Annotated in this window: 225 protein-coding genes, 1 tRNA gene and 1 riboswitch (2 of these 227 cut by a window edge); of the genes, 114 read left to right on the top strand and 112 right to left on the bottom strand. The window is 70.6% G+C overall.

Annotated features, from left to right (window positions below):
* Together KFLA_RS35430 and KFLA_RS36550 are read right to left on the bottom strand one after the other, a co-directional pair.
* A protein-coding gene (locus KFLA_RS35430; RefSeq protein ID WP_012919685.1) for an inositol monophosphatase family protein crosses the window boundary here: on the bottom strand, positions 1–479 show its 5' portion. 373 nt of this gene lie to the left of the window's left edge; the window shows 479 of its 852 coding nt (coding positions 1–479); the start codon lies at positions 477–479; the stop codon falls past the left edge of the window.
* The gene (locus KFLA_RS36550) at positions 476–1693 is read right to left on the bottom strand and encodes an ROK family protein (RefSeq protein ID WP_237706849.1); all 1218 of its coding nucleotides are present in this window, start codon (positions 1691–1693) and stop codon (positions 476–478) included. The genes KFLA_RS35430 and KFLA_RS36550 overlap by 4 nt, the downstream gene beginning before the upstream one ends.
* A gap of 53 nt (positions 1694–1746) precedes the next feature.
* Between KFLA_RS36550 and glgA the strand changes: the two genes are divergently transcribed.
* The 4 genes from glgA (at position 1747) to KFLA_RS10060 (ending at position 4359) form a co-directional block, all read left to right on the top strand.
* On the top strand, positions 1747–2910 hold the full coding sequence (gene glgA / locus KFLA_RS10065; protein ID WP_012919683.1) for a glycogen synthase: 1164 nt from the start codon (positions 1747–1749) through the stop codon (positions 2908–2910).
* The gene (locus tag KFLA_RS38245) at positions 2907–3119 is read left to right on the top strand and encodes an epoxide hydrolase N-terminal domain-containing protein (protein WP_202797105.1); all 213 of its coding nucleotides are present in this window, start codon (positions 2907–2909) and stop codon (positions 3117–3119) included. Before glgA ends, KFLA_RS38245 begins: the two co-directional genes overlap by 4 nt.
* Positions 3120–3194: 75 nt before the next feature.
* The gene (locus KFLA_RS38240) at positions 3195–3350 is read left to right on the top strand and encodes a hypothetical protein (RefSeq protein ID WP_202797104.1); all 156 of its coding nucleotides are present in this window, start codon (positions 3195–3197) and stop codon (positions 3348–3350) included.
* A gap of 30 nt (positions 3351–3380) precedes the next feature.
* A riboswitch (ZMP/ZTP riboswitch) is annotated at positions 3381–3456 on the top strand.
* A gap of 21 nt (positions 3457–3477) precedes the next feature.
* Entirely contained in the window at positions 3478–4359 is an 882-nt protein-coding gene (locus KFLA_RS10060) for a metallophosphoesterase family protein (protein WP_012919682.1), read from the top strand.
* Between the two features lie 36 nt (positions 4360–4395).
* Here the strand turns inward: KFLA_RS10060 and KFLA_RS10055 are convergent, their stop codons facing one another.
* Together KFLA_RS10055 and KFLA_RS10050 are read right to left on the bottom strand one after the other, a co-directional pair.
* On the bottom strand, positions 4396–4854 hold the full coding sequence (locus KFLA_RS10055; protein ID WP_012919681.1) for an ester cyclase: 459 nt from the start codon (positions 4852–4854) through the stop codon (positions 4396–4398).
* Between the two features lie 22 nt (positions 4855–4876).
* A complete protein-coding gene (locus KFLA_RS10050) occupies positions 4877–5803 on the bottom strand; it encodes a quinone oxidoreductase family protein (protein ID WP_202797103.1) in 927 nt (308 codons plus the stop codon).
* 167 nt (positions 5804–5970) lie between these two features.
* On the opposite strand from KFLA_RS10050, the gene KFLA_RS10045 reads away from it, so the two are divergent.
* Positions 5971–6393, top strand: coding sequence for a MarR family winged helix-turn-helix transcriptional regulator (locus KFLA_RS10045; RefSeq protein ID WP_012919679.1), 423 nt, complete (start codon positions 5971–5973; stop codon positions 6391–6393).
* A 109-nt stretch (positions 6394–6502) separates the two neighbouring features.
* Here KFLA_RS10045 and KFLA_RS10040 read toward each other — a convergent pair whose 3' ends face one another.
* The 5 genes from KFLA_RS10040 to KFLA_RS10020 form a co-directional block, all read right to left on the bottom strand.
* Positions 6503–6793 carry a hypothetical protein gene (locus KFLA_RS10040; RefSeq protein ID WP_012919678.1) on the bottom strand — a complete coding sequence of 97 codons (291 nt, stop codon included), beginning with the start codon at positions 6791–6793 and terminating at the stop codon, positions 6503–6505.
* 48 nt (positions 6794–6841) lie between these two features.
* Positions 6842–9607 carry an ATP-binding protein gene (locus tag KFLA_RS10035; protein ID WP_202797102.1) on the bottom strand — a complete coding sequence of 922 codons (2766 nt, stop codon included), beginning with the start codon at positions 9605–9607 and terminating at the stop codon, positions 6842–6844.
* 162 nt (positions 9608–9769) lie between these two features.
* Positions 9770–11701, bottom strand: a complete 1932-nt coding sequence (locus KFLA_RS10030) for a multicopper oxidase family protein (RefSeq protein ID WP_012919676.1) — start codon at positions 11699–11701, stop codon at positions 9770–9772.
* Positions 11698–12162, bottom strand: a complete 465-nt coding sequence (locus KFLA_RS10025) for a DUF6220 domain-containing protein (protein ID WP_012919675.1) — start codon at positions 12160–12162, stop codon at positions 11698–11700. The genes KFLA_RS10030 and KFLA_RS10025 overlap by 4 nt, the downstream gene beginning before the upstream one ends.
* Positions 12163–12212: 50 nt before the next feature.
* On the bottom strand, positions 12213–13562 hold the full coding sequence (locus KFLA_RS10020) for an FAD-binding oxidoreductase (protein WP_012919674.1): 1350 nt from the start codon (positions 13560–13562) through the stop codon (positions 12213–12215).
* Positions 13563–13757: 195 nt separating this feature from the next.
* On the opposite strand from KFLA_RS10020, the gene KFLA_RS10015 reads away from it, so the two are divergent.
* The 4 genes from KFLA_RS10015 to KFLA_RS10000 all read left to right on the top strand — a co-directional run bounded on the left by KFLA_RS10015 (position 13758) and on the right by KFLA_RS10000 (position 16913).
* Positions 13758–14522 (top strand): sensor histidine kinase, encoded by a 765-nt coding sequence (locus KFLA_RS10015; RefSeq protein WP_083792822.1) that lies wholly within the window; start codon positions 13758–13760, stop codon positions 14520–14522.
* Positions 14519–15181, top strand: coding sequence for a response regulator (locus KFLA_RS10010; RefSeq protein ID WP_012919673.1), 663 nt, complete (start codon positions 14519–14521; stop codon positions 15179–15181). Before KFLA_RS10015 ends, KFLA_RS10010 begins: the two co-directional genes overlap by 4 nt.
* A gap of 120 nt (positions 15182–15301) precedes the next feature.
* A complete protein-coding gene (locus tag KFLA_RS10005; RefSeq protein ID WP_012919672.1) occupies positions 15302–15937 on the top strand; it encodes a DJ-1/PfpI family protein in 636 nt (211 codons plus the stop codon).
* A gap of 43 nt (positions 15938–15980) precedes the next feature.
* A complete protein-coding gene (locus KFLA_RS10000; protein ID WP_012919671.1) occupies positions 15981–16913 on the top strand; it encodes an NADP-dependent oxidoreductase in 933 nt (310 codons plus the stop codon).
* A gap of 154 nt (positions 16914–17067) precedes the next feature.
* On the opposite strand, the gene KFLA_RS09995 is transcribed toward KFLA_RS10000, so the two are convergent.
* Positions 17068–17661, bottom strand: a complete 594-nt coding sequence (locus KFLA_RS09995) for a TetR/AcrR family transcriptional regulator (protein WP_012919670.1) — start codon at positions 17659–17661, stop codon at positions 17068–17070.
* Between the two features lie 54 nt (positions 17662–17715).
* On the opposite strand from KFLA_RS09995, the gene KFLA_RS09990 reads away from it, so the two are divergent.
* Together KFLA_RS09990 and KFLA_RS09985 are read left to right on the top strand one after the other, a co-directional pair.
* Entirely contained in the window at positions 17716–18693 is a 978-nt protein-coding gene (locus KFLA_RS09990) for an alpha/beta fold hydrolase (RefSeq protein ID WP_012919669.1), read from the top strand.
* A gap of 153 nt (positions 18694–18846) precedes the next feature.
* Positions 18847–21261: a polysaccharide lyase 8 family protein gene (locus KFLA_RS09985; protein ID WP_012919668.1), complete on the top strand. Its 2415-nt coding sequence runs from the start codon at positions 18847–18849 to the stop codon at positions 21259–21261.
* Positions 21262–21365: 104 nt separating this feature from the next.
* On the opposite strand, the gene KFLA_RS09980 is transcribed toward KFLA_RS09985, so the two are convergent.
* Positions 21366–21800, bottom strand: a complete 435-nt coding sequence (locus tag KFLA_RS09980) for a MarR family winged helix-turn-helix transcriptional regulator (protein WP_012919667.1) — start codon at positions 21798–21800, stop codon at positions 21366–21368.
* A gap of 85 nt (positions 21801–21885) precedes the next feature.
* On the opposite strand from KFLA_RS09980, the gene KFLA_RS09975 reads away from it, so the two are divergent.
* On the top strand, positions 21886–22302 hold the full coding sequence (locus KFLA_RS09975; protein ID WP_202797101.1) for an ester cyclase: 417 nt from the start codon (positions 21886–21888) through the stop codon (positions 22300–22302).
* 183 nt (positions 22303–22485) lie between these two features.
* Here KFLA_RS09975 and KFLA_RS09970 read toward each other — a convergent pair whose 3' ends face one another.
* Together KFLA_RS09970 and KFLA_RS09965 are read right to left on the bottom strand one after the other, a co-directional pair.
* A complete protein-coding gene (locus tag KFLA_RS09970; RefSeq protein WP_012919665.1) occupies positions 22486–23040 on the bottom strand; it encodes a hypothetical protein in 555 nt (184 codons plus the stop codon).
* Positions 23041–23170: 130 nt separating this feature from the next.
* The gene (locus KFLA_RS09965; protein WP_237706766.1) at positions 23171–24061 is read right to left on the bottom strand and encodes a LysR family transcriptional regulator; all 891 of its coding nucleotides are present in this window, start codon (positions 24059–24061) and stop codon (positions 23171–23173) included.
* Between the two features lie 95 nt (positions 24062–24156).
* Between KFLA_RS09965 and KFLA_RS09960 the strand changes: the two genes are divergently transcribed.
* Complete coding sequence (locus KFLA_RS09960; protein WP_012919663.1) at positions 24157–25092, top strand: DMT family transporter; 936 nt, start codon at positions 24157–24159, stop codon at positions 25090–25092.
* Complete coding sequence (locus KFLA_RS09955) at positions 25062–25583, top strand: YbaK/EbsC family protein (protein ID WP_012919662.1); 522 nt, start codon at positions 25062–25064, stop codon at positions 25581–25583. The genes KFLA_RS09960 and KFLA_RS09955 overlap by 31 nt, the downstream gene beginning before the upstream one ends.
* 20 nt (positions 25584–25603) lie before the next feature.
* Here KFLA_RS09955 and KFLA_RS09950 read toward each other — a convergent pair whose 3' ends face one another.
* On the bottom strand, positions 25604–26254 hold the full coding sequence (locus KFLA_RS09950; protein ID WP_012919661.1) for a class E sortase: 651 nt from the start codon (positions 26252–26254) through the stop codon (positions 25604–25606).
* 190 nt (positions 26255–26444) lie between these two features.
* On the opposite strand from KFLA_RS09950, the gene KFLA_RS09945 reads away from it, so the two are divergent.
* From KFLA_RS09945 to KFLA_RS09915, 7 genes are all read left to right on the top strand, one after another.
* Positions 26445–28922 (top strand): TIGR03773 family transporter-associated surface protein, encoded by a 2478-nt coding sequence (locus KFLA_RS09945; protein WP_012919660.1) that lies wholly within the window; start codon positions 26445–26447, stop codon positions 28920–28922.
* A 95-nt stretch (positions 28923–29017) separates the two neighbouring features.
* Positions 29018–30478 carry an anchored repeat ABC transporter, substrate-binding protein gene (locus tag KFLA_RS09940; protein ID WP_420167159.1) on the top strand — a complete coding sequence of 487 codons (1461 nt, stop codon included), beginning with the start codon at positions 29018–29020 and terminating at the stop codon, positions 30476–30478.
* On the top strand, positions 30475–31299 hold the full coding sequence (locus tag KFLA_RS09935) for a TIGR03773 family transporter-associated surface protein (RefSeq protein ID WP_012919658.1): 825 nt from the start codon (positions 30475–30477) through the stop codon (positions 31297–31299). Before KFLA_RS09940 ends, KFLA_RS09935 begins: the two co-directional genes overlap by 4 nt.
* Positions 31296–32042 (top strand): anchored repeat-type ABC transporter ATP-binding subunit, encoded by a 747-nt coding sequence (locus KFLA_RS09930; protein WP_012919657.1) that lies wholly within the window; start codon positions 31296–31298, stop codon positions 32040–32042. The genes KFLA_RS09935 and KFLA_RS09930 overlap by 4 nt, the downstream gene beginning before the upstream one ends.
* Complete coding sequence (locus tag KFLA_RS09925; RefSeq protein WP_012919656.1) at positions 32039–32905, top strand: anchored repeat-type ABC transporter permease subunit; 867 nt, start codon at positions 32039–32041, stop codon at positions 32903–32905. The genes KFLA_RS09930 and KFLA_RS09925 overlap by 4 nt, the downstream gene beginning before the upstream one ends.
* Positions 32906–32916: 11 nt before the next feature.
* On the top strand, positions 32917–33561 hold the full coding sequence (locus KFLA_RS09920; RefSeq protein ID WP_012919655.1) for a choice-of-anchor M domain-containing protein: 645 nt from the start codon (positions 32917–32919) through the stop codon (positions 33559–33561).
* Positions 33558–34196 (top strand): choice-of-anchor M domain-containing protein, encoded by a 639-nt coding sequence (locus KFLA_RS09915; protein ID WP_012919654.1) that lies wholly within the window; start codon positions 33558–33560, stop codon positions 34194–34196. The genes KFLA_RS09920 and KFLA_RS09915 overlap by 4 nt, the downstream gene beginning before the upstream one ends.
* 57 nt (positions 34197–34253) lie before the next feature.
* Here the strand turns inward: KFLA_RS09915 and KFLA_RS09910 are convergent, their stop codons facing one another.
* On the bottom strand, positions 34254–35579 hold the full coding sequence (locus KFLA_RS09910; RefSeq protein ID WP_012919653.1) for a carboxylesterase/lipase family protein: 1326 nt from the start codon (positions 35577–35579) through the stop codon (positions 34254–34256).
* Positions 35580–35600: 21 nt separating this feature from the next.
* On the bottom strand, positions 35601–36506 hold the full coding sequence (locus KFLA_RS09905; protein WP_012919652.1) for an MBL fold metallo-hydrolase: 906 nt from the start codon (positions 36504–36506) through the stop codon (positions 35601–35603).
* A 158-nt stretch (positions 36507–36664) separates the two neighbouring features.
* Here KFLA_RS09905 and KFLA_RS09900 point away from each other — a divergent pair, with 158 nt between their 5' ends.
* Positions 36665–37570, top strand: coding sequence for a helix-turn-helix domain-containing protein (locus KFLA_RS09900; RefSeq protein ID WP_012919651.1), 906 nt, complete (start codon positions 36665–36667; stop codon positions 37568–37570).
* A gap of 8 nt (positions 37571–37578) precedes the next feature.
* Here the strand turns inward: KFLA_RS09900 and KFLA_RS09895 are convergent, their stop codons facing one another.
* Complete coding sequence (locus KFLA_RS09895) at positions 37579–38469, bottom strand: hypothetical protein (protein WP_012919650.1); 891 nt, start codon at positions 38467–38469, stop codon at positions 37579–37581.
* Between the two features lie 176 nt (positions 38470–38645).
* Here KFLA_RS09895 and KFLA_RS09890 point away from each other — a divergent pair, with 176 nt between their 5' ends.
* Positions 38646–41891, top strand: a complete 3246-nt coding sequence (locus tag KFLA_RS09890; protein ID WP_012919649.1) for a BTAD domain-containing putative transcriptional regulator — start codon at positions 38646–38648, stop codon at positions 41889–41891.
* Between the two features lie 3 nt (positions 41892–41894).
* On the opposite strand, the gene KFLA_RS09885 is transcribed toward KFLA_RS09890, so the two are convergent.
* Positions 41895–42659, bottom strand: a complete 765-nt coding sequence (locus KFLA_RS09885; RefSeq protein ID WP_012919648.1) for a GbsR/MarR family transcriptional regulator — start codon at positions 42657–42659, stop codon at positions 41895–41897.
* 227 nt (positions 42660–42886) lie between these two features.
* Here KFLA_RS09885 and KFLA_RS09880 point away from each other — a divergent pair, with 227 nt between their 5' ends.
* Both KFLA_RS09880 and KFLA_RS09875 read left to right on the top strand, forming a co-directional pair.
* Complete coding sequence (locus KFLA_RS09880) at positions 42887–43558, top strand: DUF4097 family beta strand repeat-containing protein (RefSeq protein ID WP_012919647.1); 672 nt, start codon at positions 42887–42889, stop codon at positions 43556–43558.
* Positions 43559–43617: 59 nt separating this feature from the next.
* Positions 43618–44859, top strand: coding sequence for a serine hydrolase domain-containing protein (locus tag KFLA_RS09875; RefSeq protein WP_012919646.1), 1242 nt, complete (start codon positions 43618–43620; stop codon positions 44857–44859).
* Between the two features lie 96 nt (positions 44860–44955).
* On the opposite strand, the gene KFLA_RS09870 is transcribed toward KFLA_RS09875, so the two are convergent.
* From KFLA_RS09870 to KFLA_RS09860, 3 genes are read right to left on the bottom strand one after another with little or no spacing between them, the layout of a single operon-like run.
* Complete coding sequence (locus tag KFLA_RS09870) at positions 44956–45972, bottom strand: Gfo/Idh/MocA family protein (protein ID WP_237706765.1); 1017 nt, start codon at positions 45970–45972, stop codon at positions 44956–44958.
* Positions 45969–47015 carry a zinc-binding dehydrogenase gene (locus tag KFLA_RS09865; RefSeq protein ID WP_012919644.1) on the bottom strand — a complete coding sequence of 349 codons (1047 nt, stop codon included), beginning with the start codon at positions 47013–47015 and terminating at the stop codon, positions 45969–45971. Before KFLA_RS09865 ends, KFLA_RS09870 begins: the two co-directional genes overlap by 4 nt.
* A 3-nt stretch (positions 47016–47018) precedes the next feature.
* Complete coding sequence (locus tag KFLA_RS09860; protein WP_012919643.1) at positions 47019–49208, bottom strand: alpha-galactosidase; 2190 nt, start codon at positions 49206–49208, stop codon at positions 47019–47021.
* A 124-nt stretch (positions 49209–49332) separates the two neighbouring features.
* Between KFLA_RS09860 and KFLA_RS09855 the strand changes: the two genes are divergently transcribed.
* The 7 genes from KFLA_RS09855 (at position 49333) to KFLA_RS09825 (ending at position 56877) form a co-directional block, all read left to right on the top strand.
* Positions 49333–50508: an ROK family transcriptional regulator gene (locus KFLA_RS09855; RefSeq protein WP_012919642.1), complete on the top strand. Its 1176-nt coding sequence runs from the start codon at positions 49333–49335 to the stop codon at positions 50506–50508.
* Between the two features lie 121 nt (positions 50509–50629).
* Positions 50630–51910: an ABC transporter substrate-binding protein gene (locus tag KFLA_RS09850; protein ID WP_012919641.1), complete on the top strand. Its 1281-nt coding sequence runs from the start codon at positions 50630–50632 to the stop codon at positions 51908–51910.
* A 13-nt stretch (positions 51911–51923) separates the two neighbouring features.
* Positions 51924–52928 carry a carbohydrate ABC transporter permease gene (locus KFLA_RS09845; RefSeq protein ID WP_012919640.1) on the top strand — a complete coding sequence of 335 codons (1005 nt, stop codon included), beginning with the start codon at positions 51924–51926 and terminating at the stop codon, positions 52926–52928.
* Positions 52925–53776, top strand: a complete 852-nt coding sequence (locus tag KFLA_RS09840) for a carbohydrate ABC transporter permease (protein ID WP_012919639.1) — start codon at positions 52925–52927, stop codon at positions 53774–53776. The genes KFLA_RS09845 and KFLA_RS09840 overlap by 4 nt, the downstream gene beginning before the upstream one ends.
* 43 nt (positions 53777–53819) lie before the next feature.
* Entirely contained in the window at positions 53820–55130 is a 1311-nt protein-coding gene (locus KFLA_RS09835; RefSeq protein ID WP_012919638.1) for an ADP-ribosylglycohydrolase family protein, read from the top strand.
* A complete protein-coding gene (locus KFLA_RS09830) occupies positions 55127–55900 on the top strand; it encodes a glycerophosphodiester phosphodiesterase (protein WP_012919637.1) in 774 nt (257 codons plus the stop codon). Before KFLA_RS09835 ends, KFLA_RS09830 begins: the two co-directional genes overlap by 4 nt.
* Positions 55897–56877: a PfkB family carbohydrate kinase gene (locus KFLA_RS09825; protein WP_012919636.1), complete on the top strand. Its 981-nt coding sequence runs from the start codon at positions 55897–55899 to the stop codon at positions 56875–56877. The genes KFLA_RS09830 and KFLA_RS09825 overlap by 4 nt, the downstream gene beginning before the upstream one ends.
* Positions 56878–56952: 75 nt before the next feature.
* Here the strand turns inward: KFLA_RS09825 and KFLA_RS09820 are convergent, their stop codons facing one another.
* Entirely contained in the window at positions 56953–57687 is a 735-nt protein-coding gene (locus tag KFLA_RS09820) for an SDR family NAD(P)-dependent oxidoreductase (protein WP_012919635.1), read from the bottom strand.
* A gap of 154 nt (positions 57688–57841) precedes the next feature.
* Positions 57842–58624 carry an SDR family NAD(P)-dependent oxidoreductase gene (locus KFLA_RS09815; RefSeq protein ID WP_012919634.1) on the bottom strand — a complete coding sequence of 261 codons (783 nt, stop codon included), beginning with the start codon at positions 58622–58624 and terminating at the stop codon, positions 57842–57844.
* Between the two features lie 108 nt (positions 58625–58732).
* Here KFLA_RS09815 and KFLA_RS09810 point away from each other — a divergent pair, with 108 nt between their 5' ends.
* The gene (locus KFLA_RS09810; RefSeq protein ID WP_012919633.1) at positions 58733–59326 is read left to right on the top strand and encodes a TetR/AcrR family transcriptional regulator; all 594 of its coding nucleotides are present in this window, start codon (positions 58733–58735) and stop codon (positions 59324–59326) included.
* Positions 59327–59359: 33 nt separating this feature from the next.
* Here KFLA_RS09810 and soxR read toward each other — a convergent pair whose 3' ends face one another.
* Positions 59360–59815, bottom strand: coding sequence for a redox-sensitive transcriptional activator SoxR (soxR, locus tag KFLA_RS09805; protein ID WP_012919632.1), 456 nt, complete (start codon positions 59813–59815; stop codon positions 59360–59362).
* A 51-nt stretch (positions 59816–59866) separates the two neighbouring features.
* Between soxR and KFLA_RS09800 the strand changes: the two genes are divergently transcribed.
* From KFLA_RS09800 to KFLA_RS09785, 4 genes are all read left to right on the top strand, one after another.
* Positions 59867–61375 carry an MFS transporter gene (locus KFLA_RS09800; RefSeq protein ID WP_012919631.1) on the top strand — a complete coding sequence of 503 codons (1509 nt, stop codon included), beginning with the start codon at positions 59867–59869 and terminating at the stop codon, positions 61373–61375.
* 56 nt (positions 61376–61431) lie between these two features.
* A complete protein-coding gene (locus KFLA_RS09795) occupies positions 61432–62295 on the top strand; it encodes a haloalkane dehalogenase (RefSeq protein ID WP_012919630.1) in 864 nt (287 codons plus the stop codon).
* Positions 62296–62353: 58 nt separating this feature from the next.
* Positions 62354–62707 carry an ACT domain-containing protein gene (locus tag KFLA_RS09790; protein WP_041289235.1) on the top strand — a complete coding sequence of 118 codons (354 nt, stop codon included), beginning with the start codon at positions 62354–62356 and terminating at the stop codon, positions 62705–62707.
* 102 nt (positions 62708–62809) lie between these two features.
* Positions 62810–63631, top strand: a complete 822-nt coding sequence (locus KFLA_RS09785; protein ID WP_012919629.1) for an SCO6745 family protein — start codon at positions 62810–62812, stop codon at positions 63629–63631.
* 45 nt (positions 63632–63676) lie between these two features.
* Here KFLA_RS09785 and KFLA_RS09780 read toward each other — a convergent pair whose 3' ends face one another.
* Positions 63677–64705, bottom strand: a complete 1029-nt coding sequence (locus tag KFLA_RS09780) for a hypothetical protein (RefSeq protein WP_012919628.1) — start codon at positions 64703–64705, stop codon at positions 63677–63679.
* Positions 64702–65127, bottom strand: a complete 426-nt coding sequence (locus KFLA_RS09775) for a hypothetical protein (protein ID WP_012919627.1) — start codon at positions 65125–65127, stop codon at positions 64702–64704. The genes KFLA_RS09780 and KFLA_RS09775 overlap by 4 nt, the downstream gene beginning before the upstream one ends.
* Before the next feature lie 162 nt (positions 65128–65289).
* On the opposite strand from KFLA_RS09775, the gene KFLA_RS09770 reads away from it, so the two are divergent.
* Together KFLA_RS09770 and KFLA_RS09765 are read left to right on the top strand one after the other, a co-directional pair.
* Positions 65290–66474 (top strand): sensor histidine kinase, encoded by a 1185-nt coding sequence (locus KFLA_RS09770; protein ID WP_012919626.1) that lies wholly within the window; start codon positions 65290–65292, stop codon positions 66472–66474.
* Complete coding sequence (locus tag KFLA_RS09765; protein ID WP_012919625.1) at positions 66467–67126, top strand: response regulator; 660 nt, start codon at positions 66467–66469, stop codon at positions 67124–67126. The genes KFLA_RS09770 and KFLA_RS09765 overlap by 8 nt, the downstream gene beginning before the upstream one ends.
* A gap of 168 nt (positions 67127–67294) precedes the next feature.
* On the opposite strand, the gene KFLA_RS09760 is transcribed toward KFLA_RS09765, so the two are convergent.
* Positions 67295–67921 carry a TetR/AcrR family transcriptional regulator gene (locus KFLA_RS09760; protein WP_237706764.1) on the bottom strand — a complete coding sequence of 209 codons (627 nt, stop codon included), beginning with the start codon at positions 67919–67921 and terminating at the stop codon, positions 67295–67297.
* A gap of 74 nt (positions 67922–67995) precedes the next feature.
* Here KFLA_RS09760 and KFLA_RS09755 point away from each other — a divergent pair, with 74 nt between their 5' ends.
* From KFLA_RS09755 to KFLA_RS09745, 3 genes are all read left to right on the top strand, one after another.
* Positions 67996–69438 (top strand): MFS transporter, encoded by a 1443-nt coding sequence (locus tag KFLA_RS09755; protein WP_012919623.1) that lies wholly within the window; start codon positions 67996–67998, stop codon positions 69436–69438.
* A gap of 89 nt (positions 69439–69527) precedes the next feature.
* The gene (locus KFLA_RS38235) at positions 69528–70877 is read left to right on the top strand and encodes an MFS transporter (RefSeq protein WP_202797100.1); all 1350 of its coding nucleotides are present in this window, start codon (positions 69528–69530) and stop codon (positions 70875–70877) included.
* Positions 70878–70983: 106 nt separating this feature from the next.
* Positions 70984–72222 (top strand): MFS transporter, encoded by a 1239-nt coding sequence (locus KFLA_RS09745; protein ID WP_012919621.1) that lies wholly within the window; start codon positions 70984–70986, stop codon positions 72220–72222.
* A 42-nt stretch (positions 72223–72264) separates the two neighbouring features.
* Here KFLA_RS09745 and KFLA_RS09740 read toward each other — a convergent pair whose 3' ends face one another.
* Positions 72265–73422: a hypothetical protein gene (locus tag KFLA_RS09740; protein WP_012919620.1), complete on the bottom strand. Its 1158-nt coding sequence runs from the start codon at positions 73420–73422 to the stop codon at positions 72265–72267.
* Positions 73423–73483: 61 nt separating this feature from the next.
* Between KFLA_RS09740 and KFLA_RS09735 the strand changes: the two genes are divergently transcribed.
* Positions 73484–74281: a CPBP family intramembrane glutamic endopeptidase gene (locus KFLA_RS09735; RefSeq protein WP_012919619.1), complete on the top strand. Its 798-nt coding sequence runs from the start codon at positions 73484–73486 to the stop codon at positions 74279–74281.
* Between the two features lie 56 nt (positions 74282–74337).
* Here the strand turns inward: KFLA_RS09735 and KFLA_RS09730 are convergent, their stop codons facing one another.
* Together KFLA_RS09730 and KFLA_RS09725 are read right to left on the bottom strand one after the other, a co-directional pair.
* The gene (locus KFLA_RS09730) at positions 74338–77691 is read right to left on the bottom strand and encodes a S8 family serine peptidase (RefSeq protein ID WP_012919618.1); all 3354 of its coding nucleotides are present in this window, start codon (positions 77689–77691) and stop codon (positions 74338–74340) included.
* 149 nt (positions 77692–77840) lie between these two features.
* Positions 77841–77987, bottom strand: coding sequence for a carboxymuconolactone decarboxylase family protein (locus KFLA_RS09725; protein ID WP_202797099.1), 147 nt, complete (start codon positions 77985–77987; stop codon positions 77841–77843).
* Here KFLA_RS09725 and KFLA_RS09720 point away from each other — a divergent pair.
* The 3 genes from KFLA_RS09720 to KFLA_RS09710 all read left to right on the top strand — a co-directional run bounded on the left by KFLA_RS09720 (position 77973) and on the right by KFLA_RS09710 (position 80260).
* Positions 77973–78575, top strand: coding sequence for a MarR family winged helix-turn-helix transcriptional regulator (locus KFLA_RS09720; protein WP_202797098.1), 603 nt, complete (start codon positions 77973–77975; stop codon positions 78573–78575). The two genes, KFLA_RS09725 and KFLA_RS09720, sit on opposite strands and share 15 nt — an antisense overlap.
* A gap of 93 nt (positions 78576–78668) precedes the next feature.
* Positions 78669–79280, top strand: coding sequence for a bifunctional 4-hydroxy-2-oxoglutarate aldolase/2-dehydro-3-deoxy-phosphogluconate aldolase (locus tag KFLA_RS09715; protein WP_237706763.1), 612 nt, complete (start codon positions 78669–78671; stop codon positions 79278–79280).
* A complete protein-coding gene (locus KFLA_RS09710; RefSeq protein WP_012919616.1) occupies positions 79277–80260 on the top strand; it encodes a sugar kinase in 984 nt (327 codons plus the stop codon). Before KFLA_RS09715 ends, KFLA_RS09710 begins: the two co-directional genes overlap by 4 nt.
* Positions 80261–80285: 25 nt before the next feature.
* Here the strand turns inward: KFLA_RS09710 and KFLA_RS09705 are convergent, their stop codons facing one another.
* Positions 80286–81086 (bottom strand): IclR family transcriptional regulator, encoded by an 801-nt coding sequence (locus tag KFLA_RS09705; protein WP_012919615.1) that lies wholly within the window; start codon positions 81084–81086, stop codon positions 80286–80288.
* 454 nt (positions 81087–81540) lie between these two features.
* Here KFLA_RS09705 and KFLA_RS09700 point away from each other — a divergent pair, with 454 nt between their 5' ends.
* Positions 81541–81939, top strand: coding sequence for a DUF6401 family natural product biosynthesis protein (locus KFLA_RS09700; protein WP_063822815.1), 399 nt, complete (start codon positions 81541–81543; stop codon positions 81937–81939).
* A 121-nt stretch (positions 81940–82060) separates the two neighbouring features.
* Here the strand turns inward: KFLA_RS09700 and KFLA_RS09695 are convergent, their stop codons facing one another.
* Both KFLA_RS09695 and KFLA_RS09690 read right to left on the bottom strand, forming a co-directional pair.
* The gene (locus KFLA_RS09695) at positions 82061–82861 is read right to left on the bottom strand and encodes a mechanosensitive ion channel family protein (RefSeq protein ID WP_041289231.1); all 801 of its coding nucleotides are present in this window, start codon (positions 82859–82861) and stop codon (positions 82061–82063) included.
* 93 nt (positions 82862–82954) lie between these two features.
* Complete coding sequence (locus tag KFLA_RS09690; RefSeq protein ID WP_012919612.1) at positions 82955–83854, bottom strand: SDR family NAD(P)-dependent oxidoreductase; 900 nt, start codon at positions 83852–83854, stop codon at positions 82955–82957.
* Between the two features lie 180 nt (positions 83855–84034).
* On the opposite strand from KFLA_RS09690, the gene KFLA_RS09685 reads away from it, so the two are divergent.
* From KFLA_RS09685 to KFLA_RS09655, 7 genes are all read left to right on the top strand, one after another.
* Positions 84035–84922 carry a helix-turn-helix domain-containing protein gene (locus KFLA_RS09685; protein ID WP_012919611.1) on the top strand — a complete coding sequence of 296 codons (888 nt, stop codon included), beginning with the start codon at positions 84035–84037 and terminating at the stop codon, positions 84920–84922.
* Between the two features lie 117 nt (positions 84923–85039).
* The gene (locus KFLA_RS09680) at positions 85040–85954 is read left to right on the top strand and encodes an ABC transporter ATP-binding protein (protein WP_012919610.1); all 915 of its coding nucleotides are present in this window, start codon (positions 85040–85042) and stop codon (positions 85952–85954) included.
* Positions 85951–86745 carry an ABC transporter permease gene (locus tag KFLA_RS09675; RefSeq protein ID WP_012919609.1) on the top strand — a complete coding sequence of 265 codons (795 nt, stop codon included), beginning with the start codon at positions 85951–85953 and terminating at the stop codon, positions 86743–86745. The genes KFLA_RS09680 and KFLA_RS09675 overlap by 4 nt, the downstream gene beginning before the upstream one ends.
* Before the next feature lie 20 nt (positions 86746–86765).
* Positions 86766–87500 (top strand): response regulator transcription factor, encoded by a 735-nt coding sequence (locus KFLA_RS09670; protein WP_012919608.1) that lies wholly within the window; start codon positions 86766–86768, stop codon positions 87498–87500.
* On the top strand, positions 87497–88948 hold the full coding sequence (locus KFLA_RS09665; protein ID WP_012919607.1) for a sensor histidine kinase: 1452 nt from the start codon (positions 87497–87499) through the stop codon (positions 88946–88948). Before KFLA_RS09670 ends, KFLA_RS09665 begins: the two co-directional genes overlap by 4 nt.
* A gap of 160 nt (positions 88949–89108) precedes the next feature.
* Positions 89109–89903, top strand: coding sequence for a hypothetical protein (locus tag KFLA_RS09660; RefSeq protein WP_012919606.1), 795 nt, complete (start codon positions 89109–89111; stop codon positions 89901–89903).
* 82 nt (positions 89904–89985) lie between these two features.
* Complete coding sequence (locus KFLA_RS09655; protein WP_202797096.1) at positions 89986–91233, top strand: heavy-metal-associated domain-containing protein; 1248 nt, start codon at positions 89986–89988, stop codon at positions 91231–91233.
* A gap of 4 nt (positions 91234–91237) precedes the next feature.
* Here the strand turns inward: KFLA_RS09655 and KFLA_RS09650 are convergent, their stop codons facing one another.
* Positions 91238–91594: an ester cyclase gene (locus KFLA_RS09650; protein ID WP_012919604.1), complete on the bottom strand. Its 357-nt coding sequence runs from the start codon at positions 91592–91594 to the stop codon at positions 91238–91240.
* A gap of 138 nt (positions 91595–91732) precedes the next feature.
* Between KFLA_RS09650 and KFLA_RS35425 the strand changes: the two genes are divergently transcribed.
* Positions 91733–92473, top strand: a complete 741-nt coding sequence (locus KFLA_RS35425) for an endonuclease/exonuclease/phosphatase family protein (protein ID WP_148256591.1) — start codon at positions 91733–91735, stop codon at positions 92471–92473.
* 13 nt (positions 92474–92486) lie between these two features.
* Here the strand turns inward: KFLA_RS35425 and KFLA_RS37860 are convergent, their stop codons facing one another.
* The 4 genes from KFLA_RS37860 to KFLA_RS09625 all read right to left on the bottom strand — a co-directional run bounded on the left by KFLA_RS37860 (position 92487) and on the right by KFLA_RS09625 (position 95431).
* A complete protein-coding gene (locus KFLA_RS37860; protein WP_012919602.1) occupies positions 92487–92978 on the bottom strand; it encodes a hypothetical protein in 492 nt (163 codons plus the stop codon).
* A 77-nt stretch (positions 92979–93055) separates the two neighbouring features.
* A complete protein-coding gene (locus KFLA_RS09635) occupies positions 93056–94231 on the bottom strand; it encodes a zinc-dependent alcohol dehydrogenase (protein WP_012919601.1) in 1176 nt (391 codons plus the stop codon).
* On the bottom strand, positions 94228–94680 hold the full coding sequence (locus KFLA_RS09630) for a hypothetical protein (RefSeq protein ID WP_012919600.1): 453 nt from the start codon (positions 94678–94680) through the stop codon (positions 94228–94230). The genes KFLA_RS09635 and KFLA_RS09630 overlap by 4 nt, the downstream gene beginning before the upstream one ends.
* Positions 94681–94798: 118 nt before the next feature.
* Complete coding sequence (locus tag KFLA_RS09625) at positions 94799–95431, bottom strand: MerR family transcriptional regulator (protein WP_012919599.1); 633 nt, start codon at positions 95429–95431, stop codon at positions 94799–94801.
* Between the two features lie 72 nt (positions 95432–95503).
* On the opposite strand from KFLA_RS09625, the gene KFLA_RS09620 reads away from it, so the two are divergent.
* The 6 genes from KFLA_RS09620 (at position 95504) to KFLA_RS09595 (ending at position 100480) form a co-directional block, all read left to right on the top strand.
* A complete protein-coding gene (locus KFLA_RS09620) occupies positions 95504–95920 on the top strand; it encodes a hypothetical protein (RefSeq protein WP_012919598.1) in 417 nt (138 codons plus the stop codon).
* Positions 95921–95948: 28 nt separating this feature from the next.
* Positions 95949–96752, top strand: coding sequence for a GAF and ANTAR domain-containing protein (locus tag KFLA_RS09615; RefSeq protein WP_012919597.1), 804 nt, complete (start codon positions 95949–95951; stop codon positions 96750–96752).
* A 96-nt stretch (positions 96753–96848) separates the two neighbouring features.
* Positions 96849–97139 carry a hypothetical protein gene (locus KFLA_RS09610; protein ID WP_012919596.1) on the top strand — a complete coding sequence of 97 codons (291 nt, stop codon included), beginning with the start codon at positions 96849–96851 and terminating at the stop codon, positions 97137–97139.
* A gap of 16 nt (positions 97140–97155) precedes the next feature.
* On the top strand, positions 97156–97968 hold the full coding sequence (locus tag KFLA_RS09605; protein WP_012919595.1) for an alpha/beta fold hydrolase: 813 nt from the start codon (positions 97156–97158) through the stop codon (positions 97966–97968).
* The gene (locus KFLA_RS09600; protein ID WP_012919594.1) at positions 97965–99209 is read left to right on the top strand and encodes a PP2C family protein-serine/threonine phosphatase; all 1245 of its coding nucleotides are present in this window, start codon (positions 97965–97967) and stop codon (positions 99207–99209) included. The genes KFLA_RS09605 and KFLA_RS09600 overlap by 4 nt, the downstream gene beginning before the upstream one ends.
* Positions 99210–99238: 29 nt before the next feature.
* On the top strand, positions 99239–100480 hold the full coding sequence (locus KFLA_RS09595; RefSeq protein ID WP_012919593.1) for a cytochrome P450: 1242 nt from the start codon (positions 99239–99241) through the stop codon (positions 100478–100480).
* Here KFLA_RS09595 and KFLA_RS09590 read toward each other — a convergent pair.
* On the bottom strand, positions 100460–100888 hold the full coding sequence (locus KFLA_RS09590) for an SRPBCC family protein (RefSeq protein ID WP_012919592.1): 429 nt from the start codon (positions 100886–100888) through the stop codon (positions 100460–100462). The genes KFLA_RS09595 and KFLA_RS09590 overlap by 21 nt on opposite strands.
* A gap of 51 nt (positions 100889–100939) precedes the next feature.
* Here KFLA_RS09590 and KFLA_RS09585 point away from each other — a divergent pair, with 51 nt between their 5' ends.
* A complete protein-coding gene (locus KFLA_RS09585) occupies positions 100940–101353 on the top strand; it encodes a MarR family winged helix-turn-helix transcriptional regulator (protein ID WP_012919591.1) in 414 nt (137 codons plus the stop codon).
* Positions 101354–101357: 4 nt separating this feature from the next.
* Here the strand turns inward: KFLA_RS09585 and KFLA_RS09580 are convergent, their stop codons facing one another.
* Complete coding sequence (locus KFLA_RS09580) at positions 101358–101939, bottom strand: dienelactone hydrolase family protein (RefSeq protein WP_012919590.1); 582 nt, start codon at positions 101937–101939, stop codon at positions 101358–101360.
* A 69-nt stretch (positions 101940–102008) separates the two neighbouring features.
* On the opposite strand from KFLA_RS09580, the gene KFLA_RS09575 reads away from it, so the two are divergent.
* The 3 genes from KFLA_RS09575 (at position 102009) to KFLA_RS09570 (ending at position 103585) form a co-directional block, all read left to right on the top strand.
* On the top strand, positions 102009–102590 hold the full coding sequence (locus KFLA_RS09575) for an ArsR/SmtB family transcription factor (RefSeq protein WP_012919589.1): 582 nt from the start codon (positions 102009–102011) through the stop codon (positions 102588–102590).
* 51 nt (positions 102591–102641) lie between these two features.
* Positions 102642–102779 carry a hypothetical protein gene (locus KFLA_RS37855; RefSeq protein ID WP_012919588.1) on the top strand — a complete coding sequence of 46 codons (138 nt, stop codon included), beginning with the start codon at positions 102642–102644 and terminating at the stop codon, positions 102777–102779.
* A 194-nt stretch (positions 102780–102973) separates the two neighbouring features.
* Positions 102974–103585, top strand: a complete 612-nt coding sequence (locus KFLA_RS09570; RefSeq protein ID WP_012919587.1) for a class I SAM-dependent methyltransferase — start codon at positions 102974–102976, stop codon at positions 103583–103585.
* Between the two features lie 211 nt (positions 103586–103796).
* Here the strand turns inward: KFLA_RS09570 and KFLA_RS09565 are convergent, their stop codons facing one another.
* The gene (locus tag KFLA_RS09565; RefSeq protein ID WP_237706762.1) at positions 103797–104330 is read right to left on the bottom strand and encodes a GNAT family N-acetyltransferase; all 534 of its coding nucleotides are present in this window, start codon (positions 104328–104330) and stop codon (positions 103797–103799) included.
* 54 nt (positions 104331–104384) lie between these two features.
* On the opposite strand from KFLA_RS09565, the gene KFLA_RS09560 reads away from it, so the two are divergent.
* On the top strand, positions 104385–104888 hold the full coding sequence (locus tag KFLA_RS09560) for a winged helix-turn-helix transcriptional regulator (protein WP_012919585.1): 504 nt from the start codon (positions 104385–104387) through the stop codon (positions 104886–104888).
* A gap of 6 nt (positions 104889–104894) precedes the next feature.
* On the opposite strand, the gene KFLA_RS09555 is transcribed toward KFLA_RS09560, so the two are convergent.
* Together KFLA_RS09555 and KFLA_RS09550 are read right to left on the bottom strand one after the other, a co-directional pair.
* A complete protein-coding gene (locus KFLA_RS09555) occupies positions 104895–105728 on the bottom strand; it encodes an ABC transporter permease (protein ID WP_012919584.1) in 834 nt (277 codons plus the stop codon).
* Positions 105725–106636 carry an ABC transporter ATP-binding protein gene (locus tag KFLA_RS09550; protein ID WP_012919583.1) on the bottom strand — a complete coding sequence of 304 codons (912 nt, stop codon included), beginning with the start codon at positions 106634–106636 and terminating at the stop codon, positions 105725–105727. Before KFLA_RS09550 ends, KFLA_RS09555 begins: the two co-directional genes overlap by 4 nt.
* A 122-nt stretch (positions 106637–106758) precedes the next feature.
* Here KFLA_RS09550 and KFLA_RS09545 point away from each other — a divergent pair, with 122 nt between their 5' ends.
* Positions 106759–107688 carry a GbsR/MarR family transcriptional regulator gene (locus KFLA_RS09545; RefSeq protein ID WP_012919582.1) on the top strand — a complete coding sequence of 310 codons (930 nt, stop codon included), beginning with the start codon at positions 106759–106761 and terminating at the stop codon, positions 107686–107688.
* Between the two features lie 24 nt (positions 107689–107712).
* Here the strand turns inward: KFLA_RS09545 and KFLA_RS39285 are convergent, their stop codons facing one another.
* From KFLA_RS39285 to KFLA_RS09535, 3 genes are all read right to left on the bottom strand, one after another.
* Complete coding sequence (locus tag KFLA_RS39285) at positions 107713–107838, bottom strand: hypothetical protein (protein WP_012919581.1); 126 nt, start codon at positions 107836–107838, stop codon at positions 107713–107715.
* Between the two features lie 136 nt (positions 107839–107974).
* Complete coding sequence (locus KFLA_RS09540; RefSeq protein ID WP_012919580.1) at positions 107975–108304, bottom strand: DUF3140 domain-containing protein; 330 nt, start codon at positions 108302–108304, stop codon at positions 107975–107977.
* Positions 108305–108474: 170 nt separating this feature from the next.
* The gene (locus KFLA_RS09535) at positions 108475–109602 is read right to left on the bottom strand and encodes an NAD(P)/FAD-dependent oxidoreductase (RefSeq protein ID WP_012919579.1); all 1128 of its coding nucleotides are present in this window, start codon (positions 109600–109602) and stop codon (positions 108475–108477) included.
* Positions 109603–109758: 156 nt separating this feature from the next.
* On the opposite strand from KFLA_RS09535, the gene KFLA_RS09530 reads away from it, so the two are divergent.
* Positions 109759–110634 (top strand): SDR family oxidoreductase, encoded by an 876-nt coding sequence (locus KFLA_RS09530; protein ID WP_012919578.1) that lies wholly within the window; start codon positions 109759–109761, stop codon positions 110632–110634.
* Positions 110635–110700: 66 nt separating this feature from the next.
* On the opposite strand, the gene KFLA_RS09525 is transcribed toward KFLA_RS09530, so the two are convergent.
* The 6 genes from KFLA_RS09525 to KFLA_RS09505 form a co-directional block, all read right to left on the bottom strand.
* On the bottom strand, positions 110701–111741 hold the full coding sequence (locus KFLA_RS09525) for a YihY/virulence factor BrkB family protein (RefSeq protein ID WP_012919577.1): 1041 nt from the start codon (positions 111739–111741) through the stop codon (positions 110701–110703).
* 106 nt (positions 111742–111847) lie between these two features.
* The gene (locus tag KFLA_RS09520; RefSeq protein ID WP_012919576.1) at positions 111848–112516 is read right to left on the bottom strand and encodes a DUF3618 domain-containing protein; all 669 of its coding nucleotides are present in this window, start codon (positions 112514–112516) and stop codon (positions 111848–111850) included.
* Complete coding sequence (locus KFLA_RS09515) at positions 112492–112953, bottom strand: phage holin family protein (RefSeq protein WP_012919575.1); 462 nt, start codon at positions 112951–112953, stop codon at positions 112492–112494. The genes KFLA_RS09520 and KFLA_RS09515 overlap by 25 nt, the downstream gene beginning before the upstream one ends.
* Position 112954: 1 nt before the next feature.
* Positions 112955–113605, bottom strand: coding sequence for a hypothetical protein (locus KFLA_RS37850; protein ID WP_049797294.1), 651 nt, complete (start codon positions 113603–113605; stop codon positions 112955–112957).
* Positions 113606–113718: 113 nt separating this feature from the next.
* On the bottom strand, positions 113719–113889 hold the full coding sequence (locus KFLA_RS37845; protein ID WP_012919573.1) for a hypothetical protein: 171 nt from the start codon (positions 113887–113889) through the stop codon (positions 113719–113721).
* Positions 113890–113992: 103 nt separating this feature from the next.
* On the bottom strand, positions 113993–114775 hold the full coding sequence (locus tag KFLA_RS09505) for a hypothetical protein (RefSeq protein WP_012919572.1): 783 nt from the start codon (positions 114773–114775) through the stop codon (positions 113993–113995).
* A 102-nt stretch (positions 114776–114877) separates the two neighbouring features.
* On the opposite strand from KFLA_RS09505, the gene KFLA_RS09500 reads away from it, so the two are divergent.
* Positions 114878–116407 (top strand): FAD-dependent oxidoreductase, encoded by a 1530-nt coding sequence (locus tag KFLA_RS09500; protein ID WP_012919571.1) that lies wholly within the window; start codon positions 114878–114880, stop codon positions 116405–116407.
* A 9-nt stretch (positions 116408–116416) separates the two neighbouring features.
* Here the strand turns inward: KFLA_RS09500 and KFLA_RS09495 are convergent, their stop codons facing one another.
* Positions 116417–117235: a SigB/SigF/SigG family RNA polymerase sigma factor gene (locus tag KFLA_RS09495; protein WP_012919570.1), complete on the bottom strand. Its 819-nt coding sequence runs from the start codon at positions 117233–117235 to the stop codon at positions 116417–116419.
* A gap of 189 nt (positions 117236–117424) precedes the next feature.
* Here KFLA_RS09495 and KFLA_RS09490 point away from each other — a divergent pair, with 189 nt between their 5' ends.
* From KFLA_RS09490 to KFLA_RS09475, 4 genes are read left to right on the top strand one after another with little or no spacing between them, the layout of a single operon-like run.
* Positions 117425–118114: a DUF4142 domain-containing protein gene (locus KFLA_RS09490; RefSeq protein ID WP_012919569.1), complete on the top strand. Its 690-nt coding sequence runs from the start codon at positions 117425–117427 to the stop codon at positions 118112–118114.
* Positions 118111–118740: a class F sortase gene (locus KFLA_RS09485; RefSeq protein WP_012919568.1), complete on the top strand. Its 630-nt coding sequence runs from the start codon at positions 118111–118113 to the stop codon at positions 118738–118740. The genes KFLA_RS09490 and KFLA_RS09485 overlap by 4 nt, the downstream gene beginning before the upstream one ends.
* Positions 118741–118791: 51 nt before the next feature.
* Positions 118792–120111, top strand: coding sequence for an APC family permease (locus KFLA_RS09480; protein WP_049797293.1), 1320 nt, complete (start codon positions 118792–118794; stop codon positions 120109–120111).
* Entirely contained in the window at positions 120111–120587 is a 477-nt protein-coding gene (locus KFLA_RS09475; protein ID WP_012919566.1) for an MSMEG_6728 family protein, read from the top strand. The genes KFLA_RS09480 and KFLA_RS09475 overlap by 1 nt, the downstream gene beginning before the upstream one ends.
* Before the next feature lie 25 nt (positions 120588–120612).
* Here the strand turns inward: KFLA_RS09475 and KFLA_RS09470 are convergent, their stop codons facing one another.
* From KFLA_RS09470 to KFLA_RS09450, 5 genes are all read right to left on the bottom strand, one after another.
* Positions 120613–121842, bottom strand: a complete 1230-nt coding sequence (locus KFLA_RS09470) for an APC family permease (protein WP_012919565.1) — start codon at positions 121840–121842, stop codon at positions 120613–120615.
* 67 nt (positions 121843–121909) lie between these two features.
* Positions 121910–122662: a hypothetical protein gene (locus KFLA_RS09465; protein WP_012919564.1), complete on the bottom strand. Its 753-nt coding sequence runs from the start codon at positions 122660–122662 to the stop codon at positions 121910–121912.
* 171 nt (positions 122663–122833) lie between these two features.
* On the bottom strand, positions 122834–123223 hold the full coding sequence (locus tag KFLA_RS09460; RefSeq protein ID WP_012919563.1) for a VOC family protein: 390 nt from the start codon (positions 123221–123223) through the stop codon (positions 122834–122836).
* Between the two features lie 34 nt (positions 123224–123257).
* Positions 123258–123977, bottom strand: coding sequence for a hypothetical protein (locus tag KFLA_RS09455; RefSeq protein WP_012919562.1), 720 nt, complete (start codon positions 123975–123977; stop codon positions 123258–123260).
* Positions 123978–124029: 52 nt separating this feature from the next.
* Complete coding sequence (locus KFLA_RS09450) at positions 124030–124464, bottom strand: Hsp20/alpha crystallin family protein (RefSeq protein ID WP_012919561.1); 435 nt, start codon at positions 124462–124464, stop codon at positions 124030–124032.
* A gap of 135 nt (positions 124465–124599) precedes the next feature.
* On the opposite strand from KFLA_RS09450, the gene KFLA_RS09445 reads away from it, so the two are divergent.
* A complete protein-coding gene (locus tag KFLA_RS09445) occupies positions 124600–125034 on the top strand; it encodes an SRPBCC family protein (RefSeq protein WP_012919560.1) in 435 nt (144 codons plus the stop codon).
* Positions 125035–125306: 272 nt separating this feature from the next.
* Here KFLA_RS09445 and KFLA_RS09440 read toward each other — a convergent pair whose 3' ends face one another.
* Positions 125307–126134, bottom strand: a complete 828-nt coding sequence (locus KFLA_RS09440; RefSeq protein ID WP_012919559.1) for an SAM-dependent methyltransferase — start codon at positions 126132–126134, stop codon at positions 125307–125309.
* Between the two features lie 386 nt (positions 126135–126520).
* Between KFLA_RS09440 and KFLA_RS09435 the strand changes: the two genes are divergently transcribed.
* On the top strand, positions 126521–126754 hold the full coding sequence (locus tag KFLA_RS09435; protein ID WP_012919558.1) for a DUF397 domain-containing protein: 234 nt from the start codon (positions 126521–126523) through the stop codon (positions 126752–126754).
* A gap of 263 nt (positions 126755–127017) precedes the next feature.
* On the opposite strand, the gene KFLA_RS09430 is transcribed toward KFLA_RS09435, so the two are convergent.
* Positions 127018–127209 (bottom strand): hypothetical protein, encoded by a 192-nt coding sequence (locus tag KFLA_RS09430; protein ID WP_012919557.1) that lies wholly within the window; start codon positions 127207–127209, stop codon positions 127018–127020.
* A 26-nt stretch (positions 127210–127235) separates the two neighbouring features.
* Entirely contained in the window at positions 127236–127427 is a 192-nt protein-coding gene (locus KFLA_RS09425; protein WP_012919556.1) for a hypothetical protein, read from the bottom strand.
* Positions 127428–127873: 446 nt separating this feature from the next.
* Here KFLA_RS09425 and KFLA_RS09420 point away from each other — a divergent pair, with 446 nt between their 5' ends.
* The gene (locus KFLA_RS09420; protein WP_012919555.1) at positions 127874–128740 is read left to right on the top strand and encodes a helix-turn-helix domain-containing protein; all 867 of its coding nucleotides are present in this window, start codon (positions 127874–127876) and stop codon (positions 128738–128740) included.
* Between the two features lie 13 nt (positions 128741–128753).
* Here KFLA_RS09420 and KFLA_RS09415 read toward each other — a convergent pair whose 3' ends face one another.
* Positions 128754–129380: a DUF2461 domain-containing protein gene (locus KFLA_RS09415; RefSeq protein WP_012919554.1), complete on the bottom strand. Its 627-nt coding sequence runs from the start codon at positions 129378–129380 to the stop codon at positions 128754–128756.
* Positions 129381–129434: 54 nt separating this feature from the next.
* Positions 129435–130124 (bottom strand): GAF and ANTAR domain-containing protein, encoded by a 690-nt coding sequence (locus KFLA_RS09410; RefSeq protein ID WP_012919553.1) that lies wholly within the window; start codon positions 130122–130124, stop codon positions 129435–129437.
* A gap of 160 nt (positions 130125–130284) precedes the next feature.
* Here KFLA_RS09410 and KFLA_RS09405 point away from each other — a divergent pair, with 160 nt between their 5' ends.
* A complete protein-coding gene (locus tag KFLA_RS09405) occupies positions 130285–131415 on the top strand; it encodes a MalY/PatB family protein (RefSeq protein WP_012919552.1) in 1131 nt (376 codons plus the stop codon).
* A gap of 18 nt (positions 131416–131433) precedes the next feature.
* On the opposite strand, the gene KFLA_RS09400 is transcribed toward KFLA_RS09405, so the two are convergent.
* Positions 131434–131727 carry a hypothetical protein gene (locus KFLA_RS09400; RefSeq protein ID WP_012919551.1) on the bottom strand — a complete coding sequence of 98 codons (294 nt, stop codon included), beginning with the start codon at positions 131725–131727 and terminating at the stop codon, positions 131434–131436.
* A 334-nt stretch (positions 131728–132061) separates the two neighbouring features.
* On the opposite strand from KFLA_RS09400, the gene KFLA_RS09395 reads away from it, so the two are divergent.
* The 8 genes from KFLA_RS09395 to KFLA_RS09360 all read left to right on the top strand — a co-directional run bounded on the left by KFLA_RS09395 (position 132062) and on the right by KFLA_RS09360 (position 141130).
* Complete coding sequence (locus tag KFLA_RS09395; protein WP_012919550.1) at positions 132062–133270, top strand: ROK family transcriptional regulator; 1209 nt, start codon at positions 132062–132064, stop codon at positions 133268–133270.
* On the top strand, positions 133267–134190 hold the full coding sequence (locus KFLA_RS09390) for a carbohydrate ABC transporter permease (protein ID WP_012919549.1): 924 nt from the start codon (positions 133267–133269) through the stop codon (positions 134188–134190). Before KFLA_RS09395 ends, KFLA_RS09390 begins: the two co-directional genes overlap by 4 nt.
* Positions 134183–135007 (top strand): carbohydrate ABC transporter permease, encoded by an 825-nt coding sequence (locus tag KFLA_RS09385; RefSeq protein ID WP_012919548.1) that lies wholly within the window; start codon positions 134183–134185, stop codon positions 135005–135007. The genes KFLA_RS09390 and KFLA_RS09385 overlap by 8 nt, the downstream gene beginning before the upstream one ends.
* Before the next feature lie 23 nt (positions 135008–135030).
* The gene (locus KFLA_RS09380; RefSeq protein WP_012919547.1) at positions 135031–136281 is read left to right on the top strand and encodes an ABC transporter substrate-binding protein; all 1251 of its coding nucleotides are present in this window, start codon (positions 135031–135033) and stop codon (positions 136279–136281) included.
* Between the two features lie 8 nt (positions 136282–136289).
* Entirely contained in the window at positions 136290–137447 is a 1158-nt protein-coding gene (locus tag KFLA_RS09375; protein ID WP_012919546.1) for a glycoside hydrolase family 15 protein, read from the top strand.
* Entirely contained in the window at positions 137447–139618 is a 2172-nt protein-coding gene (locus tag KFLA_RS09370) for a glycoside hydrolase family 31 protein (RefSeq protein ID WP_012919545.1), read from the top strand. Before KFLA_RS09375 ends, KFLA_RS09370 begins: the two co-directional genes overlap by 1 nt.
* Before the next feature lie 79 nt (positions 139619–139697).
* Entirely contained in the window at positions 139698–140108 is a 411-nt protein-coding gene (locus tag KFLA_RS09365; protein WP_012919544.1) for an ArsR/SmtB family transcription factor, read from the top strand.
* Entirely contained in the window at positions 140105–141130 is a 1026-nt protein-coding gene (locus tag KFLA_RS09360) for a cation diffusion facilitator family transporter (RefSeq protein ID WP_012919543.1), read from the top strand. Before KFLA_RS09365 ends, KFLA_RS09360 begins: the two co-directional genes overlap by 4 nt.
* Here KFLA_RS09360 and KFLA_RS09355 read toward each other — a convergent pair.
* Positions 141106–141615: a GNAT family N-acetyltransferase gene (locus KFLA_RS09355; RefSeq protein WP_012919542.1), complete on the bottom strand. Its 510-nt coding sequence runs from the start codon at positions 141613–141615 to the stop codon at positions 141106–141108. The two genes, KFLA_RS09360 and KFLA_RS09355, sit on opposite strands and share 25 nt — an antisense overlap.
* 114 nt (positions 141616–141729) lie before the next feature.
* On the opposite strand from KFLA_RS09355, the gene KFLA_RS09350 reads away from it, so the two are divergent.
* Positions 141730–142014 carry a DUF1905 domain-containing protein gene (locus KFLA_RS09350; RefSeq protein WP_012919541.1) on the top strand — a complete coding sequence of 95 codons (285 nt, stop codon included), beginning with the start codon at positions 141730–141732 and terminating at the stop codon, positions 142012–142014.
* Positions 142015–142018: 4 nt separating this feature from the next.
* Here the strand turns inward: KFLA_RS09350 and KFLA_RS09345 are convergent, their stop codons facing one another.
* On the bottom strand, positions 142019–143617 hold the full coding sequence (locus KFLA_RS09345; protein WP_012919540.1) for an ABC-F family ATP-binding cassette domain-containing protein: 1599 nt from the start codon (positions 143615–143617) through the stop codon (positions 142019–142021).
* A gap of 197 nt (positions 143618–143814) precedes the next feature.
* On the opposite strand from KFLA_RS09345, the gene KFLA_RS09340 reads away from it, so the two are divergent.
* Positions 143815–144072, top strand: a complete 258-nt coding sequence (locus KFLA_RS09340; protein ID WP_012919539.1) for an amphi-Trp domain-containing protein — start codon at positions 143815–143817, stop codon at positions 144070–144072.
* Between the two features lie 108 nt (positions 144073–144180).
* Positions 144181–145176 carry a 2-dehydropantoate 2-reductase gene (locus KFLA_RS09335; RefSeq protein WP_012919538.1) on the top strand — a complete coding sequence of 332 codons (996 nt, stop codon included), beginning with the start codon at positions 144181–144183 and terminating at the stop codon, positions 145174–145176.
* Here the strand turns inward: KFLA_RS09335 and idi are convergent.
* A complete protein-coding gene (gene idi / locus KFLA_RS09330; protein WP_012919537.1) occupies positions 145166–145732 on the bottom strand; it encodes an isopentenyl-diphosphate Delta-isomerase in 567 nt (188 codons plus the stop codon). The two genes, KFLA_RS09335 and idi, sit on opposite strands and share 11 nt — an antisense overlap.
* A 217-nt stretch (positions 145733–145949) precedes the next feature.
* Here idi and tyrS point away from each other — a divergent pair, with 217 nt between their 5' ends.
* The 3 genes from tyrS to KFLA_RS09315 all read left to right on the top strand — a co-directional run bounded on the left by tyrS (position 145950) and on the right by KFLA_RS09315 (position 149312).
* The gene (gene tyrS / locus KFLA_RS09325) at positions 145950–147152 is read left to right on the top strand and encodes a tyrosine--tRNA ligase (RefSeq protein ID WP_012919536.1); all 1203 of its coding nucleotides are present in this window, start codon (positions 145950–145952) and stop codon (positions 147150–147152) included.
* Between the two features lie 72 nt (positions 147153–147224).
* Complete coding sequence (locus KFLA_RS09320; protein ID WP_012919535.1) at positions 147225–148448, top strand: aminoglycoside phosphotransferase family protein; 1224 nt, start codon at positions 147225–147227, stop codon at positions 148446–148448.
* A gap of 30 nt (positions 148449–148478) precedes the next feature.
* Positions 148479–149312, top strand: a complete 834-nt coding sequence (locus tag KFLA_RS09315) for an NAD(P)H-binding protein (protein WP_012919534.1) — start codon at positions 148479–148481, stop codon at positions 149310–149312.
* Positions 149313–149563: 251 nt separating this feature from the next.
* Here KFLA_RS09315 and KFLA_RS09310 read toward each other — a convergent pair whose 3' ends face one another.
* The 4 genes from KFLA_RS09310 to KFLA_RS09295 form a co-directional block, all read right to left on the bottom strand.
* Positions 149564–149752 carry a hypothetical protein gene (locus KFLA_RS09310; protein WP_148256588.1) on the bottom strand — a complete coding sequence of 63 codons (189 nt, stop codon included), beginning with the start codon at positions 149750–149752 and terminating at the stop codon, positions 149564–149566.
* A 60-nt stretch (positions 149753–149812) separates the two neighbouring features.
* Positions 149813–150352, bottom strand: coding sequence for an isochorismatase family protein (locus KFLA_RS09305; protein WP_420167158.1), 540 nt, complete (start codon positions 150350–150352; stop codon positions 149813–149815).
* Positions 150353–150496: 144 nt separating this feature from the next.
* Positions 150497–152146, bottom strand: coding sequence for a family 43 glycosylhydrolase (locus KFLA_RS36200; protein ID WP_012919531.1), 1650 nt, complete (start codon positions 152144–152146; stop codon positions 150497–150499).
* Complete coding sequence (locus tag KFLA_RS09295) at positions 152146–155418, bottom strand: DUF2961 domain-containing protein (protein ID WP_012919530.1); 3273 nt, start codon at positions 155416–155418, stop codon at positions 152146–152148. Before KFLA_RS09295 ends, KFLA_RS36200 begins: the two co-directional genes overlap by 1 nt.
* 251 nt (positions 155419–155669) lie before the next feature.
* Here KFLA_RS09295 and gndA point away from each other — a divergent pair, with 251 nt between their 5' ends.
* The 3 genes from gndA to KFLA_RS09280 all read left to right on the top strand — a co-directional run bounded on the left by gndA (position 155670) and on the right by KFLA_RS09280 (position 159742).
* Positions 155670–157109 (top strand): NADP-dependent phosphogluconate dehydrogenase, encoded by a 1440-nt coding sequence (gene gndA / locus KFLA_RS09290; RefSeq protein ID WP_012919529.1) that lies wholly within the window; start codon positions 155670–155672, stop codon positions 157107–157109.
* Between the two features lie 137 nt (positions 157110–157246).
* Positions 157247–157768, top strand: coding sequence for a DUF6319 family protein (locus KFLA_RS09285; RefSeq protein WP_041289223.1), 522 nt, complete (start codon positions 157247–157249; stop codon positions 157766–157768).
* A 1437-nt stretch (positions 157769–159205) separates the two neighbouring features.
* Complete coding sequence (locus KFLA_RS09280; RefSeq protein WP_012919527.1) at positions 159206–159742, top strand: DUF6817 domain-containing protein; 537 nt, start codon at positions 159206–159208, stop codon at positions 159740–159742.
* A 219-nt stretch (positions 159743–159961) separates the two neighbouring features.
* Here the strand turns inward: KFLA_RS09280 and KFLA_RS09275 are convergent, their stop codons facing one another.
* A complete protein-coding gene (locus tag KFLA_RS09275) occupies positions 159962–161056 on the bottom strand; it encodes a LysR family transcriptional regulator (protein WP_012919526.1) in 1095 nt (364 codons plus the stop codon).
* Between the two features lie 61 nt (positions 161057–161117).
* Between KFLA_RS09275 and KFLA_RS09270 the strand changes: the two genes are divergently transcribed.
* Positions 161118–162122, top strand: a complete 1005-nt coding sequence (locus tag KFLA_RS09270) for an aldo/keto reductase (RefSeq protein WP_012919525.1) — start codon at positions 161118–161120, stop codon at positions 162120–162122.
* Positions 162119–162598, top strand: a complete 480-nt coding sequence (locus tag KFLA_RS09265; protein WP_012919524.1) for a nuclear transport factor 2 family protein — start codon at positions 162119–162121, stop codon at positions 162596–162598. The genes KFLA_RS09270 and KFLA_RS09265 overlap by 4 nt, the downstream gene beginning before the upstream one ends.
* A gap of 10 nt (positions 162599–162608) precedes the next feature.
* On the opposite strand, the gene KFLA_RS09260 is transcribed toward KFLA_RS09265, so the two are convergent.
* Complete coding sequence (locus KFLA_RS09260) at positions 162609–162971, bottom strand: hypothetical protein (RefSeq protein ID WP_012919523.1); 363 nt, start codon at positions 162969–162971, stop codon at positions 162609–162611.
* A 100-nt stretch (positions 162972–163071) separates the two neighbouring features.
* On the opposite strand from KFLA_RS09260, the gene KFLA_RS09255 reads away from it, so the two are divergent.
* On the top strand, positions 163072–163482 hold the full coding sequence (locus KFLA_RS09255) for a hypothetical protein (protein ID WP_012919522.1): 411 nt from the start codon (positions 163072–163074) through the stop codon (positions 163480–163482).
* Positions 163483–163485: 3 nt separating this feature from the next.
* Here KFLA_RS09255 and KFLA_RS09250 read toward each other — a convergent pair whose 3' ends face one another.
* On the bottom strand, positions 163486–164775 hold the full coding sequence (locus KFLA_RS09250; protein ID WP_148256587.1) for a DNA-3-methyladenine glycosylase 2 family protein: 1290 nt from the start codon (positions 164773–164775) through the stop codon (positions 163486–163488).
* Positions 164776–164826: 51 nt separating this feature from the next.
* Here KFLA_RS09250 and KFLA_RS09245 point away from each other — a divergent pair, with 51 nt between their 5' ends.
* The 3 genes from KFLA_RS09245 (at position 164827) to KFLA_RS37050 (ending at position 166809) form a co-directional block, all read left to right on the top strand.
* Positions 164827–165012, top strand: coding sequence for a hypothetical protein (locus tag KFLA_RS09245; protein WP_041289222.1), 186 nt, complete (start codon positions 164827–164829; stop codon positions 165010–165012).
* Between the two features lie 74 nt (positions 165013–165086).
* Complete coding sequence (locus KFLA_RS09240; protein ID WP_012919519.1) at positions 165087–165902, top strand: isocitrate lyase/PEP mutase family protein; 816 nt, start codon at positions 165087–165089, stop codon at positions 165900–165902.
* A gap of 88 nt (positions 165903–165990) precedes the next feature.
* A complete protein-coding gene (locus KFLA_RS37050) occupies positions 165991–166809 on the top strand; it encodes a VOC family protein (protein WP_012919518.1) in 819 nt (272 codons plus the stop codon).
* Positions 166810–166823: 14 nt separating this feature from the next.
* Here the strand turns inward: KFLA_RS37050 and KFLA_RS09225 are convergent, their stop codons facing one another.
* The 11 genes from KFLA_RS09225 to KFLA_RS09175 form a co-directional block, all read right to left on the bottom strand.
* Complete coding sequence (locus KFLA_RS09225; RefSeq protein WP_012919517.1) at positions 166824–167537, bottom strand: PIG-L deacetylase family protein; 714 nt, start codon at positions 167535–167537, stop codon at positions 166824–166826.
* A 28-nt stretch (positions 167538–167565) separates the two neighbouring features.
* The gene (locus tag KFLA_RS09220) at positions 167566–168867 is read right to left on the bottom strand and encodes a D-arabinono-1,4-lactone oxidase (RefSeq protein WP_012919516.1); all 1302 of its coding nucleotides are present in this window, start codon (positions 168865–168867) and stop codon (positions 167566–167568) included.
* Positions 168868–168900: 33 nt separating this feature from the next.
* Positions 168901–170055 (bottom strand): amino acid deaminase/aldolase, encoded by a 1155-nt coding sequence (locus KFLA_RS09215; protein WP_012919515.1) that lies wholly within the window; start codon positions 170053–170055, stop codon positions 168901–168903.
* A 44-nt stretch (positions 170056–170099) separates the two neighbouring features.
* Positions 170100–170885: a hypothetical protein gene (locus tag KFLA_RS09210; protein ID WP_012919514.1), complete on the bottom strand. Its 786-nt coding sequence runs from the start codon at positions 170883–170885 to the stop codon at positions 170100–170102.
* Positions 170882–172294 (bottom strand): M15 family metallopeptidase, encoded by a 1413-nt coding sequence (locus tag KFLA_RS09205; RefSeq protein ID WP_148256586.1) that lies wholly within the window; start codon positions 172292–172294, stop codon positions 170882–170884. Before KFLA_RS09205 ends, KFLA_RS09210 begins: the two co-directional genes overlap by 4 nt.
* 97 nt (positions 172295–172391) lie before the next feature.
* Positions 172392–173507 carry a succinyldiaminopimelate transaminase gene (gene dapC / locus KFLA_RS09200; protein WP_012919512.1) on the bottom strand — a complete coding sequence of 372 codons (1116 nt, stop codon included), beginning with the start codon at positions 173505–173507 and terminating at the stop codon, positions 172392–172394.
* 118 nt (positions 173508–173625) lie between these two features.
* Positions 173626–174504: an alpha/beta fold hydrolase gene (locus KFLA_RS09195; RefSeq protein ID WP_012919511.1), complete on the bottom strand. Its 879-nt coding sequence runs from the start codon at positions 174502–174504 to the stop codon at positions 173626–173628.
* Positions 174505–174532: 28 nt separating this feature from the next.
* Positions 174533–175129: a TetR/AcrR family transcriptional regulator gene (locus KFLA_RS09190; RefSeq protein ID WP_012919510.1), complete on the bottom strand. Its 597-nt coding sequence runs from the start codon at positions 175127–175129 to the stop codon at positions 174533–174535.
* Between the two features lie 108 nt (positions 175130–175237).
* Positions 175238–175576, bottom strand: a complete 339-nt coding sequence (locus KFLA_RS09185) for a GroES family chaperonin (protein WP_012919509.1) — start codon at positions 175574–175576, stop codon at positions 175238–175240.
* Positions 175573–175836, bottom strand: coding sequence for a DUF3618 domain-containing protein (locus KFLA_RS09180; protein WP_012919508.1), 264 nt, complete (start codon positions 175834–175836; stop codon positions 175573–175575). The genes KFLA_RS09185 and KFLA_RS09180 overlap by 4 nt, the downstream gene beginning before the upstream one ends.
* 103 nt (positions 175837–175939) lie before the next feature.
* On the bottom strand, positions 175940–176983 hold the full coding sequence (locus tag KFLA_RS09175; RefSeq protein ID WP_012919507.1) for a glucose 1-dehydrogenase: 1044 nt from the start codon (positions 176981–176983) through the stop codon (positions 175940–175942).
* A gap of 142 nt (positions 176984–177125) precedes the next feature.
* Here KFLA_RS09175 and bcp point away from each other — a divergent pair, with 142 nt between their 5' ends.
* The 5 genes from bcp (at position 177126) to KFLA_RS09150 (ending at position 183157) form a co-directional block, all read left to right on the top strand.
* Positions 177126–177593: a thioredoxin-dependent thiol peroxidase gene (gene bcp / locus KFLA_RS09170; protein WP_012919506.1), complete on the top strand. Its 468-nt coding sequence runs from the start codon at positions 177126–177128 to the stop codon at positions 177591–177593.
* Positions 177594–177922: 329 nt separating this feature from the next.
* Positions 177923–179554 (top strand): substrate-binding domain-containing protein, encoded by a 1632-nt coding sequence (locus KFLA_RS09165; protein ID WP_237706761.1) that lies wholly within the window; start codon positions 177923–177925, stop codon positions 179552–179554.
* 43 nt (positions 179555–179597) lie between these two features.
* Positions 179598–179678, top strand: a tRNA-Leu gene (locus KFLA_RS09160).
* 320 nt (positions 179679–179998) lie between these two features.
* Positions 179999–180817: a hypothetical protein gene (locus KFLA_RS09155; RefSeq protein ID WP_012919504.1), complete on the top strand. Its 819-nt coding sequence runs from the start codon at positions 179999–180001 to the stop codon at positions 180815–180817.
* A gap of 129 nt (positions 180818–180946) precedes the next feature.
* A complete protein-coding gene (locus KFLA_RS09150) occupies positions 180947–183157 on the top strand; it encodes an AAA family ATPase (RefSeq protein ID WP_237706760.1) in 2211 nt (736 codons plus the stop codon).
* 19 nt (positions 183158–183176) lie between these two features.
* Here KFLA_RS09150 and KFLA_RS09145 read toward each other — a convergent pair whose 3' ends face one another.
* Positions 183177–184055: a LysR family transcriptional regulator gene (locus KFLA_RS09145; RefSeq protein ID WP_041289220.1), complete on the bottom strand. Its 879-nt coding sequence runs from the start codon at positions 184053–184055 to the stop codon at positions 183177–183179.
* Between the two features lie 107 nt (positions 184056–184162).
* Between KFLA_RS09145 and KFLA_RS09140 the strand changes: the two genes are divergently transcribed.
* Both KFLA_RS09140 and KFLA_RS09135 read left to right on the top strand, forming a co-directional pair.
* Positions 184163–185371: an MFS transporter gene (locus tag KFLA_RS09140; RefSeq protein ID WP_012919501.1), complete on the top strand. Its 1209-nt coding sequence runs from the start codon at positions 184163–184165 to the stop codon at positions 185369–185371.
* A gap of 29 nt (positions 185372–185400) precedes the next feature.
* Entirely contained in the window at positions 185401–185898 is a 498-nt protein-coding gene (locus KFLA_RS09135) for a GNAT family N-acetyltransferase (RefSeq protein WP_012919500.1), read from the top strand.
* Positions 185899–185949: 51 nt separating this feature from the next.
* On the opposite strand, the gene KFLA_RS09130 is transcribed toward KFLA_RS09135, so the two are convergent.
* The 4 genes from KFLA_RS09130 to KFLA_RS09115 are packed head-to-tail and all read right to left on the bottom strand — an operon-like array spanning position 185950 to position 188687.
* The gene (locus KFLA_RS09130; protein ID WP_012919499.1) at positions 185950–186534 is read right to left on the bottom strand and encodes a hypothetical protein; all 585 of its coding nucleotides are present in this window, start codon (positions 186532–186534) and stop codon (positions 185950–185952) included.
* Positions 186534–187139, bottom strand: a complete 606-nt coding sequence (gene rdgB, locus KFLA_RS09125) for an RdgB/HAM1 family non-canonical purine NTP pyrophosphatase (protein WP_012919498.1) — start codon at positions 187137–187139, stop codon at positions 186534–186536. The genes KFLA_RS09130 and rdgB overlap by 1 nt, the downstream gene beginning before the upstream one ends.
* A complete protein-coding gene (rph, locus tag KFLA_RS09120; RefSeq protein WP_012919497.1) occupies positions 187136–187852 on the bottom strand; it encodes a ribonuclease PH in 717 nt (238 codons plus the stop codon). Before rph ends, rdgB begins: the two co-directional genes overlap by 4 nt.
* Positions 187853–187862: 10 nt before the next feature.
* Positions 187863–188687, bottom strand: coding sequence for an SGNH/GDSL hydrolase family protein (locus KFLA_RS09115; protein ID WP_148256585.1), 825 nt, complete (start codon positions 188685–188687; stop codon positions 187863–187865).
* 143 nt (positions 188688–188830) lie between these two features.
* Here KFLA_RS09115 and KFLA_RS09110 point away from each other — a divergent pair, with 143 nt between their 5' ends.
* On the top strand, positions 188831–190003 hold the full coding sequence (locus KFLA_RS09110) for a Gfo/Idh/MocA family protein (protein WP_012919495.1): 1173 nt from the start codon (positions 188831–188833) through the stop codon (positions 190001–190003).
* Positions 190004–190042: 39 nt separating this feature from the next.
* Here KFLA_RS09110 and KFLA_RS09105 read toward each other — a convergent pair whose 3' ends face one another.
* Together KFLA_RS09105 and murI are read right to left on the bottom strand one after the other, a co-directional pair.
* Positions 190043–190789 (bottom strand): MBL fold metallo-hydrolase, encoded by a 747-nt coding sequence (locus tag KFLA_RS09105; RefSeq protein ID WP_012919494.1) that lies wholly within the window; start codon positions 190787–190789, stop codon positions 190043–190045.
* A gap of 172 nt (positions 190790–190961) precedes the next feature.
* The gene (gene murI, locus KFLA_RS09100) at positions 190962–191765 is read right to left on the bottom strand and encodes a glutamate racemase (RefSeq protein WP_041289219.1); all 804 of its coding nucleotides are present in this window, start codon (positions 191763–191765) and stop codon (positions 190962–190964) included.
* Between the two features lie 180 nt (positions 191766–191945).
* Between murI and KFLA_RS09095 the strand changes: the two genes are divergently transcribed.
* Positions 191946–192305 carry a hypothetical protein gene (locus tag KFLA_RS09095; RefSeq protein ID WP_012919492.1) on the top strand — a complete coding sequence of 120 codons (360 nt, stop codon included), beginning with the start codon at positions 191946–191948 and terminating at the stop codon, positions 192303–192305.
* Positions 192306–192339: 34 nt separating this feature from the next.
* Here the strand turns inward: KFLA_RS09095 and KFLA_RS09090 are convergent, their stop codons facing one another.
* The 6 genes from KFLA_RS09090 to clpS all read right to left on the bottom strand — a co-directional run bounded on the left by KFLA_RS09090 (position 192340) and on the right by clpS (position 195972).
* Positions 192340–193287, bottom strand: coding sequence for a PLP-dependent cysteine synthase family protein (locus KFLA_RS09090; RefSeq protein WP_012919491.1), 948 nt, complete (start codon positions 193285–193287; stop codon positions 192340–192342).
* 38 nt (positions 193288–193325) lie between these two features.
* Positions 193326–193604: a MoaD/ThiS family protein gene (locus tag KFLA_RS09085; RefSeq protein ID WP_012919490.1), complete on the bottom strand. Its 279-nt coding sequence runs from the start codon at positions 193602–193604 to the stop codon at positions 193326–193328.
* Between the two features lies 1 nt (position 193605).
* Positions 193606–194058: a M67 family metallopeptidase gene (locus KFLA_RS09080; protein WP_041289218.1), complete on the bottom strand. Its 453-nt coding sequence runs from the start codon at positions 194056–194058 to the stop codon at positions 193606–193608.
* 65 nt (positions 194059–194123) lie between these two features.
* Positions 194124–195101: an aldo/keto reductase gene (locus tag KFLA_RS09075; protein ID WP_012919488.1), complete on the bottom strand. Its 978-nt coding sequence runs from the start codon at positions 195099–195101 to the stop codon at positions 194124–194126.
* A 35-nt stretch (positions 195102–195136) separates the two neighbouring features.
* The gene (locus KFLA_RS09070) at positions 195137–195688 is read right to left on the bottom strand and encodes a DUF2017 domain-containing protein (protein ID WP_012919487.1); all 552 of its coding nucleotides are present in this window, start codon (positions 195686–195688) and stop codon (positions 195137–195139) included.
* Positions 195685–195972: an ATP-dependent Clp protease adapter ClpS gene (gene clpS, locus KFLA_RS09065; RefSeq protein ID WP_012919486.1), complete on the bottom strand. Its 288-nt coding sequence runs from the start codon at positions 195970–195972 to the stop codon at positions 195685–195687. The genes KFLA_RS09070 and clpS overlap by 4 nt, the downstream gene beginning before the upstream one ends.
* Before the next feature lie 49 nt (positions 195973–196021).
* On the opposite strand from clpS, the gene KFLA_RS09060 reads away from it, so the two are divergent.
* Entirely contained in the window at positions 196022–197380 is a 1359-nt protein-coding gene (locus KFLA_RS09060; RefSeq protein WP_012919485.1) for a nicotinate phosphoribosyltransferase, read from the top strand.
* A complete protein-coding gene (locus tag KFLA_RS09055) occupies positions 197377–197937 on the top strand; it encodes a MarR family winged helix-turn-helix transcriptional regulator (protein WP_012919484.1) in 561 nt (186 codons plus the stop codon). The genes KFLA_RS09060 and KFLA_RS09055 overlap by 4 nt, the downstream gene beginning before the upstream one ends.
* Here KFLA_RS09055 and KFLA_RS09050 read toward each other — a convergent pair.
* Positions 197916–198611, bottom strand: a complete 696-nt coding sequence (locus KFLA_RS09050) for a glycoside hydrolase family 12 protein (RefSeq protein WP_012919483.1) — start codon at positions 198609–198611, stop codon at positions 197916–197918. The genes KFLA_RS09055 and KFLA_RS09050 overlap by 22 nt on opposite strands.
* Before the next feature lie 286 nt (positions 198612–198897).
* On the opposite strand from KFLA_RS09050, the gene KFLA_RS09045 reads away from it, so the two are divergent.
* Positions 198898–199944 carry a LacI family DNA-binding transcriptional regulator gene (locus KFLA_RS09045; RefSeq protein WP_337466622.1) on the top strand — a complete coding sequence of 349 codons (1047 nt, stop codon included), beginning with the start codon at positions 198898–198900 and terminating at the stop codon, positions 199942–199944.
* Positions 199945–199947: 3 nt separating this feature from the next.
* Here KFLA_RS09045 and KFLA_RS09040 read toward each other — a convergent pair whose 3' ends face one another.
* Genes KFLA_RS09040 through KFLA_RS09020 form a run of 5 tightly spaced genes read right to left on the bottom strand, consistent with a single transcriptional unit; the run spans position 199948 to position 207735 of the window.
* Positions 199948–201897, bottom strand: a complete 1950-nt coding sequence (locus tag KFLA_RS09040; protein ID WP_012919481.1) for a beta-galactosidase — start codon at positions 201895–201897, stop codon at positions 199948–199950.
* Entirely contained in the window at positions 201894–204122 is a 2229-nt protein-coding gene (locus KFLA_RS37840) for a beta propeller repeat protein (RefSeq protein WP_012919480.1), read from the bottom strand. Before KFLA_RS37840 ends, KFLA_RS09040 begins: the two co-directional genes overlap by 4 nt.
* A gap of 22 nt (positions 204123–204144) precedes the next feature.
* The gene (locus KFLA_RS09030) at positions 204145–205101 is read right to left on the bottom strand and encodes a carbohydrate ABC transporter permease (RefSeq protein WP_012919479.1); all 957 of its coding nucleotides are present in this window, start codon (positions 205099–205101) and stop codon (positions 204145–204147) included.
* Positions 205098–206084, bottom strand: coding sequence for an ABC transporter permease (locus KFLA_RS09025; RefSeq protein WP_012919478.1), 987 nt, complete (start codon positions 206082–206084; stop codon positions 205098–205100). The genes KFLA_RS09030 and KFLA_RS09025 overlap by 4 nt, the downstream gene beginning before the upstream one ends.
* Positions 206068–207735, bottom strand: a complete 1668-nt coding sequence (locus tag KFLA_RS09020) for an extracellular solute-binding protein (RefSeq protein ID WP_012919477.1) — start codon at positions 207733–207735, stop codon at positions 206068–206070. Before KFLA_RS09020 ends, KFLA_RS09025 begins: the two co-directional genes overlap by 17 nt.
* 154 nt (positions 207736–207889) lie before the next feature.
* Here KFLA_RS09020 and KFLA_RS09015 point away from each other — a divergent pair, with 154 nt between their 5' ends.
* Together KFLA_RS09015 and KFLA_RS09010 are read left to right on the top strand one after the other, a co-directional pair.
* Positions 207890–209092 carry an ROK family protein gene (locus tag KFLA_RS09015; RefSeq protein ID WP_041289911.1) on the top strand — a complete coding sequence of 401 codons (1203 nt, stop codon included), beginning with the start codon at positions 207890–207892 and terminating at the stop codon, positions 209090–209092.
* 227 nt (positions 209093–209319) lie between these two features.
* Positions 209320–212199: a glycoside hydrolase family 3 C-terminal domain-containing protein gene (locus tag KFLA_RS09010; protein WP_012919475.1), complete on the top strand. Its 2880-nt coding sequence runs from the start codon at positions 209320–209322 to the stop codon at positions 212197–212199.
* A 47-nt stretch (positions 212200–212246) separates the two neighbouring features.
* Here KFLA_RS09010 and yicI read toward each other — a convergent pair whose 3' ends face one another.
* From yicI to KFLA_RS08970, 8 genes are all read right to left on the bottom strand, one after another.
* Positions 212247–214469, bottom strand: coding sequence for an alpha-xylosidase (gene yicI / locus KFLA_RS09005; RefSeq protein WP_012919474.1), 2223 nt, complete (start codon positions 214467–214469; stop codon positions 212247–212249).
* A gap of 11 nt (positions 214470–214480) precedes the next feature.
* Positions 214481–215359, bottom strand: coding sequence for a carbohydrate ABC transporter permease (locus tag KFLA_RS09000; protein ID WP_012919473.1), 879 nt, complete (start codon positions 215357–215359; stop codon positions 214481–214483).
* A complete protein-coding gene (locus tag KFLA_RS08995) occupies positions 215356–216264 on the bottom strand; it encodes a carbohydrate ABC transporter permease (protein WP_012919472.1) in 909 nt (302 codons plus the stop codon). Before KFLA_RS08995 ends, KFLA_RS09000 begins: the two co-directional genes overlap by 4 nt.
* A 3-nt stretch (positions 216265–216267) precedes the next feature.
* Positions 216268–217578 (bottom strand): ABC transporter substrate-binding protein, encoded by a 1311-nt coding sequence (locus KFLA_RS08990; protein ID WP_012919471.1) that lies wholly within the window; start codon positions 217576–217578, stop codon positions 216268–216270.
* Positions 217579–217654: 76 nt separating this feature from the next.
* Positions 217655–218701 carry a LacI family DNA-binding transcriptional regulator gene (locus KFLA_RS08985; protein ID WP_049797546.1) on the bottom strand — a complete coding sequence of 349 codons (1047 nt, stop codon included), beginning with the start codon at positions 218699–218701 and terminating at the stop codon, positions 217655–217657.
* Between the two features lie 99 nt (positions 218702–218800).
* The gene (locus KFLA_RS08980; RefSeq protein ID WP_012919469.1) at positions 218801–220033 is read right to left on the bottom strand and encodes an FAD-binding protein; all 1233 of its coding nucleotides are present in this window, start codon (positions 220031–220033) and stop codon (positions 218801–218803) included.
* Positions 220034–220150: 117 nt separating this feature from the next.
* Positions 220151–221719 (bottom strand): glycoside hydrolase family 53 protein, encoded by a 1569-nt coding sequence (locus tag KFLA_RS08975; RefSeq protein ID WP_012919468.1) that lies wholly within the window; start codon positions 221717–221719, stop codon positions 220151–220153.
* On the bottom strand, positions 221719–222671 hold the end of the coding sequence (locus KFLA_RS08970) for a beta-galactosidase (RefSeq protein ID WP_012919467.1). It continues 1078 nt past the right edge of the window; only the last 953 of its 2031 coding nucleotides appear in the window; its start codon lies beyond the right edge, outside the window — the gene reads right to left on this strand; the stop codon is at positions 221719–221721. The genes KFLA_RS08975 and KFLA_RS08970 overlap by 1 nt, the downstream gene beginning before the upstream one ends.

Raw genomic sequence — 222671 nt, 5'->3', positions numbered from 1 at the left:
GCGCCGACCAGAGTGAGCGGTTCGGTACGGCCGTCGCGGGTCGAGACGTGAATCGCGGTTCCGTTCCGGAAAGCGCCACCGCCGGTCGTTGCCCAGTACAGGTCGCGGGTCGACGGGTTCGAGAGCACACCGAGAACCGGTCGGCCGGCGACGACGAGCGCGATCGAGGTCATGAAGACCGGGACTCCGAGGATGAACTGCTGAGTGCCGTCGATCGGATCGATCACCCAGGTGCGACCGTTGCCGCCCGCGGCGGAGTGACTGGCTTCTTCGCCGAGCACGCTGTCCCCGGGAAAGCGATCGACGACGTGTTCGATGAACGATCGGTTGATCTCCAGGTCCGCCGACGTGACGACCGTGCCATCGCGCTTGGTGTCGATTCGGTACGCCTGCTCCGCGGTGCGCAGAATCTCCCGGACGGAGCGGCTGACGAAATCGAACGCGAACTGCAGCTCCGCTGCGTAGCTCACTGCGGTCATGAGGGCAGCCGATCGAGAGGGGCGGCCGAGGCCGCCGTACGGCCTGTCAGCGCGGTGGGCGATTCCACGAGGAAGTCGAAGAGCGAGTCCGCCGCGCCGACCAGCGCACCGTCGGCATCCAGAGCAGCCGGCTCGATCGGCGGCAGCGCGGGTCGGTGTGCGCTCATCGAACCACGCCGAGCCTGCTCGACAACGATCTGCGGAGAACTGGCCAGCAGGTCGGCGGCATGGCAGGCGAGCACGACCAGATCGGGATCGTGAACGTTGATCAAGGCCCCGATCCCCCGCCCGAGCAGTGCCGACACCTGGTCGACGGCCGACCTTGCCTCTTGGTCGCCACGGGTCGAGTCGGCCAGGACTTTGCGGGCGACCGTCGCGACCGTACGAGCGGTGTACGGCCGTCCCGCCGCGCGGGCCAGCGCCGGCTGATCCACGTCGAGTTCCCAGCATCCCCAGCCGCCGCACCGGCACGGTTGCTCGCTCCGGCCCAAGGGCAGGTGACCGAATTCACCCGCGAAGCCCCGCCGTCCGCGGACCGGATGGCCGTCCAGGACCAGGGCCCCGCCCAGCCCGACAGCGGCATGCAGGTAGAGAACCGTGGCGAAGCCGCGTCCGCGCCCGCGGCTGGACTCGGCCAGCGCTGACAAGTGGGCGACGTTGTCCATCCGCACCGGCAGGCCGGGCGGTAGATCGAGCTGTGCGACAACGTCGGTGTCGTCCCAGCCGAGATTCGGCGCAGAGACCAAGGTCATGGAGAGCTGGTCGACGAGTCCGTGGACAGCGATTCCCACGCCGACGCATGGTTGTGGGGTCGACCGCAGTCGCTCGCGAAGCATGTCTCTCGCCAGGCCGAGCACATGGTCGACATCGTGATTCTGCAGTGCAGTGCTTTCGACAGCGCTCAGGCGCCCACCCAGACCGACGGTGGCCAGCCGCACGCACGTCACCCCGATTTCCACCGCGATCACTGCCGGTCCGGTGGCAGCCGGCGTCAGCCGGGTGCTGGGGCGACCCCTTCGTCGCGTCAGTTCGGTCTCCGACACCGTGATCAGGCCGAGGTCCTGCAGATCCGCTGCCAACGCCGCAGCTGTCGCCCTGGTACAGGTGAGCTCACGAGCAAGCTGTGCGCGGGTCAGGTCAGCTTCTGCTGTGTGGATGGCGCGGAGGGCTCGGGTCAGATTGGCCTGGCGAAGGTCCGTGGCAGTTGACGGCATCACCGAACCCATTATGCTCACGGCATGAACAAATTGCTAGTGGGAGCAGCGCAGTGACCATCGCCGTGCTGACCAGGGAGTACCCGCCGCACATCTATGGGGGCGGTGGGGTGCACGTGGACTTCCTGGTCCGTGAGCTGCGTCGCCTGCTCGACGTGGACGTGCACTGCATGGGCGAGCCCCGGGCGGGTGCGACCGCGCATTCCGAGGACGACCCGCGGCTACTCGGCGCGAACGCCGCCTTGCGGGTGCTGTCCACCGACCTGACCATGACCGCAGGAGTCGGCAACAGCGACCTGGTCCACTCCCACACCTGGTACGCGAACATGGCCGGCCACTGGGCCAAACTCCTCCACGACATCCCCCACGTGGTGACAGCACACTCGCTGGAACCCCGCCGACCGTGGAAAGCCGAGCAGCTCGGCGGCGGCTACCGCCTGTCCAGCTGGGCCGAAAGCACGGCATACGAAGCCGCCGACGCGGTGATCGCGGTCAGCAACGGGATGCGCGACGACGTGCTCGACTGCTACCCCACCGTCGACCCCGCCAAGGTCCACGTCATCTCCAACGGCATCGACGCCGACTTCTACCACCCCGACCCCGCCACCCACGTCCTGGACCGGCTCGGCGTCGACCTCAACCGCCCCTACGTCACCTTCGTCGGCCGCATCACCCGGCAAAAAGGCGTACCACACCTACTCCGCGCCGGCCTCCAACTAGACCCCTCGGTCCAACTGGTACTCCTGGCCGGCGCCGCCGACACACCCGAACTGAAAACCGAAACCGACGCCCTGATCGACGAGCTGAAGGCCGCCCGCGACGGCGTCTTCGTGGTCTCCGACATGCTGCCCCGCGAAGACGTCCGCCAAGTCCTCACCCACGCACTGGCCTTCTGCTGCCCCTCGATCTACGAACCACTCGGCATCGTCAACCTCGAAGCAATGGCCTGCCAAACCGCCGTCGTCGCCTCCGCGGTCGGCGGCATCCCCGAAGTCGTCCACGACGGCCTCACCGGCACCCTGGTCCGCTACGACCAAAACGACCCCGCCACCTTCGAAACCCAACTCGCCAACGGCATCAACGACCTCGTCGCCAACCCCGCCAAAGCCGCAGCGATGGGCAAGGCCGGCCGCGAACGCGCGGTCACGCAGTTCGGCTGGAAGGACGTAGCCGGACGCACGGTCGCCCTCTACAGGCAGCTCCTCACCAGCCGGTGAACCCTTCTAGGTGCCCGGGGGTCGGCTGGACCTACGGCATGCCGACGGGGTACCTCCGAGGACTCGCCGAGTACTGGCGAACCGGCTACGACTGGCGCAAGCACGAGGCAGCACTGAACCGCTGTCCCCAGTTCCTCGCCGGGATCCAGGGGCAGCGGGTGCACTTCCTGCACGTCCGGCCTCCCCCGAGCCCGAGGCCGCGCTGCTGATCCCTGGCTGGCAAAGCTCGTTCGTGGAATTCCGGCAGCTGATCGCGCCGCTGACCGGCGGACGCCTTTCAGCTGGTGATCATCACCACCGAGCACGTCGCGGGCGTCCACCTGATCGACCCGATCACGACTCCCGGCCGGGACGACGATCCGGACGTTCTTCCGGCTCGTGCGCTGATCGGCGACGAGCGGCCGGGCGTCGTACGCCGGGGAAGGTGGGCGCCCCGGTGAGATCGAGCAGTGGCACCGCGGATTCGTAGGCTGGTCGGACACGACTGGCGAGGGTGGGTCACCACCGGGGAGTGAAGCCGGGACATCGACCGCCTGGGTGGCCTCATCGCGATGATGAGGAGCCCCCATGTCCGTACGCCACCGCATTCTGCACCTGTCCGACACCCAGGTCGGCCGCGACGGTCGCGACGAGGACGGCGTCGATGCGGTCGCTGCCCTGGAGCGCATGCTGCACGATGCGCGGCACCTGCCCGACCTCGACCTGGTGGTGGTCAGCGGAGACATCGCCGACGACGGCTCCGTCGAGGGTTGCGTGGCGGTGCGGGACCGGGTCGCAGCTTTCGCGGCAGCGCGCGGCATTCCGCACGTCTACTGCACCGGCAACCACGACGACCGGTCCACGTTCGCTACGGCCTTGGGATCCGGCCACCTCGGCCCGGACGGGACCGACCTGGGCCGACTGATGGAATCCGGCGGTCCGGAACGGGTCGCAGTCAGCGAGGTGAACGGAGTCCGGATCGTCACCCTCGACAGTCTGGTCCCCGGTGCTGCGCACGGCGCTCTCAGCGACCGCCAGCTTCAATGGCTGGCAAACCTTCTCGAGACACCGGCATCATCCGGCACGGTCATCGTGGTCCACCACCCACCGGTCTACCTCGAGTCGTCCGTACTGATGGGGACCGTGGGCCTCCGCGACTCCGACCGGCTGGCCTCGGTCCTGGCCGGTCGTGACGTTCGCGCCGTCCTGTGCGGGCACTTCCACCTCCAGCTCGCGGCGACGTTGGCCGGCGTACCGGTCTGGGTCACGCCGGGCGTGGTGACGCGGATCGACCTGACCACCCCTCCGCAGCTCGAACGGGCGGTCAAGGGAGCAAGCGCGACGGTGGTCGACCTCGGCGGGCCGTTCTCCCCCACCTTCCACGTCCTGCACGCCCGGGATCGAGCGGTCGGCGAGCAGGTCTACCTGATGGACGCGCTGTCAGGACGCGACGTCGACCACGAGGACTGACCGCGGTGCCGGCGGCGGTGGATACGCTCCCGCCGGTCAGAGCGGCGGCATCGGAGACGACCACGGCTGGTCGTCCGGAAGGATGCCCAGTTGTTGCAGGAGTCCGAGGTCGTCGGTTGCCGTCCAGTGCTCGACGAGGCGATGTTCGGAGTCGAAGCGCATCAGGTCCATGCCGGGGTAGACGACGCGTCGGCCGGTCGCGGGAACGTCCAGGAAGGTGTTGACATGCCTGCCGGTCATCGTGACGTGCACGGCGACCAGATCTCCTTCGGCCACCAGGGCATGGATTTCGTGGTGCAGCTCGGCGAAGGCGTGGCGGAACATCTCGACGGTGTGCTTGTAGGGCGCCGGCCCGCGATCCGGCAGGCCGGGAGGCAACGACCCCTGCGCCCTGAGCTCGGGGGACGCGATCTCGTCCATGACGTCGAGCCGCCCCGCAGTGAAGACCTCTTCGAAGAACCGGCGGGCCGTCGCCTTGTTGCGTTCGATGTCCATGGCCTCCATCCTCCACCAGAGCTCAGCTGTCGCTGAAGGCGATTCTCAGTGCGAGCTTTCCGACGTAGTGATCGCGGAGGGTGTGGTGGGCGTCCCTGATCCGGTCCAACGTGAAGGTGCGGGCGATGTGGGGTTCGAAGGTGCTCGTTGCGATGATTTCGTTCAGTCGCTCCAGGCCGGACCGCGTACGATCGCCGTCGAACGAGGAGGTCGCCGCAGCGGGTGATGTTCTGGGCGTAGGCGTCACGCCGTTCGGCCAGGCGATGCGCCCGGAGCGTTTGACGGCGTTCAGAGAGCGCTCGGCCGTCTCGCCGCCTGCTGTGACCAGGGCGCCGTCGAGTCCGTCCGGGGCGAACCCGGACGCCGCCGCCAGGACGTCGTCCTTGCGACCGTCGATGACCGCGTCCGCGCCCAGACGCTTGGCCAGCTCGACGCCGTCATCACCGGACGCCACGGCGAGCACCCGCAGTCTGCGGTGACGCGCCAACTGCACCGCCATGTGGCCGACGCCCCCGCTGGCGCCGAAGACCATCAGCGTCTCGTGCGCCTTCAGGCCGAGCACATCGAGCCCGCTCAGGGCGGTCGACGCATCCCAGGCCATGACGCCGGCTTGTTCCGTCGACAAGCGATCGGGAACGTGCGCCACGTACTCCGCCTCGACGACGCCGTACTCCGCGTACAAACCACCCCGCGTCGCAGGCATCGTCGCCGCGTAGACGCGGTCGCCGAGCTCGAACCGGGTGACGTTACGGCCCACAGCGGCCACCGTGCCGGCGCCGTCCCAACCGAGCACGTACGGGAAGGTCGTCGGAACCCCGAACACCCCGTCATAGCGTCCCTCGCGCTCGACCGCGTCCCAGGAGGCCACGCCCGCGACCTCGACCCGGATCAGGACGTCGTTTTCGCCGACGGCAGGAACCCGCACCGATCGCAGCGCCAGCTCCTCCACCCCGCCGAACCGATCGAGGGCCGCCGCCTTCATCACCGACGGCGTCCCGGCGGCTGGGCTGTTTGCTGCTGACGTCCGCATGCGTTCTCCTCGATTGCTTGATTGGATCAAGCATCACTGTAGACGACAGTACTTGAGTGAATCAAGCACCTTGCTATGCTGGCGCCATGGCACTCCCGAGCGGGCCGACAACGGCCTCGTCCGAGGCCGAAGCCGCTTTGTTCGAGCTGGTCGACGTGTACGACCGCGCCTATGAGTCGGCCGCGGCCCAGCTCTCGTTGAGCGCGGCGCAGGCTTGTGTCCTCGGGCGCCTCGGCGAGAGCCGCGGCATGGGCGCACTGGCCGAGGAGCTCGGTTGCGATGCCTCCAACATCACCCAGATCGTCACCCGTCTCGAAGCACTCGGCCTCGTCACCCGTGCACCGAACCCCGCCGATCGCCGCGCCCGGCTGGTCGCGCGGACCCCGCACGGGGACGAGGTCAACCGGCGGTTCGAGAAGGCCTTCACCTTCGCCCGGGCAGCGGTGGGACGCCTCTCCGGTGAAGAACAGGACCAGCTGGCCGCTCTGCTACGCAAAGCCCTCGGATGATCGAACCGGCCGCGACTGCACCTGCGAAACCCAGGACAGCACGACAGGTTGACGACGATCCGGCCTAGGCGGATGTAACGGCCGGACCGAACGCCTGGTGCCGCCTTCGTCAGCCCACCGGCTGGCGTTGGTAGCTGCGCTCCACCTCGATGCCGACGACCTGGGGCGCACCGGCCGGCTCGGGGCCGAGGACCTTCGCCAGGGCCGGGCCGAGCTGCTCGGCGAAGAACTTGTCGGCGTGGGCCTTCGACTCCCACAGGGTGATCACCCGGAGCCCGTCGTTCGACGTACCCACGTAACGGGCTTCCAGGCCCTCGGGTTCCGTGCCCATCCGGGCCAGTACCTGGTCGAACTTCTCGATCGATGCGAACGGCGGGGTGGCTACTGCGATCCACTGCATGACTGCCTCCTTGGACTGGTGCGACCGGATCCGGCCGCACAACCCACGCTAGGAAGGCGCGCTGGTCGCGGAATCCGCCGGACTACTCATCTCCGTACTCAAGGAGCGCGCGCTCCAGGCCGCGATCTGGCTGCGGGTGGTGAAACCGAGCTTGGTCAGGATGTGCTGGACATGGTTCTGAGCGGTCCGCTCGGACAGCACCAGCCGCTCGGCGATCTGCCGGTTGGTGAGCCCTTCGGCCACCAGAGCGGCCACCTCTGCCTCGCGGGGACTGAGGCCTCCGGGCGCGTCCCCCACGGGCAGGCGACCGGCGTACGCGGTCATGCCGAGCGACCTCGCGAGTCGATCGGCGTCCCGCGCCACCGTCGCCGCGCGCTCGCGATCACCCGGACCACTCCGCGTGCGCAAGGCGACCGCCAGGTGGTACTCCGCTTCGGCGACGAATCCCGGAGCGCCGGCGCTCTCGGCCTGCCGGACCGCCGTGCTCAGGTCCTCGATCGCCGCGTCGAGGCGTCCGAGCACGGCCGCGGCCCGGCCGAGGGCGAGCTCGACCGGTCCCAGGTAGGCGACACCGCCTCCGACCACGTGCTCGCCGCGGAACGGTTCGAGCCGATCGACGAGTACGGCAAGGTCGTCATGCCGCCCGAGCCCGGCGCACGCCAGCGCGGCGTACACGTGACCGGGCAGGACGAAGAACGCCGGCAGCGACCAGGTCTCGATCGGCCCGGCCCGGCGGTACGACACCGCCGCCTCGTCCGGCAGGCCGGCACACAGTTGCAGGTAGGCCCGGGACAGATGCGCGATCATGGCGAACCGCGGCGGCGGTTCGAAAGTCTGCCGGGCGAATCTCGCCGCGTCGGCGGACACCCCGACGTGACCCGCCAACGCGGTCAGCAGGGCGAAGTAGGCCCCCGATGCCGGTGCGGGCTCGACCGTCCGCATCCGCTCGAACCCTCGGCGCGCGAACGCGGCCGCATCGGCGTAGCGGCCGCGGGCCTGCGCCAGGCACGCCGCGACGCGATCGTGGTGCCAGGCGCTGACCGGTCCGCCGAGCCGCCCGACCGCGGCCGCCAAGGCCGGCAGTTCCTCGGCCGCCGCCGCCAGCCGGCCGCTCTCGATCAGCGCGTCGAGTCGCCAGAGCCGGCCCCACATCTCCGACCGGGCGCTGTTCGTCCGGCGCGCAAGCGCCAGCATCTCGGCCGCCAGCTCCAGCCGTTCGGCGCGACCCGCCGGACCTGGACACGCTTCCTGCCGGGCCCGCAGCGCATCGGTGAGGGCGAGATCGTCGTGCGCGGCACGGGCCAGGTCGAGCGCCTCGGCGCTGAGCGCGTCGAGCCGCTCCTGCTCACCGTCGTAGAAGGCGAGATGACTGCGTTGGGACAGCAACCGGGCTCGGAGCGCCTCGGACTGCGTGGTCGCCAGCGCTTCCTCGCACAGTCGCTTGGCCGTCTCGTTGATCGCAGGGTCGGGTACGGCTTCCACCACCAGCGCGGCCTCGGCCTGCTGCTCCGGGGTCCGCGCCGCTTCGGCCGCCGCGGCCGCTGCGGTGACGCAGGCCGGCAGATCACCGGCCAGGTACGCCGCCCGCCCGAGCGCGGCGTGGATCTTGGACCGTTCCGCCACCGGCAACGGCGTCGTCGCCAACGCTGCCCGGTAGAGCCGAACGCCTTCCTCGTACGCGAGCCGCCGTACCGCGTCGTCCGCGGCACGGACCAACCACCGCCGCGCCGTCGCGCCTTCGCCGTACGCCACCAGCTCGGCGCGGTGCCGAGCGATGTCGGCGAGATGCTCGGACAGGTCCGCCGCGAACTCCGCCTCCAGCACCTCGGCCACCCGCCGGTGCAAGGCGGACCGGTCAACGGTCCCGAGTGACGCCTCGACCGCGTCCCGGGTGAGCGCGTGGACGAAACGGTGGTCCCCGCCGGCGCGTTGCACGAGTCCGAAGGCCACGGCCTCGTCGATCAGCGGCATGCACTGCTCGACCGATCGGTCCAGCACGGTCGCGAGCACGCCGGCGCGGAAGTCGCGACCGATGATCGCCGCAGCCTGCACGAGCCGGCGGCAGTCCGCGCTGATCCGGTCCAGCCGGGCGTCGACGATGTCGAGCACGGTCTGCGGCGGCCGGTCCGGACGCCACGAACCGTCGGTCATCGCCCGGGCCACCTCACGGACGAACAGCGGGTTCCCGCCGGTGATCTCGTGCACCCGCAGCCCCTGGTCCGCCGTTGCTGCTGGCAACTGGTCGCTGACCTCCGCCGGATCGAAGCCCCGCAGTGCAAGGCATTCCACCGACGGCGCGCGCAGCAGTTCGGGCGTCAGCCGCGCACTGGCCGGTTCGAAGTCGCGGAGGGTCGCGAGCACGAGCACGCGCAGCGAGGTCACCTGGTCGGCGAGATGCCGCAGGAGCAGCAGAGATGCCTCGTCAGCCCGGTGCACGTCGTCCAGCACGACGACCAGACCGTTTGCCTCGGCGGCGCCCGCCACGGCCTGGACGACGTCCTCGAACAGCCGGAACCGGTCCTCGGTCTCCGCCGCTGTCAGCGTCGCGGCACCCACCGAACGGAGCACCTGCCGCCACGGCCAGTACGCCGGCGCGCCCTCCGTCTCGGCGCACCGGCCCCAGGCCACCGTGGTTCCCGCCGCCAGTGCCATCCCCGCCAGTTCCTGCGCCAGCCGGGTCTTCCCGATCCCGGCCTCGCCACTGCACAGCACCAGCCGCCCGGCGCCGTCGCGAGCCTGGTCCAACCAGCCGCGCAACAACCCCAGCTCCCGTCGCCGCCCGACGATTCCTTCGTCCCGAACCGGCGTTCTCACCCGACCAGCATCACCCACCACGCCCGCGACGGGAACTGTTCGCGCTGCCGTGGGCCGTCGAGGCGGCGATCCTTCGCCGAGGAGCGGATGCAGCAGGTTCGCGCTCCCCCGCATGTGGACCGCCCATGTCTCACGTACTGCGGCCCAGCCGCTCGCCAGTGCCTAGCCGTGGCCGGCGTGGGCATCGCCGTACGGCGTCGTGACGCCGGTGTATGCGAGCCGCAGCATCATGCCTTCGTGGGCGTGTGGGAGGTTGTGGCAGTGGTTCATCCAGATCCCCGGATTGGTCGCCCGAAACGCCACTGTCCACACTTGCCCGGGACGCACGTCGAACGTGTCCACCCACAGCGGGCTTCCCGCTGCGGGCACTCCATCGCGGGACAGGACCAGCACGGGGTGGCCGTGCAGGTGCCAGGGATGGGTGTCCAGACTCCGGTTGACCACGGTGAACGTGACGAGGTCGCCCTCGGCAACCAGCTGATCCGGGATCGAGGGGTGCGCGCGCCCGTTCACCGTGTGCGCGTATGCCGGTCGCCCGTCAACCACGGCCACGCCACGGTCCAGGACGAGGGTGAAGTGCCGGTCGGCCTTCCGCGCGTCGAACGCCGCCGGAGCGGGTTCTCCGTAGTGGAGGAGGTCGAGCTCCGGCCAGCCGGCGGTGTCGGGCGCCGCTTCGGGCCTGGCCGCGGCACGATCGGGCGCGATCCGCAGTACGACGTCGTCGGCCACCAGCACCACCGGTGAGTGCGGCATCGTGAACTCCACGTCGTACCGTCCACCGGCTGGAAGGCGCAGACCGACTTCGCTGATCTCGCCCGGGTGGTTGAGATCTCGCCCGTCGACAGCGGTGACCCGGAACGGCGTACCTGAGAGAGTCAGCCGGTGCGGATCGGGATCGGTGTTGATCAGACGGAGCCGCACCGGCGTACCGGCCTCGGCTGTGTGGTCGGTGTGTCCGTCTTGGTCCGCGACGACGAGAGTGTCGCCGAAGGTGTGGAGAGGCAGCGTCAGGTCCAGCTGCCGCTCCTGCCGAACCCGGGGGTGGACGACAAGGGTTCCGTACAGGCCCTTGCGTACGCCGATGTGTGACGCCTGGTGGGTGTGGTACCAGTACGTGCCGAGCTGGTCGGCGCGGAAGCGGTACCTGAACTCCTCGCCCGGTGTCACGACTGGTTGGGTGAGGCCCGGTACGCCGTCCTCACCGCACGCGACGTCGTAACCGTGCCAGTGCAGGGTCACGCCGTCCTCGATGTCCTTGTTGCGCAGCGTGACTTCGATCAGGTCGCCCTGGGTGGCGACGATCGCCGGTCCGGGTGCTTGTCCGTTGTACGTCCACGCGTCGACGGCCTGCCCTGACGACAGCCGTACGGTCGCCGACTGGGCAGTGAGCACACGTCTGACCGTGGTGCCACCCGGGCCTGGTGCGCGCGCCCCGCGCAGGTCTGCCACCGACAGGGTCGACGGGGAGTGTCCCGTGTGCCCGACGTCGGGCCGGAGCGACACCGCGGTACCGGCGCCACCGAGACCTCCTGCGACCACCCCGCCGGCTATCCGCAGCACGCTGCGCCGAGAAACTTCTGCGCCTCCGACGGCCGGCCTGTCGCCGTCACTTGAAGGGTGTCCTGACCGCGTGACCACGCGAGCGGTGAGCACGGCAGCCAGGCACACGAGCGCGATGCTGATCATCGCGCTGCCCCACGTGAGCGGATACCCGACGAGCAAGGTCGTCGCCAGCCCGGCCAGTGCGGCGTAGGCCGCGGTCAGCAGGGTCACTACTCCGCCGGCCGGCACCACCGTGCTCGGGTCTCGTCGCGCCGTGACGAGCGGACGGCCGGCTACCACGACAGCCGCCAGGCCGCTCGCCGCGAGGATCGGCAGGCTCAAGAGGACCTTCTCCTGCACGTACCACCAGCCGGCGCCGGCCAGCATGGCCACGGTGAAGATCCTCAACGGGATCAGCACGATCGCCACCACCAGAGCGATGCAAGCCAACCGGGCCTGACGCAGGGCGGCGGCAACACCGGCTGCGAACCACGCGGCCACGCTGAGCAGGGCGACACCGTGGTCCAGCAGGATCCATCCCAGCGTCGTCACCGGGCCGGTCCGCCGGCCGGCGTGATCGAATCGGAGGCGGTCGCGGTCGAAGCGGCCGCCGGACGACGCGTCAACTCACGCGCTCGGCGCAGTACGTCCTCAACCACTCCGAAGATGATCAGCGCGTTGAGGGCGTGAAGCCCGAACACCACCTTCCCCGCTGTGCTGCCGGCGGCTCCGGCATCGCCGAACGCGTTGGCCACCGCCGCGATCACCGCCTGCAACAGGACCAGACCGCCGGCCAAGCCGGTCATCCCGATCAGGCGGCCTGGCAGGCGGGTGACTGCGGCAAGCACTGTCAGTACGACAGCGAACAAGAGGATCACGTACCCCAGGACGCGGTGCGGCCCGAACGACTCTTCCTTGGGCGCCGTGTCGAACGCGCCCATCGCGGCGAGGAAGAACTGTGCGAAGACAGCAAGCATCAGCACCGCGGCCAGGACGACGAAGAACCTGCGCATGATGTTCCCTTCAAGACGTTGGATTCAGCGGGCCGGAGGACACGCTGCGCTCAGGCCGCTCCGCCGGCGGCTGCCGTGTCCGGCGCGATGTTGTGATTCAGCCGGAAGAGGTTCGCCGGGTCGTAGCGACGCTTGACCGCGACCAACCGGGCGTACGTCGCCGGCGGGTAGGCCGCAGCGAGGTCGGCCGCCGTGGCGGAGCCCTGGAAGTTGAGGTACACGCCGCTGCCCCGGCTCGCGATCGCTGTCCACGGGCGCAGGACCTGCTCGACGTCGGCCTCGGTCGCCTCCTTCTCGACGAAGGCGAGGCAGACCGCCATCGCCTCGGCATCGCGGTGCGCGAATGCTGTCGCCGCGGCCGGCACCCGGGAGAACGCGCCGCCCAGGCTGCGGAGGCTGACGATGCCCGGCATCCCCTGGGCGTGCGCGGCCACGAAGGCCGCCACGGCACTGTCGTCCAGCAGCGGCAGCAACACGTTGCGTCCGGCAACCCGGAGGCCCGGGGGCTCGTGCACCTCCTCCAGGATCCCGGCATAGGGCCGCTCGCGCACCTGCCAGTCGGTCACGGTCCCGAGGGCGACGAGCGGTTCGATGGCCGCCGCGGCGGCATCCGCGTCCTCACCGGCGAAGCACACGGTGACCGTCACCGCGGGCGGCATCCCGAACAGCGGCGGTACCAGCGACAGCGTGCTGCTCAGTTCTTCGGGCGCCTGGCGCAGATGATCGCGCCACCGGCTGACCTGCCGGGCCGGCTGCTCTACCGCGTAGGTGATCGTCCCGAAGTGCACGGTGCCGACCGGCTGGGCGATGAAGTCGAAGTCGACCACGACGCCGAAGTTGCCCCCGCCACCCCTCAAGGCCCAGAACAGCTCGGGATGCTCGTGCTCGTCGACCACCAGCACCCGGCCGTCGGCGGTGACCACCCGGGCCGCGACCAGGTTGTCGATCGCCAAGCCGTGCTTGCGAACCATCCAGCCGATCCCGCCACCGAGGGTCAGACCACCGACGCCGACGCCGGCGGTGTCGCCGGCGGTCAGGCCCCATCCGTACGGCGTCAGCGCGGCGGCGACCTGTCCCCAGGTCGCCCCGCCTCCCACCCGGACGCGCCGGGTGTCGGGATCGACGACCTCGACCCGGTCGAGGCGGCTCAGGTCGAGGACCATGCCGCCGGTGTTCGTGCCGTGAGCGAGCAGGCTGTGCCCGCCCGAGCGCACGGACAGCGTGAGTCCATGGGCAGCGGCACGCCGGACAGCTCTCACGACCTGGTCGACGTCGGCCGGCCGCACGACGAGGGCGGGGGCGCCCCGCCCGAAGAACGTGGTGCTTGCCTCGGTGTACCCGACGTCTCCGGGCATCAGCACTTCTCCGGGCAGGTCTACGGTGGACACTCGGTGCTTCACGGGCGCTCCTTGCTCGGTGATCTCGTGGGCCTCGATCCTTCGCGACGTGATGGCCGAAGTCGTCGTCCGCGCAGAGACACCTCGCACTACCCGGCAAGGAGGGCCGGCGGTCGCCACCCTCGCCGGCGGGAGTAGCCGGGACGTACACCGTGGAGAGGATGCGAGCCCGGCGTGGCCGGATCTACAGTTCCCGGTATGCGAACTGAGCGAGGACGGAAGCGGTTGTACGCCACCGGCTGGCTGGTTTCGTGCGTCATCACTGTGGTTGCCTTCGTCCAGTGGCGCGCCTACATCCGCGAGGTGGAGCACCGGGCGGCGGAGGCCGAGCGCAACCATGAGGAAGTGGCCCGGCGCCGCGCGGTCGAGGAACGGCTGCGCATCGCCCGCGAACTGCACGACTCGCTCACCCACAGCATCTCCGTGATCAAGGTCCAGGCCGGCGTGGCCGCCCACCTCGCCCGCAAGCACGGCGAGCAGCCGCCGGACGCTCTGCTGGCGATCCAGGAGGCCAGCAACGACGCGATCCGCGAGCTGCGGTCGACCCTCGAAGTACTGCGGCGCGACGACGACCCCAACGGCAGTGGGCTCGATCGCCTGTCGGCGCTCGTCGAACGTGCTCGGGCCTCAGGTCTGCCGACGACCGTCACGATCGAGGGTGGAAGCCGTGAGCTGCCGACCGAGGTCGACCAGGCGGCGTACCGCGTCGTCCAGGAGGCGCTCACCAACGTGAGCCGGCATGCCGGCCCGGCCACCGCGTCCGTCCTGATCAGCTACGGAGACGCGATCCTGACCGTGCGCGTGGACGACGACGGCAGCTGCGCGCACCAACCACCGGTCCCCGGCTACGGGTTGGTCGGCATGCGCGAGCGGGTGACCGCGCTCGGCGGCACGCTGCGGGCCGGGCCGCGAGAGACCCGCGGATTCTCGGTCGTCGCCGAGCTGCCCACGGACAAGCTGTGATTCGCGTGGTGCTGGTCGACGACCAGCCGCTCATCCGGACCGGCATCCGGGCCCTGCTCGACGCCGAGGACGACATCGACGTCGTTGCCGAGGGCAGCAATGGCGTGGAAGGTGTCGACCTGGCCGTCGAGCACCGGCCGGACGTGGTCCTGATGGACGTGCAGATGCCGCTGATGGACGGCATCGAGGCCACTCGTCGCATCGCGGGCGACGCCCGGTTGGCCGACGTGCACGTGGTCATCCTCACCAACTACGGTCTCGACGAGTACGTCTTCAACGCGCTGCGCGCCGGCGCGTCCGGCTTCCTGGTCAAGGACACTGAGCCCGTCGACCTGCTGCAGGCATTGCGGGTGGTGATCCGCGGCGACGCCCTGTTGTCGCCGACGGTCACCCGCCGGCTGATCAGCGAGTTCGTCGCGCGACCACCCGACGTCGTGTCCACTGCCGGGTTGGAGTTGTTGACGCCGCGGGAGCGTGAGGTGCTGGCTCTGGTCGCGCACGGCCTGAGCAACGACCAGATCGCCGAACGGATGGTGCTGAGCCCGACGACGGCCAAGACCCACGTGAGCCGCGCGATGTCGAAGCTCCAGGCCCGCGACCGCGCCCAGCTCGTCGTGATCGCCTACCAGTCAGGCCTGGTCTCGCCCCGCGTCGGTTGATCCTGCTCACCTCGGGACGGCAGCTGGAGGGATGACCGCGCACCTCGAGTGGCCGGTTCCTGGCGAACTTCGGCCATCGGCGTACTGGTTCGGTCCCGCGCCGGACGCGAGGGTGGACGCATGCGAATCGAGATCGTGGTTTTCGACGGTGTGGACGAGATGGATGTGATGGGCCCGTTCGAGGTCTGGGGCAACGCGGCCCGGATGGGACGGCTGGAGCTGACCTTGGTCGGGCTCGACGGTCCGGTCGAAGTGACGGGCATGAACGGGCTGCAGTTCCGGGCGACGGACGGCTTGGGAAAGACGCACCCGGACGCGGTGTGCGTGCCGGGCGGAGGTTGGGGCAGCCGCGCCGAGAAGGGCGCCTGGGCCGAGGTCCAGCGCGGGGTACTGCCGGCGCGGCTGGCAGAGCTGGCGCCGGACCTGAGCTGGATCGGCTCGGTCTGCACCGGGTCGATGCTGCTCGCCGCCGCCGGCTTGACCAAGGACCGCGCGGCGACGACCCATCACACCGCTTGGGCAGACCTGCAGGAGACGGGCGCGAACCTCAAGGCTCACCGCGTGGTCGACGACGGCGACCTGATCACGGCCGGCGGAATCACCTCCGGTATCGACCTGGCCTTCTGGATCATCGAGCGCGAGCTCGGCGCCGATCTCTCCACCGAGATCGCCGAGTTCATGGAGTACCACCCCGACCGCGACATCTGGCGCCGCGAAACCGCTGAACAACCTGCCCGCGATCAGCGGGTGAACTGACGGAACGGGAGAATCAAGGCTTCCAGGTGAAGGTGGGGCTGTGATGCGGGCTGTTGTGCAGGATCGGTTCGGCGGTCCGGAGGTACTCATCCTGGGTGAGTTGCCCGACCCCGAGCCGGGACCGACCGAGATCCTTGTCCGGGTGCGTGCCGCCGGGGTGAACCCGGTCGACTGGGCCACGCGGGCCGGCGAGGGCATGTTCGAGGAACCGCCCTTCGTTCTCGGCTGGGACGTCGCCGGGGTGGTCGAACAGGTCGGGGTCGGCGTGACCCGGTTCCGGCCCGGGGACGACGTGTTCGGCATGCCGCGTTTTCCGCTGCAAGCCGGTGCGTACGCCGAGTTGGTCACCGGCCCCTCCCGCCAGTTCGCCCGGCAACCGACGGCTCTGGATCACGTCGAGGCCGCGGCGTTGCCGCTGGCCGGTCTCACGGCCTGGCAGATCCTGGTGGACCTGGCCGACGTCCAGCCGGGTCAGCGGGTTCTCGTCACCGCGGCCGCCGGCGGCGTCGGGCACCTGGCCGTCCAGATCGCCAAGGCGCGCGGGGCGTTCGTGATCGGGACCGCGCGCGCCGGCAAGCACGACTTCCTGCGCCGCATCGGCCTGGACGAACCGATCGACTACACCCGGACGACCGTGGCGGACGTCGTCCGGGACGTCGACGTCGTCGTCGACTGTCTCGGCGGTGCGTCCAGCGTCGACCTCATGCCGGTACTCCGCCGCGGCGGCCTGCTGGTCCCCGTCCTCGGTGGCGTCACCCCGGACATCGCCGCGGCCGCCGAACGGTACGGCGTCAACGCCTGCACGCTGCTGGTGGAGCCCGACGGGCACGCGCTCGGCGAGTTGGCCGCACTCGCCGAGCGCGGGCTGCTGCGTCCGGAGATCCAGGCGACCTACGATCTCGCCGACGCCGCCACGGCCCACGAGGTCGGCGAGCAGGGGCGGACGCGCGGCAAACTCGTGCTGACGGTCGACTGACGTCCCGCGCACCCCGCGAGGTACGCGTTCACGGTGCCGGCCGCGGCCTTGAACACCTGGGTCAGGTTCTCGTACTCCGCCTTGTCGTCAGCCATCGCGTTCACCGCCTCCGGGCCGCCCCTTCCGCAGGCGGACGGGCAGCGGCTGGCCCGGCTCAGCTGCGGGACAGGACCGTCCGCTCGATCATGGTGAGGACGAGGTCTGTGGCTGCGGTGGTGTCGTAGGACGGGTCGTGCATGTGTTCGGAGACGATCGCGTCGATGGCGCCGCCGATGACGATCGCGGCTGAGCGCAGGTCCGGGTCGTCGGTGAGGTCTCGGGCCCGGCGGGCCGCGGCCAGGATGTCGGCCAGCGGTCCCCAGCGGGCGGCGGGATCGGCCGGCGCGCCGGTGTGGATCGCGGCTTCGACGATCATCCGGGTGTGCCGCGGATTGTCGCGCAGGTGCTCGATCATCGTGCGCACGTACGCCGCCGGCCAGTCCTCGGGGCCGACCGCGTCCACGGCGTCACCGACCGCCGTGACCAGAGCCGTCAGCACTTCGTCCCGCGCGGTCTCCACCAGCGCGTTCTTCGACGGGTAGTAGTACAGCACCGCGGCCTTGGTGACGCCCGCCCGCTCGGCGATCTTGGCCAAGGAGGTGCTCGCGTAGCCCACCTCCGCGACCAGGTCCACGGTGACCGCGATCAGTTGAGCGCGACGGGCCTGCTCGGTCAGCGTCAGCTTCCGGTCAGGTGCAGATTGCGGCATGCCCACAATTCTACCGTATGGTTAGATTACTTACCGCATGGTTAGGAGCTGGACATGACCTCCGATCGCAAGAAGCGCCGCTGGCCCCGCATCGCGCTGGGGGTGGTCGTAGTCGCCGGCGTCGCCGTGGCGCTGGTCGTGCGCTCCCCCTCCCCCGTCGGCCACTGGAACAGCGCCGACGGCTACGCCGACTACGCGGAGAAGTACGACCGGGCGATGAAGGACCTGCCCACGCCGACGCTGACGCGCGACCTCCGGACGGAGTACGGGGTGGTCCGGGTCTACCGGTTCACCGGGACCGGCGCGCGGACGACCGCCCCGCTCGTGCTGCTGCCCGGCACGTCGTCCGGCACCCCGGTGTGGGCCGACAACCTTCCCTCTCTGCTGCGGATCGGCGACGTCTACACGTTCGACCTGCTCGGCGAGCCCGGGATGAGCGTCCAGAGCCGGCCGATCGACACCTCCGAGGACAAAGCCGCCTGGCTGGACCAGACCCTGGCCGCGCTGCCGGAGCAGAAGTTCAACGTGGTCGGCTTGTCGATCGGTGGCTGGACCGCGGTGAACCTCGCGCTACGGCACCCGGACCGGGTCGCGACGCTCACCACGCTGGACGCGGTCAACGTCTTCGGATCCATGCCGGTGGAGACCATCGTCCGTTCCCTCCCGGCGGCGGTGAAGTGGCTGCCGCGCTCCTGGCGGGACAGCTTCAACTCCTACACCGCGGGCGGCGCGCCGGTGGAGCAGGTTCCGGTCGCGGACATGATCGAGTCCGGCATGAAGAACTACACGATCCGCCAGTCCCAGCCGGAGCGGATCAGCGAGCAGCAACTCGCCGGCCTGCCGATGCCGGTGCTCGCGATCATCGCCGGGAAGTCGGTGATGCACGATCCGCCCAAGGCACGGAGTACGGCGGAGAGCGCGTTGCGGACCAAGACCGTGAAGTTCTACCCCGACGCCTCCCACGCGCTCAACGGCGAGTTCCCCGACCGGATCGCCGCCGACCTCCAGGCATTTCTCACCGCCCAGCGCTGACGCGGATTGGGGCGATCCCCCGCTCGCCCCCTCTGCGCACCACTGGGGAGGAACCGGCCTCGAATGATCAAAACTGATCGAAGGCCAGAGGTTGACGACAGCCAAGCGCATCACTGATTCTTCTCGGTAAACGCTTACTGCCGAGGAGCCCTGATGCCGCCCTTCATCAGCCGACGCCTGGTCCTGCAAGCCGGCCTGGCTACCTGCGCCGTCTCCGCAACCGAGGTGCGGACCACCCGGCCGGCCGCTGCGGCGGACGAGTTCGACGCCCTGCGAGACCGTTGGCTGGCGATGAGCACCGGCGGCGCGATCGACCCGAGCGACAGCGGGTACGCCGGGGCGCTCGCCCAGCTGATGAGTGAGGCGCAAAGCCAGCTGGACAGCTTGATCACGACTCCAGGCCGTACTGCACTCTGGCCCGATCTGCCGCTCAGCCCGGCGTCGGGGAACTTCTCGATCAGCTACACGAGACTGCGCACCATCGCGCTGGCCCGTGCGACCCACGGCGCCGGCCTGGCCGGCGACCCGGCCGATCGTCTGATCGGCGCGCTCGACTTCCTGTACGAACGGGCCTACAACGAGCGGCTGCCGGAGACGGGCAACTGGTGGTTCTGGGAGATCGGTGCGCCGAAGGCACTGCTGGACACCTGCGTCTTCGCCCACGATCTGCTGACCCCGGATCGGCTCACCACTTATCTGAGGGCCGTCGACCGCTTCGTACCGGACCCGAACCGGCGGACCAGCTCCTCGACGCTGCGCGAGACCGGAGCCAACCGGGTCGACAAAAGTCTGATCGTCGCGTTGCGCGGCATCGTCGGGAAGTCGGCCGGCAAGGTCGCCGCCGCCCGGGACGCGCTGAGCGACGTCGCGGAGGCCGGCCGGAACAGTGTCTTCAAGTACGTCACCAGCGGCGACGGCTTCTACCGCGACGGCTCGTTCGTGCAGCACGGCAACCTCGCGTACGTCGGGACGTACGGCAACGTGGCGCTCGGCGGGGTGGCCAACCTGTTCGCGCTGCTCGGCGGGTCCACCTGGGATATCACCGACCCGAATCGCACGGTGATCCTCGACGCGGTCGAGGCCAGTTTCGCCCCGTTCATGATCGACGGCCTGATGATGGACTGCGTCTCCGGCCGCGCGATCTCCCGCGAGCGCGCCGGCGACCACCGGCACGGACACAGCACGACCTCCAGCGTGCTGCTGCTGGCCGGCGGAGTCGCCGAGCCGTACGCCACGCGGTACAGGGCGTTGGCGAAGCGGTGGATCACGCACGACCGGCTCGAGGACTACCTGACCGGCGCATCGATCCCGGAGATCTCGCGAGTCAAGGCCGTGCTCGCCGACCGGGCGGTCGTGGCGGCGGCTGAGGCCCCGGCGCACTTCCAGTTCCACAACCAGGACCGGGTCGTGCACCGGCGCGACGGCTGGGCGTTCGCGATCGCCATGTCGTCACGGCGGATGGCCCGCTACGAATGGGGCAATGGGGAGAATCTGCGCGGCTGGTACGTCGGTGACGGGATGACCTACCTCTACAACGACGACCACGCGCAGTACTACGACGCCTTCTGGCCAACGGTGGACGCGCAGCGCATGCCCGGCACCACGGTGAGCAGCAAGCCGCGCCTGCCGCATGGCTTCGGCGGCGGCACCGGCACCATCGCCGCGTACGCCGACTGGGTCGGTGGTGCCTCGTACTTCGGGACGGCTGGTGCCGCCGGCATGCATCTGATCAACCACGACCGGACCGTCCAGGCGCGCAAGTCGTGGTTCTGCCTGTCCGACGCGGTGGTCGCGCTGGGCGCCGGGATCAGCGGAACCGATGGGCACACGGTCGAAACCGTGGTCGAGAACCGCAACCTGCACGCGGACGGTTCAGCGGCCCTGCTGGTCAACGGATCCCGGCAACCGTCCGACCTCGGCTGGTCCGCCACCTTCGAGGAACCGCGCTGGGCGTACGTCGAGGGCGTGGGCGGCTACTTGTTCCCCGCCGGTGGACGGCTGCTGGCCGACCGGGCCGAGCGCACCGGCTCTTGGCGGGACATCAACACCGGCAACGACACCGCCGGCTCGACGACGCCGCACACCAGGCGCTACCTCACGCTGGTGTTCGACCACGGCACGAACCCCGCCGACGCCGGCTACGCCTACATCCTGCTGCCCGGTGCAAGCCTCCGCCGGACCGCGGAACTGGCAGTGGACTCCGGGATCAGGCTGCTGGCGAACACGTCCATCGTCCAGGCGGTGCGCTCGGCCCGCGACCACTTGGTGCTGGCGAACTTCTGGGCGGCCGGACAGGTCCACGGCATCGCGGGTGACGCCGACACGATCACCGCCTCCGGTCCCGCGTCCGTAGTGGTCGGCCGACACGGCTCCGCCCTCCGGATCGCAGTGTCGGAGCCCAGCCGGAGCCAGCAGACCGTACGGATCACCGTCGACGTCCGCGTGGGGCAGTTGCTGAGTGCGGACGACACCGTGACGGTCGTTGCTACAGGCAATCAGCTCGTTCTGGACGTCACTGTCGGCGCCAGCCGCGGAGCAACCCACAGCGCCACGTTCAGCCGCGGCTGAGCACTCAGCGATCTGTTCCAGAAGGCGCGGCGGGTGGTTCAGTGCTGGGTCCGCAGGTCGACTCAGCCGTAGGTGAGCAGGGCGAACGTGACGTACGACGCCGCTTAGCCGGAGACGCCGGTGTCGCTGAAGCGTGCTGTGATGTGGTCGAGGACGCCGGTGAAGGTCGCCAGGTCGGGCGCTGACAGTTCGCCGAACAGTTTCCTGGCCAGGTGAGTGGCTCCTCTCTCCATCCGCGCGGCCGCGAGCTCACCTTGCTCGGTCAGGCGGACCAGCACGGCACGACGGTCGCTGAGGTGGTCGGTGCGCGTGACGAACCCGGTGCCTTCCAGTGCGTCGATCAGCGTCGTCACGTTGCGAGGAGTGACCCCCAGAAGGTCGGCGATCTGCCGCTGAGTCAGCGGTCCGTGCCGGGCCACCTCCCACAGGACCGTGGCGCGAGCTCGGGTGAGGCCACGTGCCTGCAGGGCTGTGGCCATGTCGTCAGCAAGGAGGGTGGACACCAGGAGCAGCCGGTCCAGCGCCGCGCCCTCATCCATCGCGACAGAAGGTGCATCTCCTTCATCATGTACCATGTTCACTATGTTACCAGCGCCGACATCATCCGAGGATGGCGAGACCACAGTGACGACTGAGAAGAACATGGAACTGATCCGCCGGGCGTACACCACGCTGGAGGGCGGCGGCGATCTGGAGGCGAGCGTCGAACTGCTGACCGAGAACTTCATCGTCAACCTCCCCGGCCTGCCTGAGCCGGTCTACGGCCGGGAGGTGTGGAAGCTGGGAGCGCAGGCGATGCTGGATGGATTTCCCGACCTGCAGATCGACATCGAGGACATGTTCGCAGCCGGTGACAAAGTCGCGGTGCGGGTCGGTTTCCGTGGCACGCACCGAGGCCAGTTCCAGGGAGTGCCGGCCACTCAGCGAGCGGTCAGCTTCCGGAGCATCGAGCTCTACCGGATGGAGGGCGACAAGATCGCCGAGGAATGGGTTTCGCCCGACATGTTCGGCCTGATGCAGCAGATCTCAGAGCCCGCCTGACCGCCGCTGTCCAAGGCCCACAGCCCTGCCGAAGCCTCGCGCTGTCCGGGTGCGTTCGACGGTGGCTCGGCTGAACACCCCTGACCAGCGGAACGCAGGCCAGGGGTGTTCTCGACAGGTCAGGTAGTGCCGAAGGGCGCGTCGATCACGTAGCTGTGCCGTAGGTCGGACTGCGGCCGCAAGTCACCGGGGCCACCGTTGAATTCGTCCCGGAATGCCGCGGGCAGTCGCGTGTCGCTCCGCGAGCAGGACGTCGAGGGCAGCCTTCAGCTTGGCTGCGTCGGGGGTGAGCAGGAGCGGCAGGTTCACCGGGGAGGTCGGGTGGCCGTCGTGGCCGGTGCGCTCGGCGATCACAAAGGTGTACGTCGCCCGGCTGCTCACGACGCCGACGCGGAACTCCGAGATCTCGGACCACACCACTCGCTTGCCTCGGACAACCAATCCGTCGCTGTCCACGACAACCCGCACCCGTGGCAGCAGCAGCCACGTGATCCAGATCGCGACCCCGAGCAGTGGACCCGCGAAGACCGCACCGATCGCGATCGGCATCGTCGGATTCGGACTGGTGAAGGAGTAGCCGAACATCGCGAGGAACGGCATGGTGCAGGCGATGATCCCGGCGATCGCCTTGCGGGACGTCTCCAGCTCGACCGACCCGGTACGACGGAACGTGTCGACCAGGCGCTCCGCCGCCGGAGGGAGCTGCCAGGGGAGCGAGGGATGCGCCGACGGTGCCACGACCGCGAGAGTACGACATCACCTCACAGCAGCTGGTACCGCGTCCTGCACCCAACCGTCAGGCAGCACCGAACCAGTGCCGTACCTACTGCTTCTCTGCAGGTGCACACCGAGATCGGCAGCGAGTGGCTCAGCGGTCTCGGCCCTGGATCTCTGCGGCAGCGCGGCGCAACTCGCCGAGCACCGTTCGGACGGCCTTTCGGGCGGTGCGCTCGGGCCGGTGCAGGACGTCGATGTGGCGGAGGGCATGGAGCCCGCTCAGCGGCCTGAGCACGACGTCAGGGTGCGGCCGGGCCGTCCACCGGGGCATCAGCGCGAGCCCGCCGCCGGCCGCCACGGCCTCGGCGACCACCGAGAATTCGTTGATGCGGTGGACGATGTCGAGCCGGCGGTTGGCGGCGCCGGCGATGGCCTCGATGGTCGACATCAGCGGAAAGCCGTCATGGACGGTGATCCACGGCTGGTCCGCTACCTCCCGAGGTGAGAGCAGCACTTTGGACGCCAGCGGGTGGCCGACGGGCAGAGCGACGTCGAGTGGTTCACGCAGCAGCATCGTGGAGGTCACACCGCGCGGCCAGGGCGGGCCGTGGTCGAGGCGGTGGGCGAGCACGAGGTCGTACTGACGGGTGAGGGCGGAGAAGCGGTCCTGGGCGACGTCCTCGTCGGCGAGCGCCAGGCGAGGGCCACCGGAGCCGGCCATGCTGCGCAGCAGGAGCGGGAAGAACGCGGACGCTGCGCTGTGGAACGCGGCCACCGAGACATCGCCGTCGGGCTGCTCGGCGAAGTCGGTGATCGTGGTCCGGGCCCGGGCGAGCGCGGTCTCGACCTCGACGGCCGCCGCGGCCAGCGCCTGCCCGGCATCGGTCAGCACCACCCGGCGCCCGGCGCGTTCCGTCAGCGGGATGGGGATCGCGCGCTGCAACAGTCGCAATTGCTGCGAAATGGCGGATGGCGTCACGTGCAGCGCCTCTGCGACCGCGCTGACGCTGCCCAGATCTCCCAGTTCGCGCAGGATCCGCAACTGCCGTTCATCCACTCCAAGAGTGTAGTTCTACTACATCATTGGTGTAGAAGCTGGTGCTGGTCTTCAACGTCCCAGTCAGGCAGCGTGAGCGCATGCGTATCGCCCGCCGCACGGATGCGGTACTCCTCGTCGTCGCGCTGGTGTGGGGTTCGAGCTACCTGGTGGCCAAGACGGCGACCACCGTGCTCCCGGTCTTGGCCGTCCTGTTCGCCCGGTACGCGATCTCCGCGCTCGCCTGCGGCACCCTGGTCGCCTTCCGCCACCGGCGCCGTCGCTGGACCCGCGCGGAGGTCCGCATCGGCTCGCTGCTGGGAGTCACCCAGGCAGCCGTGCTCGTGCTGGAGACCTACGGGGTGGCGCACACCAGCGCCGCGAACGCCGGGCTGATCATCAGTCTGACCATCGTGCTGACGCCGCTGCTGGACCGCACCGGCAGCCGCTCGCTGCCATGGACGTTCTTCCTCGCTGCCGGACTGTGCGTCGTGGCCGTCGGGCTGCTCACCTCAAGCACCGGGCTGCACGCACCACGGCTCGGCGACGTACTGATGCTCGCCGCCGCCGTCGTCCGGGCCGGGCACGTCGCTCTCGTCGGACGGCTCACCGCGGGCCGTTCCATGGACCCGCTGCACCTGACGAGCGTGCAGACCATTGTGGGCTCGGCACTGTTCTTTCCGCTCGCCATCCCCCACTTGCCCGACCTGGTCCACAGCAGTGCCACCACCTGGGCCCAGCTGATCTATCTCGCCTTGTTCTGCAGTGTGTTCGCCTTCCTCGCCCAGACCTGGGCCGTGCAGAACACCTCCGCCAGCCGGGCGTGCCTGCTGCTGGGCACCGAGCCGATCTGGGCCGTTGCCATCGGCATCAGTCTCGGCGGCGAACACCTCACCCTCTGGGCCACTCTCGGTGCCGTGCTCATGATCGCCGGAACCTACTGGGGCCAAGCCATCGAACGCATCCACCGCACCGCCACACCAAGCCCCCCGAGAGAGGACGAACCGTGCCCGGCGATGACACCTACCAGCGCCTGATCGCCCTGTTCGACACCACCCAGACGCCCTACCGGCTCATCGATCACGCACCGGACGGCACCACGGAGTCGGTCAGCGCTCTGCGCGGGCACCCCGCGTCGCACGCGGCGAAGTGCATCATCCTCCGGATCAAGACCGACCGGCGGACCACCCGCCACGTGCTCGCGGTCATCCCAGGAGACCGACGTGTCGACCTGGACGCCGTCCGCACGTTGTTCAAGGCCCGGTACGTCGGGTTCAGCGACGCCGCCACCGCCGAACGACTGGCCCGCTCCGTCCCCGGCACCGTGCTTCCCTTCACCTTCGATTCCGACCTCGAGCTCGTTGCCGACCCCGAGGTCGTCGAGCGACCACAGCTCTACTTCAACGCCGCCCGCCTCAACCGGTCAGTGGCCATCTCAGGCGCCGACTACGCCCGGCTCGCCCAACCACGCATCGAGCCGATCGCCGGCCCAGCACCCGGCGAGCCCCACCGAACCACATCGCCATGACCGCAACGTCAACCTGGACCTCAACCCGAGGTTTTCGGCTGCTGGCTGACCAGGTGGGCGAAGGCGACGGAGCGGTCCGGGGAGTGGAACAGGTCCTGGCAGGTGGTGAGGGTGAGGATCGGCTTGGTGGGGGTCTGGCCCGGCTTGCCGGGGACGGGGTCGAGGACCCAGGTGTCGGCTGGTTTCACCGTCAGGTCGCGGGGTGCGCCGTTGAGCTCGTAGGTGTAGACGGCGTCGGCGGTCTCGACGATGACCTGGTCGCCTTTGCGCAGTTCCAGCAGCTTGCGGAACGGCGACCCGTGGGTGACCCGGTGACCGGCGATCGCGAAGTTGCCCGGTTCTCCGGGGAGTTGGGTCTGGGGGTAGTGGCCGAGGCCCCGGGCCAGCTCGTCCTCGCCGACGCCTTCGACGACCGGCTTCTCCCAGTCGGCGCCGAAGCGCGGGATGCGCAGCAGCGTGATCGGCGTACCCGGGGAGGCCCCGCTTCGCCTCGGTCCGGATGCCCACTCGGCGCGCAGGTCGTGCTCCAGGCGGTCCATCGTGCGGTTCGCGGTGATGCCGGTGCCGAAGTACTGCCAGCCGACCCACCCGAGCACGCTCAGCCCAGCGACCAAGAAGAGCACGCCGAGGACCCGCCATGGTTGGGAGATCCAGCGGTTCAGCAGCGCCACGGCCGCCTCGTACGGCGAACGCCGCGCGCGTCATGAGCGGCCGACATGCGGGCGAGTCTACCTGATAATGATTTCCAACAACGGCTGGTCGACAGCGGCCATCGTCGCCTGACGACTTTTCCGCGGGAGCGCTTCGAGTTCTCCACCACCTTACTGAAAATGGTTGTCAATTCAGATACAGTGCCGGTTCGTGACCGCCACTCACTTTCCGCTTCGCCTCCTGCTGCCCCTGAGCTTCGTGCTGCTGCTGGTGCCCTGGCGGGCCGACGCCTCACCGGCCGCCGCTGCACCAGAGGTCTTGCAGGCTGTGCACACAGACATGCTGCACACCACGTTCGACGGCTCCGCGCTGCGGCTCAACACCCGAATCGGCCATGGCCACTACCGCGAGGCGGATCCGGCCGGACTGATCTTCAACCTCGAGGACAAGGGCACCGCCAGGGTCGAGGTGCCGGACCTTCCGGCCTTCGCCTTCCTCGGCACGCCCGGTGATCCCGCCTGGCTGGCGCCCGAGACCCAGGACCCGGAACTGATCTGGCCCGGTTGGGACACCGAGACGATCCCGGCCGGGGTGCTGCAGGACGACACGGTCGACCTGACGATGCTCGACAGTCGAGGACCGGGCGCCGTGGAGGTGTTCTTCAACTACGACCCGGTGGCCGACCGCGTTCAGCGTCTCTTCAGTTCCACCGACACCTCGCTTCGTACCGTGCACCAACCGATCGGTCGCCATGTGCATGCCAACTGGGCCTTCACGCAACTGGGCACCTACACGCTCACCTTCGAGGCGACCGCCACCAGGCTCGACGGCGTGCGGGTGTCCTCCGGCCCGATCGTCTACACGTTCGTCGTCGGTCCGTACGAACCGCCGACGCCGACCCCGACTCCGACGCCGACTCCCACGCCGACGCCAACTCCCACGCCGACACTAACCCCGACTCCTACGCCCACCCCGACGCCAACTCCCACCCCGACGCCGACCTCCACGCCCACCCCGCCGGCCTGCGTGACGGCCGTCCTGGGCGCCGGTCACGTGGACGTCGCCGCGCGAACAGTGGGCGACCGCCTGCGCTTCCAGGTGAAGGACGGAACGCAGGGCGCCGACCGGGTGGTGTGGCGCGACCCGGGCACCGTCGCATTCCAGGTCCGCCCGGCCGGACGGGTGACCGTGCCGTCCTCGCCCGCGTTCGGCTTCCTCGGTACGCCGGGCGCCCCGGTCTGGCGCATCCCGCAGACCCAGGACGCCGAGTTGCTGTGGGCCGGCTGGAACACCGAGTCCGTCGACTACGGCGCCCTGTCGGGTCCGGTCTCCTGGTCACTCGACCGTGTGCAGGGCCCGGGCAAACTGGCGCTCTACCAGGTCGACGGCAGCGGTCAGCCGCGCGTTTCGTTCGACAGCTCCAGGTCGCTGCCGCAGGTGATCTCCCTGGCCGCGCCGACCCACGCCCACGGCAACTGGGCGTTCACGAAGGAAGGCGTCTATCGACTCACGTTCAGCTACTCGGCCACGACCAAGGCAGGCCGAGCGATGCGCGACACAGCAACGCTTGCGGTTGTCGTGGGCAACAGCGACGTCTCCGCGCTGTGTCCTGGCGGCCCGCCGCCGACCACTCCTCCGGCGACCAACTCACCCACGCCTCACCCCACGTCGACTCCGGAGCCCTCGCAGAGTGCCCAGCCGACCGTGCAACCGACAGCGACAACGACAACAACACCGCCGACAACGCTGCCAGGCAACGGTCCCCAGCAGCGCCCGGTGCCGCCCCAGCCGTCGTCGACGACCACTCAGCTCCGACCCTGCGTCGTCACCACCCCAGCGTCGCCCTCCACCAGTTCGCCGGCGACCACGCAACAGAGCCCGTCAGCCTCCCTTGGCAACGGCAGCACCGGAGTGACACTGACCAACGGGCACGCCGACTACGCAGTACGGCTCGAGGCAGGTACGCCGGCCTCGCGGATCAAGGACGGCACGAAGGGTGCGGTCGTGTGGCGTGATCCCTCACAGGTCACCGTACGGCTGACGTCGGCCGCCGCAACCACAATCCCTGGCGGCGCCTTCGGCTTTCTCGGCACCGCCGGGTCGCCGATCTGGCAGATCCCGCAGACCCAGAAGCACGGTGTGGTCTGGCTCGGCTGGAACACCGAAGAACTCTCCCCCGCCCAGGTCACCGGCAGCGTCGACTGGCGACTGGACAGCGTGGCCGGGCCGGGCAAGCTGGCCGTCTTCGAGTTCGACTCGTTCGGGCAGCCGAAGGTGATCTTCGACAGCGGCGACGGCCTGCCCGACACGCACCGGATCGCGCTCGGAACGCATGCTCACGGCAACTGGGTCTTCACCGAGCCCGGCACGTACAAGGTGAGGTTCACCCACAGCACCACCCTGGCGACCGGCACCAAGGGCAGCGACTCGGCCACCGTCACCTTCGTCGTCGGCGATCCGGCGCCGGGCGGCGGCGCACCAGCAGCAGCCCCGCCACCGCAGTCCGTCGTCACGCCCGCGGCAGACGCTCAGCCGCAGTCCGCGACCTCGCCGGTGACGGCCGCGGGCAATTGCCGGCTCGCCTCGGCCGGCGGGTCGATCGGCACCGGCTGGATCGCCGGTGGCGTCGTGCTGGTGCTGCTCGGCGTGGTGGCTCTGGTCGCCGCTCGCCGCCGGAGCGAGTCGTGAGGCGGGCGACGAAGGCAGCCGCCGCCGTGCTGGCCTTCGCGGTACCGGTGGCGCTGACCGGATGCTCGGCCGGGCCCAGGTCCGGCCGAGACGGTATGGAGGTGGTCGCCACCACCGAAATCCTGGCCGACCTGGCCCAGCGGGTCGGCGGCGACCGGATCTCGGCGTCCTCGCTGGTGCCGCCCGGTGGCGATCCGCATTCGTACGAACCGACGGCAGCCGATGCCAAGCGAGTGGCCAAGGCCGACATCACCTTCACCAACCACCTGCTGCTGGAACCCCAGGCGCTGATCAAGACGATCGACGCCAATGCGCCCGAGGGCTCGCCCAACGTGTCCCTCGCCGAGGCCGCCGAGTCGTACGGCGCGCGGGTCATCCCACTCGTCGAGAACATCGGCCTCGACGTGCTGTGGCTCGGCCTGCGAGTGCGTGGCACCGGCAAGAGCCGCGGAGCGACCCGGACGTCCGCGGTCCAGCTCACTGCCACCGGCCTGACCGGGCCAGGACAACTCGTTGCCTACCTGACCGAATCGCTCGGCCACCCCGACCGCTACTTCGACTCCACCGACGGCCTCGGCGCCTCCGACACCACGACCCTTCCACCGGCCGCGCACACCCACCTGAACTGGGCCTTCACCAAGCCGGGCGTCTACCGGCTGACCCTCGAGGGCAAGCTCGACGTGGCCGCCGGCCAACCGGTCCGGCCCCTGGGCAAAGGCACGTTCACCTTCGCCGTCGGGGTCGACCCGAGCACCGTGAAGCCGGCCGGCGGTGGTCCGGCGACTGTCCTGGCCGACGGGCACACCGATCTCACCGTCGATCTGGACAGCGGCCAGGTCCACGCGTACTCCGACGCCGAGTCGGTCGGTGCGGCCCAGTCCGTCGTGGCGGCCGAGCAGGTTGTGATCGACGTGCCGAACCGGGCGCTCGCGACCGTGCCGGACGACAACCGGTTCGAGTTCCTGGGCAAGCCGGGCACGCAGGTCCACCAACTGCCGCAGGCGGTGCTCGGAAAGCACGTGCACGGCGAGATCGACCCGCACCTGTGGGAGGACGTCGCCAACGCGAAGGCGTACGCGCAACTGATGCGGGACACCCTCATCAGCGCCGATCCCGACGGCAAGCAGCAGTACCAGGACAACACCGCCGCCTATCTGCGGGAACTCGATCAGCTCGACGAGTACGTGCGTACCAAGCTGGCCAGCATCCCGCAGCAGCGTCGTCAACTGATCACCACGCACGACGCCTTCGGCTATCTGGCGAGGGCCTACGGGATGACCGTCGCCGGCTTCGTCGTGCCCAACCCCGCCCAGGAGCCGAGTGTGGACCAGGTCCGCAAGCTGTCCGAGACGATCCGCAACCTCAAGGTGCCGGCCGTGTTCATCGAGCCCAACCTGGCCCAGCGCGCCTCCGTGCTGACCCAGGTCGCGCGTGACCAGGGCGTCCAGGTGTGCACGATCTACGGCGACTCGTTCGACCAGCACGCGCGCAACTACGTCGCCATGATGCGGCACAACGCGGACGAGCTCCAGCGCTGTCTCGGGGAGGCGAAGTGAGGACCTTCGCCGCGGCAGTCCTGCTGCTGAGCGCCGTTGCTTTTCCGGCCGCGGCCGAGCCGGCACCGGTGACTCAGCAGGTCGTGGTCGCCGACGGCCACGTCGATCTCGGGCCGCGCTTCGTGGACGGCCGCTGGACAGTGCAGCTGCGCGACGACACTGCCGACCCCGCGGTCTGGCGACCGCTGGAGAACGTCGTACTGCAGGTGTCCGGCAAGGCGCAGGTCGCGGTCCCCGCCGACCCCGCCTTCGCCTTCCTCGGCAAACCGGGTCAGAGGATCTGGGTGATCCCGCAGGTTCAGCGGGACGGGGTGCTCTGGCCCGGCTGGAACACCCAGGAGACCGAGGTGGCCAAGCAGGTCGACCGGGAGGTCACCTGGTCCCTGGAAGGCGTCGAGGGACCGGGCGCGTTCACCCTCTTCCTCAACAGCGACTTCGGCAAGCCTGAGACGGTCTTCGACAGTCGCACGCCCTTGCCCCAGCAGACCGGGATCGACGTCAACACCCACGTGCACGGCAACTGGACTTTCGAGGCTCCAGGCACCTATCTCCTGCGGATCGCGATGACCGCGAAGCTCACCGACGGCAGCACGGTCACCGACCGCCGCACGCTGCGGCTGTACGCCGGTGACGGCGACGCCCGGGCGGCGTTCTCCGTCCAGCCGAAGTCCGCGGTGTCGCCCGCATCGCCGGCTGCCGCCGAGCAGCCCGCCGGTGAGGACAGCGGCTCCACCCGGTGGATCGTCGGCGGCGGCGTGCTCGTCCTGATCGGAATCGGCCTGGGCGTGGCGTACCGGCGTACACGGAAGGTTTCGGCATGAGCGTCCTGTCGGTACAAGGCGTGGCCGTCGAGCTCGGCGGCCGGCAGGTCCTGCACGACGTGGACCTGCGGGTGACGGAATCCGAGCACGTCGGCCTGATCGGGCCGAACGGAGCCGGCAAGACCACCTTGCTGCGCGCGCTGCTCGGGCTGCTGCCGATCCGCAGCGGCTCGATCACCATCGACGGACGGACGCCGGCCCAGGTCCGCGGCACGATCGGGTACGTCCCGCAGCGGCACGAGTTCGTCTGGGACTACCCCGTGGATGTCGGTACGGCGGTGATGACCGGCCGCACGCATCACATCGGCTGGCTGCGCCGCCCTGGCCGAGCCGATCGGAGCGCCGTCGCCGAGGCACTCGAGCGCGTTGACCTGACTGATCTCGTACGCCGTCCGATCGGCGAACTGTCCGGCGGCCAGCGGCAGCGCGTGCTGGTCGCCCGCGCACTGGCCCTGCGGCCCCGACTGCTGCTGCTGGACGAACCGTTCACCGGCCTCGACGTCCCCACCCAGGAGATCCTCACCCAGTTGTTCCGGAGCCTCACCGCCGAGGGCACCGCGATCTTGATGACCACGCACGACCTTCCGGCCGCCGCGGAGACGTGCAGCCGGCTGTGTCTGCTGAACGAAACCGTCGTCGCCGACGGTCCTCCGGACGAGTTGCGCGACCCGGCCGTCTGGCTGCGCGCGTTCGGCGTCGCCAGGTCCGAGCAGTTGCTGCACAGCCTGGGAGTGGCCCGATGATCGAGTTCTTCACCGAGCCCTGGCAGCACGTGTTCATGCAGCGCGCGTTCCTGGTCGTGCTGATGTCCGGCGTCGTCTGCGGGGTCATCGGCAGCCACGTCGCCCTGCGGGGCATGGCGTTCATCGGTGACGCGGTCGCGCACGCGGTCTTCCCCGGCATCGCCATCGCCTTCGTGCTGCAGACCAGCCTGGTGGTCGGCGGCGTCGTGGCCGGGCTGATCACGGCGCTGGCCATCGCCGTCGTCTCGCAGAACCGGCGACTCAAGGAGGACACCGTCATCGGGGTCTTCTTCGCCGCCGCCTTCGGACTCGGCATCGTCGTGATGAGCACGGCACCGGGCTACGGCGGCTCGCTGGAGTCGTTCCTGTTCGGCTCGGTTCTCGGCATCAGCGACCGCGACGTGGTCACCGTCGCCGTCGCGGGCGCCGCCCTGCTGCTGATCAGTGGCGCGCTGCACAAGGAGTTCGTCACCGTCGGGCTGGACCGGGAGACCGCCCGCTCGGTCGGGCTGCCGATCTTCTGGCTCGACATGGCGCTCTACGCGATGGTCACGATCGCGATCGTCATCTCGATCCAAGCCGTCGGCAACATTCTCGTGCTCGCCCTGCTGATCACGCCGGCCGCCTGCGCCCGCCTGCTCACCGACCGGATCGGCGTGATGATGCTGATCGCCCCGGCGATCGGCGCCGTTTCCGGCCTGACCGGCCTCTATCTGTCCTACGCGTTCAACCTCGCCGCCGGCGGGTTGATCGTGCTCACCGCCACCGCGGTGTTCGTGACCTGCTGGGTGTTCGCGCCCCGGCACGGTCTGCTCAGCCACCGTCGCGTCACCGCGACGGAAGCAGTTCCCGTCCGCCCGTGAAAGGAAAGTCAATGCGCAAGCCCTACCGCTTGGCACTGCCCGCCGTGGCAGTCCTCGCGCTCACCAGTGTCGGCCTGCCGGCCGATGCCGCCTCCCGGGTCGTGCTCGACCAGGGCCACGTCGACGTCGTCGGCGTCGCCTACGAGAACGGTGGCCTCGACGTCCACGTCCATGACGACCAGACCGGCACCGAGTACTCCCCCGCCGAGGTCCAGCTCGTCGCCAAGCCCGGATCGGAGATCGCGGTGCCCGCCGACCCGGCGTACCGGTTCCTGGGGGCCGCAGGCGCCCGTGCCTGGGTGCTGCCGCAGGCGCAGGACCCGGAGCTGCTCTGGCCCGGGATCGGCGCCGAGGAGGTCGCGTCCGGCGTCTTCACCAACGACGCGCTGAAGGTCGACGTCGTCGGCGTCAGCGGTCCCGGCGACGTCAGCATCTTCACCACCGACGCCTTCGGTACGCCGACGGTGCTGGTTGACAGCGGCAACGGTCTGCCGGACCGGATCACCACCACCGCCGGTGACCACCTGCACGCCAACTGGGCGTTCGAGGCGCCCGGCACCTACCAGCTCAAGGTGCGGGTGACCGGCACGCTGGCGGCGACCGGCAAGCGGGTCACCTCCGCGATCGCCACCTACTGCTTCAAGGTCGCCCAGTGAAGGGCCGGGTGCTCGCCGGCGCTGCTGCCGCCGCGCTGCTGACGCTGCTGCCGGTCGCTCAGGCCCACGCCGCCACGACGATCTCGCAGGGCCACGTGGACGCCATCGACGTGGACTGGACCGGCTCCGCGCTCACGCTCGACCTCCGCGACCAGACGGTCACCCCGGCGGTCGACCGCAACCCGGCCGACGTCGTCCTGAACGCGGTGTCCGCCAGCAAGAAGACCGTGCCGTCCGGTGCGGCGTACGCGTTCCTCGGTACGCCGGGCGCGCCGGTGTGGATCCTTCCGCAGACGCAGGCCGGCGGGATCGTCTGGCCGGGCATCAGCACCGAAGGCGTTCCCAGCGGCGCGCTGCAAGGCAACTCGGTGAACGTCCGGCTCGTCTCGGTCAGTGGCCCCGCCCACGTGAGCCTCTACACCACCAGCGCGCTGGGTACGCCGACGGTCTGGTACGACAGCGGCAACGGGCTGCCGGACAACCGTGCCTTCGGCATCAACGCGCACGCGCACGCCAACTGGGCCTTCGAGGCCGCCGGCACCTACACCGTCGTCTTCGAGGCCACGGCCACCACGGCCGCGGGCGCCGCCGTCAGCAGCGGCCACAAGACCTACACCTTCACCGTGCAGCCGTGAGCCTGGCCCTCGGGTGGACTTCGGTCCGCCCGAGGGTCCGCTCCGCGGCGGCCTCCTTCAGTCGAACATTTCCACGGTGTCGCCGTCGGAGGCGGGCCAGCCGGGATCTCCGGTGCTCGCGAACTGAATCCACGCGCCGTGCATCCGGGTGGCGAGGCCGGCCGGTGCTGCGTCGGGGCCGAGCAGCCCGGTGGGTCCGTGCAGCCAGGGCTCGTCGGCGAGGTCGAACACGAACGGAAGTTCGACGGTGTGGGCGGCTCCGAGCTGTCCGTTCACCGCGGTCGAACGGTAGCCGAACCGATAGACGTGAGTGCGGCCGCCGGAGACCCGGCGGTGGGCCTCGATCATCCGGTCGGTGCCGGCGCCGAACAGCGTCTGGCCCAGTTCGGCCGCGGCCGTGGAGTTGTCGAAGTTGCCCTGGGGAACGAGATAGAGGTTGCCCTCCTCGGTGTTCGTGCCGATCAGCAGATCGACCTCGGCGGCGGGGCCGTTCGCCAGCGAGTCCGCTGGCTGCTCGGGCAGCACCAGGCTGAACGGGCTGAGCCCGGCCAGTGGATCGTTCGCGGCCTGGGTCCGCAGGTCCAGCCCGGCGAGCCGCGGCAGGATCCCGAGGAAGCGCTCGTCGGCGAGGTCGGCGAACGCCTCCGCGGTCGGTGCCACGCCCAGCGCCTCCGCAGCTGCTCGGGTGACCCGCTGTGCCTGCTCCGGCGTGAAGGCGCCGGTGCCGCTGCCGCTCTGCACGATCGCCCGGCGGAACAGGCCCTTGGCCGCCGGCGTCGCGAGCAGAGCCCCGACCAGAGTTGCTCCGGCGGACTGACCGAACACCGTGACGTCGGCCGGATCGCCACCGAACGCCGCGATGGTGTCGCGAACCCAGCCGAGGGCCGCGAGCACGTCGAGCAGACCGCGGTTGGCCGGTGCCCCGTCGAGATCCAGAAATCCGGGGATGCCGAGGCGGTAGTTCACCGTCACCAGAACGACGCCGTCGCGGGCGAACGCCCGACCGTCGTAGAGGGCTGCGCGGGACGAGCCGGTGACGAAACCGCCGCCGTGCACGAAGACCATCACCGGCGCGGCACCGGTCGACGACGGAGTACGGACGTCGACGGTCAGGTACTCCTTCCCCGGCACCCAGCCGGGGCCGAAGTACGGCGTCAGGTCGAGGCGGCCGAAGTCCCGGCGCGGTTGCGGCGCCGTGGCGGAGGGGCTACTGGCGTCGCGTACGCCGTGCCAGCCGGCATGCGGGGTCGGAGGCGCGAAGCGAGCGGCGCCGACGGGCGCGGCGGCGTACGGGATGGCGCGATACAGCTCGCCGTACTCGTCGCGGACGCCACGGACCGCGCCCGCGGGGGTGTCGATAGGGGTGGTGACCTGGTGGGGCACGAGGCCTGTCCTTTCCGGAGTTCAGGAGATGCGGGCGAAACCGGCCCAGTTCTTGATGGCGAACTTCGAGCCGTCGCGAACGACTTCGGCCGCACCCCGGCCACCGAGGTGGGCTGGGAAGACCAGGGCGTTGTCGTCCGCGGCGCGACCGAGCAGACGGTGCCGGGTGGCGCGGGACTCGGCCGGGTTCTCGCAGAAGCAGCTGTTCGTGTCGGGCTCGACGAGTTGCAGCGGGGTGTGGACGAGGTCGCCGACGAACAGAGCGCGATCGGTCCCCGACTCCAGGGTCAGCACGGACGAGCCGGGGGTGTGCCCGGGCGCGAGGTCGAGCCGCAGGTTGGCGTCGATCCGGCAGGTGCCGTCCCACAGCTGCGCCAGCCCTGCCTCGTGGATCGGGGCGACACTGTCCTCGAACACGTTCTGGTTGCCGCGGCCGAGAACCGGCCGGTGCTCGTTGGCCGGGTTCCAGAAGTCGAAGTCACGCCGGGGCATCAGGTAGGCGGCGTTCGGGAAGGTCGGCACCCAGGTACGGCCGTCGAGGCGGGTGTTCCAGCCGACGTGGTCGACGTGCAGATGGGTGTTGATCACCAGGTCGACGTCGTCGGGCTGTACGCCGGCGGCCGCGAGGTTGTCCAGGAACTCGGTGTCGAGACGGCTCCAGACCGGGGCGTACGGCCGGTCCTTGTGGTTGCCGACACCGGTGTCGACCAGGATCGTGCGGCCCTCGCTGCGGAGCAGCCAGGTCTGGATGGCCGACACGCACTCCTGCGTCTGCGGGTCCCAGAAGTCCGGGGCGAGCCAGCCACGGTGTTCGGCCCAGGCACCGGCGGGGCTCTCGGGGAAGAACTCGGCAGGGCTCAGCTCGACCGAGCCGTAGTACTCCTTGATGCGGGTGACGGTGACGTCGCCCAAGGTGATCTGGTCCATCGTCCGTCCTCGGTGTTGCCGGAACACGGTTGTCGACCGCGCTGCCGGGGTGGTCTGCCACCGAGTCTGCGGACGGGACGATCGGGCAACCACTCCTCCTGCTGCGTACCCCTGGCAGGGTGTGGTTGCGGGTTGACCGAGGGACGAATACTGGCTCTATGGACTCAGCTGGCCCGCTCGGTGACTTCCTGCGCGCACGGCGGGCACAACTGCGCCCCGAGGACGTCGGGCTCCGTGATTTCGGCCCGCGCCGGCGAGTGCCGGGCCTGCGGCGCGAGGAGCTGGCCCAGCTGGCGGGTGTCAGCGTGTCGTACTACGCGCGGCTCGAGCAAGGCCAGTCCCGCGGCGCGTCCCCGGAGGTGCTCGAGGCGATCGCCCGCGCGCTCAGGCTCGACGCCGCCGAACGCGAACACCTGGACCGGCTGGCGAACGCGTCCCGCCGTACGCCGAAAGCACGCCGCCGGCGGCCCGAGCGGGTGACGGCCGAGACGCTCGACCTGCTCCGGGCCCTGCAAGGCATTCCCGCCCTGGTCCTCGGCCGGCGTACGGACGTGCTGGCCTGGAACGACCTCGGGCACGCGTTGCTTGCCGGACACATCGATCCTGCCGCACCCGGCGATCCCGCCCGCCGGCCGAACATGAGCCGGCTGGTCTTTCTCGACGAGCACTGCCGCGAGCTCTACGCCGACTGGAAACGCAAGGCGCGCGCCGTGGTGGGAAATCTGCGGATCGCCGTCGGTCTCCACCCCGACGATCCGGAACTGGCCGCCCTGATCGGGGAGCTGTCCATGAAGAGCCCCGAGTTCGTCGCGCTGTGGGCCGACCACAAGGTCGCCCCGTGCGAGGCCGCCTCCTACGACCTGCGGCATCCGCTGGTCGGAACGGTCATCGTCACCCAGCAGACCCTCACGATCGCCCGTTCGCCCGAGCAGAGCCTCGTCGCGGTGACGACGACCGCCGGCTCGCCCTCGGAGGCGGCACTCGCCATTCTCCGGCAAGCCACCACCCGGACGGCCCGGCCGGCTGGTGTCGTCGGCGTCTCACGACACCAGCTCGGCGGCTGACGGGCTGACTACTGGCCGTAGGCCTTGGCGGTCCAGCCGAGGGGGCCCAGGGAGCCGCCCTTGATGTCGGTGCCGACGCCATCGGTCTGCTTGGCGTCGAAGTGTGCCGAGGCAGTGCCGGTGGCGGTGATGCCGAGCAGGACGCGGCCGTTGGGATGCGCGGAGCAGGGGCCCGTGCTGAGGCTGTTGAAGGACGCCCAGCCGCTCGACTTCAAAATCTTCGAACTGATCTGCGTCGGGGTGGCTCGGTTGATCCGCCACTCCTTGAGCTCCCCGTTCGTCTTCGTGCCGATCAGCACGTCCACCGCGGCACTGCCCGTTCCACCGCTGCGCTCGTAAACGAGGGTCTTGACCGCGTTCCAGCCGGCACCGGACAGCTGCACCTTCCCGGTGAGGGCTCCGGTGGTCGCCGACACCGTGTAGCGGTAGAGCGACGAGCCCGTCACCCGGTAGAGGTACGGGTACCCGTACGCCAGAATCCGCGTTGCGGGGAACCCACTCGCGTGCTGGTTGGCGGTCAACGAGGTGATCCGCCAGGTGCCGTCGACCAGCTTGCCGTGGCGGATCATCTTGTAGAGCCACCCGTTGGTCGGATGGACCACGTACTCCGTACTGCGGAACTCGGTGTCGCTGCCGCCTCCCCCCAACTGCTGCTGCGCCGACGGGACCCAACCGAGCTTGTCGTTGACGTAGGCCTCGGTGCTGGTTTTGCGACCGGAGTACCCGTAGCTGAGCCGCTGCCCGTCGGTGCGGTACGCCGCGGTGAAGACGGTGCAGTCGGCGGGCACGTCGCTGAGCGCGGCAGTCGCCGGCCGGGCGGTCAGGTTGACTCCGGCCACGGCGACACCGGTGGCGACCACGGCCAGCGCCGTCGCGGTGGCCATGATGGACTTACGCATAGGGATATTTCCTCCAGAACAGCTCGAGCAAGATCGGCAACGGCCGATTCTGGTGGCCGGCGCTGACGTTCCACTGCCCGTACTCCGCCCGTACCTCGGGGTGCCGCACCGGCGACAGGTAGCCCTCGGCAACTGTTGGTTTCCGGTGACTCCCCGCAGCACGTAGGATGCTGCCCGTGCCCGGCAGGTCGCAGGAGGCCCCATCCGGCGCTGGTCATGTCCGGACCGGCCGCTTCGGTGAGTTGCTGCGAGCTTTTCGCCGGCAGGCGGGCATCACTCAGCGCGCGCTTGCCGACCGGGCCGGCCTCAGCGCCGGCGCGATCCGCGACCTCGAACAAGGCAGAACCCGAAGCCCGAAGGCGGACTCGGTCCAGGCGCTCGCCACGGCCCTCGGCCTGGGTCGCGGCGATGCCAAGCTGCTCCGGGCCGCTGCGGGTGCGTCACGGTCCTCCCCCACACTGATCGGCGCCGACGGCCGGCTGCACATCGGCATCCTGGGCCCGCTCGAGGTCCGGCACGGAACCGTACCGGTGCTGGTCAGCTCGGACCTGCAGCGCACCTTGCTGGCCCGGCTCGCCCTGGGCGCCGGTACGACGGTCAGCCTGGACGAGCTCATCGATCTCCTGTGGCCCCGCACCGCCCCGTCGAACGCGGTGAGCCTGTTGCAGACCCGGGTCGCCAGGCTGCGGCGGTTGCTGGAGCCGCGACACCCGGCGTACCCGGTGATCGTCAGCAGCGGCAACGGCTACCGGCTGGAAGCGAGCTCGGACACCCTTGATCTGCTGGCCTTTCGCGACCTGACCGCGAAGGCGGCCGTCGACGAACCGGAGGCTGCGGTGACGAAGCTCGCCGACGCCGTCGGGCTGTGGCGTGGCGACACGGACGTCGAGGCGGTGGCGACCAATCCGCTGTACGTCGCGCTCTCCAACGAGTACGCCGCCGCCGTCCGAGCCTTGGCCGCCCTGGCCCGCGAGATCGGCGAGCCCGAACTGGCGCTGAATCCCCTGCTGGGCTTGGCCGCGCGGCACGAGCTCGACGAGCCGCTGCACGTCGAGCTGATCCGGACGCTGGCAGCGTGCGACCGGCAGGCCGAAGCCCTCGCGGCGTACGAGCGGATCCGATCCGCGCTGGCCGAGCAGCTCGGTGTGCAGCCGAGCAAACGTCTCCGCGCGGTGCAACAGCAGGTGCTCCGCCAGCACAGCGAGCCGTCCTGGGAGCCGGTGGTCGTCCAGCAAACCCCTTCCGCGCCACCGGACTTCGTCGGCCGGGAGGACGAACTGACGACAATCTGCACTGCGCTCGCCCGGCCGGACGCGGTTTCTTCCCGTGTCGTCCTGATCAACGGGATCGCCGGGGTCGGCAAGACCGCCTTGGCCCTGGTCGCCGCGCACCGCCTGCGCGCGCAGTACCCGGACGGCCAGCTCTATGCGGACCTGCGCGGCAACGCCACGTTGCTGCCGGAGCCGATCCAGGTGCTCGGCCGCTTCCTGAGGGCACTCGGCGTGCCGGGCCGGCGGATCGGCACCGACGAGACCGAAGCCGCCGCCCTGCTCCGCAGCGAACTGGCCGACCGGCGCGTCCTCGTCCTGCTCGACAACGCCCAGGATGCGGCGCAGATCCAGGCCCTGCTGCCAGGGGCGGGACGCAGCGACGCGATCGTGACCAGCCGACGCCGACTGCCCGGTCTGGACACCGCCGGCGTCGTGGATCTCGAGCCCCTCACCCGGCCGGAGGCGATCCAGCTGATCGCCGCCACCGCGAGAACCCATCGGCTCGACGCCGACACCGAGGGTGCGACGGCGCTCGCCGAGGCCTGCGCCCGGCTTCCGCTCGCGCTGCGCATCGCCGGCGCACGGCTCGCCACGCGGCCGGAGTGGACAGTCTCCGACCTCGCCCGCCGCCTGGACGACGGCAACCGCCGCCTCACCGAGCTCAGCATCGGCGAGTCCAGTGTGCTGAACAGCTTCCAGCTCAGTTACGCGGACCTGAGCCTCGAAGCCCAACGCGCCTTCAGACTCTGTGGTCTGCATCCGGGCGACGACTTCAGCGCCGACAGCACCGGCATCCTGCTCGGGATCTCCGCGGCCGACGCCGACCGGGTCCTGGAGGACCTGCTCGAGGCGAACATGCTGATGCAGTACGCGAACAACCGCTACCGCTTCCACGATCTGCTCGGCCTCTACTCCCACCGGCTGCTCGCCGAGGACGCGGAGGCCGAGGCTGCGCGGGCACGGCTGCTCGCCTGGTACACCGAGGCGGTGACGGCCGCGATGGACCGGGTGTACCCGCAGCTCGTGCGGCTCGCCACGCATCCCGAACCTGCCAGGTTCTTCCGCACCGACGCCGACGCGGTCGACTGGCTCGACGACGAACTGCCCGCGTTGCTCGCGGTCGTGCGGGAGTCGGCGTCGTCCGGCGACCACACGGTGGCCTGGCAGATCGTCGACCAGCTCCGGGGGTACTTCTTGGTCCGGCGCGACCTGGACGGCTGGGTGCCGGCGGCACAGGCCGGGTTCGCCGCCGCCGCCGCGACCGGTGACGACGTGGCACGCACTGCGATGCTGATCAGCCGCGGGCAGGCGCTGTGGTCGGTGGGCGAGGACGAAGCTGCGCTGGCCGACTGCCTGGCCGGCGAGGCGCTCGCGACCTCGATCGGCTGGACCACAGCCGCGGCGTACCTGGCTCACCACGTGGGCTGGCACCACCTGGAAGGCGGAAGGCTCGCCGACGCCGTCGCGTACATGAAGCGGGCGCTGGCGCTGACGGAGGAGGATCCGCGGGGCCACGTGCGCGCCGTCGCGTTCAACGGCCTCGGTATGACGCGGCTCTACCAGGGCGAGCTCCAGGAGTCCGCCGAGCTGTTCGGTTCCGCCCTGCAGATCAACGAGGCGGCCGGCAGAGAGGCGTCCGTGCTCGTCAACCGTGGCAACCTGGCCAGCGCCTGGCGCCAACTGGGCCAGGTGGAGCGTGCGGCCGAACTGCTCGGCGAAGTACTCGAGGCCTACCAGCAGCGATCGCACCCGCGAGGCGAACTGTCCACCCTGGACGAGCTGGCTCGCCTGTACAGCCAAGAGGGCAACGGAGTCGCCGCCTTGCAGACGGCGTTGCGCGCCTACGACCTGGCCACCCACATTCGCGACCGGAAAGCCCAGGCCCAGACCGCGGCGACCGTCGCCGAGGCTCAGCTGAGAGTGGGCGACCCCCACGCCGCGATCGAGTGGAGCGAGACCTGCTTGAGCATCGCCCGCGGCGCCTACCCGTACTTCGAAACCCAGGCCCTGCTCGCCTTGGCTTCGGCACGACGCAGTACGGGTGCCGCGGCCTCGGCAGCCGACGCGACCGAGCAGGCCGCGTCGATCGCCCGTGCGTGCGGCTTCGCCTTGCTCGAGAGGGAGGCAACCGGCCACCGACCGCCTCAGTAGGCCCTAGCCTCCTCGGCTCCCCTGTCCCGAGGTCGGCTCAGGTTCGTCCGGGCTTGCCGGGGGTTGGGTGTGCAGGACTTCGCGGACCTGTTCCGCGGCCCGCAGGATGGCCTCGCTCATGAAGTCGCTGAAGCGGGCGATGTTCTCGAGCCGGATGGCGGCCGGGCTGCCGCGGCCGAGCACGACGACGCCCTGGCGTGCGGTTTCGGCGAGCTGGGCGGTGCCGCGGGCGCTGGCCACCGACGAGTGGTACCAGACCTCGTCGTCGACGAAGTAGCGCTCGCGCCGGCGGTCGTCCCGGGTACGGCGGATCAGGCCCTGCTGCTCGAGAAACGCTATCGCCTTGGACACCGACGCCGGGCTGATCTGCAGGTGCTGAACGATCTCGGACGCGGTGAGGCTGCCCGCGTCGGCGACGAACAGGCAGGTGAGCACGCGGGCCATCATCTTCGGCAGGCCCTGCTGCATCATCAGCGTCGTGAAGGCCTCCTCGTACTCCCGGACGGCGTCCTCGTCGCGGCCGGGAGCCGGAGCCAGCGCTCTGCGCTCGCGGGGCAGCGCCTGCTTGCGCCGGTGAGCGCGCCGTTCGGTGGCACGGTGCGCCAGGTCCGCGCGGTAGCCGGTGGGACCGCCGTTGCGCATCACCTCGCGAGTGATCGTCGAGGTGGGGCGGTCGAGCCGCCGCGCGATCTCCGCGTAGGCGAGACCGTCGGCCAGTCCCAGCGCGATCTGCTGACGGTCCTGCTGGGTGAGCCTGCCACCGGACACCGTGATCTCCTTCGTTCTTCTCCGCGTGCCGTCAGCGTAGCGTTCACCGCTGCCCGATGCAACGCGGGCGCCTTGCGGTGTTGCATTCGCTTCTCGCTCTTCGCAACACTTTCTGCACTCTGACCTGCGAATATGTTCGTCAAACGCAACATCGTAGTTGCCGATTCTACAAATGCAACGTAGCGTTTCCGGTGTTGGAAAACTCGACCGCACCCCAGGAGCGCATGATGCAGAAGTTCGACACCGCCACCGCGATCACCGCCGCCATCGACATCACCGCCGGCCGCATCCAGGTCATCGCCGCCGACCGCACCGACACCACTGTCGAGATCCGGCCCGCGGGCGCCACCAAGAGCCGCGACATCAAGGCCGCCGAGCAGACCACCGTCGAGTTCACCGACGGCATCCTGCGCATCACCGGCCCGGCGCAGAACAACCAGCTCTTCGGCCAGACCGGCTCCGTCGAGGTCACCGTGCAACTGCCGACCGGCTCCCACGTGCAGGCCACCGCAGCCGCCGCCCAGTTCCGCGGCGTCGGCCGCCTCGGCAACATCACCGTCAACGGCGCCCACGACGAGACCAAGATCGACGAAGCCGCCACCGTGAACCTGACCGCCCACGCCGGCGACATCACCGTGGGCCGCCTCACCGGCCCTGCTCACATCACCACCCAGCAAGGCGACATCACCATCGCCGAGGCCACCACCGGCACCGTCGAACTCACCACCCAGCAAGGCAACCTCACCATCACCACCGCCCCCGGAGCCTCCGCCACCCTCGACGCCGGCACGACCTACGGCCGCGTCACCAACACCCTCACCAACACCGAAGGCCCCGCCGCCGCCCTCACCATCAAGGCCACCACCCAGCACGGCGACATCACCGCCCGCAGCCTCTGAACCGCCGCGGCACCGCCCGGATCGCCTCCCCGCCTGTTCGATCGAAGGAGCGCACGACCATGTCCAGCACCCGCACCGACCAGCACAGCGGCATCTCCGCCGCAGGCCAGCGCAGAATCAGCGACCTGCTGGCCCGGCACGTCGAGTCCGGCAAGATCCCCGGACTGGTCGCTCTGGTCAGCCGGGGCGGTGAGACGTACGTCGAGGCGGTCGGCACCCTGCGCCACGACGGCGGCGCCCCGATGAGCCGGGACACGATCTTCCGGATGGCCTCGACCTCGAAGCCGGTCAGCATGGCCGCGGCGATGGTGCTGCTGGACGAGTGCCGGCTGCGGCTCGACGACCTGGTCGAGCAGTGGTTGCCCGAGCTCGCCGACCGGCAGGTCCTGCAACGGATCGACGGCCCGCTGGACGACACCGTCCCGGCGCGCCGGCCGATCACCGTCCGGGACGTGCTGACCTCGACCTTCGGGCTCGGCATGGACCTGACTGCCCTCGGTACGCCGATCATGGGCGCGATCTTCGAGCAGGGACTCACGCCCAACCTGCCGGAGCCGATGCCCGAGCCGGACGAGTGGATGCGCCGCCTCGGCGCGCTGCCGCTGATGAACCAGCCCGGCGAGCGCTGGCAGTACCACATCAGCAACGACCTGCTCGGCGTGCTCGTCGCCAGGGTGACGGGTCAGTCGTTCGAGAGCTTCCTGCGGGAACGCATCTTCGACCCACTGGGGATGAAGGACACCGGCTTCCACGTGCCCGCCGACCGGATGCACCGGTTGCCGCCCCTGTACGCACCCGACCCGCAGACCGGCGAGTTCCACGTCTGGGACGAGGCCGAAGGCGGTCGGCACAGCGCGCCGCCGGCGTTCCAGGGTGGCGGCGGGGGCCTGGTCTCCACCGTCGACGACTACCACGCCTACTTCCGGATGCTGCTGAACAACGGGATGCACGGGAACCAGCGGATCCTGTCCCGGGCAGCTGTCGAACTGATGACCACCAACCGCCTCACCCCCGAGCAGAACGCCGCCCGCAACGCCACCGCCACCAACAACGTGCACGTGTCCTTCGGCCAGGGCCAGCACGGCGGCTGGGGCCTGGGCATGGCCGTCCGCACCTACCGCGGCGACTACGCGCCGATCGGCCAGTTCGGCTGGGACGGCGGCAGCGGCACCACGACGTACGGCGACCCGGACAACCAGCTGACCGGCATCCTGCTCGCCCAGGTCGGCATGTCGGTCCCGGACCCGGCCAGGCTCGTGCACGACTTCTGGACCACGGTCTACCAGGCGATCGACGACTGACGCCACGCTGCCGGGGATCGGTTCGACGACGGCTCGAGACCCCTGCCGGACACGGCCCGGCGCCACGTCGAGACCACGACGTAGCGCCGGGTCCTGTCACTCGTCGGGGTAACGAAGGCCGATCTGGCTGCGGATCTCGTCCATGGTCCGCATGATTCCCACCGACTCCTCAGGACGCAGCAACGGGCTCCCGGCGGTGTCGCCGGCGGTGACGAGGCGCTCCAGCTCGGCAGCCTGGAACTGCATGCCGCGACCGCTCACCGGCTCGTCGTACCGGTCGAGCACCTTGCCGTCGTTGTCCAGCAGGGTGACCGGCGCCGGGGCGTACCAGGTGTCCGCGATCTCGATCCGCCCCTCGGTCCCGAGAATGGTCGCGGTGTTCCGCCCGCGGGTCTCGCTGGAGCAGTACGTGGTGGAAAGGGCGCCGCCGTCGTGCTCGAAGACGGTTGCCACCGAGGCGTCCACGCCGGAGCTCCGGAACGCGGCGCGAGCCCGGACATCGACCGGCCGGCCCAGGATGTCCCAGGCGAACGAGACCGGATAGATGCCGAGGTCGAGCAGAGCCCCGCCGCCGAGCCGCAGGTTGTTGATCCGGTGCTCGTCCTCCTGCGGGAGGCGCTGGGTGTGGTCGGCGTGCACCGAGCGCACCTGTCCCAGCCGGCCGGAGTCGATCAGGCGGTGGACGTGGGCCATGTGCGGGAGGAAGCGGGTCCACATCGCCTCCAGGACGACAAGTCCCCGCGCGCGGCCGAGCTCGGTGACGCGCTGCGCCTGCTCACCGGTGAGCGTGAACGCCTTCTCCACCAGGACGTGCTTGCCGTGCTCGAGGGCGAGCTCGGCGTTCGCGGCGTGGAAGTTGTGCGGCGTGGCGATGTAGACGACGTCGACCTCCGGATCCGCGACCAGGTCCTCGTAGCTGCCGTGCGCGCGCGGGATCCCGAACTCGGCCGCGAACGACTCGGCCGACGCGAGCGACCGTGAGCCCACGGCCGTGACCCGGTGGTCGTGGGCCAGCAGGTCGCGGGTGAAGGCTCGGGCGATCCCGCCGGTGGCCAGAACGCCCCAGCGCACGCTGCCGTCCGACCGTGGCGACGGCTCCACCGCGACGCTCACCGGTCGAGCCCGTAGTCGAGCACGACCTGCAGCGCCTTCTCCGGCGCGCTGTCCAGCATCTCGAAGGCCGCCGGGGCGTCTTCGGCGGCGACGATGTCGGTGATCAGGTCCCGCAGCGGCAGCCGGCCGTCGCGTTCCAGCGTGAGCACGGTTCTCGACATCCGCAGTTCGTCCCAGCGGTGCTGCAGCACGGGAGCGACGCCGGAGATCTGCGAGCAGATGATCGCGACCCGGTTGTGGTGGTACTCCTCCCCCAACCGGACCGCGGTGGCACCGCCCTGGAAGAAGCCGCCGGCCACGACCCGCGAGCTGTAGGCGACCGTCCGGACCGCCTCCTGCAGCGCCTGGTAACTGCCACTCATCTCGATCACGACGTCGGCGCCACGGTTGCCGGTCAGCGCGCGGACCCGCTCCGCCACCTCGTCGGTCGTCGGGTCGAGCGTCAGCGAGGCGCCGAGCCGTTCGGCGAGTTCACGGCGCGCCGCCACCGGGTCCACCACGATCACCTCGGCACCGTTCAGCCGGGCCAGTTGCGCGACGATTTGCCCCGGCACGCCGGCACCGAACACCGCGACCGTCTCGCCGACGTGGATGTCGGCGTCCAGGATCGCATTCAGCGCGATGGCGCCGATCTTGGCGAAGATGCCGGCGATCGGCGTGGAGCCCTCCGGCAGCAGACGCTCCTGGACCCAGCCCACGGGCCGTACGACGGACGAGCGGTGTCCCCAGGTGCCCCAGACCAGGCGGCCGACCAGGTCAGGGTCCACGTCGTCTCCGACGGACTCGACCCGGCCGACCTCCTCGTACCCCCAGCCGTCCAGGGGGTAGGAGTGAGTGGAGTCGCCGGGGACGAACAACCGGCGTTCGGCGTCCCACTCGCTGTTGAGGTACGGGTTGCTGCCCCGGTACGCCGTGAGCTCGGTGCCGGCCGAGATCCCGGAGTACAGGGTCTGCAGGCGCACTTCCCCGGCGCCGGCCGGCTGGTCGGGGAAGTCGACGACTTCGGCCGTGCGGGGTGAGGTGAAGCGAACGAGACGTCCCACGGTCTAGATCCTGTTCTCGGTGGTCGGGTTGTTGTCAACGGCAACGAGCCGGAAGAGCAGCGCCTGCTCGGGGTACAGCATGGGTGCCTGCAGACCGATCTCGGCCAGCAGGTGCCCGGTCACCGTGACCGGCTCGGTCCACCAGGACGGCGCGCCGGCGGCGGTCGGGACCAGCGCGGCAGCCGACAGCTCGATCGGCTCGACGCGGTACGACGTCTCGGGCTTCAGCCCGGGAATCCGGATCCGGCCGGGGCGAACCTGGTTGGTGGTCGACAGGGCGACGAACGCGAAAAGCGCGCGGTCCTGGGCCTGGCTGACGTAGCCGTGCGCCCAGTAGGCGTCGTCGGGATAGTCGCTGTGCACCGCGGTGCCGGAGTGGATCAGGCCACGCTCGGACTTGTAGAGGTTCACCCAGGCGGCCAGCTCGTCCAGCTCCGCCGCGGTCGCGGTCCGGAGGTCCCACTCGATGCCGAAGTGGCCGAACAGGGCGGTCGCCGCGCGGAAGGCCAGCGAGTGGGTGCGGTGCGTGGTGTGTGCGGTCGGGGCGCCGACATGGGCCCCGACCAGCTCCGGCGGCAGCACCAGGCCGGTCCACCGCTGGATCTGCTGACGCTCCAGCGCGTCGATGCAGTCGCTGGCCCAGACGCGGTCCGTGTGCTGCAGGATCCCGAGGTCGACCCGGCCGCCGCCCGACGAGCACGACTCGATCTCCAGCCAGGGATGCCGTCGGCGCAGCTCGTCCAGCATCCGGTAGACCGCCGCCGTCTGCGCGTGCACCCGCGGTGCTCCGGTGGCGCGGTCGCCGGCTTCGGCCAGATCGCGGTTGTGGTCCCACTTCAGGTAGTCGATGTGGTGCTCGGACACCAGCGAGCTGATCGACTCGAGGATGTACTCGTACGCCGCCGGCACGGTGAGGTTCAGCACTTGCTGGTACCGGCCGCGCAGCGGGAGCCGGTCACCGGGCGCCAGGATCCAGTCGGGGTGGGACCGGGCCAGGTCGGAGTCCTCGTTCACCATCTCCGGTTCGAACCAGAGCCCGAAGTCCATCCCGAGCCCGCGGACCGCGTCGATCAGCGGGGCGAGGCCGTCGGGCCAGACCTCGGGGTCCACCTGCCAGTCGCCCAGGCCCGCGCGGTCGTGACGGCGGTGGCGGAACCATCCGTCGTCGAGGACGAACCGCTCGGCGCCCACCTTCGCGCCGTACTGCGCCAAGTCGACCAGGGACTCGAGGTCGTGGTCGAAGTACACGGCCTCCCAGGTGTTCAGCACCACCGGCCGCGGCGACGAGGGATGGGTGCGGCGGCTGCGCAGCGTCTGGTGGAAGGCGGCCGCGACCTCGTCCAGCCCGGCTCCGTACGCCCCGTACACCCAGGGCGTCGTGTACTTCTCACCAGGCGCGAGCACGATCTCGCCCGGGAGCAGGAGTTCCCCGCCACCGAGCGTGCGAACGCCGGCCAGCCCCAGCTCCGCGAAGGTGGTGTGGTTGCCGCTCCACGCGGTGTGCACCGCCCAGACCTCGCCGCGGTTGAAGCCGAACGAGGCGGTGCCGGCGGCAACGACCAGGCTCGAGTCCGAACCGGTCCGCCCGCGACGTCCTTCGCGAACATGGGTGCCGGCGGTGAACGGGTGGCGCTGGGGAACGCGCTCACGGAGGTGGCGCCCGGTGAAGTCGAGCAATTCCTCGGCCTCCGCCGGCACCGGAAGGGCCAGCCGGACGGCATCCACGGTGTACGGGCGGTCCTCGTCGGCGTTCGCGAGCTCGGCGCGCAGGCGGACGAGACCCGACGGCAGCAGCTCGATCGTCGTGGTCAGAGTCAACCGCGCGTCGTGGTCGACCGCGTGCGCGACGAGCGTCTGCTGCTCGCCGGGCGCGCCGGTCAGCTCCCAACCGGCCGGACCGAACCGGCTCGAGAAGGTCGTTCCGTTGCGGTGGCCTTCGAGACCCGGCAGTCCCATCCAGCCGCCGGACTGCTCCGGCAGGATCGACGGCGCGCCGGCACCGTGCAAACCGTCGGCACCCGATTGCAGCTCCGCGAGCGTCCCCAGGAACGCTTCGTCAGCCGGTGCGGTGGTCACTCGACGCCCCCAGTGCAGGACGCGGGGAACGGCGGCGGAAACGTCGACCACCACCGAGACCCGCCCGGCCGCGAGCACCACCGGGCGCACGGGCGCGGCGCCGGTCGAATCAGTCATCCGTTGCCATCCTGTCATTAATAATTTCATCATGAAACGTGTAGGGTTCAGCATGCCACAGGATTCGGAGGTCGGGTGAGTGGCGTCCGCTGCGGCGGCCGGCCGTGCAGACGTGAGGCGGGACATGGAAGACGTCGAACTGTCCGGCGCCGCGCCGCTGTCGGAGCTGTCCAGGGCGGTTGCGGTCGACATCCTGGTTCACGGCCCGCGCTCACGCCTGCAGCTCGCCAAGAGCATGGGGCTGTCGGCGGCCACCCTGACCCGCCTGGTGAAGCCGCTGCTCGAGGCGGGCGTGCTGGCCGAGACCGAGCCGATCCGCACGCCGGGCCGGGGCCGCGCCTCGATGCCGCTCGACGTGGTGGCCCAGCAGCACCGGTTCATCGGGGTCAAGCTCACGACCGAGTCGATCTACGCGGTTGTCACCGACCTGCGCGCGCGCATCCTGGACACCTTCGTGCAGCCGATCCGGTCCCTGGAGGTGCCGGACGTGGTCGAGGCGGTAGGCGAGATCGTGGCCGGGTTCCAGTCCCGCGGCGGACGCCCGATCGACGCGGTCGGGGTCACCGTCGGCGGTCTGGTCGACGCCGGCGAGATCGTGGCCGACTCGCCGTTCATGCACTGGCGCGAAGTACCGCTGCGTGCCCTGCTGGCCGAACGCCTCGGACTGCCGGTCCACCTGGACAACGACGTCGTGGGCCTCACCCAGGCGCAGCACTGGTTCGGGGTGGGCCGGGGGCACGCCGATTTCGCCCTGCTGACGGTAGGGGCGGGTATCGGCTACGGACTGGTGCTCAACAACGCGATGATCCGGACCGAGGTGACACCGGTCAGCCACTTCCCGATCGACCCCTACGGACCGCTGTGCCCGCTCGGCCATCGCGGCTGCATGACCGGTTACCTGACCTCCGGGGCGATCACCTCGGCCGTCTCGGCCGGGCTCGGCCGACAGGTCGGGTACGACGAGGCCCTCGACCTGGCCGTGGCCGGGGACCCGGTCGCCGGCCGGGTCGTCGACGAGGCCGCTCGCGCCCTCGGCCAGGCCGCCGCCGCTGTCAGCGCGCTGACCGGCGTCCAGCGGATCATCCTGTCGGGCGAAGGCGTGCATCTCGCCGAGGTCGCCCGGACGGCACTGGACGAGGGCCTGCACCGGTACGCCGGGGTACGCGGCCCCAGCACGGAGGTGGTGATCCGCTCGATGGGGTTCCTGGAGTGGGCCCGCGGTGCCGCCACGATCGCGATCCAGCGCGACTTCGCCGGCGGCGTGCAGACCAGCGGGGCCGAACTGCTCGACCCCTCTTGACACGTTTTCTTTTCATCGCGAAACTAGATCAGCATTCTGATCGGCCTTTCGGGCCCCGTGGTGGCAGGGCAGCACCGGCTTGCGGTCCGGGCGCGGACGCACATCGAGACGAGGAACCGCCATGAAACTCCGTTCAGCACTGCAGGCCGCGCTGGCTGTCGCCACGTCGGCGCTTGTGGTGGCCGGCTGCACCGGCACCGGCGGAACCACCGCCTCCGATTCCGGTCCGCAGAACAAGCCGTTGCGGTTCCTGGTCGAGCAGCCCGAGGACGCCGACGCGCTGAAGAAGCTCGAGACACGGCTCGCCGACTTCGAGAAGTCCTCGGGTGTCGACGTGAAGCTCGAGGCGATGCCCTACGACAACATGCGGACCGTTCTGCAGACCCAGCTGCGCTCCGGCGACGCGCCGGACGTCTTCAACTGGGGCTCGGGACCGGGCTTCGGTGGGGCGCTGGCCAAGGCGGGTCTGCTGTCCGACCTGACCAGCGCCTACCAGGAGCGCGGCTGGAAGGTCTACCCGTTCGCCAAGGACCGCGTCACCGTCGACGGCAAGACGTACGGCATCCCCGGTGAGATGGAGACCATCGGCCTGTTCTACAACAAGGACCTGTTCGCCAAGAACGGGATCCAGCCGCCCCGCACCCTGGCCGAGCTCACCGCGGCAGCCGAGGCCCTGAAGGCCAAGAAGATCGTCCCGATCGCGGCCAGCGACAAGGAGGGCTGGCAGGGCGGCCACCTGCTCAGCATGGCGCTGTCCAGCGCGATCGGTTCCGACGGTATGGACGCGCTGCTCAAGGGCGAGAAGTCCTGGAACTCGCCGGAGGTGGTGTCGGCCCTCAAGTTGTGGGAGAACTACAGCAAGTCGGGCTACCTGCCGGAGTTCCCCACCTCGGTCAGCTACGACAACGCCACCGCCCTGTTCTACTCCGGCAAGGCCGCGATGCTGCCCAACGGCAGCTGGCTGATCCGGGAGATGGACGCCAACGCGAAGTTCGCGGTGGGCTACATCCCGTTCCCGGCGCAGTCCGGACCGGGCATCTTCACCGCCGGCCTGGGGTCCGGGCCCTACATCTCGGTCGGCACCCAGAACAAGGACGCCGCGCTGAAACTCGTGGACTTCCTCGCGTCGCCGGAGCACGCGCGCTGGCTGGTGCAGAACCTCGGTGTCATCCCGCCGCAGCCGGTGGACGTCAACGGGCTGAAGCTCTCCCCGCTGCTGACCCAGACCCTGCAGGACACCGCGAAGCTCGCGACCGGCCAGGGCGACCTCGGCTACAACATCGACGTCCTGACGACCGACGTGTTCAACAAGGCGATGTGGGACGGCGTCCAGGGCCTGCTGTCCGGCCAGCAGAGCGCGGAGCAGGTTGCCAAGAACCTCGACGCCGCGTTCACGAAGTGACGGTGTGGGCCCGATGAATCGGACCGTCGTCGACACGTCGCCGGCCGCCACGCCGGCGGCTCCGTCGCCGAGCACCACCCCGAAGCCGCCGCGGCGGTCCCGGCAGATCCGGTCGACCACCCCGAGTGTCACCCGGAAGGCGCAGACCCGGCTGGGCCTGGTCCTGGTCGCGCCACTGATGGCGATGGTCGTGGTGTTCCTGATCTTCCCGCTGGGCAACGCGCTCTACTACGCGTTCGTCGACTTCAACGGGATCAACCCCCAGCCGCCCTTCGTCGGCCTGGACAACTTCGTCGAGCTGTTCAAGGACCCCAGCGTCTGGGCGGCCCTGAAGAACAACGTGATCTGGATCGTGCTCGGCACGATCGCGCCGCTGGTGATCGGCCTCGGACTGGCGCTGCTGGTCTGGGGGGTCCCGCGCGGCAGCCTCTTCTACCGGATCGCGTTCTTCTTCCCCTACATCCTTCCGCAGGTGGCGGTCGGCGTGGTCTGGGGCTGGATCTACGACCCGACCCGCGGCTGGCTGAACCGCGGCCTCGAGCTGGTCGGCCTGGGCTCACTCGGCACCGGCTGGCTGGGCAACCCCGACACCGCCCTGTACGCCGTCCTGGGCACGGCCGTGTGGGCCACCGCGGGCTTCGTGTTCGTGATCCTGCTGTCGGCACTGCGCAACGTCGACACCGAACTGGTGGACGCGTCGCTGCTGGACGGAGCCGGGCCGATGAGCCGGCTCCGGTACGTGATCCTGCCCCAGATCATGCCGGTGTTCCTGATGGTCACCACCATCACTCTGGTCGGCGGTTTCAGCGTCTTCGACATCGTCTTCATCATGACCGGCGGCGGACCGGCGGGCGCCACCGAGGTGCTCGGCACGTACGCCTACGGCAACGCCTTCCAGCTCAACCGGATCAGCTACGGCACGGCGCTGGCCCTGGTGCTGACGCTGCTGGCCGTTCCGTTCGCCGTCTGGCTCAACCGGCTGCAGCGCCGGCTCTCACTGCAAGGAATGGGCGCATGAGTACGAGCGGTACCACCCTGAGACCGTCACGACAGGCACTGCTCGGCGGCAGGCACTTCGTCCTGGTGCTGCTGTCGCTGCTGATGCTCTTTCCGCTCGTCCTGGTCGTCTCGACAGCGCTGAAGACCGGCGACGACGTCCGGTCGAACCCGTTCGGCCTGTTCTCCTCGATCTCGGCGGACAACCTGGTGACGGCCTGGACGGTGGGTTCGTTCGGCGACTACGTGCTGAACAGTTTCCTGTTGTCCGTGCCCAGCACGGTCCTGGTCGTCGTCCTGTCCACGCTCGGCGGGTACGCGTTCGCCCGGCTGCCCTTCCCCGGCCGGTCGATCGCGTTCTACCTGGTCGTCCTGGGTCTGCTGGTGCCGTTCTTCACCTACATGATCCCGCTGTACTTCCAGCTGCGCGGCATGGGGCTGCTGAACACGCTGGTCGGGGCGAACCTGGTGCTCGCCAGTACCGGCCTGTCGTTCGGCACGTTCTTCATCCGGGCGTTTTTCACCGACCTGCCCACCGAGATCGAGGAGGCGGCCCGGATCGACGGGGCCTCGGAGTGGCAGATCTTCCGCAGCGTGATGCTGCCGCTGGTGAGTTCGGGCGCTGGAGCGCTCGCGGTGTTCACGTTCCTGCAGAACTGGAACAACTTCCTGGTGCCGTTGCTGTACCTGCCGGGTGGCCAGTACCGGCCGCTGACGACGGGCCTCTACCTGTTCCTCGGCGGGCGCTCGGTCGACATCGGTCCGCTCGCAGCCGGCACCCTGATCACGATCCTGCCGGTGATGGTGCTGTTCATCGCGCTGCAGCGACAGGTCACCCAGGGCTTCCTCTCCGGAGCCGTCAAGGGCTGACCCCGGCTCTGTCCCCTTCCGACTCCTGACCCGAGGAATCCCCGTGCACGACGTACTGGACCCCCGCGACCTCATCCCCGACGAAGCCGAACAGCTGGCGCACAGCGGATATCCGGCCGACTCCTTGGCAGCGCAGGCTCGGCAGGCAGCCCAGGAGGGCGACCTCGCCCGACTCGATCGAATCGAGGGCGAGCTCGGTCGCCTCGACCGTTCGGCGGGCTGGAACTTCGACGAGCCCGACGACGACGAGACCCTGCTGGCGCTGGCGGCGACGACGCCACGCGTCGACGTCGACGACGCGACACTGCCGGACCGCATCCGGGGTGCTTGGCTGGGCCGCACTGTCGGCAACACGCTGGGCAAACCGGTCGAAGGGCTGAGCCGGACCGAGCTGGAGCGCTACCTGCGCGCCGCGGAGCACTGGCCCCAGACCGGTTACCTGCCGCTGCTCGATCCGCTGCCCGCGGGGGTCTCCCAGCTGCACCCGTCCGCCGAGACCGCGTCGGCGGGGCGGTTCGTCGACGTACCGCGCGACGACGACATCGACTGGACGATCCTCGGGCTGTACGTCCTCGAGCGGTACGGCCGCGCGGTCACCACCGAGCAGATCGCGGCCGAGTGGCTCGACCGGGTGCCCTTCACCCAGACGTACACCGCGGAGCGGGCGGCCTACCGCAACCTGATCCACGGCCTGACCGCGCCGCGGACGGCGACCCACCGCAATCCCTACCGGGAATGGATCGGCGCCCTGATCCGCGGCGACGCGTTCGGCTACGTGAGCCCCGGTGATCCCGGGGAGGCGGCGCGGCTGGCGCTGACCGATGCGCGCCTGACCCACACCGCGAACGGCATCTACGGAGAGCTGTGGGCGGCCGGTCTGGTCGCTGCCGCACTCGGGGCGCGCTCCGCGGCCGACGCCTTGGCCCAGGCGGCGGCTCTGGTGCCGAAGTCGTCCCGACTCGCCGCCGCGCTGCGGGGAGTCCGGGAACTGCACGGCCGCGGCGCCTCGCACACCGACGCCCTCGACTGGGTGGACGCCGAGTGGGGACACCTGCCGTGGGTGCACACCGTCAACAACGCCGCCCTCATCGCTGTCGGTCTCACCTGGGGCGACACCTTCATGGACGCCGTCGGCATCACCATCTCCGGGGGCCGCGACACCGACTCCAACGGGGCCACCGTCGGCAGCGTCTACGGCGCGCTGCACGGAGCGGCCGGCGTACCGGCCGAGCTCGTCGGCACCACCCACGACAAGGTGAGAAGTGCGGTGCGGGACTTCGACCGGATCACGATCGGCGAGCTCGCGGACCGTACCGTGCGGCTGGCACGGGACTTCCTCGCCACCGGCTCATGAGCCCGCGGGTCTTCAGCCGGCCGGCCACATTGGTCGGGCACCGGGGGTTGGGCAAGGGCGTGGTCCAAGGGCACCGCGAAAACACTGCCGGCTCGTTCCTGGGGGCCGTCGACGCCGGCCTCCGCTGGGTCGAGGTCGACGTACGCCGGACGCTGGACGACGAGCTCTTCGTGGTCCACGACGCGGCCTTGTCCGACGGCAGGTTCCTGGCCGAGCTGACCGGAGCGCAGGCCGAACGGTACGGCGCGCTGCCGGTCCACCGGCTGCTGGACGTGCTGCCGCCGGAAGTCGGTGTGGTGTTCGACGTGAAGTCGTCGCTGGAGGACGCCGGGAGGCCGGCCGACTCCACCACCGCGGCGCTGCTGGGCACTGTCGCGACGGAGTCCACGCGACGGCGTCCGACCTTGGCACAGTCCTTCGACCCGGCGGCACTGCGTCAGCTGCGGCAGGCCGCACCGCGGGTGCCGCTCGGCCTGCTGACGTGGCTGCACTTCCCGATCGGCCAGGCCGTTGCCGCGGCAGCACATCTCGACATCCAGGTACTGGCGGTCCATGCCGGGTCGCTGTGGCCCACGACCGCAGCGGAGCCGCGGGACGTCCCGTCGCTGGATCGCATCGTCGCGCTGGTGCACGGCGCGGACCGCGAACTTCTCGTCTGGTGCCCGACCGCCGAGCAGGCTCGGCACCTGGTCACCGCCGAGGTCGACGCCATCGTCATCGACGACGTCCCGGCGCAGGTCCACCAGCTGTCCGCAGGATGTCCGGCATGACCGGCCAGGCCGTGACCTCGGCCCAGGTGAGCGATGCCGCGCCCGTCGCGCCGGCCGTGGTGGTGGTCGGCAGCGCCAACCTCGACCTGCGCCTGTCGGTCGAGGCGATGCCGCGCCCCGGTGAGACGGTCCTTGCCTCCGGCATCGACCGCGGTCCTGGCGGAAAGGGCGCCAATCAGGCCGCGGCGGCGGCGCGTGCCGGAGTCGCGACCGCCCTGGTGGGCGTCGTCGGCGACGACGACGGTGGAAGGCTGGTCCGGTCCGCACTGGTCGACGCCGGGGTGGACCTCGGACTGCTGCGCACGTCGTCCACCCCGACCGGGACCGCGATCATCACCGTCGATCGCACCGGGGAGAACGCGATCACGGTCGCCCCGTCCGCCAACGACGAGCTGACGATGGACTCGGCTGCCGTGCGCGCGGCGAGTTCGGCGGCAGTCCTGCTGGTCCAGCTGGAGATCCCTCTCGAGACGGTCCGCGCGGCCGCGGCGGTGGGCCGGTACGTGATGCTGAACGCGGCACCGGCGGCAGAGCTGGACGCCGATCTGCTGGCGGACGTGGATCTGCTGGTGGTCAACGAGCACGAGGCCGCTGTGGTGGCCGCGGCAGAGGCCGGTGTGGTGGCCGCGGCAGAGGCCGGTGGCAGCGCGTCCGGCGCGCCATTTGGCACCGCTTTGCTCGAGAAGGTTCCTGCGGTGGTGGTCACCCTCGGTCCAGCTGGTGCCCTGCTGCTGCGCCGCGGCGCGGACCCGGTGCGAGTCAGCGGGGTGGAGGCGAATGCCATCGACACCACCGCGGCAGGTGACACCTTCTGTGGCGTCCTTGCCGCCGGCCTGGCCACCGGCACACCGTTGCCGGAGGCCGTACTTCGAGCCAACGCGGCGGCGTCGCTGGCGGTGGAGGCGCGGGGCGCGATGCCGTCCATTCCGGACGCGGCCTCGATCACGGCCCGGCTCGACCGGCTCGCCACTGGCTGAACCGCAACCTCCCCGGTCCGGCCGCGCCCGGGAGCCGAGCACCGGTACTCGGCTCCCTGAGGCGGGTGCCGGGCGTCACTGCACCGGGATGCCCGCCGACTCGCCGCCGTCGGCGATGAACTCGGCCCCGGTGGCGAAGGCGGAGTCGTCGCTGGCGAGGAAGATCACCAACGGGGTGAGCTCGGTGTCGGCGGCGGTGCGGTGCAGCGCCACGTTGGCGGTGTTGTCGCCGAGCTCCTCGGTCATCGGCGTCCGGACGAAGCCGGGATGCACCGAGTTCGCCCGGATACCGAAGGTGCCGAGGTCCAGGGCGGTGGTCTTGGTCAGGCCGCGGATCGCCCACTTGGAGGCCGAGTACGCCGGCAGGTAGGCGTAGCCGGTGATGCCCGCGGTGGAGGACACGTTGATGATCGAGCCGGTCCCGGCGGCCTTCATGCCCGGGATGACGGCCTTGGTGCCGTTCCAGATGCCGGTGAGGTTGACGCCGATCACCTCGTCCCACATCTCGTGCGAGTGCGTCTCGATCGACTCCCGCCGGAAGATGCCGGCGTTGTTCACCAGCACCGTGACCGGTCCGTAGGTGCCGGTCGCCTGCTGCACCACCCGGTCCCAGCCGTCCCGGTCACGGACGTCGAGAGGTGCGAAGATCGCGTTCTCACCCAGCTCCTCGACCAGCTGCTTGCCCTCGGCCTCGAGCACGTCGGCGATGACCACTTTGGCGCCCTCGGCAACGAATCCCCGGGCGTGCGCGGCGCCCATCCCGCGGGCACCCCCGGTGATGATGGCAACCTTTCCTTCGAGCTTCGGCATCGTCAGGTCCTTTCCTGGTCTGTGGTCCGGCGCCTCGGTCCGGGCGCCTGACCAGAACGCTAGAAAGTCCGCGTCGCGCCGAACAGGCCACGCCTTGACCAGGAAAACCACACCCACCCAACGCCCCGCCGCAGAGCTCGGCGGCGCCCGGCGATCAGGCGGTCTTGACGATGCCGCCGTCGATCAGCACGTCGGTACCGACCAGGCTCGCCGTCAGCGGGGAGCACAGCTGCGTGACCAATGCGGCAACCTCGGCCGGCTCGATCAGGCGTCCGGTCAACATCCCCGCCTGCTGCGGCAGTCCGGCCAGCAGGTCGTCCTGCGACACACCCAGCCGGCGTGCGAGCTGACCGCCGTACATGTCCGGGTCGGTCCACAACGCCGTCCGGACCGGGCCGGGCGACACCGTGTTGACCCGCACGCCCTGCGGACCGAACTCCTCGGCCAACGCCTTGCCGAGCGCGGTCAGCGCCGCCTTCGCCGTCGTGTACGGAGCCGGGCCGCCGGCCGGCGTCCGGGCCCCGTTCGACGAGATGTTGACGATCGCGCCGGACCGCCGGAGCAGGCTCGGCAGCGCGGCCCGCGTCGTCCGCACGGTCGCGAAGTAGTTCAGCTCGAACATCCGCTGCCACACGGCGTCGTCGTAGTCGAGGAATCCACTCCCCACTTGCTCGTCACCGCCGCCGACGTTGTTCACCAGCAGGTCCAGCTCGCCGACCTCCGCGAGGGCCGCCGCGACGGCCTGCTCCGGGCCGTCCGGCACAGCCAGATCAGCCTGTACGACCGACGCCCCGGTGGCGCGCAGTTCCGGCGTACTGGACCGGGCCACCGCGACGACGCGGACCCCTTCCGCGGCCAGCTGCTCGACGACGGCCAGGCCGATCCCGCGGCTGGCTCCGGTGACGAGTGCGGACTTGTCCTTCAACTGGAGATCCATGAAGCCCTCTTCCCTCAACGCATCGCTCCTGACACGCTCAACGTACAAGTTGCGACATCTTTGTTGCAAGTAGTGGGAACAACGCGACCGCCGGGTAGTCTTTGCGGCATGAGTGACGTCACCGCCCGCCCACTGCGTGCCGACACCGAGCGGACCGTGCGGCGGATCCTGGAGGCGGCGGAGCGCACCCTGAACCGGAACCCGTCCGCCTCGATGGAGGAGATCGCGGCCGCGGCCGGCGTGGCGCGGACCACGGTGCACCGGCGGTTCGCCACCCGGGAGGCGCTGGTCACCGCGATGGCGACCTGGGCCGCCCAGCAGCTGGTGGCGGCGATCGAAGAGGCCCGCCCGGACACTACGCCGCCGCTCGTCGCCCTTTACCAGGCGACCGCGAACGCACTGCGGGTCAAGCTCTCCTGGGGTTTCTCGATGAACTCGGGCCTTGCCACCGGCAACGAGGCGGGCCAGATCCAGGCCGGCGTGCTGGCGACCTGCGACCGCCTCTTCGACCGGCTGCACCAGGCCGGCATCCTGCGCCCCGAGGTCGACCCGATCTGGGCCCGCCGGGTGTACTACGCCCTGTTCCACGAGGTCTGCCAGGAACTCAGCAGCGACCCCGACGACGTCGACACGGACGCGCTGGCCACTCAGATCGTCGAGACCCTGCTCAACGGCGTCGGCACGCCGAACGTCCAGCTCTGAACGCACCGGCCCCCGAAGGCGGGCGCGGACAGGTCAGCTTCGCGGCGAGTCGACCCAGAGGCGGCGCGGGCCGGTGCCGGTAGCACCGAGCTTGTCGTCGCGGTTGCGGAGCAGGCAGCGTTCCAGCGAGAGGCAGCCGCAGCCGATGCAGTCGGTGAGTTTGTCACGCAGCCGGACGAGCTGGGTGATCCGCAGGTCGAGGTCGGCCTTCCAGCCGGCCGAGAGCTGCTCCCAGTCCTCCTGGGTCGGCGCCTGGTCGACCGGCAGCGCGGCCAGTGCCTCGCCGATCTCGCGCAGCGGGATGCCCACCCGCTGGGCGACCCGGATGAAGGCGATCCGGCGCAGCGCGTGCCGCGGGAAGCGGCGCTGGTTGCCGGCCGTCCGCCGGCTCCAGATCAGGCCGCGCTCCTCGTAGAAGTGCAGCGTCGTCACCGTCACGCCCGCGCGCCTGGCCAGCTGACCGATCGTGAGTTCGGCGTTCGCGTCCATCTCCGAAGGCTAACTTGACCTCGGGTTAACCCGAGGTTCGAGGATGCCGGTATGACCACTGACACCACCGGATCCCAGCTGGCCGGCCGACGGGAGTGGCTCGGCCTCGCCGTGCTCGTCCTGCCCGCCCTGCTGGCCTCACTCGAACTGACTGTCACCCATCTCGCCCTGCCCGCGATCGGGCGCGACCTCGGCGCCTCCAGCACCCAGTTGCTGTGGATCGTCGACGGGTACGCGTTCCTGCTCGCCGGCACGCTGGTCGTGATGGGCACGCTGGGCGACCGGATCGGGCGGCGCCGGCTGCTGCTCGGCGGCGCGATCGCGTTCAGCCTGCTGTCGGTGATCGCGGCGTACGCACCGAACCCGGAGGTCCTGGTCGCGGTCCGGGCCCTGCTGGGCGTGGCCGGGGCGACCCTCATGCCCTCGGTGCTCGCGCTGACCGTCGCGCTGTTCACCGAGCCGCGCCAGCGGACCCAGGCGGTCGGCATCGTGATCGCCGCCGTCTCCGCCGGTACGGCGATCGGCCCGCTCGTCGGCGGCTGGCTGCTCGACCACTTCTGGTGGGGCTCGGCCTTCCTGCTGCCGATCCCGCTCATGCTGGTTCTCGTCGTGGTCGGGCCGGCGACCCTGCCCGAGCACAAGGCGCCCGGCCGGCGCGGGCTCGACGTGCCGAGCGCGGTCCTGTCGATCGCCACGGTGCTCGCGATCGTGTACGGGCTCAAGCAGGTCGCCGCGGCCGGCCCCGCGGTTCCGGCGTACGGCGCGATCGTGGTGGGGCTTGTCTGCGCGACGGGGTTCGTCCGCCGCCAGCGCCGGCTGGCCGACCCGATGATCGATCTGCGGCTCTTCGCGGGCCCGGCGTTCACCACGGCCACGCTCACGCTCGTCCTCGGGATCTTCGTGCTCTGGGGCACGAACTACGCCGTCGCCCAGTACCTGCAACTGGTCGCCGGGCTGGACCCACTGACCGCCGGCCTGTGGACCGCACCGCCCGCGCTCGGCGTGATCGTCGGCTCGCTCGGCGCGACCCGGCTGGCGCGACGGATACCGGCCGGGCGCATCATCGGCGGCGGGATGCTGCTGTCCACCCTGGGATTCCTGATCCTCTCCCGGATCGACGCAGACACCTCGCTGGGCGTTCTCGTCACCGCGACGATCGTCGTCTCGGCCGGCCTGGGCCCGATGATGGCCCTCGCCACCGACATCGTGGTCGCCAGCGCCCCGGCCGACCGGACCGGTGCGGCCTCGTCGATCGCCTCCACCGCACCCCAACTGGGCGGCGGACTGGGCATCGCGATCCTGGGCAGCATCATCACCGCCGGCTACCGCGCTGACATGCAAGGCACTCCTCACCCCGCCGGCGAGAACCTCACCGCGGCCGTCGCCGTCGCCGCACACCTCCCACCCCACGAGGCCACAACACTCCTGACCGCCGCCCGAGCCGCCTTCACCAACGGCTTCAGCATCAGCGCCTTGGCGGCAGCCGCCCTCACCGCCTTGACCGCCACCGCGGTGCTGGCCGTCTTGGGCGGACGACGTGCAGGTGTCGAGGGTCGTTAACGTGGAGTTGTCCCAGTCCGCTGCTCGGTGGCCGGTTCGCGTGGAGACAATGCCGCATGACTGCTGAGACGCCTCAGTTGATGCCGGTGCTGGATCTCAGACTCGGTTGCCGGACGGTGGGTGAAGGCCGTCCGGTGGTGTTCGTCCATGGCAATCCGACCTCGTCGTACCTGTGGCGCAACGTGATGAGCTCACGCCTCGGGCGTTGTCTTGCGGTCGACCTGCCCGGCATGGGCGCCTCCGACCCGGTGTCCGGCACCGATCCGCGGCGGTACCGGTTCACCACGCATCAGCGGTACTTCGACGCGTTCCTGCACAGCTTGCGGCTGGACCAGCCGGTCGTGCTGGTCGGGCACGACTGGGGCGGCGTGCTCGCCACCGACTGGGCCCGTCGTCATCCGGACGAAGTCGCGGGCGTCGCCTATCTCGAGACGCTCGTCGCGCCGGTCGCCTGGGACAGCCCCAACGCGCCCAGCCCGGACGTCTTCAGGCCCTTGCGAAGCGAGGCCGGCGAGCGGCTGGTTCTGGTGGAGAACATCTTCATCGAGCAGATCCTGCAGGCCGGCACGTTGCGGCCCCTGGACGACGAGGATCTGGCCGCGTACCGGCGTCCGTACCTCGAGGCCGGCGAGTCACGCCGGCCGATGCTCACCTGGGCCCGCGAGATCCCGATCGACGGTGAACCCGCCGACGTGCACGAGCTCGTCGGCGCCAACGCGCGCTGGATGGCGACCAGCGCCGTGCCGAAGTTGTTCGTCAACGGTTCGCCGGGCGCGCTGCTCACCGGCCCGCTCCGCGACCTGTGCCGCGGCTGGCCGGGTCAGCAGGAGGTGACGGTCGCCGGCTCCCACTTCCTGCCGGAGGATTCACCGGCAGAGATCCAGGAGGCGCTGGCGGAGTGGATCCCCACCCTGAACTGACCACCTCGCAGTACGAGGTCGGGGACCGCAACGGTCCCGGTCTCACTAGGCTCTTGGTGTGACTGATGCACAGCAACGCCTGCGGATACTGCCGGAGCCTTATCAGATCGAGCACCACCCCGCAGGCGACGAAGTACCCGCTGGTGTCGACTGGTTGGCGTTGGTCCGGAGCCCTGACGGATTGACCGTGGTCAGGCCCGGCTCCGGGTGGATCGCCTTCTACAGTGGCGACACCGCGCACGAGCTCGACGTACCGGGGATGCTGAGCGCACTCCTGGTTCCGCTGAAGGAGGCGGGCATCTCGGTGTTCGTGGCTTCCACGTACGCGGCGGACCTCGTCCTGGTGCCGGCGGACCGGCGGGATGAGGCGGTCGCCGCGCTGCGGAAGGCCGGGCATCACGTCGCAGACTGATCGGCGTTCGGGGACCTGTCGAAAGAGGTCGGGCCCGTTCGTAGTCGGAGTGAGGGGCCGAGCACCGGGCCGGGCCCCACCGACCTTTCGGAGGACGTTCGGATGGGATCTGTCGCGCGCCGCCTGTGTCAGCAGTTGCTGGAACCGATCCACTTGGTGACCTACTTCTCCGACGAGCCGACCGAGGCGCTCCAGGCGCTCGGGTACGAGGACTACTGGCCCGGGTACTTCGCCGGTCGGTCGGCGCCGCTGGGGCGGGTGCCGGCCGAGGTGGTCGATGCGCTCTTCTACAACTTCGCGCCCGGCGAGGTCGCCCGGTGCATTCCGGGCGTCTGGGAGGTCGCCACCCCCGAGGCCGCACTCGCCGCCCGCCGAGACGGCAGCGCCGCCGCGTTGCGGCGCATCCTCGGCGACCTGGCCGACGGCCCAGGACTCGCCCGCGCCGCCGACCTGGCCACCCGAGCGGCGGTCACCGCACCGATGCAGGGGCGGATCCTGTACGCCGCCCTGCGGTCGCTCCCCGTCCCCGACGAACCGGTCGCCCGGCTCTGGCACGCAGCGACCTTGCTGCGCGAGCACCGCGGCGACGGCCATCTCACCGCTCTGGTTGCCGCCGGCATCGACGGCCAGGAAGCTCACGTGCTGCACGCGATCTCCCAAGGCATGACGCCCGAGGAGTACGGCAGGCTGAACCCCCTCACGCCGGACGAGCTGGCCAAGGTGGTCAACGGTCTGCGCGCTCGCGGACTCGTCGACTCCTCCGCTGCCTTCACCGCCGCCGGCCGGCAGACCAAGGACCGTATCGAGTCGCTCACCGACGCCCTCGCCGCCCCCGCGTACGACAGCCTCCAGCCGCGGGAGCTCGACCAGCTGATCGCGGACCTCGAGCCACTCGTGGCAAGAATCGACGCGGTCGGCTACTAGGGCGCCTTCGACTCAGCTATCCGGCACCGTACGGATCGCAGCGATTCAGGGCGAGCCCCGGAAGTCTCGTCCTGCAGCGGGGGTTCGAGAAGCTGGATCTCGCTTCGTGCCGATCCTTCGTCGCCTGTAGTCCGCTGTGGCCAAGCCCAAGGTGATGCCCCACGGAAGCCAGCAGAGCGTCGGCAGCCAAACGGCCCAGTTCTCCATGGCGGCACTGGGCTCGACCGGAGTGAGCCCAAGAGCCATCGCGAGAAGTCCGCGGTAGATCGACAACCCTGCGGCCGAAAGGATCACCGCGATCACCATCCCGGGGATCACCGCAAGCAGCACCGGTATTTCCCGGCCCCCTACCAGTGGAATCCACCGGGGCGCCTGACTGCCCCAGCGTCGACCGAGGCCGGTCGTGAGGACGGCACCAAGAATCGTCGCCGCCGCCAACACCAGTTCTGTCAGCCGGGCGCCGGGCGCGGTGTATGGCTCGATGAACTCGTCCGTCACGCCGACGTACACCCCAGCGGCCCAAGCCAGCTGCCGAGCGGCGTAGACCAGGGGGAGCACCACGGCAGCGATCCAGATTCGCCGCTGCCATCCCATTGGCCGCCAGTTGCTGTCAGCGGCAGGCAGCGAGCGTGGCGACCTTCTAGGTGCTGCCGCTCTCCACAAGAGAAGGGCTCCGAGCAGAACCCAGACCTGGTGCAGCACCGCATCCGACACCCGGCTGGTGTTGCCGATCGGAAGGTTGATCAAGGCGACGAGGAGGCGTGCGTCCGGAACGGTCAGCACCAGCAGGACCGCCACCACCAGACCGAACCGCGGCTGCCATCGGCTTCGAGCGGACGGCACCGCGGTGAGAGCAGCCGCCAAGACGGCACCAGCCAAGCAGGCGATCACGACACCCATCGCTTCGCTGGGCGGGCCCACGAGCACTGCGCCGGACGTGCGTGCCGCGTACGCGTCCTCCAGCGGGTAGCCCGGACCACCTAGTGCCCAGTTGACACCCAGAACGAGGTAGCAGAAGCTCCAGCCAGCGACCGCCCACCACCAGGAGGTGGTCAGATTGCTCCACTGCGTCACGCTGTCGCCCGCGTCCGTGCACGCCAGGCGAAGATCGCGAAGGCGGGCCCGCCGACGAGCGACCATGGGCCCGGTCCAGCGGGCTCGATCAGCAAGCTGGGTTCCCCGACGGCGATCGCGACCGCCTGCAGGCTGAGCACCACGGCAGCGATCCAGCACATCACCCGGAGGGTGCGACGCATCCGGCGCACCTCGCGGGCCGAAAGCGCCGCGGCGGCGGCGAACAACAGCGCCACAGCAGTCACGGCGACACCGCTGAACAGATAGGTGCTGAAGGCCACATCATCGGCGGAGAGGTAGCCGACCGTATAGATCGTGAGATGAGTGAGACCTAGCCCTGCCGCCATCGTGGCGGCGACGTAGCCGGTCAGCTTGGATGGAGCCACAGCAGCTCTTGAACTGCGCGAATCGGTAGTGGTCATGGCGAACTCCGGTCTTCCATGGTGTCGAGGTACGCCGTACAGCCTGGTCTCGCAGGGCCACCACCACATCCACCGATGGACAGAGATCGCGCGCGGATTTCTGTTCCACAGCTCAGTCTTTGGAGGGATCCGGTGCCGACTCGGCCTGCCTAGACTGAGGCCATGCAGGATCGTCGACCGGCACTCACGGGCATCGTTCTCGCTCCGAGTGTGGTCGGGGCGGCCATCGCCAGCTGGGTGGATCCGCTCAGCGCTCTAGGTGCCGCCATCACGCTCACCGCGGCGCTCGTCGTGGCGACGTTCCGGTCCCGCGCGACCGCCGGCGGGCTGGTCGTCGTCCTGGCCGCTTCAAGTTCCATCCTGATCACGATCTTCTATCCGCGCCCGGCCGATTCGTCAGCCGGTGCGGTCGCAGTCGCCGAAGCGATCGGTCTGCTGGCGCTCATCGTGGCGGCCGCCCGATTGCCAACAGCTTGGCACGCAGTGGGGTGTGGCGTCGCCGCGGCCGTGGCCACCTCAGTACTGATCCTCCGGCTCGCGGAGGTGTCGTCCTTCGCGCAGGCCGTCGGCACAGCCCTGTTCGGCCTGGTTGTTGCCGGTGTCGTCGGCGGCGCCGCGGCGGTCGTCAGGCACCAGGGCCAGGTCCGACGGAAGCAGCATGAGGAACTTCGCCGCACGCAACGGGAGGAAATCGCCAAGGACCTGCATGACTACCTTGGTCACGATCTGACCGGCATCCTCGTCCAGGCGCAGGCGGCGTTGACCATCGACAACGAGTCCGCGAGCGATCACCGGGAAACGTTGACGAACATCGCGGCCGATGCCACGCACGCCTTGGCGACGCTGGACCGGGTGATCGCGACCCTGTTCGGACCCTCGGCTCCCGTCGGCGCCGCGCCAGTGGAGTCGGCGGCCCGTCCGGTCCCCGGTCTGCACGACGTGCCCGCACTGGTGCAGCGCTTCAACGAGACCGGTACGACGCCGACACAGCTGGAAGGTGGCACCGTCCTGCACCGCAGTGTCGAACCGGAGATCGGAACGACGATCTTCCGCCTGGTCGCCGAGGCGCTGACCAACATCCGCCGCCACGCCCCTGCTGCGAGCCGCGCCCTGGTGACGCTGCGCGAAGTGCGCTGCGACCCGGGCGGCTCGGCCATTCTCGTCGAGGTGACCAATGAATCAGTTCCGGCTCCGGAGCAGCGCCTGACTCGTGCTCGGGGAGGCGCCGGCCTCGCCGGACTCAGCCAGCGGGCCGAATTGCTGGGCGGAGTCGTCGAAGCCGGTTTCGTGAGTCCTACCAGCTGGCGGGTCCTGGCTCGCTTTCCCCTGGACGGTCGCCGTGGCTGAGGGCAGGACGAGAATTCTCATCGCCGACGATCAGGAACGGGTCCGCATCGGGTTCAGGCTGATCCTGGACTCGCAACCAGACATGCAGGTGGTGGCCGAAGCCGCCGACGGCGCGGAGGCTTTGCGAGCGATCCGGACCCACCGTCCCGATATCGTCCTGACAGACATCAGGATGCCTCACGTCGATGGCCTGGAACTGACCCGGCAGGTCACCGCCGCGACCTTCGGCGTGCCGGTCAAAGTCATTGTGATCACGACGTTCGAGGTGGACGAGTACGTCCATACTGCGCTGCAGCACGGAGCCAGCGGCTTCCTACTGAAGCGATCAGGGCCGAACCTGCTGGTCGAAGCGGTACGCGCGGCCGTCAGCGGCGACACCCTGATCAGCCCACAGGTCACCGTGCGCCTCCTCGAGCAACTGCGGCACCGGCGCAGTGGCCCGTTACCGGACAAGGCGGCCCTGACTGACCGCGAACGGGAGATCACGATGCTGGTCGGCCGCGGCCTCAGCAACGCCGAGATCGCCACCGAACTGTTCATCTCGGTCGGCACGGTGAAAACCCACGTGGCCAACATCCAGCGAAAACTGTCCGCTCGCAGCCGGGTCGGCATCGCCGCTTGGGCGTGGCAAACGGGCCAACTGCCGTTGTGACCGTGTCCGACGTCGCCGCTGTTGCTCGCCAGTCCGCCTTGTCGGCAGAGTCGCCCAATCCGGAACGCCATCGACGGTCTGGGCGCGGAACGCACTCTTCGGCCTACTGCCGTCCGCCGTCTTGCTGCGCTCACCGAGACCGATGCTGAGCTGGCCCACCAGGTGAGGTCAAACCTCTGACACCGGGGTCACTATCGCCTGCAGGGCGGGGCCGAGGACACGGTGGAGGTCATCGCGACCGGCATCGGCCAGAGCCGGGACCTCCAACAGGTAGCGGGCCAGGGTGATCCCGAGCGTGCAGGCGTTCAGGACGGCTGCACGTAGCTCGGCGTCGTCGCCACCGATCGTGGCGGCGACCGCCGCCTGGGTCTGGCCCATCACGTCATCGCGCAACAACGCCATCGCCTCCGGATGCGTCAGGCAGTTCCTCAGCAACGCCTCCGCACTGGACCGGCTCTCCACATCCTCGAACCCCTCGAAAACGTGTCGCAACGCCACCGCGGGCAACTCCTGCGTCGTCGCGTGAACGAGACTCGAAACATCCACGGTCGACTCCACCGCGGCCGCGAAAAGCCTCTCCTTTGCGCCGAAATGCTGCATCACCAGCGCCGGATCCACCCCCACTTCGGCGGCGACCGTCCGGATCGTCGTCCGGTCGTAGCCATGCTCGGCGAACAGCCGCCGCGCGGCGGCCAGAATCGCCACGGCAGTCCGCTCGCGTCGCTGATCCCGGGACAGCCGCTTCTCCGATTTCTCGCCAGTGCCATCGGCGGCCACGGTCATGCCGTTCTCCATGCGCTCACTCTACACATGTTGACTGAAAATCGTTTTCACTCTACGGTCGTTGAGTCACGAGCAACGGAGGCCAGATGAGCGTGGAACGCCAGGTTTCAGGAGGGCAAGGTGGACCGGCAGTGCGCCGGCGTTCCCGCTGGCTTGCGCTGATGGTGCTGGCCGGCAGTCAGCTCCTGATCGTGCTCGACGCCACGATCGTCAACGTGGCACTGGCCGATATCAGCGCGGATCTGCGCTTCACCCCGGCGAGCCTGCAGTGGGTGATCACGGCGTACACACTGGCCTTCGGCGGCTTCTTGCTGCTGGGTGGGCGGTTGGCCGACCGCCTGGGCCGGCGCCGCGTGTTCGTTGCCGGGGTCGGCGTGTTCACCGCCGCGTCACTCCTCGGCGGTTTCGCGGCCTCGCAGGGGCTGCTGATCGCCGCCCGCGCCGCCCAGGGATTCGGCGCGGCGGTGATGGCTCCAGCCGCACTGTCCTTGCTGCTGGTGGTCTTCCCGGCGGGCCGAGACCGCACGATCGCCTTGGGCGTTTGGGCAGGTGTCACCGCGGGCGGTACGGCCATCGGTCTCATCCTCGGCGGTCTACTGACGCAGGGGTTGTCCTGGCCGTGGGTGTTCTGGATCAACGTGCCGATCGGACTCGCCGCCACGGTGCCGGCCCGGCGACTGCTACCGGCGGCACCCGGCCGGGCCACCGCGCGGCTCGACATCGCCGGCCTCGTGACCGGAACCGGCGGGCTGGTGGCGTTGGTGCTCGGCCTCGTCCGTACGGTCGATTTCGGCTGGGACTCAGGCCATACCCTCGTCCCGCTGGCACTGGCCGCCGTTCTCCTCACAGCGTTCGGAGTGTTGCAGAAGACGCGGCCCGCTCCCCTGATTCCGCTGCGGGTGCTGCGGAACCGCACCGTCCTGGGCGCGGACTTGGTCGGCCTGATCTTCGGTACGTCGATCTATGCCCTGTTCTACTTCCTGAGCCTGTTCATGGCCGGCACGCTCGGCTATGGACCGATCCGCATCGGGCTCGCGTTCCTGCCTCTGACGATCGCGATCGCGATCGCCGCCAGGTTCGCCGGCGTCCTGATCGCCCGTACGGGCCCACGCCCGATGCCGATCGCGGGTTCCTTGCTGATCGCCATCGGCCTGGCACTGCTCATCCGTATAGCGCCTGGATCGAGCTACCTCGGCACCGTGTTTCCGCCCCTCGTTCTGGCCGGTGTCGGGATGGGCCTGGCCTTCGTGGCGTTGACCTCCGCCTCCGTCGCGGGTGTAGCTCCTTCAGACAGCGGGATAGCTGCCGCGCTGTTCAATGCTGGTCAGCAGATCGGGGGCACACTCGGTCTGGCCGTACTGACGGCCGCGAGTACTGCACGAGCCAAGGCCATCACCGGAGACGAGGCCAGCTCGGCCGGCTGGGCCTTCGGCTTCGGTGTCGCCGCCGCGATCATGCTCGTTGGCGCGTACCTGTCGATCACCATGGTCAAGCCCGAGCACGTTGTGGCCGGAGACGAGAACAAATGACCGTTATGGCCAACTACCGTGCGGCGCTAGGCGCTCCCGGGATGACCCGGGTGATGGCGGCCTTACTCACCTGCTACTTGCTAGCCGGAATGATCAACCTCGGCCTCATGCTCACTGCTTACACCGCCACCGGCGGCTACGCCGTGGCGGGCGCGGTCACCGGCGCCTACTCCGCCACCGTGGCCTTCGCCGCACCGGTCTGGGGCCGCATGGTCGACCGCCGCGGACCGCGCTGGACTCTGGCGTTCACCGTGTCGCTACAGACAGCAGCGTTCGCGGCCTTCGCGGGCATCGCGAAGAAGGTCTTCGCCCAGGTGGACGACCCCCAGAGCAAGAGAGCCACCTTCGCCATGTCCGGCCTCTTTGCGGAGATCGTCTTCGTCCTCGGCCCCTTGGCGATCGGCGGCATCGTCATCCTGGTCGAACCGATGTACGCCGTCATCGTCACGGCGGTCATCTCCCTGGGGGGGGTCCTGCGGTTGCGCGGCGCATCCGCCGTACGTGCCATCGAGGCCGTGACCGACCCTGTCCACATCGGCGCGGCCTGGAACCGGCGCCAGTTCCACGTCCTCGCGGTAGTCACGGCCGGGGCGGTCGCGATCGGCGCGTTGCAGGTGTCAGTCGTAGCCCACGCCGGCGCGATCGACACCAACGCAGGATTGCTGTCGCCGCAATGGCCTGCGGAGGCGTCGCCGCCAGTTCCTGTACGGCGGGCTGACGCTGCCTGGCTCGATGCCTACCCAATTGGGCATCGGGCTTGGCCTCTACGGACTGCTCATCCTCACCTAGGTCCGGCGCCGGGCACGGCCCTCAGCCTGGCGTTGCTCTTCCTCATCGGAGCCGCCACTGGCCCAGCGGACGCTGTCGAAGCGCTGCTCATAGCCGCTCACACACCGCCCCGGCACTCCCAGGCGTTCGCCGCCCTGACCACCGCCAACTGGAGCGGTTTCGCCGCTGGCAGCGCCTTCGCCGGACTCCTGATCGACCGGGTCGCCACCACTGCCGGCTTCATCGCCGCCGCCACCGCGACGCTTCTCGCAGCAGCGTCACTCCTGCTTGTTCCTTCCTGGCGTCGCCGCACGCGCACGATCCGGCTTTTCCGGGCCGCCCGGATCACCCCGGCGGAATCGGCGTGGCGCCGATCTCACAGAGGTTCCATCCGGAACTCACTCTGCCAAGCTACGGCGGATGCGGCTACGGCTGGATCGAAGGACAGGCGGGCATGGCGGCGGTGGTGGGTGAAGGGCCGTTGCCAGACCAGCTCGAGCAACTACTCGGCGCCCGTGAGGTCGACGCGGCCGTCGACGCCGTCGGATTCGAGGCCCGCAGTGAGGACCACGGGCCGGGCGCTGTCTCTCGGCACTGGTGGGGCGAAGTCGTTGTCCTTGACAACGGGCCGATGCCCGGTCATAGATACAACCGTCAGCGAGCCGTGCTAGGGCCGGCAGCACTCCCCGATAACTGTTTGACGGTCAGGGCGACGACCGGCATCGTGCGCGTCAGCGCGACGTCCTGGATGTTCGAGATGACCCGGAAGGCAGTGCGATGAGCTCGCCCACCCTCGCCCCGCTCCGGGAGCCGAACTTCCGGTACTACTGGCTGGCCCGGCTCATCGACCGGGCCGGCACCACGATGGCCGGTGTCGCGCTCGCGTTCGCGGTGCTGGAGGTCAGCGACTCGCCGTCCGCACTGGGCACGGTGCTGGCCGCCCACAGCATCCCGCTGGTCGTGTTCCTGCTGGCGGGCGGCGTGCTGGCTGACCGGTTCGGCCGGACTTTGGTGATTCAGGCAACGAACGTCGCGTCCGGCCTCAGCCAGCTCGCGATCGCGGGGCTGGTGATCAGCGGCAGCGCCGAGATCTGGCAGCTCGCGGCGCTGGCGGCGGTCAACGGCACGGCCACGGCGGCGCGGATGCCGGCGCTGGCCGGCGTGCTCCCCCAGCTGGTTCCCCGCGACCAGCTCAAGGCGGCGAACCTGGTGATCGCCGTACCGGAGAACGCGCTGATGGTGCTCGGGCCGGCGCTGAGCGGCGTACTGGTGGTTGTAGTCGGACCGGGGTGGGCGCTGGCCGTGGACGGCGCGACGTACCTGGTGGCGACGCTGATCCTGACCCGGGTGCGGATCCCACGCCCGGTGGAGGGCCATCGGAGCCGAGGCGTGGTGGCCGATCTGCGCGAAGGATGGACCTACTTGCGCAGTACCACGTGGCTTTGGGTGGTCGTTGCCTCGTTCTTTCTGCTCAACGCCATCAACAGCGGGGCGTTCAACACGCTCGGTCCGGTGCTCGCGACGCGGACCGACCTTGGCGAGGCCGGTTGGGGACTGATCCGCTCCGCCCAGGCCGTCGGCTTCCTGGTGTGCTCGCTGATCCTGATCCGCGTCTCGTTCCACCGGCCGCTGCGCTGGGGCATGCTCGCGATCGCGCTCCAGGGTCTTCCGATGCTCGTCCTCGGCGTCGAACCCTTGCTCGTCGCCGCGATGGTGGCGTCGTTCCTGGCCGGCGTCGGCAGCCAGATCTTCAACCTGGGCTGGGATCTCGCCATGCAGGAGCACGTGCCGGACGAGATGCTGTCGCGCGCCTACTCGTACGACATGCTCGGCTCGTTCGCCGCCATGCCCCTCGGCCAGCTGCTCTTCGGCCCGCTCGGACTGGCCTTCGGGATCCAGCCGGTGATGATCGTCGCCGGCATCGCCTACGTCGTCGCCGCCCTGATTCCCCTGGCGTCGCGCTCGGTCCGCAACCTCCCACGCGCCACCGCCGTCACCGCACCTCCAGCTCCCTGACCGCCGCGCTAGCGGCCAGGTTCGCGTGATCAGAGTCGGGTGTCAGGGGTTGGTCGTGAGATCGGTGATGCGGATCTGCTCGGTCAGGAGCCGGCGGAACTTGGCGGGGTTGTGGTTGACGTAGTCGCCGACCAGCTTGAGCCCGGCGGGGTAGTTGATGACGTACGTGCGGGAGGACGGGTCGTCGACGTACTGCGCGACGGTGGTGGCCAGGTCCGGGGAGAGGGCCGCCCAGCGTTCGATGTAGGAGCGGGTGTCGGCCAGGGTGGCGCCGTGCTGGTGCAGCATGAGTGCGGCGTTCACCTCGACCCATCGCAGGGGCTCCCGAGCCTTGACGATCGCGAGTTCGCGGGTCAGATCGATCGGGATACCGGCGTCGTGCAGGGTCGCGGCGAAGCGTTCTCCGCCGTCGCCGGCCAGCAGCACGTGCGGAGCCAGCTGACCGATGCCCTCGGAGACGACTGCCTGTGGCGCCGGCCCGAGCACCAGCGTCTCCTCGAGCAGGCCCCGGCCACGGACGAGATGGTGTTCGTGGCAGGACCGTTCGGCCTGGTGGCCCGGATACGTCTCGTGCAGAGCGGTCAGGAGCAGATCCATCGCGGGAAGGGGCTGTCCGACATTGATGGAGATCTGACCGCGCAGCCCTCCGAGGTAGGTGTTGTAGCCGCTCCAGGAGACGCCGCTGACGAAGTCCAGCTCCAAGCTCTCCCCTTCGGGCAGGTCGACCAGTTCGCGGGTCTGCGTCCGCGCCTCATCGATGACCGCCCTCGTCAGGCGCTCGATCTGCTCCGGCGGCACGACCGTCGCTGCCCGCCACCGCTCGAACCGATCCGCCAGTGAGCCGCTGCCCGGCAGCAGCTCGTCGAGGCACTCGTGCGCCTGGGCGAACACCGACTCGTCGGTGTGCTCAGGTCGTACGCCGTAACAGCCGTCGACCTCGTCGGCGTACGACCGCCGCTCCCCCGCAAGCCCTCCCGCGGAGACCCGCAACGCGACGACCTGGTCGCGCAGCCAACCGTCGGGCAGCTCGCTCATCAGCGCATCCGCCTCGTCAACCAGTGCGGCGGGCTCGGTGAGCTCCTCGGCGTCGACCTCGGCAGCCAGCCCGGCCGGACCGAAGTACGCGTCAACGATGCCCTCGTCGTGCCGCCCGAGCCGCAGCCCCAGCTTCAGGTAACGCCCCACCACCGGATCGATCATCCGGCCAAACTACCGCCGCAGCAGACCGCACCTGGCCCGTTGCGCTGTCAGAATCCTCCGGATGAAGCGATGGGTGCTGGCGGCCGGAATCGCCGTTCTGGTCGGGGCAGCGGTGGCGCTGGTGGTCACGGGCAACACGGAGATCCGGTACTCCGCCGATCACGACCGCACCGAGCCGATGTGGTGGCGGTGGCTGCCCGCGGCGGTTGGCATCCTGCTGATTCGTCTCGTGCCGGTGCGGCTCGATCGTGGGCCGGAGGGCAGGCCGGACGTACGGCAGGCGGGGATCTTGGCCGGCCTCGCCGTCGCGTTCGCCGTCCTGCTGAAGCTCACCGGGCAGTTCGAGATCCTCAAGGGCGTGCTGCTGCTCGCGGTGCCGATCTGCATGTTCCGGTGGCTGGGAGAGCGGCCGACGGCGGGCAGGCCGGCTCCCCCCGTGCGGTGGGAGCCGGCCGTGCCGGTGGTGGCGTGGTTGCTGCTGACGTACGTCGGTCCGCTGCAGCCGCAGCCTTCGTTGTCCTACCTGACGGGCGTGCAACTCGCCCTGGTGGTCGTGAGCGTCTTCCTGGTGAACAGTGTGCTGGAGGAGTTCTTCTACCGCCGGTGGCTCCAGACGCGCTGGGAGCAGTTGCTCGGGCCGTGGCTGGCGATCGTGCTGGCGTCGATCCTGTGGGCGGTGTGGCACGTCGGCATTCAAGGCAGCGGGCCGCTCGGCCTCGATCTCGCCGGGGCGCTGGTGAACCAGGGCGTGCTCGGGCTGTTCCTCGGCTACCTGTGGAGCCGGTACCGGCTGATGTGGCCGTTGATCGTCGTGCACGGCGCGACCAACTCGATGGGAATCCTGCTCGCGCTGGTCTGAGTGTTCCAGCACCGGCCCCTGCGGTGGGGCGAGCCACCGCAGGGGCCGGGCCGCTGTCAGTTCCGCACCCGGTAGCCGCGCAGAACGGTCTGCTCCACCTTGTTGCCGTCAGCATCCGTCGCGGAGGCACGCAGCGAGACGGCGGCACCGGGCTCGTTCGTCACCTTCGTCCGCCACCCGGCACCGGCCCGTTCCACCTTCACGGGGCGCCAGGTCGTGCCGTCGTCGGTCGAGGCCTCGACGGTCAGGGCCTTGACCGGTACGGCCGGTGCACCCGGCTGACGCTGGACCGAGATCGGAATGGTGAACCCCGATCCCGCCCGGGCGCGGTTGAAGTTGTCCAGCTGCGGCCTGAAGTGCACCGCCATGAACGGCAGCGCCGCAACGCCCTCGACGTGCCCGGAGCGGAACGTCCACGCGGTGTCGATGGTCGGCGACACCTCCGTGCCTTCCACCGCGACCCGCGTTTCCAGCCGGTACGACGCCTCGCCGGGCGGCACGTCCGCCGCGACGAAGGCGGCGTACGGCCAGTCCTGCACCAGTTCCCCGTCGCGGTAGAGCTTCGCCGAACCGGCTGGGAGCTTCGGGTGGTTCATGTGCAGCGGATTGCTGTCCGACCGCAGGCTGAGGCCGAACAGCAGCCGGTCCCCCGTTCGCTGTGCGCCCCGGGCGGAACCGTTCACCTCGATCGGCCCCGTGGTCAGTCGCGGCCCGAACACGCCCTTGTTCCACTGCTGCCGGTAAGTGCGGCCGGGCTGGTAGACGGACCGCTGGGACGAGAACAGCCACGTGGGCTCGATGAGACCGGACTCGCCCTGGCTCACCATGCTCGAGGACCACCGCAGCCCCCGAGCCAGGAAGTACTCGGTCCGTTCGAACGGCAGCCGGCTTCTCAGCTCCTGTCCGTCGGACGGCGGCGCCGCGTACTCGAGCGTCGCCGCCACCGGACGGGCGACGTGACCGGTGCGCGCTGTCCGCGGCTCGTCGGTGTCCGCCGCGTACGCCGCCTTCACCGCGGCGAACTCCTCCTGCCGCGGTCTGAGCCGCACACCGTTCAGCGCCCGGCCCAGCGCGTAGTCGGCCAGGTTGTACTCGTACGGGCTGTTCGCGAAGTCCCCGGCGGGACCGGGTTCGGCGAACCGGCCGTAGGCGACGCTGACCACCTCGGCCGCGGGCGCCGGCGTACCGCGCTCGGCGATGAACAGCGGTCTGTCCCCGTCACCCGACAGGGCGTAGGTGACGATGCCGGCCGGCCCGACCTGCAGGTCCCGGGCCAGCGTGACCTGCAGGTCCATCAACCGGGCGGTGGCGCGTGGCGCTGACATCTCCACCGGCTTGGCGGTGCGCGCGTCGAGAACGACCGAGCCGTCCTGCTCGATGTCCATCACCGAGTGCATCAGCAGCGTCCAGTCGTGGCCGGTCACCGTGCTGAAGTGGCCCATCGTGTACCGCCCCGGCGCCAGCCGAACCTTGCTTCTGCTCGTGCCGGCTCCGTAGAGGTAGTCGCCGCAGGACACGTCGCCACCGCACGGCCCGAGCCGGTCGAAGAAGGTGACGTGCTCGAGCGGAGCCTTGCCGTCGCGCCCGATGGTGGTCAGGTCGACGTCGTACCGCTCGGGTTCCTTCTCGACCCCGATCGGCGTGCTCACCGTCGTACCGTGGCCACTGGCGACGAGCTGACCGCTGAACCGGCCGATCGGCACGCCGGCGGATCGGGTGTCCGTGGCAACGGTCGCCGTAGCCGTTCCTCCTGCCGGTACGACGATCCTGCTCGGGGAGACCGTGAACAGTCCGGCGGGCTGGTTCTCGACCCGAATGACCAGGTCGAGCGTGACGGCGGTGTCGGCACTGTTGCGATACGTGATCGCCTTCTCCTGCACGGGGTCGTCCTCGTGCGGCCAGCTCGCCAGACCGAAGCTGAGGCTGGGCGGCGAAGCGACCACCTGCTGCGTGATCCCTTGCGCGACGTCGACCCGTCCGGCTCCCTGGTCGAAGCCGGCGCTTCCCGGCGCGGGCCTGGCGGACGCCATCAGGGCCGCCTTGACCTGCGCGCCGGTCCACTCCGGGTGTTGCTGGAGCAGGATCGCCGCGGCGCCGGCGACATGCGGCGCGGCCATCGAGGTGCCCGACAGCGAGACGTACTGCTCGCCGACCGGCGTACCGGCTTCGGTTCCTGCTGCCTTCGCCGCGACGACGTCGACGCCGGGAGCGGTCACGTCCGGCTTCACCAACGCGTTGCCGACCGTCGGTCCGCGGCTGCTGAACGGGGCCAGGGCATTGCGCTTGTCCACGGCACCGACGGTGAGCGCGGCGGCCGCACTGCCCGGTGATCCCACCGTGCCGGCGCCTGCCACACCGCTGTTGCCCGCGGAGATGACGAACAGCGTGCCGTGCTGAGCCGACAGGGTGTTGACCGCCTGCTCGATCGGATCGTCGCCTGGGGCGTCCGCGCCGCCGAGGCTCAGGTTCACCACGGCGGCGTCCTGCTCCACCGCGGCCCACTCCATCCCGGCGAGAATGGCGTCCTCGGGACAGCCTTGCTCGCCGCAGACCTTGGCGTCGATCAACCGGACGTCGGGTGCGACGCCGCGGTAAGAACCGCCGGACGCGGCACCGGAGCCGGTCACCGTCGAGGCGACATGGGTTCCGTGCCCGATCTGGTCACCGGTCGCGCCGTCGACGAAGGTCTTCGCCGCCGCCACCTTGCCGGCCAGGTCCGGGTGCTGCGCGTCGATCCCGGTGTCCACCACGGCCACCGTCACCCCACGCCCGGTCAACCCTGCCGACCAAGCAGCCGGTACGCCGATCTGCGGCACGGTGTGGTCCAGCGTCGTCCGGCGCAACCCGTTCAGCCAGACCTTGGTGACTCCCGGCGCCAGCGCCCGGGTGCCGGCGACCAACGAGGTCCAGAACGCCACCGAGTCTTTCTTCGACTCCAGGACCGAGTAGCCCCCGATGCTGCGAAGCTCCCGGCGCGCGCTCGCACCGCGCAGGGCCGGCCCCGCCGACCGGCCGGACGCCGCCCGCTGCACGATCAACGGCAGCTGCGAGCGCCGGGCGTCGTCGTACCCGAACTCCAGCAGGGTGGTCACGTCGAACAGCCGCGGGTCGAGCTTGCCGGCCGCCACCAGCCCGACGGCGTCCAGCGGCAGCACCTGGATCCGGCCGCCGCCGGTCGAGACCCGGAACCGGATCGAGGTCCGGCCCTCGGCGGGAATCACCCGCGGCGGCGCTCCGGGGACGACCTCGACGCGATCGCCGGTGATCAGGGTGACTGTTCGCGGCGGGCCGCTGCCGACAGGCGGCTGCGCGGCTGGACGGGCGGTCGCAGCGGGGGCGGAGACGGTCAGCAGACTGCCGAGCAGTGCTGCGAGGCCGAGCGTGGCCAGCGTCCTCACGGGTTGTCGCATCAGGGCGAACTCCTTCGTCATCGGCAACCGGGCGGTTCTCGATGACTACTGGGTGGCCGGCCTGTTCGGTTGCTCGACGACGGACGACCGCCCAGGTGGGAGCCGAGCGGTGGGTGGGTCAGTGCTCTCGCGACCCACCCGCCGACGGGTCAGGAGTTCAGCAGGCGGACCTTCGGGAAGTCGACCGGGACGGCCAGCGCGACGTTGATGTAGTTGGTGAACAGGTTGAGCGCGACGTGCGCCACCAGCTCCACCACCTCTTCGTCGTCGAACCCTGCGGTGTGCAGCTTCTGCACGTCAACGTCGGTGACCTGGGCGCGGTCCTCGACCAGCTTGGCCACGAACTCCTGCTGCGCGACGACCCGAACGGGATGCGCCTCGGCGCGCTCGCCGGCCTCCTGGGCGTCTCGACCCCGACCGCCAGCAACACGGTCGGCTCGCTGGTGGCGAAGGACCTGGTCGCGAAGGAACCAGGGCCGGACAAGCGGTCCGTGGCCTTGAAACTCACCCCGCGCGGAGAGGCGGTGGCCGACCAGACCGCCGAGTGGCCCAGCTTCCTGGCCCGCGCGGTCGATGGCCTGGAGCCGGCCGAGCAGGCGGTCTTTCTGCGCTGCCTGGTCAAACTCATCCGCACCCTGCAGGAGAACGGCGACATCCCGCTGCAGCGGATGTGCGTCACCTGCCGCTACTTCCAGCCCTACGCGCACCCCGATCCGGTGAACCCCCACCACTGCGGGTACGTCGACGCGGCCTTCGGCGACCGCCACCTCCGCCTGAACTGCGCCGAGCAGGAAACAGCTCCGCTCCAGGAACGGGCCGCCACCTGGGAGCGCTTCACTGCTCACGGTGAGACAGGTGAGTCAGCGTGCCGGGCCGAATCCTGAACGCTGGCTGCACCAGGTCCACACCGTGGCAATCTTGTGCACATGATGGATGACGGGATCCAGTCCGGTGCCGGGCGTGGGCAGCTTGAGCTGGTGGGCGAGCTTTCGCAGCGCAGGTTGTTGGCCATCGTGCGGGCGGACGGGGCGGAGACGGCGATCGCCTGTGCTCGAGTGCTGGTGGAGGCTGGAGTGACGGCGCTGGAGGTTTCGCTCACCACACCGGGTGGCGTCGACGCGATCGGCCGGCTGCGGGGTGAGTTCGGCGACGACGTGTTGCTCGGCGCGGGGACTGTGATGACCGCTTCGCAGGCCGACGCGGTGCTGGAAGCGGGTGCGGCCTTCGCCGTGACTCCCGCGATCACGCGAGGCGCCTTGCGGAGCGTGGAGATCGGGCTTCCGCTGGCCTGCGGGGCGCTGACCCCGAGTGAGATCGTCGCGGCCGTCGACCTCGGTGCCGCGGCGGTGAAGATCTTCCCGGCGGGCGTGCACGGGCCGTCGTACTTCAAGGAGCTTCGCGGACCTTTGCCCGACGTCCGTCTGGTGGCCGTTGGGGGCGTCACTGCGGACAGCGCTCCGGAGTACCTGCGGGCGGGCGCGGTCGCCGTCGGCGTCGGCTCGCCCTTGCTCGGCGATGCGGCGAAGGGTGGAGACCTGCTGCAGCTGAAGAGCCGGGCGCAGCAGTTCCTCGAGGCGGTCGCCGGATGACCGACGTCCTGACGATCGGTGAGGCGATGGCGTCGCTCCGGTCCCACTCCGCGCTGCGGCTCGGCGGCGCGGTGCGGCTGTCGATCGCCGGTTCGGAGAGCAATGTGGCGATCGGACTGTCCCGCCTGGGGCATCGGGCCGCCTGGATCGGGGCTGTCGGCGATGACGAGCCTGGGCAGTTGGTTCTGCGCACGCTCCGCGCCGAGGGGGTTGACGTGAGCGGCGCCAGGGTGAGCGACACGTCGTTCACCGGCTTCATCGCCTTCGACCAGCCGGCGCACGACGTCACCCGGGTGAGCTACCACCGGCGCGGGTCGGCCGGGGCGATGGTGAGCAGGGAGGACGCCGAGGTCGGTCTGGAGCGTCTGCGGCCGCGCGTCGTGCACGTCACCGGGATCACGCCGGCGCTCTCGCCCGAGGCTCGCGCCGCCACCGAGTACGTCGTGCAGGCGGCTGCTGCGCAGGGGTCGATCGTGTCGCTGGACGTGAACTTCCGGCGGCGGCTGTGGTCGGAGAAGGAAGCAGCTGCTTGCCTGCGGCCACTGATTCCGTCGGCGAGCATCGTGTTCGCGTCCGCGGATGAGCTCGGCATCCTCACGGACGCCGGAGCCGACGCGAGTGGCGGTGCCGGGGTCGACGGTGATGGCGGTGCCGGTGCTGCTGTCGCCGCAGTGTTGGAGGCTGGGCCGCGGGAGGTGGTCGTGACGGCCGGCGGGGAGGGTGCTTGGACGCACTCGCCGGCGGGGGTGGTGCATCGAGCTGCGCGGAAGACAGTTGTCGTGGACAGCATCGGTGCGGGTGACGCCTTCGTCGCGGGCTATCTCAGTGGGGTGCTCGACGAACTGCCGGTCGAAGGGCGACTGGAGCGGGCTGTTGCCTGCGGCGCCTTCTGCGTCGGCGTGCGCGGGGACTGGGAAGGCCTGCCGACCCGGGACGAGTTGGCTCTGCTCGGGCACGATCCCGGGTCCGCACTGCGATGACCATGAAAGGTGGTGCGGCGACTGCTCAGCTCACGGCAGCAGCCGCGTGATACCCCAGACCGGACGAAATCTGGTCCGCCTGCTCGATGACCTTCGTCGCCAGCAGCTGCTCGCGCTCGGCAAGGTTCATCGCCGACAGCGGGCCGGACACCGACAGCGCCGCCACGATCGCGCCGGTCCGGTCGCGGACCGGCGCGGCCAGGCACGCCCGCCCGAAGGCCAGCTCCTCGACCTCGGTGGCGTAACCACGCTCCCGCACCTGCCGCAGCGTCTTGTCCAGGTCGATCGGCTGGGTGATGGTGTGCGGCGTGTACCGCGCCAGCTCGCCGCCGAGAATCTCCGTCCGTTCCGGCACCGGCAGCTCGGAGATCAGCGCCTTGCCCATGGCGGTGGCGTGCAGCGGACCGCCCCGGCCGATCAGCGTGGACGACCGCCCGGCGGACCGTCCTTCGAAGTGGCACAGGTAGAACGGCTCGGCTCCGTGGCGCTCGGCGACGTTGGCGCCCAGGTCGAGCTCGGTCGCCAGGTTCTGGGCGACCTGGCGGGCCTGCTGGTGGACCGGCATCTCGTTCAGCGCGATGCCGGCCAGCGTGACGACCCGCGGGCCGATCACGTACATCCCGCTGCGCTTGTCGTACGCCAGGAATCCCAGCGCCACCAGCGCGCCGACCAGCCGGGAGACGGTGGACTGCCCGAGGCCGGTCGCCTCGACCAGCTCGGAGACGCGGCGCTGCGGATGCGCCTCGGTGAACTCCGACAACAGCACCAGCGCCCGCTCGACACTCTGCGTGCCGGACCCCGCTTCCCGCCCGATCGTTCGCGCCACGGAGTCACCCCTCGATAGAACGTGGTTCTTCCATCCGCATCGTAGATGCAGCCAGTCCACCTTCCAACGCGTGGGCACCGCGGCCCGCAGCGGAGAGTGACCGCCACGCCCGGCGTGACGCCTCGCGTGTGCCAGTCCGCCCAAGGGGAACTGGCCGCGTACGGCTCCAGGCTGCATTTCGAGTGCCTGGCGCCCAGGCCCCGGCGTTCGGAAAGCAGCGCCGGGGCCGCCCTCAACCAGCTCGGCGTGCACCGCTGCTTCGTAGAGTGGAGGCGTGCATCCCCGATGACGGTTTCCGCCCGGACGGCCGCGCGAAGCCCGGCGGAGTCCGACGCGACGGAGCCGTCTTCCGGCCCGCAGCGGCGCACCAGACCGCGCTCGCCCTGCATCACCCTCGGTGAGAACTGAGATGGTGCGTTGTCGGCGATCGAGCTGGGGATTTACCGTGGTCGCCATGTTCGAGGCATGGGTGGGCCGGGGACGCCGGCGGGTGGAGTCGAGTCTGGAGTGGCTGCGGGACGCGCTCGGCCGCGCGGAGCTGGCCGCGGCACTGCGCATTCCGGGGGTCGTCGCCCAGCTGGATCAGCATGCGGCGGCGGTCCGCGACATCCTGGCGCTCGGGGTGCCGTCGGGCCGCGGAGTCGACCCGCGGGTGCTGCTCGCCGGGTACGGGCGCGGTCTGGTGGACCAGGCCGCCGAGCTCGGCCGCCCGGTACGCCGAATCGGCCGGGGCGGGTGGGCCGGCGCGGAGTGGCTGGACCTTCGGCTCGCCGCGGTGTGCCTGCTCGCTGACGAGTGGCGCGGCACGAGCCCCAGGATCGGCTGGGACGACGGAGTGGTTCCGCAATCCTGACCGCCGAGCCCTGGCCGCCTAATTGCCGGCGGCTCCTCTGCGGTCGCGGCGCCGACGGCAACGGCGACCGGTCGAGAGCCGACCGGCCGCCGTTCTGCTACTGCTACTGCTGCCGTGACGGTCAGTAGCGGTTCGGGTTGCTGTACCCCGGCGCGCTGGAGCCGGCCGACGGGGTCCCCGCGGTCGACGGCATCGCCGTGGTCGCGGGCTGCCCGCTGACGTCTTCACGGCCCCGCTGGTACGCCTCGGCGTGGGCCTTGGCCGCCGGCAGCTCGGTGTCGGCGCGGTCCAGCCACCGCTCCCAGCGCTGCTGCATCGGTTTGATCAGACCGCCACCGGCGCCCACGACGAGGATGCCGCCGACAGTGGCCAGCACGGTGATCAGCACCGGCGTGGTGACCGTGGTGGCGACACCGATCTGGTTCAGCGCGGCGATGATGCCCAGCGCCCAGATGAACACCGAGGCGATCGTGGCCAGGGTGCTCCCGTAGGACAGGCCGCCCAGCGCGTTGCTGATCAGATCCTTCACGCCCCGGGCGATGGCACCGGCGACCACGACGATGATGATCGCGACGGCCGCCCGCGGCAGCCACGCCACGATGTCGGTGAGCAGCGCGCTGACCGGGTTCGGGCCCCAGACCCCGAAGCCGACCTGCAGCGTAATCAGCAGCACCGCGTAGTACACCAGTTTGGCGATGATGTCCGAGGCGTCGTACTCCGACTTGGCCATCATCTTCTTCACGCCGCCGCGCTCCACCACCCGGTCGAAGCCGACCCGGGTGAGGACCTTGTCGACGAGCTTTGACACCACCTTCGCGATGATCCAGCCGATCAGCAGGATCAGCAGGAACATCACGAGTTTGGGAACGAAAGTCGCTACCGCGCTCCACGCGTTGTTGAGACCTTGCTCGATATCCACCATGGGCTCCTTCAGGTCCGGGGTACCGGCGGGGTACCCCGGCGGTCGCGCTGATCACGCGTTGCATAAGTTCGGGTGGCAACTTCCCTGCTCGAATCACGATGCGTGGCGCTGCGCCTCCGGCCGGTGGCCGCCGGGCCGGGGCTGGGAGAAGTCGGTGCTGTGGGCAAGCTCGCGGCCGGCCTCGAGGTCGGCCACGAGCGCCTCGACCTTGGCGTTGGCGTACGCGTAGGCGTCCGACCCCAGCAGCTGGTGCAGCGGGCCCTGGCCGGACACGGCGAGGGAGATGATCGCGGCGGCCCCCTTCACCGGGTCGCCGAGCTGGCTGCCCTGCAGCTGCAGGTGGTTCTCGGTCATCTCGCGGATCGCGGCGTAGCCGTCGGTCGTCGCCGCCGGCAGCGCCAGCGATTCGGTGGTCAGGAAGTCGGTCCGGAAGTACCCGGGCTCCACCACGGACACCTTCACGCCGTACTGCGCGACCTCGCCGGCGAGCGCCTCGCTCAGCCCCTCGACCGCGAACTTGCCGGCGCAGTACAGACCCCAGCCGGGAACGGCGGTCAGGCCGAGCACGGACGAGACGTTGACGACGTGCCCGCCGCGCTGCGCCCGGAACCCCGGCAGCACTGCGCGCAGCACGTTCCACAGCCCGAACAGCTGGACGTCGAACATCTCCCGCGCCTCGGCGTCGGTGGTCTCCTCGACCGCGGCGAGAAAGCCGTAGCCGGCGTTGTTCACCACGACGTCGAGGCCACCGAACCGTTCGGTGGCCTGCCGGACGGCGTCGGTGATGGCGGCCTGGTCCCGAAGGTCGATGCTGACGGCAAGCAGTCGGGAGGTGTCGGTGCCGTCGAGGCCCGCGATCAGGCGCTCGGTGGAGCGGGTGGTCGCGGTGACGTTGTCGCCGCGCTCGAGCAGCTGCCGCACGAGCTCGAGGCCGAGGCCGCGCGACGTTCCGGTGACGAGCCAGGTGGCCGGTCGAGTGGTCGGATAGGTCATGGGAAAACAGTCCTTCTCCGCTGTGGGTGCCGGCCGCTCGGGTGCCGCCGGCTGCAGTTCCACTGTGGCGCTGCGGAGACCGCCGGAACGGGCCACAACCGGCCCTTCGCGGCCTGGGTCACGGCTGACCAGGACGCGGAGGGCCAGGCAGGACGAGCCCGCTGCTGCGACGATGGAGCGGTGCCAGCCACCAATCGGGAACTCGCCGACTTCCTGCGGCGCGCCCGGAGCAGGGTCGATCCGGCCCGCGCCGGGCTGCCCGCCGACGGGCGGATCCGTCGCGTCCCCGGCTTGCGCCGCGAAGAGGTTGCCCTGCTCGCCGGGGTTTCGACCGACTACTACACCCGGCTGGAGCAGGGCCGGCGGATCACGCCGACCGCAGGAGTGGTCGACGCGATCGCCCGCGCGCTCGACCTGGACGCCGCCGGCCGGACCCACCTCGGCGACCTGATCGGGACCAGCGCACCCCGGAAGCGGCGGTCCGCGCCGGTGGTCCAGCGGGTCCGCCCGGGGTTGCACCAGTTCCTGGATTCCCTGGTCGGGCAGCCGGCGTTCATCCTGGGACGGCGGACCGACGTCCTGGCCAGCAACCGTCTGGCGCGAGCCCTGCTGACGGACTTCGACCAACTGCCGGTGAAGCAGCGGAACTACGCGCGCTGGATCCTGCTCAGCGACGAGGCCCGGGCGTTGTGCCGCGACTGGGAGGTGCAAGCGCGGGCGGTCGTCGAAAACCTCCGGCTGGACATCGGCACCGACCCCGACGACCCGCTCGCCCGGGAACTGGTCGCGGACCTTGCGGCGCACAGCTGCGAGTTCCGCGCCTGGTGGGACGCGCACAGCGTGTACCAGCGGACCTTCGGGTCCAAGCAGTTCCGGCACCCGGTCGCCGGCGACCTGACCGTGAACTACGAAACCCTCACCCTGCCGGGTGATCCGGACCAGACTCTCTTCGTCTACACCACCGAAGCCGGCACCACCTCACGCGAAGCCATGGACCTGCTGGCCAGCTGGGTCTGGTCTTCGCCATCGGCTCACGACCACCGCAGCGGGAGGCCTGGAACCCTCTGACGGAGCTGCAGGTTTGCTGTGAGTCCGGGACCGGTCCGGGCGAGCGGCGCGGAAGACTCCCAGGGTTCTCCCAGAACTTCACCGGAAGCGGTCAGCGCGGGTGGTCAGCATCGGGCCATGACAGAAATCGACGTACGAGGGCTGACCAAGCGGTACGGGCCGGACACCGTGGTGGACGACTTGTCGTTCCGGGTCGAGGCCGGGCAGGTGACGGGCTTCCTGGGGCCGAACGGAGCAGGCAAGTCCACCACCCTGAAGATGATCCTGGGACTGGCGAACCCGACCCGGGGATCGGTGGGCATCGGCGGCCGCCGGTACCGCGAACTGCCGCGGCCGTTGACCGAGGTGGGTGCGCTGCTCGACGCGGGCGCCGTGCACGGGAGCCGCACCACCCACGACCACCTGCTGGCCCTTGCCGTCAGCAACGGTCTGCCGCGGAAGCGGGTCGGCGAGGTGCTCGCGCAGACCGGGCTGGAGGGCGTGGCGGGCAAGCGGGCGGGCGGTTTCTCGCTCGGGATGCGGCAGCGGCTCGGAATCGCTGCGGCGTTGCTCGGTGACCCCCGGGTGCTGATCTTCGACGAGCCGGTGAACGGGCTCGACCCCGAGGGCATCCGGTGGATCCGGGACTTCATGCGCTCGCTCGCCCGGGAGGGACGGGCGGTGCTGGTCTCCAGCCACCTGATGAGCGAGATGGCACAGACCGCCGACCACCTGGTGGTCATCGGCCGGGGACGGCTCATCGCCGACACCGGGATGAGCGAGTTCCTGCGCGCCAACGGCGAGGGCACCGTTCTGGTGCGCACGCCCGAGGCAAGTTCCTTCGCGCTGCGGCTGACCGCCGCCGGCGGCGTCGTCCGCGACGGCGTCGAGAACTCGCTCGTCGTCGCCGGCCTGACCGGCGAGGCGATCGGCAAGCTCGCCGCCTACCACGGGGTCGCGCTGACCGAACTCACACCGCAGCGCCCGTCGCTGGAGGACGCCTTCATGGAACTGACCAAGGACAGCATCGAGTACCAGGGAGCGACCCGATGAGCGCACCCACGCCCACCGTCCCGTTCGCCGCGACCGTGCGGGCCGAGTGGATCAAGTTCCGCAGTCTGCGCTCCACCTGGTACACGCTGGCCGGCCTGGTCGTCGTCGGGCTCGGCATCACGGTTCTGTCGATGAGCGCGGTCGGCGGCGAGTACGCGAGCTCGACGGCCGAGGAGAAGGCCGACTGGGACCCGACCAACCTCAGCCTGACGTCGTACATCGTCGCTCAGCTGATCATCGGGGTGCTCGGCATCCTGGTGGTCACCTCCGAGTACGCGACCGGCCTGATGCAGACGTCGCTGACGGCCACGCCCCGCAGGCACCGGCTGCTGGCCGCCAAGGTGCTGGTGGCAACGGCCGTCGCGGTGCTGGCCGGTCAGGCCCTGATGTTCGCCTCCTTCGGGATCGGACAGGCCTTGCTCGCGGGGCAGGACGTGCCGAGTGCCGCGCTCAGCGACCCCGGGGTGCTCGCCGCGGTGGCGGGCGGCGGGCTCTACCTCGCGGCCATCGCCCTGCTGGCCGTCGGCCTGGGCACCATCCTGCGGGCCACCGCCGGAGCCCTCGCCACCCTGGTCGGCATCGTGTTCCTGGTACCGGCCCTGTCCGGAGTCTTCCCGTCGTGGATGGAAGGCCTCTTCGACTTCTGGCCGACCCAGGGCGGGGCCGCGATCATGACGACACTGCCGGACCCGGCGTACCCGCACCCCTGGCTGAACCTGGCCGGCATGTGCCTCGGGGTGGCCGCCGTGCTCGTCGCCGCGTTCGCCGTCTTCCGGCGGCGCGACGTCTGAGGTGGGAAGGCGTCCGTAGGGTGGCCGACGTGGAACGAACAGGTCCGGCGCCGGGGTTGCGCGCCGAGCGGCTGCTGGTGGTGGACGACGAGGCGACCGTCCGGGAGCTGCTCGCCGCGACGCTGCGCTTCGCCGGGTTCCAGGTGACGTCCGCGGCCACCGCCACCGAGGCGGTCGCCGCGGCCACCGCGGAACCACCCGATCTGGTCCTGCTGGACGTGATGCTGCCGGATCTGGACGGGTTCGAGGTGGTCCGCCGGCTGCGGGAACGGCGGGTGGGCAACAACAGCGGGCCGGTGCCCGTCCTGTTCCTCACCGCCCGTGACGGCCAGGCCGACAAGGTCACCGGGCTGTCGCTGGGCGCCGACGACTACGTGACCAAGCCCTTCGACCTGGAGGAGCTGATCGCCCGGATCCGCGCGATCCTGCGGCGTACCGCGGGCCACCACACCGACGTCCTGACCGTGGGTCCGCTGACGCTCGACGCGCAGGGGCACCAGGTGACGCGGGAAGGACAACCCGTCAAGGTCTCCCCCACCGAGTTCCGGCTGCTGCGCTACCTGATGGAGAACGCCGGGCGGGTGGTGAGCAAGGCGCAGATCCTGGACCGGGTGTGGCAGTACGACTTCGGCGGTGACATGAGCATCGTCGACACCTACATCTCCTACCTGCGGCGCAAGGTCGACGCCGGCGAGCCGAAGCTCATCCACACCGTGCACGGGGTCGGCTACGTGATCCGGGAGCCGCGCCAGTGAGGCGGCTCTCGTTGCGGACGCGGCTGCTGCTGCTCACCTCGGGCCTGCTTCTCGCCGGGCTGACGCTGGTCAGCGCGGTCGTGGCGGAGAATCTGCAGCGTTACCAGCTCGACCGGATCGACCGCCAGTTGCGCTCGTTCACGGACCTCGTGTCCCGCGTGCCGACCACCGGACCGCCCACGACCGCTGACCCCCGCGCCCGTCCGGAGTTGCTCGACCCGGCGCTCGATCTCGTCGGCAGCCCCTCCCTGGTCTACCTGGACTCGGCAGGCACGGTCGTCGGGGGGCTGCACTCCACACAGCTGAACGATGCGACCCTGCCGTCGCGGGACAACCTGCGCACGATGCGCGCCGACGGGACAGCCGTCGAGTTGCCCGCCGCGGACGGCTCCGGACGCTGGCGGGCAGTTGCCCGGCCGACCGTCGGCTGGGACGGCCGGGTGGTCGCGGCCGCGCCACTCACCGAAGCCGACGCCACCATCGCCCGCCTGCGGACCAGCAGCCTCGTCAGCGGCGCCCTCCTGCTCGTCCTGCTGACAGCCGCCGGCTGGTTCGCCCTGGGCCGCGGACTCCGGCCGTTGCGGCGGATCGAGCAGACGGCCGCCGCGATCGCCGACGGCGACCTCACCCAGCGGGTGCCGGCGCTGGCCTCGCCCCGGACGGAGATCGGGCACCTGGCGTCGTCGCTCAACACCATGCTCGGCCAGCTGGAACAGGCCTTCGCCGACCGGGCCGCATCCGAGGCCCGGATGCGCACGTTCCTCTCCGACGTCAGCCACGAACTGCGGACGCCGCTGTTCGGCATCAAGGGCTCGACCGAGCTGTACCGGATGGGCGGGCTGCCCGAGCGGACCGACGTCGACGAGACGATGCGCCGGATCGACCTGGAGGCCACCCGGCTCACCGGTCTCACCGAAGACCTGCTGCTGCTCGCCCGGCTCGACGAAGCCCCGGACGGATCGCTCGACCCGACCCCGATGGACCTGCGCACGCTCGCCACCGACGCGCGGCACGACCTGCGGGCGCTCGACCCGTCCCGCCCGGTCGAGCTCACCGGTCCGGGCGGCGCCGGTTCGCCGGGTCCGGCACCGGTGCACGCCGACGAGGCCCGGTTGCGGCAGGTGGTCACCAACCTCGTCGGCAACGCCGCGGCCCACACCCCGCCGGGAACACCCGTTCGCATCGGCGTCGGTACGGCGTACGGGCGGGCGGTGCTGGAGGTGGCGGACGACGGTCCGGGGCTGACGGCCGAGCAGGCGGGCCGGGTGTTCGACCGCTTCTACCGGGCCGACCGCTCCCGGAACCACGCGGGCGGGGCGAGCACCGGCCTCGGGCTCGCCATCGCGCGGTCGCTCGCCCGTGCCCACGGTGGCGACGTCGAACTGGAGACCGCGGTCGGCGAAGGCGCCTGCTTCCGGCTGAGCCTGCCACTGCTCGCGGACGACTGACCTCGCCGTACGGCGTTGAGCCGGTCGCGTAGCTCCGGGGCGGGTCGAACTGTTACGTGCAGTGATAGCGCCTGAGGTGACCGACCGGCTAGCATCACCCTCGGTGTGCCGGGAAGTCTGGTCGGCGACGTCCCAACGATGCCCACGAACTGGAGCTCCCGTGCTGAAGAACACCCCGCTGCGTCTCGCCCTTCCGGCTGTTCTGGCGATCTGTTTGGTTGCCTGCTCCAACGAGTCGGGCGGCGGCGATTCGGCGCCGGCAGCAAGCGTTTCGCCGTCGCAGGCGTCGGCCGCGCCGTCGGCCACGCCGACGCAGACGCCGACAACGACGCCGACGGCCTCGCCGACGCCCGCGCCGCCGGTGACCAAGGTGCCGACCACCGCCGAGCTCACCAAGGCCCTGCTGGCGTTGTCCGACCTGCCGTCGGGCTTCTCCATCGAGCCCGACGAGGGTGGCGGCGAGGACACCGGTCAGCTGAGCTCGAAGGACGCCCGGTGCGCGCGGTTCGTGGCGCTCGCGAACGCGGAGAAGCCGCCGGGCTCGAAGGCGTCGGCGTACCGGTCGTTCTCCGGCGGTCAGGACGGGCCGTTCATCGACGAGGGGCTGGACGCGATGGGCTCGGCCGCGGCCGTCCAGGCGCTGCAGAAGTCCTTCCGGTCGGCCATCACCTCCTGCCGCGGCGTGACGCTCAGCATTCCCGGCCAAGGCCGGTCGACGATGATGGTCCGTGAGGTCTCCGCTCCCCCGGTCGGCACCACCCCGGTCGCCGTCCGGATGACCGCGACCTCCGGCGCGCTCGAAGGCCTCGAGGTCGTGCTGTTCTCCACCGGCCTGGACGGCGTCGTGCTGTCCCTGTCGGTGCTCGCCGGCGCCCCCGACGACCTCGACGGAGCCGCTGACGCGGGCGTCACCAAGGCCAGGAAGATCCTCGGCGGCACCAAGACCGGCACCTGAGCCGCTGACTGGCGCGGGTTCCGAACACGCCGAGTGACAGAGCTGGGCGGGGCGTTCGTTCCTAAACTCGAGGTGACTCGTCGTGACGGAACGAGCCGCCGGGAGGGTGTCGATGGTCGGTGATGCCGTTCCCGCGCGCGTTCCGTACGACCGGGGTGCCGCGGCGCGCATCCTGTTCGGTCTGGCCGGTGGCGAGGACTTCTGGCCGCAGATGCCCGAGCAGCCGGCGCGGCGCACGATCGAGTACCGGGAGGAGATCCTCCGGCCCGCGCGGGGCAGTCATCTGACCGCGCGACAGCTCACCTACGTACTCCGCTCCCTGCAACCGTGCCCGCCGTACCTGGTCACGTCGGCGAGGGCGCGGATCACCTGGCGGGACAGCGAGGGCATCGTCAACGTCGCGCACACCGGTCCTCTCGGCGCGGTGGTCCCGATCGTCGCGCGCGAGGCGACGCTGACGCTGTGGAAGCTGCTCGCCGCCAGTACGACGCTCGCCGAGCGGACCGCGCGACTCGACCGCCAGGAAGCGCAGATCCTGGCCGCGACGACCACCGACAAGACTCCGCTCGACATCTTCCGGACCGGCGTGGACGCCGCTGCCCGGACGCTCGTCCAGCACGCCTACCTGGCGGCGCAGACGCCGTACGCGACGCCCGCCGCGTTCGCCCGCGCACTGCACGCCGGGCGGATCTTCCACGCGGTGGCGACCACCTGGCACTGGGGGCTGCAGGCAACGACCTACCGGCGCGGCATCGTCCCGGCATCGTTCGTCACCTTCGCCGACGGCCTGCGCTACTCCGTCGACACCACCATCGCCCTGCGCGCGCTCAAGGATGCTCAGCTGGCTCATGCGCGCGAGCTCGCCCAGCGGGCCCAGCTGGCCAACGTCGAGCTGGAGACCCTGCTCGACTCACACGGAACCACGCCGTCGAGCGCCGCGCAGTACGCGCATCTGCGCGAAGGCGAACGTCCACGCTGCCTCGGCCAGGTCACCCACCAGGCCGACGGGCACCGGGCGAGCGTGCTGTCCGGGCTGTCACAGGCCTTCGTGGAGACGTTCGTCCGGCTGCTCGACACCGTCCAGGTCGAGCACACCGCGCCGGCCGGTGCCGGGACGAGCTCGGGCGGTCAGGTCTTCGAGGTCCCGGACATGACCTGCAGCCACTGCACGCAGACGATCACCCGGCTCCTGGCTGAGCTCGGGGTCGATCCGCCCGAGTTCGACCTGGTCACCAAGAAGGTGGTGGCCGTCTTCGGGTCCGACGAGGTCCGTGACCGCGCCTTCGACGCCATCCGCCGCCGGGGCTACACCGTCATCCCGGTGAGCTGACGGCTCAGGTCGTCCACTGCTCGCGGTCCAGATCGCCCCAGCACTGCACGATCCGGCCGCCGTCCAGCCGGTACATCGCAAGCTCCTGCTTGGTCGCGGACCGTCCGGTCGGCGTCGTCCCGGTGTCGATCAGACGCGCGCTCAGCCAACTGCCGTCGATCAGCAAATGCTCCAACTCCCACTGGAAGTCCGGGACCAGCTCGATCACCGCGGCCAGCCCACCGGCGTACTCCGCCAGGCCTGCCGGCGACCCGTTCACCTCGACGTCCTCGGCGACGAACTCCCCCAGCTCAGCGAACCGGCGTTCGTTGCAGCGCTGCAGGTAGCGCCGGTAGAACGCCTCCATCTCCTGTCGCTCCATGGCCACCATCCTGCCGTTGGCACGGTCCACCGTGTGCGTCAGTCAGCAAGAGACCGAAGCGAGTTGACGTGACCGGACCATCGGGTACCGGGGCACGACCTGGTGCCTGCGAATTTCGGAGGGTTTGCTGTGCGGCTGATGACCTGGAACGTCTGGGGGCGGTTCGGAGACCGGTGGAGGGAGCGGGAGGACGCGATCGTGGCGGTTGTCCGGTCGCTGCAGCCCGACCTGGTCGCGGTGCAGGAAGCCTGGTCGACCCCCGAGACCACGCAGGCCGACGTACTCGGTGCCCGGCTCGGCCTGCACGCGGCGTTCGCGAAGTCCAGGATGCCCACAGACGCTGACCCGGAGGTCGAGCTGGGGCTGGCGGTGCTGAGCCGGTGGCCCTTGGCGGCGGTTCAGCGGCACCACGTACGGGGCGAGACGGTCGCGCTGCACATCGAGCCGGCGGCGCCGGGGCCGCGGGTCGACTTCGTGACCACTTGCCTGGACTGGGAAGAAGACCACGCCGAGCAACGGATGGCACAGGCCAAGGTGCTGGACGAGCTGGTGCGGGACCTGACGACGCGGGACGGCCTGGTCGTGCTGGCCGGCGACCTGAATGCTCCGCCGGACCACCCCGAGATCAGCCTGCTGACCGAGCGGATGACCGACTGCTGGTCCGGCCGGGCGGATGCCGGTCACACCTACAGCTCGGGCAACCCGTATCTCGGGCACGGTGAGTGGATCGAGGACCATCGGATCGACTACATCCTCGCCACGCACCGCGATCCGCACCGGTTGCAGGTACTCGACGCCGGGATCCGCGGCCTGACCGAGGACAACGGGCTGCCGCCGTCCGACCACTACGCGGTGTTCGCCGACGTGGCCCTCGGATAACGCTGGCGTGGGGCTAGCGGGAGGTCTGCTGCTGCGCGAGGGCTTGCTCCAGCCAGTGGGCGAGCGCGGAGACGTCCTCGACCGCGAGCTTGCCGACCATGACGTGGCGGCCCCAGCGGTCCTTCGGGAGGATCGGGAAGACGCGGGAGAACGAGGGTCCGTACACGGCGCCGACCGCGCCGATCTCGGTCCACGGCAGGAAGTGCTTCCCGCTGCGGATGCCGTCCCGGTCGACGGTCAAGGCGGGGCGACGGGCCAGCACCAGCGAGCAGGCCCAGCCGGTGGCGGCGACGGCGACGGCGAGGGCCAGGAAGAACATGACCAGCCGTACGCCGCCCCGGTCCAGCGCGTCCACGAGCGAGGACAGCTGGGTCAGCCCGAAGAACAACCAGACGAAGCCGACGCAGCGCCAGACGAAACGCGGGCGCGCGGGAAAGACCACCCGACCGGTCCGGTGCAGTTCGTCCGACCAGGTCGCCGGAGGCTCTTCCCCCATCACCGTCATGCCAATCCCCTGCCGCTCGACTCCCCCCGGCGCAGCACCACTCTAGAGCGTCCGGGGGGGCGGTCGTGGATGAGCGGTCAGCCGGTGGGAAGGAAGACCGAGCGGAGGTTTCCGTCGGTCTTGTCCTTGAACATCTGGTAGCCGGCGGGGGCCTCGGACAGCGGCATGGTGTGGGTCGCGAGGTGCTCGGTGACGAGCTCGCCGCGTTCCATCCGGTCCAGCAGCATCGGGATGTAGCGCTGGCCGTGCTGCTGGGCGCCGCGCAGGGTCAGGCCCTTGTTCATCACCGCGCCGAGCGGGAACTTGTCGGCGAAGCCGCCGAAGACCCCCAGGACGAAGACCGTGCCCGCCTTGCGGCAGCTGTAGATCGCCTGCCGCAGAGCCGTCGGCCGGTCGCTCTGCAGGCGGAGCTGCTGCTTCACCTGGTCGTAGGCGTACGACGGGCCGGAGCCGTGCGCCTCCATCCCGACCGCCTCGATGCAGACGTCCGGTCCGCGGCCACCGGTCCGCTCCTTGAGCTCAGTGGAGATGTCGGTCTGCTCGTAGTTCAGCGTCTCGCACCCGATGTGCCGGCGCGTCGACTCCAGCCGGTAGTCGAAACGGTCGATCACCATCACCTGCTCGGCACCCAGCAGCATCGCGGCACGCGCGGCCATCTGGCCGACCCCGCCGGCGCCCCACACCGCGACGACGTCACCCGGCTGCACGTTGCCGAGGTCCGCGCCCATCCAGCCGGTCGGGGCCGCGTCGGAGGCGAACAAGGCCCGCTCGTCGCTGACCCCGTCCGGCACCGTGAACGCGCCGACATCGGCGTACGGGACCCGGATGTAGTCGGCGTGGCTGCCGGCGAAGCCACCCATCGCGTGCGAGTACCCGTAGCAGCCGCCGGGGTTGGAGCCCCAGAGCAGGTCGGTGATGCCGGGGTTGGTGTTGCCGTTGTCGCAGGACGAGTAGAGCTCGTTCTTGCAGTACCAGCACCGGCCGCAGGACACGAACGAGCAGACCACCACCCGGTCGCCGATCCGGTGGCGCCGGACCTCGGAGCCGACCTCGATCACCTCGCCGACGAACTCGTGGCCGAGCACGTCGCCCTTCTCCAGGAACGGGATGTAGCCGCCGAGCAGGTGCAGGTCCGAGCCGCAGGTCACCGTCCGGGTCACCTTGAGGATCACGTCGCCGGGATTCTGAATCACCGGGTCCGGGACCTCCTCGACGCTGGTCTCGTTGACGCCGGTCCACACCAGGGCCTTCACAGCACACCCTCCTCTTTGGCGTGCGCGGTCGCCTTGCGCAGGGGTTCGTTGAGCGCCGTCGGCTGGGTCGTGGTGTGCCGGCCGGGTTCGAGCACCCAGCCGACCTCGAGGATCTGCTTGGCGTCGCGCAGCGCCCGCCGCAGGGTCCGGAGCTTGTCCGCGCTGTCCTGGCCGGTCGCGGACCGCAGCCGGGCCGCGACCTCCGTGCCCTTGTCGCCGGGCGCGGGCGTCAGCCGGACCTCGATCTCGTCGCCGAGCTCGGCCAGCGGTTCGGGCAGGGTCTCGCCGATCTCGTCGATCGACCGGTACACCGTCACCACCCGCCACCGCTCGGGATCGGCGTGCTCGGTCGACGGCCAGCCACTCGGTGCCCGGTTCAGCACCTTGCGCAGTACGGCGCCGCCGGCGGTCGTGGCGACCACCGCGAGGCTCTTCACCCGTGCGTCCATTCAGGGCTCCCTTCGACTCCCCAGCCGCACCGGCCGGGAGGCGGTGCCGTACCCCTCGACGCACGCCACTAACGACCGGCCCGCCGATCGGCCGTAATTCGGACGGGCCGGCAGCGGGCTACGGCGTACGGCGCAGGTGCACCGTGACGACGGATTCCTGGGCGAGGCGGCGCAGGGCGGAGACCAGGGCGTCGCCGAGGACGTCGTACGCGATGACACCCTCGGCCATCGCCTCGACCGAGTCGCGGCCGAGCAGGTCGGGCACCTCACGACGGGCGAGCGTCTCGGCGGCGTCGGCGTACAGGTCGAGCTTGGCGGCGACGTCGTCCTGGCCGAGCCGGTTCAGCGACGCGAGCGCGTGGGCCAGCGCGACGCGGGCGGGGTTGTCCGGCCGGACCTGCCAGCCCCGGTCCGCCACCAACCGGTCGACCTGGTCGCGGGCGGCCCGGCCGGCCTCGTCGTCGATGCCGGCAGGCGGCTCCATCAGTGCGTACTGCACTCCACCCAGCACGGGGTACAGCTCGGAGTCCTTGGCCCGGATGAACTCGAGCACCTCGCGGACGCGGGTGAGCGACAACCCGCCGACCTCCACCAGGGTCCGGATCAGCTTGAGCGAGCGGACGTGCTCGCTGTGGTACTCGGCCTGGTTCGGGCTGGTCGCCCGGCCGGGCGCGAGCAGGCCTTCGCGCAGGTAGAACCGGATCGTCGGAATCGCGACGCCGCTGCGCTCGCTCAGCTCGGCCATTCGCATGCGGCGACTATACAGAGGGGACTATGCGTAGTTAACTATAGATAGTTCACTCCGCATATCGAGAGGCTGACCATGGTCCAGATCCCCGAACGCGTCATCCGGGTCACGCTTTTGCTGATGGGGGTCCTGACCGCCACACCAGCGCTGGCCCTGGTCGACCCCGGCCAGCTCGCGTCGTACGGCGTCAGCGATCCCGATCCGGTCGTGCTCACCCTGCTGCAGCACCGCGGCATCTTCCAGCTGCTGCTCGGAGCGGCCTTGGTGTGGGCGGCGTTCCGGGCCGACGTCCGGGTGCCCGTGGCGATTGCGGCAGTGGTGTCCAAGGGCGGCGCGCTGATGCTGACGCTGTTCCGCCCCGACGTCCGGGCTGAGGCCAGTGCGGTCGCGATGGTCTTCGACCCGATCTGCATCGTGCTGCTCACGGCTCTGCTCGTCCACGTCGCCGTGCGGACCCGGCCGGGCGACAGAGCAGGAATGGCGCCGGCCTGATCGCTCCGGCGATCCCTCAGCAGGGCTCGTGAGCACGTTCGTGTTGGGGCAGCTGGTGGCGGCAGGCATCATATGGGGCATGACTCAGTACGGCTCGGCCCGATCGGTCGAGGAACAGCATGCGGCGGTGCCGCAGGGCGAGGCGGACGCCGGCGCCCAGGGGCCGCTGGGAGCCGACGCGTTCGCGCAGCTGGCGGTCGACCTGCACGACGCGGTCGGGGTGGAGGAGACGGTGGACGCCGTCGTCCAGTTCGCGCTGCAGGCCGAGGCCTGCTCGTACGCCGGGGTGGTGCTGACGGCTCGGGGCGACCGGGAGATCGGCGCGGTCACCGACCCGGTGGTGGCGCGGATCTACCAGGAGCAGATCGACTCCGGCGAGGGACCGCTGCTGACCGCGCTGACCGAGGGGGTTCCGGTCCACGTTCCGGACGTCGCCGCCGAGACCCGGTGGCCGGCCTGGACCGCGCGGCTGGCCGAGTACGGCATCGGGTCGGTGCTGCACGTGCCGATGTGGGCCGGCGGGCAGCTGATCGGCGTACTGGCGCTGTTCAACGCCACCCCGAACGCGTTCGACGCCGACGACGAGGCGATCGCGCACATCCTGGCTCGGCACGCCTCGGTGGCGGTGGCCTCGGCGCGCGACGGCGAGACGATGATCGCCGCGGTGGACGCGCGCAAGCTGGTCGGCCAGGCGATGGGCATCCTGATGGAGCGCTTCGACCTCGACGACGCCAAGGCGTTCGAGATCCTCAAGCGGTACTCGCAGGACACCAACACGAAGCTGCGCGACGTCGCCCAGCAGCTGATCGACACGCGCAAACTGCCCTCGTGACGGGCCCCGGCGGCGCAGTCGCGCACATCACTGGTGACAGTGCGCCTCTGGTGGGTACCCAGGGGTGAGTGCAGACAACGGGAGGAGGCGACGACCGTGATCGGTTCGTTCGCTGAGATCAACGGTCACCAGGTGGTGGACCTGCCGAGACTGTCGACGCAGGGGCGGTTCGGCTCCGGTCCGGTCTGTATCCGGTGCGACGCCCACTTCGTCGACCGGCTCGAGGTCGAGGAGAGCCGCTGCCCGGTCGCCGACCAGGCCCGGGGCCACGACCTGCTCGTCGACCCCGACGACGGCCTGCTGTACTGCACCCGGTGCCCGCTGGTCGCCTACGACCTGGCCGACGTCGGCAGCGAGCCGCCCTGCCCCGGCCACCTGCGGCCGTAACGCTTCGCCTGCCAAGATGGCCTGCGTGGAGATCCTGCGCAGGAACAACGTCACCGTCACCGGCAACCCCGCCGGGCGCACGGTGCTGCTGGCCCACGGCTTCGGCTGTGACCAGAACATGTGGCGGCTGACGGTGCCCGCGCTGGCCCCCGACCACCGGGTCGTGCTGTTCGACTACGTCGGCTCCGGCCGGTCGCAGTCAGCGGCGTTCGACGAGCAGCGGTACTGCTCGCTCGACGGGTACGCCGCGGACGCGCTGGAGGTCTGTGCCGCGCTCGACCTGCGGGACGCGGTGTTCGTCGGGCACTCGGTCAGCGCGATGGTCGGCGTCCTGGCGGCGCGGCAGGCGCCGGAGCGGATCGGCGCACTGGTGATGGTCGGGCCGTCGCCCTGCTACCTGAACGACGGCGACTACCGCGGCGGCTTCAGCAGCGAGGACATCGACGAGCTGCTCAGCTCCCTGGAGTCGAACTACCTCGGCTGGTCCGCGGCGATGGCGCCGGTGATCATGGGCAACCCCGAGCGGCCGGAGCTGGGCGACGAGCTGACCAACAGCTTCTGTGCGACCGACCCGGCGATCGCCCGGGTGTTCGCCCGGACGACGTTCCTGTCCGACTCCCGCGCCGACCTGCGCTCCGTCCGGGTGCCGACACTGATCCTGGAGTCGGCCGAGGACGTCATCGCACCCCGGGAGGTCGGTGCGTACGTGCAGGCCGCCATCGACGGCTCGACCCTGGTCACGCTCGACGCGACCGGGCACTGTCCGCACCTGTCGGCGCCGGAGGCGACCAACAAGGCGCTGCTCGACTTCCTCGCGGGACTCCGATGACGGACCGCCCAGCGCGGGCCGAAGGATCGCCCGGCCCGGTCGAGGACAGTGCCGAGGAGGTCTACGAGAGCGCGCCCAGTGGCCACCTGTCGACCGCGATGGACGGCAGGATCGTCAAGATCAACGCGACCCTGCTCGACTGGATCGGTCTGCCCCGGGAGGCCGTGGTGGGGCGGCTGCGGTTCACCGACCTGCTGACCGTCGGGGGCCGGCTGTACCACGAGACGCACTTCGCACCGCTGCTGCGGATGCAGGGCGAGATCAGCGGCGTCGCTCTCGAGCTCAAGCAGCCGGCGGGCGGCCGGCTGCCGGTGCTGGTGTCGTCGGCCGTCAAGCGGGACGCCGCCGGCGAGCCGCTGCTGATCCGGACCACCGTCTTCGACGCCCACATCCGGCGCGCGTACGAGGAGGAACTGCTGCGGGGCCGGCAGGCGGCCGAGGCGGCGCAACGGCAGGCGGAGACCGACCGTGCCCGGTTGAAGGACGCGCTGGCCGTTCTCCAGCAGTCGTTGCTGCCGGCCACCTTGCCGCAGGTGCCGGCGCTGGAGGTCGCGGCGTACTACCACATGGCCTCGCCCGAGCAGCTCGGCGGCGACTTCTACGACGTGTTCGCCGTGGATCGCAACCGCTGGGCGTTTTTCCTCGGCGACGTCTGCGGCAAGGGTCCGGCGGCCGCGGCGGTCACCTCGCTGGCGCGCTACACCCTGCGCGCCGCCGCGATGCACGACCCCGGCGCCGCGATCGGCACGCTGAACGCCGTACTGCACCAGCGGTACACCGACGGTGACCCGCGCTACTGCACCGCCGTCTTCGGGACACTCGTGCCAGACCCCGGCAGCGGCCGTGTCGCCGTGAAGTTTGCTTCCGGTGGGCATCCGCCGCCGCTGCTGCTGCGCGCCGACGGCAGCAGCAGCTTCCTGGACAGCGAGGACGGGACACTGATCGGCATCCTGCCCGCGAGCAACTTCCCGCCGACCGGCATCGTGCTCGCGCCCGGGGACACGCTGCTGCTCTACACCGACGGCCTGACCGAGGCACGGGTCGGCGGCCCGCGTGACTTCTACGGCGACGAAGCCCTGCGAACCCTGGCCACCCAGTACGCCGGAGCGCCGGCCCAGACGCTGATCGACGCGCTCTCCGCCGTCCTGCACAGCTTCCAGGTCCCGCTCGCGGACGACACCGCGCTGCTCGCGTTCAGCGTTCCCGCCCCTTCCCACCGGGCAGCCGAGGGCCAAGACTGAATCCAGCCGTTCCGACCCGGAGGATCGCCGTGACTGACGCCCAGCAGTCCGTGTCCGAGTACGCCGACTTCGATCCGTTCTCCGCCCACCGCGACGACCCGTACCCCTACTTCGCCCAGCTCCGGGACGAACGACCGGTCATGCCGAGCGCCATGATGGGCGGCGCCTACCTGGTCACCCGGTACGAGGACGTCCTGCGGGTGGTGCACGACCCCGGCACGTTCTCGTCGGTCGGGTCACTGCCGGTGCCGGCGGCCTCGAACCCGCCGGAGGTGATTCGCGCGCTGCCCGGGTTCGCGCTCGTGGAGACGATCGCGAGCGGAGTCGAGGTGGACGCGCCACGGCACACCCGGATGCGGACGAACTTCCTGCGCGCCCATCGCGGTCCCCGGGTGAGCGCGCTCGCGCCGCGCATCGAGCAGCAGGCGCACGCGTTGCTGGACGAGGTCGCCGCCGACGGCCGGGCCGACCTGGCCGCCGCGTACGCCGACCCGTTGACGCTGTGGGCGACGAACACGCTGCTCGGCGTACCGGAGGCGGATCATCGGCGGTTCGAGGGCTGGGCGCACGCGATGGCCGCGATCCTGACCCCGACCGCGCCGCTGGACCGCAAGCTCGAGGCGGCCCGGCAGCTGCACGAGTACCAGGACTGGGCCGCGGACTGGGTGCGCGACCGGCGGGAGTCGCCGCGGGACGACGTCTTCTCGACGTACGCCGCGGGCGATCCCGGCGCCGGCGTCGCGCCGCTGCAGGACGACGAGCTGCTCTACAGCGCGCTGCTGCACTGGGTCGCGGGCTTCGACACGACCCGCAACGGCATTCTCTCCACGCTCTTCCTGATGCTGCGCGAACCGGCACTGTGGGAGCGCGCGACCGACGCCCGCCAGGTCGAGGACATCGTCGAGGAGGCACTGCGGATGGACGCGCCGCATCGCGGGCTGCTGCGCGTCACCACCCGCGACGTCACCGTCGGCGGCGTCGACCTGCCCGCCGGAACACCGCTGCTGCTGATGTTCGGCTCGGCGAACCGCGACGAACGCTTCTTCCCCGACCCGGACATCTGCGTGCTGGACCGGCCGAACGCGCGGCAGCACCTGTCCTTCGGTGCCGGCGACCACCGCTGCCCCGGCGCGACCATGGCTCGCTACGAGCTGCGTACGGCGGCCCGGGTCGCCGCCACCCGCTTGCCCACCGCCCGGCTCGACGGCGAACCGCGGTGGCGGGCCGACTACTTCTTCCGCGGCCTCGAGCTACTCAACGTCACCTGGTGACCCGGCCGCCTCGCACAGCGTGCGGACGGCTTCCAGCTCCGCCTCGACGACCGTCAGCTGCTCCTGCACCGCCGGCTCGGGAACGCTGTCGGGAAAGAGCATCGAGAACTGGTACTCGCTGCCGTCGCCGTTGGGCAGGACCCGGGTGAAGGCGCCGAGCCGGGGATCGTCGGCCGACAGCATGTCGACGGTTCCCTGCTCGCGGGCGACGCGCACGATCATCCGGGTCGTCGACGTGCCGTTCCTGATCAGCCAGTGGTCGTCACCGTCGGCGTGCACCGAGTCGCCGAGACCCGGCGCCCAGCGCGGCAGGTTGCGCGGGTCGGCGACGAGGTCGAGCACGGCGGCCGGCGGGGCCTGGACGGAGATGGAGCGCGTCTCGCAGCGCAGCGTCAATTTAGTATGCATGTGCTGATCATATGCAGTTGCTTATGATTTGTCATCCCTACACTCGGGGACATGGAACGGGAGGACCTCGGAGCGCTGTTCGCCCGGATCACCCGCCGGCTGGCGGAGGCGGAGCGCCCGTTGCTGGAGCGCCACGGCCTGTCCATGTGGGGGTACAGCGTGCTGGTCTGCCTGAGCGACCAGCCGCCCGCCACCCAGCAGGCCCTGGCGCAGGCGATCGGCTACGACAAGAGCCGCCTGATCGCCCTGCTCGACGACCTGGAAGCCGACGGCCTCGTCGCCCGGCAGCCGGATCCCTCCGACCGCCGGGTGCGCATCGTCCGCCTCACCGACGCGGGCACCACCCGCCTGACCGCCGCCCGCGCCGACGTCCGCGCGATGGAGGAGGAGCTGCTCAGCCCACTGACCGCCGCCGATCGCCGCAGCCTGCTGAAAGCCCTCCCCCAGCTCGCCGACGGCAGCTGACCGCTCAGTCGAGGCGGGCCAGGAACTCGAGGGTCCGGGTGGTCAGCAGGGTCGCGGCCGCCTCGTCGTACGACGGGAGCGAGGAGTCGGCGAAGAGGTGCTCCTTGCCGGGGTAGAGGAAGAGCTCGGCCTGGTCGGTGGAGGCGACGAGCGCGCGGGCCGCGTCGAGGTCGCCGTCCTCCTCGACGAAGAACGGGTCCCCGTCCATGCCGTGGATCTGGACCGGGACACCGGCCGGCCACGCCTCACCGAACTCCGAGACCGGCACGCAGGAGTAGTAGAGCAGCGCTCCGCGAGCGCCCGGACGAGTCTGGGCCAGCTGCTGCGCGGGCATGACCCCGAGCGAGAACCCGGCGTACACGACGGCGTCGCCCAGCGCCTCGGCGGCGGCGATCCCGCGGGCGCCGACCGCGCCGAAACCCGTCTGCCGGGCGTAGTCCAGGCCCTCGTCGAGGGTGCCGAAGACCTGCCCCTCGAAGAGGTCTGGTGTGTGCACGGTGTGCCCTGCGCGGCGCAGCTCTTCGGCGAAGGCCAGCACCCCTTCGGTCAGCCCCTGCGCGTGGTGGTACAGCACGACCTCGGCCATCATCTGCTCGCTTTCGGTGCGAATGATCCAAATATCTCGAACAGTCGGGGATATTAGTATGATTTGCCCATGGTGAACAGCCCGGTGCCCGACTACGAGCTCGCGGAGACGCTCGAGCTGACCACCGCCGAGCAGGTGCGGGCGATCAGCGATCCGCTGCGGACGACGATCCTGGGGCTGCTGCACGAGCGGGCCGCGACGGTCACCGAGCTGGCGACCGCGGTCGGCCGGCCGAAGAGCACGGTGGCGCACCACGTCAAGGTGCTCGCCGACGCGGGCCTGCTGCGGGTGGTTCGGACCCGGCGGGTGCGGGCGATCGAGGAGCGGTACTACGGGCGGGTCGCGCGGATGTTCTACGTCGGACTCGGCCGGCAAGCCGACGGCGACGAACTGCCCCAGGACTTCAACGACTTCGAGGTCGCGGCGAAGGAGTCGGCGCAGGCGTACGACGCCGGGCAGCTGCGGTCGTTCATCCGGCACGCGCGCATCCCGGAGCACCAGGCGGCGGAGTTCTGGCGACGGGTGGTGCAGGTGATCCACGAGTTCGACCGGTTGCCGCGCGGAGGCGACACGGCGTACGGGTTCACCGTCGGGCTCTACCCGATGCTCGGTTATCCGACGCTGCCGCCCGCGCGCGACGAGGAGCAGTGAGCGCCGGTGGTCGGGGCGCATGATCGTCGTCCGGCCGGGTACCGACGCGAGATGAGCGAGCAGACTCCCGAAGGTGACGAGTACGAGGACCAGGACGCCGAGCCGACGATGACGGCGCCGGAAGAAGGCCGCCCGGACGGCCACGTCGCCGAGGACGACCAGGACGAGAACGGCGACTCCCAGCCCTGACCAACCACCCCCCCCCCGCCGCCGGCTGACGAACGCCGTGCCGACGGACACCGACTCTCGTGGGTTGACCCGTCGCAGACATGGTTGGCCAGTCAGAATTTGGTGGGCCAACCATGCATCTGATGGGTTGACCCACGAGAGTCCGGCGGGGCAGCAGCGGCGGGCTGGGTCGCCGTACACCGGATACTTCGGGTGTGGATCCGAAGGAGGTGGTGCGGCGGGGGTACGACGTGCTGTCGCACCGGTACCGGGCCGACGACGCGGGCGAGGCGGACTATGCGCCGTGGATCGCGGGACTGCTCGAGCGGTTGCCGGAGCGGGCCGACGTGCTGGATCTCGGCTGCGGGAACGGCGTACCGATGGCCCGTGCGTTGGTGAACGCGGGGCACGCGGTGACCGGCGTCGACTTGAGCGAGGTGCAGGTCGAGCGGGCTCGGAGGCTCGTACCGAGGGCGTCGTTCCTGCAGGGCGACGCGACGGCCGTCGAGTTTCCGACCGCGGCGTTCGACGCAGTGGTGTGCCTGTACGCCCTGATCCACGTACCGCTCGACGAGCAGCAACCGCTCGTACGCCGGGTCGCGGGCTGGCTGCGACCGGGAGGTTCGCTGCTGGCGACAACCGGAGACACCGCCTGGACCGGCAGTGAGCAAGGCTGGCTCGGCGGGGACGCCACGATGTGGTGGAGCCATGCCGACCGCGCGACGTACCGCGCCTGGTTCACCGCCGCGGGGCTGGAAGTCGTCACCGAAGGGTTCCAGCCGGAAGGCGACAGCGGCCACGCCGTGTTCTGGTGCCGGAAGAGCTGACCGACCACGGCCGGACGAACTGGACGTCAGCCGGAGGGGGTGCCGGCGGTTCGCCTTGGCCGCCGGCACCCGCCGCGCCGGGGGCGCGGCCCCCGGTCGCCCTGGCTCCTCGGAAGACCGGGCGACGGGAGGCCCCAGGTAACCCGCGCAGGCGGTGGCAAACCTTCGCTTCGCTTTCCGTCCTGGGCGATGCAGCCGACCGCGGCAGTTGTCACGCGAGCCAGGTGGCGTGGGTGGCGGGAAGCAGGAAGTTGATGAGCGCGCCGTCACGCTCGGCCTGCGCAGTCGGCCAGTGGCGGCGGACCAGGCGCAGCGTGCGATCGTTGGCGGCACTCACGACGACCAGGAACTGCGCGGCGCCGGCCGCGACGGCGTGCGTCGCGGCCAGGGCGACCATCCGCAGACCGAGCCCGCGTCCCTGGCACGGGTCCGCGACGACGATGGCCAGCTCGGCGGTGGGCGCGCCGGTGACACCGTGCGCCCAGGCCCACATCGCGTGCGCGACGAGGCGGTGCTCGTGCTCGGCGACCCAGCACCCGCCCGTCGGCTCGACCAGCGGATCGATCAGCGAGGGCCGCGGCGGCCGGCCGACGGCGGTCTGGAACCGGAAGTACAGGCTCAGGTCGGACAGCCCGGTGAGCATCTCGGTGAGCGCCCCGCGGTCCCCCGGACCGGCCGGCCGAACGACGAATCCGTCGCCCGTCCGCGGGTGCTCGACCACCGGTGCCACCTGAGTCTGGTTCACAGAGTCAGCGTGGCCGGGTTGGCTGAGTCTGTCAAGTGGACTTATCCTCGCAGCATGAGCGAGCAGGAGACGATGCCGGAAGCACTGCGCTGGTCGACGGCGAACTGCACGATCAGCCGGACGATGGAGATCCTCGGCGACAAGTGGACCTTTCACGTCCTGCGCGAGGTCTTCGTCGGCCTCCGCCGGTTCGAGGACATCCGGACCCGGACGGAGATCCCCCGTCAGGTGCTCACCGACCGGCTCGCCCGGCTGATCGAGCGGGGTCTGCTGCGCCGTGTCCCCTACCGGTTGCCCGGCCAGCGGGAGCGCTACGAGTACCGGCTCACTCAGGCCGGTCTCGACCTGTACCCGGTACTGGTCGCCCTGGTGCAGTGGGGCGACGAGCACCTGCCGCTCGACGACGGGCCGCCCCTGGTCGTGCACCACCGGGGCTGCGACGAGCAGGTGACCGTGAAGCTGCAGTGCGCGGCCGGCCACGAGCCCACCCCGCGCGAGGTCGCCTTCCGCACCGGCCCGTCCGCCCAGCCCCGACTCGTGAACGGCGAGCCCGTCTAGGCTGCGTCAGCCGACCCGCTGCAACGCCCGGTCGCGACGGGTCGCGACGGAGGAACCCGATTCCCGCCGCGCCATCCTGCGCAGGACGAGCGGGGCGATCAGCAATCCCAGCACCGCCCAGACACCCAGCACAGCCACGGTCTCGGCCTGCCGCCACGCCGCGCCGATCTCGACCGCGACCATTGCGTCAGGCAACAAAGCGGATCGGGTGCCGAGCCCGAGCCAGTAGATCGGCGACAGCTGAGCGATCCACTGCACCCAGTCCGGCAGCGCGGTGACCGGGTAGAAGATGCCCGAGATCGCGATCAGCCCCAGCACGGGCAGCTGTACCAGTCCCTGGGCCCGGGCGCTGGGAAAGACCGAACCGAGAATCGCACCCAGCGGCAGCGTCGCGACCAGACCGAGCACCAGGACCCACAGCACCGTGAGCCAGGAGGCCGGGGCGAGGTCGAGCCCGTCGACGAGCAGCAGGCCGGGAATCAGCAGGATCGCCAGATCCGCGATCAGGCCGCCCGCGACCGAGACCACCTTGCCGACCAGGTACCCCCGCATCCCGTCGGGCGTCGCCTTCGCCCGCAGCAGGGTGCCGTCCTCCCGGTCCGCGGTGAGGTGCTGACTCATGCTGACCATGCCCATCGCCGCGTTCATCCCGAGAATGCTCGGCAGAGCGAGCGTGCCGAGGGCGAACCCGGTGCCGGCGAACTCCCGGTCCCGCAGGAAGAACAACGCCACCAGCATCAGCCCCGGCCACAGGAAGTGGCCGAGGAGATCGGCTCCGTTGGTGAACGACTGCCGCAGCTCGATCAGGCCGCGCGCCCACCCCACCCGGACGCCGTTCACCGCGTCACCTCCAGGTCGGCCTCGTTCTGCGCCGCCACGTCCGCCGCCACCAACGCCAGGTAGGCGTCCTCGAGCCGAGCCCGCCGGACCTCCAGCTCCTGTACCGCCTCACCGTGCCGGGCGAACAACTCGCGCACGAAGGTGGTGGACTCGGCCGTCACCTCGACGTACTGCCGGCCGTCCAGCCGCCACCTGACCTCGTCCTGGGCTGCGATCTGCCGGGTCAGTTCGGTCGTCGTGCCGCTGGCGACGACCCGGCCGGCGGACAGTACGAGGATGCGGTCGGCCAGCTTGCTCGCCTCGTCGAGGTCGTGGGTGGTGAGCAGGATCGTGGTCTGCAGGTCGGTCGCGAGCCGCCGCACCAGCGTGTGGAAGGCGTACCGGGCGGCGGGATCGAAGCCGGTGGTCGGCTCGTCGAGGAACAGCAGATCCGGCCGGCCGACGATGCCGATGGCAACATCCAGTCGGCGGCGCTGACCACCCGACAGGGTTCTGATCTTGTGGTGAGCGTGATCGGTCAGACCGACCAGCTCGACCAGCTCGGCGGCGTCCCACGGGCGCCGTACCGCACTCGTGGAGTACGGCGCGTAGTACCGGCCGAGGTGGGCGAGCAGCTCCTGGACCCGCCACTTGCCGTGGTCCCGCCACGACTGCAGGACGACGCCCAGCCGTGCCCGCCAGGCCTCATTGCCGTGCGCCGGGTCGACCCCGAGCACGCTGACCTGACCGGCCGACCGCACCCGGAACCCCTCCAAAATCTCGATCGTGGTGGTCTTGCCCGCGCCGTTCGGACCGAGCAGCGCGAGCACCTCCCCGGAGCGTGCCTGGAAGCTGACGTCGTGCAGTACGTCGACCGCGCCGTACCTCATCCGCAGACCGCGGACGTCGAGCGCACCTTGTGTTCCCATGGCCGGGAAGTTATGTTGCGTTCAGCTCGTCGGCAATCAAGCGAGCGCCTGAAGGTCCTTGTTTGCCAACGATTTCGGCCGATTGGTGCAATGAGCTGTCGGTAAAGCATCCAGGAGGAACGATGCCGGGCGGCCGCCTGACCCACGAGGAACGCCGGTTGATCGGTGCCGGACTGGCCGACGGACTCGGGTACGCCGAGATCGCGCGGCAGCTGGACCGGCCGACCTCCACGGTGAGCCGGGAGGTCACCCGCAACGGTGGTCCGCGGAGCTACCGGCCCGATCACGCGCACCACGCGACGGCGTACCGGGCGCGTCGCCGGCCGTCGGCGGCCAGCGGCTGGGTGCTGGGCGAGGAGGACGTCGCCGGTCGCGATCCGCAGGCCGTGCGGGAGTTCGCGGAGCGATTCGCCGCGGCGATGACGGCGACCGGCCTGCCGAGGATGGCCTCGCGGGTGCTGGCTCGGCTCTACACCACCGACTCGCGCAGTCTGACCGCGGCGCAGCTCGTCCGGCAGCTCCGGGTCAGTCACGCCTCGGTGTCCAAAGCGATCGGGTACCTGGAGCAGCTGGAGATGGTCGAGCGCGGGCGCGATCCGGGCCAGCGCCAGGAGCACTACGTCATCGCCGAGGACGTCTGGCTGCGTGCCTGGACGACCAGCGCCCGAACCACCGCCGAGATGGCCCGGACGGCGTCGGAGGGAACCGAGCTGTTCGATGCCGCGACGCCGGCCGGCGCCAGGCTGCGACAGATGGCGCGGTTTTTCGCCCAACTCAGCGACGACATGTCCGGCGGTCCGTCAGCCGCTGCCGCCGAGGACGCCGCGACCGTGTTCGCCGCGCTGCTGCACGCTCGGCGGCCACTCACCGCTGCTGAGTTGGCGGCCGCGTTGGAGTGGCCGCTCGGGCGCGTCACCGACGCGCTGCGCGACGCCGAGGCCTTCGCGCCGTTCACCGACCCGCTGGCACTCGACCGCCCGACGTCCGACACCTATGGGGTCGCGGCGGCCCCGGACCGGCTCACCGAAGCCCAACGCATGGCGCTGCGCTGACTCGACGTCGGTCGGAGGCATCGATCAAGGCAGCAGCACTCCGGTCAGCACCAGCACGATCAGCGTGAGCCCGACCAAGGTCGCGGCCCAGTCCTCGCCGAAGCGCGCCCAGCCGGTGCGCTCGGCGCCGTCATCCGGTTCCTCGAACATGCCGACCTTCCCTGGGGCGTCCTGGGCACCCACAGTAGAAGGAAACGAATCATCAGTGACCGGATCGACAAACCGCTCGCATCTTGAGACGACCGCCCGGCCCCGCTGCCCGGGGCGGCGGGGCCGGGCGGGGTCGTCAGCGCTTCGGGTCGTGGCCCCAGTTCATCAGCGAGTACCGCCACGGAGTGTCGGTGACGTCGCCGCTCGGGCGCTGGGCCAGGTGCCGGTGCACGTAGCCGACGACCTTGCGCATGTGGGCGTAGTCGTCGTCGCCGAGATCGGCCTTCTTGGTCCCCAGCAGCTCGACGATCCGCCGGCCGCTGTGGTGACCGACGGACTCGTCGTCACCGGACTTCTGCCCGACCGACTGCGACTCGTCGGTGTCCAGCCAGTCCCGCAACTGCTTCGGCGTCATGTTGATCACCTCGCGGAACTCCGACCAGATCTGCTCGCGGTCCTCGGCCATCCTGGGTCCTTCCGGTCTTGGCGGGTCGTCCCGACGGAACAGGGCCGCGCCGGGCGGTCTGCCGACCTGGCGCACGGTGCGCGGACGCGAAATGTCCCTGCCGCTGGGTACCCCGCACCGCGGTGGAAAAAACACCTCGGCGAACGCGCGGAACGGCACGCCCGGCGTTGTCAGCGCCGGACCAGCGAGCGCAGCACCCGACCGGTGATCGTGCCGTCCGCGAGGCCCAGCTCGACCAGGTCGTCGAAGATCCGCTGGTCGGCCGCGGCCGCGCGGATTCCGCGATCGAGCACCAGCGGCGACCCGCTCAACCGGGCGGCCAGCGCGGTGTGCCACAGGTGCCGGCCGAGCGCCACCCGGGTCGAGGCCCGGTACGCCGTGCCCGCGCCGCCTTCGTCGCCGGTGCGGATCGCCCCCGCGGCAGCGCGACCGGCCAGCAGACCGGTCGCGACCGCGTAGTAGATGCCCTCCCCCGTCATCGGGTTGATCAGCCCGGCCGCATCGCCCGCCAGCAGCACCCGGCCGTCCGGGGGACGCCAGGACCACGACGACAACGGCAGGTGGTGCGCGCGCCACTGCGCCCCGCCGGCCGTGGCTCCAGGCAACAAATGCTCCAATTTGCCCAGCAGCTCGGCCCGGGTGGGATGCGGCCGCCGCGCGGTCAGCGCTTCGCCGTACCCGACGTTGCACAGCCCGTCGCCCCGGTCGAACGACCAGGCGTACGACGGCTGCGTGCCGGGCCCGTACACGATCGCCTGCCGGCCGGCCCGCTCCGGCGGAGTCGGCGCGTAGCCCCGGAGAGCCAGCGCCACCGGACCCCGGCCGCCACCACCAGCCCGGCGTACGACGGAAGCCGCGCCGTCCGCGCCGATCACGATCTTCGCCGCGAGCTGGTCGTCGATCCGGACCACGTCGCGGTACACGCTCAGTCCGCGGACCCGGTGCCGGACGAGCTGTACGCCGGCGGCCTGCGCCGCGAGCACCAGCCGGTGGTCGAACACCTCACGCGGCACGACCCAGTTCGGCCGGGTCATCGCGCGGTCGACGACGTGCGGACCGCGTTCCAGCGCGAGCCGCCGGACCGGCGTCCAGTCGTCGAGCAGGCCGGTGACGCCCACCTCGCCGAGCAGGTCGAGCACGTGCGGAGCGATCCCGTCGCCGCAGGTCTTGTCCCGCGGGAAGTCGGACCGGTCCAGCATCACGACGGTCAGCTCGGGGGCGGCGGCCCGGACCCCCAGGCCGGCGGCCACTCCGGCCGGGCCCGCGCCGACGATCACGACGTCCCAGACAGGTTTCACACCCGCTCCTTCCGCCGCTGCTCGACTCCACCAGTGTCCCCTGGACGGCGGCAGCCGCGCCCGGGTCGCTTTTGCACAGTCGTCGTCGGGGTACCGCGAACAGGGCGGCAACGAACCGCCGCCGCCGACAGCACCGACGCTACGAAAGGACCATCGATGAGCGACCCGACAGAGGGTTACCCGCAGCCGGACGACCAGGGGCCGGAGCAGCTGGAGCATCCTGGCCGGAGCGCCGACATGGACCTCCAGCCGGACCACGGGGAGCAGAGCTACCGGGGCAGCGGCAAGCTGGAAGGCAAGCGCGCGCTGATCACCGGTGGCGACTCCGGCATCGGCCGGGCGGTCGCGATCGCGTTCGCGCGCGAGGGCGCCGACGTGCTGATCTCCTACCTCGAGGACGAGGAGACCGACGCCCGCGAGACCTGCCGGCTGGTCGAGCAGTCCGGCCGCCGGGCGGTCGCGGCGCCGGGCGACATCCGGGACGAGCAGCACTGCCAGGCCCTGGTCGACCAGTGCGTCGCCGAGCTCGGCGGACTCGACATCCTGGTCAACAACGCCGCCTACCAGATGGGTCAGGACGGCATCGCGGCGATCACCACCGAGCAGTTCGACCGGGTGATGAAGACCAACGTGTACGCGATGTTCTGGCTGTGCAAGGCGGCCCTGCCGCACCTGTCGGCCGGTTCGACGATCATCAACACGACCTCGATCCAGGCGTACGAGCCGTCGCCGGCGCTGCTCGACTACGCCACCACCAAGGCGGCGATCCTCAACTTCACCAAGGGTCTCGCCCAAGAGCTCGCGCCGAAGGGCATTCGGGTCAACGCGGTCGCCCCCGGGCCGATCTGGACCCCGCTCATCCCGGCCACGCTGCCGGCCGACAAGGTCGACCAGTTCGGTGCGGACACCCCGCTCGGCCGCGCGGGGCAGCCGGCGGAGCTCGCCCCGGCGTTCGTGTTCCTCGCGTCGGACGACTCCAGCTACATCACCGGCGAGCGGATCGGCATCACCGGCGGCAAGCCGCTGCCGTGACCGGACGGACGACGGCCCCGCTCCGGAACTGTCCGGGCGGGGCCGTTCTCCGTTGGCGGGCCTCGGCTACCCCGGCGGGGAGTCGGCCTTGACCGCGTTGCGCTCACCGAGCGGCTGGGGCGGACCCTTCGTGGTGTCCCGCACGGTCTGCTGCTCGCTCTCGGCGTTGATCTCGGCCCCGAGCAGGATCGCGTACGCCGTCAGCCACAACCACAGCAGCAGGATCGCGACCGCGGCGAGACTGCCGTAGGTCTTCGCGTAGTTGCCGAAGGTGGAGACGTAGACCGAGAAGCCGATGCTGGCCAGCAGCCAGATCACGGTGGCCACCGCGGCTCCGACCGACACCCAGCGCATCCTGGGCGCGTCCCGGTCGGGCGCGACCCGGTAGACGACCGCGAGCGCGATGGTGATCAGGATGATCGCGACGGCCAGCCTGGCCACCTGCAGCAGGACCCGGACGACGGTCGAGCTGTCGTCGATCAGGGCACCGACCGCGAGCAGGCCGGCGGCCAGCAGCACGAAGACGATCGCGCCGAGAGTGAGTCCGAGGGCGAGCAGCTTGCGCTTGACGAACCCTCGCGTCTCCTCCTCGTCGTAGGCCAGGTTGACCGCGCTGATCAGATAACCGACGCCGCCCGAGGCGCTCCACAGGGCCGTTGCCAGAGCGATCACCAGGCCGATGCCCAGTCCCTGTTGCGGGGCCGCGGCGAGCGATTCGACCTGCTGGAGCAGGATGTCCCGCGCCGAGGCGGGCACCGCCGCCGTCAGTTCCTCGACCTGCGAGCGCATCTGGCTCGGCTCGGCGACCAGCCCGTAGCCGAGCACGATCGCGGCGACCGCCGGGAACAGGGAGAGAAAACCGAAGAACGCCACGCCGGCGGCGAGCAGCGGGACCTGGTCGGTCGACGCCTCCTTCCAGGCCCGGCGGACGATGCGCCACCAGCCGCCGGCCGGGATCTCGCCCGGCCGCTCGGCGTCTGCCCCGGGAACGTCCCGCTGCGCGGCCGCCGCCCGGTCGTCCTGGCTGGTCGATCGGTCGCCCGGGGAGGACGACCGCTCGTCCGCGCCGGGCGACCGGTCGCCGGCGGGCGATCTGTGGTCGTTCATGGCCGGATCCCCCTGCTCCACCGCGCTCCGGTCACCGCAAACGCCCTGACCCCCGGTCTCCGCTTCAGCGGAGTCCGGGGGTCAGGGGTGTGAAGGCGGAACGGCATCAGCGGTTCTGCCGCACCGTCTCGGCCGAGTCGCGGGCCTCGCCCTTGACGTCCTGCGCGGCCGACTGGCCCTGGTCCTTCACTTCGGCGGCCGCCTCGGCCGCGGTGTCCTTCACGTGCTGGACCGCTTCCTGCGCGGGCTCCTGCAGGTTCTCCTTGAGCTCCTGCGCGATGCCCGACGCCTGCTCCTTCAGCGGGTCGACGGCCTTGTCCTTCGCCTGCTGAGCGAGCTCGCGCTCCTTGTTCGACGGCGGCAGCGCGGCCGACAGCACATAGCCGAGCGCGAAGGCCACCACCCCCGCGGCCAGCGGCGCGCCACGGGTCTGCTCCCGCGCCTGCTGCGGTGCGGATCCGACCGCGTGCACGACCGCGCTGCCGGCGTCCTGCACCGACGACCCGACCGACTGGACGGACGAGCCGACGGAATGCACCGAGGAGCCAACCGACGACCCTGCCGACGATGCGGCCGAACCTGCGCTGTCGGTCAGCGACCCGACCTTGCCCATCACGCGGTCGCGCATCCGGTCCACGCCCTCGCGGACCCGGCCGACCCGGCGCTGGACCACCCGGCTCGGGCTGACCTTGTCGGTCAGGGCGTCGACGTCACGGCCGAGGTTCTGCCGGGTCTGCTCGATGTCCCGTCTCAGTTCTTGCGTGTCTTCAGCCATTGTGCGTCCTCCTTGAGTGTCTCGACCGTCTGCTCCGGGGTCGGGTTGACTTCCTTCAGTGCCTTGCGCCCGGCCGAAGCCAGCACGGCCGCCACCACGGCCCAGATGACCGCCACGATCAGCGCGGCCCAGGCCAGGTGCATGACCTCGCCCAGCGCCCACATCACGGTCAGCGAGACAAACAGCGCCAGCATCCAGCCGGCGAACGCTGCCCCGCCGAGCATCCCGGCACCCTTGCCCGCCAGCTTCGCCTCGTCCCGCAGCTCTGCCTTGGCCAGCGCGAGCTCCTGGCGGGTCAGCGTGCCGAGGTCCGTGGTGATCTGCGAGACGATCTGGCCCAAGGACTCGGTCTCGTACGACGGAGATGCCGTGGTCGACCCAGTGGTGTTGTCCGGCAGGTACGGGTCCTGGCCGCCCGCTGTGTAAGGCCCGCTCATCTCACTGTCCCGATCCGGGCCCGAACCGCGGCTGCACCGGTGCGCCAGGGTCGAGATCCGGCGCCGACGGCGTCGGCTGCGGCGGTACGGGGTGACCTCCCGGGGCACCCATCGGCGGAGTGCTCATGCCGGGTCCGCCGGGTCCGCCCATCGGCGGCGGCGGTCCGCCGGCCGGTCCGCCCGGGCCCGGGTAGCCCGAGCCAGGTCCACCCGTACCAGGTCCACCCGGGCCGCCCATCGGCGGCGGTCCACCAGGACCACCTGAGCCGGGGTAGCCTCCGCCCGGTCCACCGGGTGCCGGGCTGCCCAGAGGGCTCGGCTGGGCCGGCGGCGGCATGGTACCTCCAACCGGGCCAGGCGGCGGCGGTACCGCGCGGCCGTTGCCGCTGTACTCACCGGCCGAGTAGCCGTTGTCGATCGACCTGTCGCTGCCGGGGGCTCCGGCCGACATCGCACGGGTCATCCGGCCGGCGACCACGCCGGCCGCCACCGCGCCGAGCAGGAACCGGCCCGGCCGCCGTCGTGCCATGTCGCGCACGTCCTCGAGCACGTCGCTGAGTTCGCGACCGTCCAGGAATTCCGCGGCCTGGTTGGTCCAGTCAGCACCGTGCCGGGCCAATTGGGCACCCCAGCCGGAGCCGTGCTCAGCCATGCTGCGGAGTTCGTCCTCCATCGACCGCAGGCCCTGAACGGCCTGGTCGCGCTGCTGGCCGGCCCTGCTGGCCGACCTGCTCCCGCGTCTGTCCGAGCAACTGCCGGGTCTGCTCACGAACGTCGGACGTCACGTCCGACGCCTTCTCTTTTGGCGGTTCCCGCCACGTCCCGGGCGGCGTCCACGGCGCTGTCCTTGAGGTGGCCCGCCTCGTCGCGCGCGGTGTCCGTCACCCCCCCGGTGCCGGACGTCGTGCCGACCGGTTGGTTCGTCATGGGCGTCATCAGGCGCCTCCCTTCTGTTCGAGCCACTCAGGTAACCCGCAGGTGACGTGGCAAACGTCGAACAGGCGGCGAATCGCCCGCAACGGGCCCGAACTCCGGTGCGTCACCGCTCCGGGCGACGGCCCGGGCGCGGCGAGCGGCGCGACGGTGGCACGCTCGGCCCGGTCCGGCGGCGCGGAACTCTGCGGTCGGCGTGGCCGGTGCTCTCGCCCCACGGCGTCACCTCGCGCGGCTCGTCCAGGTCCACCACCCGCGGCACGTAGGCCACGACCGGCTCGAACGGCTCGCTGTAGGGATCGCCGTACGGGTCCTCGGCCGGTGGCTCGGGCGGCGGCGCCGGTCGCCGTACCGGTGCCCGGGCCGCGGCCTCCTTGCTCTCCACCGGCCGCGCCGTCACGGCCGGGGGTGCGACCGGCGCCGCCTTCACCGGCCACCGGGTCTGCACCTCGATCCCGAGCACCCGCACCAACTTGCCGATGACAACGATCGTCACGGCGACCACCAGCACGCTGCAGGCCGCGAAGAGCACCGCCTGGCCCCCGGCGGCCCAGTCCGCAGGGCCGGTCCGCCGCATCGCCGCCAGCATCGCCACCACCACCGCGTTGGTGATGCCGAGGGCAATCGTCGTCCACACGGTCCAGATCAGCACCCGGCGTTCCAGCCCGACATCGTCGGCGGCGGCAACCAATCCCGCGATCAGCCCGGCCAGCACCGGAACCGTGTACACCAAGGCGAGCGTCAGTCCCGGACTCGCCACCAGGTAGAACACGTCGAACACCAGCGCCGTACCGGCCAGCGCCCCGGCGAAGCACACCACTATCCGCGGGTACGCCCGCACGACGGCGAGCGCATCCTTGGGCAGCGTCCAGATCAACCGGTGGTACACGGCCTCGTTCCCGGGCTAGTGAGCATCTGCCCTCATTCTGCCTCTCCCCGAGCACATCGGTCGCCACGCCCCGGGGTGAGTCGAGAGTTCTAGGCTGAGGCGATGAGCCAACCGCAGACACCTATCGGCACCGAAGTCCTCGTGTACGGCGCAACGGCGGCCGGCGTGACCGCCGCGGTGGCCGCGGCCCGGGAAGGTGCCCAGGTGGTGCTGCTCGAGCCCGGCCGTCACCTCGGTGGCATGGTCTCCGGCGGCCTCGGGTACACCGATCTGGGCGACGCGAGGGTGCTTGGTGGCATGGCCCGCGAGTTCATGCTGGCCGTCGCCGACCACTACGACGTACCGCCGGGCCACTACGCCGGTCCCGAGCCGCACGTCGCCGAAGGCATCTTCACCGGCTGGTTGGCGCAGGCTGGGGTGGACGTCGTGCTCGGCAGCAGCCTGCTGGAGGTGACGACGGCCGAAGCCGCCATCACGTCGATCCGGACGTCGACCGGGACCTACAGCGCCGCGGTTTTCGTCGACGCGAGCTACGAGGGCGACCTGTTGGCCGGCGCCGGAGTCCCGTACGCCGTCGGCCGCGAGGGCCGGTCGAAGTACGGCGAGTCGCTGGCCGGGCGCCAGGAGTTCGCGCCGGGCAAGCACCAGTTCCCCACGCCGGTGTCGCCACTGGCCGACGGCCGGCCGCTGCCGCTCGTGCACGACCGCCCGCTGGTGGCTCCCGGCGAGGGCGACGGTGGCGTGATGGCCTACGGCTACCGCGTCTGCCTCAGCTCGGCGAAGGACCGGCTGCCGTTCGAGCAGCGTCCTGGTTACGACCCGGCCGAGTGGGAGCTGGCCCGCCGGTGGTTCGCGGTCCTGCGCACGCACGGCGTCGAGCCCGTCGCCGGCGACGTGATCGGCCTGGTGCCGAACCTGCCGAACGGCAAGTGCGACGGCAACTCGATCGGTCCGCTGTCACTCAGCCTGCTCGACGGCACGAACTGGGCCTACCCCGACGCGGACCCGCAGCTGCGCGAGCGCATCCGGCAACGGCACGCCGACTACACCCGCGACTTCCTGTGGTTCATGACCACGGACCCGGAGGTCCCGCGAGCCGTCCGCGACGGTGTGCGGGAGTGGGGGTTCGCGCCCGACGAGTTCGGCGGCGGCCTGCCGCACCAGCTGTACGTGCGCGAGGCGCGGCGGATGCTCGGCGAGTACGTGCTGACCCAGCACGACCTGCTGCCGCGCCCGGTCGCGCAGTACGACGCGATCGCGATGGGCTCGTACCACGTCGACATCCGCGAGGTGCAGCGGACTTGGTCGGTCGCCTCCGAGCACCCGGACCCGCTGCCCTGGGTGTTCAACGAGGGCTACCTGTCCGTCGCCGTCGCGCCGTACCAGGTGCCCTACCGGTGCCTCGTGCCGAAGTACGACGACTGCCGGAACCTACTGGTTCCGGTGTCCGCGAGTGCCTCCCACGTCGCCTTCGCCTCGCTGCGGATGGAACCGCAGTACGAGATGCTCGGGCAGGCCGCGGGCCTCGCGGCGGCCCAGGCCGCAGCAACCGCCCGGGCCGTGCAACAGCTCGATGTCCGGCGCCTCCAGGACCGGCTGGTCGCCGAAGGCGCCGTACTCGCGCTGAACTGATCCGAACGGTCAGGCCGCGGCCGGCACCGGGCTCAGCTTGTCCCGCAGGTCGTCGAGGATCCGTCGCAGGACCCGGGAGACCTGCATCTGGCTGACGCCGATGTCCGCCCCGATCTCGGACTGCGTCCAGCCCTCCACGAACCGCAGCTGCAGGATCCGGCGCTCCCGCTCGCCGAGATCGGCCAGCACCGGCTGCAGCATGTCGACCGCCTCCAGCTGGTCGATCGTGGCGTCGTCGTCGTCCGCGACCACGTCGGCCAGTGTGAGGTCGGCGTCCGCCTCGGCCGGCCGGTCCAGCGACAGCACGTTGAAGCAGCCCTTGGCCGCGAGCGCCTGCTCCACCTCGCTGAGCTCGACGCCGAGGTGGTCGGCGATCTCGGCCGGGGTGGGTTCGCGGTTGAGCAGCTGCTCCAGGTACGGGAGCTTGGCGGCGATCGTGCCCTGCATCTCCTGCAGCCGGCGCGGGATCCGGACGGTCCAGGCGCAGTCACGGAAGTACCGTTTCACCTCGCCCCGGATGGTCGGGATCGCGAAGCCGATGAACGGGGTGTCCGCGTCCAGCCGGTAGTGGTGGGCGGCCTTCACCAACCCGAGGTAGGCGACCTGCTCCAGGTCGTCGGCCTCGGCGCCCCGGCCGCGGAACCGGCGGGCGATGCCGCGGGCCATCTCGATGTTGAGCTCGACGACCTCTTCCAGCAACTGCTGGCGTTCCTCGTCGTCGGTGCTGGCGGCCCGGCGTTCCAGCAACTCGCGGGTGGCTGCCTCTCGGGCAGCCCGATCGGCCGCCGTCGCGCACTGGGTGGGAACTCTGTCAAGGGTGGTAACCATTGCTATGACCTCGCGACAAGTCGTCACGGCGTGGCACCTCTCTGGACCACAGTCACTGCCTGAGCACGCCCGTACCCACCCTGTTGGATCCCATGCATTCCCCGCGTGGCGCCGATTCAAACTTGTGCACCGGTGTGCAGCGACGGCCGCCGGGTACCGCGGCGGCCCGAACGCGAGAAGAGGACCGATATGAAGAACACCGTGCGACGCTGTCTCCTTCTGGTTGCGGCTGCCGGCCTGGTGGTGGCGGGTGGCACCACGACGGCCACCGCGACCGGCACAGCCGTGTCGGATCAGGACCGCGCATTCCTGCGCGGCGCCCACCAGTCGAACCTGGCGGAGATCGCCACCGGGAAGCTGGCCCAAGCCAAGGGCTCGAGCGACCGGGTGAAGGACCTCGGCGCGCTGCTTGTCTCCGACCACACCAAGCTCGACGCGGCCCTGCGACGGGTCGCCGCGGCCGCGAACGTGTCGCTGCCGACGACGCCGAACGCCGAGCAGCGGGCCCTGCAGGCGAAGCTGACCGCGGCCGGGGCCGGCGAGTTCGACGCCTTGTTCGTGGCCGGCCAGCTCGAGGGTCACGCCAAGACGATGGCGATCGGCGAGCGTGAGCTCGCGAACGGCAGCGACGCCAGGGTGATCAAGGCGGCCAAGGACTCGGCGCCGGTGATCGCCTCCCACCACGAGAAGTTCATGGCGGCCGCGCGCAGCCTGGGCCTGCCCGACTCCGTGGACGCCGGAACATCGGGGCTCGCGGCGACGGCGGACAACACCGTGCCGGCCGGCCTGGTCGGACTCGGTGCCCTGCTTGCCGGTCTGGGCGCCTTCCTCGTCCTGCGCCGGCGCCCCGTCCCGGTTTCCGGCCGATCCGCCCGGTGAGCCGGCGAGTTCTCGGCACGATCCTGGTCACGGCCGGCGCCCTGCTGGCCGTGACCGGGGCCGCCCTGTCCCACAACCCCACCATCTTCGGCGCACCGCCGGCCGTACCTGGCAGTCTGCCGCCTTCCACGGCACAGGCGCCGGTCGCCGAGCCGCCTGCTCCGGCAACGGTCAAGCACTCGGTGGCCAACCGGATGCCTACGCGAGTGGTGGTGGCCAGTCTGTCGGCCGCCGCGGCGGTCGAGCCGGTCGGCACGGCGGCCGACGGCAGCTTGTTGCTTCCAGCACCTGATCGGGTGGGCTGGTGGTTCGGCGGCGCCCAGCCGGGTGATCCGGCCGGCACCACCGTGCTTGCCGGGCACGTCGACACCCCAGCCGGTACGCCGGGCGCGCTCTACCACCTCTCCGCCGTACGCCGCGGCGCCACCCTCGAGGTGGTCACGGCGGCCGGACGCTTCACCTACCGCGTCACCGCCCTCCAGCTTTATCCCAAGCAACGCCTCCCGAGCGACCTCTTCACCCGCTCCGGGCCGCACCGGTTGGCCCTGATCACCTGCGGCGGCCCGTACCGGTCCGGCCAGGGATACGCCGACAACGTCGTCGCCTACGCCGAGCCGACCAAATGACCACCGGGCGACGACGTGCCAACTGCAGGTCAGCGGGGTACTGAGCAGCGCATGACACTGCGCCGGGAAGTCACGACACCGCTGCTCTACCTGTTCATCCTCGGCGACATCCTCGGTGCCGGGGTCTACGTGCTGGTCGGCCAGGTCGCCGCCGAGTCGGGCGGCGCGGTTTGGCTGCCGCTCGTGCTCGCGCTCCTGCTCGCCCTGCTGACCGCCACCTCGTACGCCGAACTGGTGACCAAGTTCCCGCGCGCCGGCGGAGCGTCGTACTACGCCCACCGCGCCTTCGGGCCGTTCGTCGGGTTCCTCACCGGGTTCTGCATGCTTGCCGGGGGCATCGTCTCGGTCGCCGCGCTGGCCCGGGCGTTCGGCGGTGAGTACCTCGCCGAGTTCGTCACCTCGCCGCCGGCGCTGGCGGCCCTGATCTTCCTGGCCGCGCTCGGCCTGCTCAACGCCTACGGCATCAAGGACTCGCTGCGGGCGAACGTCGTCGCCACCGCGATCGAGGTGTCCGGCCTGCTGCTGGTCGTCGGACTGGGCGCCTGGCTGATCGCCCGCGGCGACGCCGACCTCGGCCGGCTCAGCGAGCTGAGCGCCGGCGGGACCGGGGCCGTCACCGCCACGCTGAGCGGCGCGGTGCTGGCGTACTACTCCTTCGTCGGCTTCGAGACCTCGGTGAACATCGCCGAGGAGACCAAGGACCCGCGCCGGTCTTACCCCCGGGCGCTGTTCGGCGCGCTGGCCACCGCCGGAGTCGTCTACCTGCTGGTCGGCATCGTGGCGAGCGCCGCCGTCCCGACATCGCAGCTGGCGGAGTCGAGCGGCCCGCTGCTCGAGGTGGTCCGGGCCGCGGGCGGCGTACCGCCGTGGATCTTCAGCGCCGTCGCCCTGGTGGCCGTCGCCAACGGCGCACTGCTGACCGGCATCATGTCGTCGCGGCTGGCCTACGGCATGGCCCGCGACGGACTGCTGCCGCACGGCCTGACCCGGCTGCTGCCGAAACGCGGTACGCCGTGGGTCGCCATCGTGGTCACCACGGCCCTGTCCCTGCTGCTGGCGGTGACCGGCGAGGTCGCCCAGCTGGCGTCGACCCTCGTCCTGCTGCTGCTCGTCGTCTTCACCGCCGTGAACCTGGCGGTCCTGGCCCTGCGCCGCCAGCACGTCGAGGCGGACCACTTCCACGCCCCGACCGTCGTCCCGGTGCTCGGCGTGCTGTCCTGCCTGCTGCTCTTCACCCAGATCGAGGCCGGCGTCTGGCTGCGGGGCGGCATCCTGATCGCGGCCGGCCTGGTCCTCGGCCTGATCGCCGCCCACCGCAGCCAGGGCCTCGACCCCGAGCCGGAAGCGGAGTCGCAGGAGGCCCGGACCTGATGCAGTCCTTCCTGCCGTACGCCGACTTCGCCGCGAGCGCCAGGGTGCTGGATGCCCGGCGGCTCGGCAAGCAGCGGGTGGAGACGATCCAGATCCTGCGCGGCCTGACGATCAGCACCTACGGTTGGCGCCACCATCCCGCCGTGAAGATGTGGGCGGGCTACGAGGAAGGGCTGGTCCGGTACGGCCTGGAAATCTGCGCCGCCTGGACGGCGTCCGGCCGGGCCGACACCTGCCAGCTCACCTTGCTCACCGACCTCAAGTCCGGCTGCGGCCTCGACCACGTCCGCACTCAGCAGGCGCTCGCCGAGGCCGGCGACCTGCCGCCCTGGCTCGGCGACGAAGACTTCCACCGCAGCCACCGATCGGCCCTGCTCAGCAAGGACCCGCAGTACTACGGAGCCCTGTTCGACGACCCGCCGGAGCTGCCGTACGTCTGGCCGGCTTCGGACCGCCGGCCGTGCCACCAAGGGTGAGCCCGGGAGTCGGCAGCTCCGGAGCTCAGGACCGTACGCGTCGGCGCGCGGTGAGCGCGTAGATCGCCACCCCCGCGGCCAGGACGGCGAGGCCGGCCAGGATCGACGAGAGCGGCAGCGCGAAGGCCAGAACCAGGCAGCCGACGAGCCCCAGCCCCGGTACGACGTGGCGTCGCGGCTCGAGCGTCCAGGCCGAGGCGTTGGCGATTGCGTAGTACACCAGCACCCCGAACGACGAGAAGCCGATCGCACCGCGGAGGTCCGTGGTGGCGGCGACCAGCGCGACGAGCAGCCCGACGGCGAGCTCGGCGCGGTGCGGAACCTCATAGCGCGGGTGGATCGCCGCCAGCGCTGGCGGCAGATGGCGGTCGCGCGCCATCGCCAGCGTCGTCCGGGAGACGCCGAGGATCAGGGCGAGCAACGAACCGAGAGCGGCCAGTGTCGCACCGGCCCGGACGACCGGGCTGAGGATCGGCACGCCCGCCGCGCGCACCAGCTCCGCCAGTGGGTCGGGCGCCACCGCCAGCCGGGCCGGGCCGAGCACGACCAGCGCGGCGACCGCCACCGCGACGTACGTGACCAAGGTGATCGCCAGCGCGAGCAGCACCGCGCGGGGAATCGTCCGGGCCGGGTCGCGGACCTCCTCGCCGAGCGTGGCGATGCGCGCGTAGCCGGCGAAGGCGAAGAAGAGCAGCCCCGCTGCCTGCAGCACTCCCCCGAAGGTCGCGTCCCGGCCGATCTCGAGCTGGGAGTACTGGGCGGTGTCCGCGGTGAGGCCGACCACGACGACCATCGCCAGCACCAGCAGCACGACGGCGACGATGACCCGGCTCAGCCAGGCCGCCTTCTGCACACCGACGTAGTTGAGTGCCGTCAGCGCGACCACGGCGGCGACCGCCACGACGTGCTTGTGGTCCGGCCAGAGGTATGAACCGACGGTGAGCGCCATCGCCGCGCAGGAGGCGGACTTGCCTACGACGAACGCCCAGCCGGCCAGGTAGCCCCAGAACGGGCCCAGCCGCTCCTGTCCGTAGACGTAGGTGCCACCGGACGCGGGGTACACAGCGGCGAGCCGGGCCGACGACGAGGCGTTGCAGTATGCAACCACCGCGGCGAGCGCTAGGCCGATCAGCAGGCCGGTCCCGGCCACACCGGCCGCAGGCGCGAACACCGCGAACACCCCGGCGCCGATCATCGCCCCGAGCCCGACGACCACGGCGTCCGTCGGCCCCAGATCCCTGCGCAGCTCGGTCATGCGGACCAGTGGATCACGCCGTACGACGTACCAGCTACCTCGGCCGACTCAGCGTGGACGGGGTCAGTCAGTTGGGGCTGAAGTGCTCGGCGAGAACGTCTCTGATCAGCGGCAACCACTGCTCGCAGGTCTGCGCCGCGATCTCCACCGCGGCGGGCAGGAAGACGTCGAGATCGGCACTGCTCCGCACGGCCTTCGCGATGGAGGCCAGGACCATCTCGACCGTCTGGCCACCGGCCTGGTGCTGCAGGAAGCCGCACACGTTCCGCTGCACGGCGTCCGGCGCGGCCGGCAGGTACGACGGCCGTACCGGAGCGTTGGCCAGGAACGTGAACAGCTGGTGGCGGTACTGCTGCCGCTCCACCGGCGTCGGTCCGCGGGTGCAGATCCGCGGCGTACTCGCTAGGTCGAGCAATCGATGCGCCGGGCCGAGCATCAGCAGGTTCTTCTGCGGCACTCTCATCGCCATCCAGCCCATCGTGACGAACGCCGAGAACTGGTTCTTGCACAGGCTGACCGCCTGCGCTTCGACGTCGGCCGGCGTGAGGTTCGTGTGCTCGTACAGGCGATGTATGTCCGCAGCAATGCCTTCGGCCGTCGGCAGTAAATCGTTCACCACGGTCTGGGCCGCGGGGGCGAGCACCGGCGGCGAACTGACGCGCACTGTGCTCGTCGGGCTCGACAGCGTGGCCGTGCTGGTGGGGTACGCCGGCGTTCGGTTGCCGACGGCACCACCGCCCCCGTCGCTGCTGTCACAGCCCATCAACGCGCAGAGCGCAAGCCCCGCGATGCCAACACCGACAACTCGTCCCCGTGCCATGTCCGCTCCCCCGGCCCCCGGAATCCCGCCGGCGGCGACCCGCCGGCGAACTCCCTGCCAAGGCTGACGCTACGCCGCTGCCGGTCGTCCCACCAGAGGCGAGCGCGGCGCCGTGTCGAGCGCATCAGGCGCGCGACGGATGCACCGCCGGCACGGTCCGATCGACTCGGTTCAGCTGGCGACGGCGACCGCGGTCAGCCAGCCGGCGGCTCCGGCCGGAACGCGGGGGTCCGGGTCGAGCAGACGCATCGGCAGTCCGGTCCGGTCCGCGAACACGGCGTACCGGCCGAGCGTGCTGTCCGCCGGGGCGACCAGCCAGTCCAGGTCCGGGTGATCGGCGTAGTACTCGTCGACGTCACCGACCTCGTAGACGCCACCGGTCCCCAGCGCGGCCTCGGCCGGGTCACGCATCAGCGCGAGCGTCGGCTCTGCCGCGCCGAGCGGTGCGAGCAGGACGGTGTCGTCGTCCGGCCAGGCCATCGGCTCCAGTCCCAGCTCGCGGTAGTAGTCGACGCTGGCTTCCAGGTGGTCGACCGGGCGCAGCTCGAACAACAGCTTCATCGGGGGCGATCCTCCTCGTGTACTGGGGGTGTGGTCACGCACCACGCCCTGAGCGCCGCGGGGCCTCGCGGCGGACCTGGTCGGCCTGGTCGCCGACCTCGGAGATGCGGTCGGCGAGCGTCGGATGGTCGCGGACCAGCCGCGGTCCCGCCTCCGCCAGGGGCGCGAGCAGCGCCGCCGAGTCGTCGGCGCCGAGCGCGTCGTGCAGCCGGTCGACGCTGGCCTGGGCCTTGCTGTCCAGGCCGTCGAGCGCGGTCACCTGACCGGCCAGCCGGCGCAGGTCGGCCGCGTTGGTGCGGGCCCACTCGACCACCGCGCGGTCGCTGGCCCGCCGGTCACGAGCCGCCTGGACCCGCTGTTCCCCGGTCATCGTCGGGTCGGAGGTGTTCGGGCTGAGCCTCAGGTAGCGCCGCTCGGCCGCCTGCCGGCTGGCGACACCCAGCACCGGCGCCAACTGGTTCCAGCTGGCGCCCGCCGCGCGCGCGGCCTCGATCAGCCGCGGCTCCCAGCCGGCCACCTGCTCCCGCAACCACCGCAGTCCGTCCAGCGCCGCCAGCAGGTCCTCGACCTCGACCGCCGGCCCGGACCCGTTCGCCGTACTGCCGTTCGCCAGATTGCCGTTCGCCGTACTGCTGGGCTCGGGACCGCCGGTTCCGGGGCTGTCCGCCAAGTGGTCGAGAATGCCGACGAGCTGGGCGAGCACCTCCGTCGGATCGGAGGGGGCGACGGTGATGTCGCCGGTCGGCTGCGGCATGGCTCTCCTTGCTCTGTATCCGCCGGCCACCGCGACGGCGGCCGGCGGGTGGTCAGGCGTCGATCTGCTGGCTGGTCCCGCCGTTCACGGTGATCTTGCGCGGCTTGGCCTGGGCGGCGACCGGAATCCGCACCGTCAGCACGCCGTTGTCGTAGCGGGCCTGGATGCCGTCGGCGTCGAGGTTGTCGCCCAGCACGAGCTGCCGGGAGAACACGCCGAGCGGCCGCTCGCCCACCTGCAGCTCGACCCCCTCGGGCACCGGGGCCGGTCGCCGCTCGGCCCGGACGGTCAGCACGTTGCGCTCGACGTCCAGGTCGATCGCGTCCGCCTCGACGCCGGGCAGGTCGAACAGCAGCACGAACTCCTCGCCGTGCCGGTAGGCGTCCATCGGCATCGGGTTCGGCCGTGACCACGTTCCCGCGGTGGCTCCTGCGACCTGCTGGGCCAGCCGGTCGAACTCACGGAACGGGTCGGTGCGCATCAACATCGTTCCACCTCCAGAAGATCGCTTGCCGGTCAGTGTCAACACGCACCCTCAGATGTAGCATGTCAACGGATCGATGACAAGATTCTAGTCGTCACTTCGTTGACGTTGTGCATCCCGGGTGGGTACAGAGCCCTCATGAGCGAGAACGAACGTCTGATCCAGGCCCCCGTTCCCGACGTCTTCGACGTCCTCACCGACGGCTGGACGTACGCCGCCTGGGTGGTCGGCGCCTCCCGGGTCCGAGCCGTCGAACCAGGCTGGCCGCAGCCCGGCCACAGAATTCACCACTCGGTCGGCGTGTGGCCGGCGCTCATCAACGACACCACCACGGTCGAGCAGTACGAGCCGAACCGCTTCCTGCAGCTGCGCGTGCGCGCCTGGCCCACCGGCGAGGGGCAGGTGGAGTTCGTCGCCACCGACCGCGGCGGCCAGTGTCACCTGGTGATGCGGGAAAAGGCGGTGAAGGGACCGGCCGCCATGGTCCCGCAAGCGGCGCTCGACCCGATCCTGTCGCTGCGCAACACCGAAACCCTCCGCCGCCTGGCCCTCCTGGTACAGCGCCAGACCTGACCCCACCCGACCCCACCTCACCCACCCCGCCCCACCCGACCCGCCCCCTCCCCCGCCCCATTTGCGGGGCTAACCGCGCACGTTGTGGGTTCTCCCGGGCGATGACGACCGGTGGACCCACGAAGTGCACGGTTATCCCCGCAAATGGCGGCGCGGGGTGGGCGGGGGCGGGCGGGTCGTGGGGGGGTGGATGCACGAAGGCGCGCGGCCCGGACGGGACGCGCGCCTTCGGTGGGCACTACGGGGTCAGACCTTCGGTGTGTACTACGGGGTCAGACCTTCTTGGCGATGCCGGCCATCAGGATGCGCTGGTACGGCAGCAGTTCGTCGGCGTCCGGGACGTCGGCGTCGGGGTCGGCCGGGTTCCAGCGCTCGAGGAAGTCCAGGCCGGGCGGAACCAGTGGCATGCCCAGGAAGTGCTGCTCGATGCGCTCCGGGGTCCGGATCCAGCCGTTGCCCAAACTCTCCAGGCCGGCCTGCTCCATCGACTTCTGCAGCGGGTCACCGGTGTCGACGAAGTCGGTGATGAACAGGTAGCTGCCCGGCACCATCGCGTCCATCAGCGTGCGGACCCACTCGTCCGGCAACTCGTCGTCATGGAAGTGCATGTGGATACCGACGATCATCAGCGCGACCGGGCGGCTGAAGTCCAGCAGCGCGCGGATCTCCTCGTTCGCCAGGATCTCCTGCGGCTTGCGCAGGTCGGCGGTGACCACGATGGTCGACTTGTTGGTCGCGAGCAGCGCCCGGCCGTGCGCGAGCACGATCGGGTCGATGTCGACGTAGACCACCTTGGCGTCGGGGTTGATCTCCTGCGCCGCCTGGTGGGTGTTCTTCTGGGTCGGCAGCCCGCTGCCGATGTCGAGGAACTGGTCGATGCCCGCCTCCCGGGCCAGGTACTGCACGCCCCGCACCAGGGCGGCCCGGTTGTCGATCGCGCAGCGACCGGCGTCGGGTACGTACTTCAGGTAGGTGGCCGCCCCTTCGCGGTCGGCGGCGAAGTTGTCCTTGCCGCCGAGCAGCGCGTCGTACACGCGCGCGATGGTCGGTTGAGTGGTGTCGAACTCCGGAGTCGCCTCCGGACCGTCGGGAGTCGCCATCGCGCAAACCTTCGTGGTGTGGGGGATTCAAGGGTCGCCACTGTAGTGCATTTCCGTACCAGTCGACGGGTGGATCACCCCGCTCGGCGACGGCCGACGGAGCCGATCCGAAAAGCCTGATTTCTCAACTGACCAAGGCGTTCCGGCCTTGCGCCCGCAGAACGCCGTGGCCGGCGCCCGCTCGGACTATGCCCGCCCCGGAGGCAGGTCAACCACCGCCGCGGCGGGGGCGCGAAACCGTCACCGAACGCCATCTTCGAGCCGCGACGCGCCGAGCGCTCAGCACGTTCCGTAGTGGACCGGACACGTGGCCCTCAACCGTGTACGATGCAAATGCAAGCCCAAATGCACGTGCATATGCCAAAGACGTACGGAAGGTGCAGCTGATGACTGCTGTCTACAACGGCATGCCCGGCGACGCGATGAGCGAGCTGACCTGGCGGAAGAGTCAGCGGAGTGGCCCCAACGGCAACTGCGTAGAGGTGGCGAAGCTTCCGGGCGGCGGCGTGGCGATGCGGAACTCGCGTCACACCGACGGTCCGGCTCTCGTCTTCACCCAGGCCGAGATCGAGGCGTTTCTCGGCGGCGTTCACGACGGGGAGTTCGACGACCTCGCCTGACCCACATCCGGGTACCAGAGCAAGAGGCCCCCTCACCGGGCGAGCGGTGAGGGGGCCTCTTCTCGTCTGCAGGGGCCGGACATGACAAAAGGCCGTCCCTTGAGGAGGAGGACGGCCTTTTGCCCAGCCGTCCCCTTGAGGAGGAGGACGGCCTTCCAGCAGACGCTCCGGTAGTTCACCGGAGCGGTGGTGCACCGCCGGCGGACCCGATCACTGGTCCGTAGCGGTTGATCAGAGGATGCTGAGTACTGCTTTGTCCTGCTCTACTGCACGGTGAGCGGCCACAGCTGCTCGCTGCGCGGGAGCTCCGACGCACTACCGGGCCCAGCGGCGTTGTCCACCGTGATGCGCAGCCCGGTGAACTTGGGCGTCATCACCCGCTGGTACCGCGACGCCCGATCGGGCTCCGCGACGTACTCGGCGATCAGGTGGTCGCCCAACCAGATCCGCACCATTTTCCGGCCTCCTGCTCGATCGGTGTTCATGGAGTGAGGCTCACGATCGGGTCGCCGTCGAGGTGACGGACGCCGCGCAGCCAGCCCTCGAAGGCCCATCGCTGCTGCTCGGGGCAGCGCGCGACCAGATCCTGGATCTCCCGCTCGGTCAGCTCGCCGGGGGCACGGTCGCCGCGAGTGGCGCGGTGCTCGACGGGCTCGGCGTCGTGGTTGCTCATCGACTCGGGTTCCCCAACCAGTCATGCCGGCAGCGGACTGCCGGCGGGGCTTTGGACCGGCCTGCCGAATCACGCGATGTCACTTGACGCGAGATTCAGCTCACCTTCTGTGCATGAAGCAATCATGGCGTCGGCACGCTGCGAATGCAAGCGCCCGATGCACGTGCATTCGCACGTTTTACGTTTGTGACCTCCTGACGGGCCTTTCCACGCTCAGATCGGCTCCCGGCAGCCTTCGGCGGCCCGTTCGGGCGGCCGATCGTGGCGCGATAATGTCCTGACAAACCGGCGCTCCAGAAATCCGAGCGAGCCTGCCGTTCTCACGCTGGGTAGTGGCGTCGATCACGACCCCGACCCGTCACCCGCGCACCATCGACAGAACAGTCGGCCGTCGTGCGATGATTTGGGTCGGGCAGACAACGGCAGCTGGGGCGTCGGAGGTGGGAGTGACGGAGTCGGGCGCGCAGAGCGGGCCGACAGCGCTTCGCATCATTCTCGGCGCACACCTGCGCCGGATGCGTGAGGCGGCCGGCATCACCCGGGCCGACGCGGGCTGGGAGATCCGCTCCTCGGAGTCCAAGGTCAGCCGGATGGAGCTCGGCCGGGTCGGCTTCAAGGAGCGCGACGTCGCCGACCTGCTCCAGCTCTACGGCCTGGACGACGAGGAGGAACGCGAGCGGCTGCTCGCGCTCGCCCGGGACGCGAACAACCCCGGCTGGTGGCACCGCTTCGGCGACGTACTGCCCAGCTGGTTCCACTCCTACCTCGGGCTCGAGGCCGCGGCTCAGCTGATCCGTACCTACGAGCTGCAGTTCGTGCCCGGTCTGCTGCAGACCCAGGAGTACGTCCGGGCCGTCGTCCAGCTCGGTCGCGGGCTGATCCCGGCCGACGAGGTCGACCGGCGCGTCTCGCTGCGGATCAGCCGCCAGGAAGTCCTGAGCCGGCCGAACCCGGTCCGGCTCTGGGCGGTCGTCGACGAGTCGGCGCTGCGCCGGCCGATCGGCGGCGTGAAGGCGATGCGGATCCAGCTGGAGTCGTTGATCGAGGCGACCCACCTGCCGAACGTGACGCTGCAGGTGATGCCGTTCGCCGCCGGTGGGCACGCGGCGACCGGCGGCGCGTACAGCATCCTGCGGTTCCCCGAGCAGGACCTGCCGGACATCGTCTACATCGAGCACCTGACCAGCGCGCTGTACCTGGACAAGCTCGAGGACCTCGACCAGTACACGGCGACGATGGAGGCGCTCTGCGTCGCCGCTCCACCGCCGAACAAGACCCGCGACCTGATCGCGGACATCCTGAAGGACCTGTAGCCGGTCCGGCTGGTCAGCCGTTGGCGTCCAGCCAGTCGAGCAGCGGGGTGACCGCTCGCCAGTCGGCGCGGATCCGGTCGACCAGCTCCGCGCTGTGGATCACCGGCTCGAACCCGTACGAGCGGCCGACCGTCAGCGACTTGTGCCGGAGCAGATCGATGCGCGGGTGGTCGGCGTCGTACCCGCGGGGTGTGGTCTTCAGCTTGTCGCCGCCGACCGTCCAGCCGCTTGCGACCAGGTCGGCCAGCAACCGTTCGAGCTGCCGGCCCCGCCGGTCTTCCTCGATCGCGGTCCGGATCCGGCCGAGCCGGTCCGCGGCCGCCTCGTAGAACCCGGCGCCGACCCGCACGCCCGGCGCCGCCAGCTCGACGTACCGGCCGGTCGACGGGCCGGTCGGCACGAACGCGCCCTGGTGCGTCTTGTACGGCGTTTTGTCCTTGGCGAACCGGACGTCGCGGTGGGGGCGGAAGATCTTCGCCGGGCCGAACTCCGGCTCGAGCGCGGTCAGCAGCGCGGCCATCGGCGCCCGGACGGCCTGCTCGTAGACCTGCTTGTGCTCGGTCCAGAAGGTCTTGGTGTTGTCCATCTCGAGGTCGTCGTAGAAGTCCAGCGCGGCGACCGGGAACCCGGTGAAGCTCATGACGCCCCACCTTAGTCAGCGCCCACCGGACACCGGGATCGCGGCCCGCACGGCTCAGCCGGGCAGCCGCCGGGTCCGGATCAGCTCCTCGGCCACCGTGCGCAGCTTGACGTTGTTGTCCTGCGAGTACCGCCGCAGGATCGCGAACGCCCGGTCGGCGTCGACCGCGAACCGCTCCATCAGGATGCCCATCGCCTGACCGATCAGTTTGCGCGCGTCGACCGCCTCGACCAGGGTCTGCTGCTGCCGCGCGGCCGCCACCGCCACCGACGCGTGCCGGGCCAGGATGTGCGCGACCGCTTCGTCGTCGGCGTCGAACCCGTCCGCCTTGGTGCTGTGCAGACTGAGCACGCCCACGGTCCGGCCGCTGATCACCAGCGGCAGCTGCAGCACGCTGCGCAGGCCTTCGGTGCTGACCATCGCGGCCCAGGCCGGCCAGCGGTCGTCCTGCGCGGTGTCGGGGATCCGGACCGGCTTGCCCTGCTCCTGGGCGGCGATCAGCGGTCCCTCGCCCCGGTCGAGCTGGAACCGGTAGATCCGCTCGATCACCGGGTCGGTGACCGCGGCGATCTCGAGCCGGCCGTGGTTCAGCAGCGCGGCGCCGGCCTGGGCGCAGCCGACGGCGTCGAGCGCGAACGCCAGCACGGTGTCGATCGTCTCGGTGACACCGTCGGAGGCGTGCAGCTCGAGCGCGAGCTCGGCGAACTGATCCGCCGTGCCGCCGGTCGCGAGCTCGTCGGTCATCGCTGGTCCTCCCCGGAAATGCAGTGCTGCCGTGTGTCCGTCGGTGCATCCCTGACCCGCCCCACCAGCTCAGGAGCCCTCATTATGGGGGAGCCGCCGGGAAACGGGGTGTCGCCGGGAAACGCCGCGCCAGGACCGGTCGCGGCGTTAGGGTGCCGGGATGGTTCAGCTCTTCGTTCCCGGGCTCGAGGTCCTGCGGCAGCGGCGCAGCGAGAAGTGGTCGGGCCTCGGCCCGGCGACGATCGGCGCCACCGTCGCGGAGATGGACTTCGAGCTGGCCCCGCCGGTGGCGTCCGTGCTGCACGAGGCCGTCGCCCGCAGCGATCTCGGCTACGCGCACGAGGTGACTGCACGGTTGCGCGAGGCGTTCACCGGATTCGCCGAGCGCCGGCTCGGCTGGCGGGTCGATCCCGACCGGCTGGCACTGGTCCCCGAGGTGATGGTCGGGCTGGTCGAGCTGTGCCGGGTGCTCGCGCCGGGCGGCCGGATCGGCTTCGCGACCGCCGCGTACCCGCCGTTCCTGGAGCAGCTGCCGGCTGCCGGCTTCGAGATCCGTCGGCTTCCACTGCGCGCCGACGCCTCGTTCGACCTCGACCGGCTGGCGGCCGAGTTGCGCGACGGCCTGCGGGTGCTGATCCTGGCCAATCCGCACAACCCGACCGGCCGGGTCCTGCCGCGGGCGGAGCTGGAGCAGATCGCCGAGCTGTGCGCGCAGTACGACGCGTGGGTGCTGGCCGACGAGATCCATGCGCCGCTCGTCCTGCCCGGCGCCCGGCACGTGCCCTGGCTGGAGGTGTCGCCGGCGGCCCGCGAGCGCGGGATCGCGCTGACCTCGGCCTCCAAGGCTTTCAACCTGGCCGGGCTGAAGACGGCCTTGGTCGTCACCGCCTCCGACCGCGCCCAGGACGTCGTACGCCGGATGCCGTACGGCGCGGAGCAGGTCGGCCTGCTCGGGGTGATCGCGGCCGAGACCGCGTTCGCCGAGGGCGATCCGTGGCTGGACGCGCTGATCGACCAGCTCGACCGCAACCGCACCCTGATCGGCGAGAAGCTTCCGGCCGGGATCACCTGGTCACCACCGCAGGCGACGTACCTGGCCTGGCTGGACTGCGGCGGGCTCGGGCTCGGTCCGGACCCGGCGACGGTCTTCCGGGACCAGGCGTTGGTTGCCCTGAGCCCCGGTCAGGACTACGACCCGGCGGCTCGCGACCACGTCCGGCTGAACTTCGGCACCGGCACCGAGCTGCTCACCGAGATCCTGCGCCGGATGGAGTCCGTGCTGCCGGGCTGAGGTCGCGCCGGCGCGGGTTCAGGCGTCGACGCGCCGGTCGTGCAGGACCTTCAGCGCGATCGCGACCGCCAGGCTGAGCACGCCGGCGACGACGAAGGCCGTGACCAGAGTCGCGGAGCTGTCCAGCTTGCCGTCGCAGGCCATCGGCGTGATCCCGCCGGCCGGCGCGAACACCGAGCCGCAGTCCACCGCCCCGGCCGACACCGACCGGAAGCCGAGCGCCAGTCCGCCGAGCAGCAGCGCCACGCCGGCGATGCCGAGAATCTTGTTCAGCGTCGTCACGTTCGGTCCGACGCCGGTCTCCGCGGGCATGCCGACGGCACGGCCCGACTGCCCCGTAACACTTCGCTCACTCCTGACTTCGACCGACACCTCTTGAAACCTACGGTCAGCTGTCCGCCGATCCACCCCGACAGAGCCGTCAGCACCGAATCTTCACACAGTCCTTACTCAGGACAAACTCGGCCGTCACGATGGTCTCAGAGTCCGGCACAGGCGGTGACACTGGCACCCCGGTGCCGGCACCGGCCCCCGCGGCGAAGCAAGAGCGTCGCCCCGGCCTCGCCGCGAACGGTCTTGACAGGACTGCGGCGACCGGCTTACTTTCTCACTAAATTTAGTGCCGAAGTAAGTCGAAGGAGCGTCCGTGGCCCACTCGCCAGGCCCGATCCCCCGCGGTGACCTCGTCCCGTCGGGCATCGTCGGGCTGCTCGGCACTCAGGGCCCGACGGCCCGGACCGCCATCGCCCGGACCCTCGGGCTGAGCCCGGCCACGGTGACCCAGGTGACCAAGGACCTGATCGCGCGCGGGCTGATCGAGGAGCTCGAGTCGGTGCCGTCCAACGGCGGCCGCCCCGCGCGCCTGCTCGGGCTGGTGCAGGACGCGGGCGTCGCACTGGGCGCCAAGGTGACCGCCGACCACGTCGCGATCGTCACCGTCGAGCTCGACGGCACCGTGCGCTCGTCGGTCTCGCACGACTACGACCCGGGCGCGGACGACGCGCTCCCCCGCCTCGGCCGGATCCTCGCCCAGGAGGTCGCCGCACTCGACGACCGGCTGCTCGGGGTCGGCGTCGGCGTGCCGGGCTCGGTGGACTCGCAGGCCTCCGGCATCGTCGACGCGCCGACGCTGTCCTGGCAGGCGGCGCCGGTCGGCCCATCCCTGCGCGCGGCGATCGGCAGCCCGGTCCTGGTCGACAACGACGTGAACACGCTGGCCGCCGCGGAACGCCTGTACGGCATCGGCCGCGCCCACTCGTCGTACCTGGTGGTCACGATCGGGCGGGGCATCGGCTGCGGCATCGTCGTCGACGGCGGCATCTACCGCGGCGCGAACGGCGGCGCCGGCGAGATCGGCCACATCCCGGTCTGGCACGACGAGCAGGACCAGCTGCCCTGCACCTGCGGTTCCACCGGCTGCCTGGAGGCTCACGTCGGCGCGGCCGGCCTGTGCCGGACCGCCCGCGACCGCGGCGTGATCGGTCCGCGCGGCACGCTGCCGACCCTGCTCCGGGCCGCCGCCACCGGCGACGAGGCGGCCCGGCAGGTCTTCGCCGCAGCCGGCGCGATGCTCGGACGCGCGCTGGCCGGCGTGATCCACACGATCGACCCGGAGGTGGTCGTGCTGATGGGTGAAGGGGTGGACGGGTGGCAGTACTGGCAAACCGGCTTCGAGCCGTCGTTCCGGCGATCGTTGCTTCCGGCCCGCAAAGCGGTCCCGGTGGTGGTGGAGCCGTGGACGGAGGACCAGTGGGCCCGCGGCGCCGCGTCGCTGGTGCTGGCGTCGCCGTTCGACTCGGCCGGCACCGGCGGCGAGCAGAGCCGCCTGGTCCGGGTCAGGCTGGGCGCCCCGTGAAGCAGACAGCGCGCGACGGCGCACGCCGGACGACGGCCAACCGGCGGCCGCGGAGCTGGAAGAACCTCGGCTGGGTGCTGTTCTTCCTGCTGCCCAGCGCGATCCCGTTGTTCGTGTTCACGCTGGTCCCGATGGTCTCCTCGCTGTGGGTCAGCCTGCACCGGTGGAACCTGATCTCGCCGATGGAGTGGGTCGGCCTCGGCAACTACACGAACCTGCTGACCGACCCGATGACGCGGCGGGTCTTCCTGCACACGCTCGCCTACGTGGCCGGCTACCTGCCGATCGTGTACGCCGGCGGCCTGCTGCTCGCGCTCGCCCTGAACCAGAAGCTCAAGGGCCGGGCCTTCCTGCGGGCGACGTACTTCCTGCCGGTCGTGACCAGCTGGGTCGTCGTGGCCCTGGTCTGGAAGTGGCTGCTCAACCCGACCAACGGCCTGGTCAACCAGCTGCTCGGCGCCGTCGGTCTGCCCGAGCCCGGCTGGTGGACCGACCCGGCCTGGGCGCTGCCGGCCGTCATCCTGTCCTCGGCCTGGAAGGACCTCGGCTTCGTGATGGTGATCCTGCTGGCCGGGCTGCAGTCCGTTCCCGGCGACTACTACGAGGCCGCGAAGGTCGACGGGGCGAATGCCTGGCAGCGGTTCTGGCGGATCACCCTGCCGCTGCTGTCGCCGTCGACGTTCTTCGTGGTGGTGATCTCGCTGATCAACGGCTTCCAGGTCTTCGACCAGGTCTACGTGATGACCGGCGGCGGACCGGCCGGGTCGAGCCAGGTGGTGGTCGGGCAGATCTACGACCTGACCTTCCGCTACGGCCGCGCGGGCGAGGCGTCGGCGCTGTCCTGGCTGCTGTTCGCGCTGATCCTGGTGATCACCGTCGTGCAGATCCGCGGCCAGCGGAAGTGGGTGCACTATGCGTGACACCGGATCGCTGCCCGCCAGGCTCGCCCTGTACGCCGCGGTGCTGGTCGGCGCCGCGATCATGCTCTTCCCGTTCCTGTGGACGGTGATCACCTCGATCACGCCGGAGGGCTCGCTCGCGGACGGCCCGACCCTGGTCGTCGACGACCCGACGCTCGGCGCGTACCGGACGCTGGTGGACGCGCTGCCGATCTGGCGGATCGTGCTGAACTCACTGGGCGTCGCGATCGTGTCGACCGCGCTCCAGCTGGTCACCGGGTCGATGGCGGCGTACGGGTTCGCCCGGCTGAAGTTCCCGCTGAAGAACGTGGTCTTCGGGTTCTACCTGGCCACGCTGATGGTGCCGCTGCAGGTGCTGGTCGTGCCGCTGTTCATCGAGATGAAGACACTGAACCTGCAGGACACGTACTTCGCGCTGCTGGCGCCGACGATCGCCTCGGCGTTCGGGGTGTTCCTGCTCCGCCAGGCGGTCACCGCGGTACCGCTGGAGCTCGACGAGGCGGCCACCATCGACGGCGCCGGCCACCTGCGCATCTTCACCACGATCGTGCTGCCGCTGATCCGGCCGGCCCTGGCCACCGTCGCGGTGTTCGCGTTCATGGGCAGCTGGAACAGCTTCCTGTGGCCGCTGGTGGTGATCCGGTCGCCGGAGTTCATGACACTGCCGCTGGGCCTGTCCACCCTGCAGGGCCAGTTCACCACCCAGTGGGACGTCGTGATGGCGGGATCCGTCGTCTCGATCGTGCCGATCGCCGTCGTCTACCTGCTCGCGCAACGCCACATCATCGCCGGTGTCGCCCACACAGGCATCAAGTAGTCCTTATCAGGGAGGGAACCACCATGCGTTCACTGAAGACCGCGGCCGCTGCGGCCGCACTCGCCGTACTCCTGGCTGCCTGTGGTCAGGGGTCGGCGACCAAGGAGGCCGCGGCGCCGGAAGGCAAGAGCGTCGTGCGCTACATGAACTTCTCCGCCAACGACGGCCACGAGAAGGATCTGACCGCGATCGTCAACGCCTTCCAGGCCGCCAACCCGGACATCACCGTGCAGGTGGAGACGGTGCCGTACGCGACCTACTTCACGAAGCTGCAGACCGCGGTCGCCGGCGGCACCGCGGCCGACGCCTTCGAGCTGAACTACGAGAACTTCGTGACGTATGCGAAGAACGGCTCGCTGGCCGAGCTCAAGGACGTCGACTCCTCGGTCTACAAGAAGTCGCTGTACGAGGCGTTCAATGCCGACGGCTTGCAGTACGGCGTACCGGAGTCGTTCTCGAACGTCGTGCTGTTCTACAACAAGGCGCTGTTCAAGAAGGCCGGGGTGGCGGAGCCGACGCCCGAGTGGACCTGGAAGGACGAGCAGGCCGCGGCGCAGAAGCTGACCGACAAGGGCGCCAAGGTGTGGGGCGACTACCAGCCGGTGTCGTACAACGAGTTCTACAAGGTGCTCGCGCAGAACGGCGGCGAGTTCCTCAACGCCGACCGGACCGCGGCGACCTTCAACTCTCCGCAAGGCGTCGAGGCGGCCAAGTTCCTGATCGGCAAGGTCGGCACGACGATGCCGACCGAGGCCGACGGCGCCGGCACGCCGGACTTCGACTCGAAGCTGTTCAAGTCCGGCAAGCTGGCGATGTGGCACACCGGGATCTGGATGTTCAGCGCGATGGCCGACGCGCCGTTCGACTGGGACGTCGTGGTGGAGCCGGGCAACACCCGGAAGGCGTCGGCGATGTTCGTCAACGGCCTGGTGGTGTCGGCGGCCTCGAAGAACGCCGCCGCCGCGCAGAAGTGGATCACCTTCCTGGCCGCGTCCGACGAGACCACCAAGACCCGGCTGGCGAGCTCGTGGGAGCTGCCGCCGGTGGCCGACGAGGCCAAGCTCGCGCCGTACCTGGAGCAGAAGAAGCCGGCCAACCGCAAAGCCGTCTTCAGCGCGCTGGAGGAGACCGTGCTGCCGCCGGTGATCGAGCGGCAGCAGGAGATGCAGGACATCGTCACCACCGAGCTGACCTCGGCGGCGGCCGGCCGGAAGCCGGTCGAGAAGGCGCTGGCCGATGCCCAGACCAAGGTCAACGGTCTGCTGAAGAAGTGAAGGAGCCGATGACCACCTCCGCCCGGGACACCGGCCTCGACAGCCACGAGCTCGCCCGTCTGCACGAGCTCGCCCGGCACAGTCACGCCGTCATCACCCGTCACCAGGACGCCGGCGGGGCGTATCCCGCCGCACCGACCTTCTCGGCGTACCGGGGCTATGCCTGGCTGCGGGACGGCTCGTTCACCGCCGAAGGCATTTCCCGGTACGGCGACGTGGCGTCCGCCGGGCGGTTCCACGACTGGGTGGACGGCGTACTGCGCAGACGCCGCGGGCAGGTCGACGACCTGCTCGCGGCGGTCGACCGGGGCGAGGTCCCGTCGAACGAGGGCATGCTGCCGACCCGGTTCACCTTCGACGGCAACGACGGGTCGGACCCGTGGTGGGACTTCCAGACCGACGGCTACGGCATGTGGCTGTGGTCGGTGGTCACCCACGCGGCGCGGCACGGGCTGGACCTGGAGCGCTGGCGGGCCGGTATCGACGTCGCCGTCGACTACCTGCTCGCCTTCTGGGACCGGCCTTGCTACGACTGGTGGGAGGAGCACGTCGAGCATCGGCACGTGTCCACGCTCGGCGCGATCCACGGCGGACTGGTCGCGGTCGGTACCTGCGCGGCCTTGCGGTCGGCGCCCTGGTCGGCGGCGACGCTGCAGGTGGCGGCCCGGATCCGCTCGCTGGTGAGCGCCGAGGGCGTTGTCGACGGGCACCTGGTGAAGTGGCTCGGCAGCTCGGCCGTCGACGGGTCGCTGCCGGCGTGCGTCGTTCCGTTCGGTCTGGTGCCGCCGGACGACGACGTGGCCGCGATGACCCGGGCCGCGGTGGCCAAGGACCTGGACGTCGACGGCGGGGTGCACCGGTTCGCGGCGGACGTGTTCTACGGGGGTGGGCAGTGGATTCTGCTGTCCGCGCTGCTCGGGTGGAACCTGGCCGCCGCGGGTGACACCGCCGGTGCTCTGCGACATCTGCGGTGGATCGCCGACCAGGCGGACGCCGACGGTGACCTGCCGGAGCAGGTCCCGCACCATCTGCTGCACCCCGGGTCCCGCGCGGAGTGGGTCGCGCGCTGGGGCACGGTGGCCACTCCGCTGTTGTGGTCGCACGGCATGTACCTGATCCTCGCCGACGAGCTCGGCCTTCTCCCTCCCGCCGCCAAGGACGCCTGATGATCAAGCACCGCCCGCACGGTATCGAGCACCCGTACGCCGTCTCCCCCGACCAGCGGGTGCCCGTTCTCCCCCTCGCCGGCGAACCGGTCCTGCTCGGCGTCGTCGCGCCGGAGGCCGACCGGGTCGTCTGCGAGTGGGGCACGCTCGAGCTCCCGCTGTCCGCAACCAGCGCGGCCGCCGCCGACGCCGCCGCCCTGGCCGGCGGCGAAGGCCACCTCAGCGAGGCTCAGGCCAAGTCCTTGGGCGCCGACGGCGCCTGGTCCGTCCAAACTCCACCCCTCGCCGAACCAGTCAAGTACCGCTTCCACGCACACCGTGGTGGGGCAGCCGAGAGCACGGAGTGGTTCGAGGTGTCGCCGGCGGTGTGGACTGCTGACGGTGTGGGTGAAGTGCGGGGCGGTGGCGAGCGGGTCCGAGGAGTCGAGTGGCTGGTCTCGTCCCAAGGGGTACATCGCGGGCGTTTCCGGTTGCAGCTGCAGGACGGGGATCGGCTGGTCGGGTTCGGGGAGCGGTACGACGCCCTGGACCAGCGGGGGCGGGAGCTGGATGCGGTGGTCTTCGAGCAGTACAAGGCCCAAGGCGTGCACGGGCGGACGTACCTGCCGATGCCGTTCGCGCACGTGGTCGGTGCCGACGGCAACGGATGGGGCTTCCACGTCCGCACCTCACGCCGTACCTGGTACTCGTCCGCGGGCAACGAACTGACCGTCGAGGTCGCGCTCGGCGACGAGCCGGTGGTGGACCTGGCGATCTACGAAGGTGACCCGGCCACCGTGCTCACCGGGTTCCTCGACGAGGTCGGCCGGGCGGAGGAGCTGCCCGGCTGGGTCTTCCGCTTGTGGGCCTCCGGCAACGAGTGGAACACCCAGCAGCTGGTGACGGCCCGGATGGACACCCACCGCGACCTGGCGATCCCGGTCGGCGCGGTGGTGATCGAGGCCTGGAGCGACGAGCAGGGCATCACGATCTGGCGCGACGCGGTGTACGCCGTGACCGAGGACGGCAGCGCGCACCGCGCCGAGGACTTCAGCTACCGCCCGGACGGCGCCTGGCCGGACCCGAAGGCGATGATCGACGAGCTGCACGCCCGCGGCATCAAGGTGATCCTCTGGCAGATCCCGCTGCAGAAGACCGAGTTCTCCACCGGGCAGGTCGCCGCCGACGCCGCCGCGATGGTGCGCGACGGGCACGCCGTGCTGGAAGCCGACGGTACGGCGTACCGCAACCGCGGCTGGTGGTTCCCGCAGGCGCTGATGCCCGACCTGTCGGTGCAGCGGACCCGTGACTGGTGGACCGAGAAGCGGCGCTACCTGGTCGAGCACTTCGACGTCGACGGATTCAAGACCGACGGCGGCGAGCACGCCTGGGGCCACGACCTGGTCTACGCCGACGGGCGCAAGGGGGACGAGGGCAACAACCTGTACCCGGTGCACTACGCGCGCGCCTTCGGCGACCTGCTCCGGTCGGCGGGCAAGGCGCCGGTGACGTTCTCGCGGGCCGGATTCACCGGTTCGCAGGCGCACGGCATCTTCTGGGCCGGCGACGAGGACTCCACCTGGCAGGCCTTCCGGTCGTCGGTCACCGCCGGACTGACCGCGGCCTCGTGCGGCATCGTCTACTGGGGCTGGGACCTCGCCGGCTTCTCCGGGCCGGTACCCGACGCCGAGCTCTACCTGCGGGCGGCGGCCGCGTCGGCGTTCATGCCGATCATGCAGTACCACTCGGAGTTCAACCACCATCAGCTTCCGCTCCGCGACAGGACGCCGTGGCACGTCGCCGAGACCACCGGTGACGACCGCGTGGTACCACTGTTCCGGCGGTTCGCGACGCTGCGCGAAAGCCTGGTTCCCTACCTGACCGAGCAGGCCGCACGCACGATCGCCACCGACCGCCCGTTGATGCGCCCGCTGTTCTTCGACCACGAGAACGACCCGGAGATCTGGAACCACCCGTACCAGTACCTGCTCGGCGACGAGCTGCTGATCAACCCCGTGCTCGAACCGGGCGCGACGACCTGGACCACCTATCTGCCCGCCGGCGAGTGGATCGACGTCTGGACCGGGGACCGGGTGCCCTCCGGCCTGGTCACACGCGACGTACCGCTCGAGGTCGTGCCCGTGTACTGCCGCGCTTCCCGCTGGTCCGAGCTGCAGCCCGTCTTCAGCTGAGCCCCCGGGCTCCGGGGGGTGACACACCGGACACCCCGGGAACTGGCCAGGACCGGTACGCCTCGCCTATTGTCGACGTATGAACAGTTCTGCAGATGTGCAGTCTGCCGGTGCGGGTGACGCCTGCACCGTCCGGCTGGTCGACCCCGAGCGGGTGGCGGCCGTGCATGCCAGGATGCCGTCCGAGCAGGACGTCGTCGACACGGCGGACGTGTTCGGGCTGCTCGGCGACCCGCGGCGGCTCAAGCTGCTGGTCGCGCTGCTCGAAGGCGAACTGTGCGTCTGTGACCTCGCCGCGGTGACCGGGATGAGCGAGTCGGCGACGTCGCACGCGCTCCGGCTGCTGCGCGCGCACCGGGTGGTCTCGGTCCGCCGCGACGGCCGGATGGCCTACTACCGGCTCGACGACGCGCACGTCCGGATGCTCGTCGACCTGGCTGTCGCGCACACCGAGCACACCGACGCCATCCACCCCGAGCGCACCGCATGACCAGGCACAGCCCGGAGCCGGTGGAGGCCGCCCGCCCCGCGACAGCCGTCGGTACGGCGGAGGACCTGCGGCACGGGCACGGTCATGGTCACGGGCACGGAGTCAGCGCCGACGCGGACCGGCGGCTGCTGAGCGGTGCGCTGGCGCTGATCGTCGGGTTCATGGCCGCCGAGGTGGTGGTCGGCTTCGCGGCCGGGTCGCTGGCGCTGATCACCGACGCGGCCCACATGCTCACCGACGCGATCGCGATCGCGCTGGCCCTGATCGCGATCCGGCTGGCCGCGCGGCCGCCGGCCGGTGGCTTCACCTTCGGTTTCAAGCGGGTCGAGATCCTGTCCGCCCAGGCGAACGGCATCACCCTGCTGCTGCTGGCCGCGTTTTTCGTCTACGAGTCGGTCGAGCGGCTGATCCACCCGCCCGAGGTCGAGGGCGGCCTGGTCCTGGTCACCGGGGTGGTCGGCATCTTCGTCAACCTCGCCGCCACCTGGCTGATCAGCCGGGCGAACCGCACCAGCCTGAACGTCGAAGGCGCCTACCAACACATCCTGAACGACCTGTTCGCCTTCATCGCCACCGCGGCCGCCGGCCTGGTCGTGCTGCTCACCGGCTTCACCCGGGCGGACCCGATCGCCGCGCTGATCGTGGCGGCGCTGATGCTCAAGGCCGGCCTCGGCCTGGTCCGCGACTCCGGCCGGATCTTCCTGGAGGCCGCGCCGGCCGGACTGGACCCGGCAGCGCTGGGCAAGGAGCTGTGCTGCATCCCCGGTGTGGTGGAGGTGCACGACCTGCACGTCTGGCAGATCACCTCGGGCGAGCCGGCCGCGTCCGCGCACGTCCTGGTCCGCGAAGGGCTCGACTGCCACCTGATCCGCGGCCAGATCGAGACCCTGCTGGCCGAGCGGCACCACCTGACCCACTCGACGCTGCAGGTCGACCACGCCTCAGGTGAAGCGCCGGAGCTGCACTGCAGCGACTCGCACGGCGCCGTTCACCGCGGTCACACCCGCCGGGCCAGCAGCTGACCCGGCCACACCGACCCCTTGACCGGTACGCCGAACGACTCGGTCCGGGTGAAGCCCTGCTTCTCGTAGTACCGGACGAGTGCTCCGTCGCCGCCGGCGAAGCAGTCGACCCGGACCAGCCCGACCCCGGCCTGCCGGGCGAGCACCAGCGCGTGGTCGAGCAGTTCGGTGCCGATCCCGCTGCCCTTGGCCGCCCGGTCGGTGACCAGCAACCGGACGTACAGCTCCGGCTCGGTCGCCGCCGGGACGTACGGCATCGCCGCGCCGACGGCCAGTGCCCCGACGACAGCGCCGTCACGCTCGGCGATCCAGAGTCCGCCGTCGGCCGCGAAGCCGGTGATCTGCTCGACCCGCCGGGGGTTCGTGGAGTGCGGCTCGGTCCCCCACTGGTCGGTGCGGCCGATCGCGACGAGCCACTCGGTCGCGCCGTCCAGCAGAGCCAGAACCGCCGGTACGTCGTGCAGGTGCCCCGCCCGGATCGTCACCGGTCCATCCTGCCACCCGGCGACGGCGCGAGAATGGTGACCGCGGGATGTCGAAAAGCCGGCGGCGGCTTCTACCTCCGGGTGACAGCACCCCCCGCACGAGGAGGAACCACGATGACCAGCAAGGCCGGCACGTTGGACCAGAAGTTCACCGCAACCCTGCAGAAGAGCGACGCCAAGGGCGGCTGGACGTACGTCGTGATGCCCGGCTCGGCCGAGTTCTTCGGGACCCGGGGCCTGGTCAAGGTCCGCGGCACGATGGACGGGCACCCGTTCTCCAGCTCGTTCATGGCGCTCGGCGACGGCACTCACAAGCTGCCGGTCAAGGCCGACCTGCGGGACCGCCTCGGCAAGGCCCCCGGGGACGAGATCACCGTGCACCTGCTCGAGCGCCTCTGACTGCTCAGGCCAGCGAGACCAGCTCGAGGTAGTCGTCGGTCCACAGGTCCTCGGTCGCGTCCGGGAGCAGCAGCACCCGGTCGGGCCGCAGCGCCTCGATCGCGCCCTCGTCGTGGGTGACCATCACGATCGCTCCCGGATAGTTGCCGACCGCACCGAGAACCTCGTCCCGCGAAGCCGGGTCGAGGTTGTTGGTGGGCTCGTCCAGGAGCAGCACGTTGGCCCCCGAGTGCACCAGCCCGGCCAGGGCCAGCCGGGTCTTTTCGCCACCGGACAGCACGTGCGCCGGCTTGTCCGCGTCGTCCCCGCTGAACAGGAACGAGCCGAGCACGCCACGCACCTCGCCGTCGGTGAGCTGCGGCGCGACGGACGCCAGGTTCTGCCGCACGGTGCCGGCCAGGTCCAGCGTGTCGTGCTCCTGCGCGAAGTAGCCCAGCCGGAGGCCGTGACCGGGGATGACCCGGCCGCTGTCCGGCTGCTCGTGCCCGGCGAGGATGCGCAGCAGCGTGGTCTTGCCGGCGCCGTTCAACCCGAGGATGACCAGCCGGCTCCCTCGGTCCACCGCCAGGTCCACGCCGCGCAGTACCTCCAGGCCGCCGTACGACTTGGTCAGGCCGCTCGCGCTCAACGGGGTCCGGCCCGACGGCGCCGGCTCGGGCAGGCGGATGCGCGCCACCTTTGCGGACCGGCGTACCGGCTCCAGGTCGGCGAGCAGCTTGTCGGCCCGGCGAGCCATGTTGCGGGCGCCGACCGCGGTCTTCGCCCCGGCCTGCATCTTCGCCGCCTGCGCGTGCAGCACCGCCGCCTTGCGCTCGGCCGTACTGCGTTCCCGGGCGCGCCGCCGCTCGTCGGTCTCCAGTTGCGCGAGGTACTTCGACCAGCCCATGGTGTGCAGGTCGATCGTCCGCCGCTGCGGGTCGAGGTGGAACACCCGGTTGACCGTCGCGGCGAGCAGTTCGCGGTCGTGGCTGATCACCACCAGCCCGCCCGGATAGCCCAGCAGGAACGTGCGCAGCCAGCCGACGGAGTCGGCGTCGAGGTGGTTGGTCGGCTCGTCAAGCAGCAGGGTGTCGTGCTCGGCGAACAGGATCCGGGCCAGCTCGACCCGGCGGCGCTGACCACCGGAGAGCTGACCGATCGGCTGGTCGAGGGCACGGACCGGCAACCCGACGCCTGCCGCGAGCCGTCCCGCCTCCGCCTCGGCCGCATAGCCGCCAGCGGCCTGGAACTGCGCTTCCGCCCGCGCGTACGCCGCCATCGCGCGCTCCTGCGCGGCCCCGGTCGCCGACGCCATCGCCGCCTCGGCCCGGCGCAGCCGCTGGACGACGACGTCCAGGCCGCGCGCGGACAGGATCCGGGCGGTGACGGTCATCGCGGGGTCGGCGGCTCGCGGGTCCTGCGGCAGGTAGCCGACCGAGCCGATGCTGCTGATCGTGCCGGCGGCGGGGCGTTCCTGGCCGGCCAGGGCTTTCAGCAGGGTGGTCTTGCCGGCTCCGTTGCGGCCGACGAGGCCGATCTTGTCGCCCGGGCCGATGTGGAAGGACAGGTCCGACAGCAGCAGCTGGGCGCCGGCACGGACGTCGACACCACGCACGGTGATCATGTTGATGGTTACTCTCTGTGAAGACTTGCGGACACACTTCGGGTACGGAAGCGGGTCGCGCAGCTAGACACAGAGGCAAGTAGCCATGGCCTCACGGTAGGACACCAGGGTCCGGCCCGCACCGGATTTTCCGGCGGACCCGGATTTCGGCCCGCGGCGACGGCCCGGTCGCCCGGTCGGCTGCCAGGATGGGCGGCATGAGTGAGAGAGATGTCGAACGCACGTACTCGGTCGAGGACTTCGCGGCCAAGCTCCGCCGGCTGGCCGACGCGCTGGAGGCCGGCAAGCCGTTCCGGATCCAGATCGCCGGTGAGCGGTTCACGGTGCCGAGGAACGCGCAGATCAGCGTCGAGCACGAGCGGGGCGACGACGAGGAAGAGGTCGAGTTCCAGCTGAAGTGGAAGCTCGCCGACGCCGAGGCCGCCGCCCCCGAGACCGACGACGCCGAGGTCTGATCCCCCACCACCCCACCGCCTGACCGCCCCGCGCGGTCAGGCGGTTTCCGTGTCCGGCCGCAACCGGTGGTCCCCCATACTGCAGCTGGGAGCCGAGGGGAGAGCAGGATGACGATCGCGGTGTACGGCGCCGGCGGGATCGGGTGCTACGTCGGTGGGCGGCTGGTGGCCGGTGGCGCGGACGTCGTGCTCGTCGGGCGGCAGCGGGTCGCCGACGAGGTCGCTGAGCACGGGCTGCACCTGACCGACTACCGAGGTGCCGACCTCCGGGTCACCGACGTACGTTTCGAGACGATCCCGGCCGCGGCTGCCGAGGCCGACCTGGTGCTGGTGACGGTGAAGTCGGCCGCCACCGACACCGCGGCCGCCGAACTGGCCGAGGTGCTGGAGCCCGGCACAGTCGTGGTCAGCTTCCAGAACGGCATCCGCAACGGCGACCTGCTGCGCGAGCGGCTGCCGGAGCAGCTCGTGCTCACCGGCATGGTGCCGTTCAACGTGCTCACCAAGGGCGGTGGCGCTTTCCACCAGGGCACCGAAGGCGGGCTCGACGTCCAGCAGCACGCGGCGATCGCGCCGTACGTGGAGGTGTTCGAGCGGGCCGGGCTGCCGCTGACCCAGCACGCGGACATCCTGCCGGTGCAGTGGGCGAAGCTCCTGCTCAACCTGAACAACCCGGTCAACGCGCTGTCCGACCTGCCGTTGCGCGACCAGTTGTCGCAGCGTGCCTACCGCCGCTGCCTGGCGGCCGCGCAGACCGAGACCCTCGAACTTCTTGCTCTGCAAGGGATCAAGCCGGCACAGCTGATGGCGCTGCCGCCGCACCGGATCCCCACGGTGCTGCGGCTGCCCGACCTCCTGTTCCGTCGGGTGGCCGCGAAGATGCTGGCCATCGACCCGCACGCCCGGAGCTCGCTGTGGGAGGACCTGCAGGCCGGACGGCGTACCGAGATCGACTACCTGAACGGCGAAGTCGTCCGGCTCGCCGAGTCCCTGGGGCGGGCGGCGCCGGTCAACAGCAGACTCGTCGCGCTGATCCGGCAGGCCCAGGCCGGGCCGCGGCGAGCCTGGACCGGCGAGCAGCTCTACCGCGAACTCAGGCCTTAGCGGCCGGGGGAAGCAGTTCGGGATCGGCGACCGGCCAGTCGGCGGGCGTCGGGCCGAGGCCGGACAACGCGGCCAGCTGCAGCTCGCACCAGGGTGACAGCCCCGGGCGGGCGCCGACCTGCGACCACTCCACCCACTCGTACGCCGCGACCTCGGCCGGGTCCGGCGACGGATCCCCCGACCACCGCACCCGGTAGACCGGGCAGAGCTCGTTCTCGACGATGCCGGCCGGCATCTCCGCGCGGTACCGGAACTCCGGCAGCACCAGCTCGACGTCGTCCGGTACGACGCCCAGCTCGTCGCCGAGCCGGCGGCGGACCGCGTCGGCCAGCGGTTCGCCCGGCAACGGATGCCCGCAGCAACTGTTCGTCCAGACACCCGGCCAGGTGGTCTTCGAGTGCGCCCGCTGGGTCAGCAGCAACCGGTCCTGCCGGTCGAGCACGTAGCTGGAGAACGCCAGATGCAGGGGCGTCGACCGGTGGTGCACCGTCGCCTTGTCCTGGCTGCCGATCGCCCGGCCCGCCTCGTCCACCAGGACGACCTTCTCCGTCTCCACCAGGCAGAGCCTAGCCCGGTGCTGTTAGCCTTGGCTCGTGACGACGCAGTGGGTGGCGTATCGACCGGCTCTGGGAGGAGCCGGCACTTCGTAGTCCCCACTGTCGCGTCCGATCCAGAGCCTCCGAGGCAGGAACCATCCGGGTTCCTGCCTCTTTCCGTTGCCGGGAGGCTCTGCTGCGTGGCCTCTCGCCGTTCCGTCCCGAGAGGACCCCCTGATGACCGACGCCCAGGCCGTGATCGACCGGTTGCGGCGCACCACCGACACCGTCGTCGGCGAGGCCGACCTGCGCACCCGGCTGGCGTCCGGCCGGCCGCTGCGGATCAAGTACGGCGTGGACTGCACCGCGCCAGAGCTGCATCTCGGCCACGCGGTGAACCTGTGGATGATGCGCGCCCTGCAGGACCTCGGCCACCGGGTGGTGTTCCTGCTCGGTGACCTGACCACCCGGATCGGTGACCCGACCGGCCGCAGCGAAACCCGCCCGGCGCTGTCGCCGGAGCAGATCGAGCTGAACGCCGCGGCGTTTCTCGAGCAGGTCTCACTGGTCCTGCGCACCGACCCGGACGTCTTCGAGGTACGCCGCAACTCCGAGTGGTACGGCGCGATGGACGTCGCCACGCTGCTCGGGCTGTTCGCGCACGTGACCCAGGCACAGCTGATGGCCCGCGACATGTTCCGGGCCCGGGTCGCGGCCGGCCGCGAGATCGCGCTGCACGAGCTGTCGTACCCGGTGCTGCAGGGCTACGACAGCTTCGCGATGCGCAGCGACCTCACCGTCGTCGGGTCGGACCAGCTGTTCAACGAGCAGCTCGGGCGGCACTTCCAGCAGCGCCTCGGCGCGGAGCCGCAGGTGGTGATCACCAGCACGATCACGCCGGGCCTCGACGGCGGGCCGAAGCAGTCGAAGTCGCTGAACAACTACATCGCGCTGACCGACTCGCCGCGGGACAAGTTCGGCAAGCTCATGAGCCTGCCCGACGAGCTGGTCGAGACCTACGCCCGGGTCTACACCGAGCTCCCGCTAGGCACCGTCGCCGCGCTCGGCAGTTCGGCGGCCGTCGGCGGTCCGGCCGCCCGGGACGCGAAGCTGAAGCTCGCTGCCGCGGTGGTCACCCGGTACCACGGTGCCGGCGCGGCGAAGGCCGAGCTGGAGGCGTTCCACCGGGTGTTCTCGGACCGGGCGCAGCCGGACGACATGCCGGAGGTGGTGATCGGCCCCGCGCCGCTGACCGCGCTCGAACTGCTGGAGGCGCTGCGCCCACGCGACAGCAGGTCGGAGTTGAGGCGGCTGCTCCGGCAGGGCGCGGTCAGCGTCGGCGGCGTCAAGCTGACGGACGCCGAGGCCCGCGTCGAGCCGGCCGGCGGCACGGTCGTCCGGTCCGGCAAACGCACCTGGCACCGCGTCCGCCGGGCCTGAGCGCCGAAATTCGCGCGCGCGGCGACGCGGATTGCCCGACCATCGGGACAGCACGTCGACGGAAGGACCGGGATGGACAGCAAGACGGTGGAGGCGCTGGTCAGCGTCGGCGACCGGTACGTCGGCCGGGCGCCGGCGTTCGTGGCGGACCGGCCGTGGTGGTCGGAGATCGAGGCGACCACCGCGTACCTCGACCGGCTGCTCGGCGTACCGACGGTCGTGCTGCGGCTGGTGCACGCCGACGAGGCGGAGCGCGGCCACGGCGGTCGCGTGGTCTACCACGTCCAGGCCGCCGCGGACCCGCGTCCGGGCGTGCTCGACCCGACACCGCTGCCCGAGTGGCCGGACATCGTCACGCCGCATCCGCTCCGGGCGACCTGGGCCGAGGTCGACGGCCCGCACCGCCTGGCCACCTGGGCGCAGAGCATCATCGGACCGGCCGAACCCACCCAGGTGAAGACGTGGAACCTGTCCTGCCTGCTCCGCTTCTCCACGCCCGACGGCGGCGCCTGGGCGAAGGCCACCAGCCGCTTCCTCGGCGTCGACGCCGATGTCATCCAGCACGTCCACCAGTACGACGCGACGCTCGCTCCCGGCGTACTGGGGGTCGACCTGGCGAACCGGTGGTCCCTGCTCCAGCATGCTCCCGGCATCGACTGCTGGGAGCCGGATCCCGAGACCCTGCGCGACGTCGTCAGCCGGTGGGTCGCCGTCCAGGCGTCGCTCGCGGCGGACGCGGACCAGCTGGGAACGCCGCGGTTGCTGCCGCAGGACGTCGCCGGGGAGATCACTGCCGTCCTGGACGGCGACGTACGCCGCCAGCTGCCCGCGGCCGACCTGGACCGCGCCAGACGACTGGTGGACGCACTGCCCGGCCTGCTTGCTGCGCTGGAGGCGGCCGGGCTGCCGATCACGCTCGTGCACGGTGACTTCCATCCCGGGAACTGGCGTTCGGACGGCACCACCCGCCGGATCGTCGACTGGGCCGACAGCTATCTCGGTCATCCCGCCACGGACGTCGACCGGCTCTGCAACTACCTGCCCGAGACCAAGCAGGAACTCGCCCGCGCCACCTGGACCGCCGCGTGGAAGCAGCACCTGCCGGGCAGCTCCCCGGAGCGCGCGCTGCCGCCGATCGCCGTGCTGACCCACCTGCTCGGTGCGATCACCTACCAGCGCTTCCTCGACAACGTCGAGCCGGACGAGCGCATCTACCACGAGCACGACCCCGCGACCGAGATCCGAGCTGCCACCGGCGCCGCGGCGCGGCTGGGGCTGCTCGACCCTGCGCGGTGACAGAGTGAGGCCGACTTCGAGGAGGTACAGATGACATTTCTGGTGACCGGCGCCTCGGGCAACGCCGGCGGTGCCGTGGTGCGCAAGCTGGCGGAGCGCGGGATCCCGGGCAAGGCGCTGCTCCGCAGTGAGCGCGAGCTGCCCGAGGGAATCGAGCTGCTGCCCGGCGACCTGAACCAGCCGGCCACGTTCCTGTCCGGGCTCGAGGGTGTCAGCGGCATCTTCCTGCTCAGCGGGTACGCCGGCACCGAGGAGCTGCTCGCCGGCGCGAAGGCCGCCGGGGTCGGCCGGATCGTGCTGCTGTCGAGCAGCTCGGTGGTCGGCACCGACACGGACAACGCCATCGCGGCGTACCACCTGGCGACCGAGAACGCGGTCCGCGCGTCCGGGCTGGACTGGACCTTTCTGCGGCCGAACACCTTCATGTCGAACACCCTGCGCTGGCGCGACCAGCTGCGCGCGGGCGACGAGGTCCGGGTGCAGTACCCGGAGGTGGCGGTCTCGACGATCCACCCGGGCGACATCGCCGACGTCGCCGTCCGGGCGCTGACCGAGGACGGGCACGCGGGTACGGCGTACCGGCTGACCGGGCCGGTCGCGGTGCGGCCGGCGGAGCAGGTCGCGATTCTCGCCGAGGCGCTCGGCCGGCCGTTGCGGGCGGTGGAGCTGTCCCGTGAGCAGTCCCGGGCGGAGCTGCTCGCCGCGATGCCGGAGCCGTACGCAACCGCGATCGACGGCTTCTTCGGCGACGGCATCGTCGACGAAACGACGGTCACCGACACCGTCGAGCGGCTCACCGGCCGTCCGGCCGGGACCCTGCAGGAGTGGGTCGCCGAGCACGCGGGCCTGTTCGCCACGTCTTAGTGTTCTTACGTCCGAACGGGCTGAGTGCACGGCGCAACCTTCGTCGGACACTTCGGCCACGGCGTGTGCGGCCGCGGACGGTGCCAAGGGCCGTGTTGATCGATTCCCTGCAGTCGCGAGCAGGTGCTCGGTGCGGTGGCTCGGCGTGCTGGAGTGAAGGCCTCGATGTTTTTCCATCGTGGCCTTTGCTCCAGTGCGGCGAGGTGCCGTGCCGGGTGCCGCGCAGCACGCAGGGAATTGATCAACACGCCCTAGATGTCCCGAACGCGCCTTCGTCGCTGCGGGGCGTGCCCGAGGGCCTGCGCGGACGCCGCCGCCAGGAACTCGTCGAGCCGGTGGCGCACCGTTTCGCCCCGCTCGTCGAGCGTCGGCCGCTGGAAGAAGAACGACGTGGCGGCGCCGATGACCGTGCCGACGATCGCGATCCATGCCGTTCCCACACCGGAACCGTACGACGGTTCGCGGTCCACCGGCGGGGCACGCCGAGCCGGTACCGAGCGTCAGTCCCGCTGCGGGCTGAGCGCGGCGACGTACTCGGCGCCGGTGGTGACGGTGCCGAAGCGCGGGAAGACGTAGGAGATCGCGAAGTCGTGCGCAGCCCGGTCCAGGCCGGTCATCGCGTCGGACAGGTAGATCGTGCGGTAGCCGTGGTCGTCCGCGGCGCGGCCGGTGGACTCGACGCCGAAGTTGGTGGCGATGCCGCCGAGCGCGATCGTGTCGATGTCGCGGCTGCGCAGCGCCTCGTCCAGGCCGGTCCCGGGAAAGGCGCCGACGCTGCGCTTGACGATCTCCAGATCGCCGGGCTGCGGGTCCAGCTCGGGCGCCAGCTCACTGCCCTCGGGCTGGATGCCGACGCCCGGGCGCTCGACCCGCACGTGCACGACCAGTCCGCCGACCGAGCGGGTCGCCTGGGCCAGCGCGATGCACCGCTCCAGCACGTCCGCCCCGCTCAGCGGCGCGGTCTCCAGCGCGATGATCCGCGGCATCAGATCGATCAGGACGAGCGCGGTCCGACGGGGTTCCAACGTCAACGAGGTCACCCTCCGACACTAGCGCCAGCCGCACCGCACACCACCTCCGGACGCACGGGCACACCTGCAGCACTCACCAACCGGGCGACGCGCCGGCGCAGTCGGCGTGTCGCCCGGTGTACGGAAGGTTGGTGAGTGCTGCGGATTCGGTTCTCAGTTGAGCCCGGCGGCCAGCTCCTCGGCGAAGGCGGTGTCGCGCTCGGTGGCGGAGAAGCCGAAGCGGTAGGTGCCGCCCTCGTAGCTGCCCGGCGGGAGTGCACGCCCGCCCGGCTGCCACAGCGGTTGCCACGCGACGGCCCCGTTCGACGCGTCGTACCAGTGGTTGTCCGCCGACCACGCCGACCCGGCCCGGTACGCCGTCACCACGCTCAACCCCGGCCCGGTCGCCATCGACCAAGCCGGCAGTCCGGCGACGTCGCCGGACCGCCCGAACCCACCCGGATCACCCTGGTCGGGCAGCGCCGAGTCCACGTTGAGGGCGACCTCCCAGACCGGCGCGGTCGTCGTCCGGTGCACGTTCCACCGCAACCGCGAGTCGAACGTCCTGGTCCCGAAGGTGAACGACCAGTCCGCCGTCACCGGCTCGTCGTTGAACCTGATCCCCTGCAGCCGCAGCCGGTCCCGCCGGGACTCGACCCGCGCCGCCGGCCCGGCCGTGTCCGTGGCGCCGAAGTTCCCTACCGCGAGATAGGGCGCCGTGGACCGCGACGACGAGTCCAGGGCCGGCTGATAGCGCCCGCGCCCGCTGGGGTCGACCTCCAGCTTGGTCAGCGCCGTCCTCGGTGCGTGCTGGAGGGTGGCCCGGTAGTACCTGGTACTGACCACCCGCCCCTTCGTCACCTGGATCGCGTCGAAGTCGAGCGGAGCGACGTACAGGCCGCCCTTGCCCCACCCGGCCCCGGTGACCCACCAGTTGCCGCCGTCCTGCACCACCTCGGCCGCGTGCGCGGGGATCGTCCCGGCCAGCTGGTCGACGGTGAAGCTGAGCGGATCCTTGCTCTGGTAGACCTTGGTCACCTCGTAGCCGCCGTCGCAGCAGACGAACAGGTACCAGTCCGATCCGCGCTGCACCACGAACGGCGACTCGGTCGGCCCGCCGAAGGTTCCCGTCTGCGGGTGCTGGAACGCCGTACGCCGCTCGCTCCAGGTCCGCAGGTCGGTGCTCGTCCGGTAGGCGACGATGTGGTTGCCGCCGGCCGGGGTGGAGTTCGCGGTGTAGTACATGACCCACTGGTCGCCGACCCGGTGCACCATCGGGTCCCGGCCGTCGAAGCCGTCGGTGAACAGCGGATTCGCCGGGTCCCGCGACCAGTGCACCAGGTCCGTCGAGGTCGCCAGGTGCATCCGGTACGCCGTGTGGTCGGCCGTGCCACCCGCGTAGAACATGTAGTAGGTACCGGCGTCGTACAGCACGTACGGCGCCCAGATGTGGCTCTCCCCCGCGGCCGGATCCGCGACCAGCGCAGGCGGCTGCTTCGTCCACGGCCCGTTCGGAGTGGGCGCGGTCGCGTGGCCGAAGCTCTTCTCGTCCAGCGGGTTGGCCGGCTCGGCGTGGGTGATCGCGTAGACGTGCCAGGTGCCGGTCTTGCGGTCCTGCACCAGCGTGTGGTCGTTGTAGTACCACTGCTCGGTCTCGCCGACGCTCGGGTCGTAGACCTTGGTGAACTGGCCCGCGGCCACCACCTTGTCGACCTCGACGAACGGCACACTCTTCACCTGGTCGTTCCCGGCCGACGCGGGCAGAGCCGCCGCGCTGAGAACGGCAGCTCCTACCAGCGCCGCGAGCATCTTGCGCCCGATCATCAGCTCAGCTCCAGGTCCAGCAGGTCCACGCCGGCCAGGTAGTTGGTCGCCGCCGGGTTCTTCCCGGTCAGCGTGACCGACAGCTGATGCTTGCCCGCGGCAAGCGTCGCGGTGCCCAGGTCGACCCGTGCGGTGCCTACGCCCGCGGCCTGGTAGCCGTCGAAGGACACCGGTGCGGCCCCGTCGACCGCGACAGCCGCGATCCCGTAGTCGGCTGCCTTGGTCAACACCGTCGCCAGCTTGTACGTGCCCGCCGTCGGCACGGTGAACTCCAGCACGACCTTGTCCCCGGCCTTCGTTCCGTGGATCCACAGCTGCCTGCCGCCGGACCAGTTGACCCCGCAGCAGTTGCCCTGCGGATCGGCCGGGACCGTCGCCGCCACCGCCGGCAGCAGCGACTCGGCCTCGATCCGCAGCGTGCCGCCGGTGGTTGCCCGGGCAGCGACCGACTTGGCGCTCTTGTGCCCAGCCAGGTCCACGGCGACCACGCGGTACGACCAGGTCTCCTTCAGCCCCAGCCCCTTGTGCAGGAAGCCCGGAACCGTGCTGCTGCCGACCAGTTGCTCCGCGCCGCCGGTCTTGGTGCCGTAGATCTCGTACCGCGCGACACCACTGTCGTCCGACGCCTCGGACCAGCTGAGCGCGATCGCGTTGTCACTGCGCCCGGTCGCAGTGAGTCCCTGGACAGCAGCCGGCGCCCGGACGTCGGAGTACGGCAGGACGAGCGACTGCACCGTGTACGCCGCCGCGGTCCACGCCGGTGCGCCGCTGGTCGGTCGGAGCTCGACCGTCAGTTTCGTCCGGCCGAAGGTGAGCGACACCGGCAGCTGGAAGTTGTCGTCCAGCCACCGCTGCTGCTCGTTGCCGAGCGGCTGCAGCCAGGTCCCCGCCTTCTTGCCGTTGACAACGACCTCGGCGGACTGCCACGCATCCTTCTGGTCACTGGTACGCCGCAGCGTGACGCCCTTGTTGATCGGGTCGACCTTCACGTCGAAGCGGATCGGAGCCGTCCCGGTCCGCACCTGGTCGGTCAGCGCGATGTCGTCGTGGTCTCCCTCGTACACCGACGTCAGGTCGCTCTGGGTGCCGCTGTCGGTGTAGCGGTGGGCGGCCCGGCTCGCCGCGGAGCCAGTGTCGACCCGGTCGGTCTCCCGCGCCCCGAAGCGCGCAGCGGTGTACAGGTATGCGGTGGAGCCGTAGACGGCCGGGTGGTCGTTCTGCTGGCCGTGCTCGATGCTGAAGGTGAGCTGGTTCTGGTAGTCGATCGCATCGGTGATGTGCAGTCGCCAGGCACTGTCGCACTCGACGATGCAGTTCCCCAGGCGGACCTCGTGGCCGGAGTTGCCGTGGAACGGGGTGGAGTAGGTGCCCTGGTTGAAGTACCAGCCGGACTCGTAGTAGTCCTCCGTACCGGTGCCATGGATCGCCGGCGTGCGCTCTCCGTCGACGTACACCCGCTCGTCGCCCTCCAGGTAGCCCCGGGTGTTGCCGTCGGGCTGCAGACCTTCCATCGTCTGCGAGACGCCGACGAACTTGCCGCGTCCAGTGGTCTCCGCGATCATCCAGTCCTTGCCCATCACCGGCTCACCGCGGTGCGAGATCGCGGTGAAGTAGCCGCTGCGTCCAGTGACCAGATCGACGGCCGCACCGGCGTCCCGGGCCGAGGTGACCTCACCCTGACCGGTCAGCCGGTACTGCGAGTTGTTGACCAGCGAGACGGTGGCCTTGGCGAGGTACGGCATCGGCCACCAGGCGGAGTACCAGCCGTCCGGGTCCATCGCGAAGTACAGGCTGCGGACCGGGTTCTCGCCGAGGCCGGAACCGAAGAACTCGCCGATCGGCGCGTCCACCCGCACCTTGCCGTCGACGGTGACCTGAACCCGGACTCCAGCCAGCAGCGCGTCGGACGGCTTGACCCGCTCGACGTCCTCCGGCGTCGCGGCGTACGGCATCGAGTTGCGGCCGCTCCAGTTCTGCCGGGTGATCGTGTAGCCGTGCGCCTGCTCCTCGGCGGGGTGGTCCGGGCCGAGGTCGAAGGTGTCGGTGCGCTTGACGGTTCCGCCGACGATCGAGTCGGCCCAGTAGGTGAACTCGTTGAAGTCCAGGTCCGAGGAGACGAACTGGTTGCGGATCTGCAGCTGCGACTTGCCGGCGGTCAGCGAGGCCGGCAACTCCAGCACCTGGTCGTGCCACTGCGCGCCGTCCGCCTTCAGCGGCGCCCACTCGCCCGCCTCGACGCCGTCGACGAAGACCTTCGCCCGCTGGTTGCCGATCTTGAGGTCCATCCGGCGGATCAGCCTCACACCGGTGTTGGCCGGGTCGACCTGCACGGTGAACTGGCTGGTCCCGGTGTGCGCCCGGCCGTCGTCCGAGACACTCTCCAGGCTCAGGCCCTCGATTCCGGGGAACTTCATCCGCAGCGCGCTGATCTCGCCCGGACCGGTGACCTCGGCCAGCTTCACCTGCGCGCCCGGGGCCAGGTCGACCGCCTTGCCCGTCGTCCGGGCGCCCCGCTGCGCCGGCTTCGGGTCCTTGGTGCCGGCCGCCTTGAGCAGCGCGACGACGTCCTCGGCCTTGTCGGCCGGGTCGAAGGTGGCGACCCCGTGCGCGTCCGGGAACTCCCGGTAGCCGACGTGGTGGAAGTACGGGTTGCTCTGCACGGTCACCCGCATCGACTCGCGGTACGGCATCGGCACCCGGATGTAGACGCCGCCGCTGGTCTCCAGCGCGTTCGCGACAAGCGGGAAGACGAACGGCGCGCCGAGCTTGCCGTCCACCACGTCCTGCAGGCGCGCGTCGATCACCTTGCGGCCGTCCAGCTCGACGGTGATCTTGCCGGTCCCGCGCACGTCACCGCCGTCCCGGGTGAACCAGATGGTGCCGATCTCACCAGGACCGGCGTCCTCCGCGATCACGCAGCCCGTGGCGCCGGTGCGCAGGCAGGCGTACTTGCCGTCGAAGCCGTCGTTGTTGGTGCCGTCGCGGCCGAAGCTGGAGAACTGCTTGGTCCGGACGCCGGTCTGCAGCTCGGGCAAACGGTCGAGCCGGCGGTAGACCTCCCAGCCGACCGGGCCGTTGGCGCCGCGCGTCGCGGCGGAGGTGTCGACGGACGGCGTACGGGCGGACGTAGTACCGGCTGACGCCGCGGCGGCTGACTGCAGGGCGGCTGACTTCGGCGCGGCTGACGGCGCTCCGGCGGCCGGGAGGGACAGGGCTGGCAGGGTGAGCACCGCGAGGGCGACCACGGCGGTTCGTCGCAGGGAGCTGGTCATGGGCGGACCTTCCGGCAGACTGGGAAATCGATTTCTCAGATGTCTACCACCCGTGCTCGGTGCTTGAGAAGAGCTCACTGCCGTTTACTTCGTGCGCGGTGGCTGGTAATTCGCGCGGGCGTGCGCAGTTCTCGCCGGAGCGGAATCGAATCGTGCGTCCACCCGTTGACACGCTCTGGACCAGACGGTTGCCACGGGCGACAGACTGGGTTCCGCAGGTCCCTTCCAGTACTCGTTCGCAGGAGAGATTCATGAGTTCTGCTCCAGCCCAGATCGCCGTCACCGGCCTCGCCGTGATGGGCCGCAACCTGGCCCGGAACCTGGCGCGCAACGGTTTCCGCGTCGCCGTCCACAACCGGTCCCAGGGCCGCACCGACGCCCTGATCGAGGAGTTCGGCCACGAAGGGGAGTTCGTGCCCGCCGCCGATCTGCCCGCGCTGGTCGCATCCCTGGAGCAGCCGCGCAAGATCATCGTGATGGTCAAGGCCGGCGAGCCCACCGACGCGGTGATCGACGAGCTGGTGCCGCTGCTGGACGAGGGCGACATCGTCGTCGACGCCGGCAACGCGCACTTCGCCGACACCCGGCGCCGCGAGGACGCGCTGAAGGAGAAGGGCCTGCACTTCGTCGGCGCCGGCGTCTCCGGCGGCGAGGAGGGCGCGCTGAACGGGCCGAGCATCATGCCCGGCGGCTCACCCGAGTCCTACGCGGCGCTCGAGCCGATGCTGACCAAGATCGCCGCGCACGTCAACGGCGAGCCGTGCTGCGTGCACGTCGGCCCGGACGGCGCCGGCCACTTCGTGAAGATGCTGCACAACGGCATCGAGTACGCCGACATGCAGCTGATCGCGGAGTCCTACGACCTGCTGCGCAACGTGCTCGGCCTGAGCGCCGCCGAGATCGCCGAGGTGTTCCGCGAGTGGAACAGCGGCGATTTGGAGTCGTTCCTGATCGAGATCACCGCCGAGGTGCTCAGCCAGGTGGACGAGTCGACCGGTCAGCCGTTCGTCGACGTCGTGCTGGACCAGGCCGAGCAGAAGGGCACCGGCCGGTGGACCGTGCAGGTCGCGCTCGACCTGGGCATCCCGGTGAGCGGGATGGCCGAGGCCGTCTTCGCGCGTTCGCTGTCCGGCGACGTCGTCCGGCGCACGGCCGCGGCCGGCGTCCTGCCGGGGCCGACGGAGGCGAAGGCCGACGTGGACCGCGACGCGTTCATCGAGGACGTGCGGCACGCGCTGTACTCGTCGAAGCTGGTCGCCTACGCGCAGGGCTTCGACGCGATCCGCGCGGCCAGCGAGCAGTACGGCTGGAACATCGACCTGGGCGCGATGGCGACGATCTGGCGCGGCGGCTGCATCATCCGGGCCCGCTTCCTGGACCGGATCAAGGAGGCGTACGACCGCGACGCCGACCTGGGCTCGCTGCTGGTCGACGACTACTTCAAGGACGCCGTCGCGAACGGCCAGGACGCCTGGCGCCGGGTGGTCGCGACGGCCGCCACGACCGGCGTACCGGCTCCGGGCTTCTCCGCCGCGCTCTCGTACTACGACGGGCTGCGGGCCGAGCGGCTGCCGGCAGCGCTGATCCAGGGGCTGCGGGACCTCTTCGGCGCGCACACCTACCACCGGGTGGACCGCGAGGGCGCCTTCCACCTCGACTGGTCGGGTGACCGCAAGGAGCACGACGCCTGAGGCTCTCGGGTGAAGTCGTTGCGGGGTGACTGACGCGGAAGCGGGATTGGCGCGGGGGATCGAACATGTGTTCTACTGTTCTCTCAGCGCCAGCCCGCTTCGGCGGGGACATGTCACCCAGGGAGATCGCCGCAACGATGACTGTAGACACTTTGGCAGTAGAAGCTCAGACCGACGCCGTCGACACTCCCGGTGCGGTGACGGACTCTCCTGCCGACACCACGGCGCCGGCCACCGACGCCGTCTCCGCGGACGCCGCTGAGGCCACCGCCGACCCGACCACCGAGGCGAGCTCCGACGCGGCCGACGGAGCGCCGGCCGAGACCGCCGCTCCGGTGGTCGCCGAGAAGCCGAAGAAGGCCCCGGCCAAGAAGGCTCCGGCGAAGAAGACCAAGACTCTCGAGCTGACGCTGACCGTCACCGGCACCGCCGACGGCGAGTGGAAGGCCGAGCTCAAGCAGGGCAATAGCTACATCGCGAAGAATCTGCTGGTCGCCGCCGCCGCCGTCTCCCGCGCCGCCAAGGAGCTGCACGAGGACCTGTCCGGCCCGATCGACGAGGTCATCGACGCCGCCCGCGAGCAGCAGGCCGCCAAGGTCGCCGCCCTGGAAGCCGAGCTGGAAGCCGCCCGCCGCGCTCTCGCCGAGCTCGACGACTGACCAGCACGTCCCTGCGTCGCCGAGCCCGACGACCAGCACCTTCGTCACCGAGCTCCCGACGAGCCACTCCCGGCTAGGCATCCGCCGCCGCGCCCGACGCGCGCCTGCGGTGCCACAGCCACCTCCCCATTCCCCGCAGCCGGCCGCGGACTTCCCCCGCATCCGGCCGTGGCTCCTGGGCAAGGGCCAGAGGCGTCCGGCCCGACCCCCAGGACGCACTGAGGAGCAGGCCGGGCCGTTTCCCCCGAAACGGCCCGGCCTGACGCGTCCCCGAAGCCCGCCCTCAGGCACTCCGACGAATGGCGCGCTCTTCCACGCATGGCGCGTTCTTCCACGTGTGGCGCGTTCTTCCACGCATGGCGCGTTCTCTCACGTGTGGCGCGGCAGACGGCCTCAGTCGGTGAAGATGGCGCCAGTCATCGCAGAAGACGCCCCCGGCGGCCGCCCCTCAATCGCTCCCATTGGCTCCCACCGACCGCACGCGCCGCAGATCCCGATGGCGGGATATCCCCCGCCGTGGTGGGTTCTCCCTTGAAATTCCAGCAGGTAGACCCAGCATTTGAAGGGTTATGCCCTCGAATAGCGGCGTTCGGGTCGTTCGCCCGAACGCACGCCCTGGTACCCCCGCAAGCGCCGCGCGCGCCGGAACCACCCATCCGCCGGCCACGTACCACCGCCGTACCCACCTGCCGCCTCTACGCCCGGCCCACCCGCGCATCGGCACATACCTCAGAGCCGCTACGGCGTCTCCGGCACGCACTCGATTCCGGGGCGTACGCCGACCACATCGTCACCAGTCGCTGCACCGGTCGCGGGGGCCCGGTCGCGGGGCCCGGTAACCACCGGTCGCGGGGATCCGGTCGCGGGGCCCGGTAACGCGATGAAGGGATATCCGTGGCGATGGTGGGTTCTCCCTTGAAATTCCAACGGGTAGACCGAGCATTTGCAGGGTTATGCCCTCAGATTGGCGCGCTCGGGAGCGGCCGCAGCTCGTCCAGTACCGGCTGTGCTCCGCCGGTCGTTCGCCGGGCACATACACCCGCCCCTGCGCGTCAAGCGGCTGGGTACTTTCGTGCCGGACATCTGTCGTGCTGTGGATCCGGGCGTGCTGTGGATCCGGGCGTGCTGTGGATCCGGCGGGCCGTGGATCCGGGCGGGCCGTTGTCCGAGCGAGCGCGCTCGGGTGGTCGTGCGGCTGCGCACGTGGCGCCGGATGTTGGATGCGCACCACCCACCGGTGTCGGCCGCTGCGCGGAGGCGTCGGGTTCTGAGCGGACTCCGCGTCAGCGGTCGTCCGACGGTCTCGCGCATCCGGTGGAACTGAGGGTGTGACGTAGTCGGCACGCCGTGTCCTGGGCGGTGATCCCGTGGGCGTCGTACCGTGTTTGCTCTGGGTTCACCTTTGGGACCTGGCCGCTCCGTGACAGAAGGGGTCAGATGAGCACCTTCGAAGACCTGGGATCGCTGCTGCTGGTTCGGGGCGCGGACGAGTTGGACCACGCGGGCGGCACGCTGTACGTGCACCTGCATCGGGTGGCGAAGCGGCTGAGTTCGCTGGGAGCTTCCGACACGCTGGTGCTCGCCGGACTGGCGCACGCGGCGTACGGGACCGACGGGTTCCCGACGCATCTGTTCGACTGGCAGCACGAGCGGCCGGTGCTGGAAGCGGTCGTCGGCCCGGAGGCGGAGCAGCTGGTGTACCGGTACGGCGCCTGCGAGCGCGAGACCACCTGGCGCGACCTCGCCGAGCACCACACCGTCACGGATCGGTTCACCGGCACGTCCGAGGAGCTGAGCACGAGCGAGCTGCGCGACTTCGTCGACCTGACGATCGTCAACGAGCTGGACGTCCTGGACCACGCCCCGGCCCTCGAGCCGAAGCTCCGGCCGTACCTGCAGGAGCTCGTGCCCCGCTGGCGTTCACTCGCCTCGCCGAGCGTGCTGGCCGACGCACAACGCGTGCTCGGGTTCTGACCGTCTCGGACAAGACCACCAGCCACCTACCACCGCCCCGGTCTCCCCCTCTTCCCACCACGCGCACTCTGGTGGGTTAACCCCTCAACGTCAGGGTTGGCCCACCAGATTCCGATGGGCCAACCCTGCGTTCGATGGGTTGACCCACCAAACGCAGGTGCAGAGGGCGAGAGGCAGGGTCAGCGGTCGGCCGGCGAAGGCTGAGGTTCCACGCGCTGCTCATCCGCCGGCCGGGTCCGCCGAGCCGAACGTCTCGACCGACCCGACCGATCCGACCGACCCGACTGACCCAACCGACCCCACTGACCCCACGAAGTCGACCGACTCGACTGACCCCACGGAGTCGACCGACCCGACCGACCCGACCGAGCCGAACGTCTTGACCGACTCGACCGCCTCGACCGCCTCGACCGACCCAACCGGCCCGAACGCCTCGACTGACCCGACTGACCCGACCGAGTCGACGAAGACCTGGATGATTTTCCGAGGATCGTTGCGCCGCCAGGCCAGGGCGAGTTCGGCGGGCGGCAGGTCGGGCACCGGCCGGAAGACCAGGCCCGGGCGTTTGTAGAGGCGGGCGTTGCCCTCGGCGATGAGGGCGACGCCGATGCCGGCGCCGACCAGTTCGAGCACCTCGTCGGCGGCCGTGGCTTCGGCCGCGATCTGGGCCGGCCGGCCGGCGCGGGCCGCGGTGCCGAGCCAGAAGTCGCGCAGCGGGCCGGCCGCGGCCGGCAAGGCGACGAACGGTTCGTCGAGCAGCTCGGCGAAAGGGATCTCGGCGCGGTCGGCGAGTCGGTGCTGCGCGGGCAGCACCACCCAGCGGTTCTCCCGGATCAGCACCCGGGTCGCGAGGTCGTCGGACGGCAACGGAAGCCAGACGAAGGCGACGTCGCTGGTGGCGTCGGCCAAGCCGGCCGTCGGGTCCTGCCAGCCGACGAGCCGGAGCGACACCGTCCAACCGGGAGCCCGGTCGCGGAATCGCTGGGTGGCCGGGCGCTGCAGATCACGGCCGACTGCTGTCTGCATGCCGACGATCAGCTGATCAGGATGGCTCAGCGCCCGCGCCTCGGCGTACGCGCGGTCCCAGGCCTCGATCATCGTGCGCGCCACCGGGAGCAGCGAATTGCCCTGCGCGGTGAGCGCCAAGCCGCGTGGGAGGCGTTCGAACAAGGTGAAGCCGAGGCGTCGCTCCAGCGCGCGCAGCTGCTTGGACAGGGCCGGCTGGGACACGAACAACCGCGCAGCCGCGGCAGTGACGGTCAGTTCCTCGGCCGTCGCGACGAAGTACCGCAGCTCCCGCAGATGGGCGTCCATATCCGACGGTTATACCAGCAGGTCTTGGACCCGAACCCCGTCGTCGCCGCAGGGTAGGGGTATGACGAACACTCTCCCCCGCCGCGTTCTGGGCGAGCTCGACGTGCCGGCGATCGGCTTCGGCGCGATGGTGCTGTCGCCCGGCATGTACGGCGAGATCGACGACCGCCGAGCCGTCACCGCGCTCACGGCGGCGATCGATGCCGGCGGCACCTTCATCGACACCAGCGACGCGTACGGCGACCACGGCCACAACGAGCAGCTGGTGGGCACGGCGGTACGCGGGCGGCGTGACGAGGTCACCGTGGCCACCAAGTTCGGCCTGAAGCTCGCCGACGGCGCCGAGCCGCATCCGCTGAAGGTGGGCTACGCCTTCGAGGAGCTGGCGGTGAACGCGGAGCCGCGGTACGTCCGCGACCAGGCCGGCAACAGCCTGCGCAACCTCGGGATCGACGTCATCGACCTCTACTACCTGCACTTCCCCGATCCGCAGGTGCCGATCGAGGACTCGGTCGGCGCGATGGCCGAGCTTGTTGCCGAGGGCAAGGTCCGGGCGCTCGGCGTGTGCAACGTGACGCCGGACGAACTCCGCCGGGCGCACGCCGTGCACCCGCTCGCCGCGGTGCAGACCGAGTGGTCGATGTGGCGGCCAGTGGACCCCGGGCTGCTCGAAGTGGCCCGGGAGCTCGGCATCGGTCTCGTACCCTGGAGTCCCCTGGGAGCGGGTTTCCTGACAGGTACCGTGCAGCAGTTGGCCGCGGACGACTTCCGGACCAACGCGCCGCGGTTCGACCCCCGCAGCCTCGCGGCGAACAACGCGTCGTACGCCGCCCTGCAGGCGCTGGCCGCGGACCTCGGCATCACCCGGAGCCAGCTCGCGCTGGCCTGGCTGTTGCACCAGGACCCGGCGGTGGTGCCGATCCCCGGCAGCCGGACGCCGGAGCACATCGTCGAGAACCTCGCCGCGGCCGACATCGTGCTGCACCCGGACACGCTCGCCCGGATCGACGAGGTGCTGGCTCGTATCCAGCCCGTCGGCGGGACACTGCTGCAGGACGCCCGATGATCAGGCTCGGCGCACTCCTGCCGGCGGCGGCGCTGCTCCTCGTCAGCGCCTGTGGCCAGGACGCTGCACCGACGGCCGATCAAGCAGCCCCCGGCTCGGCAACCCCCGAATCGACCGCTTCCGCTCCGGCGACCACCACCCCCGCGACACCGCCCAGCGACGTGATGGCTGCTGCCCAGGCGTACGTCGATGCCGTCGCCCGCAAGGACCTCGACGGTCTGGTGAACGCGTTCCACCCCGACGGCCGCATCGTCGACGTGTCCCGGACCATCGCCGGGCACGACGCGATCCGCAGCTGGGCGCGCAACGAGGTGATCGGCGGCATCCTGCAGGTGGTGGACATCGTCGAACGCCGCCCGGACGGGCAGAAGCTGCTCGTCCGGTGGGCACCGGCCGGGTCGACCGGATGGCTCGCGCACTACGACTTCACCAGCCGCGGCGACCGGATCAGTGTCGCGGAGCTGCAGTACGCGTGACCTGCGGCCGTCAATGGCCGGCGAGTTCGCTCATGGTGGTCAAGGTGACGGTGAGCAGCAGGGCGCCCAGCGCGACGGCGGTGCAGAGCCAGAGCGGGAAGTCGGTCAACGCGGTGGTCGCGGCGAAGGCGAGCGGGCCGGCGTGCACGCCGGCGAACCGCCGGTGGCGACGGAGCCAGCGCAGTACCGGTGGGGCGGGCATGCCGACCGGGGCGAGCAGGATCAGGACGACCAGGGCGATCAGCAGGCCGCGGCGGTCGAGCGCCAGGGCGGCGATGAGCAGCCAGCCCAGCGGCGCGAAGACGAGCAACCACCAGGGTGGCAACCAGGCGTCCGCCTGACTGCTCTCCGGTCCGACTCCGGCGTCCGGCACGGCCCTGCGCCTCCTTCTCGCCCGGCCCCCGCACAGACGAGTTTGGCACGTCCCGCGGACATTCCTGGAAATCGGCGGCCGGCCAACGCATGATCGAGAGATGGCCCAGTACGAAGTGATCGCCCGCGCCCGGCTCGACCGGCGACCGTCCACCTCCGACTACCTCGACCTCGCTCTCGGCTCGGCGGCGCTGGACAAGGGCATGCGCTTCGTCCGGGTGGACGACCTGCCCGACGGCCGCGTCGCCGTCGTCCTGCAGCACCGGTTGAGCCCGCGCAAGCACGACCAGGCGGCCGCGATGGCGAACCGCAGCCTGGCGCAGCTCGGCATCCCGGCGAGCCGGGTGCAGCAGATCGACCTGGTCCGGATGAGCCGGAAGGGGCGAGCTCTCGTCCGCTCGTGGGTCACCCCTGACTCCAACGGCCCCGGCACCGCCGGCGACCGCGCGCCGCGGACCCCGCACCCGACGCCCCCGTCCCTGCAGGCAGCCCGGGACCTCCCCACCAACTGACCGCTAGTACGTCGTGAGATAGGTCGCGGCGACAGCTCGGTGCGGGCGCCAGCGATCGGAGACCTCCGCGGCCACTTCGGCGTGCAGCGAACGCGGGAAGACGTCCTGGTGCCCTAACCGCAGGGCGATCCAGTCGGCAGTGTCCGGCATCAGACCAGGCACTGTGGTCAGCTGAGCGAGCAGCACCTCCGAAGAGCCGCCTTCCAGCGAGACCCGCCCGTCAGCGACGGCCGCCGCCAGCGACTGGACGATGCCTGTGGACGATGAGGCCAGCACCTCGGCCGACGGGAACAGATGGGTCAGCCTGTCGGTCAGACCAGGGACCGGCTGACCGCACTCCTTCACCAGCCGGCCCAACTGGGCGCGCGTCTCCTTTAGCGAGTGATCCTGGGCGGTCACTGCCTGGACGGCGATCTCCAGCGCGCCCCACGCGCCCGGCACCCGGAGCCCGGGCCGGGCGACGACCAGCGGGCCGAGCAGCGGATCGCGCAGCAGCCGGTCGGCCGGCTCCGACGCGACACCGACCAGCCGCGCGGCCCGTTCGACGACGTGGATCAGGCCCTCCCAGTACGGCAGGTGCGCGCGCAGCATCAGCACGTCGCCCTCGCCCGGCCCGATCTCCAGTACGCCGGCACCGCCGTCCAGCCCGATCGTCCGGCGGTAGACCCGGTCGGACACCGATTCCACCCCCGGCACCGCCCGCGCCGCCAGGTGGTCGACCATCGCATCCCAGTCGTACGGCGGCTGGTACGGCAGCCGCATCAGCAGCCCGCCGTCGGCGGCGAGCCGGTCCGCCCGGCGCCGACGGTCGCGCAGCTCGCGCGGAGCCGCCCGGAACACCTCGCGCATCTCCCGGTTGAACTGCCGCAGGCTGCCGAAGCCCGACGCGAACGCGACGTCGGCGACGGTCAGGTCGGAGTCGTCCAGCAGCCGCCGGGCGAAGTGCGCCCGCCGCGACCGGGCCAGCTGATCGGGCGTCACCCCGAGGTGGTCGCGGAACAACCGCCGCAGGTGCCGCGGCGACATCGCCAGCCGCTCCCCCAGCGCCGCCTCCGTGCCGTCGTCCAGCACGCCGTCGATGATCAGCTGCACCGCCCGGCAGACCAGCTCGGGCGCCCTCGCGTCCACCGGCCCCGCGACCCGGTACGGCCGGCAGCGCAGGCAGGCGCGGAACCCGGCGGCCTCCGCGGCCGCGGCGAGCTCGAACGTGCGCACGTTCTCGGCCAGCGGCTTGGCCCCGCACCCGGGCCGGCAGTAGATGCCGGTCGTCACCACCGCCGAGTACGTCGTCACGTGCCAGGTATAGGCCATCGACCGGGTCCGGGCCAGCCGGATCCGGACATCGTGTACCTGTCCGAATTCGGCCAGACGGCGGCGGTCCGGAGCATCGATGCTGCTGGAGTCACCCCGATCCAGGAGGTTCAACCAGTGCTCACCGAGGTCTTCCCCCTCGAGCTCGAACCCGGCAAGCAGGCCGAGGCGATCGCCGAGTTCGTCGAGATCGACCACGAGCTGCTCGTCAGCCACTGATCAGCAGCCCCGACGTGCCTTCGCCTCGCAGCCGGGGCCGGAGGCGCGGCAGGCAACGAACGAAAGGACTTCGCATGACGCTGCAGGACAAGGCATCGGCTTTGCGGGCGCTGGACCCGCTGGTGCTGCCCAACGCTTGGGACGCGGCCAGCGCCGTCGTCATCGCCGAGGCCGGGGCGCCGGCGATCGCGACCACCAGCGGAGGGGTCGCCTGGTCGCTCGGCCGGCCCGACGGTCAGGCGCTGACCCGGGCCGAGATGGTCGAGCAGGTACGCCGGATCGTCGCGGCGGTGGACGTGCCGGTGACCGCGGACATCGAGGGCGGCTACGGCCCCCGCCCCGACGACGTCGCGAAGACGATCACAGCGGTCGTCGACGCCGGCGCTGTCGGCGTCAATCTGGAGGACTCGGTCGCGCCGGGCGGCCCGTTGTTTCCGACTCTGGACCAGGTCGCACGGGTGGCCGCGGCCCGGTCGGCCGCGGTCGAAGCCGGGTTGCCGGAGTTGCTGATCAACGCTCGCACCGACGTGTTCCTGTTCGGCGTCGGTGCTCCCGAGGGCCGGCTGGACGAGGTCCTCGCCCACGCGTCGGCGTACGGCGAAGCGGGTGCGGACAGCTTGTTCGTGCCCGGCCTGGTCGAGCTGGACGTGGTCGCGGAGCTGGTCCGCCGCTCGCCCTTGCCGGTCAACCTGATGGCCGGGCCCGGTGCGCCGAAGGTTGCCGAGTTCCTGGCGCTGGGTGTTCGCCGGGTCAGCGTTGGCACATCGGTGGCCCAAGCGGCGTACTCCGTCGCCCTGCGGGCCGCGCGCGAACTGCTCGCGCACGGCACGTACACCGAGCTCGACGACGCCGCCGACTTCGGCACGCTGAACGCCTACTTCAGCCGCTGAGCCCACTCCGTCAGCCGCTCGACCGGCCGGGCTGCAGAACCCGGCAAATCGTCAAGACGCCGGCGTCGAGCGCTGCCACAGTGGGCGGATGACGCCACCGACAATCATCCCTCGGCTCGTGGTCCCGGACCCCGACGCGGCCATCGCCTTCTACCGCGCAGCGCTGGAAGCCGATCTCGCGTCGCGGTTCGAGCTGGACGACGGCTCGGTCACGCACGCCGAGCTCACCGTCGGCGGCGCCGCGTTCTCCCTGACCGCCGAGGTACCGCAGTGGGGTCTGCTCGCCCCGGCGTCGCTGGGCGGGTCCCCCACGCTCGTCACGCTCACAGTGGACGACGCACCCGCGCTCGGCGCCCGGATGGTGGCGCACGGCGCGGTCGTCACGGTGCCGATCGAGGATCGGCCCTACGGACGCTGCGAAGGTCGCGTGCGCGATCCGTTCGGGCACCTGTGGATCATCAGCCACGTCACCGAGCAACTCTCCGACGACGAGGTCCGCCGCCGCCTCAGCGGCATCACCGCACCCAGCTCCACGCCCGCGACCACCGATCCCGCAGCCGTCCGCCGGATCGTGCCCGACCTGCCGCTGGCCGACCGCGAACGCTCGATCGACTTCTACGCGCAGCACCTGTCGCTCGACCTCGCGATGGACCTGGACTGGGTGCTGACCTTCGTCTCCCCGACCGACGAGCACGTGCAGCTGATCCTCATCCGGCAGGACCGGACAGCGCCGGTACGCCCGTCGGCCACGATCGAGGTCGCCGACGTCGACGCGATCCACCACCGCCTGGTCGAGCACGGATTCCGGATCGTCCACCCGCTCACCACCGAGGCCTGGGGCGTACGCCGCTTCTTCGTCGAGGACCCGAACGGCACCGTCGTCAACGTGATGACGCACGTCCACTGAGCCGGACCCACCGGTCAGACCGTGAAGACCTCGAACGACGTCGCGAACTGGGTGCCGAGGGCGGTGCCGGCCTGGCGGGAGATGCCTTCGAGGAACTCGGCGGGGTCGAAGTGCGGCCAGTTCAGGCCCTCGATGTAGGCGCGGTGGGCGCGCAGCGAGTCGACGCCGAGCTCGAAGGTGTCGGTGGTGTCGACGCCGTGCCGGCTCTGCGGCGACCCGCCCGCCCAGACCTGCCGTACGCCGTCCCAGCGCTCGCCGGCGTCGGGAAAGATCCACCGGTTCGCGGCGTCCCGGGCCGCGTCCAGGGTGGCCCGGCCGGTAGCGATGTGGTCGGCCTGGTTGAGCGTCACGTCGCCGTCCCAGGTCTCCCGGAAGTTGTTCGTGATCACGATCTCCGGCCGATGCCGGCGGATCGCGGCGGTGATCAACCGGCGCAGCGCGACGCCGTACTCGATCGTGCCGTCGGGCTGGCCGAGGAACTCGACCTGGTCGACGCCGACGATCCGGGCGGACTCGATCTGCTCGGCCTCGCGCAACGGGCCGGACTCGGCCGGCGCGACGCCGTCGATGCCCGCCTCGCCGGAGGTGAGCAGGACGTAGACGATCTCCTTGCCCTGGCCGGTCCAGCGGGCGATCGCGGCCGCCCCACCGAACTCCAGGTCGTCGGGGTGCGCGACGACCGCCAGCGCCTTCTGCCAGTCCTCGGCCACAGGTTCCAGTGCAGTCATCTCCGCAGACTACTGGCGCGCCGGTCAGTCAGTCGCCGAAAACCTGACGGGTGTAGGGATTCGCGAACGCACGCCCCGGGTCGAGCCGGTCGCGCACCGCCAGGAAGTCACCGAAGTGCGGGTAGAGCTGCGCGAGCCGCTCGGCGCCGAGCGTGTGCAGCTTGCCCCAGTGCGGCCGGCCGCCGTACCGGGCGGCGATCTGCTCGAAGGCGGCGAAGTACCGGCCGTGGTCGAGCCGGTGGTACTGGTGGATCGCGAGGTACGCCGTCGCCCGGCCCTGCGCCGTCGACAGCCAGACGTCGTCGGCGGCCGCCACCCGGACCTCGATCGGGAACGGGAACCGCTCGCCGGACCGGTCGATCCAGCTCCGCAGCTCGCCCAGCACCTCGACCAGGTGCTGCCGCGGTACGGCGTACTCGGACTCGCGGAAGACCACGTTGCGCTCGGAGCAGAACACCTTGTACGACGCGTCGACGTACTCGCGCGCGGACAACGCCCGGGAGGCCACCTGGTTGATCTTCGGCACCAGGTTCGGCCGGCGGACGGCGAGCCGGTTGGTCAGCTCGAACACCTTGTTGGACAGCAGCTCGTCGTCCACCCAGCCGCGGATCCGGCTGACCGGCGAGGCGCCGACGCCGGCCTTGACCCGGTTGTTCCGCTTGGTCAGCGCGAGATCGGTGTGCGGAAACCAGTAGAACTCGAAATGGTCGTTGCTGTCGGCAAGCTGATCGAATCCGGCCAGCACCTCGCCCAGCGGCAGCGGCATCTCCTGGGCCCGCAGCAGGAACGCCGGCACGCACTGCAGGGTGAGCGAGGTGATCACGCCGAGCGCGCCGACCGAGATCCGGGCGGCGGCGAACACGTCCGGGTTCTCGTCGGCCGAGCAGGTCAGCACCGAGCCGTCGGCGGTGACCAGCTCGAGGCCCACCACCTGGGTGGCCAGGCCACCGAGCCGGGCGCCGGTGCCGTGGGTGCCGGTGGAGATCGCGCCGGAGATCGTCTGCTTGTCGATGTCGCCGAGGTTGGCCATCGCCAGGTCGAAGGAGGCCAGGCCGGCGTTCAGCTTGGCCAGGCCGGTGCCCGCGCCGACGGTGACCAGGCCCGAGTTCTTGTCCGCGGACCGGATCGAGGACAGACCGTCGAGCCGGACCATCACCTGCTCCGGCACCGAGCAGCCGGTGAAGGAGTGGCCGGAGCCGACCGCCTTGAGCTTCTTGCCCTGCTCGGCGGCGGCCTTCACCACCGCCGCCACCTCGTCCGTGGACGACGGACGCAGCACCTCGACGCCGGTCGCCGACTCGGTGCCCGCCCAGTTCCGCCAGGTGCTCATCAGCAGCTCGTCTCCTCCGCCGGTGCCGGCTCGTTATCCGAAGTTCTTGCCCTCGCCCCGGTAGCTGACCAGCTCGGTCAGCTCGGCGCCGTCGATCGCGTACAGCCGGTCGAACCGCTCCAGCATCTCGCCCGCCTTGGCGTACCGCATCCAGACCCGGTCGCCGATCTTCAGGCCGCGCGCGTGCTCGCCCTCGACCGGCGTCTGCACCTCACCGGCGCCCTCGGTCCCGAGCAGCCTCAGGCCGAGCGGCCAGGCCGGGACGGGCAGCCGCGACTTCTTGGCCGGGCCGGACGCGACGTACCCGCCGCCGAAGAGGGTCGCGATCCGCGGCGTCGGCCGGCGCACCACACCGAGCGCGTAGGCGACCGCGGGCTCGGGCTGGAACACGTCGTACCGGTCGAACAGCGTCGGCCCGAAGAGCCCCGATCCGGCCGTGACCTCGGTGACGACAGGGTCCGCGCTGCTGATCTCGATGCTGCCGGTACCACCGCTGTTGACCAGCCGGAGCGGAGCCAGCTGCTTGAGCGCGTCGACGACCGCGCCACGGCGGTCGGACAGTTCCGCGGCCGAGCGGCGCTTCACCCAGCGGACCGCGGGTGAGGTGTCCGGCAGTCCGGCGATCTGCGCCTCGTAGAACATCACGCCGACGAGTTCGAAGGCTTCGTCCGCGACCACCTGGCGGGCCAGCGCGACGACCTGCTCCGGCGTGCGCAGCGGCGATCGCCGGACGCCGAGGTGCTGGCCGAGGACTCGGAGCGAAGCGTCGACGTCGAGGCAGATCCGCAACCGTTCGCCGCCGCCGGTGACCTGCTTGACGAACGCCAGGTGCTCGATGTCGTCGACCATCAGCGTGATCCGCGCGGCCGCCTCCGCGTCCTGCGCCAGCTCGCGCAGCGCCGCGCGATGCACGGTCGGGTAGCCCATCAGGAGGTCGTCGACTCCGTTGCGGGCCAGCCAGAGCGCCTCCGGCAACGCGTAGCTCATCACGCCGTGGAAGCCGGGCCGCGCCAGCGCCTCGGCGATCAGCGCCCGGTTGCGCACCGACTTCGACGCCACCCGGACCGGCGTACCGGCGGCGCGCCGGACCAGGTCGTCGGCGTTCCGGCGGAACGCGGCCAGGTCGACCACCGCAAACGGCGGATCCAGCTCGGCCGTCAGCCGCCCGTAGCGCTCGAAGTCACCCATGGCTGGAGTTTAGAGCGACGGATTACTGAAAGGTAGTGCAGGTTCTAGGCCGAATCGATCACGGCTTTCAGCGCGGGAACGACGCTGCGCGCCCAGTCGGCGCCGGCCGACGGGTCGGAGTCGGCGGCCAGCAGTGCCACCGTCGCGCCTTGCACCACCGAGGTCTCGACGAAGGACTCGGCCCCGGCGTACCGGCGTACGGACGCTGCGGCTGTGGGCTCCGACCAGAGCTGTTGCACGGCGAGCTGGGCGTCCGGCGGATTCCCGCACGCCGCCATCCGGGACTGGTAGCCGCTGAAGTAGGCGGTCGCCTTCGCCGCGTCGGCGAAGCGCAGCAGGAGCGCGGTGGCGGGCTTGTCGGCGCCCGTCCGGTACGACGCCTGCAGAGCGTGGCGGGGCACCGGCAGCGGGTCCTTCGGGAGCTGACCGGCGCAGCCGACCGGCAGAGCCTCGTACGCCGCCTGGTGCGCTGACCGCTGCCGGGTCCAGGTCTTGTTGCCGAGAAAGCCCTCCTCGGCACCACCTGGATCGACGTACGTCTTCCAGCCGCCCAGCTTGTCGGCTGTGGGCAGGTTCTCGCCCGACACCGGACCCGCCGTCGCGGGCGGCGGAGCGGTGGCCTGCTCCGCGTCCGTCGGGGGCTGCGCTGCGTCGGTCGGCTTCGCCGTGTTGAGCGTGACCGTGGGGACCGGGACCGTGCCGCCGACAGTGACCGGGATCGGTGTCGTCGGCGGTGGTGAGGCCGCGGTGTTGTCGCCGGAGGCCGGGCTGCAGCCGATCAGCAGCCCTGCTCCGGCGACGGCGGCTGCTGCCGCCAGTACGGACCTCATCTCGGCTGGAAGTGCTGGTAGTCGGGCTTGCTCCACCCGGCACCCCAGAAGTAGCCCTGGCCCACCAGCGACCTGGTGGCCGTGCTGTTGGTGAAAAGCATGCCCGGGCGGACCCAGGAACGGTTGCGGTACGACAGGCCGTTCGACGGGTACCAGACGTTGTTGGCCGCGAGGTACGGGTTCTCCACGGTGTTGATGTCGATCGCGTGGCCGTAGGAGTGCGGCGACAGGGCGTACGGATTGCCGGTGACCTGGCGGCAGTTGAAGACCGAGGTGTTGTCGGCCGCCATCGCGCGGATGTCGCTGCCCCCGAAGACGTCGACGCGCTGCATCCGGCGGATCGGGAACTTGGCGTTGAAGGTCGCGGTCCAGACCTTGATCATCTTCTGCACCGCGGCGTCGCGCACGATCAGCTCGCCCTTGTGCACCAGGCCGTCGAAGCCCCAGTAGTTCATCGTCAGCAGCCGCAGCGAGCCCGGGCCGACCGGGCAGCCGGCCCGGTAGGTCTTCGGCACCATGCTGGCGGCGACGGCGTACACCTTGGGGTTGAGTCCGGCCTTGATCACGATCCAGGCCGTCGGCGAGACCTCGACCGCGGCGGCCGGCACCCCGCGACTGACCACGCGGACCGTCCGGCTGGACGGGAAGTTGTCCGGCATCCGGAGCCGGAACCTGCCGGCGGCGTCGGCCTTGACACTGGTCAGCCAGCGCCAGGCGCCGTTGCCGAGGCGGTCCTGGAGCACCACCTCGCGGCCGGGCTCGGCGGGCACCAGCGAGCCGGTGACCGCGACACCGGTCAGCGTGACGTACGACGCGGCCGGCTTGGTGACGACGATCTTGCGGTCCAGCGCGGTGCCGATCACGGCCGGCGACATCGCCGGGGCGCCGTAGAACTTCGGGCCGATCACGGTCCGGAACGTGGTGCGGATCGCGGTCGTCGGCGTGTAGGTGATCCGGTACGCACCACCGGTCGTGGACTGGGTCGCGCCGCGCAGCACCCAGCCACCCGGCAACGCCTGCCACAACGAGATGTACCACTTCTGGGCCCCGTTGCTCAGCCTTCCGCTGAACGTCAGCGCCCGGTCCTCCCAGACCGTCACCGGCTGCGCCAGCGAGATCCCGAGCGCCGCGGCGGCCACCTGTGGCGGCGTCGAGGAGCTCGGCGTGGGTGTGGTGGTGGGCGGAGTGGAGGTCTCAGGCGGCGGAGATGTCTCCGCCGGCGGCGTGCTGGTTTCGCTCGGCGGTGGCGTACTCGTTTCGCTCGCCGACGGCGCCGGCGTCTGGTCCTGGCTCGCCGAGACCTCCGGCGAACTGGTCGGCGCAGTTGGGCCGGCAGCCACCGCTGCTGTTGGCAGTAGCGCAACCAGCAGTGTGGATGCCGCAACTATGGACAGGCTTCGTCGAGCCATGTGTGGTCCTCTCCCCTCCTGGCGGATCCGCGCGGACCCCACCACCCCTTAAGAGGCACTCAGAGGGGAAGACGTCACACAAGACTCCGAGGTTCGCTTATTCGTGCAATCTTTTCGCTGCGGCGTCGACCCGCTCGTCGGTGCCGGTCAGCGCAACCCGCACGTGCCGCTCCCCCGCCGCCCCGTAGAACGCCCCCGGCGCGACCAGGATGCCCCGGTCAGCCAGCGCCGCCACCGACCCGTACGCGTCGTACGCCGGGTGCTCGGCCCACAGGTAGAGGCCGCCCTGCGACAGGGTGATCTGCCAGCCGGCGCCGGTCAAGGCCTCGCGCAGGACCGAGCGGCGACGGATGTAGCGCTGCCGCTGCTGCTCCACGTGTGCATCGTCCGCGAACGCCGCCGCCATCGCCGCCTGGATCGGGGACGGCACCATCAGGCCGGCGTGCTTGCGGACCGCGAGCAGCTCGGCGACCACCCGCTCGTCCCCGGCGACGAAGCCCGCGCGGTAGCCGGCCAGGTTCGACCGCTTCGACAGCGAGTGCACAGCCAGCAGGTTGTCGAAGGACCCGCCGCACACGTCCGGGTGCAGGACGGAGGCCGGCTGCTCGTCCCAGCCGAACTCGACGTAGCACTCGTCGCTCACCAGCAGGACGCCGTTCGCCCGGGCCCACTCCACCGCGGCCCGGAGCTCCTCGGCCGGGGTGATCTGCCCCGACGGGTTGCGCGGCGAGTTGAGGTACGCGACGCGCACCCGGCCGTCGTACCGGGTGACGTCGGGGACCGGCACGCTCGTCGCCCGGGCCAGCGCCGCGCCGGCCTCGTAGGTCGGATAGGCCAGGTCGGGAATCAGCACGGTGTCACCTGCGCCGACACCGAGCAGCGTCGGTAGCAGCATGATCAGTTCCTTGGTGCCGATCACCGGCAGCACCCCGGCCTGCGGATCCACACCCGGCACCTGGAGACGGCGGGCCAGCCAGTCGACCACGGCCTGGCGCGCCGTCGACGTACCGATCGTCGTCGGGTACGCCGGTGCGTCGGCCGCGTCCGCCAGGGCCTGCTTCACCAGTTCCGGCACCGGGTCGACCGGGCTGCCGATCGAGAGGTCGACGATGCCGTCCGGGTGCGCGGCCGCCTTCTGCTTGAAGGGGGCGAGCTTGTCCCACGGGAAGTCCGGCAGCCGGCTGGAAGTGGAGCTGGAGAAGAGGTCCGTCACTCCCGCATTCTCTCCTGCCCGCTCGGCGCGGCGCTTCCGGCCGCCCGACCGGCGGACAGCATCGGCGCCTGAGCCGCGCGTTGCGCCGGGTCTGCTCGCAGCGGCAGACCGGAGACTGTCAGGCCGGCGAGGCGGTGAAGAAGTTCACGACCAGCTCGACCACGCCCGGATCGCGCAGGATTCGGCGGTGCCCGAGGCCCTCGGTCAGCTCGACGCTCGCGCCCGGCCAGACCTTGCCCAGCCGCAGTGTGCCGTCGGCGTCGGTCTCCCGGTCGTCGCGGTCGTGCACGGCCAGCAGCGGCGGCAGCTCCCGCCGGGCGGCCAGGCCGGCCACCACCGACGTCACCTCGAAGGCGTCCATCGGCCCGAACCGCCGGGTGAACCGGCGCAGGAACCCGGCCCGCACCCGCGGCCCGAACCCGAACGCCGCCTGGAACGCGTCCAGCGTGACGACGAAGTCCGTCGCCGCGGCGACGAACACCGTGCGTCCCGGCTCCACCCCTTGCTTCATCGCCTGCGAGATCGCCGCCGCCCCGAGCGAGTGCGCCACCACCCCGTACGCCGGTCCGCGGTCGGCCACCACCACCTGGAACGCCTCGGCCAGCTCCAGCAGCGTGCTCCGGCTCGGTCCCTCCCGACCAGGGCCGGACTCCCCGTGGCTCGGCGCGTCGTAGGCGACCACCCGGAACCCGGCGTCGACCAGCGGCGGCACGAACGCGCCGAGCTGCAGTCCCCAGCCGCCCCACCCGTGCACGAGGTACACCAGCGGGCCGTCGGTGCCGTACACCTGACCACGGATCACGCCGGGCTCGAACGGCACCTCGAACGGCGTACCCGCGGGCAGCTCGACCCGCGGGCGCCGCACCTCCACCGGCACCGGCCTCAGCTGGAACCAGACCCGGTGCAGCAACCGCGCACCGAGCGGCGGCGCCACCCTCTCGGCCAGCTGGAACACCGTCGCCAGCGACCGAACGGTCGTGCTTTTCTTGGCTGCCACTTCTCTCCCCCTCGGGTCGTTGCCGCGATCAGATCCGCGCCGCGGCGATCAGCGCGTCGAAAGCGGCCCGGGCCCGGGCATCGGCCCGGTCGTCGCCGAGCAGCCGGCTGGCGTGGTGATGGGCCATCAGCACGCCCTGGAGGTCGAACACGAACTGCTCCGGGTCGACGTCCGGGCGGAACTGGCCCTCGGTGATCCCGGTCCGGAAGACCGTCGCGATCGCGTCGACGTAGTCGCGGTACGCCTGCAGGAACCGGTCCCGGACCGGACCGGGTGGCGCGTCGTCCAGCTCGGCGGACGCACTGTAGAAGAAGCAGCCGCCGGGCAGGGCGAGATCACCGCTGTCCCAGCGCAGCATGCGGTCGAACAGCGCCCGCAGCCGGGCCTCGCCGCGCGGCGCCTTCAACGCCGGCCGGATCACCCGCTCGGCGAACAGCTCTCCGGTCCAGTCGATGACCGCGAGTTGCAGCTGCTCCTTGGACTTGAAGTGCGAGAACAGTCCGCTCTTGGAGAGATTGGTCCGCTCGGCCAGCAGGCCGATGCTCAGACCGCTGAGACCGATCACGCTGGCCTGGTCCGCGGCGACGTGCAGCACCGCCGCCTTGGTCTCCGCCCCCTTGGTCACCCGACCATAAGAGCACGACCGTGCGGTTCGCGGCAAGCGGTCAGCAGGTACTTCACGCGGCGAGCCCCGGCGCGATCCGCGCCGGGGCCCACGTCACGTCGTACAGGACTACAGGTAGAGGCCGGTCTGGCCGTCCTCCAGCCGTCCGGCGGCGACCGCGTGCAGGTCCCGCTCGCGCAGCAGGATGTAGTCGTCGCCGCGCACCTCGACCTCGGCGCGGTCCTCCGGGTCGAACAGCACCCGGTCACCGACCTCGACCGTGCGCACGTTGGCACCGATCGCGACCACCTTGGCCCAGGCCAGCCGGCGGCCCATCTGCGCGGTGGCCGGAATCAGAATGCCGGCCGAGGACTTGCGCTCACCCTCCGCCTCCAGCGCGACCAGGACCCGGTCGTGCAGCATCCGGATCGGCAGCTTGTCGTCGGAGAGCCGCTTGCGAGCGGTCACCGGCGGCCCACCAGCTTGCGGATCATCACCAGCGCGCCGACCACACCGACGATGGCCGCGCCGACCGCGACCAGCTTCTGCGTGCGCAGCTCACCGCGCTCGTCGAAGACCTGCGCCTTGGCCTGCTCGACCTGCCGCTTGGCGACGTTCCTGGGGTGCGCGCGGTCGACCAGCTCGTCCACGGTCGAGGCCAGTCGCGCACGGGTGGCGGCGATGTCCGCCTCGATCTGCTCGGGGCTCCGAGCCTGCGTGTCCGACACCTGTCCGACGCTCCCTTCACTTCGTCCGGGCTCACTTGTTCCTGCCGCCGGGGCATTCCGGGGCAGCTGACCCCCGGTACCCGTCCGATCACATCCTCGCAGGTCATGCCTGCAGATCGACGACCACCTTGATGTCACCGGGCTGTCGCTCCAGCGCGGCGGTCCAGCCGGTCAGCGGAACGGTCCGGGTGATCAGCCGTTCCAGCCAGGCCGGATCGGCTGCCCGCAAGACCTCGACGGCGTCGGCGTAGTGGCGTTTGGCCGCGTTGACCGACCCGACCAGCGCCGCGTTCCGGACCACCAGCTGCCGGGTCAGCGCGTCCATCCGGACATCGATCGAGGCCGGTCCGGGCGAGATGCCGGTCAGGCACATCACCCCGGCCGGGGCCAGCAACGCCGCCGCGCCGACGACGACCGAGCCGGCGCCGGTGGCCTCGATCACGACGTCCGGAGCGACCTGGACGTCGGCCAGGTCGGTGACGAAGGTGCCGCCGAGATCGCGGACCAGCTTCGGTTTGGGCCCGTCGTCCGTGCGGTCCAGCACGTGGACGTCGTACCCGCGCTGGACGGCGATCAGGGCGGCGAGCAGACCGATCGGACCCGCGCCGGTCACCAGCACGTGCCTCGGCCCGTACCAGGACCGGGCTCCGACCCGATCCACTTGCTCCCACGCCTTGGTGAGCACGCTGGCCGGCTCCACCAGTACGCCGAGGCGACCGAGCTCGGCCGGCACCGGGACGGCGAAGTACGGGTCGACCCGCCACCGCTCGGCGCCGTACCCGTCGAGGCCCTTGATGCCGCGTTCGGTGTAGCGGCCGTTGCGGCAGAAATCCCACTCACCCCGCGCGCAGGCGGGACAGGGCTCCGGGTCGGGCCGGCGGACGATCCCGGCGACCAGGTCTCCGGTGGCGAAGCCCGAGCCGGCAGGCGCGTCCAGGACCCGACCGAGCGACTCGTGGCCGATCACCAACCGCCCCTCGCTCGACCGTCCACTGCCGAAATCACCGGCCACCAGCTCGAGGTCCGTGCCGCAGATCCCGGCCAGCAGGCCCTCGACCAGGACCGAGCCGTCCGCCTCGGGCGGTTCGGCGACCTCGCCGAGGCACGCAGAGCCGGCTTTGCCCGCCACCACCGTCATCGCCCGCATGCGCCCACTCCACTCCCGCCCAGGATCGCGCGCAAGTCACCTCGCCGCGTCCCACCGGTCCCAGCAGCCCCTTGCGCACCGCGGACCGGCGTACGGCACAATGTCCGGCAATCACCTACTCGGTTGTCGGAAGGACACAGTCATGTCCGAGCGCCTCTCGGTCGGCGACGCCGCCCCGGAGTTCACCCTGCCCGATGCCGACGGCAACGAGGTGTCGCTGCGGGACCTGCGCGGCCGGAACGTGATCCTGTACTTCTACCCGGCCGCGATGACCCCGGGCTGCACCAAGCAGGCCTGCGACTTCCGCGACTCGCTCGACTCGCTGGCCGCGGCGGGCTACGCCGTGCTCGGCGTCTCGCCGGACAAGCCGGCCAAGCTGCAGAAGTTCCGGGACCGCGACGGCGTCACCTTCCCGCTGCTGAGCGACCCGGACAAGGACGTGCTCACGACGTACGGCGCGTTCGGGGAGAAGACGATGTACGGCAAGAAGGTGACCGGTGTGATCCGCTCGACGTTCGTGATCGACGCGGAGGGCAAGATCGCGGTCGCGCTGTACAACGTGAAGGCCACCGGGCACGTCGCGAAGCTGCGCCGGGACCTCGGCCTCTGACCGCCATGTCCTGACATCACGCGAAGGGAAACCCTTACCGTTTCACGGCCGCAGTCCATGGAACGGTCGTTTGAGCAAGCGATTCCTGTGATTTGGATCACACTCTGATCTCACTCGATCGGGTCGGTAAGGCTACCCCCAGTGAGTTTTCGGCCCTCCTCAGGGACGAGCAGTACTGGGCGGCCGTCGATCGTCCGGTGACGACCGTGTCCCGGTGCTGTCACAGCCCGCTGCGACCTTGGCCCTGACCAGTGCAAACCGGGTAATCTGCGCGCGCAGTCTGCCTCTGGGAGGGAGGACCTGCCGCGATGGGAAAACATTCCTCTGCGGTGACGCGAAGTAACAACAGCCGACGACCGGTGTACCTGACCGCCGTCGGTCTCTTGGTGCTCGCACTCGGTGCCGTTTTCGTGGTCCGCTCCTTCGGATCGGAAGCCGGCGCCGACGGCATTCTGGGCGGTTCGTGCGACCAGCCGACCCAGGTGAAGCTCAGCACGACGCCGGAGTTCCAGCCCGTGCTGGAGCAGGCGACCAAGGCGCTGTCGGCCCGGGGCGGCAAGGACGGTGCGCCCTGCCTGCAGTTCACCATCACCGCGGCACAGTCCTCGTCGGTCGCCCGCGAGCTCGCCAGTGGCGGCGACAGCCGGCCCGACCTGTGGGTGCCGGACTCGTCGCTGTGGGTCTCCCGGGCCGACGACGGCGAGTCCGTGCCGACCATCGCCGTACCGTCGATCGCCACCTCGCCGCTGGTGCTGGTGGGCCGGTCGGAGAACTTCGCGAACACCTCGTCGTGGCTCGGCACCTTCGCCGAGACCCAGCCGGCGCTGCTCGACCCGCTGTCGTCCTCGTCCGGCACGCTGTCGCTGCTGGCGATCCAGGCGGAGCGGGCCAAGACGTCGGCCTCGAACACGCAGGTGGCCCAGGTCCTGGTGCCGCTCGCGCAGCGGCTCGGCTCGATGGCCAAGCAGTACACGGAGGTGAACGGCCCGCTCAGCAAGGCGTCGGCCGACGGCAGCAACGTCGTCGTACCGGTGTCGGAGCAGGCCTTCGTCAAGCACCAGGACGAGCACCCGGAGGCCCAGCTGAAGGCGGTCGTGCCCGGTACCGGGACCCTGGTGCTGGACTACCCGGTGGTGGTGACCGCCAGGAACAACGCGGAGGCCGTCACCGCGGCCGGCAAGGCGCTGGCCGAGGAGATGCTGTCCGACGCGTCCAGCCAGGCCCGCGACGAGGGAGGCTTCCGCGACCACCTGGTGAGCCCGCTCGGCGAGGGCCGCGGTGAGGGCGAAGTCACTCAGCTCACCAAACCGACCGTCGCTGCGGTCGAGAAGATCCTGCAGAGCTGGACGACGCTGTCGCTGTCGGCGCACTCGCTGGCCGTCATCGACGTCTCCGGCTCGATGGCGGAGAAGGTCGCCGGCAGCGCCAAGACCCGGATGCAGCTGACCATCGAGGCCGCCGACAACGGCCTGAAGATGTTCCCCGACTCGGCCGAGCTCGGGCTGTGGGTGTTCTCGACCAAGATCGGCCCGGACAGCGCCGACTTCAGGCAACTGGTCCCGATCGGCAAGCTCACCCCCGGCCACCGGCAGCGGATGATCGGTCAGCTGAAGGCCCAGTCCGCCCGGGTGGGCGGCGGAACCGGCCTGTACGACACCGCGATCGCCGCCGTCCGCGCGGTCCGCAGCAGCTACAACTCCGGCGCTGTCAACACCGTCCTGCTCTTCACCGACGGCAAGAACGACGACCCCGGCAGCCTCAGCCTGGACCGCACCCTGCAGATCCTCAACGGTCTGAAGGACCCGGCCCGCCCGGTCCGCATCATCGCGCTCGGCATCGGCCCCGACGCCGACGCCGACGAGCTGAAGCGACTGGCCCAGGCCACCGGCGGCCAGGCGTACGTGGCCCGCAACCCGACCGACCTGAAGGACGTCTTCATCGACGCCCTTCAGAGCCGCTGAGGCGACCTGCTCCCTAAGATGAACCTCGGGGAGCAGGTCCCCGGCCAGAGTGGTGGAACGGCAGACACGCCGGCTTTAGGTGCCGGTACCTTCGGGTGTGAGGGTTCGAATCCCTTCTCTGGCACACAACACGAACCGCCGAGCACGAGACCCGTCGAGTCACAAGTCTGCAAGGCAAGCAGTGAGATCGAGAGTGGCCCGCTGCGGCTGAGATTGCCCCCTCGTCGCGCCGCCGCCTTCGCCTGCACGCCGACGACGGCCGGCTGGGACGGCATCGTCGCGGAGTTGGAGTACGCAGTCGATTTCTTGGTCGAGCTCCCTTCAGACGCGGTTGCAACCGGCGCTCGGGGTTGTACGTCGTAGGGGCCGGTGGCCTCGGGGCGGTGCTCGGGTGGGTCCGGGTGAGCACCTGGTGGCCTCGGTCCGACTCTCGTGGAGGTAGTGATGGCAGGCAGGATCAGCAGGCGGCAGGCGTTGGTGCTCGGGGGTGGCGCGCTCGTGGGGGCGACCACGCTCGGGTCGGTGAGTGGGGCGCGGTCGGCTTCGGCGGCGAGCGAGTGGGTGCGGCTGCCGGTGATCACGGCGAATATCGGGCGCGCCGACCTGGGGGCGCGGGAGGCGGCGATCCGGGCCGTGCGCAACGGTGATCCGGGGCACCGGCCGATCGTCGGGTGGCAGGAGATCCGGGAGGGCGACACGGGTGAGCCGGCGATGATCTCGCAGTACTTCGGTGACCTCTACCAGAACGCCTTCCTGCACCACGACACGTCGTACCGGGTGCCGATCTCGGCACCGCAGCCGTGGAAGGTGGTCAACTCCCGAGCGACCTTCGTGCACGGCGGCATCGCCGGCGTGACGCCGCCGCGCTGGATCAACGAGATCGTTGCCGAGCACCAGGCACACCCGGGACTGAAGTTCGTCCTGATCAACACCCACTACATCGCCGGCGCCTACAACGGCAACCAGAACCCGAACCTGCGGGACGAGTGGGACCTGCACAAGAAGACCCACCGCGAACGCGTGATGGCCCATCACGGCCGCGGCCACCTGGTGATCTGGACCGCGGACACCAACCGCCCCGACTTCGACAAGGCCACCGGTCAGGACACCGAACGGAAGGCCTTCGCGCACGGCATCGACCGGATCAACTGGCTGCCCGGCGACGGCACCGTCCAGCTCGACCTGCTCAGCACCAGGACGATCCCGATGAACGTCGACGGCCACGACGCCCGCGCCGCCATCTTCCGCATCCGCCTGGCCTGACGCCGGCGCCGTCCCCGCTCGGCCGCAGCGGTCGAGCGGGTCGACGGCGCATGACCGAACTTTGCTGCGGACGGATTAAAGTGGGCGGGCGCGGATGCTGCCGGTGCGCGACGGGTGGAGAGGACTTCTGTGGCTGAGCAGACCCGGAGACCACGGGTGGTCGACGTTCTTGCGGCGGATCGGGCCTGGGAGGTGCCGGCGGAGTGGGTGGCCGGGGTGCGGGCGCGGCTGCGGGAGTGGGGGGACGATCCGAAGGCGCTACGGCCGCCGCAGGCGGGAGCGTTTCCGGACTTCGTCGACGGGACGCCGGCGGCGGTGTGGTTCACCCATCAGGTCGCGCCGCTGCTGAGCGGGTGGATTCCGGTGCTGCACGGCGAGTACGCCGACCTCGGGGCTGTGCTGGCCGGGGAGTTCTACCGGCCGGCGGTGCGGATCGGCGGCGCCGGGTACGTCGTACGGGTGGCGCCGACCGACTGGCCGCTGCAGGTCGTGTCCGGGGCCCGGGGATTTCCGGAGGAGGGGCGGCGGCAGGCGCTGGAGTTGTCGCGTGAGGTGGTGAGCCTGTTCGTCGACGCTCCGCCGATGAGAGCTCGCGCGCGGGCGCTGGTGGCCGGCTTCGACCGGGTACTCGCGGATCGCGAGGCGACGCGGATGCACGTCGCGGCCGACTACGAGACGATCGCGCAGTTCTGGCGGACCACCGTACTGAGTGAGCGTGAACGCACTGTGCTTCCGGAGCTGGCTGGGCCCGCATCGGCTTTGCGGTACTCGCTGGACGCGCTGCGGGACGCGCACGCCAAGTTGACGGCGGTGATCGCGGACGACGACGGGACGGACTTCACCCAGCTGCTGGCTCGGCTGATCCGGGTTGCCGGCCTGGCCACGCAGCCTGCAGCGGTGGGGCAGATTCTCGGGATCGCCGGGTGGGACGTCGAACATGCGCTGGCCGACCTCAGGAAGGGCTTCGACCCGCACGTCTGGCTGGCCGGCAACACGGCCTGGCTCGGTCAGGCGGTAGCCCTCGGCAACGAAGGACTCGCGCGGGAGTGGGCGGCGGCGGCGACTCGGGTGTCGGTGCACTTGGCCGGCGTGCTGGAGAAGGGGGTTTGGCCGGATCCCGAGGTGCCGGACCTGGGAGCGTTCTTCCGGCTGCTCGAGAACTCGGGGCCGGGCGAGGCTGGTGGGGTCGCGCAGGATCAGGCCGCACCGGTCCAGCTGGTCTGGGGGTCGGGCCGCGCGGACGGCACCGCCGAGCGACTGCAGGAAACCGGACCGGCGGACGAGCAAGCCGCGGCGGCGATCGAGGCCGCGCTGGCCGAAGCGGCCGACGTCCCGCCGGCCGATCCGAAGACGGAGGTTGCGACGGGCGAGGCCGGCCCTGCCGTCATGCCCGCCGACGTACCGGCTGAGCCGAAGGCCGCGACCGACGAGGCCGCAGGCTCGGAGCCGGCGACGGCGACCGGCGCGGACGACGGATCGGCGTCCTACGAGCTGGATGCGCTGGCCGAGCTGGATGCACTGATCGGTCTGGAGTCGGTCAAAGAGGCCGTTCGGCGAATGGTGGCCGAGATCAGGACCAACCAGCGCCGCAAGGACTTCGGGCTGCCGACTCAGGATCGCGCGCGGCACATGGTGTTCGTCGGAAAGCCCGGTACGGCGAAGACCACCATCGCCCGGTTGCTGGGCCGGATCTACCACCAGTTGGGTGTGCTCGAGAAGGGGCACGTGGTCGAGGTCGACCGGTCCGACCTCGTCGGGCCAAGTGTCGGCACCACCGCACCGTTGACCGCGGCCAAGTTCCGGGAGGCGCTCGGCGGCGTGCTGTTCGTCGACGAGGCCTACACGCTGGTCCCGGAGAACATGCCCGGCGACTTCGGCCTCGAAGCCGTCGCGACGCTGCTGAAGATGATGGAGGACCACCGCGACCAGTGCGTGGTGATCGTCGCCGGGTACCACCGCGAGATGCAGCGCTTCATGGAGTCGAACACCGGTCTGGCCTCACGGTTCTCGAAGCTGCTGGCCTTCAGCGAGTACGACAACGACCAACTGGTCGCGATCTTCGAGCTGCAAGCCCGGCAGAAGGGCATGCTGTACACCGACGGCGTACTGGCCAAGGTCCGCCAGGTCATCCCGCCCGCTCCGCGGGGACACAACTTCGGCAACGGCCGCTTCATCCGCAACATCCTCGAGGAAGCGATCTCCAACCAGGCCACCCGCCTGGCCTTGCGCGACCCGGAGACCCTGACCGAACGCGACCTGCGCCAACTCCTCCCCGAGGACGTCAAGCCGACCGCCTCGATGCGCGCCGAGGACTACCTCTTCCAGAAGCCGGGGACCTGAGCCCTTCGCACACGGCAGTTCATCCCGCGCCGGGCGGGACGTCGAGCAGCCCCAGAAACGCGGCGGCCGCCGGCGTCCGGCTGCGGTTCCAGACGACGTACTCGACGCGGGCCGGCGCGTCGACGACCTCGATGGTGACCACCCCGCTGAGTTGAGTCACGTACGCCGCGGGCAGCATCGCGATGCCCAGCCCTTCCTCGACGAGCCGGGCGGTGAGGTACGCGGTGGTCACTTCGAAGGCCACGTCGCGGCGCAGGCCGGCGGCGGAGAACGCCTGGTCGGACTGTGCGCGCCCGGCCGTGTTCGGCGGTAGATCGACGAACACCTCCGCGGAAAGTCTGCGCAGGTCGACCGTGGGCTCGTCCGCCAGCGGGTGGTTCGGCGCGACCACGGCGACGAGGCGGTCCCGGGCGAGCTCCCGCGCCTCGACTCCTTCGGGGCGCGTCGTGGTCGGCAGTCCGAGGAACGCCACGTCCGTCGTTCCCTGCTTGACCTGCTCGACGAGTTCCTCGCTCGCTCCCGCGCGCAGGCTGATCCGCACCTCCGGGTAGCGCTGACGGAACCCGCGCAGGGCACCCGGTACGTCGACCGCCGCGACGGTGGGAATCAACCCGACAGCCAGCCTGCCGCGCACCTCGCCGACAGCCGCAGCAACCTCGGCGGCTGCCCGCTCCGCAGCCTCCAAACTCTGCCGCGCCGCAGGCAGGAAGGCAGCGCCGGCCGGTGTCAGCCGCACCCGGCGACTTGTCCGCTCGAACAGCCGGGCACCCAATTCCCGCTCCAGGCGCGCGATCTGATGGCTGAGCGCCGACTGGACCACCAGACACCGCTCGGCAGCGCGGGTGAAGCTGTTCGTCTCGGCGACGGCCACGACGTACCGCAGCTGCTGAAGTTCCATAGATCCATCTTGGATGCAGATCGATGCAGTGACAAACATGTGTTGGACTCATTGATTCGCTGCGCGTGAGACTGCGAGGGCCGCATCGACCTCACAGAGAGCTGATCATGCCTGCCGCTCACGATCACCCCGTCTCGACGCTGAAATCCTGGCTCGGCGTCGCCGCGATCACCGCGAGTCTGTTCGTCTTTCTCACCACCGAACTGATGCCCATCGGCCTGCTGACGCCGTTGAGTACGACGCTGGGCATCTCGGTCGGCGTGGCCGGACTCATGGTCACGTTGCAGGGCATCTCCGCCGGGCTGGGGGTGCCGTTCATCGTGGCCTGGACCAGGCGCGTCAACCGTCGCGTGCTGTTGTGCGGCCTGCTGGCTATTCTTGCTCTAGGCAACCTGATGACCGCGGTCGCGCCGAACTACCCGGTCATGCTCGGAACCCGCCTGGTGATGGGCTTCGCCAGCGGTGTCTTCTGGGCCATCGGCGTCAGCATGGCGGTGCGCCTGGTCCCGGAACGGCACGCGAGCACAGCGGCGGCGACGGTGATGTCCGGCATCTCGATCGCCACCGTGGTGGGGATACCGCTGGGAACGGTGCTCGAAAGCCTGACGGACTGGCGCACCACCTTTCTCATCTGGGCCGGACTCAGCGCGCTGGTTCTGGTCGCTGTCGCCGCGCTCATCCCCTCACTGCCGTCGGCGAACGCGGTGTCGGTCCGGGAGGTCTTCCGGCTGCCCGTCACGAACCTGCCGCTGCGGCTGGTGCTGACCAGCGTCGTACTGTTCGTGCTCGGCCACTTCGGGGCCTACACCTTCATCCGTCCGTTCCTGGAGGAGAGGACCGCGGCCGGAGCCGTCTTCGTGACCACGGTCCTGATGGTCTTCGGTGCCGGAGGTGCCATCGGCAACTTCATCGCCGGCTCCACGGTGAGGAGAAGTCCGCGAGGTAGCTTCGTCGCCGGCTGCCTGGGCCTGGTGGCGTCCCTGCTGCTCCTGCTCACCATCGGCGACGGGCGACCCGGCGCGATCGCCGCGCTGGTCCTCTGGGGGCTGTCCTTCGGCGTGGTGCAGCTCTCGCAGGTCAACCTGACGCTCGCCGCGGCGCCGGACACGTTCGAGGCCGCGATGTCGCTCAACACCATGGCCTACAACACGTCCATCGCTCTGGGCGCACTGTTCGGCGGACTGTTCGCCGACCATGCGGGCGTCACCAGCGTCGTCTGGTTCGGCGTGGTGCTGACGGCTGCTTCACTGCTCCTGACCCTCGGCACCGGTCGTCGGAGGTCGAGCAGCGTCTCGGAAGTCGCCGCCGGCGGATGACTGTCGGTACTGACTTCTAAGGTGGCGCCATGATCGAGGTGCGGCGGGCGGTTGCCGGTGATGGGGATGCTGTCGGGGAGATCCACGCGGCGTCGTGGGCGGCGGCGTACGCGCCCTTGTTCGACACGGAGTTCGCGGCGGCGGGGATCAGGTCGCGGTTGACCCGGTGGCACCAGCGGATCGCCGAGCGGGACGGGACCGTTCTGCTCGGGCTCGCGAACGGCCGGCGGCTGGCGATGGCGTGGGTGGCGGAGTCGCAGACCCGACCAGGCGTGGCGGAGATTCTCAGCTTCTACGGGCATCCGGACGGCTGGGGCAGCGGCGTCGCGGCGGCGTTGATGGACGGCACGCTGCAGGCACTACGGGAGCACGGGTTCACCCGCGTGCACCTGTGGACGCTACGGGACACCCCGCAGTCCCGCCGCTTCTACACCAAGTCCGGCTTCACCGAGACCGGCGCGACCCGAACCCGCGACTTCGGCGACGGCCGTCCGCTCCCCCAGGTCGAGTACGAACGGGCCTGCTGAACGCCGCCCCGGTCCAGGGTGGACCGAGAGCGGCGGCCGGCGAACGAGCAACTACAAAGCCGCCAGGTACGCCGTGCCGCGGGGGCTCAGCTCGTAGCCGACTTCCAGGCTGTAGGTGAGGCCGAGGTTCTTCAGTTTGCGCACGTCGATCTTGAAGCCTGCGGTGTCGCGGCCGACGTGGGAAGCCAGGTCGGCCGCGCGGACTCCGGGATTGGCCTGGATCAGCTGGAGGGTCTGCAGGGTCCACGGGCTCTGGCGGCCGAACTCGTCCAGCCGCTGGAGCTTGGCGGTGAGGTCCTCGACGTCCGCGGGGGTGAGCTCGGCCGAGGCGGCGAGCTCCTCGCGGGGGTCGGGGCCCTCGACCAGGTGGAAGCGGATCAGCCAGGTCGGCAGCGTCTCGTCGCCGCGCAACCGCCGGCGGACGTCCTTGGCGTTCTGCCGGTCGGCCAACTGCAGCATCTCGTCGTTGTCGGCGATCAGGTCGGGATTGACCTGGCGGATGCTGTCGATCTCGATCCGGCCCGCGTTGGTCCGGTACACCCGGCCCTCGATCACCCGCGGCTCGGCCCAGCGCCGGTAGGCCGCGGTGATCCGGCCCGCGGCGACGCCGTCCTTGTCACTTCCGGCGAACAGCATCAGGCCTCCAACGCTCGGGCGACCAGCGGGGCGATCGCCCGCAGCGCCTTGCCGCGGTGGCTGATCGCGTCCTTCTCCTCCATCGACAGCTCGGCCGTGGTCCGGTCGTCGCCCTCCGGCACGAACAGCACGTCGTACCCGAAGCCGCCGGTGCCGCGCAGTTCCCGGATCACCGATCCGCGCATCTCGCCCACCACAACCTCCTCCGGGCCGTCCGGCCGGCAGAACGCGACGGCCGCGACGAAGGCGGCACCGCGGCGCTCGTCCGGCACGTCCTCCAGCTGGCCGAGCAGCAGCACGTTGTTCGCGTGGTTGTCCTTGGCCGGGCCGGACCAGCGCGCCGACAGCACGCCGGGCATGCCGTTCAGCGCGTCGACGCAGATCCCGCTGTCGTCGGCGATCGCGGGCAGCCCGGTCGCGGCGACGGCGGCCCGCGCCTTCAGCAGCGCGTTGCCCTCGAAGGTCGGCTCGGTCTCGGCCGGCTCGTCGTACGGCGGGACGTCGGCCAGGCCGAGCACCTCGATGCCGGGCACGATCGGGGCCAGGATCCGGCGCAGCTCCTCGAGCTTCTTCGCGTTGTTCGAGGCGAGCACGATCTTGCTCATGCCAGCGCCTCCCGCTGCAGCTTCGTCAGCTCGACGCAGCCGGCCGTGCCCAGCTCGAGCAGGCTGTCCAGCTCAGCGCGGTCGAACGGCGCGCCCTCGGCCGTGCCCTGCACCTCGATGAACTTGCCGTCGCCGGTGAGCACCAGGTTCATGTCGGTCTCGGCCCGCACGTCCTCCTCGTAGCAGAGGTCGAGCATCGGCGTACCGTCGATGATGCCGACCGACACCGCGGACACCGAGCCGGTCAGCGGCTCACCCTTCAGCGCCTTGCGGTCGCGCAGGAACGACACCGCGTCGGCGAGCGCGACGTACGCGCCGGTGATCGCCGCGGTCCGGGTGCCACCGTCGGCCTGCAGCACGTCGCAGTCGAGCAGGATGGTGTTCTCGCCGAGCGCCTTGTAGTCGATCACGGCCCGCAGCGACCGCCCGATCAGCCGGGAGATCTCGTGCGTCCGGCCACCGATCCGGCCCTTCACCGACTCGCGGTCGGAGCGGGTGTTGGTCGACCGCGGCAGCATCGCGTACTCCGCGCTGACCCAGCCCAGGCCGGACCCCTTGCGCCAGCGCGGCACGCCCTCGGTCACGCTCGCCGCGCACAGCACCCGGGTCCGGCCGAACTCGACCAGCACCGAGCCCTCCGCATGGTCGAGCCACTTCCGGGTCAGGGTCACCGGCCGGAGCTGATCAGGGGTACGTCCATCGATACGAGCCATGCAGCCGACCCTATGCCCGCAGCCGCTGGACTCCCGCATCGGCCGGCGGACGAAACCGGCTGATCACCATCCGGGCGGCCCAGGGCGTCAGGTCGCTCGCCCGGCGCCCCAGCCACGGCACCCCTTCCCGCACCATCCAGGCCGCGTCGGCCCACCGGCTGGGCGTCTGCCCGGCACACGTCAGGTCCGGCGGTACGGCGATCGGGACGCCGCGCGCGACCAGTTCGTCGGCGAACGCCCGGGCCAGCCGGCGATGCCCCAGCTCCCCCGGGTGCAGCCGGTCCACGCTCCAGAAGTCGCGCCGGTACACCTCCGGGTAGTCGGCCATGTCGAGCCGGATCCCGCCGTACTCCAGGTACAGCTCGTCGTACACGGCGTTCACCTGCTCGATCCGCTGCCACAGGGGTCTGCGCAGCCACCCGGGCAGACCGAAGACCTGGCCGTGGTCGTGGAACCGGACGGTCAGCAGCAGTGCCCCCCGGCCGGTCAACTGTTCGGCGCACAGGGAGAGGCCGTCGCGGATCCGGCCCGGGTCGAAGCCCGCCTGCAGGGTGTCGTTGAGGCCGACGATCAGCGAGGCCAGGTCGATCGGGCCCGCGCCGGTCTCCGGCAGTTGGTCGGCGGCGACCTTCGGTACGGTCGCGCCGCTGATGGCCAGGTTGGAGAACGTCACACGGTGGGAGCTGCCCAGGGAGTCGGCGAGCAGCGAGGCCCAGCCCCGCCACCCCTCTCCTGGACGCGCTCCGGCACCGGACAGGTCGGTGGTGCTGCCGGTCAATGGATCCCCGACGCCAACAGTGGTCGAGTCACCGAGTGCCACGTAGTGGAGGCTCACGTTCCGTCATGGTGACGCGCGAGCGCGAGACCGCGGTGAGGGCCAGGTGACGTGATCGGCAACACCACGGGATGAAACGGGTGTTGAAGACCGCAAGTGTCCGGACATAGGCTCTTGCAATCATCTACGTGCAGGAGTTGGGAATGACTGGTCTTCGGTTCGGTGTGGTCGGACTCGGCGCACGCAGCAAGCTCGCCCAGCACGCGCACGCGCCGGGCGACGGCGCCGAGATCGTCGCCGTCTGCGACCCGGCCGAGAAGCAGCGGCAGGCGGCCCTCACGACGTACCCGGGCGCGACGGCGTACGCCGACCACCGGGACCTGCTCGAACTCGGCCTGGACGGCGTCTTCCTGACCACGCCCGACGACCTGCACGAGGACCCCGCGATCGACTTCCTCCGGGCCGACGTCGCGGTGTTCGTGGAGAAGCCGCTGGCGATCACCACCGAGGGCTGCGACCGGGTGCTGCAGGCGGCGTACGAGAGCGGCGCGCGGCTGTACGTCGGGCACAACATGCGGCACATGCCGGTCGTGCAGACGATGCGGGACCTGATCGTGTCCGGCGCGATCGGCGAGGTGAAGGCGATCTGGTGCCGGCACTTCGTCGGCCACGGCGGCGACTTCTACTTCAAGGACTGGCACGCCGACCGGCGCCGGACCACCAGCCTGCTGCTGCAGAAGGGTGCCCACGACATCGACGTGATGCACTGGCTGGCGGGCGGGTACACCACGCACGCCAGCGCGCTCGGCGGCCTGGTCCTGTACGGCGGGATCGAGGACCGGCTGGACCGGACCGGGCAGCGCTTCGAGGACTTCGTGGACGAGAGCAACTGGCCGCCGCTGAGCCAGACCGGGCTGGCGCCGGTGCTGGATGTCGAGGACCTCTCGATGGCGAACTTCCAGCTGGACAACGGGGTTTTCCTCTCCTACCAGCAGTGCCACTTCACCCCGGACTACTGGCGCAACTACACGGTGATCGGCACCCACGGCCGGCTGGAGAACTTCGGCGACGGGCCCGGCGGTGTCGTCAAGGTGTGGAACAGCCGCCGCTCCGGCTACCGCGCGGACGCCGACCAGGTGGTCGAGCTCGGGGCCGCCGATGGTGGTCACGGCGGCGCCGACCCGCGACTGGTGGCCGAGTTCGTCCGCTTCGTCCGCGACGGCGGCAAGACCCTGACCTCGCCGATCGCCGCGCGGGCGGCGGTCGCCGCGGGCTACGCCGCCACCACGTCCCTGCGCTCCAACGGCACCCCGATCGACATTCCGCCGCTGGACCCGGCCCTGGTCAAGTACTTCGACGAAGGCCAGTCGCGCTGACCTGAGGCATTCCCTGGCCGAGCAGGCGAAGACAAGGCCTCAGATGTCGTAGACAGCACCGGGAAACGCGGTGTGCACCTCGCCGGGATAGGTCCGGCGGGCGTGATCGGTCTGCACGTCCCGGTCGTACCACGGCGGGACGTGGGTGATGACGAGTCGCTTGGCGCCGGCGCGTTTGGCGTGCTCGCCGGCATCGGCCGGTGTCAGGTGCAGGTCGGGCGGATTCCGCGGATCGTTGTCCTGCAGGGCCGCCTCGGACAGCAGCAGATCGGTGCCGCGGGCCAGTTCGACCAGGGCTTCGTTCGGGCCGGTGTCGCCGGTGTAGGTGAGCGACTTGTTGCCGTGCTCAACCCGGATCGCGTACGCCGGGACCGGGTGCACCATCGGCGCCGTCCGGACCGTGAACGGGCCGATCTGCTGGATCTCCTGCCAGCTGCGGAAATCCAGCTCCTCCTCCATGCCCGGATCGTCCGGCAGGTCGTAGGCAAGCGCCATCCGGGCGGCCGTGCCGGACGGGCCGAAGACCGGGATGCGCGGGAACGGTGCGGCCGGCGAGTACTTCGCGGCGACGTACAGGCCGCACAGGTCCATGCAGTGGTCGGGATGCAGGTGGGACAGGCCGATCGCGCCGATCTGCGGGACCGCGATGTGCCGCTGCAGGGCTCCGAGCGCGCCGCTGCCGAGGTCCAGCACCAGGTGGAACCCGTCGGCGGTGACCAGGTAGCCCGACGCGGGCGAGTCCGGCCCGGGGACGGACCCGGAGCAGCCGAGCACGGTGAGCTTCATGACCTGAACATTACCGGCGGGTTGACCGCTTCGCAGGCAGCGCCGGAACGTCGCCGGGCGGCCGATCCGGTTGCACAGCGGCGATTCCGCGCACCCGGCGTCGCCTTCCGGTGCCGACGACAACATCCGGTGCGAGCCGCGTCACCCCCGTCACCACCTGGTCATCCTGCCGTCAACGCACCCAGGCGAACTGGTCGACCGAGCTGATCACCGGACCGAGAAAGCGCGATCCGATGGCGGCGAAGTCGGCCGGGTCGCCGGTGGTGACGAAGCGGTGCCGGGGCTCGGGCAACGTGTTGTCACGCAGCAGTCCGGCCTTGGTCAGTACGCCGTACACGTCCTTGGCGCCTTCCTCGGCGCTGCTCACCAAGGTGACCTCGTCGCCCATCACGTACGAGATCACGCCGGTCAGCAACGGGTAGTGGGTGCAGCCGAGGATCAGCGTGTCCACGCCGGCCTCGACCAGCGGATCCAGGTACTCGTGGGCGGCGGCGAGCAGCTCCGGGCCGGACGTCACGCCGGACTCGACGAAGTCCACGAACTTGGGGCAGGCCTGGGTGGTCAGCTCGACCTGCGGTGCCGCGGCGAACGCGTCGTCGTACGCGAGCGAGGCGGCTGTGGAGCGGGTGCAGATGACGCCGACGCGCTGGTTGCGGGTTGCGGCGACGGCCCGCCGCGCAGCCGGCAGGATCACCTCCACGACCGGTACGTCGTAGCGCTCACGGGCGTCGCGCAGCATCGCCGCACTGGCGGAGTTGCAGGCGATCACGAGCGCCTTCACGCCGGCCTCGACCAAGTGGTCCAGGCACTCCAGCGCGTACTCGCGGACCTCGGCGATGGACTTCGGGCCGTACGGCTGGCGGGCGGTGTCGCCCAGGTACAGGATCGGCTCGTGCGGGAGCTGGTCCAGCACGGCGCGGGCGACGGTGAGCCCGCCGAAGCCGGAGTCGAAGATGCCGATGGGTGCGTCTGCCACGCTTCGAAGACTAGGCGATGGCGCCGACAGGACCGGCAGCGGGCAGCCGGCAACCAGGGCTTCCCACACCCCGCAGAACGACACGCCGGAGTTGTCCACATCTTTACTCTGCGGAATTGCAATCTCACGTGACGCACGCCACTCTGGAGCGATGTATTTCCGACCGCCCCTCGCGACGCCATGAACCTGGCAGTCCACATCGCGGTGGCTCTGGGCTCCACCGCAGCACCGAATCCGCAACCGACGAACGCCGCGGCCGGGCAAGCCGCCGGCCAGGTTGCCGACGCACAGGCCGACAGCACCGCCGCCGACATCGCGACGGCTCTCGGCCCGACCGGCATGCTGTTCCTGCTGCTGCTCGCCGGCTTCGCCGTCTACCTGATCTCCCTGTCGCTGCACCCGAACGCGAAGTGCGGGCGCTGCAAGGGCGCCGGGCGGCACCGCGGCACGCTGTTCAGCTACGCCACCCGGCCCTGCAACAGCTGCAAGGGCCGCGGCACCCATCCCCGGTTAGGACGCAAAGTGCTCTTCAAGACCTGATCCCGTGCGGCCTGCGCCTGCTCGCAGCGGGCAGTCAGGCCCAGAGCTGGCCCTCGAGGCGGTCTTCGGCCTCGTCGATGGTGCCTTCGTAGGCGCCGGTGGACAAGTACTTCCAGCCGCCGTCGGCGACGACGAAAGCGATGTCGGCGGCCTCGCCGTCGCGCACGCACTTGGCCGCCTGGCCGAGCGCGGCGTGCAGGATCGCGCCGGTGGAGATGCCGGCGAAGATGCCCTCGTTGTCGAGCAGCTCGCGGACCCGGCGGACGGCGTCGCGCGGGCCGACCGAGAAGCGGGCGTCGATCAGTGACGCGTCGTACAGCTCGGGCACGAAGCCCTCGTCGAGGTTGCGCAGGCCGTAGACCAGTTCGCCGTACCGGGGTTCGGCGGCGACGATGCGGACCTCGGGCTTGTGCTCGCGGAAGAACCGGCCGGCGCCCATCAGCGTGCCGGTGGTGCCGAGACCGGCGACGAAGTGCGTCACCGACGGCAGGTCGGCGAGGATCTCCCGGGCGGTGCCGTCGTAGTGCGCGGCGGCGTTCGACGGGTTGCCGTACTGGTAGAGCATCACCCAGTCCGGGTGCTCCTCGGCGACCTGCTTGGCCACCCGGACCGCCTCGTTCGACCCGCCGGCCGCGGGCGAGGAGATGATCTCGACGCCCCACATCCGCAGGATCTGCCGGCGCTCCTCGGAGGTGTTCTCCGGCAGCACGCAGACCATCCGGTAGCCGCGCAGCTTGGCCGCCATCGCCAGCGCGATCCCGGTGTTGCCCGAGGTCGGCTCGAGGATCGTGGCGCCGGGCCGGAGCCGGCCCTCCTTCTCGGCGTCGAGCAGCATCCGCAGCGCGGCCCGGTCCTTGATCGAGCCGGTCGGGTTCTGGTCCTCCAGCTTGGCCCAGAGCCGGACGTCGGCCGACGGCGAGAGCTTGGGCAGCCCGACCAGCGGCGTACCGCCGATCGAGTCCAGCAGGCTGTCGAAACGCATGGTCGGGTGCTCCTGGCGGGTGGTGGGGTCGGGAAAGATCAGCCGCCGGCGACGGCCGGCAGCACGACGACCACGTCGCCGTCCTTCACCCCGGTCGCCAGACCGCCGGTGAACCGGACGTCCTCGTCGTTCACGTACACGTTGACGAACCGGCGCAGCTCGGCCGGGTCGCCCTCGACGATGCGCTCCTTCAGGCCCGGGTGGTTGCCCTCGACGTCGTCGATGAACTCCGCCAGCGTGCTGCCGGCGCCGCTCACCGCCTTCTCGCCACCGGTGTAGGTGCGCAGGATCGTCGGGACGCGCAGCTCGATCGCCATGTCAGTTGTCTCCTAGATTGCCGTAGGCCGCCACGACCTTGACTTCCTCTTCGGTCACCGCGCCGTCGATGATCCGGTACGACCGGAACTCCACCGGCCCGTCGTACGACGGCGAGTCCGCGCCGTCGCGGGTCGACACCAGCACGTAGTGCGCCCCCGGCTCCTGCGCCAGGTTGATGTCGGTCCGGGACGGGTAGGCCTCGGTCGCGGTGTGGGAGTGGTAGATCACCACCGGCTCCTCGTCCCGCTCGTCCATCTCCCGGTAGAGCTTGAGCAGGTCGCCGGAGTCGAACTCGTAGAACGTCGGCGACATGGCCGCGTTCAGCATCGGGATGAACCGTTCCGGCCGGTCCGATCCCACCGGGCCCGCCACCACCCCGCACGCCTCGTCCGGATGATCCCGCCGGGCGTGCGCCACGATCGCGTCGTACGTCGCGGAGTCGATGATCAGCACGACACCCACGGTACGGGGGCCGCCGGACCGCCCCCGCCAACGCGGGACTCGGTCCACTATGTGGACTACCAGCGGGCGTGGACCTGGGGGCGGACGAGCTGGTCGTAGGTGTCGCGGACGGCGGCGAGCTGGTCGGCGGTGAGTGGGGGCAGGTCGGCGGCGGCGAGGTTGGCGGTGGCCTGGCCGGGGTTGCGGGCGCCGGGGATGACGACCGAGACGCCGGGCTGGTCGAGGATCCAGCGCAGCGCGAACTGGGCCATCGTGACGCCGGCCGGCAGCCAGGGGACGAGCCGGCGGACCGCTTCCAGGCCGGTGCCGAAGTCGACGCCGGAGAACGTCTCGCCGACGTCGAAGGCCTCGCCGTGGCGGTTGTAGGTGCGGTGGTCGTCGGCGGAGAAGGTGGTGTTCTCGTCGTACTTGCCGGACAGCAGCCCGCTGGCCAGCGGAACCCGGGCGATGATGCCGACCCCGGCCTCGCGGGCGGCCGGCAGCACCTCGTCGAGCGGCTTCAGCCGGAACGCGTTCAGGATGATCTGCACCGACGCCACGTTCGGCCGGGCGATCGCGGTGAGCGCCTCCGCGCAGGTCTCCACGCTCACCCCGTACGCCGCGATCCGCCGTTGCTCGACGAGCGTGTCCAGCGCGTCGAACACCGCGTCGGTGGCGTACACCTCGGTCGGCGGGCAGTGCAGCTGGACCAGGTCGATCGTCTCCACGTCCAGGTTCTCCCGCGACCGGTCGTTCCAGGCCCGGAAGTTGTCCAGCGAGTAGTTCTCCGGCCGCTGCTCGACCCGCCGGCCCATCTTGCTGGCGACCGTGAGGCCGTCGTACTCCTTCAGCACCTGCCCGACGAGCCGCTCGCTGCGCCCGTCGCCGTACACGTCGGCGGTGTCGATGAACGTGACGCCGCCCTCGACCGCGGCCCGCAGGACGCCGAGCGCCTCGTCCTCGCCGACCTCACCCCAGTCGGCGCCGAGTTGCCAGGCCCCCAGCCCGACCACGCCGACATCCCGCCCCGTACGCCCCAACGTCCGCTTCTCCATACCTCAGACCCTAGGGCGTGTTCGCGTGGACCGGCTCAGCGCATGTTGTGCAGCAGGGCGGACTGGAGGTAGCCGAGCCAGTCGTACAAGTCGTAGGTGAGGCGGCGCGGGTCGTCGTCGGGCAGCTTCTCCCAGACGGCGTAGTCGTCCTCCTCCTTGATGTCCAGGCGGGTGCCGATGGCCAGCCGGAGGTCGTTGATCGCGCGCAGCCAGGCGAGCTGGTCGTCGGGCTCGAGCGGGATGCCGTCGTCGGGATGGTTCTCCAGCGCGGTCAGCACGCGTTTGGCGTCGGCGGCCTTGCCGGCGCGCAGCCCGCGCTCGGTGAACCGGCGGAACTCGGCCGCGGCCATGTCGTCGCCGGAGTACGCGTTCGGCAGCAGGCGCTGCAGGACGACGTCCTCGGGCGGCGCGGTCGGGCCGTCGTTGTCCAGCAGGGCGGCCAGCGGGTCCGCCGACTCGGTGGCGCGCGGCGGCATGCCGTCGTACAGCAACTCGATCAGGTTGCGCAGCAGGTTCGCCAGGATGTCGGCCTCGTGCTCGGCGAAGCTGACGACGACGGTCTTGCGGCGCCTGCGGAACCGCGTCACGACTTCTCGCAGGTGGCCCACAGGCCGTAGGAGTGCATCGCCTCGACGTCGCGTTCCATCGCCTCGCGGTTGCCGCTGGACACCGCCGACTTCCCCTCCTCGTGCACCTGCATCATCAGCTTCTCCGCCTTCTGCTTGGAGTAGCCGAAGTAGGTCTGGAAGACGAACGTGACGTAGTCCATCAGGTTCACCGGGTCGTTCCAGACGATCGTCACCCACGGTGGGCTCAGCTCGATCGCCTCGTCGACTTCGGGGCTGTCGAGTTCGCTCGGTGCGGTGGTCACCTGCCCATTGTCTCCACTCCGGGTTCCGGTCTCGCAATAGGCTGCCCTTGTGACCAGTCCTGTGCACCCCGCGGCGAGCTCCTCGACCGCTCTGCTCACCGACCACTACGAGCTCACCATGCTGCAGGCCAGCCTGGCCGACGGTACGGCACACCGCCGCTCGGTGTTCGAACTGTTCGCCCGCCGGCTCCCGGACGGCCGCCGGTACGGCGTGGTGGCCGGCGTCAACCGGCTGCTCGACGCGCTCGACCGGTTCCGCTTCGACGACGACGTGATCGGCTTTCTCGCCGACCGCGGCGTGGTCGACCGGGCCACCTGCAACTGGCTGGCCGACTACCGGTTCAGCGGCGACATCGCCGGCTACGCCGACGGGGAGATCTACTTCCCCGGCTCGCCGGTCCTGGTGGTGGAGTCGACCTTCGCCGAAGCGGTGCTGCTGGAAACCGTCTTCCTGTCCATTCTCAACCACGACTCGGCGGTCGCCTCGGCGGCGTCGCGGATGACCTGGTGGGCCGGCGGCCGGCCGTGCATCGAGATGGGCTCGCGGCGTACCCACGAGGAGGCCGCGGTGGCGTCCGCGCTGGCGGCGTACATCGGCGGCTTCGCCACCACGTCGAACCTGGAGGCGGCCCGCCGGTTCGGCATCCCGAGCGCCGGTACGGCGGCGCACTCGTTCACGTTGCTGCACGACACCGAGCGGGACGCGTTCGTCTCCCAGGTCGATGCCCTGGGCAAGGGGACGACGCTGCTGGTCGACACCTACGACCTGACCGAGGCGGTGCGGACCGCGATCGAGGTGACCGGGCCCGAGCTCGGCGCGGTCCGGCTCGACTCCGGCGACCTGCCGTCGCTGGCCGGGCAGGTCCGCGAGCAGCTCGACGCACTCGGCGCGACCAGGACCCGGATCATCGTGACCAGCGACCTCGACGAGTTCCAGATCGCCGCGCTGGCGCCGGCCGCCGTCGACGGGTACGGCGTGGGCACGTCGCTGGTGACCGGCAGCGGGTACCCGACCTGCGGCTTCGTCTACAAGCTGGTCGCCCGCGAGGACGCCGACGCCACGATGGTCCCGGTGGCGAAGAAGAGCCCGGACAAGATCTCGATCGGCGGCCGCAAGTACGCGCTGCGCCGGCGGAACGCGAACGGCGTCGCCGAGGTCGAGCTGATCGGCGTCGGCGAGCTGCCGGTGGACGACGGTGACGACCGGATGCTGCTGCGGCCGCTGGTCGAGGCGGGCAAGATCATCGGCCGGACCACCCCGGCCGAGTCCCAGGCCCACCACCTCAAGGTCCGCGACGAGCTCCCCCGCAGCGCGAGCCAGCTCAGCCGCGGCGAGCCGGCCATCCCGACCGACTACATCGGCGACCTCGACGCCCGTAACCCGTACGCCCCGCGGAGCACGATGTGACGTTGCCCTCCTCGTCCGAACCCGACTCGGTCCTGCCGGAGCAGACGACCGAGCCGGGCAAGGAGTTGCGGTGGGACCCCGACGCCCCGGCCAGCGGCGGGGACGTGCTGATCGCGCTGCGGTTCGCCGATCGCGCCGCCCGGAAGGCGATCGGCGACGAGCTGGCCGGCACCGGCGTGCACACCGGCCAGGAGATCGTGCTCGCCAAGCTGCTGCACTTCGGCTCGCTCCCGGTCGCCCGGCTGGCCAAGGTGCTCGACGTCGAGGTGCCGACCGCCACCCGGACGACGCAGCGGATGGAGGCGGCGGGCCTCGTCCGCCGGGTCAAGAACACCACCACGGACGCCCGCCAGGTCACCATCGAGCTGACCGAGCAGGGCGCCGAGGTGGCCCGGACCGTGCAGCGCCTGCACGCGCAGGCCGGTGACCGCGCGCTGGCCGGCATCTCAGCCGACGACCGGCGCCTGCTCCGCAACCTGCTGTGGACCATCACCGGCACCATCGACGAACTACCGGGCCGCCCGCCGAACGACGGTCAGGACGAGGTGACGGAATAACTGTTGGTGGCGAAATTCAGGCCGCCGCTCGACGAGGTGATCTCGAATCCGAACTGCACTTCGCCCATCGTCACGTCACCGATCCAGCCGCGGTTCCGGATCCAGTTCATCACCGCCTTCAGGTCCACCGTGCCGGCATTGGTGCTGCCGGTCCGGACGAACGAGAACACCTCGTTCGCACCGTTGCTGCCGCGGTACACGTCCCAGGTGTGACCGCCGACGGTGGTCGTGGTCTGCCGGCTGCCGATCGGCCCGACGGCACCCTGCCGGTTCATCCAGAGCATGATCTCGTAAGCGTTGTTGCCGGCCCAGATGTCGTACGCCGTCGCGTACGCCCCGCTGCCCGGCCGGCTCACGTTGAAGCTGCTGGTCAAGGTGCCGAGGGCACTGATTCTTTTGTTGATCGCCCGGCCGGCATGGGGATACGACTTGACCCCGCCGGTGTTCGGGTGGTTGGCCCAGACTCCCCAGTTGCTGTACGAGTTGGCCCAGATGGACTGCGGGCCGGCCCCGCCGCCCCAGATGTTGTTGCGCACGGTGTAGCCGCCGTTCGACCAGGTGGCCCACTTGTCGCTGGACTGCCAGGTGGCTGCGCTGGCCGGCAGGGTGGTGGCGGCGAGTCCCGCCAGCAGCGTCACGAGCGCCACCAGCGCCCGCCAGGAACGTGTCCTCATCGTTCATCCTTCCCACGAGTTCCGGGGCGACGCCTCTCGATGAACTGTCGAAGCGCTTCGACAGTTATTCGACAGGCAGGAAAGCGTCTTTTCCGGAGGATGGCCGTCGAATTCGATGTCGAATCGACGAATGAATTCCGTCGCACCCGGCGACGGAGTGGGACCACTGTTCCACCGGGTTTATCCGTGGTCAATGGCAGACAAAAGATCAGGGCGACCGGCGACGTGGTCTTGACAGGAGACGGGTGGCGCTCGACGCTGTGAGCGGACAGGTCGAAGCGCTTCGATCGGTGGAGAACCAAGGAGGCCAGCCATCGTCACGATCGCCGACGTCGCGCGGCACGCCGGGGTGGCGGCGAGCACGGTGTCGTACGTGCTCAGCGGCAAGCGGTCGATCTCGTCGGAGACCCGCGACCGCGTGCAGGAGGCTGTCCGGGCGTTGGGCTACCGGCCCAACGCGAGTGCCCGCGCGCTCGCCTCGAACCGGTCCAACGTGCTCGCCCTGGTGATCCCTCTGCGGGCCGGCATGCACGTCCCGGTGCTGATGCAGTTCGCCACCGCCGTCGTCACCACCGCGCGCCGCTTCGACCACGACGTGCTGCTGCTGACCGCTGACGAGGGACGGTCGGGGCTGGAGCGGGTCTCGCAGAGCGCGCTCGTGGACGCGCTGGTGGTGATGGACGTCGAGCTGCACGACGAACGCGTGCCGCTGCTGCGCGAGCTGCCGATGCCGTCGGTGCTGATCGGGATCCCGGCCGACACCGAGGGCCTGACCTGCATCGACCTGGACTTCTTCGCCGCCGCCGAGCAGTGCGTCGACCACCTGACCGACCTGGGGCACCACAGCATCGCCCTGCTCGGTACGCCGTCCGCCGTCTACGCGCGGCAGACCGGCTTCGCGCACCGCACCCTGGCCGGCTTCCAGGCCGCGGCCGAGCGACGGGGTGTCGTGGGCATCGAAACGCCCTGCGAGCCGACCTTCGACGCGGTGCTCGGCACGGTCCGCGAGCTGCTCGAGGCGCAGCCCGGCATCACCGGCCTGGTGGTGCAGAACGAGCCGATCATCGGCCCGCTGCTCGACGTCCTGCGCCGGCTCGGTCGCCGGGTGCCCGAGGACATGTCGCTGATGGCGATCTGCGCCGACGACGTGGCCGAGCGACAGGTCCCGCAGCTGTCGTCCGTCACGCTGCCCGCCGACGAGATCGGCCAGCAGGCGGTCGAGACCCTGATCGCCAAGCTCGACGGCGGGACGTCGGCCGGGGTGACTCTGGTCCCCGCCCGGCTGACCGCCCGCGCGAGCACCTGCGCCGCCCCGGCTTCCGGCGCGGACTGAGCTTCACACCGAGCGCACGACCGCCTGACCGCCGGCCGGCAAGGTCACACTGCCCCGAACCTCCGCACCGGACACCAGATCCACCCCGTCAACCGGTACGACGGCCTCCTCGTCGCCGTGGTTGATCAGGAAGGACCAGGTCGTGCCGTCCGCGCGACGCCGGACCAGTTCGACCCCTGCGGGCAGTTCGGGCAGCTCGATGCCTGCTCCGCGCATTGCCTGCTCCAGCACAGCGCGGTACGCGTCGTCCTCGAGTTGAGTGGACACGTACCAGGCGACGCCCTCGCCGTACACGTTCCGGGTGACGGCCGGCGATCCGTCCAGCACACCACCGGCGTACCGATCGATCACCTCGGCACCGGCCAGCTGCACGTCCTCGCTCCAGATCCGCCCTCGCGCACCCGATGCGAGCTCGACCTCGGCGGCCGGGTGGAACTCCTCGACGCGAATCCCGAGCAGGTCCGCGAACGCACCCGGATACCCGCCGAGCCAGACCTGCGCGTCGTCGTTCACGATCCCGCTGAAGTACGTCACCAGGACATGTCCGCCGCCCTCGACGTACCGCGCGATCGAGGCGGCCGCCTCGGCCGACACCAGGTACAGGCTCGGCACCACCACCAGCCGGTACGCCGAGAGGTCGGCCGCGGGCCCAGGCAGATCCACCCCGACCCCCGTGGCCCACAACTGCCGGTGCGCGGCCTGCACTGCGGCGAGGTAGTCCAGCTCCGACGACGGCAGGTGGGTCGCCTGCATCGCCCACCAGGACTCCACGTCCCAGAGCACCGCGACGTCGGCCTGCACCGCGCTCTGCTCGAGCTCGGCGAGCCGCGGCAGCAACGCCCCGAGCTCGGCGACCTCGCGGAACCTCCGGGTCTCGGCACCGGCGTGCGGGACCAGCGCGGAGTGCCACATCTCGGCCCCGCCCCGCGACGCCCGCCACTGGAAGAACAGCGCACCCTTCGAGCCGCGGGCGACGTGCGCCAGGCTGTGCCGAGTCATCCGCCCGGGTTCCTTGGTGTGCAGGCGTTGCCCGTCGTTCACGGACCCGGCCGCCTGCTCCATCAGCAGCCAGGACCGGCCGCCGGCCCACGACCGGGCCAGGTCCGCCCCGAGCGCCGTCTGCTGCTCCGCGCCGATCCCCGGGTCGCCGGGATAGTGGTCGATGGCAACCAGATCCACCTCGGCGGCCCATCGCGCGTGGTCGACCGGGACCCAGGCGCCGAAGACGAAGTTGGTGGTGATCGGCAGGTCCGGCGTGAAGGCCCGCAAGATCTGCTGCTGCTCCTGGTACGCGGCGAGCAGTTCGTCGGACCAGAACCGCCGGAAGTCCAGCGCGTGCGTCGGATTCACCAGGTACTGCGTGGCGCGGGGCGGCCGGACCTCCTCCCAGCTCGCGTACCCCTGACTCCAGAACGCCGTCGTCCACGCCCCGTTCAACCGATCCAGGTCGCCGTACCGGTCGCGCAGCCACCGCCGGAAGGCCTCCGCAGCATGGTCGCAGTAACACGTCGTGCCGTACTCGTTGTGCACGTGCCACATCGCCAGCGCGGGATGCCCGGCGTACCGCTCGCCCAGTGCTCGCGCGATCCCCGCCGCCGCCTCCCGGTACGCCGGTGCGCAGGCGCAGTACGTGTCCCTGCTCCCGTGCGTCAGGCGTGTCCCGTCAGCGTTCACCGGCAAGGCCTCGGGATGCCGCAGGCTGAACCATGGCGGCGGTGACGCGGTCGGCGTGGCCAGGTCCACCTGCACCCCGCCCTCGGCGAGCAGGTCCATCACCTGGTCGAGCCAGCCGAACTCGTACCGTCCCGGCTCGGGCTCGAGGCTGGACCAGGCGAACACTCCGACGGTCACCAGGTTGGCCCCGGCCCGCCGCATCAGCGCGACGTCGTGCTTCCACACCTCCGGCGGCCACTGCTCGGGGTTGTAGTCGCCGCCGAAGTACAGACCCGTCATACCGGTTCTCCGTACGGGATGCCGAGACCGTTGGTGGACACGTAGACCCGCCCGAAAACCCTCGGGTCGCCGGTGATCGCATCGTTGGTGGAGGCGTACTGGTGCCGGTCGTCGTTGACCCGGACCCACCGGCCACCGCTGTCGTCGGACCGGAAGATGCCCCACACCCCGTCCACCTTGCCCGAGGTGTAGACCGCCATCTCCCGGCGGCCGCGCGCCGCCTTGCCGAATCCCACCGTCAGCGCCTCCTGGATGGTCGTCATCTGCTGGTAGCTCAGCCCTCGGTCCACCGAGCGGTGCAGACCGCCCGCACCGGCAGCGAGCCAGCAGTCGCCGACCCGGTCCAGGACGGTTTCGAGCTTACCGCCGCCGACCGGCAGACCTGTTGCTGTAGGCAAGAAGCTCCGCCCGCCGTCGAGACTGCGGTACGCCGTACCGGTGGCCGGGTCGAACGCGTAGAACAGGCTAGCGTCGACGCGGTCGGCGACGACCGCCACCTGCTGTGGCAGCCCCGTCACTGGTGACCAGCTCGCGCCCCGGTCGCGGGAGTAGTGCGGCACAACGTCTCCCGGCACCCAGACGATCGTCCGGGCATCGGTGCTCACCACGATCTTGCCGGGCTGCGTGGATCCGGCAGGCTCGCCGGCGAACGGCTGCCAGCTCTTCCCGGCGTCGGTGGAGTAGGCGCCGCGCTGCAGGCTCTCGCCGTACGCGACCCGGACGACGAAGCCTTCGGACCTGGCCGCATAGTCCAAGCTCGGTGACGTGCCGCTGACCGGGTTCGACGCCTGACCGTCCGGCGGTACGACGTCCAACCGGTCGTGCCGGTAGACCCCGATGTCACCGAGCGCGCTGATCAGCGGCGGTCCCCACGGCGGGCTGATCAGGTCGAGCACGGCCGTCTCCTCCAGCCCCTGCGCCCGGACCGACCAGTGCGTGCTGCGACCGGCCTCGGCATTCGTCACGTCGTCGGTGCCGAAGATCGTCGCGCCGGTGACGTAGAGCACCTTGTCGGAGTCGAACGGGTCGATCGAGATGTCGCCGATCATCCAGCCGAGCTTCGGCGTGCCGTGGAAGTCCAGGTACGGCGCCCCGGACGTGTCCAGCACGATCCGCTCCCCGATGGAGTGCCAGGTGGCTCCTGCGTCGACAGTGCGGAAGACGTCGTCGACCGGACCCCACCGGCTCATCGTGGCCACCATCACCGTGCCCGGCCGGCGCGGGTCGACGGCCAGCCCGGCGTACCCGAAGCCGGCCTCGCCGCCGGTGTTGGGCCGCAGCGGCGTGATGTCGGTCCAGCGGCCGGTCGCCAGGTCGAGCTTGTGGACGGCACCGTCGTACATCTCGTACGGGCCGGGCAGGTCGCCGTAGGTCAGGTAGAGGTGTCCGTCGGGAGCCAGCTCGCCGTGGTGCGGCAACAGCCCGGTCGGCTGTCCGACCAGCGGTGACCAGCTTCGTCCGGCGTCGTCGCTGCGCCAGACCGGATCGTTCCGGTCGGTGGACCCGACATAGATCGTCCGGGTCGGACGGCCGGGCCGGCTGCCGCGCGGATCGAAGAACACGAAGCCCAGCCCGAGTCCCGCCGTACCGGCGGTGGGGAAGCTGTCCACCCGGGCCCAGGTCTCGCCGCGGTCGGCACTGCGCCACAGGCCCTGGTTGCGGGTCCCGAAGTACAGCACCCGGCCGTCGCGCGGGTCGACCGCGAGCCGTTCGCCCATCGACCGGCCCGGCTCGTTCCCGCCCAGCTTGAAGGGCAGATCGGTCCGCCGGAAGGTACGGCCTTGGTCGGACGAGCGCAGGATCGCGCCGTTGATCGGCGACCAGTCGTTCGTGTAGGTGCCAACGGCAAGGTAGAGCCGGGACGGGTCCCGCGGGTCGAGGGCCAGGCTCTCCACCCCGGTCAGGCTCCAGTCCTCGAAGCCGACCCACTCGAGCAGCTGCACCCAGCGCCGGGTCCGTGGGTCCAGGCGGGCCGCGCCGCCGATGTCGGTGCGGACGTAGACCAGCCCGCGCCGCTTCGGGTGGTGCACGATGCCGGTGACGAAACCACCGCCGACGATCTCGACGTTGCGCCAGCGGTACCGGCCGCCCCTCCCCTGCTGCCCGGCCGCCTCGTCCTGCCCGGCCACCCCGTGCTGCCCGGTCGCGCCGGCCGGCCCGGGCACGGCGGCGACCGCCGCGGCTCCGGCCCCGAGGGCCAGGAAATGCCTGCGCCGTAGCGTCATCTCACTCCTTTCGAAGGGCTTGTCAGCCCTTGACCGCGCCGATGATGACGCCCTTGGTGAAGTGCTTCTGAATGAACGGGTAGACCAGCAGCACCGGGATCACGGCGAGCACCACGATGGCCATCTTGATCGCCAGGCTCGGCGCCGGCGCCAGGCCGAGTGCGGGCGTCGAGGTGACTCCGCCGGCGCCGCTGGGCAGCACCTGGGCCTGCACGATGTAGGTCCGCAGCACCAGCTGCAACGGCCACTTGGTGTTGTCGTTGAGGTAGAGCATCGCGTTGAAGAAGGCGTTCCAGTAACCCACGGCGTAGAACAGTCCGACCACCGCGACCACGGCCTTCGACAGCGGCATCACGATCCGGGTCAGCACGGCGAACTCGCCGGCGCCGTCGATCCGCGCGCTGTCGATCAGCTCGCCGGGAATGCCCATGAAGAACGCGCGCATCACGATCAGGTTGAACGCCGAGATCGCGGTCGGCAGGATCAGCGAGGCGTAGCTGTCGATCAGGCCGAGCGAGTTCACCAGCAGGTAGCTGGGAATGATGCCCGGCCCGAACAGGAACGTGAGCAGTACGACGAACAGCAGCGGCCGGTGCCACAACGAGCCCGGCCGCGACAGCCCGTACGCCGCGAGCACGGTGATCAGCAGGCTGAACGCCGTACCGACGAGTGTGATGACGGTGCTGATCACCAGGGCCCGGGTGACTACGCCGCCGGAGAGCAGCTGGACGTACGCCGCGAGCGTCAGCTCCCGCGGGACGACGACCAGTCCGCCCGCGCGGGTGACGGCTTCGGTGGAGGACAAGCTGGTGACGACCACGACGTACAGCGGGAACGCGATGACCAGGAAGACCAGGGCCAGCACGACCGGCTTGCCCAGTCGGCCGAGCAGGGTGGGCTCCTCCTCCCAGATCGGTCGTTCCGGGTGGCGGCGCCTGGGCAGCAGGCCGGCCGGCGGCTTGACGGCTTGTGAGCTCATGAGCGTGAGTACACCCCCTGCTCGCCCACCAGATGGGCGAATTTGTTGGCGGCCAGCACCAGCACCAGGCCGACCAGGCCCTTGAACAGTCCGGCGGCTGCGCCGTACCCGAAGTCCCCGACCAGCAGGCCCTCGAAGTACACGTAGGTGTCCAGCACCTCCGCCGCGCCGGCGCCGACCGCGTTGCGCTGCAGGATGAACTGCTCGAAACCGACGGTGAGCGCGTCGCCGAGCCGCAGGATCAGCAGCAGCACGATGACCGGTCGCAGGCCGGGCAGGGTGATGTGCCACATCCGGCGCCAGCGGTTCGCCCCGTCGGCCGCCGCGGCCTCGTAGAGCGCCGGGTTGATCGTGCTCAGCGCGGCGAGAAAGACGATCATGCCCCAGCCGGCGTCCTTCCAGACCGCCTGGGCGGTGACCAGCAGGATGAAGCTGTCGGGATTCGTCATCAGGTCGACGGCCTGGAAACCGTTCGAGCGCAGACTCTGCGCGAGCAGGCCCGCGCCGCCGATCATCTGCTGGAACAGCGACACCACCAGCACCCAGGAGAAGAAGTGTGGCAGGTAGACCACGCCCTGGATGAAGGTGCGCACCCGCACCGAGAGCACGCTGTTCAGCAGCAGCGCGAGCAGGATCGGGATCGGGAAGAAGAACACCAGCTGGAAGGCGGTGATCGTCAGCGTGTTGGTCAGCGCCGACCAGAAGGCGCCTTCGCTGAACATCCGCTGGAAGTTGGCCAGCCCGACGAACTCGCTGCCGCGGATCCCGACGTACGGCGAGTAGTCCTGGAAGGCGATCACGTTGCCGAGCGTCGGCAGGTAGTGGAAGAGCAGCAGCAGCACGATCACCGGCGCCACCATCAGCAGCAGCGGCCAGTCGCGCCGGAACCGCAGCCGCCAGTTCGGCCGGGTGGCCCGCGACCGGCCGGGCGCCGGCGCGGGCTGCTGCGCGGTGGGCGTCCGGACCTCATCGACCGTTGTCACTGAGCACCTTCGCGTAGAACTCCCGGCCCTCGTCCCCACCGCCGGAGCGCCAGGCCTGGACCGCCGTCTTGAGCTCCGCGACCGGCCGGCGGCCCCGGAAGATGTCCTGCAGCTTGTCGTCGAAGGGCTGGTTCAGCGCCGCCAGCTTGGAGGGCGCCTCGACCCGGATGCCCTCGAACGGGTTCTTGTCGAACCGCTTGCAGCACTCGTTCTCCCAGGCGCTCATGCCCTCGACGTAGCCCGGGTACTGGCTCTGGGTGATCGCGGTGGGCCGGCCGCCGAGAAAGATGTAGGTGTTGGCGACCTCCTTGGTGCCCAGCGCGGTCAGCTTGGGCGCACCGGAACTCTCCTTGGTGTAGTGCTTGCCTTCTTCGCCGTAGGCGGCCAGCTGGTACTCCTCGGTGCCGAACGGCGCGGCGGTGTAGTTGAGCACGCCGAGCAGCTCCTTGACCCGCTGCTCGCCCAGGCCCTTCTTCACGAACGTGAAGATGCCGGCCGGGTCGCCGCTCCAGACGATCGCCTCGCCGCCGTCGTGCGCGAACGGCATCACCGGCTGCATGTCGAACCGGGGATTGACCGGCAGTTGCCGCTGCAGTGCCTCGGACCACGAGCCGGGGCCGTCCTGGTAGACCAGGATCTGGCCGCCTTCGAACAACGGCTTCTGGTCGGCGGCGGCGTTGCCCACCACCGTCGGGTGCACGTAGCCCGACTGGAACAGCTTGCGGGTGAAGGCCACCGCCTCCTCGAACTCCGGCGTCTCGATCTTGTGCACGAGCTTGCCGCTGGAGTCCTTGCGCCAGTTCGCCGGCGCGCCGTACGCCCGGGCGATCTCGTCCACGATCGAGCCGAACGCCCACCGGTTCGCCTTGGCGTCGGTGAGTTCCTTGCCCAGGGCCAGCACGTCGTCGATGTTCTTCGGCGGCTCGGCGCCCAGCTTTCCGAACAGGTCCTTGCGGTAGAACAACGCCCACGGGATGCCGGTGCCGGGGTACGGCACGGCCTTGAGCTGCGAGTTCCACACGCCGTACGCCCAGGCACGGGTCGGCAGGTTGGCCAGCATCGGGTACGCCGCCGCCTTGTCACCAGCAAGGTAGGGCGTGAGGTCCTCGAACAGCTTGTCGACGGCCTGGCTGAACCGGGTCAGCCCGGAGATCTCCCAGCCCGGGATGCAGAGCAGCTCGGGAACGTTGCCGGCGGCCAGCATCGGCCCGAGCTTGTCGCCGTACTCGTTGCCGTTGACCACGTTGAAGCGGACCGGAGCACCGATCCGCTCGTTGTTCACGTCGAAGTAGGAGTTGTTGCCGAGGCCGGGCGGCAGCGGGCCCCACAGCGGGGTCATCGCGCTGACCTCCTTGCCGCTGGTCACCGGCTTGTCCGGCAGCGCCCGCTTCAGCTCCGCCGGGTACTTCGTGAAGCCGGGCGACGCGCCGTTGCTGCCGGGCAGATCGGGCTTGACCGGCTCGTAGCCGACGAACGCCGGCAGCAGCGCGGTGAGCTTGTCCTCACTCTCGGCCCGGCCACCGGTGCCGGGACTGGCGCCGTCGTTGGAGCAGGCGGTCAGGGTGCTGCCGCCGGCCGCGACCGCCGCGCCGGCGCCGAGCAGGGAAAGGAAGGTCCGGCGGTTCGTGGAGCCGCCTGCGGGTCCGATCACGACGGGAGTCCTTTCGACTGGGACGGGAGGCCGCCCCGAGGTAGGATTAGTTGGGCTGGTAGCCAAACAAATTAGCTCACGACCGAACGTGCCACAAGGTGTAGAACTGTCGGTGGGCGTAGTCACCGCCCCGACCGAGCCGAAGAGGACGACCTTGACCCCTCACACCGCGGACCACACCGACGTCCGCGCCACCAACCTGGCCGCCGTTCTCGGCTTCCTGCGGGCGAACGCGCCCTGCTCGCGGGCGGCGATCGCCTCCGGCACCGGCCTGAACAAGGCGACCGTGACCAGCATCGTCGGCGAGCTGATCGCCCAGCGGCTGGCCCGGGAGACCGAGCAGACCCAGAACCACGTCGGCCGGCCGGCCACCCTGCTGGTGCTCGACGGCTCGGCGTACGCGGCGATCGGGATGGAGGTCGGCGTGCGCGGGCTGACCGCGATCGCCTACGACTCCGCCGGCGGCCAGCTGCTGCGCTGGCACCGGTCCGGCCCCGGCCCCGAGGCGAGCCCGGCCAAGACGATCGCCGCGCTGGCGGCATTGGCCCGCCGCGCGATCTCCGCGGTGCACTCCTCCGGCCGCGACGTGCTCGGCCTGACCGTGGGCGCGCCCGGGCTGATCGACCACGACGGCTCGGTCGTGCTGGCCGCGGGGCTCGGCTGGCGGGACGTGCCGCTGCGCAGCGACCTGATCGCCGCGCTCGGCCGGCCGGCGTTCCCGGTGATGGTCGACAACGACGCCAACCTCGGCGCCCTGGCCGAGCACCGGTACGGCGACCACGCCGGCACCGCCGACCTGATCCAGCTGTCCGGCGAGACCGGCGTCGGGGCGGGCGTGATCTGCGACGGCCGTCCGCTGCGCGGGCACCACGGGTACGTCGGGGAGATCGGCCACCTGCGGATCCAGCCGGACGGCCCGGTCTGCGGCTGCGGGCGACGGGGCTGCCTGGAAGCGGTGGCCGGCATGCCTGCGATCTTGGCCCGGCTCGAGCCGGCCGACGCGCCGGAGACCGATCCCCAGCTGCGCACGGAGCAGCTGGTCCGGCGGGCCGAGGAGGGCGATACCGCCACCCTCAAAGCCCTCGCGGAGGTGGGCGGTCTGCTCGGGCGGGGCATCTCGGTGCTGGTCGACCTGCTCGACCCCGAGCTCGTGGTGCTCGGTGGGTCGTACGCCGGGCTGGGCCGCTGGCTGGTGCCTGCGATCGAGCAGGAGCTGGCCGACGGCGCCCTGGTGACGGTGAGCGGCCGCTGCCGGGTCGTGGTGTCGACGTTCGGCCACGACGCGACGTCGATCGGCGCCGTCGCCCGCTCTCTCGACCGCCTCGACTCAGGCCGCCTGCCGATCCCCACGCTCTGACCAGCGGTCGCCAACCGACGGCGACGCCTGGTCCATTCCGGTTGGTGCGCGGTGATCCGGGCTGAGATCTTGACCGGCCGTGCGCAGGGTGCGACCCTCTCAGACACCTTCTGATCGAAGCGCTTCGACGGCTCGCCCCTCTCCTCCGCTGTGCGGAGGCGCATCGTCGAAGCGCTTCGACCGCCTTTCCGTCGGCAGACGGCCGAGTGCCCCGGAGCGCGATCACGATGAGCACCTCCCCGCCCAGTACGCCGCCCAGTACGCCGCCCACCCCGTCGTCCGACTCCTCCCCTCCCCCGTTCCGCGACCCGGCCCGCAAGCTGCCCGAGCGGATCGGCGATCTGCTCGACCGGCTGACGCTGCCGGAGAAGCTGGGGCTGCTGCACCAGCACCAGGCCGCCGTTCCCCGGCTCGGCGTCGCGTCCTTCCGGACCGGCACCGAAGCCCTGCACGGCGTCGCCTGGCTCGGCCCGGCCACCGTCTTCCCGCAGGCGATCGGCCTCGCCGCCAGCTGGAACACCGAGCTGCTGCAGGCCGTCGGCTCGGCGATCGGCGACGAGGTGCGGGCGTTCCACCGCCGTGATCCCGCCCAGGTCGGCCTGAACGTCTGGGCGCCGGTGGTCAACCCGCTGCGCGATCCGCGGTGGGGCCGCAACGAGGAGGGCTACTCGGAGGATCCCTGGCTCACCGGGCTGCTGGCCGTCGCCTACGGCCAGGGGCTGACCGGGACCGCGCCCGGCCCGTTGAAGACCGCGCCGACGCTCAAGCACTTCCTCGCCTACAACAACGAGACGGACCGCTGCACGACGTCGAGCAACCTGCCGCCGCGCGTCCTGCACGACTACGAACTGCCGGCCTTCCGGGCCCCGATCGCGGCCGGTGCGGCCGTCGCGGTGATGCCGTCGTACAACCTGGTGAACGGACGGCCCGCCCACCTCAGCCCGTTGATCAACGACGCCCTGCGCAGCTGGACCGAGGACGACCTGCTGGTGGTCAGCGACGCCGGCGCGCCCGCGAACCTGTACGAGCTCCAGCGGTATTACGCCGACGGGCCGACGGCGTACGCGGCCGCGCTCTGCGCCGGGGTCGACAGCTTCACGCAGGACGACAACGACGCAGGACCGTCGACGCGGCACCTGACCGCCGCTCTGGACCGTGGTCTGCTGACCCAGGACGACATCGACCAGGCCGTCCGGCACGCACTGGCCGTGCGCTTCCGGCTGGGCGAGTTCGACCCGCCCGAGCTCGACCCGTACGCCGCCCTGGACGACGAGGTCGTCGGCTGCCCCGAGCACCGGCAGCTCGCGCAGGAAGCGGCCCGGCAGTCGATCGTGCTGCTCAAGCACGAGTGCCACGTGCTGCCGCTGGACCCCGCGACCACCCGGCGGGTCGCGATCGTCGGCCCGCTCGCCGACACCCTCTACGAGGACTGGTACTCCGGCACCCTGCCGTACCGCGTGACCGCCCGTGACGGTCTGGTCGAGCGGCTGGGCGCGGAGGCCGTGGAGTTCTGCGAAGGCGTCGACCGGGTCGAGCTCCGCGTGCCCGGCGGCTGCCTGAGCGCGGGCGAGGACGGCGTCCTGGGGCTGGGTCCGTCCGGCGGGTTCGATCTCTTCGACTGGGGTGGCGCGGCCTGGACGCTTCGGTCGGTGCAGACCGGGTCGTACGTCACGGTGACCGATGGCGGTGTGCTGAGAGCCGACCACCCGGGCCCGAGCACCTGGGAGGTCAACGAGACCTTCGAGCTCTGCCCCGCCGGCGAAACCAGCGCGGTGCTCCGGCACCGCAACAGCGGCCGCTTCGTGACCGTGCAGCCGGACGGGTCGGTGACGGCGACCGCCGAGGACGCGGACTCCGCGACGGCGTTCGCCGTGGTGACGCTCGTCGACGGCGCCGCGGTGGCCGCCGAGCTGGCCGCCCGCGCCGACGTCGCAATCGTTGTTGCAGGCAACCATCCGCTGGTCAACGGCCGGGAGACCGAGGACCGCGAGGCGCTGGACCTGCCGGCCGGCCAGGACCGGCTGGTCCGGGCCGTGCACGCGGCCAACTCCCGGACGGTGCTGGTGATGTCGAGCAGCTACCCGTTCTCGGTCGAGTGGGCCGACGAGCACCTGCCCGCGCTGCTCTGGTCGGCGCACGGCGGTCAGGAGTACGGCCGGGCGCTGGCCGACGTCCTGTTCGGCGACACGGACCCGTCCGGCCGGTTGCCGCAGACCTGGTACCGGTCCGCCGCGGACCTGCCCGACCTGCTCGACTACGACATCGTCGCCACCGACGCCACGTACCTGTACTACCGGGGCAGGCCGCTCTACCCGTTCGGCCACGGCCTGAGCTACACCACCTTCGCGTACTCCGACCTGCGGCTGTGCTCGACCTCCGTACCCGCCGACGGTGTGCTCCAGGTGAGCCTGACCGTCACGAACACCGGGTCCAGAGCCGGCCGCGAGGTGGTCCAGCTGTACACGCACCAGCAGCGGTCCCGTGCCAAGCAGCCGCTGCGTCAGCTGCGCGACTTCCGGCGGGTCTCGCTGGCGGCGGGCGAAAGCATTCAGGTGCACTTCGAGCTGCCGGCCGCCGAGCTGGCGTTCTTCGACGTCACCCGCAACCGGCGCTGCGTCGAAACCGCCCGGCACAGCGTCCTGGTCGGCCGGTTCTGCACCGACACCCGGCTGACAGCGGCGTTCGACGTGCACGGCGAACGGATCCCGCCGCGCGCGATCAGCGGCGGACCGCTGGCCGCGACGGCGTTCGACGAGTACTGCGCGGTCACGCTCACCGATACGACGCCGGTCCGCGGCGACGCCGTCCGGTCGCTGGAAGCGGGCGCCTGGCTGCTCTTCGAGGACGTCGACCTGTCAGCCGGACCCGGTCGCTGCGTTGCGACCGTCGCGTCCGAGCACGCCCGATCCGCGACGCTCGAACTCAGGCTCGACGACCCGCTGCGGGGGACCCTGCTGGGCACCATCGACGTCCCGCCGACCGGTCACCGCCACACCTGGACCGACCAGGTCGCGACCCTCGCGCCGGCTGACGGCGTACGGGCCCTGTACGTCGTCTTCTCCAGCGAGGAGATCTCGCTGGAGAAGCTGACGTTCCTGTTCCACTAGGGCGGGTGTGTCTCCCAGTTCCGCGCAGGAACTGGGAGACACACCCTCTAGACGACGGTGACGGTGTACCGGTCGCAGGTGCCCTCGAGCACCCGGGCGACCGGTTCGCCGTCGGCCAGGGTGAGCTCGATGGTGGCGGCCGTCTCCCCGTCCGGCCCGGGCAGGCGAACCCGCCGGGACTGCCCCTCGGACGGGGCGAACCAGCGCAGTTCGACGCCGTCGGCCCAGTCGTAGTCCGGGCGATCGTCCACGGCGCCGACCGCGATCACAGCGCCTTCCCGCACCAGCACCGGCAGACTGTCGAAGCCGTGTGTCTGGGTGACCCAGCGGCTCCCGGCCAGTCGTTCGCCGGTCAGCAGCTGCGTCCAGGTGCCTTCCGGGAGGTAGAAGCGGACTTCCCCGTCCGTGCTCATCACCGGCGCCACCAGCAGGTCCGGTCCGAGCATGTACTGCCGTTCCAGGTAGGCGACTCCCGGATCGGCCGGGAACTCCAGCACCATCGGCCGCATCATCGGCGTACCGGCGGTGTGGGCTTGCTCGGCGACCGCCGCCAGGTAGGGCATCAGCGACAGCTTGAGCTTGGTGAACTTCCGCAGGACCTCGACGGCCTCCTCGTCGAAGGCCCACGGCACCCGGTACGAGCCGGAGCCGTGCAGGCGGGAGTGCGACGAGAGCAGGCCGAACGGCACCCACCGCTTGAAGACGGCGGCGTCCGGCGTGCCCTCGAAGCCGCCGATGTCGTGACTCCAGTAGCCGAAGCCGGACGCCGCCAGCGACAGCCCGCCACGCAACGACTCGGCCATCGCCTCGAACGTCGACTCGCAGTCGCCACCCCAGTGCACCGGGAACTGCTGCCCGCCGACGGTGGCGGACCGGGCGAACAGCACCGCGTCGCCCTCGCCCCGCTGCTCGGTCAGCAGGTCGAAGACGGCCTTGTTGTACAGGTGCGGGTAGTAGTTGTGCATCCGGCCCGGGTCCGAGCCGTCGAACCACACCACGTCCTCGGCCGGGATCCGCTCACCGAAGTCGGTCTTGAAGCAGTCCACGCCGAGGTCGAGCAGCGCCTGCAGCTTGGACCGGAACCAGGCGGTCGCCGCCGGATTGGTGAAGTCCACGATCGCCATCCCGGCCTGCCACATGTCCCACTGCCAGACCGAGCCGTCGGGGCGTTTCAGCAGGTAGCCCAGCCGGCGGCCCTGCTCGAACAGCACCGACCGCTGCGCGATGTACGGGTTGATCCACAGGCTCACCCGCAGGCCGCGTTCCTTCAGCCGGCGCAGCATGCCGGCCGGGTCCGGGAAGGCCACCGGGTCCCAGAGGAAGTCGCACCAGTGGAACTGCCGCATCCAGAAGCAGTCGAAGTGGAAGACACTGAGCGGCAGGTCGCGTGCCGCCATGCCTTCGACGAAGCTGCTCGTCGTCGCCTCGGTGTAGTCGGTGGTGAACGACGTGGACAGCCACAACCCCATCGACCAGGCCGGGACCCGAGCCGGCCGCCCGGTCAGCGCGGTGTAGCGGCGCAGCACGTCCTTCGGCGCCGGGCCGCCGAAAACGTAGTAGCTCAGCTCCTGCCCCTCGACGCTGAACTGGTTGCGGGAGACCACCTCCGAACCCACCTCGAAGGACACCCGCGCCGGCGTGTCCACCAGGACGCCGTACCCGGCGCTGCTCAGGTAGAACGGCACGTTCTTGTACGCCTGCTCGCTGGACGTTCCGCCGTCGGCGTTCCAGATGTCGACCACCTGGCCGTTCTTCACCAGCGGGCCGAACCGCTCGCCCAGACCGTAGACCGTCTCGCCGACCCCGAGAGCCAGTTGCTCGTGCAGGTACTGCCGGCCCTGCTGGTCGGTGATCAGCCCGATGCTGCGGGCACCGGAGTCGGTCAGCGGCCGGCCGTCCCGCTCGAAGCGCAGGTCCCACGGGCCGTCGAGCCTGAGCACGGCGGTGAGGTCGCCACTGGTCAGCCGCGCCGTCTGCTCGTCGACCTCGACCTTGACCGGGTGATCCTCGTCGGCCGCCAGCGCGAACGCCGGCCGGGGCGGCAGTCCGCCGCTGTGGTGCTCGATCCGTACGCCGATCACGTCGGCCGCGGGCGAGCTGAGCGTGACCGTGAACAACGGCTGGTTCAGCGTGTCGCCTCGACCGACGATCTGCTTGGCGGGGGCGTAGGCGACCAGGGTCCGGTCGGTGGCCTCGACGCTCTCCACCGCCGCCGGGCGCAGCCGCGTCAGCCCCGGCCGCAGCTGCCAGTAGCCGTCTGTGAACTTCATGGAGTGCCTCTCTACTTGACCGCGCCGACGGTGACACCACGGGTCAGCGTGCGCTGGAAGATCAGGAAGAACACGACCGTCGGGAGCAGGCTGATCAGCGCGCCGGCGTTCGTGGTGGTCGCGTCCATCAGCCGGTCGCCCTGCAGGGACGCGAGCGCGAGCGGCACGGTCTGGGTGCTGTTGTCGACGAGCATCACCAGGGGGATGAAGAACTCGTTCCAGGTCCAGATGAAGAAGAAGATCAGCAGCACCGAGAGCGTCGGCCGGACGGTCGGTACGACCACCCGCCACAGCGTCGTCCACCGGCCGGCGCCGTCGAGCGCAGCGGCTTCGAGCAGCGCCTTGGGAAAGGTGCCGAGCACCGAGGCGAGCAGGTAGGTGCCGAACGCGCTCTGGATGACGGTGAAGATGATGATCACGCTGAGCCGGCTGTTGTAGAGGCCGGTCGCCTTGGCCATCGCGTACAGCGGGTAGACCAGCGCCTCCTGGGGGATCATGTTCGCCAGCAGGAAGGCGGCCACGATCCACAGCCGGCCGCGGACCCGCCCGATGCCGAGCGCGTAGGCGTTCAGCAGCGACAGCACGACGCCGAGCACCGCGACCGCGCCGGAGATCACGATCGAGTTCAGCAGCTTGCCCTCGAACCGCACCTGCTGCCAGTACGTCCGCAACCCGTCCAGCTGGAACGACTCCGGCCAGCTCAGCGGCCCGTTGCCGGAGTAGTCGGCGGGCGACTTGAACGCGTTCATCAGCATCACCGCGAACGGCACCAGCACCAGCGCGGCGGTGAACGCCACCAGCACGAGCACCACCCACCGCGCCGCGCCTTGCTTGTACCGGTCGGGGTCACGCCGTGCCGCCCGGGTCCTGCCCAGCGTCAGCGTGCTCATGAGGCCTCCTCGACCCGGCCCTGGGCCTTCAGAAATCCGATGCTGATGGCAACGATCAGCAGCGTGAGCGCGGTCGCCACGGCCGCGCCGTAGCCGACCTGCAGCTTGTTGAAGAACGCGTTGTAGGCGAAGTACGACGGCACCGTGGTCGCGTTGTTCGGGCCGCCCCGGGTGAGCGCCCAGACCGGGCCGAACACCTTGAGCGCGGCGATCGTGCAGGTCAGCGTGACCACGAACGTCTCCGGCCGGATCTGCGGCAGCGTGATCGCGGTGAACCGGTGCCACCAGCTCGCGCCGTCGATCTCGGCCGCCTCGTACAGGTCCGGGTCGACCCGTTGCAGCGCGGCCATGAAGATCACGACCGGGTAGCCGATCTGGACCCAGATCATCACCAGCATCACCATCGGCAACGCGGTGCCCGGGTCACCCAGCCAGTCGTGCGCGCCGAGGCCGATCGCCTCGGCGAACGCGTTGACCGCGCCGTCGGGCCGCAGCAGCCAGCCCCACAGGATGCCCGCGACGACCACCGGCAGCACCTGCGGCAGGTAGAAGGTGGCCCGCAGGAACGACGCCGCCTTCGGCCCGAACCGGCGGCCGATCACGTCGAACAGGGTGGCCGCCAGCACCAGCCCGGCCAGCGTCGGCACCACCACCATCGCGATCACCATCGCCGCGGTGTTGCGGAACGACGTCCAGAACACCTCGTCGTGCAGCAGCCGGGTGTAGTTGTCCAGCCCGACGAACCGGGGATCGCCGATGCCGGACCACTTGGTCAGGGACAGGTAGATGTTCGCGGCGAACGGCACCGCGACCACGACGGTGAAGGCGATCGCGCCGGGCAGGAGGTACCACCAGTACCCCCTGCTCGGCCGCGCCTGCACCCGGGAGAGGGTGGAGGACGGCATCGGTCAGCCGTTCTCGATCTCTGACACGCCCTGCTCGTAGGCCTTGCCCAGCTCGGTCAGCACCTGCTGCGGGTTCTTCGACCCGTTGATCAGCGACTGCCCGCCGGCCACCAGCACGTCGTAGTACCCCGGCACCGGCCAGTCCGGGTAGAAGGCCAGCCCGTCGGCGGCGGTGATCGCGGCGAAGTTCGCGATCAGCTCCTTGTTCTTCAGGTCCGTCACCTTGGCCAGGTCCGCGTTCACCGGCACGCCGCCGTTGTTGCCGAGAATCGTCTGGATCTCCGGCCGCATGGTGATGTCGATGAAGTCGTAGGCCAGCTTCTTGTTCTTCGACTGCTCCGGCACCACCCACAGGTTGCCCGACGAGCCGGCGTTCAGCTTGTTGCCCGGGAACAGGAACGTGCCCCACTGGAACTTCTTGATCTCACTGCTGAACCGCCCGTACCACCACGAGCCGCTGACGATCATCGGCGTCTTGCCGGCGATGAAGGCGGTGCCCATGTCCTCGGCCTTCAGGCTGGCCGACCGCTGGGAGACGTAGCCCTTGTCCACCCACTGGCGGAACGTCTCCGCGCCGTACTTCAGCGGGTCGGCGTCGAAGCTCACCGGACCCTTGTAGAGCTGGTAGTTGTCGACGAACGACCGGTCCGCCTTGGACAGCGCGAGCTGGTAGTACAGCTGCCCGGCCGGGTACTCCGCGCCGGCCATGCCGAGCGGCGTGATCTTCTTCGCGACGAAGGTGTCCATCGCCTTGGTCAGCTCGTCCAGCGTCTTCGGCACCGCGACGCCGTGCTGCTGGAACAGGTCCTTGTTGTAGTAGACCATCACGTACTCGCCGTAGTTCGGTACGCCGAACCAGCTGCCCGACCCCATCACGCCCTTCTCGTCGTACCGGGCGGTGGTCTGCAGGCTGGGGCTGAGCAGCTTGTCCCAGCCGCGACCGGTCACCTCGTCGCTCAGGTCGGTGAGCAGGCCCTTCGACGACAGCAGGCCGGCCGTCGCGTTGCCCTTGTTGTACTCCATCAGGTCCGGGGCCTGGTCGGAGGCCAGGATCATCGACGCGTTCTGCTGGATCTGCTCGAACGCCTTGCGCTCGAACTCGACCGTGACGCCCGGGTGCTCGGCCTTGAAGACCTCGATCGCCTTGTCCCAGGCCTTGCCCATGGCACCGTTCGCGCTCTCGTAGTGCCAGAGCTTGAAGGTGCCGGTACCGCTCTGCGCGGCGTCGTCGTCCTGCCCGCCGCAACCGGCGAGCACCAGGGCGAGCGACACGAGCGCCGCCCCGATTGAGATCATGGTGCGGGGAGACCGCATGGGTGTACTCCTTCGACGGATGTGTCCGGTGGTTCCTCGGTCCGTCGTCGCGTTGCAGCGCGGCGGCGGACACCTCTCAACGACGGCGCGAGGCCGCCGTGTTGGTCCTGCGTCGGGCCCGTGCGCTGGTCCCCCGGACGTCCAGCACGCAGGGCACGAGTTCGGTGTACGTCGGGTCGCCGGCGACACCGTCGCCGGCCAGCCGGTCCAGCAGCACCCGGGTCGCGGCCGCGCCGAGCGCCGTTCCGGGTGACGTCATCGCGGTCAGCGGAGGGCTGGCCAGGTCGGCGACCACCTCGGACGTCACCATCGAGACCAGCGAGACGTCGAACGGCACCTCCAGCCCCGACTCTCGCAGGTCGGCGAGAATGCCCAGGGCGGCGTTCTCGTTCATCACCAGGACGCCGGTCAGGTCCGGGCAGCGCTCGCGGGCCTGCCGGATCGCCGCCCGGCCGCCGCTGGCGGTGTCCTCGGTCGGCACCATCACGCCGGTCACGCCGTGCCGTTCCAGCGCCGCCTCGAAGGCTTCCTCGGTCCGCTTCGCCGGGCCGTAGCCACCGGCCAGGCTGGCACCGGAATGGTTGACGTAGGCAATCGTCTCGTGGCCGAGCCCGACCAGGTGGGCGACCGCGTCGTCGACGGTCTGCTCGAAGTCGATGTCGACGCAGGCCAGCCCACCGGTGTCGGCGGTGCGGCCGATCAGCACGAACGGGGTGTCCAGCGTGCGGAGCAGGTCAACGCGCTGGTCGGTCAGCCCGACCTCCATCACCAGGAAGCCGTCGAGCAGGCGCTGGGTGGCGAGCGCGCGCAGCTCGTCGGTGTCCTCGGCGCCGACCGGGCACAGCATCAGGTGGTACCCGGCCTTGCGCGCCGCCTCGGTCGCGCCGGTGACGAACGCGGTCTCGGTCGCGCCCAGTCCTCGCCCGGTGAGCGGCAGCAGCAGGCCGACGATGTTGCTCCGCCGGCTGGCCAGCCCGCGGGCCAGCGCGTTCGGCTGGTACCCGAGCTCGGCCATCGCCTCGAGCACCCGGTCCCGCGTCGCGGCGGAGATCGGCCTGGTCCCGGTGAGCACGTAGGACACCGTGCTGACCGACACCCCGGCCCGGCGCGCCACGTCGGTCATCGTCGCCACCCGCCACCTCCGACCGAATCATCGAAACGCTTCGTCGAAGCGTTTCGACAAAACGTAGGCGACGACTCCGGCGCCGTCAATGGGTTGTGCTCAGGGGGCCGGCAGGTAGGTGTTCAGGTAGTCGTTGCGGAACTTGCCCGTCGGGTCGAGGCGGCCGGCCAGCGTGGTGAAGTCGGGGACCAGCGGGTAGCACGCGCGCAAGGTGGCCGCGTCGGCGGCGAAGACCTTGCCCCAGTGCGGGCGGGCGCCGAGCGGGAGCAGCGCGTCCTCGATCGCTTCCACGACCGGGCGCACCGCGGTTTCGTCCTGGATCCAGGTGAAGTGGAAAGCGACGGTGGCGCGGCCTTGGCTCGGGCTGAGCCAGAGCCTGTCGGCGGCGATCGTGCGGACCTCGGAGACCTGCACGACGGCTGCCAGCTTGTCGCCGAGCGAGCGCATCCGCTCGACGCCGGCGGCCGCCTGCTCGCGGGGCAGGAAGTACTCCGACTGCAGTTCCTCCCCGTTCGACGGCGTGAACTCCAGCCGGAAGTGCGGCAGCCGCGCGTTCCACGGGCCGGGCACGCCGCCCTGCTCGGTGGCGAAGTCGGCGGGCATCGCCTTGATCGGGTGCCGCGGGCCGTCGGCGAGTCGCGCGCCCAGCCACTCCGGCTCGAGCGTGATCTGCTGCGCCTTGCGCCAGACCATCACCTCGGGATCGGCCCAGTCGGTGAACGCGCTGACGCTGTAGGCGCTGCCGAAGACCGTGTCGAAGTCGGTGCCGAGCCGCTCGACCGGCAGGCCGTCGTACACGACCTGGCTGATCTCGTACGCCGGTTCGACCGCGAGCGTGAGATGGGTGGTGACGCCGAGAGCGCCGAGCGCGACGACCGCGCCGGCGAAGTCCGGGTGCCGGCGGTCCAGCGTGACCAGTGAACCGTCGGCGGCGACGAACTCGATCCCGGTCGCGGCCGAGGCCAGCGTGCCGTTGCTGTCGCCGGATCCGTGCGTCCCGGTCGAGCAGGCGCCGGCGACCGAGATGTGCGGCAGCGACCCGAGGTTGTGCAGGGCCAGGCCGTCGGCCTGCAGCGCCGCCGTCACCTCGCCGTACCGCAGCCCGCCGGACACCCGGACCGTCCGCCGGTCGGGCGCGATCTCGATCACCTTGGGCAGGTCGGCCACCGAGACCAGCGTGCCGGTGGTGTCGGCGATCCGGTTGAACGAGTGCCCAGTGCCGAGCACCCGGACGTGCTCGCTGCGGCCGACCAGCTCCGCCAGCTCGTCCACCGAACGCGGCCGGTGCAGCTCCGCCGCCGAGAAGGTGATGTTGCCCGCCCAGTTCTTCATGCTTCCTCCGTCGCCGCCGGGTGCCCTCTGAGCCTTCCACACTGCGGCGCAGTGCCCACCCCGCGGTCCACCCCCTGACCAGGACCCGCCGGAAGTCCTGGTCAGGGGGTGCGGTCGTCAGCGCGGGTCGGGGGCGAAGTGGCGAGCCGCCGGGAGCAGCCGGCCGGAGAAGTCGAAGACGGCCTGGTTCTCCCAGGCGTTGCCGGCGGCCGGGTCGGCCGGGTCCCAGCCCGCACCCGCGACCGCCGTCCAGGCCGGCTCCCAGTAGACCGTGCCGATGCCGCGACCGCCCTCGGCCGACGCGACCGCGTCCTGGACCGCCCGGAACTGCGCCGCCTGCCCGGCCGGCGTCGCCGGGTAGCCCGCGACCAGCTCGCTCGGCAGGTCGATCACGTTCTCCCACGCCGGGCTGTCGTCGGCGAGCGTGAACGGGTACGCCGTCTCCACGTTCAGCACGTCCTTGTCGTAGCGCGCGGACAACGTCGTGACCGCGTTCTGCAGGTCCGCCAGCGTGCCGTGCCAGTAGCCGTAGTACGACAGGCCGATCAGGTCGAACGGCACCTTGCGCGCGACCACCTCGTCGAACCACCAGGTCAGCGAGCCGATGCCGTTGTTGATGTTCGTCAGGTGCAGCAGCACCTGGGTCCGCGGGTCGACCTCCTTGACCGCCCGGGCGCCCGCGGTCAGGAACGACGCGAGGTTGTCCCACTGCGCTCCCGGTACGCCGTCGTCGGGGTCGACGTCCCAGGTCTGTCCCCAGGGCCACAGCATGCCCGGGTTGATCTCGTTGCCCACCTGCACCAGGTCGGCGGTGGCGCCGGCCGCCTTCAGCGCGGTCAGCACGTCCCGCGTGTGCCGGTGAACGGCTCCGGCGAGCTGCTCGGGCGTCATGTCCTTCCAGGCCGCCGGAATTCCCTGCGCGCCGGGATCGGTCCAGCGGTCGGAGTAGTGGAAGTCGACCAGCAGCTTCATGCCCGCGGCCTTGATGCGCTTGGCGGTGGCGACCACGTGGGCCTTGTCGTTGTACCCGTCGGCCGGATCGACCCAGACCTTCAGCCGGCCCAGGTTCATGCCCGACCGGGCGAGAATCTGCACGGCGTCACCAGGCTTGCCGTCGGCCGACCGGTACGTCGCCCCGAAGTCCTCGTTCTTCGCCAGCCCGGACAGGTCGCCGCCGCGGATCGTGCGCGCGACCCGGCCCGGTGCGACCGCGACGTCGTCGAAGCTGGCCCAGGTCCCCCCAGGACCGGCGGTTGTCAGCGTGACCGTGCAGCGCTTGCGGCCCCCGGCGTACACGGAGACGGCCGAACGGACCCACGCATCGGTCGCCGGGACCACGGTCGAGACGGTCGCGCCACATCCGCTGACCGACAACCGCGAGCTGTTGAGCTCTCCGCCGGAGATGCCCCAGGAACTGACGGTCCACCAGCCGCGGCTGGGTAGTTCGACGGTCTGCCGTGTGGTCACTCGGTACGGTGCCGCTGCCCAGTGGGTCAGCCGACTGCCGGTCCTCCCCTCGGTCTCGATCTTCGCCGTACCGGCGGTGCCGGAGACGGTCCAGCCGTTCAGTCCTTGCTCGAAGCCCGTGTTCGCCAGGCTGCCGGGCCGGGCGGCAGCCGCCTCGGCCGGTGCCAGCGTGGCGGCCAACAGTCCGGTGGTGACAGCGAGTACGGCGGAAATCCTCATCAGCGCTCCTGGTGTCGGTCGGTTCGCAGGACACGGACGCCGCCGGCCTCGACCTTCAGCGACGCACCCGCCTCCCCGGTGAGCAGATCGGTGCCGCCGACGGGCAGGTCGGCCGGCTTGGTTCCGTGGTTCACAGCGATCAGGTACTCGGCGTCCGCGTGCCGCCGGCGGACCAGCTCGAGATCCTCCGGCCCGTCGCCCGGGGTGAGGCCCGCATCCCGGTACGCACCCTCCAGTACGACGGCCAACTGGTCGGCGTCGAGCCGCGTCGCCACGTACCAGGCGGCGCCCGCGCCGAGGGTGTTGCGGGTGATGGCCGGCTTGCCCGCCGCCGGCCCGTCCTCGAACGCCGCCACGACTTCGGCGCCTTCCAGCGCGACGTCGTCGGTCCACACGTCACCGACGACCTCCGACGGCGTGAGCCGCACCGTCTCCCCCGCCCGCAACGGCAGGAACTCCTCGACGGTCAGCCCCAGCACGTCGCGCAGCGGGGCGACGAACCCACCGTCGTGCACCGCGTCGTGCTCGTCGACGATCGCCGAGAAGTACGACACGACCAGCGTGCCGCCGCCTTCGACGTACCTGCGCAGGTTGTCCGCCGCGGCCCGGGTCAGCAAGTAGGAGGCCGGGGCAACCACCAGCTTGTACGCCGCGAGGTCGGCCTCCGGATGCGCGAAGTCGACGGTCAGCTGGTCCCGCCACAGCCGGTCGTAGAAGGCGTTCACCCGTTCCCGGTGGGACAGGTCCTCGCTCGGCCGCCACTCCAGGTCCTGCGCCCAGAACGACTCCCAGTCCCACAGCACCGCGGCCTCGGCCGACACCGTCGACCCGAGCACCTCGCCCAGCGTGCCGAGACCGGCCCCGAGCGCGCACACCTCCGACCAGATCCGGCTCCGGGTCCCGGCGTGCGGAACCATCGCCGAGTGGAACTTCTCCGCCCCCGAGCGGGACG

The sequence above is a fragment of the Kribbella flavida DSM 17836 genome (assembly GCF_000024345.1).
Lineage (GTDB): Bacteria > Actinomycetota > Actinomycetes > Propionibacteriales > Kribbellaceae > Kribbella > Kribbella flavida.
The sequence above is the reverse complement of the archived record's forward strand: the minus strand, read 5'-3'. Positions and strand labels throughout refer to the sequence as shown.

What these genes read in the sequence shown, in the direction of transcription:
- KFLA_RS36550 (WP_237706849.1), bottom strand. Translation starts at nt 1,693, where the DNA reads ATGCCGTCAACTGCCACGGACCTTCGCCAGGCCAATCTGACCCGAGCC.
- KFLA_RS10060 (WP_012919682.1), top strand. Translation starts at nt 3,478, where the DNA reads ATGTCCGTACGCCACCGCATTCTGCACCTGTCCGACACCCAGGTCGGC.
- KFLA_RS10055 (WP_012919681.1), bottom strand. Translation starts at nt 4,854, where the DNA reads ATGGACATCGAACGCAACAAGGCGACGGCCCGCCGGTTCTTCGAAGAG.
- KFLA_RS10045 (WP_012919679.1), top strand. Translation starts at nt 5,971, where the DNA reads ATGGCACTCCCGAGCGGGCCGACAACGGCCTCGTCCGAGGCCGAAGCC.
- KFLA_RS10040 (WP_012919678.1), bottom strand. Translation starts at nt 6,793, where the DNA reads ATGCAGTGGATCGCAGTAGCCACCCCGCCGTTCGCATCGATCGAGAAG.
- KFLA_RS10025 (WP_012919675.1), bottom strand. Translation starts at nt 12,162, where the DNA reads ATGCGCAGGTTCTTCGTCGTCCTGGCCGCGGTGCTGATGCTTGCTGTC.
- KFLA_RS10015 (WP_083792822.1), top strand. Translation starts at nt 13,758, where the DNA reads ATGCGAACTGAGCGAGGACGGAAGCGGTTGTACGCCACCGGCTGGCTG.
- KFLA_RS10005 (WP_012919672.1), top strand. Translation starts at nt 15,302, where the DNA reads ATGCGAATCGAGATCGTGGTTTTCGACGGTGTGGACGAGATGGATGTG.
- KFLA_RS10000 (WP_012919671.1), top strand. Translation starts at nt 15,981, where the DNA reads ATGCGGGCTGTTGTGCAGGATCGGTTCGGCGGTCCGGAGGTACTCATC.
- KFLA_RS09995 (WP_012919670.1), bottom strand. Translation starts at nt 17,661, where the DNA reads ATGCCGCAATCTGCACCTGACCGGAAGCTGACGCTGACCGAGCAGGCC.
- KFLA_RS09990 (WP_012919669.1), top strand. Translation starts at nt 17,716, where the DNA reads ATGACCTCCGATCGCAAGAAGCGCCGCTGGCCCCGCATCGCGCTGGGG.
- KFLA_RS09985 (WP_012919668.1), top strand. Translation starts at nt 18,847, where the DNA reads ATGCCGCCCTTCATCAGCCGACGCCTGGTCCTGCAAGCCGGCCTGGCT.
- KFLA_RS09980 (WP_012919667.1), bottom strand. Translation starts at nt 21,800, where the DNA reads ATGGATGAGGGCGCGGCGCTGGACCGGCTGCTCCTGGTGTCCACCCTC.
- KFLA_RS09960 (WP_012919663.1), top strand. Translation starts at nt 24,157, where the DNA reads ATGCGTATCGCCCGCCGCACGGATGCGGTACTCCTCGTCGTCGCGCTG.
- KFLA_RS09940 (WP_420167159.1), top strand. Translation starts at nt 29,018, where the DNA reads ATGGAGGTGGTCGCCACCACCGAAATCCTGGCCGACCTGGCCCAGCGG.
- KFLA_RS09930 (WP_012919657.1), top strand. Translation starts at nt 31,296, where the DNA reads ATGAGCGTCCTGTCGGTACAAGGCGTGGCCGTCGAGCTCGGCGGCCGG.
- KFLA_RS09925 (WP_012919656.1), top strand. Translation starts at nt 32,039, where the DNA reads ATGATCGAGTTCTTCACCGAGCCCTGGCAGCACGTGTTCATGCAGCGC.
- KFLA_RS09920 (WP_012919655.1), top strand. Translation starts at nt 32,917, where the DNA reads ATGCGCAAGCCCTACCGCTTGGCACTGCCCGCCGTGGCAGTCCTCGCG.
- KFLA_RS09905 (WP_012919652.1), bottom strand. Translation starts at nt 36,506, where the DNA reads ATGGACCAGATCACCTTGGGCGACGTCACCGTCACCCGCATCAAGGAG.
- KFLA_RS09900 (WP_012919651.1), top strand. Translation starts at nt 36,665, where the DNA reads ATGGACTCAGCTGGCCCGCTCGGTGACTTCCTGCGCGCACGGCGGGCA.
- KFLA_RS09895 (WP_012919650.1), bottom strand. Translation starts at nt 38,469, where the DNA reads ATGCGTAAGTCCATCATGGCCACCGCGACGGCGCTGGCCGTGGTCGCC.
- KFLA_RS09880 (WP_012919647.1), top strand. Translation starts at nt 42,887, where the DNA reads ATGCAGAAGTTCGACACCGCCACCGCGATCACCGCCGCCATCGACATC.
- KFLA_RS09875 (WP_012919646.1), top strand. Translation starts at nt 43,618, where the DNA reads ATGTCCAGCACCCGCACCGACCAGCACAGCGGCATCTCCGCCGCAGGC.
- KFLA_RS09860 (WP_012919643.1), bottom strand. Translation starts at nt 49,208, where the DNA reads ATGACTGATTCGACCGGCGCCGCGCCCGTGCGCCCGGTGGTGCTCGCG.
- KFLA_RS09855 (WP_012919642.1), top strand. Translation starts at nt 49,333, where the DNA reads ATGGAAGACGTCGAACTGTCCGGCGCCGCGCCGCTGTCGGAGCTGTCC.
- KFLA_RS09850 (WP_012919641.1), top strand. Translation starts at nt 50,630, where the DNA reads ATGAAACTCCGTTCAGCACTGCAGGCCGCGCTGGCTGTCGCCACGTCG.
- KFLA_RS09845 (WP_012919640.1), top strand. Translation starts at nt 51,924, where the DNA reads ATGAATCGGACCGTCGTCGACACGTCGCCGGCCGCCACGCCGGCGGCT.
- KFLA_RS09840 (WP_012919639.1), top strand. Translation starts at nt 52,925, where the DNA reads ATGAGTACGAGCGGTACCACCCTGAGACCGTCACGACAGGCACTGCTC.
- KFLA_RS09830 (WP_012919637.1), top strand. Translation starts at nt 55,127, where the DNA reads ATGAGCCCGCGGGTCTTCAGCCGGCCGGCCACATTGGTCGGGCACCGG.
- KFLA_RS09825 (WP_012919636.1), top strand. Translation starts at nt 55,897, where the DNA reads ATGACCGGCCAGGCCGTGACCTCGGCCCAGGTGAGCGATGCCGCGCCC.
- KFLA_RS09820 (WP_012919635.1), bottom strand. Translation starts at nt 57,687, where the DNA reads ATGCCGAAGCTCGAAGGAAAGGTTGCCATCATCACCGGGGGTGCCCGC.
- KFLA_RS09815 (WP_012919634.1), bottom strand. Translation starts at nt 58,624, where the DNA reads ATGGATCTCCAGTTGAAGGACAAGTCCGCACTCGTCACCGGAGCCAGC.
- KFLA_RS09810 (WP_012919633.1), top strand. Translation starts at nt 58,733, where the DNA reads ATGAGTGACGTCACCGCCCGCCCACTGCGTGCCGACACCGAGCGGACC.
- soxR (WP_012919632.1), bottom strand. Translation starts at nt 59,815, where the DNA reads ATGGACGCGAACGCCGAACTCACGATCGGTCAGCTGGCCAGGCGCGCG.
- KFLA_RS09800 (WP_012919631.1), top strand. Translation starts at nt 59,867, where the DNA reads ATGACCACTGACACCACCGGATCCCAGCTGGCCGGCCGACGGGAGTGG.
- KFLA_RS09795 (WP_012919630.1), top strand. Translation starts at nt 61,432, where the DNA reads ATGACTGCTGAGACGCCTCAGTTGATGCCGGTGCTGGATCTCAGACTC.
- KFLA_RS09785 (WP_012919629.1), top strand. Translation starts at nt 62,810, where the DNA reads ATGGGATCTGTCGCGCGCCGCCTGTGTCAGCAGTTGCTGGAACCGATC.
- KFLA_RS09775 (WP_012919627.1), bottom strand. Translation starts at nt 65,127, where the DNA reads ATGACCACTACCGATTCGCGCAGTTCAAGAGCTGCTGTGGCTCCATCC.
- KFLA_RS09770 (WP_012919626.1), top strand. Translation starts at nt 65,290, where the DNA reads ATGCAGGATCGTCGACCGGCACTCACGGGCATCGTTCTCGCTCCGAGT.
- KFLA_RS09760 (WP_237706764.1), bottom strand. Translation starts at nt 67,921, where the DNA reads ATGGAGAACGGCATGACCGTGGCCGCCGATGGCACTGGCGAGAAATCG.
- KFLA_RS09755 (WP_012919623.1), top strand. Translation starts at nt 67,996, where the DNA reads ATGAGCGTGGAACGCCAGGTTTCAGGAGGGCAAGGTGGACCGGCAGTG.
- KFLA_RS38235 (WP_202797100.1), top strand. Translation starts at nt 69,528, where the DNA reads ATGATCAACCTCGGCCTCATGCTCACTGCTTACACCGCCACCGGCGGC.
- KFLA_RS09745 (WP_012919621.1), top strand. Translation starts at nt 70,984, where the DNA reads ATGAGCTCGCCCACCCTCGCCCCGCTCCGGGAGCCGAACTTCCGGTAC.
- KFLA_RS09740 (WP_012919620.1), bottom strand. Translation starts at nt 73,422, where the DNA reads ATGATCGATCCGGTGGTGGGGCGTTACCTGAAGCTGGGGCTGCGGCTC.
- KFLA_RS09735 (WP_012919619.1), top strand. Translation starts at nt 73,484, where the DNA reads ATGAAGCGATGGGTGCTGGCGGCCGGAATCGCCGTTCTGGTCGGGGCA.
- KFLA_RS09730 (WP_012919618.1), bottom strand. Translation starts at nt 77,691, where the DNA reads ATGCGACAACCCGTGAGGACGCTGGCCACGCTCGGCCTCGCAGCACTG.
- KFLA_RS09710 (WP_012919616.1), top strand. Translation starts at nt 79,277, where the DNA reads ATGACCGACGTCCTGACGATCGGTGAGGCGATGGCGTCGCTCCGGTCC.
- KFLA_RS09700 (WP_063822815.1), top strand. Translation starts at nt 81,541, where the DNA reads ATGTTCGAGGCATGGGTGGGCCGGGGACGCCGGCGGGTGGAGTCGAGT.
- KFLA_RS09695 (WP_041289231.1), bottom strand. Translation starts at nt 82,861, where the DNA reads ATGGTGGATATCGAGCAAGGTCTCAACAACGCGTGGAGCGCGGTAGCG.
- KFLA_RS09690 (WP_012919612.1), bottom strand. Translation starts at nt 83,854, where the DNA reads ATGACCTATCCGACCACTCGACCGGCCACCTGGCTCGTCACCGGAACG.
- KFLA_RS09680 (WP_012919610.1), top strand. Translation starts at nt 85,040, where the DNA reads ATGACAGAAATCGACGTACGAGGGCTGACCAAGCGGTACGGGCCGGAC.
- KFLA_RS09675 (WP_012919609.1), top strand. Translation starts at nt 85,951, where the DNA reads ATGAGCGCACCCACGCCCACCGTCCCGTTCGCCGCGACCGTGCGGGCC.
- KFLA_RS09650 (WP_012919604.1), bottom strand. Translation starts at nt 91,594, where the DNA reads ATGGAGCGACAGGAGATGGAGGCGTTCTACCGGCGCTACCTGCAGCGC.
- KFLA_RS35425 (WP_148256591.1), top strand. Translation starts at nt 91,733, where the DNA reads ATGACCTGGAACGTCTGGGGGCGGTTCGGAGACCGGTGGAGGGAGCGG.
- KFLA_RS37860 (WP_012919602.1), bottom strand. Translation starts at nt 92,978, where the DNA reads ATGACGGTGATGGGGGAAGAGCCTCCGGCGACCTGGTCGGACGAACTG.
- KFLA_RS09630 (WP_012919600.1), bottom strand. Translation starts at nt 94,680, where the DNA reads ATGGACGCACGGGTGAAGAGCCTCGCGGTGGTCGCCACGACCGCCGGC.
- KFLA_RS09625 (WP_012919599.1), bottom strand. Translation starts at nt 95,431, where the DNA reads ATGCGAATGGCCGAGCTGAGCGAGCGCAGCGGCGTCGCGATTCCGACG.
- KFLA_RS09620 (WP_012919598.1), top strand. Translation starts at nt 95,504, where the DNA reads ATGGTCCAGATCCCCGAACGCGTCATCCGGGTCACGCTTTTGCTGATG.
- KFLA_RS09605 (WP_012919595.1), top strand. Translation starts at nt 97,156, where the DNA reads ATGGCCTGCGTGGAGATCCTGCGCAGGAACAACGTCACCGTCACCGGC.
- KFLA_RS09600 (WP_012919594.1), top strand. Translation starts at nt 97,965, where the DNA reads ATGACGGACCGCCCAGCGCGGGCCGAAGGATCGCCCGGCCCGGTCGAG.
- KFLA_RS09590 (WP_012919592.1), bottom strand. Translation starts at nt 100,888, where the DNA reads ATGCATACTAAATTGACGCTGCGCTGCGAGACGCGCTCCATCTCCGTC.
- KFLA_RS09585 (WP_012919591.1), top strand. Translation starts at nt 100,940, where the DNA reads ATGGAACGGGAGGACCTCGGAGCGCTGTTCGCCCGGATCACCCGCCGG.
- KFLA_RS09580 (WP_012919590.1), bottom strand. Translation starts at nt 101,939, where the DNA reads ATGGCCGAGGTCGTGCTGTACCACCACGCGCAGGGGCTGACCGAAGGG.
- KFLA_RS09575 (WP_012919589.1), top strand. Translation starts at nt 102,009, where the DNA reads ATGGTGAACAGCCCGGTGCCCGACTACGAGCTCGCGGAGACGCTCGAG.
- KFLA_RS37855 (WP_012919588.1), top strand. Translation starts at nt 102,642, where the DNA reads ATGAGCGAGCAGACTCCCGAAGGTGACGAGTACGAGGACCAGGACGCC.
- KFLA_RS09560 (WP_012919585.1), top strand. Translation starts at nt 104,385, where the DNA reads ATGAGCGAGCAGGAGACGATGCCGGAAGCACTGCGCTGGTCGACGGCG.
- KFLA_RS09550 (WP_012919583.1), bottom strand. Translation starts at nt 106,636, where the DNA reads ATGGGAACACAAGGTGCGCTCGACGTCCGCGGTCTGCGGATGAGGTAC.
- KFLA_RS09545 (WP_012919582.1), top strand. Translation starts at nt 106,759, where the DNA reads ATGCCGGGCGGCCGCCTGACCCACGAGGAACGCCGGTTGATCGGTGCC.
- KFLA_RS39285 (WP_012919581.1), bottom strand. Translation starts at nt 107,838, where the DNA reads ATGTTCGAGGAACCGGATGACGGCGCCGAGCGCACCGGCTGGGCGCGC.
- KFLA_RS09540 (WP_012919580.1), bottom strand. Translation starts at nt 108,304, where the DNA reads ATGGCCGAGGACCGCGAGCAGATCTGGTCGGAGTTCCGCGAGGTGATC.
- KFLA_RS09530 (WP_012919578.1), top strand. Translation starts at nt 109,759, where the DNA reads ATGAGCGACCCGACAGAGGGTTACCCGCAGCCGGACGACCAGGGGCCG.
- KFLA_RS09525 (WP_012919577.1), bottom strand. Translation starts at nt 111,741, where the DNA reads ATGAACGACCACAGATCGCCCGCCGGCGACCGGTCGCCCGGCGCGGAC.
- KFLA_RS09520 (WP_012919576.1), bottom strand. Translation starts at nt 112,516, where the DNA reads ATGGCTGAAGACACGCAAGAACTGAGACGGGACATCGAGCAGACCCGG.
- KFLA_RS09515 (WP_012919575.1), bottom strand. Translation starts at nt 112,953, where the DNA reads ATGAGCGGGCCTTACACAGCGGGCGGCCAGGACCCGTACCTGCCGGAC.
- KFLA_RS37850 (WP_049797294.1), bottom strand. Translation starts at nt 113,605, where the DNA reads ATGGCTGAGCACGGCTCCGGCTGGGGTGCCCAATTGGCCCGGCACGGT.
- KFLA_RS37845 (WP_012919573.1), bottom strand. Translation starts at nt 113,889, where the DNA reads ATGACGCCCATGACGAACCAACCGGTCGGCACGACGTCCGGCACCGGG.
- KFLA_RS09500 (WP_012919571.1), top strand. Translation starts at nt 114,878, where the DNA reads ATGAGCCAACCGCAGACACCTATCGGCACCGAAGTCCTCGTGTACGGC.
- KFLA_RS09495 (WP_012919570.1), bottom strand. Translation starts at nt 117,235, where the DNA reads ATGGTTACCACCCTTGACAGAGTTCCCACCCAGTGCGCGACGGCGGCC.
- KFLA_RS09490 (WP_012919569.1), top strand. Translation starts at nt 117,425, where the DNA reads ATGAAGAACACCGTGCGACGCTGTCTCCTTCTGGTTGCGGCTGCCGGC.
- KFLA_RS09480 (WP_049797293.1), top strand. Translation starts at nt 118,792, where the DNA reads ATGACACTGCGCCGGGAAGTCACGACACCGCTGCTCTACCTGTTCATC.
- KFLA_RS09475 (WP_012919566.1), top strand. Translation starts at nt 120,111, where the DNA reads ATGCAGTCCTTCCTGCCGTACGCCGACTTCGCCGCGAGCGCCAGGGTG.
- KFLA_RS09470 (WP_012919565.1), bottom strand. Translation starts at nt 121,842, where the DNA reads ATGACCGAGCTGCGCAGGGATCTGGGGCCGACGGACGCCGTGGTCGTC.
- KFLA_RS09465 (WP_012919564.1), bottom strand. Translation starts at nt 122,662, where the DNA reads ATGGCACGGGGACGAGTTGTCGGTGTTGGCATCGCGGGGCTTGCGCTC.
- KFLA_RS09460 (WP_012919563.1), bottom strand. Translation starts at nt 123,223, where the DNA reads ATGAAGCTGTTGTTCGAGCTGCGCCCGGTCGACCACCTGGAAGCCAGC.
- KFLA_RS09455 (WP_012919562.1), bottom strand. Translation starts at nt 123,977, where the DNA reads ATGCCGCAGCCGACCGGCGACATCACCGTCGCCCCCTCCGATCCGACG.
- KFLA_RS09450 (WP_012919561.1), bottom strand. Translation starts at nt 124,464, where the DNA reads ATGTTGATGCGCACCGACCCGTTCCGTGAGTTCGACCGGCTGGCCCAG.
- KFLA_RS09445 (WP_012919560.1), top strand. Translation starts at nt 124,600, where the DNA reads ATGAGCGAGAACGAACGTCTGATCCAGGCCCCCGTTCCCGACGTCTTC.
- KFLA_RS09440 (WP_012919559.1), bottom strand. Translation starts at nt 126,134, where the DNA reads ATGGCGACTCCCGACGGTCCGGAGGCGACTCCGGAGTTCGACACCACT.
- KFLA_RS09435 (WP_012919558.1), top strand. Translation starts at nt 126,521, where the DNA reads ATGACTGCTGTCTACAACGGCATGCCCGGCGACGCGATGAGCGAGCTG.
- KFLA_RS09430 (WP_012919557.1), bottom strand. Translation starts at nt 127,209, where the DNA reads ATGGTGCGGATCTGGTTGGGCGACCACCTGATCGCCGAGTACGTCGCG.
- KFLA_RS09425 (WP_012919556.1), bottom strand. Translation starts at nt 127,427, where the DNA reads ATGAGCAACCACGACGCCGAGCCCGTCGAGCACCGCGCCACTCGCGGC.
- KFLA_RS09415 (WP_012919554.1), bottom strand. Translation starts at nt 129,380, where the DNA reads ATGAGCTTCACCGGGTTCCCGGTCGCCGCGCTGGACTTCTACGACGAC.
- KFLA_RS09410 (WP_012919553.1), bottom strand. Translation starts at nt 130,124, where the DNA reads ATGACCGACGAGCTCGCGACCGGCGGCACGGCGGATCAGTTCGCCGAG.
- KFLA_RS09405 (WP_012919552.1), top strand. Translation starts at nt 130,285, where the DNA reads ATGGTTCAGCTCTTCGTTCCCGGGCTCGAGGTCCTGCGGCAGCGGCGC.
- KFLA_RS09400 (WP_012919551.1), bottom strand. Translation starts at nt 131,727, where the DNA reads ATGCCCGCGGAGACCGGCGTCGGACCGAACGTGACGACGCTGAACAAG.
- KFLA_RS09385 (WP_012919548.1), top strand. Translation starts at nt 134,183, where the DNA reads ATGCGTGACACCGGATCGCTGCCCGCCAGGCTCGCCCTGTACGCCGCG.
- KFLA_RS09380 (WP_012919547.1), top strand. Translation starts at nt 135,031, where the DNA reads ATGCGTTCACTGAAGACCGCGGCCGCTGCGGCCGCACTCGCCGTACTC.
- KFLA_RS09375 (WP_012919546.1), top strand. Translation starts at nt 136,290, where the DNA reads ATGACCACCTCCGCCCGGGACACCGGCCTCGACAGCCACGAGCTCGCC.
- KFLA_RS09370 (WP_012919545.1), top strand. Translation starts at nt 137,447, where the DNA reads ATGATCAAGCACCGCCCGCACGGTATCGAGCACCCGTACGCCGTCTCC.
- KFLA_RS09365 (WP_012919544.1), top strand. Translation starts at nt 139,698, where the DNA reads ATGAACAGTTCTGCAGATGTGCAGTCTGCCGGTGCGGGTGACGCCTGC.
- KFLA_RS09360 (WP_012919543.1), top strand. Translation starts at nt 140,105, where the DNA reads ATGACCAGGCACAGCCCGGAGCCGGTGGAGGCCGCCCGCCCCGCGACA.
- KFLA_RS09350 (WP_012919541.1), top strand. Translation starts at nt 141,730, where the DNA reads ATGACCAGCAAGGCCGGCACGTTGGACCAGAAGTTCACCGCAACCCTG.
- KFLA_RS09345 (WP_012919540.1), bottom strand. Translation starts at nt 143,617, where the DNA reads ATGATCACCGTGCGTGGTGTCGACGTCCGTGCCGGCGCCCAGCTGCTG.
- KFLA_RS09340 (WP_012919539.1), top strand. Translation starts at nt 143,815, where the DNA reads ATGAGTGAGAGAGATGTCGAACGCACGTACTCGGTCGAGGACTTCGCG.
- KFLA_RS09335 (WP_012919538.1), top strand. Translation starts at nt 144,181, where the DNA reads ATGACGATCGCGGTGTACGGCGCCGGCGGGATCGGGTGCTACGTCGGT.
- tyrS (WP_012919536.1), top strand. Translation starts at nt 145,950, where the DNA reads ATGACCGACGCCCAGGCCGTGATCGACCGGTTGCGGCGCACCACCGAC.
- KFLA_RS09320 (WP_012919535.1), top strand. Translation starts at nt 147,225, where the DNA reads ATGGACAGCAAGACGGTGGAGGCGCTGGTCAGCGTCGGCGACCGGTAC.
- KFLA_RS09315 (WP_012919534.1), top strand. Translation starts at nt 148,479, where the DNA reads ATGACATTTCTGGTGACCGGCGCCTCGGGCAACGCCGGCGGTGCCGTG.
- KFLA_RS36200 (WP_012919531.1), bottom strand. Translation starts at nt 152,146, where the DNA reads ATGATCGGGCGCAAGATGCTCGCGGCGCTGGTAGGAGCTGCCGTTCTC.
- KFLA_RS09295 (WP_012919530.1), bottom strand. Translation starts at nt 155,418, where the DNA reads ATGACCAGCTCCCTGCGACGAACCGCCGTGGTCGCCCTCGCGGTGCTC.
- gndA (WP_012919529.1), top strand. Translation starts at nt 155,670, where the DNA reads ATGAGTTCTGCTCCAGCCCAGATCGCCGTCACCGGCCTCGCCGTGATG.
- KFLA_RS09285 (WP_041289223.1), top strand. Translation starts at nt 157,247, where the DNA reads ATGACTGTAGACACTTTGGCAGTAGAAGCTCAGACCGACGCCGTCGAC.
- KFLA_RS09280 (WP_012919527.1), top strand. Translation starts at nt 159,206, where the DNA reads ATGAGCACCTTCGAAGACCTGGGATCGCTGCTGCTGGTTCGGGGCGCG.
- KFLA_RS09275 (WP_012919526.1), bottom strand. Translation starts at nt 161,056, where the DNA reads ATGGACGCCCATCTGCGGGAGCTGCGGTACTTCGTCGCGACGGCCGAG.
- KFLA_RS09270 (WP_012919525.1), top strand. Translation starts at nt 161,118, where the DNA reads ATGACGAACACTCTCCCCCGCCGCGTTCTGGGCGAGCTCGACGTGCCG.
- KFLA_RS09265 (WP_012919524.1), top strand. Translation starts at nt 162,119, where the DNA reads ATGATCAGGCTCGGCGCACTCCTGCCGGCGGCGGCGCTGCTCCTCGTC.
- KFLA_RS09255 (WP_012919522.1), top strand. Translation starts at nt 163,072, where the DNA reads ATGGCCCAGTACGAAGTGATCGCCCGCGCCCGGCTCGACCGGCGACCG.
- KFLA_RS09240 (WP_012919519.1), top strand. Translation starts at nt 165,087, where the DNA reads ATGACGCTGCAGGACAAGGCATCGGCTTTGCGGGCGCTGGACCCGCTG.
- KFLA_RS37050 (WP_012919518.1), top strand. Translation starts at nt 165,991, where the DNA reads ATGACGCCACCGACAATCATCCCTCGGCTCGTGGTCCCGGACCCCGAC.
- KFLA_RS09225 (WP_012919517.1), bottom strand. Translation starts at nt 167,537, where the DNA reads ATGACTGCACTGGAACCTGTGGCCGAGGACTGGCAGAAGGCGCTGGCG.
- KFLA_RS09220 (WP_012919516.1), bottom strand. Translation starts at nt 168,867, where the DNA reads ATGAGCACCTGGCGGAACTGGGCGGGCACCGAGTCGGCGACCGGCGTC.
- KFLA_RS09215 (WP_012919515.1), bottom strand. Translation starts at nt 170,055, where the DNA reads ATGGGTGACTTCGAGCGCTACGGGCGGCTGACGGCCGAGCTGGATCCG.
- KFLA_RS09210 (WP_012919514.1), bottom strand. Translation starts at nt 170,885, where the DNA reads ATGAGGTCCGTACTGGCGGCAGCAGCCGCCGTCGCCGGAGCAGGGCTG.
- KFLA_RS09205 (WP_148256586.1), bottom strand. Translation starts at nt 172,294, where the DNA reads ATGGCTCGACGAAGCCTGTCCATAGTTGCGGCATCCACACTGCTGGTT.
- KFLA_RS09175 (WP_012919507.1), bottom strand. Translation starts at nt 176,983, where the DNA reads ATGCGGGCGATGACGGTGGTGGCGGGCAAAGCCGGCTCTGCGTGCCTC.
- bcp (WP_012919506.1), top strand. Translation starts at nt 177,126, where the DNA reads ATGTCCGAGCGCCTCTCGGTCGGCGACGCCGCCCCGGAGTTCACCCTG.
- KFLA_RS09155 (WP_012919504.1), top strand. Translation starts at nt 179,999, where the DNA reads ATGGCAGGCAGGATCAGCAGGCGGCAGGCGTTGGTGCTCGGGGGTGGC.
- KFLA_RS09145 (WP_041289220.1), bottom strand. Translation starts at nt 184,055, where the DNA reads ATGGAACTTCAGCAGCTGCGGTACGTCGTGGCCGTCGCCGAGACGAAC.
- KFLA_RS09140 (WP_012919501.1), top strand. Translation starts at nt 184,163, where the DNA reads ATGCCTGCCGCTCACGATCACCCCGTCTCGACGCTGAAATCCTGGCTC.
- KFLA_RS09135 (WP_012919500.1), top strand. Translation starts at nt 185,401, where the DNA reads ATGATCGAGGTGCGGCGGGCGGTTGCCGGTGATGGGGATGCTGTCGGG.
- KFLA_RS09130 (WP_012919499.1), bottom strand. Translation starts at nt 186,534, where the DNA reads ATGCTGTTCGCCGGAAGTGACAAGGACGGCGTCGCCGCGGGCCGGATC.
- rdgB (WP_012919498.1), bottom strand. Translation starts at nt 187,139, where the DNA reads ATGAGCAAGATCGTGCTCGCCTCGAACAACGCGAAGAAGCTCGAGGAG.
- rph (WP_012919497.1), bottom strand. Translation starts at nt 187,852, where the DNA reads ATGGCTCGTATCGATGGACGTACCCCTGATCAGCTCCGGCCGGTGACC.
- KFLA_RS09110 (WP_012919495.1), top strand. Translation starts at nt 188,831, where the DNA reads ATGACTGGTCTTCGGTTCGGTGTGGTCGGACTCGGCGCACGCAGCAAG.
- KFLA_RS09105 (WP_012919494.1), bottom strand. Translation starts at nt 190,789, where the DNA reads ATGAAGCTCACCGTGCTCGGCTGCTCCGGGTCCGTCCCCGGGCCGGAC.
- KFLA_RS09095 (WP_012919492.1), top strand. Translation starts at nt 191,946, where the DNA reads ATGAACCTGGCAGTCCACATCGCGGTGGCTCTGGGCTCCACCGCAGCA.
- KFLA_RS09090 (WP_012919491.1), bottom strand. Translation starts at nt 193,287, where the DNA reads ATGCGTTTCGACAGCCTGCTGGACTCGATCGGCGGTACGCCGCTGGTC.
- KFLA_RS09085 (WP_012919490.1), bottom strand. Translation starts at nt 193,604, where the DNA reads ATGGCGATCGAGCTGCGCGTCCCGACGATCCTGCGCACCTACACCGGT.
- KFLA_RS09075 (WP_012919488.1), bottom strand. Translation starts at nt 195,101, where the DNA reads ATGGAGAAGCGGACGTTGGGGCGTACGGGGCGGGATGTCGGCGTGGTC.
- KFLA_RS09050 (WP_012919483.1), bottom strand. Translation starts at nt 198,611, where the DNA reads ATGAGGACACGTTCCTGGCGGGCGCTGGTGGCGCTCGTGACGCTGCTG.
- KFLA_RS09040 (WP_012919481.1), bottom strand. Translation starts at nt 201,897, where the DNA reads ATGACGGGTCTGTACTTCGGCGGCGACTACAACCCCGAGCAGTGGCCG.
- KFLA_RS37840 (WP_012919480.1), bottom strand. Translation starts at nt 204,122, where the DNA reads ATGACGCTACGGCGCAGGCATTTCCTGGCCCTCGGGGCCGGAGCCGCG.
- KFLA_RS09030 (WP_012919479.1), bottom strand. Translation starts at nt 205,101, where the DNA reads ATGAGCTCACAAGCCGTCAAGCCGCCGGCCGGCCTGCTGCCCAGGCGC.
- KFLA_RS09010 (WP_012919475.1), top strand. Translation starts at nt 209,320, where the DNA reads ATGAGCACCTCCCCGCCCAGTACGCCGCCCAGTACGCCGCCCACCCCG.
- yicI (WP_012919474.1), bottom strand. Translation starts at nt 214,469, where the DNA reads ATGAAGTTCACAGACGGCTACTGGCAGCTGCGGCCGGGGCTGACGCGG.
- KFLA_RS09000 (WP_012919473.1), bottom strand. Translation starts at nt 215,359, where the DNA reads ATGAGCACGCTGACGCTGGGCAGGACCCGGGCGGCACGGCGTGACCCC.
- KFLA_RS08995 (WP_012919472.1), bottom strand. Translation starts at nt 216,264, where the DNA reads ATGCCGTCCTCCACCCTCTCCCGGGTGCAGGCGCGGCCGAGCAGGGGG.
- KFLA_RS08990 (WP_012919471.1), bottom strand. Translation starts at nt 217,578, where the DNA reads ATGCGGTCTCCCCGCACCATGATCTCAATCGGGGCGGCGCTCGTGTCG.
- KFLA_RS08985 (WP_049797546.1), bottom strand. Translation starts at nt 218,701, where the DNA reads ATGACCGACGTGGCGCGCCGGGCCGGGGTGTCGGTCAGCACGGTGTCC.
- KFLA_RS08980 (WP_012919469.1), bottom strand. Translation starts at nt 220,033, where the DNA reads ATGAAGAACTGGGCGGGCAACATCACCTTCTCGGCGGCGGAGCTGCAC.
- KFLA_RS08975 (WP_012919468.1), bottom strand. Translation starts at nt 221,719, where the DNA reads ATGAGGATTTCCGCCGTACTCGCTGTCACCACCGGACTGTTGGCCGCC.